This window comes from Ciceribacter lividus (assembly GCF_003337715.1).
GTDB classification, from domain to species: Bacteria; Pseudomonadota; Alphaproteobacteria; order Rhizobiales; family Rhizobiaceae; genus Allorhizobium; species Allorhizobium lividum.
The window spans coordinates 1-224388 of the sequence record NZ_QPIX01000003.1; the positions used below are offsets into that span (position 1 = coordinate 1).

The 224388-nt window shown below is 62.4% G+C and carries 220 protein-coding genes, 5 tRNA genes, 2 pseudogenes and 1 riboswitch (1 of these 228 only partly in view); of the genes and pseudogenes, 138 read left to right on the top strand and 89 right to left on the bottom strand.

All coding sequences use genetic code 11. The annotated features are described in order from the left end of the window. Window positions 1-133: 133 nt before the first annotated feature. The 5 genes from DFR48_RS06185 to rph are packed head-to-tail and all read right to left on the bottom strand — an operon-like array spanning window position 134 to window position 3894. Window positions 134-871 (bottom strand): class I SAM-dependent methyltransferase, encoded by a 738-nt coding sequence (locus tag DFR48_RS06185; protein ID WP_114362332.1) that lies wholly within the window; start codon window positions 869-871, stop codon window positions 134-136. Between the two features lie 17 nt (window positions 872-888). Next, window positions 889-2070, bottom strand: a complete 1182-nt coding sequence (gene hemW / locus DFR48_RS06190; RefSeq protein ID WP_114362333.1) for a radical SAM family heme chaperone HemW — start codon at window positions 2068-2070, stop codon at window positions 889-891. Between the two features lie 7 nt (window positions 2071-2077). Beyond that, window positions 2078-2722 carry an RdgB/HAM1 family non-canonical purine NTP pyrophosphatase gene (rdgB, locus tag DFR48_RS06195; RefSeq protein ID WP_114362334.1) on the bottom strand — a complete coding sequence of 215 codons (645 nt, stop codon included), beginning with the start codon at window positions 2720-2722 and terminating at the stop codon, window positions 2078-2080. Between the two features lie 10 nt (window positions 2723-2732). Then, a complete protein-coding gene (locus DFR48_RS06200) occupies window positions 2733-3149 on the bottom strand; it encodes a VOC family protein (RefSeq protein WP_114362335.1) in 417 nt (138 codons plus the stop codon). Window positions 3150-3177: 28 nt separating this feature from the next. Continuing rightward, the gene (gene rph, locus DFR48_RS06205) at window positions 3178-3894 is read right to left on the bottom strand and encodes a ribonuclease PH (RefSeq protein ID WP_112685717.1); all 717 of its coding nucleotides are present in this window, start codon (window positions 3892-3894) and stop codon (window positions 3178-3180) included. Between the two features lie 171 nt (window positions 3895-4065). Between rph and hrcA the strand changes: the two genes are divergently transcribed. Both hrcA and grpE read left to right on the top strand, forming a co-directional pair. After that, window positions 4066-5148 carry a heat-inducible transcriptional repressor HrcA gene (hrcA, locus tag DFR48_RS06210; protein ID WP_112685715.1) on the top strand — a complete coding sequence of 361 codons (1083 nt, stop codon included), beginning with the start codon at window positions 4066-4068 and terminating at the stop codon, window positions 5146-5148. 117 nt (window positions 5149-5265) lie between these two features. Further along, window positions 5266-5895, top strand: coding sequence for a nucleotide exchange factor GrpE (gene grpE / locus DFR48_RS06215; protein WP_114362336.1), 630 nt, complete (start codon window positions 5266-5268; stop codon window positions 5893-5895). 70 nt (window positions 5896-5965) lie between these two features. Here grpE and ptsN read toward each other — a convergent pair whose 3' ends face one another. The 6 genes from ptsN to lptC form a co-directional block, all read right to left on the bottom strand. After that, window positions 5966-6427: a PTS IIA-like nitrogen regulatory protein PtsN gene (gene ptsN, locus DFR48_RS06220; RefSeq protein ID WP_114362337.1), complete on the bottom strand. Its 462-nt coding sequence runs from the start codon at window positions 6425-6427 to the stop codon at window positions 5966-5968. A 68-nt stretch (window positions 6428-6495) separates the two neighbouring features. Further along, window positions 6496-7080: a ribosome hibernation-promoting factor, HPF/YfiA family gene (gene hpf, locus DFR48_RS06225; RefSeq protein ID WP_114362338.1), complete on the bottom strand. Its 585-nt coding sequence runs from the start codon at window positions 7078-7080 to the stop codon at window positions 6496-6498. A 224-nt stretch (window positions 7081-7304) separates the two neighbouring features. Next, window positions 7305-8852: an RNA polymerase factor sigma-54 gene (gene rpoN, locus DFR48_RS06230; protein ID WP_114362339.1), complete on the bottom strand. Its 1548-nt coding sequence runs from the start codon at window positions 8850-8852 to the stop codon at window positions 7305-7307. 151 nt (window positions 8853-9003) lie between these two features. After that, window positions 9004-9816: an LPS export ABC transporter ATP-binding protein gene (gene lptB, locus DFR48_RS06235; protein ID WP_374590985.1), complete on the bottom strand. Its 813-nt coding sequence runs from the start codon at window positions 9814-9816 to the stop codon at window positions 9004-9006. 16 nt (window positions 9817-9832) lie between these two features. Further along, the gene (locus tag DFR48_RS06240; RefSeq protein WP_114362340.1) at window positions 9833-10387 is read right to left on the bottom strand and encodes an LptA/OstA family protein; all 555 of its coding nucleotides are present in this window, start codon (window positions 10385-10387) and stop codon (window positions 9833-9835) included. 14 nt (window positions 10388-10401) lie between these two features. Beyond that, window positions 10402-11067 (bottom strand): LPS export ABC transporter periplasmic protein LptC, encoded by a 666-nt coding sequence (lptC, locus tag DFR48_RS06245; protein WP_114362341.1) that lies wholly within the window; start codon window positions 11065-11067, stop codon window positions 10402-10404. A 265-nt stretch (window positions 11068-11332) separates the two neighbouring features. Here lptC and DFR48_RS06250 point away from each other — a divergent pair, with 265 nt between their 5' ends. The 7 genes from DFR48_RS06250 (at window position 11333) to DFR48_RS06285 (ending at window position 16983) form a co-directional block, all read left to right on the top strand. Then, window positions 11333-11635 (top strand): integration host factor subunit beta, encoded by a 303-nt coding sequence (locus DFR48_RS06250; protein WP_112685701.1) that lies wholly within the window; start codon window positions 11333-11335, stop codon window positions 11633-11635. Between the two features lie 84 nt (window positions 11636-11719). Continuing rightward, a complete protein-coding gene (locus DFR48_RS06255) occupies window positions 11720-12064 on the top strand; it encodes a DUF1049 domain-containing protein (protein WP_112685699.1) in 345 nt (114 codons plus the stop codon). A gap of 190 nt (window positions 12065-12254) precedes the next feature. Further along, the gene (locus tag DFR48_RS06260) at window positions 12255-13298 is read left to right on the top strand and encodes a class I SAM-dependent methyltransferase (protein WP_425359236.1); all 1044 of its coding nucleotides are present in this window, start codon (window positions 12255-12257) and stop codon (window positions 13296-13298) included. Next, the gene (locus DFR48_RS06265) at window positions 13295-14155 is read left to right on the top strand and encodes a TrmH family RNA methyltransferase (protein ID WP_114362343.1); all 861 of its coding nucleotides are present in this window, start codon (window positions 13295-13297) and stop codon (window positions 14153-14155) included. The genes DFR48_RS06260 and DFR48_RS06265 overlap by 4 nt, the downstream gene beginning before the upstream one ends. Further along, a complete protein-coding gene (gene lspA / locus DFR48_RS06270; protein ID WP_114362344.1) occupies window positions 14152-14643 on the top strand; it encodes a signal peptidase II in 492 nt (163 codons plus the stop codon). The genes DFR48_RS06265 and lspA overlap by 4 nt, the downstream gene beginning before the upstream one ends. Before the next feature lie 152 nt (window positions 14644-14795). Continuing rightward, window positions 14796-15671: a l-ornithine N(alpha)-acyltransferase gene (olsB, locus tag DFR48_RS06275; protein WP_114362345.1), complete on the top strand. Its 876-nt coding sequence runs from the start codon at window positions 14796-14798 to the stop codon at window positions 15669-15671. Window positions 15672-16023: 352 nt separating this feature from the next. After that, complete coding sequence (locus DFR48_RS06285) at window positions 16024-16983, top strand: LysR substrate-binding domain-containing protein (protein WP_114362347.1); 960 nt, start codon at window positions 16024-16026, stop codon at window positions 16981-16983. Here DFR48_RS06285 and DFR48_RS06290 read toward each other — a convergent pair. Next, window positions 16965-19250 carry an NADP-dependent malic enzyme gene (locus tag DFR48_RS06290; RefSeq protein WP_114362348.1) on the bottom strand — a complete coding sequence of 762 codons (2286 nt, stop codon included), beginning with the start codon at window positions 19248-19250 and terminating at the stop codon, window positions 16965-16967. The genes DFR48_RS06285 and DFR48_RS06290 overlap by 19 nt on opposite strands. 199 nt (window positions 19251-19449) lie before the next feature. Between DFR48_RS06290 and mutS the strand changes: the two genes are divergently transcribed. The 19 genes from mutS to trmB all read left to right on the top strand — a co-directional run bounded on the left by mutS (window position 19450) and on the right by trmB (window position 40542). Continuing rightward, a complete protein-coding gene (gene mutS / locus DFR48_RS06295) occupies window positions 19450-22101 on the top strand; it encodes a DNA mismatch repair protein MutS (RefSeq protein WP_170141826.1) in 2652 nt (883 codons plus the stop codon). A 119-nt stretch (window positions 22102-22220) separates the two neighbouring features. Next, window positions 22221-25046, top strand: a complete 2826-nt coding sequence (locus DFR48_RS06300; RefSeq protein WP_114362349.1) for a [protein-PII] uridylyltransferase — start codon at window positions 22221-22223, stop codon at window positions 25044-25046. A 2-nt stretch (window positions 25047-25048) separates the two neighbouring features. Beyond that, on the top strand, window positions 25049-26659 hold the full coding sequence (gene murJ, locus DFR48_RS06305) for a murein biosynthesis integral membrane protein MurJ (protein ID WP_114362350.1): 1611 nt from the start codon (window positions 25049-25051) through the stop codon (window positions 26657-26659). Beyond that, window positions 26656-27063, top strand: a complete 408-nt coding sequence (locus DFR48_RS06310; protein WP_114362351.1) for a VOC family protein — start codon at window positions 26656-26658, stop codon at window positions 27061-27063. The genes murJ and DFR48_RS06310 overlap by 4 nt, the downstream gene beginning before the upstream one ends. A gap of 80 nt (window positions 27064-27143) precedes the next feature. After that, window positions 27144-28208 carry a tryptophan--tRNA ligase gene (trpS, locus tag DFR48_RS06315; RefSeq protein WP_114362352.1) on the top strand — a complete coding sequence of 355 codons (1065 nt, stop codon included), beginning with the start codon at window positions 27144-27146 and terminating at the stop codon, window positions 28206-28208. A 77-nt stretch (window positions 28209-28285) separates the two neighbouring features. Next, on the top strand, window positions 28286-28777 hold the full coding sequence (locus DFR48_RS06320; RefSeq protein ID WP_114362686.1) for a universal stress protein: 492 nt from the start codon (window positions 28286-28288) through the stop codon (window positions 28775-28777). Between the two features lie 115 nt (window positions 28778-28892). Then, window positions 28893-29456: a NifU family protein gene (locus DFR48_RS06325; protein WP_114362353.1), complete on the top strand. Its 564-nt coding sequence runs from the start codon at window positions 28893-28895 to the stop codon at window positions 29454-29456. Between the two features lie 25 nt (window positions 29457-29481). Continuing rightward, window positions 29482-30126, top strand: a complete 645-nt coding sequence (gene tsaB, locus DFR48_RS06330) for a tRNA (adenosine(37)-N6)-threonylcarbamoyltransferase complex dimerization subunit type 1 TsaB (RefSeq protein WP_114362354.1) — start codon at window positions 29482-29484, stop codon at window positions 30124-30126. A 7-nt stretch (window positions 30127-30133) separates the two neighbouring features. Then, entirely contained in the window at window positions 30134-30631 is a 498-nt protein-coding gene (locus tag DFR48_RS06335) for a GNAT family N-acetyltransferase (RefSeq protein ID WP_114362355.1), read from the top strand. 41 nt (window positions 30632-30672) lie between these two features. Then, window positions 30673-31101: a Fur family transcriptional regulator gene (locus tag DFR48_RS06340; protein ID WP_112685669.1), complete on the top strand. Its 429-nt coding sequence runs from the start codon at window positions 30673-30675 to the stop codon at window positions 31099-31101. A 30-nt stretch (window positions 31102-31131) separates the two neighbouring features. Further along, entirely contained in the window at window positions 31132-31929 is a 798-nt protein-coding gene (gene olsA, locus DFR48_RS06345) for a lyso-ornithine lipid O-acyltransferase (protein WP_114362356.1), read from the top strand. A gap of 48 nt (window positions 31930-31977) precedes the next feature. Next, on the top strand, window positions 31978-33369 hold the full coding sequence (gene miaB / locus DFR48_RS06350) for a tRNA (N6-isopentenyl adenosine(37)-C2)-methylthiotransferase MiaB (RefSeq protein ID WP_114362357.1): 1392 nt from the start codon (window positions 31978-31980) through the stop codon (window positions 33367-33369). A gap of 47 nt (window positions 33370-33416) precedes the next feature. Next, a complete protein-coding gene (locus DFR48_RS06355; RefSeq protein ID WP_114362358.1) occupies window positions 33417-34472 on the top strand; it encodes a PhoH family protein in 1056 nt (351 codons plus the stop codon). A gap of 88 nt (window positions 34473-34560) precedes the next feature. Then, window positions 34561-35067, top strand: coding sequence for an rRNA maturation RNase YbeY (gene ybeY / locus DFR48_RS06360; RefSeq protein WP_114362359.1), 507 nt, complete (start codon window positions 34561-34563; stop codon window positions 35065-35067). Between the two features lie 12 nt (window positions 35068-35079). Beyond that, on the top strand, window positions 35080-36174 hold the full coding sequence (locus tag DFR48_RS06365) for a hemolysin family protein (protein WP_114362687.1): 1095 nt from the start codon (window positions 35080-35082) through the stop codon (window positions 36172-36174). A gap of 88 nt (window positions 36175-36262) precedes the next feature. Next, complete coding sequence (gene lnt, locus DFR48_RS06370; protein ID WP_114362360.1) at window positions 36263-37852, top strand: apolipoprotein N-acyltransferase; 1590 nt, start codon at window positions 36263-36265, stop codon at window positions 37850-37852. Window positions 37853-38002: 150 nt separating this feature from the next. After that, window positions 38003-38422, top strand: coding sequence for a helix-turn-helix domain-containing protein (locus DFR48_RS06375; RefSeq protein WP_112685657.1), 420 nt, complete (start codon window positions 38003-38005; stop codon window positions 38420-38422). Between the two features lie 171 nt (window positions 38423-38593). After that, window positions 38594-39832, top strand: a complete 1239-nt coding sequence (metK, locus tag DFR48_RS06380; RefSeq protein WP_114362361.1) for a methionine adenosyltransferase — start codon at window positions 38594-38596, stop codon at window positions 39830-39832. Between the two features lie 8 nt (window positions 39833-39840). Continuing rightward, a complete protein-coding gene (gene trmB / locus DFR48_RS06385; RefSeq protein WP_114362362.1) occupies window positions 39841-40542 on the top strand; it encodes a tRNA (guanine(46)-N(7))-methyltransferase TrmB in 702 nt (233 codons plus the stop codon). A gap of 3 nt (window positions 40543-40545) precedes the next feature. On the opposite strand, the gene DFR48_RS06390 is transcribed toward trmB, so the two are convergent. Then, on the bottom strand, window positions 40546-40803 hold the full coding sequence (locus DFR48_RS06390) for a BQ00720 family protein (RefSeq protein ID WP_112685651.1): 258 nt from the start codon (window positions 40801-40803) through the stop codon (window positions 40546-40548). Between the two features lie 48 nt (window positions 40804-40851). Next, window positions 40852-41277, bottom strand: a complete 426-nt coding sequence (locus DFR48_RS06395) for an Hsp20 family protein (RefSeq protein ID WP_114362363.1) — start codon at window positions 41275-41277, stop codon at window positions 40852-40854. Between the two features lie 160 nt (window positions 41278-41437). Between DFR48_RS06395 and DFR48_RS06400 the strand changes: the two genes are divergently transcribed. Further along, complete coding sequence (locus DFR48_RS06400) at window positions 41438-42382, top strand: nucleoside hydrolase (RefSeq protein WP_114362364.1); 945 nt, start codon at window positions 41438-41440, stop codon at window positions 42380-42382. A gap of 62 nt (window positions 42383-42444) precedes the next feature. Here the strand turns inward: DFR48_RS06400 and DFR48_RS06405 are convergent, their stop codons facing one another. The 3 genes from DFR48_RS06405 to DFR48_RS06415 form a co-directional block, all read right to left on the bottom strand. Further along, a complete protein-coding gene (locus DFR48_RS06405) occupies window positions 42445-44757 on the bottom strand; it encodes a methyl-accepting chemotaxis protein (protein WP_114362365.1) in 2313 nt (770 codons plus the stop codon). A 237-nt stretch (window positions 44758-44994) separates the two neighbouring features. Further along, window positions 44995-45894 carry a ribokinase gene (locus tag DFR48_RS06410; RefSeq protein WP_114362366.1) on the bottom strand — a complete coding sequence of 300 codons (900 nt, stop codon included), beginning with the start codon at window positions 45892-45894 and terminating at the stop codon, window positions 44995-44997. 49 nt (window positions 45895-45943) lie between these two features. Further along, window positions 45944-47170 (bottom strand): DNA recombination protein RmuC, encoded by a 1227-nt coding sequence (locus tag DFR48_RS06415; RefSeq protein ID WP_114362367.1) that lies wholly within the window; start codon window positions 47168-47170, stop codon window positions 45944-45946. A 258-nt stretch (window positions 47171-47428) separates the two neighbouring features. Between DFR48_RS06415 and DFR48_RS06420 the strand changes: the two genes are divergently transcribed. The 4 genes from DFR48_RS06420 to truA all read left to right on the top strand — a co-directional run bounded on the left by DFR48_RS06420 (window position 47429) and on the right by truA (window position 51310). Then, the gene (locus tag DFR48_RS06420) at window positions 47429-48943 is read left to right on the top strand and encodes a globin-coupled sensor protein (RefSeq protein ID WP_114362368.1); all 1515 of its coding nucleotides are present in this window, start codon (window positions 47429-47431) and stop codon (window positions 48941-48943) included. Between the two features lie 92 nt (window positions 48944-49035). Further along, on the top strand, window positions 49036-49551 hold the full coding sequence (def, locus tag DFR48_RS06425) for a peptide deformylase (protein WP_114362369.1): 516 nt from the start codon (window positions 49036-49038) through the stop codon (window positions 49549-49551). A 68-nt stretch (window positions 49552-49619) separates the two neighbouring features. Beyond that, window positions 49620-50555, top strand: coding sequence for a methionyl-tRNA formyltransferase (gene fmt / locus DFR48_RS06430; protein ID WP_114362370.1), 936 nt, complete (start codon window positions 49620-49622; stop codon window positions 50553-50555). Continuing rightward, window positions 50555-51310, top strand: a complete 756-nt coding sequence (gene truA / locus DFR48_RS06435) for a tRNA pseudouridine(38-40) synthase TruA (protein ID WP_114362371.1) — start codon at window positions 50555-50557, stop codon at window positions 51308-51310. Before fmt ends, truA begins: the two co-directional genes overlap by 1 nt. A gap of 24 nt (window positions 51311-51334) precedes the next feature. Here the strand turns inward: truA and DFR48_RS06440 are convergent, their stop codons facing one another. From DFR48_RS06440 to dapD, 4 genes are all read right to left on the bottom strand, one after another. Then, the gene (locus DFR48_RS06440; RefSeq protein ID WP_114362372.1) at window positions 51335-51931 is read right to left on the bottom strand and encodes a hypothetical protein; all 597 of its coding nucleotides are present in this window, start codon (window positions 51929-51931) and stop codon (window positions 51335-51337) included. Further along, the gene (gene dapE / locus DFR48_RS06445) at window positions 51918-53111 is read right to left on the bottom strand and encodes a succinyl-diaminopimelate desuccinylase (protein ID WP_114362373.1); all 1194 of its coding nucleotides are present in this window, start codon (window positions 53109-53111) and stop codon (window positions 51918-51920) included. Before dapE ends, DFR48_RS06440 begins: the two co-directional genes overlap by 14 nt. Window positions 53112-53219: 108 nt before the next feature. Then, window positions 53220-53603, bottom strand: a complete 384-nt coding sequence (locus DFR48_RS06450) for a DUF805 domain-containing protein (RefSeq protein WP_114362374.1) — start codon at window positions 53601-53603, stop codon at window positions 53220-53222. A gap of 1 nt (window position 53604) precedes the next feature. Next, on the bottom strand, window positions 53605-54462 hold the full coding sequence (dapD, locus tag DFR48_RS06455) for a 2,3,4,5-tetrahydropyridine-2,6-dicarboxylate N-succinyltransferase (protein ID WP_114362375.1): 858 nt from the start codon (window positions 54460-54462) through the stop codon (window positions 53605-53607). A gap of 153 nt (window positions 54463-54615) precedes the next feature. Between dapD and DFR48_RS06460 the strand changes: the two genes are divergently transcribed. After that, complete coding sequence (locus DFR48_RS06460) at window positions 54616-55476, top strand: LOG family protein (RefSeq protein WP_114362376.1); 861 nt, start codon at window positions 54616-54618, stop codon at window positions 55474-55476. Between the two features lie 62 nt (window positions 55477-55538). Here DFR48_RS06460 and DFR48_RS06465 read toward each other — a convergent pair whose 3' ends face one another. Next, on the bottom strand, window positions 55539-56120 hold the full coding sequence (locus tag DFR48_RS06465; RefSeq protein ID WP_114362688.1) for an EF-hand domain-containing protein: 582 nt from the start codon (window positions 56118-56120) through the stop codon (window positions 55539-55541). Window positions 56121-56230: 110 nt separating this feature from the next. Continuing rightward, window positions 56231-56953, bottom strand: a complete 723-nt coding sequence (locus DFR48_RS06470) for a pyrimidine 5'-nucleotidase (RefSeq protein WP_114362377.1) — start codon at window positions 56951-56953, stop codon at window positions 56231-56233. Between the two features lie 79 nt (window positions 56954-57032). Here DFR48_RS06470 and DFR48_RS06475 point away from each other — a divergent pair, with 79 nt between their 5' ends. Further along, complete coding sequence (locus tag DFR48_RS06475; RefSeq protein WP_374590979.1) at window positions 57033-57971, top strand: EamA family transporter; 939 nt, start codon at window positions 57033-57035, stop codon at window positions 57969-57971. Window positions 57972-58063: 92 nt separating this feature from the next. Then, window positions 58064-58597: pseudogene (locus DFR48_RS06480) on the top strand (methylated-DNA--[protein]-cysteine S-methyltransferase); the annotation flags it as partial. Window positions 58598-58606: 9 nt separating this feature from the next. Here the strand turns inward: DFR48_RS06480 and argB are convergent. Next, on the bottom strand, window positions 58607-59494 hold the full coding sequence (gene argB / locus DFR48_RS06485) for an acetylglutamate kinase (RefSeq protein WP_114362380.1): 888 nt from the start codon (window positions 59492-59494) through the stop codon (window positions 58607-58609). A gap of 273 nt (window positions 59495-59767) precedes the next feature. On the opposite strand from argB, the gene DFR48_RS06490 reads away from it, so the two are divergent. Continuing rightward, on the top strand, window positions 59768-60493 hold the full coding sequence (locus DFR48_RS06490) for an anti-sigma factor (protein ID WP_114362381.1): 726 nt from the start codon (window positions 59768-59770) through the stop codon (window positions 60491-60493). Between the two features lie 24 nt (window positions 60494-60517). On the opposite strand, the gene yihA is transcribed toward DFR48_RS06490, so the two are convergent. The 5 genes from yihA to rpmH form a co-directional block, all read right to left on the bottom strand. Beyond that, window positions 60518-61177, bottom strand: coding sequence for a ribosome biogenesis GTP-binding protein YihA/YsxC (yihA, locus tag DFR48_RS06495; RefSeq protein WP_114362382.1), 660 nt, complete (start codon window positions 61175-61177; stop codon window positions 60518-60520). 82 nt (window positions 61178-61259) lie between these two features. Then, entirely contained in the window at window positions 61260-62177 is a 918-nt protein-coding gene (locus DFR48_RS06500; RefSeq protein ID WP_114362383.1) for a DMT family transporter, read from the bottom strand. Between the two features lie 61 nt (window positions 62178-62238). Further along, window positions 62239-64107: a membrane protein insertase YidC gene (gene yidC, locus DFR48_RS06505; RefSeq protein WP_114362384.1), complete on the bottom strand. Its 1869-nt coding sequence runs from the start codon at window positions 64105-64107 to the stop codon at window positions 62239-62241. Continuing rightward, on the bottom strand, window positions 64107-64496 hold the full coding sequence (rnpA, locus tag DFR48_RS06510; RefSeq protein WP_114362385.1) for a ribonuclease P protein component: 390 nt from the start codon (window positions 64494-64496) through the stop codon (window positions 64107-64109). Before rnpA ends, yidC begins: the two co-directional genes overlap by 1 nt. A gap of 33 nt (window positions 64497-64529) precedes the next feature. Further along, window positions 64530-64664, bottom strand: a complete 135-nt coding sequence (gene rpmH / locus DFR48_RS06515; RefSeq protein WP_078070738.1) for a 50S ribosomal protein L34 — start codon at window positions 64662-64664, stop codon at window positions 64530-64532. Window positions 64665-65087: 423 nt separating this feature from the next. On the opposite strand from rpmH, the gene DFR48_RS06520 reads away from it, so the two are divergent. The 3 genes from DFR48_RS06520 (at window position 65088) to DFR48_RS06530 (ending at window position 69027) form a co-directional block, all read left to right on the top strand. Continuing rightward, window positions 65088-67136, top strand: coding sequence for a methyl-accepting chemotaxis protein (locus DFR48_RS06520; RefSeq protein ID WP_114362386.1), 2049 nt, complete (start codon window positions 65088-65090; stop codon window positions 67134-67136). A gap of 192 nt (window positions 67137-67328) precedes the next feature. Further along, a complete protein-coding gene (locus tag DFR48_RS06525; protein ID WP_114362387.1) occupies window positions 67329-68813 on the top strand; it encodes a sensor histidine kinase in 1485 nt (494 codons plus the stop codon). 137 nt (window positions 68814-68950) lie between these two features. Further along, window positions 68951-69027, top strand: a tRNA-Arg gene (locus DFR48_RS06530). A gap of 71 nt (window positions 69028-69098) precedes the next feature. Here the strand turns inward: DFR48_RS06530 and DFR48_RS06535 are convergent. After that, a complete protein-coding gene (locus DFR48_RS06535; RefSeq protein ID WP_245415538.1) occupies window positions 69099-70091 on the bottom strand; it encodes a LysR family transcriptional regulator in 993 nt (330 codons plus the stop codon). A 23-nt stretch (window positions 70092-70114) separates the two neighbouring features. Here DFR48_RS06535 and DFR48_RS06540 point away from each other — a divergent pair, with 23 nt between their 5' ends. Further along, on the top strand, window positions 70115-71122 hold the full coding sequence (locus DFR48_RS06540; protein WP_114362389.1) for a DAPG hydrolase family protein: 1008 nt from the start codon (window positions 70115-70117) through the stop codon (window positions 71120-71122). Between the two features lie 149 nt (window positions 71123-71271). On the opposite strand, the gene mgtA is transcribed toward DFR48_RS06540, so the two are convergent. Then, window positions 71272-73842, bottom strand: coding sequence for a magnesium-translocating P-type ATPase (gene mgtA, locus DFR48_RS06545; protein ID WP_114362390.1), 2571 nt, complete (start codon window positions 73840-73842; stop codon window positions 71272-71274). A 242-nt stretch (window positions 73843-74084) separates the two neighbouring features. On the opposite strand from mgtA, the gene scpC reads away from it, so the two are divergent. Beyond that, a complete protein-coding gene (gene scpC / locus DFR48_RS06550) occupies window positions 74085-75578 on the top strand; it encodes a succinyl-CoA:acetate CoA-transferase ScpC (protein ID WP_114362391.1) in 1494 nt (497 codons plus the stop codon). A 26-nt stretch (window positions 75579-75604) separates the two neighbouring features. Here scpC and DFR48_RS06555 read toward each other — a convergent pair whose 3' ends face one another. Beyond that, on the bottom strand, window positions 75605-75907 hold the full coding sequence (locus DFR48_RS06555) for an ArsR/SmtB family transcription factor (RefSeq protein ID WP_114362392.1): 303 nt from the start codon (window positions 75905-75907) through the stop codon (window positions 75605-75607). Window positions 75908-75995: 88 nt separating this feature from the next. Between DFR48_RS06555 and trxC the strand changes: the two genes are divergently transcribed. From trxC to DFR48_RS06575, 4 genes are all read left to right on the top strand, one after another. Beyond that, entirely contained in the window at window positions 75996-76442 is a 447-nt protein-coding gene (trxC, locus tag DFR48_RS06560) for a thioredoxin TrxC (protein WP_114362393.1), read from the top strand. A gap of 163 nt (window positions 76443-76605) precedes the next feature. Next, a complete protein-coding gene (locus DFR48_RS06565; RefSeq protein WP_170141828.1) occupies window positions 76606-77856 on the top strand; it encodes an alpha/beta hydrolase in 1251 nt (416 codons plus the stop codon). A 229-nt stretch (window positions 77857-78085) separates the two neighbouring features. Next, a complete protein-coding gene (locus tag DFR48_RS06570) occupies window positions 78086-79324 on the top strand; it encodes an NAD(P)/FAD-dependent oxidoreductase (RefSeq protein ID WP_114362394.1) in 1239 nt (412 codons plus the stop codon). Between the two features lie 35 nt (window positions 79325-79359). Beyond that, window positions 79360-80412, top strand: a complete 1053-nt coding sequence (locus DFR48_RS06575; RefSeq protein WP_114362395.1) for a 4-hydroxyproline epimerase — start codon at window positions 79360-79362, stop codon at window positions 80410-80412. A 38-nt stretch (window positions 80413-80450) separates the two neighbouring features. Here DFR48_RS06575 and DFR48_RS06580 read toward each other — a convergent pair whose 3' ends face one another. Continuing rightward, the gene (locus tag DFR48_RS06580) at window positions 80451-80879 is read right to left on the bottom strand and encodes an RbsD/FucU family protein (protein ID WP_114362396.1); all 429 of its coding nucleotides are present in this window, start codon (window positions 80877-80879) and stop codon (window positions 80451-80453) included. After that, window positions 80863-82110 (bottom strand): ROK family transcriptional regulator, encoded by a 1248-nt coding sequence (locus DFR48_RS06585; protein WP_114362397.1) that lies wholly within the window; start codon window positions 82108-82110, stop codon window positions 80863-80865. Before DFR48_RS06585 ends, DFR48_RS06580 begins: the two co-directional genes overlap by 17 nt. A 245-nt stretch (window positions 82111-82355) precedes the next feature. Between DFR48_RS06585 and DFR48_RS06590 the strand changes: the two genes are divergently transcribed. From DFR48_RS06590 to DFR48_RS06640, 11 genes are all read left to right on the top strand, one after another. Continuing rightward, the gene (locus DFR48_RS06590; protein WP_114362398.1) at window positions 82356-83381 is read left to right on the top strand and encodes a sugar ABC transporter substrate-binding protein; all 1026 of its coding nucleotides are present in this window, start codon (window positions 82356-82358) and stop codon (window positions 83379-83381) included. Window positions 83382-83482: 101 nt separating this feature from the next. After that, window positions 83483-84541 carry an ABC transporter permease gene (locus DFR48_RS06595; protein ID WP_114362399.1) on the top strand — a complete coding sequence of 353 codons (1059 nt, stop codon included), beginning with the start codon at window positions 83483-83485 and terminating at the stop codon, window positions 84539-84541. Further along, entirely contained in the window at window positions 84541-85323 is a 783-nt protein-coding gene (locus DFR48_RS06600; protein ID WP_114362400.1) for an ATP-binding cassette domain-containing protein, read from the top strand. The genes DFR48_RS06595 and DFR48_RS06600 overlap by 1 nt, the downstream gene beginning before the upstream one ends. Beyond that, window positions 85320-85943 (top strand): nucleoside triphosphate hydrolase, encoded by a 624-nt coding sequence (locus DFR48_RS06605; RefSeq protein ID WP_114362401.1) that lies wholly within the window; start codon window positions 85320-85322, stop codon window positions 85941-85943. Before DFR48_RS06600 ends, DFR48_RS06605 begins: the two co-directional genes overlap by 4 nt. 257 nt (window positions 85944-86200) lie before the next feature. After that, a complete protein-coding gene (locus DFR48_RS06610) occupies window positions 86201-86593 on the top strand; it encodes a response regulator (RefSeq protein ID WP_114362402.1) in 393 nt (130 codons plus the stop codon). 42 nt (window positions 86594-86635) lie between these two features. Next, window positions 86636-88831 (top strand): ATP-binding protein, encoded by a 2196-nt coding sequence (locus DFR48_RS06615; RefSeq protein WP_245415539.1) that lies wholly within the window; start codon window positions 86636-86638, stop codon window positions 88829-88831. A gap of 17 nt (window positions 88832-88848) precedes the next feature. Then, window positions 88849-89919: a response regulator gene (locus DFR48_RS06620; protein WP_114362404.1), complete on the top strand. Its 1071-nt coding sequence runs from the start codon at window positions 88849-88851 to the stop codon at window positions 89917-89919. 74 nt (window positions 89920-89993) lie between these two features. Then, entirely contained in the window at window positions 89994-91031 is a 1038-nt protein-coding gene (gene pyrC / locus DFR48_RS06625; RefSeq protein ID WP_114362405.1) for a dihydroorotase, read from the top strand. A gap of 115 nt (window positions 91032-91146) precedes the next feature. Further along, complete coding sequence (locus tag DFR48_RS06630) at window positions 91147-92331, top strand: diguanylate cyclase (RefSeq protein ID WP_114362406.1); 1185 nt, start codon at window positions 91147-91149, stop codon at window positions 92329-92331. 72 nt (window positions 92332-92403) lie between these two features. Continuing rightward, a complete protein-coding gene (locus tag DFR48_RS06635; RefSeq protein WP_114362407.1) occupies window positions 92404-93096 on the top strand; it encodes an orotate phosphoribosyltransferase in 693 nt (230 codons plus the stop codon). Between the two features lie 70 nt (window positions 93097-93166). Beyond that, window positions 93167-94093 carry a carbohydrate kinase family protein gene (locus DFR48_RS06640; protein WP_114362408.1) on the top strand — a complete coding sequence of 309 codons (927 nt, stop codon included), beginning with the start codon at window positions 93167-93169 and terminating at the stop codon, window positions 94091-94093. A 27-nt stretch (window positions 94094-94120) separates the two neighbouring features. Here the strand turns inward: DFR48_RS06640 and DFR48_RS06645 are convergent, their stop codons facing one another. Then, window positions 94121-94330: a helix-turn-helix domain-containing protein gene (locus DFR48_RS06645; RefSeq protein ID WP_114362409.1), complete on the bottom strand. Its 210-nt coding sequence runs from the start codon at window positions 94328-94330 to the stop codon at window positions 94121-94123. 3 nt (window positions 94331-94333) lie between these two features. Next, complete coding sequence (locus tag DFR48_RS06650) at window positions 94334-94888, bottom strand: DUF2975 domain-containing protein (protein WP_114362410.1); 555 nt, start codon at window positions 94886-94888, stop codon at window positions 94334-94336. A gap of 81 nt (window positions 94889-94969) precedes the next feature. Here DFR48_RS06650 and DFR48_RS06655 point away from each other — a divergent pair, with 81 nt between their 5' ends. After that, window positions 94970-95572: a hypothetical protein gene (locus tag DFR48_RS06655; protein ID WP_114362411.1), complete on the top strand. Its 603-nt coding sequence runs from the start codon at window positions 94970-94972 to the stop codon at window positions 95570-95572. 3 nt (window positions 95573-95575) lie between these two features. Here the strand turns inward: DFR48_RS06655 and pgi are convergent, their stop codons facing one another. Next, window positions 95576-97204 carry a glucose-6-phosphate isomerase gene (pgi, locus tag DFR48_RS06660; protein ID WP_114362412.1) on the bottom strand — a complete coding sequence of 543 codons (1629 nt, stop codon included), beginning with the start codon at window positions 97202-97204 and terminating at the stop codon, window positions 95576-95578. A gap of 100 nt (window positions 97205-97304) precedes the next feature. Next, window positions 97305-99011, bottom strand: coding sequence for a long-chain fatty acid--CoA ligase (locus tag DFR48_RS06665; RefSeq protein ID WP_114362413.1), 1707 nt, complete (start codon window positions 99009-99011; stop codon window positions 97305-97307). Between the two features lie 536 nt (window positions 99012-99547). Between DFR48_RS06665 and DFR48_RS06670 the strand changes: the two genes are divergently transcribed. Further along, window positions 99548-100864 carry a UDP-glucose dehydrogenase family protein gene (locus DFR48_RS06670; RefSeq protein ID WP_114362414.1) on the top strand — a complete coding sequence of 439 codons (1317 nt, stop codon included), beginning with the start codon at window positions 99548-99550 and terminating at the stop codon, window positions 100862-100864. Window positions 100865-100979: 115 nt separating this feature from the next. Here DFR48_RS06670 and DFR48_RS06675 read toward each other — a convergent pair whose 3' ends face one another. From DFR48_RS06675 to DFR48_RS06685, 4 genes are all read right to left on the bottom strand, one after another. Beyond that, window positions 100980-101174 carry a hypothetical protein gene (locus tag DFR48_RS06675; RefSeq protein WP_147273512.1) on the bottom strand — a complete coding sequence of 65 codons (195 nt, stop codon included), beginning with the start codon at window positions 101172-101174 and terminating at the stop codon, window positions 100980-100982. 367 nt (window positions 101175-101541) lie between these two features. Next, complete coding sequence (locus DFR48_RS06680) at window positions 101542-103470, bottom strand: UvrD-helicase domain-containing protein (protein ID WP_114362416.1); 1929 nt, start codon at window positions 103468-103470, stop codon at window positions 101542-101544. 31 nt (window positions 103471-103501) lie between these two features. Then, the gene (locus DFR48_RS21760; protein ID WP_147273513.1) at window positions 103502-103762 is read right to left on the bottom strand and encodes a hypothetical protein; all 261 of its coding nucleotides are present in this window, start codon (window positions 103760-103762) and stop codon (window positions 103502-103504) included. A gap of 22 nt (window positions 103763-103784) precedes the next feature. Next, a complete protein-coding gene (locus tag DFR48_RS06685) occupies window positions 103785-104714 on the bottom strand; it encodes a DUF5655 domain-containing protein (RefSeq protein ID WP_114362417.1) in 930 nt (309 codons plus the stop codon). A 289-nt stretch (window positions 104715-105003) separates the two neighbouring features. Here DFR48_RS06685 and DFR48_RS06690 point away from each other — a divergent pair, with 289 nt between their 5' ends. The 6 genes and pseudogenes from DFR48_RS06690 to DFR48_RS06705 all read left to right on the top strand — a co-directional run bounded on the left by DFR48_RS06690 (window position 105004) and on the right by DFR48_RS06705 (window position 112587). Next, window positions 105004-107715 carry an N-6 DNA methylase gene (locus tag DFR48_RS06690; RefSeq protein ID WP_170141813.1) on the top strand — a complete coding sequence of 904 codons (2712 nt, stop codon included), beginning with the start codon at window positions 105004-105006 and terminating at the stop codon, window positions 107713-107715. A gap of 266 nt (window positions 107716-107981) precedes the next feature. Continuing rightward, window positions 107982-108200: pseudogene (locus tag DFR48_RS22175) on the top strand (hypothetical protein); the annotation flags it as partial. 18 nt (window positions 108201-108218) lie between these two features. Continuing rightward, window positions 108219-109148 (top strand): tyrosine-type recombinase/integrase, encoded by a 930-nt coding sequence (locus DFR48_RS06695; RefSeq protein ID WP_245415548.1) that lies wholly within the window; start codon window positions 108219-108221, stop codon window positions 109146-109148. Next, entirely contained in the window at window positions 109135-109656 is a 522-nt protein-coding gene (locus DFR48_RS06700; protein WP_147273514.1) for a hypothetical protein, read from the top strand. Before DFR48_RS06695 ends, DFR48_RS06700 begins: the two co-directional genes overlap by 14 nt. Before the next feature lie 293 nt (window positions 109657-109949). Then, on the top strand, window positions 109950-110180 hold the full coding sequence (locus tag DFR48_RS21915) for a helix-turn-helix transcriptional regulator (RefSeq protein ID WP_170141814.1): 231 nt from the start codon (window positions 109950-109952) through the stop codon (window positions 110178-110180). Then, window positions 110173-112587 (top strand): bifunctional DNA primase/polymerase, encoded by a 2415-nt coding sequence (locus DFR48_RS06705; protein WP_170141815.1) that lies wholly within the window; start codon window positions 110173-110175, stop codon window positions 112585-112587. Before DFR48_RS21915 ends, DFR48_RS06705 begins: the two co-directional genes overlap by 8 nt. Before the next feature lie 248 nt (window positions 112588-112835). On the opposite strand, the gene DFR48_RS06710 is transcribed toward DFR48_RS06705, so the two are convergent. Continuing rightward, window positions 112836-113162 (bottom strand): helix-turn-helix domain-containing protein, encoded by a 327-nt coding sequence (locus tag DFR48_RS06710; protein ID WP_114362422.1) that lies wholly within the window; start codon window positions 113160-113162, stop codon window positions 112836-112838. A gap of 99 nt (window positions 113163-113261) precedes the next feature. Between DFR48_RS06710 and DFR48_RS06715 the strand changes: the two genes are divergently transcribed. Beyond that, a complete protein-coding gene (locus tag DFR48_RS06715; protein WP_114362423.1) occupies window positions 113262-113591 on the top strand; it encodes a hypothetical protein in 330 nt (109 codons plus the stop codon). Window positions 113592-113597: 6 nt separating this feature from the next. Here DFR48_RS06715 and socB read toward each other — a convergent pair whose 3' ends face one another. The 4 genes from socB to DFR48_RS06735 all read right to left on the bottom strand — a co-directional run bounded on the left by socB (window position 113598) and on the right by DFR48_RS06735 (window position 116178). Next, complete coding sequence (socB, locus tag DFR48_RS06720; RefSeq protein ID WP_114362424.1) at window positions 113598-114320, bottom strand: type VI toxin-antitoxin system SocB family DNA replication inhibitor toxin; 723 nt, start codon at window positions 114318-114320, stop codon at window positions 113598-113600. Next, window positions 114298-114849, bottom strand: coding sequence for a type VI toxin-antitoxin system SocA family antitoxin (socA, locus tag DFR48_RS06725; protein WP_114362425.1), 552 nt, complete (start codon window positions 114847-114849; stop codon window positions 114298-114300). Before socA ends, socB begins: the two co-directional genes overlap by 23 nt. Before the next feature lie 32 nt (window positions 114850-114881). Beyond that, window positions 114882-114957, bottom strand: a tRNA-Thr gene (locus tag DFR48_RS06730). Window positions 114958-115218: 261 nt separating this feature from the next. Continuing rightward, on the bottom strand, window positions 115219-116178 hold the full coding sequence (locus DFR48_RS06735) for an NAD(P)H-dependent flavin oxidoreductase (protein ID WP_114362426.1): 960 nt from the start codon (window positions 116176-116178) through the stop codon (window positions 115219-115221). A 307-nt stretch (window positions 116179-116485) separates the two neighbouring features. Between DFR48_RS06735 and DFR48_RS06740 the strand changes: the two genes are divergently transcribed. Then, entirely contained in the window at window positions 116486-117652 is a 1167-nt protein-coding gene (locus DFR48_RS06740; protein WP_245415540.1) for a hypothetical protein, read from the top strand. A 33-nt stretch (window positions 117653-117685) separates the two neighbouring features. Here DFR48_RS06740 and ppk2 read toward each other — a convergent pair whose 3' ends face one another. Then, window positions 117686-118573, bottom strand: coding sequence for a polyphosphate kinase 2 (gene ppk2, locus DFR48_RS06745; protein ID WP_114362691.1), 888 nt, complete (start codon window positions 118571-118573; stop codon window positions 117686-117688). 131 nt (window positions 118574-118704) lie between these two features. Between ppk2 and phoR the strand changes: the two genes are divergently transcribed. The 7 genes from phoR to phoB all read left to right on the top strand — a co-directional run bounded on the left by phoR (window position 118705) and on the right by phoB (window position 126409). Beyond that, window positions 118705-120006 (top strand): phosphate regulon sensor histidine kinase PhoR, encoded by a 1302-nt coding sequence (gene phoR / locus DFR48_RS06750; protein ID WP_114362427.1) that lies wholly within the window; start codon window positions 118705-118707, stop codon window positions 120004-120006. 195 nt (window positions 120007-120201) lie between these two features. Continuing rightward, on the top strand, window positions 120202-121242 hold the full coding sequence (locus tag DFR48_RS06755) for a substrate-binding domain-containing protein (RefSeq protein WP_114362428.1): 1041 nt from the start codon (window positions 120202-120204) through the stop codon (window positions 121240-121242). Between the two features lie 66 nt (window positions 121243-121308). Then, window positions 121309-122769 carry a phosphate ABC transporter permease subunit PstC gene (pstC, locus tag DFR48_RS06760; protein ID WP_114362429.1) on the top strand — a complete coding sequence of 487 codons (1461 nt, stop codon included), beginning with the start codon at window positions 121309-121311 and terminating at the stop codon, window positions 122767-122769. Beyond that, complete coding sequence (gene pstA / locus DFR48_RS06765) at window positions 122766-124121, top strand: phosphate ABC transporter permease PstA (protein WP_114362430.1); 1356 nt, start codon at window positions 122766-122768, stop codon at window positions 124119-124121. Before pstC ends, pstA begins: the two co-directional genes overlap by 4 nt. Window positions 124122-124153: 32 nt before the next feature. After that, on the top strand, window positions 124154-124942 hold the full coding sequence (pstB, locus tag DFR48_RS06770; RefSeq protein ID WP_170141829.1) for a phosphate ABC transporter ATP-binding protein PstB: 789 nt from the start codon (window positions 124154-124156) through the stop codon (window positions 124940-124942). 44 nt (window positions 124943-124986) lie between these two features. Then, on the top strand, window positions 124987-125700 hold the full coding sequence (phoU, locus tag DFR48_RS06775; RefSeq protein WP_112685504.1) for a phosphate signaling complex protein PhoU: 714 nt from the start codon (window positions 124987-124989) through the stop codon (window positions 125698-125700). Between the two features lie 25 nt (window positions 125701-125725). Next, window positions 125726-126409 (top strand): phosphate regulon transcriptional regulator PhoB, encoded by a 684-nt coding sequence (gene phoB, locus DFR48_RS06780; RefSeq protein ID WP_112685502.1) that lies wholly within the window; start codon window positions 125726-125728, stop codon window positions 126407-126409. A 68-nt stretch (window positions 126410-126477) separates the two neighbouring features. Here phoB and DFR48_RS06785 read toward each other — a convergent pair whose 3' ends face one another. Continuing rightward, window positions 126478-127002: a GcrA family cell cycle regulator gene (locus DFR48_RS06785; protein WP_114362432.1), complete on the bottom strand. Its 525-nt coding sequence runs from the start codon at window positions 127000-127002 to the stop codon at window positions 126478-126480. A 422-nt stretch (window positions 127003-127424) separates the two neighbouring features. Here DFR48_RS06785 and DFR48_RS06790 point away from each other — a divergent pair, with 422 nt between their 5' ends. The 3 genes from DFR48_RS06790 to DFR48_RS06800 all read left to right on the top strand — a co-directional run bounded on the left by DFR48_RS06790 (window position 127425) and on the right by DFR48_RS06800 (window position 130689). Continuing rightward, window positions 127425-128630, top strand: a complete 1206-nt coding sequence (locus DFR48_RS06790; RefSeq protein WP_114362433.1) for an aspartate aminotransferase family protein — start codon at window positions 127425-127427, stop codon at window positions 128628-128630. Between the two features lie 27 nt (window positions 128631-128657). Further along, window positions 128658-129575: an ornithine carbamoyltransferase gene (gene argF, locus DFR48_RS06795; RefSeq protein WP_114362434.1), complete on the top strand. Its 918-nt coding sequence runs from the start codon at window positions 128658-128660 to the stop codon at window positions 129573-129575. Window positions 129576-129699: 124 nt separating this feature from the next. Then, window positions 129700-130689 (top strand): Hsp33 family molecular chaperone, encoded by a 990-nt coding sequence (locus DFR48_RS06800; RefSeq protein ID WP_114362435.1) that lies wholly within the window; start codon window positions 129700-129702, stop codon window positions 130687-130689. A 71-nt stretch (window positions 130690-130760) separates the two neighbouring features. Here the strand turns inward: DFR48_RS06800 and apaG are convergent, their stop codons facing one another. Next, window positions 130761-131153, bottom strand: coding sequence for a Co2+/Mg2+ efflux protein ApaG (apaG, locus tag DFR48_RS06805; protein WP_112685492.1), 393 nt, complete (start codon window positions 131151-131153; stop codon window positions 130761-130763). A gap of 193 nt (window positions 131154-131346) precedes the next feature. After that, a complete protein-coding gene (locus DFR48_RS06810; RefSeq protein ID WP_114362436.1) occupies window positions 131347-132531 on the bottom strand; it encodes an O-succinylhomoserine sulfhydrylase in 1185 nt (394 codons plus the stop codon). A 47-nt stretch (window positions 132532-132578) separates the two neighbouring features. Then, window positions 132579-132657, bottom strand: a riboswitch (SAM riboswitch). Window positions 132658-132730: 73 nt separating this feature from the next. Here DFR48_RS06810 and DFR48_RS06815 point away from each other — a divergent pair. Further along, the gene (locus DFR48_RS06815; RefSeq protein ID WP_114362437.1) at window positions 132731-133828 is read left to right on the top strand and encodes a 2'-deoxycytidine 5'-triphosphate deaminase; all 1098 of its coding nucleotides are present in this window, start codon (window positions 132731-132733) and stop codon (window positions 133826-133828) included. Here DFR48_RS06815 and DFR48_RS06820 read toward each other — a convergent pair. Next, window positions 133796-134605: an ion transporter gene (locus tag DFR48_RS06820; RefSeq protein ID WP_114362438.1), complete on the bottom strand. Its 810-nt coding sequence runs from the start codon at window positions 134603-134605 to the stop codon at window positions 133796-133798. The genes DFR48_RS06815 and DFR48_RS06820 overlap by 33 nt on opposite strands. 148 nt (window positions 134606-134753) lie before the next feature. Here DFR48_RS06820 and DFR48_RS06825 point away from each other — a divergent pair. After that, a tRNA-Gly gene (locus DFR48_RS06825) sits at window positions 134754-134827 on the top strand. 9 nt (window positions 134828-134836) lie between these two features. On the opposite strand, the gene DFR48_RS06830 is transcribed toward DFR48_RS06825, so the two are convergent. Together DFR48_RS06830 and DFR48_RS06835 are read right to left on the bottom strand one after the other, a co-directional pair. Next, entirely contained in the window at window positions 134837-136075 is a 1239-nt protein-coding gene (locus DFR48_RS06830; protein ID WP_114362439.1) for an MFS transporter, read from the bottom strand. Between the two features lie 75 nt (window positions 136076-136150). Continuing rightward, window positions 136151-138139, bottom strand: coding sequence for a glycosyltransferase family 2 protein (locus DFR48_RS06835; protein WP_114362440.1), 1989 nt, complete (start codon window positions 138137-138139; stop codon window positions 136151-136153). Window positions 138140-138197: 58 nt separating this feature from the next. Here DFR48_RS06835 and DFR48_RS06840 point away from each other — a divergent pair, with 58 nt between their 5' ends. Beyond that, entirely contained in the window at window positions 138198-139073 is an 876-nt protein-coding gene (locus tag DFR48_RS06840; protein ID WP_114362441.1) for a transporter substrate-binding domain-containing protein, read from the top strand. 16 nt (window positions 139074-139089) lie between these two features. Here the strand turns inward: DFR48_RS06840 and DFR48_RS06845 are convergent, their stop codons facing one another. From DFR48_RS06845 to DFR48_RS06865, 5 genes are all read right to left on the bottom strand, one after another. Next, entirely contained in the window at window positions 139090-139503 is a 414-nt protein-coding gene (locus DFR48_RS06845) for a tellurite resistance TerB family protein (protein WP_114362442.1), read from the bottom strand. 54 nt (window positions 139504-139557) lie between these two features. Beyond that, entirely contained in the window at window positions 139558-140232 is a 675-nt protein-coding gene (locus DFR48_RS06850) for a thermonuclease family protein (RefSeq protein ID WP_114362443.1), read from the bottom strand. A gap of 13 nt (window positions 140233-140245) precedes the next feature. After that, the gene (locus tag DFR48_RS06855; RefSeq protein WP_112685474.1) at window positions 140246-140911 is read right to left on the bottom strand and encodes a S24 family peptidase; all 666 of its coding nucleotides are present in this window, start codon (window positions 140909-140911) and stop codon (window positions 140246-140248) included. Window positions 140912-141072: 161 nt separating this feature from the next. Further along, on the bottom strand, window positions 141073-141717 hold the full coding sequence (locus DFR48_RS06860; RefSeq protein WP_114362444.1) for a response regulator transcription factor: 645 nt from the start codon (window positions 141715-141717) through the stop codon (window positions 141073-141075). Window positions 141718-141807: 90 nt separating this feature from the next. Continuing rightward, on the bottom strand, window positions 141808-142242 hold the full coding sequence (locus DFR48_RS06865; RefSeq protein WP_114362445.1) for a hypothetical protein: 435 nt from the start codon (window positions 142240-142242) through the stop codon (window positions 141808-141810). 113 nt (window positions 142243-142355) lie between these two features. On the opposite strand from DFR48_RS06865, the gene DFR48_RS06870 reads away from it, so the two are divergent. Together DFR48_RS06870 and DFR48_RS06875 are read left to right on the top strand one after the other, a co-directional pair. Further along, window positions 142356-142703: a DUF952 domain-containing protein gene (locus DFR48_RS06870; RefSeq protein WP_114362446.1), complete on the top strand. Its 348-nt coding sequence runs from the start codon at window positions 142356-142358 to the stop codon at window positions 142701-142703. Continuing rightward, window positions 142700-143788 carry a quinone-dependent dihydroorotate dehydrogenase gene (locus tag DFR48_RS06875; protein WP_114362447.1) on the top strand — a complete coding sequence of 363 codons (1089 nt, stop codon included), beginning with the start codon at window positions 142700-142702 and terminating at the stop codon, window positions 143786-143788. The genes DFR48_RS06870 and DFR48_RS06875 overlap by 4 nt, the downstream gene beginning before the upstream one ends. Here the strand turns inward: DFR48_RS06875 and DFR48_RS06880 are convergent. The 3 genes from DFR48_RS06880 to DFR48_RS06890 are packed head-to-tail and all read right to left on the bottom strand — an operon-like array spanning window position 143764 to window position 145920. Beyond that, the gene (locus tag DFR48_RS06880) at window positions 143764-145107 is read right to left on the bottom strand and encodes an MATE family efflux transporter (protein WP_245415541.1); all 1344 of its coding nucleotides are present in this window, start codon (window positions 145105-145107) and stop codon (window positions 143764-143766) included. The two genes, DFR48_RS06875 and DFR48_RS06880, sit on opposite strands and share 25 nt — an antisense overlap. A gap of 38 nt (window positions 145108-145145) precedes the next feature. Beyond that, window positions 145146-145607, bottom strand: coding sequence for a CAP domain-containing protein (locus DFR48_RS06885; RefSeq protein WP_425359240.1), 462 nt, complete (start codon window positions 145605-145607; stop codon window positions 145146-145148). Between the two features lie 46 nt (window positions 145608-145653). Then, on the bottom strand, window positions 145654-145920 hold the full coding sequence (locus tag DFR48_RS06890) for a DUF6460 domain-containing protein (RefSeq protein ID WP_114362449.1): 267 nt from the start codon (window positions 145918-145920) through the stop codon (window positions 145654-145656). A 139-nt stretch (window positions 145921-146059) separates the two neighbouring features. Here DFR48_RS06890 and DFR48_RS06895 point away from each other — a divergent pair, with 139 nt between their 5' ends. From DFR48_RS06895 to DFR48_RS06905, 3 genes are all read left to right on the top strand, one after another. Then, window positions 146060-147001 carry a class I SAM-dependent DNA methyltransferase gene (locus DFR48_RS06895; RefSeq protein WP_114362450.1) on the top strand — a complete coding sequence of 314 codons (942 nt, stop codon included), beginning with the start codon at window positions 146060-146062 and terminating at the stop codon, window positions 146999-147001. A gap of 116 nt (window positions 147002-147117) precedes the next feature. Further along, entirely contained in the window at window positions 147118-147756 is a 639-nt protein-coding gene (locus tag DFR48_RS06900) for a YitT family protein (RefSeq protein ID WP_114362451.1), read from the top strand. A gap of 99 nt (window positions 147757-147855) precedes the next feature. Beyond that, window positions 147856-148494 (top strand): YitT family protein, encoded by a 639-nt coding sequence (locus tag DFR48_RS06905; RefSeq protein ID WP_245415542.1) that lies wholly within the window; start codon window positions 147856-147858, stop codon window positions 148492-148494. A 29-nt stretch (window positions 148495-148523) separates the two neighbouring features. On the opposite strand, the gene DFR48_RS06910 is transcribed toward DFR48_RS06905, so the two are convergent. Together DFR48_RS06910 and DFR48_RS06915 are read right to left on the bottom strand one after the other, a co-directional pair. Continuing rightward, window positions 148524-148985, bottom strand: a complete 462-nt coding sequence (locus tag DFR48_RS06910) for a carboxymuconolactone decarboxylase family protein (protein WP_114362453.1) — start codon at window positions 148983-148985, stop codon at window positions 148524-148526. Window positions 148986-149029: 44 nt separating this feature from the next. Next, window positions 149030-149533, bottom strand: coding sequence for an RrF2 family transcriptional regulator (locus DFR48_RS06915; protein WP_114362454.1), 504 nt, complete (start codon window positions 149531-149533; stop codon window positions 149030-149032). Between the two features lie 122 nt (window positions 149534-149655). Between DFR48_RS06915 and DFR48_RS06920 the strand changes: the two genes are divergently transcribed. Together DFR48_RS06920 and pdeM are read left to right on the top strand one after the other, a co-directional pair. After that, a complete protein-coding gene (locus DFR48_RS06920) occupies window positions 149656-152190 on the top strand; it encodes a ligase-associated DNA damage response DEXH box helicase (protein ID WP_210205965.1) in 2535 nt (844 codons plus the stop codon). 55 nt (window positions 152191-152245) lie between these two features. Continuing rightward, entirely contained in the window at window positions 152246-152971 is a 726-nt protein-coding gene (gene pdeM / locus DFR48_RS06925) for a ligase-associated DNA damage response endonuclease PdeM (protein WP_114362456.1), read from the top strand. Here pdeM and DFR48_RS06930 read toward each other — a convergent pair. After that, a complete protein-coding gene (locus DFR48_RS06930; RefSeq protein ID WP_114362457.1) occupies window positions 152968-153918 on the bottom strand; it encodes an alpha/beta hydrolase family protein in 951 nt (316 codons plus the stop codon). The two genes, pdeM and DFR48_RS06930, sit on opposite strands and share 4 nt — an antisense overlap. An 88-nt stretch (window positions 153919-154006) precedes the next feature. Here DFR48_RS06930 and DFR48_RS06935 point away from each other — a divergent pair, with 88 nt between their 5' ends. Further along, window positions 154007-154594 (top strand): TetR/AcrR family transcriptional regulator, encoded by a 588-nt coding sequence (locus DFR48_RS06935; protein ID WP_114362458.1) that lies wholly within the window; start codon window positions 154007-154009, stop codon window positions 154592-154594. A 10-nt stretch (window positions 154595-154604) separates the two neighbouring features. Here the strand turns inward: DFR48_RS06935 and DFR48_RS06940 are convergent, their stop codons facing one another. Beyond that, window positions 154605-155165 (bottom strand): dihydrofolate reductase family protein, encoded by a 561-nt coding sequence (locus tag DFR48_RS06940; RefSeq protein ID WP_114362459.1) that lies wholly within the window; start codon window positions 155163-155165, stop codon window positions 154605-154607. A gap of 93 nt (window positions 155166-155258) precedes the next feature. Here DFR48_RS06940 and DFR48_RS06945 point away from each other — a divergent pair, with 93 nt between their 5' ends. Further along, window positions 155259-155768: a winged helix-turn-helix transcriptional regulator gene (locus DFR48_RS06945; protein ID WP_114362460.1), complete on the top strand. Its 510-nt coding sequence runs from the start codon at window positions 155259-155261 to the stop codon at window positions 155766-155768. Window positions 155769-155774: 6 nt separating this feature from the next. Here the strand turns inward: DFR48_RS06945 and DFR48_RS06950 are convergent, their stop codons facing one another. The 3 genes from DFR48_RS06950 to DFR48_RS06960 all read right to left on the bottom strand — a co-directional run bounded on the left by DFR48_RS06950 (window position 155775) and on the right by DFR48_RS06960 (window position 161404). Beyond that, entirely contained in the window at window positions 155775-156578 is an 804-nt protein-coding gene (locus tag DFR48_RS06950) for a TIGR02186 family protein (RefSeq protein WP_114362693.1), read from the bottom strand. 5 nt (window positions 156579-156583) lie between these two features. Continuing rightward, entirely contained in the window at window positions 156584-157510 is a 927-nt protein-coding gene (locus DFR48_RS06955; RefSeq protein ID WP_114362461.1) for a sulfite exporter TauE/SafE family protein, read from the bottom strand. Between the two features lie 207 nt (window positions 157511-157717). Beyond that, window positions 157718-161404: a peptidoglycan-binding protein gene (locus tag DFR48_RS06960; RefSeq protein WP_114362694.1), complete on the bottom strand. Its 3687-nt coding sequence runs from the start codon at window positions 161402-161404 to the stop codon at window positions 157718-157720. 388 nt (window positions 161405-161792) lie between these two features. Here DFR48_RS06960 and DFR48_RS06965 point away from each other — a divergent pair, with 388 nt between their 5' ends. The 3 genes from DFR48_RS06965 to DFR48_RS06975 all read left to right on the top strand — a co-directional run bounded on the left by DFR48_RS06965 (window position 161793) and on the right by DFR48_RS06975 (window position 167176). After that, on the top strand, window positions 161793-163586 hold the full coding sequence (locus DFR48_RS06965; RefSeq protein ID WP_114362462.1) for an acyl-CoA dehydrogenase C-terminal domain-containing protein: 1794 nt from the start codon (window positions 161793-161795) through the stop codon (window positions 163584-163586). Between the two features lie 151 nt (window positions 163587-163737). Beyond that, complete coding sequence (locus tag DFR48_RS06970; protein WP_114362463.1) at window positions 163738-164946, top strand: acetyl-CoA C-acetyltransferase; 1209 nt, start codon at window positions 163738-163740, stop codon at window positions 164944-164946. A 16-nt stretch (window positions 164947-164962) separates the two neighbouring features. Next, window positions 164963-167176 carry an FAD-dependent oxidoreductase gene (locus DFR48_RS06975; RefSeq protein ID WP_114362464.1) on the top strand — a complete coding sequence of 738 codons (2214 nt, stop codon included), beginning with the start codon at window positions 164963-164965 and terminating at the stop codon, window positions 167174-167176. 94 nt (window positions 167177-167270) lie between these two features. Here DFR48_RS06975 and DFR48_RS06980 read toward each other — a convergent pair whose 3' ends face one another. Then, on the bottom strand, window positions 167271-168302 hold the full coding sequence (locus DFR48_RS06980; protein ID WP_114362465.1) for a glycerophosphodiester phosphodiesterase family protein: 1032 nt from the start codon (window positions 168300-168302) through the stop codon (window positions 167271-167273). A gap of 299 nt (window positions 168303-168601) precedes the next feature. On the opposite strand from DFR48_RS06980, the gene DFR48_RS06985 reads away from it, so the two are divergent. Together DFR48_RS06985 and DFR48_RS06990 are read left to right on the top strand one after the other, a co-directional pair. Beyond that, on the top strand, window positions 168602-168811 hold the full coding sequence (locus DFR48_RS06985; RefSeq protein WP_114362466.1) for a cold-shock protein: 210 nt from the start codon (window positions 168602-168604) through the stop codon (window positions 168809-168811). Between the two features lie 179 nt (window positions 168812-168990). Continuing rightward, the gene (locus DFR48_RS06990) at window positions 168991-170700 is read left to right on the top strand and encodes a GH32 C-terminal domain-containing protein (RefSeq protein ID WP_114362467.1); all 1710 of its coding nucleotides are present in this window, start codon (window positions 168991-168993) and stop codon (window positions 170698-170700) included. A 45-nt stretch (window positions 170701-170745) separates the two neighbouring features. Here the strand turns inward: DFR48_RS06990 and DFR48_RS06995 are convergent, their stop codons facing one another. The 3 genes from DFR48_RS06995 to DFR48_RS07005 form a co-directional block, all read right to left on the bottom strand. Further along, window positions 170746-171486: a metallophosphoesterase family protein gene (locus DFR48_RS06995; RefSeq protein WP_114362468.1), complete on the bottom strand. Its 741-nt coding sequence runs from the start codon at window positions 171484-171486 to the stop codon at window positions 170746-170748. A gap of 202 nt (window positions 171487-171688) precedes the next feature. Further along, complete coding sequence (locus tag DFR48_RS22080) at window positions 171689-172063, bottom strand: BA14K family protein (RefSeq protein ID WP_210205966.1); 375 nt, start codon at window positions 172061-172063, stop codon at window positions 171689-171691. 187 nt (window positions 172064-172250) lie between these two features. Beyond that, the gene (locus DFR48_RS07005; RefSeq protein ID WP_114362470.1) at window positions 172251-175760 is read right to left on the bottom strand and encodes a hybrid sensor histidine kinase/response regulator; all 3510 of its coding nucleotides are present in this window, start codon (window positions 175758-175760) and stop codon (window positions 172251-172253) included. A gap of 212 nt (window positions 175761-175972) precedes the next feature. Here DFR48_RS07005 and mscL point away from each other — a divergent pair, with 212 nt between their 5' ends. The 3 genes from mscL (at window position 175973) to galE (ending at window position 178910) form a co-directional block, all read left to right on the top strand. After that, complete coding sequence (gene mscL / locus DFR48_RS07010; RefSeq protein ID WP_114362471.1) at window positions 175973-176401, top strand: large conductance mechanosensitive channel protein MscL; 429 nt, start codon at window positions 175973-175975, stop codon at window positions 176399-176401. 133 nt (window positions 176402-176534) lie between these two features. Continuing rightward, window positions 176535-177704: a pyridoxal phosphate-dependent aminotransferase gene (locus tag DFR48_RS07015; protein ID WP_114362472.1), complete on the top strand. Its 1170-nt coding sequence runs from the start codon at window positions 176535-176537 to the stop codon at window positions 177702-177704. Between the two features lie 168 nt (window positions 177705-177872). Next, entirely contained in the window at window positions 177873-178910 is a 1038-nt protein-coding gene (gene galE, locus DFR48_RS07020) for a UDP-glucose 4-epimerase GalE (RefSeq protein WP_114362473.1), read from the top strand. 27 nt (window positions 178911-178937) lie between these two features. Here galE and DFR48_RS21920 read toward each other — a convergent pair whose 3' ends face one another. Next, complete coding sequence (locus DFR48_RS21920; RefSeq protein WP_162698952.1) at window positions 178938-179273, bottom strand: protein tyrosine phosphatase family protein; 336 nt, start codon at window positions 179271-179273, stop codon at window positions 178938-178940. A gap of 137 nt (window positions 179274-179410) precedes the next feature. After that, a complete protein-coding gene (locus DFR48_RS07030) occupies window positions 179411-180286 on the bottom strand; it encodes a DUF6030 family protein (protein WP_114362475.1) in 876 nt (291 codons plus the stop codon). 267 nt (window positions 180287-180553) lie between these two features. Here DFR48_RS07030 and DFR48_RS07035 point away from each other — a divergent pair, with 267 nt between their 5' ends. Then, on the top strand, window positions 180554-181240 hold the full coding sequence (locus DFR48_RS07035; protein WP_114362476.1) for an SH3 domain-containing protein: 687 nt from the start codon (window positions 180554-180556) through the stop codon (window positions 181238-181240). A 68-nt stretch (window positions 181241-181308) separates the two neighbouring features. Here DFR48_RS07035 and DFR48_RS07040 read toward each other — a convergent pair whose 3' ends face one another. Together DFR48_RS07040 and DFR48_RS07050 are read right to left on the bottom strand one after the other, a co-directional pair. Further along, on the bottom strand, window positions 181309-182394 hold the full coding sequence (locus DFR48_RS07040; protein ID WP_114362477.1) for a DUF475 domain-containing protein: 1086 nt from the start codon (window positions 182392-182394) through the stop codon (window positions 181309-181311). A gap of 405 nt (window positions 182395-182799) precedes the next feature. Next, window positions 182800-182874 (bottom strand) — tRNA-Thr (locus DFR48_RS07050). 159 nt (window positions 182875-183033) lie between these two features. Here DFR48_RS07050 and DFR48_RS07055 point away from each other — a divergent pair. The 11 genes from DFR48_RS07055 to DFR48_RS07105 all read left to right on the top strand — a co-directional run bounded on the left by DFR48_RS07055 (window position 183034) and on the right by DFR48_RS07105 (window position 189473). Continuing rightward, window positions 183034-183276 carry a hypothetical protein gene (locus DFR48_RS07055; RefSeq protein ID WP_147273515.1) on the top strand — a complete coding sequence of 81 codons (243 nt, stop codon included), beginning with the start codon at window positions 183034-183036 and terminating at the stop codon, window positions 183274-183276. A 128-nt stretch (window positions 183277-183404) separates the two neighbouring features. Further along, entirely contained in the window at window positions 183405-184697 is a 1293-nt protein-coding gene (gene murA / locus DFR48_RS07060) for a UDP-N-acetylglucosamine 1-carboxyvinyltransferase (RefSeq protein ID WP_114362479.1), read from the top strand. A 120-nt stretch (window positions 184698-184817) separates the two neighbouring features. Continuing rightward, on the top strand, window positions 184818-185252 hold the full coding sequence (locus DFR48_RS07065) for a DUF2948 family protein (RefSeq protein WP_114362480.1): 435 nt from the start codon (window positions 184818-184820) through the stop codon (window positions 185250-185252). Window positions 185253-185293: 41 nt separating this feature from the next. Next, the gene (gene hisD / locus DFR48_RS07070) at window positions 185294-186592 is read left to right on the top strand and encodes a histidinol dehydrogenase (RefSeq protein ID WP_114362481.1); all 1299 of its coding nucleotides are present in this window, start codon (window positions 185294-185296) and stop codon (window positions 186590-186592) included. Window positions 186593-186595: 3 nt separating this feature from the next. Then, window positions 186596-187069 carry a UPF0262 family protein gene (locus DFR48_RS07075; protein WP_114362482.1) on the top strand — a complete coding sequence of 158 codons (474 nt, stop codon included), beginning with the start codon at window positions 186596-186598 and terminating at the stop codon, window positions 187067-187069. Between the two features lie 5 nt (window positions 187070-187074). After that, a complete protein-coding gene (locus tag DFR48_RS07080) occupies window positions 187075-187536 on the top strand; it encodes an arsenate-mycothiol transferase ArsC (protein ID WP_114362483.1) in 462 nt (153 codons plus the stop codon). A gap of 133 nt (window positions 187537-187669) precedes the next feature. Next, complete coding sequence (infA, locus tag DFR48_RS07085; RefSeq protein ID WP_004435948.1) at window positions 187670-187888, top strand: translation initiation factor IF-1; 219 nt, start codon at window positions 187670-187672, stop codon at window positions 187886-187888. Between the two features lie 36 nt (window positions 187889-187924). Then, entirely contained in the window at window positions 187925-188545 is a 621-nt protein-coding gene (locus DFR48_RS07090; protein ID WP_112685402.1) for a Maf-like protein, read from the top strand. A gap of 4 nt (window positions 188546-188549) precedes the next feature. After that, window positions 188550-188762, top strand: a complete 213-nt coding sequence (gene yacG, locus DFR48_RS07095; protein WP_114362484.1) for a DNA gyrase inhibitor YacG — start codon at window positions 188550-188552, stop codon at window positions 188760-188762. A gap of 189 nt (window positions 188763-188951) precedes the next feature. Further along, window positions 188952-189027: transfer RNA gene (locus DFR48_RS07100), tRNA-Phe, on the top strand. Window positions 189028-189158: 131 nt separating this feature from the next. Continuing rightward, window positions 189159-189473, top strand: coding sequence for a hypothetical protein (locus DFR48_RS07105; protein WP_114362485.1), 315 nt, complete (start codon window positions 189159-189161; stop codon window positions 189471-189473). Between the two features lie 5 nt (window positions 189474-189478). On the opposite strand, the gene DFR48_RS07110 is transcribed toward DFR48_RS07105, so the two are convergent. From DFR48_RS07110 to DFR48_RS07125, 4 genes are all read right to left on the bottom strand, one after another. Beyond that, window positions 189479-190792 carry an HlyD family type I secretion periplasmic adaptor subunit gene (locus tag DFR48_RS07110; protein ID WP_210205967.1) on the bottom strand — a complete coding sequence of 438 codons (1314 nt, stop codon included), beginning with the start codon at window positions 190790-190792 and terminating at the stop codon, window positions 189479-189481. Continuing rightward, entirely contained in the window at window positions 190789-192453 is a 1665-nt protein-coding gene (locus DFR48_RS07115) for a type I secretion system permease/ATPase (protein WP_245415543.1), read from the bottom strand. The genes DFR48_RS07110 and DFR48_RS07115 overlap by 4 nt, the downstream gene beginning before the upstream one ends. A 309-nt stretch (window positions 192454-192762) precedes the next feature. After that, the gene (locus tag DFR48_RS07120; protein ID WP_170141817.1) at window positions 192763-193686 is read right to left on the bottom strand and encodes a DMT family transporter; all 924 of its coding nucleotides are present in this window, start codon (window positions 193684-193686) and stop codon (window positions 192763-192765) included. After that, complete coding sequence (locus tag DFR48_RS07125; protein ID WP_114362487.1) at window positions 193683-194195, bottom strand: MarR family winged helix-turn-helix transcriptional regulator; 513 nt, start codon at window positions 194193-194195, stop codon at window positions 193683-193685. Before DFR48_RS07125 ends, DFR48_RS07120 begins: the two co-directional genes overlap by 4 nt. 199 nt (window positions 194196-194394) lie before the next feature. On the opposite strand from DFR48_RS07125, the gene DFR48_RS07130 reads away from it, so the two are divergent. After that, complete coding sequence (locus DFR48_RS07130; protein WP_210205968.1) at window positions 194395-195498, top strand: hypothetical protein; 1104 nt, start codon at window positions 194395-194397, stop codon at window positions 195496-195498. Window positions 195499-195532: 34 nt separating this feature from the next. Here the strand turns inward: DFR48_RS07130 and DFR48_RS07135 are convergent, their stop codons facing one another. Continuing rightward, on the bottom strand, window positions 195533-195790 hold the full coding sequence (locus tag DFR48_RS07135) for a hypothetical protein (RefSeq protein ID WP_114362488.1): 258 nt from the start codon (window positions 195788-195790) through the stop codon (window positions 195533-195535). A 97-nt stretch (window positions 195791-195887) separates the two neighbouring features. On the opposite strand from DFR48_RS07135, the gene DFR48_RS07140 reads away from it, so the two are divergent. After that, on the top strand, window positions 195888-196088 hold the full coding sequence (locus tag DFR48_RS07140) for a membrane lipoprotein lipid attachment site-containing protein (protein ID WP_114362489.1): 201 nt from the start codon (window positions 195888-195890) through the stop codon (window positions 196086-196088). A 107-nt stretch (window positions 196089-196195) separates the two neighbouring features. Here DFR48_RS07140 and ligD read toward each other — a convergent pair whose 3' ends face one another. Next, window positions 196196-197260 (bottom strand): DNA ligase D, encoded by a 1065-nt coding sequence (ligD, locus tag DFR48_RS07145; RefSeq protein WP_342634913.1) that lies wholly within the window; start codon window positions 197258-197260, stop codon window positions 196196-196198. Between the two features lie 410 nt (window positions 197261-197670). On the opposite strand from ligD, the gene DFR48_RS07150 reads away from it, so the two are divergent. The 13 genes from DFR48_RS07150 (at window position 197671) to visR (ending at window position 209766) form a co-directional block, all read left to right on the top strand. Further along, a complete protein-coding gene (locus DFR48_RS07150; protein ID WP_114362491.1) occupies window positions 197671-199314 on the top strand; it encodes a globin-coupled sensor protein in 1644 nt (547 codons plus the stop codon). A 136-nt stretch (window positions 199315-199450) separates the two neighbouring features. Further along, window positions 199451-199750 (top strand): STAS domain-containing protein, encoded by a 300-nt coding sequence (locus DFR48_RS07155; RefSeq protein ID WP_114362492.1) that lies wholly within the window; start codon window positions 199451-199453, stop codon window positions 199748-199750. Next, window positions 199747-200112 (top strand): chemotaxis response regulator CheY1, encoded by a 366-nt coding sequence (gene cheY1 / locus DFR48_RS07160; RefSeq protein ID WP_112688919.1) that lies wholly within the window; start codon window positions 199747-199749, stop codon window positions 200110-200112. The genes DFR48_RS07155 and cheY1 overlap by 4 nt, the downstream gene beginning before the upstream one ends. A 15-nt stretch (window positions 200113-200127) precedes the next feature. Further along, window positions 200128-202374: a chemotaxis protein CheA gene (locus DFR48_RS07165; RefSeq protein WP_114362493.1), complete on the top strand. Its 2247-nt coding sequence runs from the start codon at window positions 200128-200130 to the stop codon at window positions 202372-202374. Window positions 202375-202378: 4 nt separating this feature from the next. Next, window positions 202379-202846 carry a chemotaxis protein CheW gene (locus tag DFR48_RS07170; RefSeq protein WP_114362494.1) on the top strand — a complete coding sequence of 156 codons (468 nt, stop codon included), beginning with the start codon at window positions 202379-202381 and terminating at the stop codon, window positions 202844-202846. Then, on the top strand, window positions 202843-203751 hold the full coding sequence (gene cheR, locus DFR48_RS07175; RefSeq protein ID WP_114362495.1) for a protein-glutamate O-methyltransferase CheR: 909 nt from the start codon (window positions 202843-202845) through the stop codon (window positions 203749-203751). Before DFR48_RS07170 ends, cheR begins: the two co-directional genes overlap by 4 nt. Further along, complete coding sequence (gene cheB / locus DFR48_RS07180) at window positions 203748-204812, top strand: protein-glutamate O-methylesterase CheB (protein WP_114362496.1); 1065 nt, start codon at window positions 203748-203750, stop codon at window positions 204810-204812. The genes cheR and cheB overlap by 4 nt, the downstream gene beginning before the upstream one ends. Further along, a complete protein-coding gene (locus DFR48_RS07185) occupies window positions 204799-205188 on the top strand; it encodes a response regulator (protein WP_112688929.1) in 390 nt (129 codons plus the stop codon). Before cheB ends, DFR48_RS07185 begins: the two co-directional genes overlap by 14 nt. Continuing rightward, window positions 205185-205739 carry a chemoreceptor glutamine deamidase CheD gene (gene cheD, locus DFR48_RS07190; protein WP_114362497.1) on the top strand — a complete coding sequence of 185 codons (555 nt, stop codon included), beginning with the start codon at window positions 205185-205187 and terminating at the stop codon, window positions 205737-205739. Before DFR48_RS07185 ends, cheD begins: the two co-directional genes overlap by 4 nt. Before the next feature lie 40 nt (window positions 205740-205779). Further along, complete coding sequence (gene cheT, locus DFR48_RS07195) at window positions 205780-206136, top strand: chemotaxis protein CheT (RefSeq protein WP_425359237.1); 357 nt, start codon at window positions 205780-205782, stop codon at window positions 206134-206136. Window positions 206137-206303: 167 nt separating this feature from the next. After that, complete coding sequence (gene fliF, locus DFR48_RS07200; RefSeq protein WP_170141818.1) at window positions 206304-207980, top strand: flagellar basal-body MS-ring/collar protein FliF; 1677 nt, start codon at window positions 206304-206306, stop codon at window positions 207978-207980. A 285-nt stretch (window positions 207981-208265) separates the two neighbouring features. Then, window positions 208266-209012: a transcriptional regulator VisN gene (gene visN / locus DFR48_RS07205; protein WP_114362500.1), complete on the top strand. Its 747-nt coding sequence runs from the start codon at window positions 208266-208268 to the stop codon at window positions 209010-209012. Window positions 209013-209022: 10 nt separating this feature from the next. Next, window positions 209023-209766: a transcriptional regulator VisR gene (gene visR / locus DFR48_RS07210; RefSeq protein WP_114362501.1), complete on the top strand. Its 744-nt coding sequence runs from the start codon at window positions 209023-209025 to the stop codon at window positions 209764-209766. A 30-nt stretch (window positions 209767-209796) separates the two neighbouring features. Here the strand turns inward: visR and DFR48_RS07215 are convergent, their stop codons facing one another. From DFR48_RS07215 to motA, 6 genes are all read right to left on the bottom strand, one after another. Next, the gene (locus DFR48_RS07215; protein ID WP_112688941.1) at window positions 209797-210237 is read right to left on the bottom strand and encodes a hypothetical protein; all 441 of its coding nucleotides are present in this window, start codon (window positions 210235-210237) and stop codon (window positions 209797-209799) included. Between the two features lie 5 nt (window positions 210238-210242). Beyond that, entirely contained in the window at window positions 210243-211325 is a 1083-nt protein-coding gene (gene flhB, locus DFR48_RS07220) for a flagellar biosynthesis protein FlhB (RefSeq protein WP_114362502.1), read from the bottom strand. A 147-nt stretch (window positions 211326-211472) separates the two neighbouring features. After that, the gene (gene fliG, locus DFR48_RS07225; RefSeq protein ID WP_114362503.1) at window positions 211473-212513 is read right to left on the bottom strand and encodes a flagellar motor switch protein FliG; all 1041 of its coding nucleotides are present in this window, start codon (window positions 212511-212513) and stop codon (window positions 211473-211475) included. Window positions 212514-212542: 29 nt separating this feature from the next. After that, the gene (fliN, locus tag DFR48_RS07230; RefSeq protein ID WP_114362504.1) at window positions 212543-213124 is read right to left on the bottom strand and encodes a flagellar motor switch protein FliN; all 582 of its coding nucleotides are present in this window, start codon (window positions 213122-213124) and stop codon (window positions 212543-212545) included. Window positions 213125-213181: 57 nt separating this feature from the next. After that, the gene (locus DFR48_RS07235) at window positions 213182-214135 is read right to left on the bottom strand and encodes a FliM/FliN family flagellar motor switch protein (RefSeq protein WP_114362505.1); all 954 of its coding nucleotides are present in this window, start codon (window positions 214133-214135) and stop codon (window positions 213182-213184) included. After that, on the bottom strand, window positions 214132-215007 hold the full coding sequence (gene motA / locus DFR48_RS07240) for a flagellar motor stator protein MotA (RefSeq protein WP_114362506.1): 876 nt from the start codon (window positions 215005-215007) through the stop codon (window positions 214132-214134). The genes DFR48_RS07235 and motA overlap by 4 nt, the downstream gene beginning before the upstream one ends. Before the next feature lie 179 nt (window positions 215008-215186). Here motA and DFR48_RS07245 point away from each other — a divergent pair, with 179 nt between their 5' ends. The 14 genes from DFR48_RS07245 to fliP all read left to right on the top strand — a co-directional run. After that, window positions 215187-215966 carry a DUF1217 domain-containing protein gene (locus DFR48_RS07245; protein ID WP_114362507.1) on the top strand — a complete coding sequence of 260 codons (780 nt, stop codon included), beginning with the start codon at window positions 215187-215189 and terminating at the stop codon, window positions 215964-215966. Beyond that, on the top strand, window positions 215967-216701 hold the full coding sequence (flgF, locus tag DFR48_RS07250) for a flagellar basal-body rod protein FlgF (protein ID WP_114362508.1): 735 nt from the start codon (window positions 215967-215969) through the stop codon (window positions 216699-216701). Window positions 216702-216713: 12 nt separating this feature from the next. After that, the gene (gene fliI, locus DFR48_RS07255; RefSeq protein WP_114362509.1) at window positions 216714-218114 is read left to right on the top strand and encodes a flagellar protein export ATPase FliI; all 1401 of its coding nucleotides are present in this window, start codon (window positions 216714-216716) and stop codon (window positions 218112-218114) included. Between the two features lie 2 nt (window positions 218115-218116). Continuing rightward, window positions 218117-218677, top strand: coding sequence for a flagellar protein (locus DFR48_RS07260; RefSeq protein ID WP_114362510.1), 561 nt, complete (start codon window positions 218117-218119; stop codon window positions 218675-218677). Window positions 218678-218751: 74 nt separating this feature from the next. Beyond that, window positions 218752-219138, top strand: a complete 387-nt coding sequence (flgB, locus tag DFR48_RS07265) for a flagellar basal body rod protein FlgB (protein ID WP_114362511.1) — start codon at window positions 218752-218754, stop codon at window positions 219136-219138. Between the two features lie 3 nt (window positions 219139-219141). Next, entirely contained in the window at window positions 219142-219561 is a 420-nt protein-coding gene (flgC, locus tag DFR48_RS07270) for a flagellar basal body rod protein FlgC (protein WP_114362512.1), read from the top strand. Next, window positions 219558-219899 (top strand): flagellar hook-basal body complex protein FliE, encoded by a 342-nt coding sequence (gene fliE, locus DFR48_RS07275; RefSeq protein WP_112688963.1) that lies wholly within the window; start codon window positions 219558-219560, stop codon window positions 219897-219899. Before flgC ends, fliE begins: the two co-directional genes overlap by 4 nt. An 18-nt stretch (window positions 219900-219917) precedes the next feature. Beyond that, on the top strand, window positions 219918-220706 hold the full coding sequence (flgG, locus tag DFR48_RS07280) for a flagellar basal-body rod protein FlgG (protein WP_114362513.1): 789 nt from the start codon (window positions 219918-219920) through the stop codon (window positions 220704-220706). Between the two features lie 17 nt (window positions 220707-220723). Further along, on the top strand, window positions 220724-221209 hold the full coding sequence (flgA, locus tag DFR48_RS07285) for a flagellar basal body P-ring formation chaperone FlgA (RefSeq protein ID WP_114362514.1): 486 nt from the start codon (window positions 220724-220726) through the stop codon (window positions 221207-221209). Window positions 221210-221235: 26 nt separating this feature from the next. Then, complete coding sequence (locus tag DFR48_RS07290) at window positions 221236-222330, top strand: flagellar basal body P-ring protein FlgI (RefSeq protein WP_308218658.1); 1095 nt, start codon at window positions 221236-221238, stop codon at window positions 222328-222330. Continuing rightward, window positions 222327-222872 (top strand): MotE family protein, encoded by a 546-nt coding sequence (locus DFR48_RS07295; protein WP_114362516.1) that lies wholly within the window; start codon window positions 222327-222329, stop codon window positions 222870-222872. Before DFR48_RS07290 ends, DFR48_RS07295 begins: the two co-directional genes overlap by 4 nt. Continuing rightward, the gene (flgH, locus tag DFR48_RS07300) at window positions 222869-223582 is read left to right on the top strand and encodes a flagellar basal body L-ring protein FlgH (protein WP_114362517.1); all 714 of its coding nucleotides are present in this window, start codon (window positions 222869-222871) and stop codon (window positions 223580-223582) included. The genes DFR48_RS07295 and flgH overlap by 4 nt, the downstream gene beginning before the upstream one ends. A gap of 38 nt (window positions 223583-223620) precedes the next feature. Next, window positions 223621-224133: a flagellar basal body-associated FliL family protein gene (locus DFR48_RS07305; protein ID WP_114362518.1), complete on the top strand. Its 513-nt coding sequence runs from the start codon at window positions 223621-223623 to the stop codon at window positions 224131-224133. Next, window positions 224130-224388, top strand: the 5' end (the start) of a protein-coding gene (fliP, locus tag DFR48_RS07310; RefSeq protein ID WP_112688971.1) for a flagellar type III secretion system pore protein FliP. It continues 479 nt past the right edge of the window; the window shows 259 of its 738 coding nt (coding positions 1-259); it begins with the start codon at window positions 224130-224132; its stop codon lies off the right edge, out of view. Before DFR48_RS07305 ends, fliP begins: the two co-directional genes overlap by 4 nt.

A 224388-nucleotide genomic window follows, 5' to 3' on the forward strand; every position in this document is an offset into this window, starting at 1 on the left:
CTGGTCTTCCGGGGCGCGCCCCGGAAGACCAGCGGCCGCAGCACCTGGGGAAGATTCAAACGGCACTATTGGGGAGTATTGCTCCGGTACTGACAGCGCCGTCTGACGGCCCGCGCCTCTCGGACTAAAGCCTCTAGCGACTGGCGGCTGCGATGATCTCGGGGCTTTGAGGGGCGAATGGAGAGCGATCCCAGTCTCCATACCAGTGGACGGTATGGAAGCCGGCTTCATCGAGAAGGCGGGCAATGGTGTCCCGGCTCGGAAAACGCAAGGTACTCGCGCCCGTTCGCTGTTCGGCTGTCTCGGTGAGCGTGAAAACGGCGTCGAAGGTGACGTGCTCCGCGTCGACATGTTGCACCTGGTAGTAGACCTCGACCGGACCAAGACAGGGAATGACAGCCCTTTCCCGAGTAAGCTCTTCGGTCCACTGCTCCCATTCACGGACGAGCGGATTGCGACTTTCGAAGACCAGGCGGCCGTCGGGTGCGAGGTGCCTGCGTGCGGCAGCGAGAACCGCACCTGCCTCTGCATCGTCGAGAAAAACCTGGAAGACATGCCCGGTCATGATAATCAGATCGAATTCTCGACCGAGCCTGAAGTCCACGGCGTTACCGGAAATCCACTCGACCATACCGTCAGTATCCTTGGCTCGTGCGACCGCGAGCATGCCGGAAGCCGGGTCCAGTCCGGTCACCGCATGTCCGCGCCGGGCAAGCGCAAGCGTCAGCGAGCCGGTACCGCAGCCGAGATCCAGAATGCGGCAGGGTTTGTCCACAAGTCGGAGATAGAATTCGCGATCGGGGCCGTCGCCGTTGAAGCTGTCGTAGAGGATTGCCATGTCGTGTCGAGCAAAGGCGTCGTCGACGGGCAATGGCGTTCTCCCTCTTTCTAACAGGCGAGATCGGCGACGACGGCGTCGAGGATCAGCATCCCCTTCGGCGTGCAACGCAGTCTGGAATTGCCGAGCCGCTCGATAAAGCCGTGTTCCAGTAAAGTCTGCTCGCGTGCCGGGTCCGGGTCGCGGCCGGAGAGTTGCTGCCAGCGGGCGAGGTCGACGCCTTCCCTCAGGCGGAGGCCCATCAGCAGCAGTTCGTCGGCCTGCTCGTCGGTACCGAGGACTTCCTGGTCCACCATGCCGTGGCCGTCGCGCTCGACGGCGGCGAGCCAGCCTTCGGGGTTGCGTTCGGTCGCGGTGGCAAGCTTTTCCCGCCCCCGCGACAGGCGGCCATGGGCGCCGGGACCGATCCCCGCGTAATCGCCGTAGCGCCAGTAGGTGAGGTTGTGGCGGCTTTCGGCACCCGGCCGGGCATGGTTCGAGACTTCATAGGCCGGCAGCCCCGCGCTCGCGGTGATCTCCTGTGTGGCCTCGTAGAGATCTGCGGACAGGTCGCCATCCGGCACGACCAGCTTTCCGGCCTTGTGCAGGCCAAAGAAGGGTGTGCCTTCCTCGATCGTCAACTGATAGAGCGACAGATGGTCGACGGCATAGGAGATCGCCTGCCGCAGCTCTGGTTCCCAGGTCTCCACGGTCTGGCCGGGCCGGGCGTAGATCAGATCGAAGGACATCCTCGGGAAGATCTCGCGGGCGAGCTTGATCGCTTTCAACGCGTCCGCCACGTCGTGCAACCGGCCGAGAAATCTCAGATCCTTGTCATTGAGCGCCTGGACGCCGAGAGAGACGCGGTTAACGCCCGCCGACCGGTAGCCGCGGAACCGGGTCGCCTCCACGCTCGAAGGATTGGCCTCCATGGTGATTTCGATGCCGTCCGGCACATGCCAGTGCCGAGCGATTCCCTCGAGGATTGCCGAGACGGTCGCCGGTTCCATGAGGGAGGGTGTGCCGCCGCCGAGGAAGATGCTGGTGACGGTCTTCGGGCCGCTGAGACGGCGCATGGTCTCCATTTCCCGCAGGAAGGCCGCGACGAAGCGCGGCTGGTCCACGGGCTGGTGGCGTACATGGCTGTTGAAGTCGCAGTAAGGGCACTTCGCCGCACAGAACGGCCAATGGACATAGACGCCGAAGCCGGGTTCGCCCGTGTCGGGAAGAAGGAACGGTGCGGCGTCCGACATACCGGTGTCAGGCCTCCAGGCAGGTTTCGACGAAGAGCTTGAAGGCGCGGGCGCGATGCGACAATGCGGTCGCCTGTCCGGGCTTCCAGCCGTGTTTTTCCTGTGCCGTCATCTCGCCGAAAGTTCTCTCGTGCCCGACCGGCTGGAAGACCGGATCATAGCCGAAACCGAAAGTGCCGCGCGGGGGCCAGACGACGGTCCCTTCGACCTCGCCGCGGAACGTCTCGGTGTGGCCGTCGGGCCAGGCGAGGCAGAGCACGCTGACGAAGCGTGCCGTGCGCTCGTCCGGTGCGGTCGCGCCGCGGTCCTGCAGGGCCTTTTCGACCTTTTCCATCGCCATGGCGAAATCACGGCTGCCGTCCTCGCGTTCGGCCCAGTTCGCGGTATAGACGCCGGGCGCGCCATCGAGGGCGTCGATCACCAGCCCGGAATCGTCGGAAAGAGCCGGCATACCGGAGGCCTTCGCCGAGGCAAGCGCCTTGATGGCGGCGTTTTCCTCGAAGGTGGTCCCGGTCTCCTCCGGCTCTTCGAACTTCAGATCGGCCGCCGATTTTGCGGAGAATCCGAGTGGCCCGATGAGATCGGCAATCTCGGCGATCTTGCCGGCGTTGTGGCTGGCAACGACGATGGTCTTGGTTTCGAGTTTGCGCATACGGCAGGTCCTATTCGAGATTCCAGAGACGAGGCTCTGCACATTCCAGGCTGTTGCCGGCCGGATCGCGGAAATAGATCGACCGGGCACCGTTCGGCCAGTGGAAGTCGGCCTCGATCGCGACGCCGCCCGCCCGGAGCTGGGCAATGACGGTATCCATCTTCTCACGCGAGACCCGGAAGCAGGCATGCCCCGGACCGGTCGCGCCGTGCGGCGGTACGGGAAGAGCATCGGCCGGCGCTGGATGCGCGGTTGCCGAAGGATCGAAGATCAGTAGGATGCCGGCGCCGCAGCGAAAGAAGATGTGTCGTCCTTCCTGCCGGATCACGACGTCCAGCCCGAGCACGCGGCCGTAGAAATCCTCGGCCGCCTCGAGGTCGGAGACGTAGAGCGCCGTTTCCAGAATGCCTTCGAGCTCGGTCGACATTATCTGCTCCCGTGCCTTGCGGCGGCAATCAGAGGATCGCCTGCTTCTGCAAGGTCACCAGCTCGCCGATGCCGTTGCGCGCAAGGCGCATCAGCGTCAGGAACTCGTCCTCGGTGAAGGGGGTGCCTTCCGCCGTTCCCTGAATTTCGACGATCGCACCGCTTCCGGTCATGACGAAATTGGCGTCGGTCTCCGCCGCCGAGTCTTCGAGATAGTCGAGATCTATGACCGGCTGGGTTGCGAAGACGCCGCACGAGATCGCGGCGACATGATCCTTGAGCACTCTGTCGACCTTGACCATGTTGCGTGCTTCCATCCATTTCAGGCAGTCGTGCAGCGCGATCCAGCCACCTGTGATGGAGGCGGTGCGGGTGCCGCCGTCGGCCTGGATAACGTCGCAGTCGATGGTGATCTGGCGTTCGCCGAGGGCTTCCAGATCAACGACGGCGCGCAGCGAACGGCCGATCAAGCGCTGGATTTCCTGGGTTCGTCCGCCCTGCTTGCCGGCTGCCGCCTCCCGCTTCATGCGCTCTCCGGTGGCTCGTGGCAGCATGCCGTATTCGGCGGTTACCCAGCCCTTGCCGCTGTTACGCAGCCACGGCGGCGTCTTGTCCTCGAGGCTCGCCGTGCAGAGCACATGGGTGTCCCCGAACTTCACGAGACAGGAACCTTCCGCATGCTTCGAGAAATTGCGCTCGAACGAGATCTTGCGCATCTGGTCGGTTTTTCTGCCTGACGGCCGCATTGGCTTCTCCTTGAAACTTTCTATGGCCTTCTACGGTCGAGCGCTGCGATTTGCAAAGAAAAACCGGCGTTTCACCCCGGGCGGGACAGGGATTTTCCCGTTTGTGATCGGACTGCAAGTGACTATATTCGCTTGGGGCATTGTTCGAACAGGGTTTGCATCGTAACGGTCATGGCGAATACTCCGGTCAAAGAGATATCTTCCGCGCTGGACGACCGTTCGCGTGAGATCTTCCGGCGCATCGTCGAAAGCTATCTCGACTCGGGCGAACCGCTCGGTTCACGCAACCTTTCGCGCCTCCTGCCGATGTCTCTTTCCCCCGCCTCCGTGCGCAATGTCATGAGCGACCTCGAGGATCTCGGGCTCATATACGCACCGCATATCAGCGCCGGCCGGATGCCGACGCAGCAGGGGCTGCGTTTCTTCGTCGACGCCTTCATGCAGGTAGGCAATCTGTCGGAGAGCGAACGCAAAAGCATCGAGCGGCAGATTCGTCCGCACGATGCCGATCAGCCGCTGGAAAACTTGCTCACCGACGCGAGCCGCATGCTTTCGGGTTTGTCCCGCGGGGCGGGGCTGGTGATCGCCGCCAAGAGCGACCAGATCCTGAAGCACGTGGAGTTCATTCGGCTGGAGCCCACGAAGGCACTGGCGGTGCTCGTCGGCGAACACAACCAGATCGAAAACCGCATCATCGACCTGCCCGCAGGCGTGACGGCATCGCAACTGACAGAGGCGGCCAACTTCATCAATGCGAACCTCGCCGGGCAGACACTACCTGAACTGCGAGGCCAGCTCGTCAAGCTGAGGGAGCAGGTCGCCGGTGAGCTCGACGCGCTGTCGCAGGACCTGGTCGAGCGTGGTCTCGCCGTGTGGTCCGGTGGGGCAGAGGTGGAGAAGCCGACGCGGCTCATTGTCCGAGGTCGCGCCAATCTGCTCGAAGGGGTGGCGGGCGCCGAGGATATCGACCGGCTGCGTCTCCTTTTCGACGATCTGGAGCGCAAGGAAAGCCTGATCGAAATCCTCAATCTCGCAGAAAGCGGCCCCGGGGTCCGGATCTTCATCGGGTCGGAGAACAAGCTGTTCTCTCTTTCCGGGTCGTCGCTGATCGTCGCGCCGTACAGGGACAGCGACGAGCGGATCGTAGGCGCTGTCGGCGTCATCGGCCCGACGCGGCTCAACTATTCCCGCATCGTTCCCATGGTCGACTACACCGCGCAGCTCATGGCGCGCCTTTCACGGTCCAAGCGTTAGGCTTGTCGGTGGGTCGATTGCTGTTCCCGCGGCGATATCGCACCGGAGCCTTGATTTTTTGCCCTCAAACCCTGATATCGGGCACGAATTCCAAACGAGATTCAATCGGAGAACGTCATGACCGACGAAACCAAGAAAAACGGACCTGACGCCACTGTCGCTGAAAACCAGATCGACGAGCAGCAGAACGGGGAAGCCGAAGCGCCGAAGGCGGAAGTAGATCCCCTGGAGGCACTGAAAGCCGAGAATGCCGAACTGCGTGATCGTTTCCTTCGGCTTGCCGCCGAGATGGACAACCTGCGCCGCCGTACCGAGCGCGATGTGAAGGATGCCAAGGCATATGCGGTAACCGGCTTCGCCCGCGACATGCTGGCCGTCTCTGACAACCTGCGCCGCGCTCTCGATGCCGTCACGGAAGAGGCGCGCGCGTCCGCCGACGCCGGTCTCTCTGCGCTCATCGAAGGTGTGGAGATGACAGAACGCGGCATGCTTTCGACGCTTGAACGGCATGGTGTCCGCAAGATCGAGCCGCAGGGCCAGAAGTTCGACCCGAACTTCCACCAGGCTATGTTCGAGATTCCCAATCTCGATGTCCCGAACAACACTGTCGTCCAGGTGGTGCAGGCGGGCTTTACGATCGGCGATCGCGTTCTGCGCCCGGCGATGGTCGGTGTCGCGAAGGGCGGCCAGAAGGCCGAAGCCCAGCCGGAGGCCAATGCCGCATCGGCTGCAGGGAAGGAAGCCTGATTCTACTCCGGTCTTTACTGGAAAGGCGGGGCGTCGGTGAAAACCTGACGCCCTTTCTTTTGAGACGATATCAGGCGGCGTTGGCCTGTTCTTCGTTCAGGAAGGCATAGATCGCCGAGGCGGATTCGGTCGCCCGGAGCTTCGCGACGAGATCCTGGTCACGCAGAACGCGTGCGATCCTGGACAGGGCTTTCAGATGGTCGGCACCTGCGCCTTCCGGCGCCAGCAACAGGAAGACGAGGTCCACCGGCTGGTCATCGAGCGCCTCGAAGTCGACGGGCGTCTCGAGCCGGGCGAAAACGCCGGTGATGCTCTTGATGCTGTTCAGCTTTCCATGCGGGATGGCGATGCCGTTGCCGACTCCGGTGGAGCCGAGGCGCTCCCGCTGCAGAATGACGTCGAAGATTTCCCGTTCGGGGATGTTCGTGAGTTTTGAGGCTTTTGCGGCGAGTTCCTGAAGCAGCTGCTTCTTGGAGTTTACCCTGAGGGCGGGGACAACTGCATCTTGTTGCAGCAAATCTGCCAAGGCCATTTCAAAATCCTTCATGCCGCCGAATCAAAGGGGAAGGAAACGGCGTGAGCCGCCGTTTCCGGTTAGGCTCAGCCTTTGACGTTGGCGGAGTCGATCCATCCGATATTCCCGTCGTTGCGACGGTAGACGATGTTGATCTGTTCGCTGCCGGGGCTGCGGAACAACAGCACGGGTTCGTCTGTCATGTCCAGGGCCATGACCGCACTCGCAACCGACATGGTCCGCAGTTGCTTTGTGCTCTCGGCGACGATCGTGGGTGCGTAATCCTCGGGAACTTCCTCATGCTCGTCGGACACGGCATCCATCACCGTGTAGGCGACCTCGACGGGCGTGCCGGCGCCGTTGTTCGGATGGCGATCCTTGAGCTTCCGCTTGTAGCGGCGCAGCCGCTTGTCGATGCGGTCGGTGGCAATGTCGAAGGAAATCAGCGGGTCATTTGCGGAACCGGTGGCGTGCAGGTTGACGCCGGAGTCGAGGTGGAGCAGGCAGTCGGCGACGAAAGGTGCGGCTGCCGCCGCGGATTTCGTTACCGTGATCTGGCCGGAATACCCGCCGTCGAAATATTTGGTTACCGTCTCCCTGATCCGTTCTTCAATCCGTTGCCGGAAGGCATCGCCGATTTCCATATGTTTGCCGGATACGCGCACACTCATGGAGTTTCCCTTCTTATTGTGATTTGCGGGTACCAGTTTACGTCAACCGCCGTCTGCATCCAAGCTCTTCACGCAGCAATGTCGCCCGCTCGGGCTGTCGCTGGACGGAGGTTGGGGATAACTCGGGGTCGTCTCCTTTGCCGATCGGGGCGGGCTTCTAGACAAGCTTTGCGCGAGAGTCAACGGCCCGCTAACCGATTCTTAACAATTGGCGGACGGCGCACTCAGCTTGTAGACACCTTCGCCAGTGCGCGTTTTTCGCGTCGCCGTTGTACCGACGAGGGAATGTTCATCGCCTCCCGGTACTTGGCGACGGTGCGCCGCGCAAGGTCGATGCCGCTGTCCTTCAGTGCGCTGACGATGTCGTCGTCCGAAAGGACCGCCTCCGGGTTTTCCTGCGTGATCAGCGTGCGGATTCTGTGCCGTACCGCTTCCGCCGAATGGCTGTCGCCGCCCTCGGCAGAGGCTATCGAAACGGTGAAGAAGTACTTGAGCTCGAAGAGGCCGCGCGGAGTGAGCATGTACTTGTTGGACGTGACGCGACTGACCGTGGATTCATGCATCTTGATCGCATCCGCGACCGTGCGCAGGTTCAGTGGGCGAAGGTGGTCAACGCCATGGCGCAGAAAGGCGTCCTGCTGACGAATGATCTCGCTCGCGACCTTCAGGATGGTTCTGGCGCGCTGGTCGAGGCTGCGGGTGAGCCAGTTGGCGTTCTGCAGGCATTCGGCAAGGAAGGCCTGGTCGCCGTCCTTCGCGTCGCGGCATTTGGACACCTTGGCATAGTAGCTCTGGTTGACCAGTACCCGCGGAAGGACGTCAGGATTGAGCTCCACAGCCCAGCCCCCGTCGCTGGCTGGACGGACGATGATGTCGGGAACTACCGGTTCGCTCGCGCTCGTCTCGAATCCGCTCGCCGGCTTCGGGTTCAGTCCGCGGATTTCGGAGAGCATGTCGATCAAGTCTTCCTCATCGACGCCGCAGAGTTTCTTGAGGGTCGCGAAGTCTCGCTTGGCGAGGAGCTCGAGATTGTCGACCAGCGTCGCCATCGCGGGATCCAAACGGTCACGCTGCCTGAGCTGAATTGCGAGGCACTCGCTCAAGGAACGGGCAAAGATGCCGGGAGGATCGAGAGTCTGCAAAACGCCGATCACGTGCTCCACCCGTTCGGGCGTTCCGCCGAAGCGTTCCGCAACCTCCCCGAGATCGGCGCGCAGATAGCCAGCTTCATCGAGCTGGTCCATGAGGGTCAGCGCCACCATGCGATCGGCCGAATCCGGAAATGCGAACGGAATTTGTTGGCTCAGGTGATCCCGCAAGGTCACCTGCCCGGCGACGAAATCGTCGAGATCGTAGCCTTCACCGAAATCTGTGCCGGCGCCCGGCATCGATTTCCATTGTCCCAGAAGCTCCGGCGCGTCGGCACGCGCTCCAACGCCTTCGTCGGCGAGTGCCGTGTCGAAATTGGTGTCCAGACTGTCGTTGAGCGACTGTCCCTTGCCGTTCTCGTACCAGTCGCTCGCAGGACCGCTCGATTCTTCCGCGATTGCCGTTTCGGACGATGCGACTGCCTCTTCGCCACGCATGGGCTCAGAACCGCCGTCGTTATCCTCCGGAGCGAAGTCGAGAAGTGGGTTCTTTTCGACTTCCTGGGCGATGAATTGTACGAGTTCGACGTGAGTCATCTGGAGCAGCTGGATGGACTGCATCAGCTGCGGAGTCATGACCAGGGATTGGCTCTGGCGCAGATATAGATTAGCCGACAAAGCCATGATGGACGCGAAACTCCCCTGTCGCTCCCGCGAAATTCACCCGCTCGCACCCTCGGCTGCAACGGAAAACTCCAACTGGCCCAAAAATTGCTTTTTTATCGGGTTTGGTCAAGCGGCATGGCAGGGGAATCGTTCTCGGCAGCGGCGCTGCTCAGAGACTGAACTTGTCGCCGAGATAAAGCCGCCGCACATCGGGATTGTTGACGATGTCGTTGGCGCGGCCGTGAGTCAGCACTTCGCCGGCATGAATGATGTAGGCCCGGTCGATGAGGCCGAGTGTCTCGCGCACGTTGTGGTCGGTGATCAGTACGCCGATGCCGCGTGCCGTCAGGTGGCGTACGAGGTTCTGAATGTCCGACACGGAGATCGGATCGACACCGGCAAAGGGCTCGTCGAGCAGCATGAATGTCGGGTCGGTCGCAAGGGCGCGGGCGATTTCCAGCCGGCGCCGTTCACCGCCGGACAGTGCGACGGCGGCGGATTTGCGCAGCTTCTCTATGTGGAATTCGTAGAGAAGTTCGTCGAGCTTGGCTTCCCGCTTGTCGCGGTTCGGCTCATGGACCTCGAGGACCGCCCGGATGTTGTCCTCGACACTCAGCCCTCTGAAGATTGATGCTTCCTGCGGAAGGTAGCCGACACCGAGGCGCGCGCGCCGGTACATCGGCATGGCCGTCACCTCGTTGCCGTCGATGGCGATCGTGCCGGCATCGACGGGCACCAGCCCGGTAATCATGTAGAAGCAGGTCGTCTTGCCGGCGCCGTTGGGGCCGAGCAGCCCCACGGCTTCCCCGCGGCGCACGACCAGCGACACCCCGTTGACCACGCGACGGGTGTTATAGCTCTTCGTCAGGCCATGGGCGATCAGCGTTCCCTGGTAACGGGTCTTGTCGAGACGCGTTTCGTCGGGGCTCGGCTGCCGCGTCCGAAGCGCGCCGGACAGTGCTGAGGCGAAAGGAATCTTCACGTGCCGACCGATCCGGTTATTTCTTCTGGGATTTCGGATCGAGCTGGATCTGCACCCGGCCGCCGCAACTGTCGAGTTTCGCTTCGCCGGTGTTCATCTGGACCGTCAGCTTGCAGCCGACGAAGACGTTCTGGCCTTCCGACAGAACCACCCGGTCGCCCTCGAGCACGAACACTTGTCGGTCCATGTCGAAATAGCCGCTTTCGGCGGTGGCCTGCTGGGTTCCAGACGATAGGAAGACCTTGTTGGTGACGTCGATCTTCTGGATGTCGGCATTGCCGCTGGTCACCGAGGCGCTGTCACCGCGATAATGAACCGTCATGTTGCCCGACTGCAGGACGGTCGTGCCCTGCACGACCTTCACATTGCCGTTGAAGAGCGCAACCTTCTCCTGTTCGCGGATTTGCAGCTCGTCGCTCTCGATCTGGATCGGCTTGTCGTTTGACAGCTTCAGGCCGTCGAGATTGCTTTTCGTTGCCTGCGCCCAAGCCGGCGCCGACCCTACAGTGGACATGCCGAAGGCGATCAGCAGCCCAGCCACCAAAACTGAATTCTGACGTTTGTCTTTCATGACTGGACCGGCTCTCAGTTGTCCGATTTACGGATGGCGGAAGGTTCGATGTGGACCCGAACCTTTCCCGCGAAGGTGATCACTCGCCCCTTATCTGTCATCTTGAGCGACTGCGCAACAATCGAGGCTTCCTTTGCCGTTATGGCGACGGGATCCTTGGTTTCCATGCTGCCGCCCTTGATGTCGAGATGCGCCGACTGAAAGGCGGCCTCGATACCAGTGCTGAGCTTGATCGTGAAAGGGGCAGTCATGTCGAGCTGATCGGTGGAGCGGTCGAAGACTCCGCTTTCGGCGATGACGCGGGCGATGGTCTTGTCGTCGATCGGAACCGCCGCCGCGATTGTTTCGAGCGAGATGATATTCGGATTCTTGATGTCCTGAAGGGCGCGTTCGGCGCGCATGGAATAGCTGATGCCGTCGGAATTGCGGCCGGAGATTGCGGGCTTCTCCATCACGACCTTGCCGTTCTCGATTCGCGCGGATTCGATCTTCACGTTTTCGGGAAGGTAGGCTCGAACGACCGATACTGCGATGAAGGCGAGCGAGATGACGACTGCGGCGACGGGAAGCAGAACCTTCAGTCGGCGCACGCGTGCCGAATGCGCCACCGCCCTTTGGTAGGCGCGCGCGGCCGGCTGAAGGCCGGCAGTTGCCGCACTTTCGTCTACCCTGTTCAGCATGTCTCAGGCCTGTCCCAGAATTAAATATCGCGCGGGAATGGCCCCGCCCGCAGCCTGCCGCAATCGACACGACACATTGCATTAATAATATCGCATGCCAATATGGAAATTGTTGCCGCGAATACAAGTCCGCCTCGCCCGAGGGTAAGGTTGTCACCCTTGATGTCGCGCTGCGGAGTTCCGGCTAAGTTGTTTCTTGACGCTGCTTTTTTAGTTTGGCACCTTGGCCCCCTATTGCTGGAAACCACAATCTCAGGGGGCGAGCGTGATCAAGTCGGAACTGGTGCAGATCGTCGCGGCGCGAAATCCGCATCTTTATCACCGTGACGTCGAGAACATCGTCAATGCCGTCCTAGACGAGATCACCGATGCGCTGGCCGCTGGTAACCGCGTCGAGCTTCGCGGCTTCGGCGCCTTCTCGGTCAAGAATCGCCCCTCGCGGTCGGGACGAAATCCACGAACCGGTGAGTCGGTTTTCGTCGAGGAGAAGTGGGTGCCGTTCTTCAAGACCGGCAAGGAATTGCGCGAACGCCTGAACCCAGGCATGGGCGACCAGGACGGGGACTGAACGGCGCGGCCCGGCCGAGTGGTCGGGCGCATGCGGCACGGCAACCGGTTGGTCTGCGAATATGTCTGCCGAGGAGAGTGAGCGATGGTAAAGAAGATCGTAAATCTGGTAGTGCTTATTCCGCTCGGCATCGTTCTCGTGGTGTTGTCCGTCGCCAATCGCCAGAGCGTGACACTCGCGCTTAATCCCTTTCGTCCGGAGGACGCTGTCCTCTCGCTCTCCGCGCCTTTCTTCGTCTTCCTGTTCCTGGCCGTCATGCTCGGAATTGTGATCGGCGGCGCGGTCGTATGGTTTTCGCAACGCAAGTATCGCAAGCGCGCCCGCACGGAATCGCGCTCCGCCCAGCAATGGCAGGTGGAGGCCGAAAAACACAAAGCGCGAGCGGAGCAGATCGCGGGTCGTGATCTGCCGCAGTTGCAGTCCAAATAAGTTTGCGCCGTCGAAAAACCCTCACGGACCGAAAGCGCTTTCGCGTGCGTCGCTGTGATGCTATGGGCTCGCGATCACTGGACGATCGAAAAGACAGGACCAAGGCGTGAAGAACAAAGAGCGCCGGCCGGCCCGCGGCAAGCCGGCGGGACCGGGCGGCAAGGGACCGAGAGGCGGGAAACCTCCCGCCGTGGCAGTCACGAGGGCCGGCTCCGGCAAGAGCCGCGACGTCGTCCGTCGACCAGCCGCGAAAGTCGTGTCCGAGAATTCACCGACGCAGGCAGACGAGCCTGCCCGCGTGCTGCAGATCCGGGCCGGTGAGCGCCCGGCCGAGCACGTTCCGCTCATCCTCGAGAGTATGGGGGCCGGGGACTTCCATCTGATCGACAGCGGCGACGGCGCGAAGCTGGAGCAATACGGTCCCTATCGTATCATCAGACCAGAGGCACAGGCGCTGTGGCCAAAGGCGTTGCCGGCCCACGTCTGGGACAAGGCGGATGCGATCTTCACGGGCGACACCGACGAGGATGGCATGGGGCGCTGGCGTTTTACGCGTGAAGCCCTCGGGGAGACCTGGCCACTCTCGCTCCTCGGCGTTGATTTTCTCGGCCGCTTCACCGCCTTCCGCCACGTCGGGGTCTTCCCTGAACAGATCGCGCACTGGAGATGGATGAAGGAGCAGATCGAAGGTCATGGGCGGCCGCTGAAGGTCCTGAATCTTTTCGGCTACACCGGCGTCGCATCGCTTGTCGCGGCCGCGGCCGGGGCGGAGGTCACCCACGTCGACGCCTCGAAGAAGGCGATCGGCTGGGCGCGCGAGAACCAGGCGTTGAGCCGTCTGGAAAAGGCGCCGATTCGCTGGATTTGCGATGACGCGATGAAGTTCATCCAGCGCGAAGAGCGCCGCGGCAGCCGCTACGACATCATCCTCACTGATCCGCCGAAATTCGGCCGAGGCCCCAACGGCGAGGTCTGGCAGCTCTTCGATCATCTGCCGGCCATGCTCGACATTTGCCGGGAAATCCTGGCTCCGAAGGCGCTCGGACTGGTACTGACCGCCTACTCGATCCGCGCAAGCTTCTATTCGATCCACGAGCTCATGCGCGAGACGATGCGCGGCAGGGGCGGACTGGTGGAATCCGGCGAACTGGTGATCCGTGAGGCCGGACTCGACGGCAAGACGCCCGGCCGGGCGCTTTCAACCTCCCTTTTCAGCCGATGGGTGCCGAAATGAACGACGACCTTCGCGAACAGGGCCCGCGCCGCGTCGGCCAGGTCAAGGAAGTGACGAGCCTTTCGAACCCGATCGTCAAGGATATCAAGGCACTTTCCCTTAAGAAGGCACGCGACGAGACGAAGAGCTTCATGGCCGAGGGTCTGAAGCTTGTCATCGACGCGCTCGATCTCGGCTGGACCATCAAGATCCTCGTCTATTCCAAGGCCGGTCGAGGCAAGCCGCTGGTCGAGAAGGTTGCCGCGCGCACCGTAGCAGCCGGCGGGTTGGTGCTGGAGGTCAGCGAGAAGGTGATGTCGGCGATCACGCGCCGCGACAACCCGCAGATGGTCGCGGGCGTCTTCGAGCAGCGGTTCAGGGCGCTGAAGGACGTGCAGCTCGGCAGGGACGAGACCTGGGTCGCGCTCGACCGCGTGCGCGATCCCGGCAATCTCGGAACCATCATCCGCACGGCCGATGCGGCCGGTGCTTCCGGTGTCATCCTGATCGGTGACTGCACCGATCCCTTCTCGCTGGAAACCGTGCGGGCCACCATGGGCTCGCTGTTTGCGATGCCGCTGGTCAAGACTTCGGTCGAGGAGTTCGTCCGCTGGAAGGCCAAGTGCGGAGGGCAGATTGTCGCGACCCATCTTGCCGGCGCAGTCGACTACCGCACGATCGACTACAAGCGCAAACCGGTCGTCGTTCTGATGGGCAACGAGCAATCCGGGCTTCCGGACGAACTGGCTCGCGAAGCCGATGCGCTGGCGCGCATTCCCCAGGCAGGTCGAGCCGATTCGCTCAATCTTGCCGTCGCGACCGGTGTAATGTTGTTCGAGGCACGCCGCCATCTTCTGACGCTTGGCGAGGCGAGATGACGAAGCATCCGGCGATCTTTGCGCGTCCGCTCCCGGCGATCTGTTTCATCGTGTTCGCCCTCGTGCTCGACCAGGCGATCAAGTATCTGGTGGAGATATCGCTGCCCTTGCAGCAGCCGGTGCCGGTCGTGCCGATGTTGGCGCTTTACCGAACCCACAATCTCGGCGTCGCCTTCTCCATGCTGTCCGACGCTCACGGCTGGTTCATCGTCGGACTGCGGATCGCGATCGTCGCATTCGTGTTCTGGCTCTGGAGGCGCACGAGTCCCGCCCACCACTTCGCCCATCTGGGTTTTGTCATGATCATTGCCGGGGCGATCGGCAACATCATCGACCGTTTCGTCTACGGGCACGTGATCGACTACGTTCTGTTCTATACCCAGACGTGGTCGTTTGCCGTCTTCAATCTGGCCGACAGTCTGATCACCGTCGGCGCGGCCTTCATCATCCTTGACGAATTCATGGTAACGCGGGCGCGGAAGGGATAGACGTCTCATCGATCAGGTACGACGCCGATTTTGCTGAATTGCGACAGCCGGCCAAAGATGCTAGCGTGGCGCCCGTGACAGACCCGTGTCACCTTCCTGTCGTATAGTCGTGGTTTATGACCCTGAAACGAAGCGGTTCCGGACGACTCGCCATGAACACTGAACTCCTCGACGTCACGAACGCGGCCGACGGCGCGAATGCGGTCAACGTCGCCGCTGCGGCACCGAATGATCTGCTCGGCAGGATCGGGACGCTCGAAACGCGCCTCACGCGCAGCGACGCCGAGATCGATGCGGCGCAATCCATCCGCTACAAGGTCTTTGTCGAGGAGATGCGTGCGCAGGTCGCTCCGGAAGGAGCCCGGCGCAAGCGCGACATCGATGGCTGGGATGCCCTTTGCGATCATCTGGTCGTGGTCGATCGCTCGATCGAAGGTGACCCGGAAGAACAGATCGTCGGCACCTACCGGCTGCTGCGACAGGAGGTTGCCGAAGCCCATGGCGGCTTCTATTCGGCGTCAGAGTTTTCGATTGACCGGCTGATTGCCAATCATCCCGGCAAGCGCTTCATCGAACTCGGCCGTTCCTGCGTGCTGCCGGAGTATCGCAACAAGCGCACCATGGAACTGCTTTGGCAGGGGGCCTGGGCCTATGCCTTGCGCCATCGCGGGGATGCCATGATTGGCTGCGCCTCCTTCCCGGGCGTCTTCCCGGAAGAGCATGCGCTGGCGCTCTCCTTCCTGCACAACAATGCGGTCGCCGGCGGGGAATGGGCGGTCGAAGCGCGGCCGGAACTCTATCGTCAGATGGACCTTATGCCCGCTGAGGCGATCAATGCCCGCAAGGCGGTCTCTTCGATGCCGCCGCTGATCAAGGGTTACCTGCGGCTGGGCGCGATGTTCGGCGCTGGCGCCGTCGTCGACCACGCCTTCAACACGACCGACGTACTGATCGTCTTGCCGGTCTCGCGGATCTCTGACCGCTATCTCAACTATTACGGAAGCGACGCGGGTCGTTTTGCGAGCTGATGCCTCGAGGAGTGTCCAAACCTTCTGGCACGGGGGGGCCCAATGTCGGTTCGGCATTGCCGAAGGCGTACGGGTCGAAAGGCAGGTCCGCTAGTTGCCGCGGGCTCATCGACGCTATTGCGGGATGGCTTAGCGGGTCCCGCGGATAAGGGTTCTCGTCGGAGCGCGACAACGCGCTCCTTCTCCAGAAAAACTTGAACATGGATCGTCTCCGGAATTCACTGCCTTGTGGTTCGATATCGCCATGTAAGGCGGTCGACGCTGGAATTCTGGTCTGTTTGTGCAAAGACTCTGCTCCTCATCGAGAGAGTCTTCAATTGAGATTTGGCGCTCAATGATATAGAAAAACTATATGCGAAATTTGAATCTCGTCCATCTGAACGGCTTGAGGGCGCTTGAAGCGGTGGGACGCCTCGGCTCCCTGCAAGGCGCGGCCGACGAGCTGGGTGTCTCCATCGGCGCGGTCAGCCAGCAGGTCATCAAGGCCGAAAGGCAACTCGGACGACAGCTCTTCGAGCGCACGCCGAAGGGCCTCGTCCCGACCAAGGCCGCGGCCGACATCCTGCCGCGGCTCACCGAAGCCTTCAGCGTGCTGTCGGGCGCCGTCGCGGCAGCGCGAAGGCACGACGACAAGCTGCTGACGATCTCGGTCGCTCCCGTCTTTGCTGCGCGCTGGCTTGTGCACCGCCTCGGCGGGTTCTCTGCGCGTCATCCGGAAATAAATCTGCGGATGGACGCAACGACCCGGCTCGTCGATCCTTCGACGTCCGACATTGACCTCTGCATCCGGGTTGGCAAGGGTCGCTGGCCGGGCGTGCGCTCCGAGCTCATTCTGGCGCAACGCGTCTTCCCGGTGTGCTCGCCGGCACTCGCCCGTGACCTCGAGGAGCCCGCCGACATCTTGAAATTACCGGCCGTCATCGACGGGCACGCATTGTTCGGCTGGGATGTATGGTTGGAGCCGGCCGGCCTCAGTGGCCGTACGCTCGCCACGCGGCACGTCTTCAACGAGGCATCGCTCTGTCTGGACGCGACGATCGCCGGACAGGGAGTGATGCTCGCCTGGCAGACGCTTGCCTCCCACGCCGTGCAGACGGGTCAGCTCGTGATCCCCTTCGGGCCGTGGGCGCCGACCGGCGACGGCCACTATTTCGTGACCGCCCAAACTTCGCGGCGCAACCCGGCTGTCGAAGCCTTCAAGACCTGGCTTCGGGAGGAGCTGGCGGCCGACATGCAAGCGCTCGAATCGACTTTTGAACGGTCGATCCGGTCGCGCATGCCGGTCGCACCGGGTCAGGCACCGGCGTTGTAGGCCGCGATCGCCGCCATGTTGACGATGTCGGTGTCCTTGGCGCCCATCGAAGCGATCTGCACCGATTTCCCGAGGCCGACCAGGATCGGACCCATCACGGTAGAGCCGCCGAGTTCCTGCAGCATCTTCGTCGAGATCGATGCGGAGTGGATGGCCGGCATCACCAGCACATTCGCCGTGCCGGAGAGCCGGCAGAAGGGATACTGTTCCATCCGGTGGGCATTGAGCGCCACATCTGCCCCCATCTCGCCGTCATACTCGAAGTCGACCCGGCGTGTGTCCAGGATCTTCACCGCCTCTCGCAGCCGTTCGGAACGTTCGCCGGTCGGATGTCCGAAGGTGGAATAGGCAAGCAGCGCCACCCGGGGCTCGTAGCCGAAGCTGCGGGCGAAGCCGGCGGCCTCCTCGGCAATGTCGGCGAGCTCCTCGGCCGTCGGCATGTCGTGTACGGCGGTATCGGCGACCAGAACCGTCCGTCCGCGGGTCAGTGCGAGCGACACGCCGATCACGCGATGGCCTGGCTGCGGGTCGATACAGCGGCGTACATCCTCGAGCGCCGTTGAATAATTGCGGGTGGTGCCCGTTACCATGGCATCGGCGTCGCCGAGCGCTACCATGCAGGCGGAGAAATGATTGCGGTCCGTGTTGATAAGGCGCTGGCAGTCGCGCAGGAGGTAGCCTTTGCGCTGCAGCCGCGAGTAGAGATATTCGGTGTAAGCCTCGACACGGGTCGAAAGCCGCGCATTGACGACTTCGATGCCCGGACGATCGAGGTCAATTCCCGCGCGCGCGGCGGTGGCCTTGAGGGGGTCATCGCGACCGACGAGGATCGCCGTGCCGAGCCCCTGGTTGGCGAAGGCGATTGCGGCACGCATCACCTGTTCTTCCTCGCCTTCGGCGAAAACGACGCGCTTCGGATGGTTGCGCACCCGCTCGTAGAGGTGCTGCGTCGTCGCGGCGATCGGGTCGCGCCGCGCCGAGAGCTCTCGCGCATAGGCGTCGAGATCGGTGATCGGCTTGCGCGCGACGCCGGTCTCCATCGCAGCTTTGGCGACGGCGACCGGTATGGCCGAGATCAGTCGCGGATCGAACGGCACCGGAATGATGTACTCGGCGCCGAAGCGCGGCCGCGTCCCCTGATAGGCGGCCGCCACGTCGTCGGGGACATCCTCCCGTGCCAGCTCGGCAAGCGATCGGACGGCGGCGATCTTCATGGCGTCGTTGATCGAGGAAGCACGGACGTCGAGCGCGCCTCGGAAAATGTAGGGAAAGCCGAGCACGTTGTTGACCTGGTTCGGGTAATCCGAACGTCCTGTCGCCATGATCGCGTCATTGCGGATATCGGCGACTTCTTCCGGAGTGATTTCCGGATCCGGGTTGGCCATCGCGAAGATGATCGGATTGTCGGCCATCGAGCGGATCATGTCGGCGGTAAACGCACCCTTCTGGGAGAGCCCCAGCACGACGTCGGCGCCTTCCATCGCTTCGGCGAGCGTGCGGCGGTCGGTCTTCACCGCATGGGCCGATTTCCACTGGTTCATGCCTTCCGTCCGGCCCTGGTAGATCACGCCCTTTGTGTCGCAGAGGGTGATGTTTTCCGGATTGAAGCCCATGGCCTTGATGAGCTCGATACAGGCGATCGCCGCCGCGCCGGCCCCGTTGCAGACGAGCCGCGTGTTCTTGAAATCGCGCCCGGTGAGTTCGAGCGCATTGATCAGTCCGGCGGCAGCGATGATCGCCGTGCCGTGCTGGTCGTCGTGAAAGACTGGGATGTCCATGAGCTCGCGCAGGCGCTGCTCGATGATGAAGCAGTCCGGCGCCTTGATGTCCTCGAGGTTGATGCCGCCGAAGGATGGCCCGAGATAGCGCACGCAGTTGATGAATTCGTCGACGTTTTCGGTGTCGACTTCGAGGTCGATGGAATCGACGTCGGCGAATCGCTTGAAGAGGACGGATTTGCCTTCCATGACCGGCTTGGAAGCAAGCGCTCCGAGATTGCCGAGGCCGAGGATCGCCGTGCCGTTGGTGATGACGGCCACCATATTGCCGCGGGTCGTATAGTCGTAGGCAGTCGCAGGGTCGGCGGCAATTGCCTTGACCGGAACGGCGACACCGGGCGAATAGGCAAGGGAAAGATCGCGCTGCGTCGCCATCGGCTTGGTCGGCGCGATTTCGAGCTTGCCCGGTCGGCCCTGGGCATGGAAATCGAGCGCTTCCTGTTCCGTGACGGATGTCCTGATGCGGTCGGCCTTGTCTGATGCGGGCATGTTCCCTCGAACCTAGCTGTGGGCGGCCGTTGTCCCGGCCGACCTTTGTTATTGTCTTTGCAGAGCAGAGGCCGTTACTGTTGCACGTCTCTTTTTCGAAGAAAACCGTTTGCCCGTGACAATCAACAGAGCCCCCTCGACCGAGGTCCTGAATGCTGCCGAGCTTGTCTCGGAGGAGAGCCGTGCATCGGCGACGCCGATGATGGAACAGTATATCGAGATCAAGGCCAACAACCCGGATTCGCTGCTTTTCTACCGCATGGGCGACTTCTACGAACTCTTCTTCGAAGATGCGGTAGATGCCTCGCGGGCACTCGGAATCACCCTGACGAAGCGCGGCCAGCACATGGGGCAGGAAATCCCTATGTGCGGCGTGCCGGTGCATGCCGCTGACGACTATCTGCAGAAACTGATCTCTCTCGGCTTCCGGGTCGCCGTCTGTGAACAGGTCGAGGATCCGGCTGAAGCGAAGAAGCGGGGATCGAAGTCGGTCGTCCGCCGCGACGTCGTCCGGCTCGTCACGCCGGGCACGCTGACTGAAGAGAAGCTGCTCTCGCCGTCCGAGTCGAACTACCTGATGGCGCTTTCGCGCATACGCGGCGGCGCCTCGCCGCAAATGGCTCTGGCCTGGATCGATATATCGACCGGCGTCTTCCGGCTTGCCGAGACGGAGGAGGGGCGATTGCTCGCCGACATCCTCCGGATCGAGCCGCGCGAACTGATCGTCCCCGACGGCATCTTTTTCGATCCCGAGCTGAAACCTGTTTTCGACGTGCTCGGCCGGGTGGCCGTGCCGCAGCCGGCGGTGCTCTTCGACAGTGCGACGGCCGAAAACCGGCTGGCGCGCTTCTTCGGCGTCGGCACGCTCGACGGCTTCGGCTCCTTCACGCGTGCCGAGTTGGCGGCGGCGTCCGCAGCCGTCGCCTATGTCGAGAAGACGCAGATAGCGGAGCGGCCGCCGCTCGGATTGCCGGAGCGCCAGAGTGCCGCGTCGACGCTCTTCATCGATCCTGCGACGCGCGCCAACCTGGAACTCGTGAAAACGCTCTCCGGTGATCGCAATGGTTCGCTGCTGAAGGCGATCGACCGGACCGTCACCGGTGGTGGCGCTCGTCTGCTCGCCGAGCGGTTGATGTCGCCCCTCACCGATCCGCAGGAGATCGCCGAGCGGCAGGATTCCATCGCATTCCTGCTCGCGGAGGCGACTCTCGCTGACCGCCTGCGCGATGCTCTGAAGCGCGTGCCGGACATGCCTCGCGCACTCTCCCGCCTGGCGCTCGAGCGCGGTGGTCCGCGTGATCTGGGCGCGATCCGTCATGGGCTTGCGGTTGCTCGTGACGTCGCAGGACTCCTTTCGAAACAGGACCTGCCGGCGGAGATCGAAGGAGCCTATGAGGATCTCATTCTTCTGCCGGCTTCTCTCGAAGACTTGCTTGCGGCAATGCTCGCCGACGACCTGACGCTGTTGAAGCGCGATGGCGGTTTCCTGCGCGAGGGGGCGGTCACCGAACTCGACGAGGTACGGGCCCTGCGCGACCAGTCGCGCCGGGTGATCGCCGGATTGCAGCTGCAATATGCCGAGGAAACCGGGATCAGGTCGCTGAAGATCAAGCACAACAATGTGCTTGGCTACTTCATCGAGGTCTCCGCCGGCAATGCCGGCGCGATGACCGACAGCGACGCGGCACGGGCGCGCTTCATTCATCGACAGACGATGGCGAGCGCCATGCGGTTCACCACGACCGAACTCGCCGACCTCGAAAGCCGGATCGCCAATGCCGCCGGTCAGGCCCTGGAAATCGAACTGCAGGTCTTCGATCGCATGACTGCGGAGGTTGTTGCCGCCGCCGAACCGATCAAGGCTGCGGCGCGAGCGCTTGCAGTGCTCGACGTGGCGGCGGGGCTTGCAGCACTCGCCGAAGAGCAGGGCTACTGCCGCCCGATCGTCGACGACAGTCGGATGTTCGCGATCACCGCAGGCCGCCATCCGGTCGTCGAGCAGGTATTGAGACGGCAGGCGCTCAGCCCGTTCATCGCCAACAACTGCGATCTATCTCCGAGCGGCAGTGGAAGCAACGGCGCAATCTGGCTGCTCACCGGCCCCAACATGGGCGGCAAGTCGACGTTCCTGCGCCAGAACGCGCTGATCGCCATCATGGCGCAAATGGGTTCGTTCGTGCCTGCGGGTTCGGCCCACATCGGCGTCGTCGACCGCCTCTTCTCTCGCGTCGGAGCCTCGGATGACCTTGCTCGCGGGCGCTCGACATTCATGGTCGAAATGGTCGAGACGGCGGCGATCCTCAACCAGGCCGGCGACCGCTCGCTTGTCATTCTTGATGAGATCGGTCGCGGCACGGCGACCTTCGACGGTCTTTCGATCGCCTGGGCGGCGGTTGAGCATCTGCATGAGGTCAACCGTTGCCGGGCGCTGTTCGCCACCCACTTCCACGAACTGACGGCGCTCTCGGAAAAGCTCGACAGGCTCTCCAACGTCACCATGCGCGTCAAGGAATGGGACGGAGACGTGATCTTCCTGCATGAGGTAGGTCCCGGAGCCGCCGATCGCTCCTACGGCATTCAGGTCGCACGGCTGGCGGGACTGCCAGCCTCGGTGGTGGCGCGCGCCCGCGACGTTCTCACACGCCTTGAGGATGCCGATCGCAAGAATCCGGCGAGCCAGTTGATCGACGATCTGCCGCTTTTCCAGGTGGCGGTACGACGTGAGACGGCAGCAAAGGTGGGCGCCTCGAAAGTTGAGGAGGCGCTCCGTGCGCTGGATCTTGACGACATGACGCCGCGCGCAGCTCTTGAGGCGCTCTACGAACTCAGGAAACAACTTGGCAAGTCTTGATCGTTAGAATTGCCTGTGAAGGGTGCCGGAAAAGCGCTATAGCGCTGTTGCACCCAGCTCGCCATCTATTGCCGGAAAGCCTTGCGGCGGACCTGCCGGGGAAAGCCTGACGCACTGCCATGACCATGTCCGATCTCGATCTCAGCGAAATCCTCGATATCGCCGCTCTCGCGGAAGAATGCGGAAATGCAGTTCGCGCCAATGGCGGCAAGCTGCTGGAGACGCGTTCGGCCCTTCTGCCGATCCTGCGCGCCGCAAGCACTCAAGGGCGCGAGAAGGTGAAGGCGCAGCTCTTTGCCGATGGTAGCGGTCTCCGCTGCGCGCAGCGGCTCTCCTGGCTGCAGGACCGGATCATCGCCATCATCTTCGACTGTGCCGCAACCCAGATCTACCGCGACGCGGCAAAGATCGCGGTCTCGGCCGTCGGCGGGTACGGTCGCGGCACCCTGGCGCCGGGATCGGATATCGACCTGCTCTTCGTGCTACCGGCGAAGTTCACCCCCGACATGCACAGCGCCGTCGAGTTCGTGCTCTATCTCCTGTGGGACATGGGCTTCAAGGTCGGACATGCGACCCGCACGATCGAGGAATGCATCCGCCTGTCGAAAACGGACATGACGATCCGCACCGCGATCCTCGAGACACGCTTCGTCTGCGGCCGGGAAGAGCTGGTAGGGGAACTGCACCAGCGTTTCGATCACGACGTGACCCGCGACACGGCTCCGGAATTCATCGCTGCCAAGCTCGCCGAACGCGATGAGCGACACCGCAAATCAGGCGACAGCCGTTATCTCGTCGAGCCGAACGTCAAGGAAGGCAAGGGAGGTCTGCGCGACCTGCAGACGCTCTTCTGGATCGCCAAGTACAAATACCATGTTCGCGACGCCGGTGAACTCGTCAAGCTCGGCGTTCTTTCGAAGCAGGAATTGCGGCTTTTCCAGAAGGCCGACGACTTTCTCTGGGCGGTGCGCTGTCACATGCACTTCCTGACCGGCAAGCCGGAGGAGCGCCTCTCCTTCGACCTGCAGCCGGAGATCGCCCGCAGCCTCGGTTACCAGCCGCGGCCAGGCCTTTCGGCCGTCGAGCGCTTCATGAAGCACTACTTCCTCGTCGCCAAGGATGTCGGCGACCTGACCCGCATCTTCTGCGCGACGCTCGAGGAACAGCAGGCGAAGGCCGCGCCCGTATTGACGGCGATGCTCGGCCGCTTCGCCAACCGTCCCCGCAAGATTCCCGGTACCATCGAGTTCATCGAGGACAGGGGGCGCATCGCGCTCGCCGACAAGGACGTCTTCAAACGTGACCCGATCTCGATCATGCGCTTCTTTCACGTGGCGGATATCAACGGGCTCGAGTTCCATCCTGATGCGTTGAAGATCGTCACCCGCTCGCTGTCGCTGATCGACAACGACTTCCGGGAAAACGAGGAGGCAAACCGGCTTTTCCTGTCAATGCTCACCTCGCGGCGTCAGCCGGGGCAGATCCTGCGCCGGATGAACGAGTCCGGCGTTCTCGGCCGCTTCATTCCGGAATTCGGCAAGATTGTCTCGATGATGCAGTTCAACATGTATCATCATTACACGGTCGATGAGCACCTGATCCGTACCATAGAGGTTCTGTCGGAGATCGACCAGGGGAAGGCCGAGGATATCCATCCGCTCGCCGCGACCCTCATGCCCGGTGTTGAGGATCGGGACTCGCTTTACGTCGCGGTTCTCCTTCACGACATTGCCAAGGGGCGACAAGAGGATCATTCCGTCGCCGGTGCACGGGTCGCGCGCAAGCTCTGCCCGCGCCTCGGCCTCAGCCCGAAGCAGACGGAACTCGTTGCCTGGCTCATCGATGAACACCTCACCATGTCGATGGTTGCGCAGACCCGTGACATGCATGACCGCAAGACGATCAGCGATTTCGCCGAGAAGGTGCAGTCACTCGACCGGCTCAAAATGCTCCTGATCCTGACGGTTTGCGATATTCGTGCGGTTGGTCCAGGTGTGTGGAACGGCTGGAAGGGCCAGTTGCTGCGAACACTTTACTACGAGACCGAATTGCTGCTGTCCGGCGGGTTTTCGGAAGTGTCGCGCAAGGATCGCGCCAAGTATGCCGCCGAGCAGCTCAGCAAGGCGCTCGGCGACTGGAGCGACAAAGATCGCGCGATGTACACAAAGTTGCACTACGAGCCGTATCTGCTCACCGTGCCACTGGAGGATCAGGTGCGGCACGCCCACTTCATTCGTGAGGCGGATAGCACAGGCAAGGGGCTTGCGACCATGGTCCGGACCCATTCCTTCCATGCGATCACCGAGATCACGGTGCTCGCTCCCGACCACCCGCGCCTCCTGTCGGTTATTGCAGGAGCGTGTGCCGCGGCGGGCGCGAACATCGCCGATGCCCAGATCTATACGACCTCAGACGGTCGCGCTTTGGACACCATTCTGGTCAACCGTGAGTTCCCGATCGACGAGGACGAAATGCGGAGAGGTGCGACGATCAGCAAGATGATCGAGGACGTTCTCTCCGGCCGCAAGCGGCTGCCGGAAGTGATCGCCACCCGTAGCAAGGGCAAGAAAGGGAACAAGACCTTCCCCGTGCAGCCACACGTGACGATCTCGAACACACTGTCGAACAAGTTCACCGTCATCGAGGTCGAGTGCCTCGACCGCATCGGTTTGCTCGCCGAGGTGACGGCGGTGTTCTCCGACCTGTCGCTCGACATACAGTCCGCCCGCATCACCACCTTCGGGGAAAAGGTGATCGATACCTTCTACGTCACTGACCTCATAGGACAGAAGGTCACCAACGAGAACCGCCAGGCGAGTGTCATCGCGCGCCTGAAGACGGTGATGGCGGGCCAGGCCGATGAATTCCGCGACAATATGCCGTCCGGCATCATCGCGCCACAGCTGCAGAAGAGTCCGGTCGCGCAGAAGAAGGTCAAGGCCTGAGCATGGGGCTCGTCAAGAAGTTTGCCACCGTCGGCGGCGCGACACTGGGCAGCCGCCTCTTTGGCTTCGCACGCGAGACACTGATGGCCGCGGCTCTCGGCACGGGACCGATGGCCGACGTCTTCTACGCGGCGTTCCGCTTCCCGAACCTTTTTCGCCGGCTTTTTGCAGAAGGGGCCTTCAATGCCGCCTTCGTGCCGCTCTTTGCCAAGGAGATCGAGGCGAACGGGGTGGATGGCGCCAAGCGTTTCTCCGAGGAGGTCTTCGGGGTTCTGTTCACCGTCCTGATGATCCTGACGATCGGTATGGAACTCGCCATGCCGCTCCTCGTCTCGTGGATCATCGCGCCGGGTTTCGCCGACGATCCGGAGAAGCTGTCTATTACCGTCAGGCTTGCTGCGGTGATGTTTCCCTATCTCATGTCGATGTCGCTGACGGCGATGATGAGCGGCATGCTGAACTCGCTGCACCACTTCTTCGCGGCGGCCGTCGCCCCGATCTTTCTCAACGTCGTCATGATTGGCGCGTTGTTCTACGCGCTTTACACCGGCGCGGAGCCTGCCCTGACGGCGTGGTATCTCTCCTGGTCGGTGCTCGCCGCCGGTGTCTTGCAGTTGGCCGTCGTCTATGGCGGCGTGCGCCATGCCGGAATTTCCATCGGGTTGAGGTTTCCGCGCTTCACGCCCAACGTGAAGCGGCTTCTGGTGCTCGCCATCCCGGCGGCGGTGACGGGTGGTATCACCCAGATCAACCAGATCATCGGCCAGGCGATCGCCTCCGGGAAGGAAGGCGCTATCGCCGCCCTCCAGTATGCCGACCGCATCTATCAGCTTCCACTCGGCGTCGTCGGCGTGGCGGTCGGGGTCGTCCTGCTTCCGGAACTCGCCAGGGCACTGAAGGCCGGCTATATGAAGGAGGCGACCTATATCCAGAACCGGTCGATCGAATTCGTGCTGTTCCTCACCCTTCCTGCGGCGGCCGCGCTCTGGGTTCTCTCCGACGAAATCATCCGCGTGCTCTACGAGCGCGGCGCCTTCACCGAACAGAACACGGCGGTCGTCGCCTCGATCCTCGCGATCTACGGCCTCGGGCTTCCGGGCTTCGTCCTGATCAAAGCCCTGCAGCCGGGCTTCTATGCACGGGAGGATACGCGCACACCGATGCGGTTCACCGGGGTTTCGGTCGTTATCAACTCCGCGCTCGCCATCTCGCTTTTCCCCTTCATCGCCGAGCGCGGGATTGCGACGGCCGAAGCCGCCGCGGGCTGGGTCAATACCTGCCTCCTGTTTACAACGCTTCTTCGCCGTGGAAACCTCGTGTGGGACTGGGCGCTCGCGAAAAGGGCGGCGCGGCTCGTCGTCGCCTCCGCGGTCATGGCCGGCGTGCTCGTCTATCTCTCCGACCGCTGGAGCGGCTGGCTGCAGCCAGAGACACAGCTTTTGACGCAGGTCGCGGCGCTCGGCGCGCTGATTGCCGTTGCGATAGTCGTCTATTTCGGCCTTGCCTTCGCCATCGGCGGGGCCGATCTCGGCATGATACGGCGCAATCTCCAGCGCGGCGCCCGGAGTTCCGCCCAATCGTCCGAAAGCCTGCCTTCGGATGGCGAGCAATGACCCGTTCAGCGCCCCGGCGTCGCCTCGCTACGGTCGCACTGGTGGTCGATGATTACGACCGCGCCAAAGCCTTCTACTGCGATGTCCTCGGCTTCGAGTGCCTTGCCGACAGCAGTTTGGAGGGGGACAAGCGCTGGCTCGTCGTCGCGCCGAAAGGAGCGGCCGGTGCCGCCCTGCTGCTCGCCCGGGCAGACGGCGAAGCACAGATGCAGGCGATTGGAAACCAGACGGGCGGCCGGGTCGCGTTCTTCCTGGAGACCGACGACTTCGCACATGACCACGCGACCTTTCTTGCAAATGGCGTCCAGTTCCTCGAAGAGCCTCGACGCGAGGTCTATGGGACAGTCGCCGTCTTCGCGGACCTCTACGGAAATCGCTGGGACCTGATCGAACCCGCCCCTTGATTGTCGTTCGGGCCGCGTGCATAAGCGCGAGCGAGTTTCAATAGCGGGGCCGGGCCCTCCACAAGCCTGTGAGGACGATTATGGGCGAATTCAAGCATCTGGTTTTCTCCGGGGTTCAGCCGACCGGCAATCTTCATCTCGGCAACTACCTGGGCGCGATCCGCAAGTTCGTCGCGCTTCAGGAGAGCCACGATTGCATCTACTGCGTCGTCGACCTGCATGCGATCACGGCCCAGCTCGTCCATGACGACCTGCCGGGTCAGATCCGCTCGATCACGGCGGCCTTCATCGCGGCCGGTATCGATCCCAAGCAGCATATCGTCTTCAACCAGTCGCAGGTTCCCCAGCACGCCGAACTCGCCTGGATCTTCAACTGTGTCGCGCGCATCGGCTGGATGAACCGCATGACGCAGTTCAAGGATAAGGCAGGCAAGGACCGCGAGAATGCCTCGCTCGGTCTGCTCGCCTATCCGAGCCTGATGGCCGCCGACATCCTCGTCTACCGCGCGACCCATGTCCCGGTCGGTGACGACCAGAAGCAACACCTCGAGCTGACGCGCGACATCGCCATGAAGTTCAACATGGACTTCATGGCGAAGATCCGCGCGGCTGGCCTTGGGACCGACATCGTCGTGGGCGACGAGCCGGTTCACGCCTATTTCCCGATGGTGGAGCCGATGATCGAGGGGCCGGCGCCGCGCGTCATGAGCCTCAAGGACGGCACCAAGAAGATGTCGAAGTCGGATCCCTCCGATCTCTCGCGCATCAATCTGCTGGATGACGCCGAAACCATCTCGAAGAAAATCCGCAAGGCCAAGACCGATCCGGACGCATTGCCGAGCGAGGTCGAAGGGCTGAAGGGCCGTCCCGAAGCCGACAATCTCGTCGGCATCTTCGCGGCACTTTCCGACCGCTCGAAGGCGGACGTCCTGAAGGACTTCGGCGGACAGCAGTTCTCGGTCTTCAAGCCGGCTCTCGTCGATCTTGCCGTCGAGGTGCTCGCGCCCGTCAACGGGGAAATGCGCCGGCTCATGGGCGATCCCGGCTACATCGACAGCGTCCTGCGTGACGGTGGCGCTCGCGCCGGCGCCCGGGCCGAAAAGACCATGAAGGAAGTCCGCGACATCATCGGCTTCGTGCAGTAAGGTCGCGAACGAGCCGGGCAGGGCGGCCGGAACCTGTCTGTGGGCGGATCAACGCAGTCCGGCGGCGGGGGATGCACATGGTTTCGACGCGCCTGTCACGCCTTGAGGGACACCGGCGAAAGTTTCTGGCGGTCATCGACAATACGCCGGAATGCTACCGGGCACTCCACTATGCCGGACGGCGCGCGAAGAACTCGAACGGCGGTCTCGTCCTGCTCTACATCATTCCCGAGGGCGACTTCCAGCAGTGGCTCGGCGTCGAGGAAATCATGCGTGCGGAGGCGCGCGAGGAGGCCGAGGCGACGATGGCCAAGGCCGCTCAGACGGTCCGGGAGACCATCGGGACGGAGCCGGAGATCGTCATCCGCGAGGGAGGTCCTGCTGCTCAGATCAATGCGGTGATCGAGGAGGACCGGGACATCGCGATTCTCGTTCTGGCCGCCGGTTCGACAAAGGAAGGGCCGGGGCCACTGGTTTCCATGATCGCCGGGCGCGGCGCGGCCTTTCCGATTCCGGTGACCGTGCTCCCGGATTCCCTGACCAACGAGGAAATCGACGCCCTCTGCTGAACCAGGGATAAGTTGCGGCGATGCCATTCGTGCTTGAAGCGGAAGCCGATTGGCCCTATTTCCTTTTGAAGAATTCTAAAACTCGATGGCGGCCTGCGGCCGTTAGGAGGAAGCAATGTTCATCCAGACCGAAGCCACGCCGAACCCGGCGACCCTGAAGTTCCTTCCGGGCAAGGTCGTCATGGAAACGGGAACGGCCGAATTTCGGGATGCCGAGGGCGCGAGCGCCTCGCCGCTCGCCGTCCGTCTCTTCGATATCCCGGGCGTGACCGGCGTCTTTTTCGGTTACGATTTCATCACCGTCACCAAGGACGGTCCGGAATGGCAGCATCTCAAGCCGGCGATCCTCGGCACGATCATGGAGCACTTCATGAGCGGTGCAAAGGTGATGGCGGCGTCCGCTGCGTCTGCCAACGATGCGGACGGCGAAGAGTTCTTCGACGCCGCCGACGAGACCATTGTCGCGACGATCAAGGAACTCCTGGAGACGCGGGTTCGTCCGGCCGTTGCCCAGGACGGAGGCGACATCACCTTCCGCGGCTTCAAGAACGGCAAGGTGTACCTGAACATGAAGGGCGCCTGCTCGGGATGCCCGTCCTCGACCGCGACGCTGAAGCATGGCGTGCAGAATCTTCTGAGGCACTTCATCCCCGAAGTTCAGGAAGTCGAGGCGGTCTGACACCGCGCGGTCTTGGGGGTGATGCATGATCGTTCTTGCAATCGACACGGCGGGCGTGGACTGCTCGGCTGCCGTCTACGATAGCGACAAGGCGGCCGTGCTCGGTGCGGCGACTGAAACGATCGGTCGTGGGCACGCCGAAAAACTCATGGAAAAGATCGACGCGGCGCTTGCTGCGGCCGGCCTTCCCCTGGAGGCGGTCGAGCGTCTTGCCGTCACTGTCGGCCCCGGGTCCTTTACCGGTATCAGAGTTGGTGTCGCCGCCGCGCGGGGACTGGCGCTTGCGCTCGGAATCCCCGTCGTGGGCGTGTCGACGCTTGCGGTGCTTGCGGCCGTGGAGACGGACAGCTCCCCCGTTGTCGCGGCGGTCGATGCCAAGCGTGGCGAAGTCTATGCTCAGGCCTTCGCCAACGGCAACGCGGTGACCGAGCCGATGCTCGGGAGCATCGGAGACGTGCAAGATCTCGTCCGGAGGCTCGGCGCCCATGTGACGGGCTCTGCTGCTTCGCTGCTTGCGGGCGAAGCCGTCGAGACGCCTCCGGACCACTTCCCGATCGCGATCATTGCCAGACTGGGGGCGGCGAGCGATCCGGCGGGAAAGCCGAAGCCGCTTTATCTCCGTGGGCCGGATGCCAAGCCTCAGGCCGGATTTGCAATTGCACGAGTGTGACGACGTAATGCGCGAAGCCTATTTCACCCGCAAGCCCGAATTCGAAATCATCGAGATGACGCGCGAGCATTGTGCCGCCGTTTCGGTTCTCCATGGCCAGCGTTTTGCACGCCCCTGGGGGGATGGAGAGTTCCTGAGCCTGCTTCTGCAGCCGCACACGTTCGGCTTCGTGACGTGGCAGACGAATACGCTTATCTTCAAGCCTCCGCTCGCCGGTTTCGTTCTGGCGCGCGAGACTGCGGGGGAGGCGGAAATCCTGACGATCGCCGTCAACGAGAAGCTTGGTCGCAACGGCCTTGGCTGGCGCCTGATGCAGGCGGCGATCCGCGAGGCCGGTGCCCGCGGAGGCGAGGCGATGTTCCTGGAGGTGGACGACGGCAACGCCGCCGCACTCGGGCTCTACAACAAGCTTGGCTTTCAGAAGGCTGGCGAACGGCCGGCCTATTACACCGATGAGCAAGGTCGCCGGTCCTCCGCGCTTGTCATGCGGCGTGATCTCCGATAGTTGCCTTGCTTTACCTTTGAACGCCGGACTTGCATGCTGCCATGAGCGAACCCGTCAAATCGCTTCAAGATCTCTGTGTCGAGCGCGGCATGCGCATGACCGAACAGCGGCGCGTCATCGCCCGGATTCTCGAGGAGTCTGACGATCATCCGGACGTCGAGGAGCTTTACCGGCGTTCGTCCGCGGTGGACTCTCGCATATCGATCTCGACGGTCTATCGTACCGTCAAGCTGTTCGAAGACGCGGGCATCATCGCGCGGCATGATTTCCGCGATGGCCGCTCCCGCTACGAGACGGTTCCGGAAGAACATCACGACCACCTGATCGACCTGAAAACCGGCAAGGTGATCGAGTTTCATTCTCCCGAGATCGAAGCGCTCCAGGAACGGATCGCCCGCGAATACGGTTTCCGTCTCGTCGATCATCGCCTCGAGCTCTATGGCGTCCCCCTCAAGAAGGACGACGGCTGACGCCATGACCCGGCTTCCGGAGAAGCGGTTTTGATCACCTCGTTACGGATCGGGTTCCTCCTCTTCGTGATCGCGGCCTCGACTCTCCTGCTGGCGCCGGTCCAACTGGCAGGCCTCGCTTTCGACTGGCGGCTGCGTCGCCGGCTTCCACGTCTTTGGCATCGCATCGCCTGTCGGATGCTCGGCATCCGCATTCACGTCCACGGTCGCCTCGACAACCGCAGGCCCTTGCTGATCGCTGCGAACCACGCCTCCTGGAAGGATATACTCGTACTCGGTGCTGTTGCCGACGTCGTCTTCATCGCCAAGAACGAGGTGAAGACGTGGCCGGTCTTCGGCCTGCTCGCTCGGCTACAGAAGAGCATCTTCGTCGTGCGGGAGGAAAAGCGGCGTACCGGTGACCAGGTCAACGAGATCGCCGAGCGAATGGCCGACGGCGAAATTGTTGTGCTTTTTCCCGAAGGCACCACGTCCGATGGAAACCGGCTTCTCGAGATGAAGAGTTCGCTGTTCGGTGCTGCCGCGGCGGCCCTGCCGCTCGCTCCGCAGGGTGTCGTTCATGTGCAGCCGGTCGCGATCGCCTATACCCGCGTCTATGGTCTGCCGATGGGGCGTTACCATCGTCCGCTCGCAGGATGGCCGGGTGACGTTCGGCTGCTGCCGCATCTGATCGGTGTGCTCAAGGCGGGCGCGCTCGACGTCGACGTGAGCTTCGGCGAAACGGCAGAATTTCGCGAGGGCGACAAGCGCAAGCAACTGAGCGCGCTTATGGAGGGTCGTATCCGAACGATGCTGCTCGACCACCTGCGCGGCCGGCATCCCGCCTGAGCGCATTTTAGGGTTTAAACAGGCACCGAAAGCCACTAGATAGCGGCCATGAACCAGAACAGCGCAGTATCACCGGAAACAGAACTCGGTCAGCCCGGCCCATCCCGGAAGGTCTTCATCAAGACCTACGGGTGCCAGATGAACGTCTATGACTCCGGCCGTATGTCCGAGGCGCTGGCCGGCGAAGGCTATGTGGCGACCGACGACATGCAGGAGGCCGATCTCGTTCTCCTCAACACCTGCCACATCCGCGAGAAGGCCGCTGAAAAGGTCTATTCGGCGCTCGGTCGCCTGCGCGACATGAAGAACGAGAGGCAGGCCGAAGGCCGGGAGTTCATGATCGGCGTCACCGGCTGCGTCGCGCAGGCCGAAGGTGAGGAGATCATCCGGCGCGCGCCGTCTGTCGATGTCGTGATTGGGCCGCAGACCTATCATCGCCTTCCCGAGGCATTGAAGCGCGCCCGCTCTGGGCAGTCGGTTGTGGACACGGAATACGCGGTCGAAGACAAGTTCGAGCACCTTCCGGACCAGTCGAAGACGGCGTCAACCAAGCGCAACGTCACCGCCTTCCTGACGGTTCAGGAGGGTTGCGACAAGTTCTGCACCTTCTGCGTCGTACCCTATACGCGTGGGTCCGAGATATCTCGCTCGCTGGAACAGATTGTACGCGAGGCCGAAAAGCTCGTTTCGGCCGGCGTGCGGGAGCTCACCTTGCTCGGGCAGAACGTCAATGCCTGGCACGCGGAGGGAGAAACGGGTGAGCAATTGGGGCTTGGCGATCTGCTCTACCGCCTTTCCGATATTCCCGGGCTGAAGCGCCTGCGCTACACGACCAGCCATCCGCGCGACATGGATGACCGCCTGATCGAAGCGCATCGCGACCTCGACATGCTGATGCCGTATCTGCACCTGCCGGTTCAGTCCGGGTCGGACCGGATACTGAAGGCGATGAACCGGCGTCACAAGGCTGCCGACTACATCGCGCTCGTCGAGCGTATCCGCGCCGCGCGTCCGGACATCGCCCTTTCTGGGGATTTCATCGTCGGCTTTCCGGGCGAGACGGAGGAGGATTTCCAGGCGACCCTGCGGCTCGTGGAGACAGTCGGATATGCTCAGGCGTTCTCCTTCAAATACTCGTCGCGACCGGGCACGCCGGGAGCCGACATGCCGGACCACGTGCCGGACGAGGTAAAGGCCGAACGGCTCGCGCGGCTGCAGGAACTGCTGCTCAGCCAGCAGCATGCATTCGCCAGATCCTGTGTCGGCAAGACGATCGACCTTCTGCTTGAAAAGCCGGGGCGGCTCCCCGGACAGCTCATCGGCAGGTCGCCCTGGCTGCAATCGGTGAATGTTGATGCAAAAGACGTGGAGATCGGTGACACTATCAAGGTACGAATCACCGGAACCGGCCCAAACAGCTTGTTTGCCGAGGTGGCATAGAGTTAGAGTGAGGGCTTGATACTCATCCTCATGGGAGTCTGACCCGCTTGAACGAACAGGAATTGGTTTCTTCACCCTCGCGCCACTCACGGGCTGCTGCGACCGACGCCAATCATTTCATCTTGACGTTCGAGAACAACCGCTTCGCCAGCGAACTCTTCGGGCAATTTGATCAGAACCTAAAGCTTCTCGAGGAGCGGCTGCACATCGATGCCAGGGCCCGCGGCAATACCGTCGCGATTTCCGGCGACTTGCAGGCGACGAACCAGGCGCGGCGTGCCCTGGATTTCCTCTATGCCCGGCTTCAGAGTGGTGGAAGCGTCGAGAGCTCCGATGTCGAGGGCGCGATCCGGATGGCGGTCGCCACCGACGACCAGCTGACGCTGCCTACCCTCGAGCGCAAGGCGAAGCTCACCATGTCGCAGATCGCCACGCGCAAGAAGACGATCGCCGCGCGCACCCCCACGCAGGACGCCTACATGCGGGCGCTCGAGCGGTCGGAACTCGTTTTCGGCGTCGGCCCGGCCGGCACCGGCAAGACCTATCTTGCCGTCGCCCACGCGGCGCAACTGCTGGAGCGCGGTCTCGTCGACCGTATCATTCTCTCGCGCCCGGCCGTCGAGGCCGGAGAGCGGTTGGGCTTCCTGCCCGGCGACATGAAGGAAAAAGTGGACCCGTATTTGCGGCCGCTCTACGATGCGCTCTACGATATGATCCCCGGCGACAAGGTCGAGCGGGCGATCACCGCTGGCGTCATCGAGATCGCCCCGCTCGCCTTCATGCGTGGTCGCACGCTGTCGAATGCGGCCGTCATTCTCGATGAGGCCCAGAATACCACCTCGATGCAGATGAAGATGTTCCTGACGCGTCTCGGCGAGAATGCCCGGATGATTGTCACGGGCGATCCGAGCCAGGTCGACCTGCCGCGCGGCGTGAAGTCGGGTCTCGTCGAGGCCCTGCAGATCCTGCGGAGCGTTGAGGGAATCTCGGTTATTCGCTTCAAGGACGTCGACGTCGTCCGGCATCCGCTGGTGGGCCGGATCGTGCAGGCCTATGACGCGCAGTATGCAGTCCAGGACGAAAGTGAGCAAACCGACCGCTAGTCTGGCGATCCTTGAAGCTCGCGACGGCGTTGCGGCCGGCATGCTCAAGCGAGCTTCGGAAAGACGACGCGAGCGCGACTGGAAGAAGATGCAGGAACTCGACATACAAATTTCCATCGAGGATGATGGTTGGCCGCCGGAGCCTGCGTTGCAGGCCCTCTGCGAGAGAGTTCTCGGGGCAGCGGCTGACTATCTCGCCGGCTACGAGGGACAGCCTTTCCCGGACATGGTTCCCGAAGTGTCGCTGGTCTTCACCGACGATGCGGCAATCCGCGAGATCAATGCGGAGTGGCGAAATCAGGACAAGCCGACCAATGTCCTTTCCTTTCCCGCGTTTCCCCTCACTCCTGGGGGGGTGCCCGGACCGATGCTTGGGGATATTGTAATCGCCAGACAGACGGTGGAGCGCGAGGCGGATGAACTCTCGAAGACCTTCGAGGAGCACCTCACCCATCTCCTCGTGCACGGCTTTCTGCATCTGTTCGGCTACGATCACATGGATGCGAGCGAAGCTGAGATAATGGAAGGGCTTGAGACTCGCATTTTGGCCTCACTTGGCCTATCTGATCCCTATGCGGGGCAAGACCCGATCTGACAGTATGGAATGATGAGCGATTTTACAGCAAGAACAACCGTCGACACCGCAGAGGGAGACGGCGCCTCAGATGAGGGCGGGAATCCTATAAAGCCTGAGAGTACGGGCAGGGCGCCGACGTCCTTCTGGGCGCGCGCGGCCCGCATTCTCCGGCCCCTTCATGCCACCAATCTGCGGGAAGACCTGACCGACGCGCTTCTGGCGGATTCCGGTGCAAACGAGGCCTTCTCCCCTGAAGAACGGGCGATGCTCCACAACATCCTGCGTTTCCGCGAGGTGCGCGTGGAAGACGTGATGATCCCTCGCGTTGACATAGAAGCGGTAGACCAGAGCACCAGTCTCGGCGAACTGATGGCGATCTTCGAGGAATCGGGTCGTTCGCGCATGCCGGTCTACCATGAGACCCTCGATGATCCCCGCGGAATGGTCCACATCCGCGATCTTCTTTCCTATCTGACCAAGCAGGCAAAGAATGGCGCCGGCGCAGCCGCGCTCGATCTTGGCTCCGTCGACCTTTCGAAAACCGTGGCCGACGCGGCAATCGTCCGGCCGGTCCTCTTCGTGCCGCCCTCCATGCTTGCCTCCGACCTTCTGAACCGGATGCGGGCGGCGCGCACGCAGATGGCGCTCGTCATCGACGAATACGGCGGTACCGACGGTCTCGTCTCGCATGAGGACATCCTCGAGATGGTGGTCGGCGACATCGAAGACGAGCATGACGACGAGCACGACGCGAAGGTTGTCCGTCTCTCCGAGGATGTCTTCGTCGCCGATGCCCGGGTCGAACTCGAAGAGATCGCAGGCGTCATCGGTTCGGACTTCGATGTCCGCGAACAGAGCGAAGATGTCGACACCCTCGGCGGTCTGATCTTTTATGCGCTCGGGCGCATCCCCAGCCGGGGCGAAGCCGTCGAAGTGCTTGCAGGCTTCACGTTCCACATCCTGGATGCCGATCCACGTCGCATCAAGCGGGTGCGCGTCACGCGGAAACGAGCGCAGCACCAGTCTCCGGTTGCCCGTGCCGATGCCGCGCCGACGGTTCAGGCAATGTCGCCCGTCGGATCCGAAGCGACAGCTACACCGGTCGTACCCGATCCAACCCACTGAAGGCTACCTTTCCCGCCCTTCGCGCGACAAACCCACCGAATTTTGGGAGACTGCCGCGGGTTGATTCGCGACAGGGGAAGGAAAGCGCATGGAGCGGCTGGCAGGCAGAATCATGCTGTTCTGGGGAATGACGAGGATCGCGCTGGCGGTGCTCGCAGGCGCGATCGGGGCACTTGCCCTGCCGCCGTACGGATTCGTCGCGGCTCTCTTCATCGCATTTACCCTGCTCGTCTGGCTTCTGGACGGGACGGCGAGCCATCCGGAGAACGGCACGTCTTTCGGCTTGCGGTCCGCCTTCCTTATCGGTTGGCTTTTCGGCTTCGGCTATTTTGTCACCGGCCTCTGGTGGCTTGGCCACGCCCTGCTCCTGGAAGCGGATGAGTTCGCCTGGGCACTGCCGCTCGCGGTTATCGGCTTGCCCGCGGTCCTTGCCGTTTTCTACGGCTTTGCAACTCTCGTAGCGCGGCTCCTCTGGTCCGACGGTTTCGGGCGGATTCTGGCGCTTGCGGCGGGCTTCGGAATTGCCGAATGGCTGCGCAGTTTCGTCGCGACCGGCTTTCCGTGGAACGCGATCGGCTATGGTGCAATGCCGATACCGTTGATGATGCAATCCGTACACGTTCTCGGCCTTTTCGGCGTGACGACGCTCGCCGTTCTCGTCTTTTCGGCGCCTGCCTTGCTCGGCACGCGACGGGGGGCGGTGCCGGGCCTTGCGATCGCCGCGGGCCTGTTCTTGCTCCATCTCGGCTACGGAGCCTATCGGTTGTCTATGCCGGAGGCGGGCGATAGCAAGCAACTGACGGTCCGGCTCGTCCAGCCTGCGATCGATCAGGCGAAAAAGCTTGCAAACGGCGATCGCGAGGCGATCTTCAAGACGCATCTGGAGCTCTCGGTCCTGCCCGTCGCAGAGGGTGGTAAGCGTCCCGATGTCATCGTTTGGCCCGAGACCTCGATTCCCTTCATCCTGACCGAAAACCCGGATGCTCTCACAAGCATCGCCGACATGCTGCAGGAGGGGCAGGTTCTCGTCACCGGCACGGTCCGATCGGAGACGCAAGGGGCCGGCCGTCCGCCGCGCTATTACAATTCGATCTACGTGATCGACGACAAGGGGCAGATTGTCGCCGCCTCTGACAAGGTTCACCTGACGCCATTCGGCGAGTACGTGCCATTCGAGGATGTTCTGAGGCGGATCGGTTTCGACAACCTGATCAGTCTGCCGGGCGGGTTCTCCGCGGCCGCCGATCGCACGATGCTTACGCTGCCCGGCGGCGTAAAGCTCTACCCGCTGATCTGCTACGAGGTGATCTTCCCCGCGGAGATGACGGGCGGCTGGGCGGATGCGGGAGCCATTCTCAACATTACCAACGATGCCTGGTTCGGCCGCACGCCCGGCCCATACCAGCACTTCCTGCAGGCGCGTGTGCGGGCCGTCGAGAACGGATTGCCTTTGATCCGCAGCGCAAACAACGGAATTTCGGCCGTGATCGACGAGCGCGGACGGACTTTTTCCGGTCTTTCGCTCGACGCGCAGGGCGTTGAGGATGCAACCGTAAATATTGATTCAGGCCCTAAATTAGGAAACAACTTCCGAGAGCGCAACTTCTGGGCGATATGGGCAGCTGTCGTCATAGGTGCGGTCTTTTCACGCATGGGTTTTATTTTCGGGAAGAATTGACCAAAAACCCCTAAAAATGCATAGTGGAAGAAACCACCAATCTGTACGTATGCTTCGAGTTCCGTCTGTTGGCCTTACAACGCCTCGTTATGGTTCCCTGCAAGCAAACCGGGTTGTCGGTCCTTTGCCAACTTTTGTCAGGATCACATCATGATCGAGAATAAGAAGAAGCCGAACCCGATAGACATTCACGTCGGAAGCCGGATTCGTCTTCGCAGAACCATGCTTGGGATGAGTCAGGAAAAGCTGGGCGAGAGCCTCGGCATCACCTTCCAGCAGATCCAGAAGTACGAGAAGGGTACCAACCGCGTTGGTGCCAGCCGCCTTCAGAACATTTCGAGCATCCTGAACGTGCCGGTTTCCTTCTTTTTCGAGGATGCGCCGGGTGAACAGGGAAATGTTGCCGCCGGCATGGCCGAAGCGTCGAGCTCCAACTACGTCGTGGATTTTCTGTCTTCGTCGGAAGGCCTGCAGCTCAATCGTGCTTTCGTGAAGATTGCCGACCCGAAGGTCCGCCGCAAGATCGTTGATCTCGTCAAGGCTCTGGCCGCCGAAGCAGACGGCGAGTGATTTCCTTCGTTTTCGGGGGCGATGGGAGGCGGCCCTTCGGGGTCGCCTTTTTTCGTGTCTCGCGAAGTGCTCGGGCGATCACATAAAGATATATTTATGTCGTTGTGCGCTTGTCTTTCGGTCGTGAACTGAATAACAAGAATGCGGCTTGTTCTTTGAGGGGAATCCCGCATGCGCGCTAATTATCTTTTCACGAGCGAATCCGTTTCCGAAGGTCATCCGGACAAGGTTTGCGATCGGATTTCCGACGAAATCGTCGATCTGGTTTACAGGGAAGCGGCAAAGACCGGCGTCGACCCTTGGGGCGTGCGCATCGCCTGTGAAACCCTTGCGACGACCAATCGTGTCGTGATCGCCGGCGAGGTTCGGCTTCCGCCGAGCCTCATGAAGAAGGACAAGAACGGCAACGAGGTCATCAATCCCTCCAAGTTCAAGTCGGCGGCTCGCAAGGCGATCCGTGACATCGGCTACGAGCAGGATGGCTTCCACTGGAAGACGGTGAAGATCGACGTCCTGCTGCACTTCCAGTCCGCCCACATCGCCCAAGGCGTCGACAAGGCGGCCGACCATGCAAACAGCGAAGGCGCGGGCGACCAGGGCATCATGTTCGGCTATGCCTGCCGCGAGACCCCGGACCTCATGCCGGCGCCGATCTACTATTCCCACCGCATCCTGCAACTGCTCGCCGCTGCCCGCAAGAAGGGTGAAGGCGAGGCGGCCAAGCTCGGCCCGGACGCCAAGAGCCAGGTCACGGTACGGTATGTCGACGGCAAGCCGTCCGAGATCGTCTCCATCGTGTTGTCGACCCAGCACCTGGACGAGAGTTGGGACTCCGCCAAGGTCCGCTCCGTCGTGGAACCGTATATCCGTGAAGCGGTCGGCGACCTCAAGATCGCCGACGACTGCAACTGGTACGTAAACCCGACCGGCAAGTTCGTGATCGGCGGCCCGGACGGGGATGCAGGCCTCACCGGCCGCAAGATCATCGTCGACACCTACGGCGGAGCTGCCCCTCACGGTGGCGGCGCCTTCTCCGGCAAGGACACGACAAAGGTCGACCGCTCAGCGGCCTACGCCGCGCGCTATCTCGCGAAGAATGTCGTAGCCGCCGGCCTTGCGGACCGTTGCACGATCCAGCTTTCCTATGCGATCGGCATCGCCCAGCCGCTGTCGATCTATGTCGACCTGCATGGTACCGGCACGGTCAGCGAAGAGCAGGTCGAGGCGGCAATCCGCAAGGTCATGGATCTTTCGCCATCGGGCATCCGCCGTCACCTCGACCTCAACAAGCCGATCTACGCCAAGACGGCTGCTTACGGTCACTTCGGGCGCAAGCCGGGTCGCGACGGCTCCTTCTCCTGGGAGCGCCTCGACCTGGTCAAGCCGCTCAAGGATGCCGTGAAAGCCTGATACTGCCGATGACTTCCCCAGAACGCCGCAGCCGGGCGACCGAAGCATTCTTCGGTCGCCGAAAGGGAAAACCCCTTCGGGAACAACAGCTCGAGCGGATGAGCAGCCTGCTGCCGGCACTGCGGGTCGATCTTTCCGTACCGTCGCCTGAGAGGCTGGGGTCCCTCTTCCCCGTCCCGGTCGACAAGCTGCGTCTGGAAATCGGCTTCGGCGGTGGTGAGCACCTCATACACCGGGCGACAGAAACCTCATCCACCGGCTTCATCGGCGTCGAGCCTTTCGTCAATTCGATGGCGAAGCTGCTGGCCGAGGTCGAGGCCAGGGGGCTTCGCAACATTCGTCTCTATGACGACGACGCGACCGCTCTTCTCGACTGGTTGCCGGATGCATGTCTCGATGAGATCGATCTTCTCTATCCTGATCCATGGCCGAAGAAAAAACACTGGAAGCGGCGGTTTGTATCGCAAGCCAATCTGGCGCGCTTTCATCGCGTGCTGAAACCGGGCGGGCTCTTCTGCTTCGCCTCGGACATCGACAACTATGTCAATTGGACGCTCGTCCACTGCCGCGACCATGGCGGCTTCGAGTGGATTGCGAGAAATGCAGCTGACTGGAAGACGCCGTTCGCCGGATGGCCGGGTACGCGCTACGAAGCAAAGGCCCGGCGTGAGGGCCGGGGTTCGGCCTATCTCACCTTCCGCAAGGTTTGACCGTCAGTGCAGGCTGACGGTCTGAAGCTCGTCCTCTGCGGCCTTGTAGAAGGTGCTGGACCGATTGTCGGTGAGCAGAATGGGGGTGCCGTCGGCACCGAACAACGCCCAGAGATCGAGCCTCGGATCGACCTCAGGAGCCTCGGGAAAGCAGCGCGAAATCTCGTCGAATCGCATTTTCCGGATGTAGCCGACTTCGCCTGTGCCAAGATGCGCCAGTTCGGATTGCGTCAGTCGGGCGTTTGCTTCTCTCAGTAACATTCCGATCCTCCACCGATAAGGGAGCAACGGCTCATCAGGCCGTTGACCCTATTGTGCCGTCGAAATGTTAATTTTCTTCACCACTTGTGCCGGCTCCGGCCGCACGAGATCGATCGACAGAAGTCCATTTTTCAGTGTCGCGCCAAGGACTTCCATGCCCTCGGCCAGCAGGAAGACGCGTTGAAACTGTCGCGCCGCGATACCTCGAAAGAGGAAATCGCCATCCGACCGCTCGGTCTGCTTGCCTCGCGCGATCAGCCTGTTCGCCTGCAGTGAAACGTCGAGCTCGCTTTCGGAGAAACCGGCCACCGCAAGCGTGATTCGCAGTCGCTCCGGGGCACCGCCCGTCTCGCGCAATCGCTCGATATCGTAGGGTGGGTAGCCGTCGTTTGCGCGGGCGATCTGCGTGACAACCGAGTTGTTCGACTCGAAGCCCAACAGTAAGGGGGTTGCGAGTGGTTTCATACGGCTCATTCGTCGTCCTCGTGTCGTCGTCGGCCACCGACAGTCACACGTCTGGGCCGACGCTCCCCATATGGGGTGAGGTCCCATCGACTGCAAGCATGCGTGAGCTTGACAAGGCTTGCCTGCGCGCCCATCACCCGGTGCGATAACGAGCAGAGGTGACCGACGAATGACCGCGCGCAGAAAAATCATCATCGATACGGATCCGGGTCAGGATGACGCCGCTGCGCTCATGCTGGCGTTCGGCAGCCCCGATGAGATCGAGGTGCTCGGGATATGTGCGGTCGCCGGCAATGTGCCCCTCAGGCTGACGAGCCGCAATGCCCGCATCGTTTGCGAATTGGCGGGACGCTCCGACATCGGCGTCTATGAGGGGGCTGACAAGCCGCTCGAGCGGCCGCTGGTGACCGCCGAGCATGTTCATGGCAAGACCGGTCTCGACGGAGCCGTGCTCGACGAACCGACAATGGCCGTTCGCCCGCAGCACGCGGTTGATTTCATCATCGAAACACTGCGTCGCGAGGAGGAGGGGACCGTTACGCTCTGTACGCTCGGACCGTTGACCAATATCGGCATGGCGTTGCGCAAGGCGCCGGATATTGCGCCGCGTGTCCGCGAACTCGTGATGATGGGCGGCGGCTTCTCCGAAGGAGGCAACATCACGCCCGCCGCAGAGTTCAACATCTTCGTCGATCCTCAGGCCGCCGACATCGTCTTCCGCTCGGGTATCCCGATCGTGATGATGCCGCTCGACGTGACCCACCAGCTCATGACGACGAAGGCGAGGGTCGCGCGAATCGCCGCAATCGGCACCCGTCCGGCCAAGGCCATGGTGGACTGGCTCGAATTCTTCGAGCGCTTCGATGTCGAGAAATATGGTTCGGACGGCGGGCCGCTGCATGACCCAACGGTAATCGCGTATCTGCTGAAGCCGGAACTATTTACGGGGCGCAACTGCAACGTCGAGATCGAGACGACCTCCGAACTCACGATGGGCATGACCGTCGTCGATTGGTGGCGTGTCTCCGGGCGCACGCCGAACGCCAGGGTCATGCGTCACGTGGATTCAGACGGCTTCTTCGACCTCTTGACCGAGCGGCTTGCGCGACTCTGAAAGCGAAAAGGCCGCGGACAAAGCCCGCGGCCTTATGGTTTGTAGTACCGTTGCGTCGCGGCTTAAAATTCTTCCCAGCTCTCCTGGACGGCAACAGCTGCCGCGCCACCGCGGACCGCCGGTCTGGCGACACGGGCGGGTTCGCGCGTTGCGACTGCCGGATACGCGGGCGGTGCTATCGTCTCCCGTGCGGCGCCGGAGGTGCGGAAACGCGTCACCAGTGATCTCAGGTTCTGCGCCTCGGTCTTCAATGTCATGCTCGCCGCTGTGGTTTCCTCGACCATGGCCGCATTCTGTTGCGTGACCTGGTCCATCTGGTGGACGGCGGTATTGATCTCCTTGAGGCCCGAGGCCTGCTCCGTCGCCGATGCGGAGATCTCGGCGATGATCGTATTGATCTGCATGACCTGTTCGGCAATCTTGTGCAGCGTATCGCCGGCTTCACCCACAAGGGCCACGCCATCCTTGACCTGGGCGCCCGAGGCCGTGATCAGGGCCTTGATTTCCTTTGCCGCGTTGGCGGAGCGCTGGGCGAGTTCCCGCACCTCCTGTGCCACGACGGCGAAGCCCTTGCCGGCTTCCCCGGCGCGCGCGGCCTCGACGCCCGCGTTGAGCGCCAGCAGATTGGTCTGGAAGGCGATTTCGTCAATGACCCCGATAATGCGGGAGATTTCTCCGGACGACTGCTCGATGCCGTGCATGGACGTGACCGCCCGCTGGACGACCTCGCCGGAGCGCTCGGCATCCTGGCAGGCAAGCTGCACCGTGCGTGCCGCGATCGCTGCATTGTCCGCGCTGGAGTTCACCTGCTCGGTGAGCTGGTTGAGCGCGGCAGCCGTCTCCTCGAGGCTCGCCGCCTGCTGTTCGGTGCGCCGCGAGAGGTTATCCGCGCTGTCGCTGATCTCGGTACTGCCGTTGTTGATCGCTCCGACGCTCACGTTGACGGCGTTGATCGCGTTTTCGAGGCTGGCGACGGCGGCGTTGAAGTCGGCCTTCAGCGCGGCGTATTCGCCAGGGAAATCGGCCTGGATGCGATAGCCGAGATTGCCGTTCGAAAGTTCCGATAGTCCGGTGCCGAGCATGGTGACCACCTTCTGCTGGAGGGAGGCGCTTTCCTCGCGTTCCGCTTCGGAACGGTTGCGCTCGTCCTCTGCTGCCCGGCGCTGCCGCGCTGCTTCGCCCTCGAGTGTCCGCCCTTCGGAAAGACGATGGCGGAAGCCTTCGAGAGCCTTGGCCACAAGTCCCAGCTCGTCGGTACGGTTCTGTCCCTCGACCGCCGTCTCGTAGTTGCCGGCACCGAGACGATCGACGTCTGCGACGATGGCGTGCAGCGGCTTCTGAACATAGGCGCGTGCGGCAAGATAGAGTGCAGCCATGACCGCGCAGAGCACGACAAGGCCGCCGATGATCATCATGACGGTTTGTGCCTCGACCGGCGCGCTGATTGCACTTTCGGGAATGTCGACGATGACCGCCCAGGTGGTGTTTACGCCCGGCACGGCGAAGGGATAGATCAGGCGATCGAAAGGTTCTGCCCCAGCGGCAGAGACGTTGAGCAGCGTCTCGGGCTTGCCTGAGGATAGTGCCGCCTTGAGCTTGTCCGCTCCTTCGCCGTCATAGGGCTTCATCAACAGATCGGCCGACGGAGCCACGAGCCACTGCCCGGTATGCCCGACGAGCATGACCCGGCCGGTCTCGAACGGCTTGAGCGCCTGCAGCTTTTCAGAGAGAGAACCGAGCGAGATATCGACGCCCGTGACGCCGATCATCTTGCCGCCGGAGACCACCGGATAGGCGATCGAACTCATGGTCGTGGGGACTTCGGTTCCTTCTGCCAGATACGGGGCGGTGATGGCGCCCTTGCCGCTCTTTGCGGCGAGGGCAAACCACTCCTGCGTATAGTCGTTGTTGAAGGTGGAAAACTGTACGCCGCCGTCCTGCGTCTTCGACCAGTAGGGCGTGAAAACGCCATTGTCGTTTCCGGCGAGCTCGAGACTCTTGACGGTGTCCTCCTTGCGGCCGTCGAATGCCTGCGCGACTTCGCAGAACCAGCTGCCGAAGGCGAAGGCATTTTGCTCGACGTTGGCTTTCAGAAGATTGATGGCACCCTTGCGATCGAACGACTGCGCTTCATGCCCGCGGCCGAGCACGCCCGCCATCGAGCGAGCGGCGCTGGCGAGCTCGCCGATATCGCCGGCGACCTCATTGGCGATTGCGTTCGCCTGGCTGTCGGCCTGCTCCATCGTCAGCGCCTGGACGCGATCGCGGGTCTGGGAAATGAGAACCAGGTTGGAAAGGGCGAGCACCAGCGCGATGGCGATGCCGGTGACGAGCTGCAGCTTGAAGGCAATGGACTTGGAAATCAGTTTCAACATGACGGCCTCGAACCCGCACGCCGGAGGCCCGGCGCGTTGAATTGGTCATACGGAGGGAATGCTCCTTCATGGAGCGGTGTTTCACTCCGTGCAGCGGCGGCGCCGGAGAAAGCGGTCCGAGAATAAGAATAGAAAGTTTAATGCATATTGAATGAGCGGCCGGTTTTTTCTGACCTCGAACGACAACGCGCGCCGGTGTCGTCACCGGCGCGGACAGGGAGAGATCGGAGACCGGCGTCAGAGCCTGGTGGCAACCTCGTCCGACAGCGGAATCGAAGGCTGTGCGCCCGACTTCAGGCAGGCAAGTGAGCCCGCGACCGCGGCCCGGCGGAGCGCATCCTTGAAGGAGAGACCCTGATCCAGTCCCGCTGCAAAATAGCCGCAGAAGGTGTCGCCGGCACCGACCGTGTCGACAGGCACGATCTTGAGTCCGCTGACCTGGACCAGTTCGCCCTGATGTACCGCAATGACGCCGTCGGCGCCGAGCGTAACGACGAGGGTCTGCCCCGTTTCCTCATGTAGCCGCAGCAGCGCCTTCTCGCGTTCGTCCGCTCCCATGCCATCCCTCGCGGCGAGACGCTCGAATTCCGTTTCGTTGGCGACCACGATGTTTGCCATCCGGCCGAGGCGCGCCGCCTCGGCAGTCAACGGGGCGATATTGATGATCGTGGTGATCTCCCGGTCCCGCGCGCGTGACAGGGCCTCCTCCACGGCCCCGGCCGGAATTTCGAGCTGAAGCATCAGGATGTCGGTCTGCGCCATGGCATCGATCGCGGCCCGCGCGTCCGCCTCGCCGAGCGTGCCGTTCGCGCCGGGTACCACCGCAATCATGTTTTCTCCGTCGCCGCCGACCAGAATGAGCGCGGTGCCCGTCGGAGCTGAGGTCTTGCTGACCGAGGAAAGATCGGTTCCTGCCCGATCGAGGAGCTCCAGTGCCGGAGCGGCGAATGCGTCGCTGCCGACCGCGCCCACCATGCGAACACGTGCGCCGGCGCGTGTTGCGGCAAGTGCCTGGTTTGCGCCCTTGCCACCTGCAGCCGTCGAGAAATCCTTGCCGGCGACGGTTTCTCCGGGCTTCGGGAGCCGTGTCGTCGTGGCAATGAGATCCATATTGATGGAACCGAATACGGTGATCATCGAGTGTTTCCGTCCTTTGGAAGTCTTGAAGGCGAGTTTGGCCCGCGGGTCAGTCTTCGTCAACGACCCGAAGCTTGAGCAGGCCTGTCTTGCTCTCGACCGTGCGTGCCGCACCGCCTTCATCGCCGTTGCCGGACTGAAATTCCAGAGCCTCGATCTTAGCTCCCCGTTTGGTCAGCTTGTCGGCCGACGTGAGGATCATGTCGACGTCTTTCTGGGCGGCCAGGAAATGGCTCTGCAGTTTGCGCGTTCGATCATCGAGGCGTGCGAGGTCCTCCATCAGGTGGATGACCTCGCCCTGGATGAGGTGCGCCTGCTCCCGCATGCGCTGATCCTTCAGGACTGCCTGGATCACCTGGATCGACAGCATCAACAGTGAGGGCGAGACGATCACCACACGCATGCGGTGCGCTTTCTGGACAATGCCCTCGAAGTTCTCGTGGATCTCCGCGAAGATCGATTCCGACGGAACGAAAAGGAAGGCCATGTCCTGGGTCTCGCCGGGAATGAGGTATTTCTCGGCGATGTCCCGCAGATGCACCTCCATGTCTCGACGGAACTGCTGGCTTGCAATCTTCTTCGCCTCCGCCGTTTCCGCGTCACGGATGGCGTTCCAAGCCTCCAGTGGAAATTTCGCGTCGACGACCAGCGGCGGGGAGTCGTTCGGCATGCGGATCGTGCAGTCCGGTCGCGAGCCTGTGGAAAGCGTCGACTGGAAGGCATAGGCACCAATCGGCAGCCCGTCCGCAACGATCGTCTCCATCCGAGACTGTCCGAAGGCACCGCGCGTCTGCTTGTTCGAAAGGATGGCCTGGAGGCCAACGACATCCTTTGCGAGCGACTGGATGTTGTTCTGGGCAGCGTCGATGACCGCAAGGCGCTCCTGCAGCCGGCGCAGGTTCTCGTGCGTGCTCTTCGTCTGCTCGCTGATCGTCGCGCCGATCCTGTGCGACATGCCGTCGAGCCGCTGATTGATGGCCTGATTGAACTCCGACTGTTTCGTGCCGAAAACGTCTGCCATGGCGGCGAGCCGCCCCTGCATTTCCGCCTGCGCACGCAGAAGCTCCGCCATACGGGCCTCGGCAGCCGCCTCTCGCTGGGAGGCCTCCATCTCCATGCGGAGCCGCATCCGGCTGCTCCTCATCGCGGCGATCACCCAGGCTACCAGTGCGGCAAGCACGAAGACCCCGAGGCTCAGCACGAACAGGGGGAAAGAAACGACAAAGTCGCCGATGATGAAGACCGGCGTGCCGGAGAAAGAAGGAGCAGCGTTCATATTGTCCAATCTAGACAGATTCGGTTGTCGATGACAGATCAAAACGGGAACGGAGGTCTGATCACGGGCAATCGCCTGACGAACTTCTGCAGGCCGTGGACGAAGAGCGTTGCACGACGCACCATCAGGTATGCTGTTGATGACATTTTGCTTCGGTCATTCATCCTCCGTTTAGGGTTTTGCGCAAAGTCTTCGCTAGATTCCTTTCACCCGATCGGAAAGCGCCTGATCGCGCGCCGGAGACTATTGCGAGGCAACATGCAGGAGAGTGGTGACGACAGCCTGAGGCAGCGCCTCGATTTCATCGAGCTCGACGAGAAGACCTGTCGCACGCTTCATTCGCTGCGGCCAACTCTCTCCGAGATTCTGGGCGGCGCGCTCGACAAGTTCTACGCCAAGGTTGCGTCGACCCCGCATCTTGCCCGGTTCTTCCGCGACGAGACCCACATGGCGGCCGCGAAGAAGGCGCAGGTCGGTCACTGGGACCGCGTTTCGAACGGAACCTTTACGCAGGAATACGTCAAGGGCGTTACCGCGATCGGGAAGGCCCATGCCCGGGTCGGCCTCGAGCCGCGATGGTATATCGGTGGCTACTCGATGCTCGTCAGCGAACTGGTTGCGGGGGTGCTCAAAAAGCACTGGCCGTTCCCCTTCGGCAAGCATCATGCGGCAGGTCTTGCCGACAAGCTGAGCGCACTCGTCAAGGCCTCTATGTTGGACATGGATTATTCGATCTCCGTGTATCTCGACGCGCTCGAAGAGAAGCGCCTGCAGCTTCAGGAGGAGCGCGAGCGGTCCGAGGCCAATCAGCAGATCGCCATGCAGCATTTGCGCCGCGGCCTTGAGGCCTTGGCACACGGCGACTTCAAGGCCCGTATGTCCGACGACCTGCCGGACGATTTCAAGCAGATGGCGACGGACTACAACGAGGCCGTGGCACGCCTCAACGAATCCTTCCAGCTCATTCGCCGCTCTTCGGAGGAAATTCTCGCCGGAACGGATACAATTGCCCGCACCTCGGACGAACTGGCGCTGCGCACCTCCAAGCAAGCTGCCGGTGTCCAGGAAAGCTCGACCGCCCTGCAGCAGCTCTCCGTGAGCGTCAGCCAGACGGCTTCCAACGCGGAACGGGCCGCGTTCGTCGTGAAGGAGACGCAGCAACAGGCCCGCACCTCCGGCGAGGTGGTGAATCAGGCGGTGTCGGCCATGGCGGAGATCGAGAAGTCTTCGGCCGAAATCTCGAAGATCATCGGGGTCATCGATGAAATCGCCTTCCAGACGAATCTTCTGGCGCTCAACGCCGGCGTCGAAGCGGCCCGTGCAGGCGATGCCGGAAAGGGCTTCGCAGTCGTTGCGCAGGAAGTTCGCCAGCTGGCGCAGCGCAGCGCCGACGCGGCCAAGGAAATCAAGCGGCTGATCTCCCAGAGTTCGCAGCAGGTGAACGAAGGCGTCGGGCTCGTCTCCAACACCGGTACGGCTCTGGCTGACATCATCGGGCGCATCGATGCGATCAATACCTTCGTCGGCGAGATCGCGATTGCCGCCAAGGATCAGGCTTCGGGGTTGAGCGGAATCAACCAGGCGACCCGCAGCATGGATGGCCTGACGCAGGAAAACTCGACGATGGTCGAACAGACGTCCGCCGAGACGCGCCGGCTGCGCAACGAGGTCGCCGGGCTCGTCGATCTGCTGGGCCGTATCAATACGGACGGCGGCGAGGTCCGCCTGCCGTCCTCCACGCCACGTGGGCAGGCGCGCGGCCTCGCCGCCTGACATCCTGCTTCGGCACAAACCGAATGAACGCGAGGGATATTTCCTCGCGTTTTTCGATTCCATCGGCGAGGCAGATGCGTTATGGGAGGCCCATGACGATAAAGCCCCTCATTATTCTCCCCGATCCCCTGCTCCGTCAGGTTTCCAAGCCCGTCGAACGGGTGGATTCCGATATCCTCAAGCTTGCCGATGACATGCTCGAAACCATGTACGACGCGCCGGGCATCGGGCTCGCCGCCGTCCAGGTCGGCGTGGCGCGACGCCTGCTGGTCATCGATGTCTCCCGCGAAGACGAAGAGAAGCAGCCGCTCGTCTTCATCAATCCCGAGATTCTGACGTCTTCCGACGAGCGCTCGACCTATGAGGAAGGGTGCCTGTCGATACCGGACTACTACGCGGAGGTGGAGCGCCCGGCCAAGGTGACCGTGCGGTCCATCAACCGGGAAGGAAAGGAGCAGACGACGGAAGCCGAAGGCCTGCTCGCGACCTGTCTGCAGCACGAGATCGATCACCTGAACGGCGTCCTGTTCATCGACCACATTTCGCGGTTGAAGCGCGAAATGGTCATCAAGAAGTTCACCAAGGCGGCCAGGGGCAAGGCGATCTAGCGCCGACGCCCGGAGCAGCGGCAGGGACCCGAAACACGCCCGCTCGGGAGCCGGAGGCGAGAACAACCATGGCACTTCGCATCATCTTCATGGGGACGCCGGAGTTTTCCGTTCCGACGCTTGACGCCCTTGCCGAGGCCGGCCACGAGATTGTCGCCGTCTATACCCAGCCGCCACGTCCCGGCGGTCGGCGAGGTCTGGATCTGCAAAAATCACCGGTGCACCAGGCGGCCGAAAAGCTCGGCGTCCCGGTGTTTACGCCGGTCAACTTCAAGGAGCCGGCGGAGCGGGCGGCTTTTCGCGCGCTCGATGCTGACGTTGCAGTCGTGGTCGCCTACGGTCTTTTGCTGCCGGAAGAGGTTCTCGGCGGCACGAGGCTCGGGGCCTACAACGGCCATGCGTCGCTTTTGCCGCGCTGGCGCGGTGCGGCTCCGATCCAGCGGGCGCTCATGGCCGGCGACCGCGAAAGTGGCATGATGGTCATGAAGATGGACAAGGGCCTTGATACCGGCCCCGTCGCGCTGACGCGCAAGGTGGAGATCGCACACGACATGACGGCGGGCGAGCTGCACGACCGCTTGAGCCGGATCGGTGCGGAAGCCATCGTCGAAGCGATGGCGAAACTCGAGGCCGGCGATCTGCCGCTCACGCCGCAAGCCTCCGAAGGTGTGCTCTATGCGGCAAAGATCGACAAGGGCGAAACACGTATCAACTTTGCCCGTGACGCCCACGACGTGCACAACCATGTTCGTGGACTGGCACCGTTCCCGGGCGCCTGGTTCGAGGTGGAGATCAACGGCAAGCCCGAACGGGTGAAGGTGCTCGGCTCGACCCTCGCCGAAGGGCAGGGTAGGCCCGGCGAAGTGCTTGACGAATACCTGACAGTCGCCTGTGGCAGGGGTGCGGTGCGGCTCACGCGGCTGCAACGTGCCGGCGGCAAACCGCTTGCCGCGACCGAATTCCTGCGCGGCACGCCGATCCCGCGTGGCGTGGTTGTCTCCTGATGCCGCGCTTTCGCATGACCGTCGAGTACGACGGCACCCATTACGTCGGCTGGCAGCGGCAGGAGAACGGGCATTCCGTCCAGCAGGCGCTGGAGAACGCCATCCTCTCTCTGACCGGCGAGACGGTGTCGATCCGCGGCGCCGGGCGCACCGATTCCGGTGTCCACGCGCTCGGTCAGGTGATCCATGCAGACCTTTCGCGCCCCTGGGCGCCTTACAAGCTGCGCAACGCTCTCAATGCTCATCTCGGTCTGGCTGGCGAACGCGTCGCTGTCCTTGATGTGCTGGAGGCGGACGAGAGCTTTGACGCTCGCTTCTCTGCCGTCCGGCGGCATTATCTTTACCGTATCATCAGCCGTCCGGCGCCGCTGGCGGTGGAACTGAAGCGGGCCTGGTGGGTGCCGAAGCCGCTCGACCACGAGCGCATGCACGAGGCCGCACAGCAACTTGTCGGCCATCACGACTTCACCACCTTCCGGTCCGCGCATTGCCAGGCGACGAGCCCGATGCGCACCCTGGACCGACTCGATGTGACGCGTGCCGGCGACCTGATCGAGATCCGCGCCTCGGCCCAGAGCTTCCTTCACAATCAGATCCGTTCCTTCGCCGGAACGCTGAAGCTCGCCGGAGAAGGCAAGATGTCGGCGGCCGATGTGCGGGCGGCGCTCGAGGCGCGGGACCGTGCCGCCTGCGGCCCTGTGGCACCGCCGGAAGGGCTCTACTTCCTGAAGGTCGACTACCCTGACGGCCTTTGAGGCCGGTCGGGTCGCGCATGTCGTCTATCCGGGGAAAACCCCGAGATAGCGTTCCAGCACTTCGGACAACAGCATCGTCGGAACCAGGAGGACCATGGTCATCGTCGCGACCGTCAACGTATGGTCGCCGAGCACCATGCGCAGGATGCGGAAAAGCGCGAAGACGAGCGTCAGCAACAGCACCAGCCAGAGGATCGTCAGAAGACCCTTGAGGGCGGGCAGCAGCACCATCATCACGATCAAGGCGGCATAGGCGTAGGAGACGGGAAGCGCGAGCCAGTTTGTGACCGTGACGACTGCGGCAAACCGCGGGCCGATCCCCAATGCCCAGGCAAGCAGGCCGGCAAGGACGACCGGCACCAGCCAGTTGGCCACCTCGACGAGCGCGAGGCGAAAGAAGAAGATCGGTCCCGTCTCCGTGCCGAGCGGCATGACGGCGAGATAGGCAACCCGCCACCAAAGCCAGGAAACGAGAATGGCCGGTGCGGCCCAGGCCATAGCCCAGAAGGAGCGCAGGGCGCCGCGATCCGTGAGGTCGAGAAAACTGAAGCCTTTCGTGTCACGCTGGAAGAGCAGCCAGAGGCCGGTCAGGTAAAGCTTGACTTCCTTAAGCGTCGGCATTCGCAAACCATTGCTCGATGAAGGTCTGGTAAATCCGCGTGAGCGTCTCGAGATCTTCGACGACTACCCTCTCATCCACCATGTGCATGGTTTGACCGACCAGCCCGAATTCCACGACCGGGCAGTAATCCTTGATGTAGCGGGCATCCGAGGTGCCGCCGGTCGTCGAAAGCTGCGGCGTCCGTCCCGTCACCTGCTCGACGGCATCCGAAAGCGAAGAGATGAGGGCCTCGTTGCGGGTGAGGAAGACGTGGCTCGGACGTTCCGACCAGACGATGTCGTACTTCAGCGGCTGGCGCGCAGGCCTCAGCGTCGTATCTGCGGCGGCGGCATCGAGGCGTTGGATGATTTCTGCCTGCAGCGTCTCGGCCGTCCAGACGTCGTTGAAACGTATGTTGAAGCGTGCCGTGGCCTTCGCCGGAATGACGTTGGTCGCCGGATTGCCGACGTCGATCGTCGTCACTTCGAGGTTTGACGGCTGGAAGTTGTCCGTGCCGTGGTCGAAGGGCGGGTTCATCAACGCTTCGGCGAGACGGATGATGCCGCGAACGGGGTTGTCGGCGAGGTGCGGATAGGCGGCATGCCCCTGCACTCCTTGGACGGTGATCGTGCCGGACAGTGACCCGCGACGACCGATCTTGATCATGTCTCCGAGCTGGTCCGGGTTGGTCGGCTCGCCGACGAGGCAGGCATCCCAGTGCTCACCCTTTTCCGCGGCCCATTTGAGAAGCTTGATCGTTCCGTTGATCGCCGGACCTTCCTCGTCGCCGGTGATCAAAAGCGAAACGGATCCATTGGGCGCGCCTTTCTCTTCGATGCTGCGGGCGAGCGCCGCAACGAAGCAGGCGATCCCGCCCTTCATGTCGACCGCACCGCGGCCGTAAAGTACGCCGTCGGCGATCTCGGCCGCAAACGGCGGATGGCTCCAGGCTGCCTCGTCACCAATCGGCACCACGTCGGTATGGCCGGCGAACATAAGATGTGGGCCGCTCATGCCCACCCGCGCGTAGAGGTTCTCTATGTCGGGAGTATTTTCTTCGGACGCCGTCACGCGCGAGACGACAAAGCCCATCGGCTCCAGCATGGCTTGAAGCGCAGTCAGCGCACCGCCTTCGGCAGGCGTGACAGATGGACAACGGATGAGAGCCTGCAGGTTTTCAACGGGATTTGTGGCGGTCATGGTTCTGAACGTCGAGGATGGAAACCGGTCTGGGCGGCGGCATGCCGCAGGAGGAGTTCGCAAGGTGTAGCCGATCGTCCCCCAGCTGTCACCATGATGGCAGATGTGTCATTTCTGGGGCCGGTCGGTCGTCGGACCATAGGCGTTCGGGCCCTCTTCGGAAGGCCAGACGCACATCCAGAGCAGCAGCACGATCGACACCACCGGCACGAAGAGAGCAACGGCCAGCACGCCGGTGAAACCCATGTCGTGCAGACGCTTGACGCTCAGCATGAGCCCGGACACCACCGAGGTCAGAAATACTCCGAAGAAGAGGATGCTCCAGAACGGCAAAACGCTTTCGTCGTCCTGATGCAGAACCAGCTTGGAGGTCGTATAGCCGTTGGCCATCATCCAGAACAGCCAGGAAAGGACGAAGACCTGCCGCCCGGCACGACCGGACGGACTGAAGAACAGCCATCCGATGCCTGGCGTGCGAACAGTGTCCTGCACGTCAGTCCCTGAGAAGCTCGTTGATGCCGGTCTTCGACCGGGTCTTGGCGTCGACGGTCTTGACGATCACCGCGCAATAGAGATTGGGCGCGGCCGCGCCGTTGCCCATCGTGCCCGAGGTCGGCATCGAGCCGGCCACCACCACCGAATAGGGCGGCACTTCGCCGTAGCTGATCTCGCCGGTCATGCGGTTGACGATGCGGGTCGACTTGCCGATGTAGACGCCCATGCCGAGCACCGAGCCCTCGCGGATGATGCAGCCTTCCACGACTTCCGAGCGCGCGCCGATGAAGCAATCGTCCTCGATGATGGTCGGCCCGGCCTGCAGCGGCTCGAGCACGCCGCCGATGCCGACGCCGCCGGACAGGTGAACGTTCTTGCCGATCTGGGCGCAGGAGCCGACCGTGGCCCAGCCGTCGACCATCGTGCCCTCGTCGACATAGGCGCCGAGATTGACGAAGGACGGCATCAGCACGACGTTCTTGCCGATGAACGAGCCGCGCCGGACGATCGAGCCGGGAACGGCGCGGAAGCCGGAACGTTCGAACTCGTTGGCGCTCCAGCCGGCGAACTTCGACGGCACCTTGTCCCACCAGACCGCGTCGCCGGGACCGCCTACGACGATCTCCATGGGATTCAGGCGGAAGGAGAGGAGAACAGCCTTCTTGAGCCACTGATGAACGGTCCAGACACCATCTTCGCCGCGTGATGCGACACGCAGCTTGCCGCTGTCGAGCAGATTGAGAGCTGTCTCCACTGCGTCGCGAACTTCGCCGCGCGTCGACGTGTTTACCGTGTCACGGTTTTCGAAGGCGGCTTCAACGATGCTCTCGAGCTGGCTGATATCCGTGGCGGTCATCTGAATTCCTTAAACTTCGTTGTCTATCGTTTACCCCGGAAATTTCCGGATTCGCGATCGGAAACTGGCGTTCTGCTGTAGCGCATTCGCCGGGGGTTGAAAACAGCCGCCCGCGACCTCCGCGGTCGTTTCCGGCAGAGAAAGGCAGTGAAAATGGCGAAGCTAGAGAATGGTCCGAGACAGCGTAGCGGTGGAATCTGGGATCCGCTGAAAGACAGCACGACCGACCGCAAGGTGGCCGCCGGCGTGCCGCGGACGCCGCAGTCGGAATCCCCATCCTACCGTCTCGCCTACATCGACGACGATTTCCTCTGCCGTGACGAACTCCGGCCGGTTCGCCTGCAACTCGAGCTGTTGAAGGTCGAAATGATATTGGCCGAGCGCGGGATCAAGTCGACGATCGTCATGTTCGGCGGAGCTCGCATTCCGGCCCCCGGGGCCAGTGCGTGGGCTGCGCGCAACGAGACACAGCGTGCCAATCTCGAAGCGGCTTCCGTGTTCTACGAGGAGGCGCGCAAGTTCGCCGGCCTCTGCGCGGAATACTCGGCACAACACGGCCATCAGGAATATGTCGTGATGACAGGCGGAGGCCCCGGCGTCATGGAGGCGGGCAATCGCGGAGCGGCAGAGGCCGGTGCTCCCTCTATCGGCCTCAACATCGTCCTGCCGCACGAGCAGGCACCGAACGCCTTCGTCACGCCGGAACTCAGCTTCAACTTTCACTATTTCGCGATCCGGAAGATGCACTTCCTGATGCGCGCCAAGGCGATCGCCATCTTCCCGGGCGGTTTCGGGACGATGGACGAGTTCTTCGAGGCGGTAACCCTGATCCAGACCAAACGCATGGCGCCGATTCCCCTCATCCTGTTCGGCGAGGCTTTCTGGCGAAGGATCATCGATTTCGACGCGCTCGCGGAATTCGGCACGATCGCCCCCGAGGACGTCGAATTGCTGAATTTCGTGGAAACGGCGGAGCAGGCCTGGAAGGTCATTGCCGATCACTACGAACATTGACGCGAAAGGCCCGCGGCAATGCCGCGGGCCTTTGCTCTTCCAACGGGCGGATGCCTTTTGGATCAGAAGGAGCCGCGCTTCGGCATGTCGTCGGCGGAGAGTACGCCGTCGCCATTGCGGTCCATCCGGGTGAAGAGCTTGTCGCCCGCCACGGAGGCCTCTTCACGGCTGATCTGGCCGTTCTCGTCGGCGTCGGCCATGCGCATTCCGCCGAAACGTCCGCCAGGCCCCATGCCCTGCCGCTGCCCATCCTCGTTCATGGCGCGGTCGCCATGGTGCTTTTTCCAGCCCATCATGCCCATCTGACGACCGGTTCCGTCCTGCGGTCCCATGCCGGCGCCCGCACCCTTCCCATCGGCAGGCGCGCTTGCGCGCATGGCTTCGCGGTGGGCGCGAAGTTCGCCGGGGGTCAAGACGCCGTCCTTGTCAGTGTCGATTTCTCCGAACAGCCTCTCCTGGCCCGCCTTGGCTTCGTCCTTGGAGATCTTGCCGTCCTTGTTTTCGTCGAACTGCTGCAGCATGTGGACGAAGCGGGCTTCCGGACCGCGTGCTCCGCCCATCTCCTCGTGGGCGAAAGCCGCCGCCGATGTGCCGACGACAAGCGTGGCAGCGAGGGCGGTGAGCGTGAGTGTTTTCCTGTTCATGAGCATTCCTTTCAGCGTCTTCTGATGAAGGAAAGCTACGGCTTCCTGCGGCGCCATCCCACTTAAACTTCGGTAAGGCTGCATGAACTTTTGGTAATATGCGTAGAAGATCAGTCGCTTGTGCCGACTATCGTCTGAAGGAAGCCGGCAAGATCGTCAGTCACGTAGTCTATGCAGTCCGGCTCGTCGGCATTCTCCGCCAGCTCCCACGTTTCCAGCACGGTCGTACCGAGATTGCGTGGAACGAGGAGAACGGTCTTCATTCCGAGCGAGCGGGGAATCGCAAGATTGCGGGGCAGGTCCTCGAACATCGCTGCGCGTCCGGTATCGACCCGGTTGAGGGTCGCGAACTTGTCGTAGGTGCTGCCGGCGGGCTTCGGGACGTAATCGGCAGCGACGATATCGAAGATATCATCAAAATTTTCGAGAATTCCAAGCGCCCGAGCGGCTGCCTCCGCGTGTTTCACCGTTCCGTTGGTGAATATGAACTTGCGGCCGGGAAGGGCCCTGATCGCGGTCCCTAGCGCAGGGTCTGGCAGGATCGCCGAATAGTCGATCGCATGGGCTCTTTCGAGGAAGTCATTCGGGTCGACCCCATGGTGGAGCATCAGGCCCGCAAGCGTCGTGCCGTGATCGCGATAGTACTGCTTCTGCAGCACTCTTGCGGCGTCCGGTTCGAGTTGCAGTAGTTCCGCCACATAGGCCGTCATGTTGCGGTCGATCTGCGCGAACAGGTTGACATGGTGCGGATAGAGGGTGTTGTCGAGGTCGAAGACCCAGTCGCGCACATGCGCGAAATCGGCCATGTCGGGATGTGTGGGGGGTGTGGTCATGGGTTTAGCTGTGACATGGATCGCCGCAAAAATAAACGCCGGCGTACCGCTTTTCCTTCCGGGCATATGGCGACCTTGCATGCCCCGTGCTAACGCGGTCGCCATGGAATTCTGGGCCGCCGTCACAATCACCAGCGCATTCCTTCAGAATGTGCGTTCCGCATTACAGAAACACCTCAAGGGGCGAATGGGTACGACCGGGGCAACCTTCGTGCGCTTCGGCTTCGGCGTGCCTTTCGCGCTTGTCTATCTCGGCATCCTGCACTTCGGTCTTGGGCGGCCGCTTCCGGCCCCGAACGCCGGATTCTGGTTCTGGGCGGTCGTCGGGGCCTTCGCGCAAATTGCCGCGACCTTCCTGCTCGTACACCTGTTTTCCTTCCGGAACTTTGCCGTCGGAACTGCCTATTCGCGAACGGAACCGGCGCAGGCGGCGTTGCTCGCACTCGTCTTCTTCGGCGAACGGATTTCCGGGTCGGTGATGATCGCGATCGCCGTCTCCGTGGTCGGCGTCGTGCTGATTTCCGTTGCGCGGACGGAACTTGCCGCACGAACGCTCCTACGTGCGGTCGTCAGCCGAACCGCTTTGGTGGGGCTTCTTTCCGGTCTCTTCTTCGGCGTTTCCGGCATTGCTTATCGCGCCGCCTCGTTGTCGCTCGCGCCCAGCCTGCCGGCGCCGGACTCGATGATGCAGGCGGGCTATACGCTGGTGATGGTCATCCTGATGCAGGCGTTCTCCATGTTTGTCTGGATGGCCTTGCGCGATCGCGAAGAACTGCGCCGGGTCGGGAAGGCAGCACCGGTCGCGCTTCTGGTCGGCTTCGTCGGCGCCACCGCCTCCTTCGGATGGTTCACGGCCATGACGCTGCAGCAGGTCGCCGTGGTCAAGGCGCTGGCGCAGATCGAGATGCTGTTCACCTTCGCCTCGTCGGTATTCATCTTCCGGGAGCGGATCACCGTTCTCGAATTCGCCGGATGCCTGTTCGTCGTCCTCGGCGTGCTGATCCTCGTCCTCGGCTGACGTATCTCCGCCGGTTTCGGGTTGTCAGTCGTTTACACGCTTCCTAAATTGTTTCGGCAACCGGGGACGGATCGATGGCCACCACGGAACCGCTTCTTGCCGAATGGTTCGAGACGCCGCTTGGCGACATGGTCGCGGCAGCGGACAGCACCGACCTGCGCTTTCTCGAATTTCGGGAGGCGACGGGACGTGAAACGACGCTCGCTTCGCTGGAGGCGAGGTCACGTCGGCCGGTGGTTTGCGGACGTAATCGGCTGATCGACCAGATCCGCGCCGAACTCGAGGATTACTTTGCCGGCAAGTCGGCATCGTTCCGCACGCCGCTCGCGCCGGAAGGTTCGGAGTTCGAGAAGAACGTGTGGGACGAGCTTCTCAAAGTGCCGCTCGGCGAGACCTGCTCCTATGGAGACATCGCCCGCGCGGTCGGCGGCATGGAAACGGTGCGCGCCGTCGGAAAGGCGAACGGAGCCAACCCTATCGCAATCGTCATACCCTGCCACCGCTGCATAGGGGCCGACGGCTCCCTGACCGGATACGGTGGTGGGCTATGGCGCAAGAAATGGCTCCTGCGCCACGAGGGACAGATGCGGCCGATCGGCCTCTTCGCCCTGGGCGATCCTCAATAGGGCCGCGGATCAGGGAACGATCAACGTTCCCGCGCCACCTTCCGTAAAGATCTCGAGCAGCACCGAGTGAGCCGTCTTGCCGTTCAGGATGACGACACCCTGCACGCCGGCATTGATCGCGTCGATGCAGGTCTCGACCTTCGGGATCATACCGCCGGAAATCGTGCCGTCCTTGATGAGCGCGCGCGCCTCGGCGACCGATAGCTCCTTGATGAGCTCGCCATTCCCGTTGAGTACGCCCGGAACGTCCGTGAGGAAGAGGAGACGCGTGGCGCGCAGCGCCCCGGCGATGGCTCCGGCGAAGGTGTCGGCGTTGATATTGTAGGTGTGGCCGTCGCGGCCGGGCGCCACCGGTGCAATGACAGGGATCATCTCCGATTTGGCAAGCAGGTCGAGCAGGGTGCGGTCGACTTCCACCACCTCGCCGACGAAGCCGAGGTCGAGAACGCGCTCGATATTGGAATCGGGGTCAGTCACCGTCTTCTTCGCCTTCTCGGCGAAAACCATGTTGCCGTCCTTGCCGCAAAGCCCGATGGCCCATTCGCCAGTCTGGTTGATCAGGGCGACGATCTCCTTGTTGATCGAGCCTGCCAGCACCATTTCGACGATCTCGACCGTCTTCTGGTCGGTGACGCGCAGTCCGCCTTCGAAGCGCGATTCGATGCCCATCTTGTTCAGCATGGCGCCGATCTGCGGCCCGCCGCCATGGACCACGATGGGGTTGACGCCCGACTGCTTTAACAGGGCGATATCCGCGGCGAATGCCTTGCCGAGCTCGGGATTTCCCATGGCGTGGCCGCCGTATTTCACGACGATCGTCTTGTTTTCATAGCGCTGCATGAAGGGCAGCGCCTGGGCGAGGAGGCGTGCCTGGATTTCGCTGTCGGAGGCGGTCATGGGACATCCTTTTTGTTGGATCGCGGCCTTGTAGCGCAAGTTCGGGTCCGAGGGAATAATCGCGCGAAAAACTTGGAGCCGCAGGCAATGCAGACACCGGCCCGCGTGGTGCCGCGGTGCAAGGTGGCAAACCGATTGACAGCCACGGCGAAGAATTGGATTCTTCAACGTGCCAGGTAGCGCTTGCGGCCGTGCGTGTTTCGCCTGCGACCGAGTGTGGCGCGGCACGCGGCTCGTGCCATATGGCATGTCAACCCGAGAACCGATGGATCGATGACGACGCCCGATCAGAGCAAAGGAGACCGATCCCGCGACGAAGTCCTTGCCGGTGAGTACGTCCTCGGGGTGCTCGCGGCCGATGAACGTGCGAAGGTCGAGGAGCGGCTGCGTCACGACCGACCCTTCGCGGCGGTGGTTCGCCGCTGGGAGCGTAACCTGTCCCGTATCGATGAGGGATATGGTGCGGAGGGAACACGTGCCCCGACCGTTTTTCCGCGTTTCGACGGGTCTGCAGCGCTCGCAGATCTTTCGCTTTCAGGATTCGCCGCGAGCCTCTGGAACTCTCTGAGCTTGTGGCGTTCGCTGGCATTGGCAGGTTTCGCAGCGCTCGCCGCGTTTGTTGCGGCAAGTGCAGGCCTCTGGCCGTTTCAGGCGCCGGAGAACACCCTTGTCGCGGAGATGACGGGATCGAACGAGGCTACGGGCTTGTCTGCGCGCTACGACCGCATGACCGGGAAGATCAGGCTCGCACCGGCGGCGCGTACGACGACGGCGCCGAAGTCGCTGGAGCTCTGGCTGCTGGGAAGCGGGGATCAGGCGGTTTCTCTCGGTGTTCTGCCGGCGGATGGTGGCGGTGATGTCCTCGTGCCGGTCAGACTACGCGATCAGCTCGTTGAAAAGGCCGTGCTTGCGGTCAGCATGGAACCTTACGGCGGTTCGCTGACCGGCAAGATGACAGGGCCGATGATCGCAAAGGGCGTAATTCACAGCCGGCCCTGAGGGGAGAAGCTGCCGTTTGCCGTCTCAGCCGCGGCGACCGATGGTATTGAGGATGGCCGAACGCAAGTCGTCCAGACCGCTTCCCTTTTCCGAAGACGTCGCCAGCACTTCCGGGTATGCGGCCGGCCGCTTGCGGATCTTCTCCACGGTTTCGGCGATCAGACGCGGGACGCCCGCCTGCTTGATCTTGTCGATCTTTGTAAGCACGATCTGGTAGGAGACCGCCGCTTTGTCGAGAAGATCGAGCACCTCGTCATCGTTCTTCTTGATGCCGTGCCGGGCGTCGATCAGCACATAGACTCGCTTCAGCGTCGAGCGGCCGCGCAGATAGTCGAAGACGAGCTTGGTCCAGGCGTCGACCTGTTCCTTCGGGGCCTGCGCGTAGCCGTAGCCTGGCATGTCGACCAATGCCATCGGAGGCAGGTCACCCGCCTCGCCGCTGTAGCCGTCCGGAACGAAGTAGTTGAGCTCCTGGGTCCGGCCGGGCGTGTTTGACGTCCGAGCCAGCCCCTTCTGCCCTACAAGCGCGTTGATCAGCGAGGACTTGCCGACGTTCGAGCGTCCGGCGAAGGCGATCTCCAGCGGACCTTCCGGCGGCAGGAATTTCATCGACGGGACGCCGCGAATGAAGATCCACGGATTGCCGAAGAGCGGCTTTTCGTTTGTCGCGGTGTTCTCGGCCATGGCTTCCGTCTTCGTCTCTCGTTCGTAGCGGACTGGCTTCCGGGTTTTGACCAGGGATGTCAAGAAGAAAGGCGCTTCTGGATCAGTGCCGGTCCGCCTGCTGCCTGCGGAATTCTGCGCCGAGATAGGTGATGAGCGCGGCGAGGATGACCAGCCCGCCCCAGATGGCGCGCTCGCTCGGTATCTCGCCGTGAATGACCGCAACCCAGACCGGGGCGAGCATCATTTCACCCGTGCCGAGCAGGGCGGCGAGCGCCGAGGGGATCAGCCGTGCACCGGTGACGAAGAGCGCCATGCCGAGGCCGAGATTGAATGTCCCGAACACGAAGAGCAGCGCGAGCTGGTCGAGCGGAACGAGCAGTGTGCCTGCCTGTGTCGCCGAGACTGCACAGGCGACAAGCGCCCCGAGAGACGCGGCCGGCGTCATGCGCACATTGGTGTACCGGCGGGTGATCACGGTTGTCGCGGCGAAGACGATGGCGATCGTCAGGGCCAGCGCATCCCCGATCGGCGAGACGGACCCGGTAAAGGAGCCGGAAACCATGATGGCGACGCCGGCGATGACGGCGGCGATCGCGCTCCAGGTCAGCGTCGTAATCCGCTCGCCGAAGAAAAGCCGGCTCATCAGGGCGGCGAAGAGCGGCACGCCTGCCTGCAGGAGCACGACATTGGCGACGGTGGTGTAGCTGATTGCGATGATGAAGCAGGTCGTCGCGGTGGCAAATGTGCCCGCAACCACAAAGCCTGGCCAACCCATATTGCGATAGAGGGCGACGGTGCCCCGCGGGCCGTCGCGCAGCACCATGAAGACAATCAGGAAGACAGCGGCAAAGAAGTTGCGCCAAAAGACGATAGTCCAGCTGTCGGTCACATCGAGAAAGCGGGCTATGGCGCCGCCGAAACTCCAGAAGAATGCCGATCCGAACACCAAGAGCGCGCCGACACGCTCCTTGCGGATATCGTTGACGGCAGTATCCGGGGAAAGCGTGTTGAGGCTCATATCGATCTCGGGTGCGTGTACAAAAAAACTCCGGAGGAAGTCTCCGGAGTTTCTTGGTGTCTTACTTGGTTGGCTGCGGTTTTCGCCGGAACAGCGATTTCAGATTGTTGAAGAGTTCGATCTTCACGCCGTGGCGTTTCATGATGATCGACTGCTGAAGGATCGACAGTGTGTTGTTCCAGGCCCAGTAGATCACCAGTCCGGCGGGGAAGCTTCCGAGCATGAAGGTGAAAACGAGCGGCATCCAGTTGAACAGCATGGCCTGGGTCGGATCGGGCGGCGTCGGGTTCATGCGCATCTGCAGGAACATCGTGATGCCCATGATGATCGGCCAGATGCCGAGATGCAGGAACGTCGGCGCGTCGAACGGCAGAAGCCCGAAGAGATTGACGAAAGTCGTCGGATCGGGAGCCGAAAGGTCGCGGATCCAGCCGAAGAAAGGCGCGTGCCGCATCTCGATCGTGACGTAGATGACCTTATAGAGCGCGAAGAAGACCGGAATCTGCAGCAGTACCGGCCAGCAACCGGCCACCGGATTGATCTTTTCCGTTTTGTAGAGCTCCATCGTCGCCTGCTGCAGGCCCATCCGGTCGTCGCCGAACTTGGCCTTGAGCTCTTCCATCTTCGGCTGCATGCGCTTCATGTTGGCCATGGACGCATACTGCTTGCTGGCGAGCGGGAAGAAGAGAAGCTTCACCACGATCGTCGTCAGCAGGATCGCGACACCGAAATTTCCGACCAGGCGGAAGAAGAAGTCCATCAGCTGGAACATCGGCTTGGTGAAGAACCAGAACCAGCCCCAGTCGATCAGGAGGTCAAATCGGGGGACCTGATAGCTCTGTACATCGGCGGAATCGCCACCGCGCAGGCTGGAGAAGAGCGTTCCGAACCAGGAATCATCGAGTGCGTAACCGTTGACCACGCGCACTTCCTTGGCGCCGGCGAAAACCAGCGTCTTGAGGCTGGTTTCCTGCCCGGGGGCGACGGTGACGGCGTCATTCTTGAAGTCGGCCTGATAACGCGGCTGGCCATCAGAAAAGTGCGAGAAGCGGGAGTCGTAGGCGATCGACTGCGGCGGCACGAGAGCCGCTGCCCAATACTTGTCGGTGATGCCGATCCAGCCGCCGGTTGCCTTGTCGTTCGTGACGCCTTCTTTTTCGACGTTGCCGTACTTCTCCTCGATAAGGCTGCCATTCGCGCCGATCACCCCGAGAAAGCCCTCGTGCAGCACGTAGACAGAAGGCGTTGTCGGCTTGTTGTAACGGGTGATGCGGCCGTAGGGCGCAACCGAGGCGGCCGTTGCGCTGCCGTTCTTGATCGCGTCCTCGACCGTCAGCATGTAATGCTTGTCGACGGAGATTTTACGGGTGAAGGTCAGACCTGCCTCATTGGTGAAGGAGAGCGTGACCGGCGTCGCCTGGGTCAGCTTGTCGCCCTCGGCCAGTGTCCAGACGGTCGACGGTCCGGGAGCCGTGCCAGCGCCTTCGCCGGCAATGTAGCCGAGTTCGGCGAAGTAACCGTCTTTCGTGTCGGCCGGGCTGAAGAGAGTGATGATCGGGCTCTGCGGATCGACGGTTTCGCGGTATTCCTTGAGCTTGAGATCGTCGAAACGGGCGCCGGTCAGATTGATCGATCCGGAAAGTGCAGGTGTGTCGATCGCGACGCGGGCTGTCTTGGCGATGGCTTCCTCGCGGGTAGCAGTCGCGCCAGCCTGGCCGGACGCCGGCAGGGCACCGGAAACCTGGACTCCCGCCGATGGCTTTTCCGCCGGGCTTTCGCTTCCGGCCGGGGCCGTCTTCGCCTGTTCGGCGATGCGTGCCTGCTCCTGACGCTGTGCCTCGATCTTCGGATTCATATAGAAGAATTGCCAGGCGAGCACGATCAGCACGGACAGGGCAATCGCGATGAAGTAATTGCGTTTGTTTTCCATCACACTTTCCTGGAACGGGTCTGGGAAGACCGCTTGTGTTTCGGCCTGGCTTCGATCCGTTCGGCCAGTTCTTCGGTGAGCTCTTCAAAGGACGCCGACAGTACGTCCCGCCGGGCGACAACCACATAGTCATGTCCCGCCTGCATTGCAAATCCCGCCTTCACGCGCACAGCCTCCTTGAGGCGGCGGCGCATGCGGTTGCGCTCGACGGCATTGCCATGTTTCTTGGTGACTGTGAAGCCGACTCTCGGCTCGCCCTCGGGCTCATTGCGATCGAGCACTTCGAGGAGAAAAAGGCCGCCGCGGCGCTTCTCGCCTTCGCGGACAGCAAGAAACTGCGGCCGGCTCTTCAGCCGCCCGACAGTTTTCGTTGGTTCATCAGACGTCATTCGCCCGTTTCCTGGGATCGGGCACGTCCGGCCTTAAGCCGAAAGACGCTTGCGACCGCGAGCGCGGCGGGCGGCGAGAACCTTGCGGCCGCCGTTGGTGGCCATACGCGCACGGAAACCGTGGCGACGCTTGCGAACAAGCTTGGAAGGTTGGTAGGTACGCTTCATTTATTTAATACCGCGGTGTGCGGCCCTTCTTGGGTTTGCATTTCTGCAAGAGCGTTGGAGTTTCGCACGGCGGATCTGCCGCGTGAGCGGGCAGGTATCTCCGGGCGTGCGGGGGGCTTATACGGGCGAAGACCCCGAGAGTCAATCGGTTGCGCGGTTGCCGCGTAGCTTGGTGCGAGCCTCCGGCAGGATTGGCTTTTCTTGCAGCTCCAGGTAAATGCACCGGCCGGACGCCATCAAGGGATGTAGACGACTGCTGCACCAAAAATAGAACTGGAATTTCAACTTCCTCTTGCATCCTGAGGAAGAAGTACGTCTTCGCACCTGCACAATAGGCGCGAAAGACTTCATTAATGCCGCGTGTATAAAATCCCCATAATTCGATGGGTTTTCGCCCCGGATTATTGGAGAGGAGTTATATTCGTGAAAATTGGCGGCAAGATTTATTCTCTTGTGGGCATGCTGGGTTCCGCAGCTGTCGTCATCGGGGTAATAGGCGTCTACGTCACCAACCAGTATGCCCAAAGGGCAGAAGCGTTGCGTACCGTTTCCGAACGAGTCTACCTCGGGGAGCATATGAACAGGGTGGTGACGGCGGTGGTCATGGAAGCGCGTGGGATCTACGCCGCTCCGACGACCGAGAAGGCGGGTTCCTTTGCGAAAGGGCTCCTCAAGAATCTCGACGAGATCGACGGTGTGATTGCCGCCTGGAAGCCGCTCGTTCCGGCCGAACAGCAGGCCGCGTTCGACGCGATGGTCGGAAAAGCAGCAGAATTCCACGCGTTCCGCGCCGAGACCGCGCGTCTCGGCACGGAGGTTGAGCCGAAGGCGGCCAACGAACAGGGCAACAACGAGGCTAACCGCGCCAACCGGAAGGCATTCCAGGCCGATATCGATGCGGTCGTCGAACAGGACAAGGCCGCGCTTCAGGAAATCACGGCATCGCTCAAGTCGTTTCAGACCTTCATGCTGATGCTGATCGCGGGGGTCACGTTCGTGGCTGTCGCCGGCGGCGCCGGTTTCGGCATGTTCGTCGCCGTCAATCAGCTCAGCCGACCGATCCGAAATGTCACGAACGCCATGAAGAAGATCTCCGATGGAGACTACGGCGTCGACATTCCTTATGCCGGGCGTACGGACGAGATCGGTGAGATGGCGGCCGCGGTCGAAATCTTCAAGCAGAACGGACTTGCGGTCCAGCGCCTCAACGCGCAGGAAGCGGCCATGCGGGCGAAGAGCGACGACCTGCAGTCCAGCATGTCGGTGGTGGTGGCCGCTGCGGCCGACGGCGATTTCGGCCGGCGGATCGAAAAGCGCTACGACGATGCCAATCTCGATCGTTTCGCGGCCAATATCAACGCGCTTCTGACGGCGGTCGACGCCGGCGTCGCGGAGACGCGCCGCGTGGTGGCGAGCCTGTCGGCAGGGGATCTGACTCAGAGCATGCATGGTGACTTCCGGGGCGCCTTCGCCGAGCTGCAGGTGAACGTCAACGCCACCGTCGACCGGTTGCGGCAGATGATGATCGACATCCGCGGCAAGACCGACCTCATCGACGGCAATGCCGATGAGCTCATGTCGGCCACCAACGATCTCGCCAAGCGTACGGAACAGCAGGCCGCCGCTCTCGAGGAAACCTCCGCGGCTCTTGACGAGATCACAGTCGTCGTTCGTGGCTCGAGCGAGAGGGCCCAGGAAGCGAGCGCGATGGTCAGCGAAGCGACCCGCAGTGCCGCCCAGTCGGCGATGGTCGTCGGCGAGGCTGTCGAGGCGATGGGGCGCATCGAGCAGGCCTCCCGCGAGATCTCTCAGATCATCAACGTGATCGACGAGATCGCCTTCCAGACGAATCTGCTGGCGCTGAATGCTGGCGTCGAGGCGGCTCGCGCCGGAGAGGCGGGCAAGGGCTTTGCTGTCGTGGCCCAGGAGGTGCGCGAGCTTGCGCAGCGTTCGGCGAACGCCGCCAAGGATATAAAGGCGCTCATCACCAAGTCGGGCGAGGAAGTGTCCGGCGGCGTCAAGCTCGTCCAGAAGACCGGAGAGGCTCTCTCGGAGATTGAGAGCCGGGTGCTGAAGATCAATGACCATATCCATTCGATCGCGACAGCAGCGAAGGAGCAGTCGACCGGCCTGCAGGAGGTCAACACCGCCATCAACCAGATGGATCAGGTTACCCAGCAGAACGCCGCAATGGTCGAGGAAACCTCCGCAGCGACCCACAAGCTCTCGGAGGAGGCGGATGGCCTCGCCGCGCTTGTCGCTCACTTCCGTCTTGCAGACGGCGCAAGGGGGAGTGCGGGCCCCACGCCGCCGGTACATGCGCCGGCACCGGCTCGCATGCAGGCGGCCGCGTCGAGCGCCCTGCGCAAGCCCGTTGCCTCTCCGGCACGGCAAATGCAGGGGAGCGTCGCCCGCGCCTTCGGTGGCGGTGCGGCGGCGGTCGCCCAGGACGTCGACTGGGAAGAATTCTGATCGTCCCTAGAGCGTCGGATAACAAGTGTCATTGGGCCGCGGGCGTAGCTCGCGGCCCTTTCGTGCAGACATTGCAGCCATAGCGGGCCTCGTTCTTTCGGCACTGCTTATCTTTTTCTTCCTCACGGTCTATCCTATGTATGCACCCCGGGGCTTTCTACCGGTGGTAAGATCAGCGGCAAGGAGAAGCCGATGCCAGACGAAGTGCGGACGGGACCTGACGAGGGCGCGCCGAAGCCCTGGATCGTTCCCGGCTTCTTTCAGGGACTGTCCGGCAAGCTCCTCTGGCTCACGATCATTTTTGTCTTGATTGCCGAGGTGCTGATCTTCGCGCCCTCGATCGCCACGATGCGCTTGCGCTGGCTGGAGGATAGACTGCGAACCGCGGCTGCCGCGGGCGTCGTGATCGACGGGCTGCAGCCGATCGAATTGCCGCGGGCGCTGCAGGACGAGGCACTGATGGCGACGGGCACCAAGGCGATCGTGCTGCGCAAGGACGGGACCTCGCGCCTTCTTGTCGTCGACAACATGCCACCGAAGGTCGATGCCCAGTTCGATCTGGCCAACGTCCATCCGCTCGGTTCGGTGAGCGATGCGCTCTACACGCTGTTCTTCGGCGGCGACCGTATCCTCCGCGTCTATGGGCCTGTCGGCGAAAGCGACATCGAAATCGAGCTCGTCCTTTCGGAGGACAGTCTGCGCAAGGCGATGCTCTCCTTCGCGAGGTATCTCGTCACGGTCTCGCTGATCATTTCGGTGATTACCGGCGTCCTCATCTATCTCGCCATCAATCGGATGATGATCCGCCCGGTCCGACGTCTCACCTGCAGCATGCGGGAATTCACGGAGGATCCGGAAGATCCCACGCGCATTCTCGTGCCTGACAAGGGCGGCGACGAGCTCGCGGTCGCCTCCCGGCATCTCTCGATGATGCAGGAGCAGTTGCACCGAACCCTGAAGCAACAGAAGAACCTCGCCGATCTGGGGCTCGCCGTTTCCAAGATCAATCACGATATGCGCAATATTCTCGCATCGGCACAACTGATGTCCGACCGCCTCGCGGATGTCGAGGATCCGATGGTCAAGAGTTTCGCGCCGAAGCTCCTGCGCACGATCGACCGGGCGGTCGGTTATACGAGAGAAGTGCTGGCCTATGGCCAGGCGGCTGAGGCCGAGCCGCGCCGGCGGCGTATTCAGCTTGCCGTCCTCTGTCAGGAGGTGCGGGACATCCTCGCGATCGATCCGGAAAGCGGCATCGAATTCGTGGACATGGTGCCTGCCGACCTGGAGGTGGATGCTGACAGCGAGCAGCTCTTCCGTGTGATCCACAATCTCTGCCGCAACGCGATCCAGGCGCTGGCGGGTTATGGAATAGGCGATCCCGACGTCGTCCGCCGGCTGACGCTCACGGCGCAGCGGGTCGGCAGCGTGGTTTCGATCGCCATCGACGACACCGGCCCCGGCATGCCGCGCAAGGCGCGAGAAAATCTCTTCGCCGCTTTTCGCGGTGCCGCGCGATCCGGAGGAACGGGGCTCGGTCTGGCGATCGCCCGGGAACTCGTGCTGGCCCACGGCGGCACCATCGCACTTGTCGAGAAGCCCGGACCGGGCACGCTTTTCAGGATCGAGATCCCTGACCGGCCAGTGGCCCTCGACGACTGGCGGGCCCGGGCATGAGGCCGTATTTCATGCAAAAACAAGCGCATGGCAGGATTGTGATGCGAAAATGACGGATTTTTCTGAAATTCGCTTGCAATCCTCCGCGCCACGCTTTAGAGGATCGCCACGCAGCCGGTGACACACCGGCACGGCACGCACCCGTAGCTCAGCTGGATAGAGCACCAGACTACGAATCTGGGGGTCAGGAGTTCGAATCTCTTCGGGTGCGCCATTTCTCTTTACCAGCGCCGCTATATCGCCACCATTTTCGCAGGAAGCGGAAAAAATCGCGAAAGCGGGAGCCTATAGTTTCCCCCCACGCAGGCATCTGAGCCCTTCGACGACGAGATCGCGCAAGAAGCGGTGTGCAGGGGCTTTGTCGCTGGCCGCATGCCACATCAGCATCAGCTTTGCAGGCGAAAGGCGGATTTCTTCCGGAAGCGGCCTGACGGACAGGTCGAAATGCTCGGCGAAACGTTCCGCCACCTGGGTGTGGACGGCGGCGATCATCGGCGCCTGGGAAACGATAGAAGGCACCGTCAGCAGATGGGGCGTTCGCAGAGCGATGTGCGGCCACACGTCCAGACGTCCCAACGCGTCGAGGATTGCGTCTCCGTCCGGTCCCTCGACCACCACCATCGGATAACGCCTGTAGTCATCAAGCGTCATCGCTTCACCGATGGCGACCAGGGCGGCATTGAAAACCGTATGATACCCTTCGTGATAGATCACGCGTTGCTTGTGGTAGCTTCTTCCCCCGGCGAAGGTGCCGATGGCGAGATCGAAGACGCCCATCTCCAGACCATTGGCGACATCGACCCCGTCTATGGGGATCAACTTGAGCGTGACGCCGGGCGCCTTTTCAAGCAGCAAGGCCGAGACTGCGGGAATGAGGATTGCTTCGGCGCTGTCGGTCACGCCAAGCCGAAAGGACATTTGCGCTGTTGAAGGATCAAACGGCAATTGCTCCTCAAACAGCATGCGTATCTTCCGCATGGTCGCGCGAAGCTCGACTTCGAGACTGACGGCTTTTTCCGTCGGCACCATGCCGCCCGCACTTCGCACCAGCAACTCGTCCCCCAGCAAGCGCCGAAGGCGCGCCAGATTATGGCTCATGGCAGGCTGACCGAGAGAAAGGCGCCGCGCCGCGCGCGACACGTTCTTTTCCTCCAGGAGGGCCTCCATCGAGATCAGCAAGTTGAGATCGATGTTTGAGATATCAGTCATGTCGATTTCCGTCATGTGCCAGATCGATTTGATTAATGAGGAGCATGGCGTAGTTTCAGGGTCAAGCATCGAATTTTCCCAAGGAGCTCGCCATGACCCTCACGCTGTCCCGTCGCACCCTTCTCAAAAGCGCCCCAGCCGCAATCGTCGGAACCACGTCTGCCGCTATCCTGTCCCATTCTGACCCGGCGCAGGCGACGTCCGCCGCCGAACCCGCAGCGCATCGCGACGTCTACGGGGACTGGAGCGCTGTCACATACCTTTCCCTGGAATGCCAGAAGCAGCGCACCGCCAATGAGCAGGCCGTGGGCGCCACCCCTTATGCGCCCTATCTCGACACGGATCTCTCGGTCCCCTCGGCGTCGGCGAAAGCCGTCCAGTTCGGACCGCTCGACCCCGGCGAGGTGCCCACGCCGAGCGCGCAGAACCTCAACCGCCTGATCGCCCCGTCCTTCAAGACGAAAGACAACGGCTATGCCGTTCTTGATGGCCAAATGGCCTATGCGCAAAGCCGCATCGTCATGCCCGGCGTCACCACCGACATGTTCAAGTGGTGGTTTACCTGGCATCCCCTCGAAAAGGAGCGCTACATGCTCTGGTTCCCCCAGGCGCATATCGACACCAGCGTCGCCGACCCAGCTCGCCTGAAGGATACATCGCTGAGCTACGAGAAGCGGCTGTTCAACAATCCCAATCGCATCCAGGAATGGATCGGACCCAGCCGTCTCGACGCCATCATCCATTTCTCCGAGCCGGCGGCGCTCGGCTTCGACGCCCAGGCCCTGGCGCGAGAAGGCTTCACCGCCAGCGCCAGTGCCGTGTGCTATGCGACGCCGGCGCCCGATATCCCGTTCACGCTGATGGTCCATATTGCCCGCGATACAAGTGCCGGCATGGAACTGCTGAGCCGATACTGGATCGGGGCCCATGCGGACATGTCGCGGTTCGCCAATGCGGAGAAGGCTCCGGCAATGCTGCAAAAGATTGGCTTCAACGAGCAGGTTGCGGAAATGACGGCCTATGAAATGTCGGTTCACGACATGACCGAGTTCAACCATCTCGCGCGCATCCTGCCCGGCATTCATCACGCATTCGGGTAATGAGGAACGGGAGCCAACGTCGGCCATAAGCGCCGGGATCAAAGGAGGGCTATAGCGTAGACATAGTTCTCATCATCACCCGGCGCGGCGCGCCATTCTTTCCTTGAGAACTCGAAGATCTTGCGAGCCGCGCGCTTGCCGTTGCGTGCTCACGCAAGCCGGCCTCGTCGCCCTTTCGTCCGCGGGCGAAACAGGTGCTGTTTCGCGAGCTCGGTGGCCGCCAGATACGCGGCGATGATCAGGATCGCCGCTCCCATCTGCGCCGTAGACAGTGGCACGAAATCGAACACCTCGGCCAGTGTTCCGAGATAGGGGATGGTGAGCGTCGCGCCGGAGACGGCGATCGTCGACCAGAGAAGCAGCGAGCTTGGTTTGCTTCGCCAGGCTGGCTTGCGGGTGCGCAGCACCAGAACGACGCCCAGTTCGGTCAGCAGCGAGATCATGAACCACGACGTCTGGAACGTCGCCTCGCTCGCGTGGAAGACGAAGAGCAGGGTGGCGAAGGTCAGCATGTCGAAACAGGAGCTGATCAACCCGAACACCACCATGAAGCGCTGGATGTCGCGGATGCTCCATCGCTGCGGCGTCGCGACCTGTTCCGGATCGGCATTGTCGCTCGAAATCGCGATCGACGGCATGTCGGAGAGGAAGTTGTTGAGCAGGATCTGCTTGGCCGAGAGCGGCAGGTACGGCAGCAACGGTGTCGCGAGTGCCATGCTGACCATGTTGCCGAAATTGGCGCTGGTGGTGATCGCGATGTATTTCAACGTATTGGCAAAGGTCCGCCGGCCCTCCTCGATACCGGAGCGCAGCACGTCGAGGTCGCGATTGAGAAGGATGATGTCGGCGCTCTCGCGGGCGACGTCCACCGCCTGCTCCACCGAGATACCGACGTCGGCGACGTGCAGCGCCGGAGCGTCGTTGATGCCGTCGCCCAGGTAGCCCACCGAGTGACCCGTCCGTTGCAGTGCGCGGATGATTCTTTCCTTCTGCTGCGGATCGACCTCGACGAAGAGGTCGGTGCGCGCGGCCAGATTCCACAGGGCTTCGTCATTCAGTCTCGCGATCTCGTCGCCGGTCAGGATGCCGGCCGGGTTGAGGCCGACGACCTGCGCCACGTGAGCAGTGACGAAGCGGTTGTCGCCGCTGATGACCTTGATGCGTATGCCGAGCGCGGCGAGATCCTCGATCGTCTTCTTCGCCTCGGCCTTGGGTGGATCCTCGAACACAAGGAAGCCGCGCAGTGTCATCCCGGCTTCGTCGTCGCGGGTATAATCCGCCTTCACTCCCGCCTCGCGGGTGGCAATCGCCAGCACGCGATAGCCTTCGGCCCCTCGGGTCTTGGGGAAATCGGCCAGTTCATCCCGCAGATCGTCGTCCAGCGGGATCGTCGCGCCACTCCGCGACACGGAGGTGCAGGCGGCGAGCACATTGTCGAACGCTCCTTTGGTGACGATCAGGCGCTGCGATGAATCGTCAGGGCTTTCGACGACGATGGTCAGCCGCCGCCGGGTGAAATCATAAGGGATCTCGTCGATCTTCGAGTAGCCGGAGGTCGTCAGGTTCGTCCTTTCGCCTTTCGCGATGATCGCGGCATCGATCGGGTTCTCGATTCCCGTCTCGAAAGAGGCATTGAGGAAAGCAAACTGCAGAACCTCGTCGGAATGGCGACCATCTGCATCGACGGCGTCATGCAGTACGACCGTTCCCTCCGTCAGCGTGCCCGTCTTGTCGGTGCAGAAGATGTCCATGCTGCCGAAGTTCTCGATCGCTTCGAGCCGGCGAACGATGACGCCACGTTCGCTCATGGTCTTGGCGCCGGCAGAAAGTGTCACGGTGATGATCGCCGGCAGCAGTTCCGGCGAGAGGCCGACGGCAAGTGCGACGGCGAAGAGCAGCGATTCGGTCACGGGCCTGTCGAGCAGCAGATTGACGGTCAGTACGAAGAGTACGATCAGCACCATGACGCGGATCAGCAGGTAACCGAACCGGCGCACCCCACGGGCGAAGTCCGTCTCTCCGGGTCTCCCGCGGAGTCTTGCGGCGATGGCACCGAACTCACTTTGCCTCCCGGTCCTCACGGCAAGCACCCTCGCCGTGCCGCTGCGCACGGAGGCACCGAGGAAGACGGCGTTGGTGCGCGCGGAGATCGGCACGTCGGCGCCGACCTTTCCCGGCCGCTTCTCGACGGGGAAGGATTCGCCAGTCATCGCTGCTTCGCTGACCAGGAAGTCGGCAGCATCGAGCACGAGACCGTCGGCAGGGATCAGGTTGCCCGCCGAGAGCAGCACGATGTCGCCAGGGACGACTGAGGAGACCGGCACCATCTGCTCGATACCGTCCCGCACGACGCGACAGGTGAGTGCCAGGCGACGTTTCAGTGCCGCGACCGCCTGCGAGGCCCTGTTCTCCTGATAGAAGCCGAGGAGGGAGCTTCCGAGCACGATCGCGACGACGATGGCGGCATCCACCCACTGCTGCAGGAGCATCGAGACCATCGCCGCAAAGACCAGGATTAGAACGAGCGGGCTTTCGAATTGGCGTAGCAGCAACCGGATGGTGCTGACCCTGGCGGTGTCCTCGATCGAATTCGACCCGATCTGCGCAAGTCTTTCCTCCACCTGCAATGTGGTGAGGCCGCCGGCGCCAGAGCCCAAAGCACCAGCCAACTCGTCGCCGTCTCTCGTCCAGTAGGGCCTGTCCTGTGCAGTGCTGTTCATCGGTCGCTCCGATCAGAACCGTCTTGCGAAACCATCGGTATCTCGATTCCCTTCTCGTCGGAAATTCAAGAGCCATACGGTGTCGGATCGGGGCGAGTCATTGTTGCGGTATGCGTTTTTCGCATGTCGGGTTCGCGTCGCATGCGACTGAAGAATGATTGCAACAGCGGCGTCCACGCCTTTAAGCCATCCGCAACTCATGGGACGAGACTGCCCGTCCCGCATCTGGACGAGGAGACATCATGCTGCGTGAACGGATCCGACATAAGCCGCTGCTCGATCGGGTCGTCAGCGCCGATGAAGCGGCAGCCCTCATCAAGGACGGCATGACGATCGGCATGAGCGGGTTTACCCGAGCCGGCGAGGCGAAGGCAGTCCCGCTTGCGCTTGCCGAACGGGCGCGCAAGGACCCGCTGAAAATCACGCTGATGACCGGCGCCTCGCTCGGAAATGACCTCGACAAGACCCTCGCCGAGGCCCATGTGCTCGCTCGGCGCATGCCGTTCCAGTCGGACCCAGGCCTGCGCAAGGCCATCAATGCCGGCGAGGTCATGTTCATCGATCAGCACCTCTCGGAAACGGTCGAGCAGTTGCGGACAAATCAGATCCCTCCAGTCGACGTAGCGGTCGTCGAGGCGGTGGCCATCACCGAGCATGGCGGCATCGTACCGACGACGTCGGTCGGGAACTCCGCAAGCTTTGCGATCCTGGCCGACAAGGTGATCGTCGAGATCAACCTCTCGCAACCAGTGACACTCGAGGGGCTGCACGACATCTATATCCCGACCCGTCGACCTGCCCGTATGCCGATCCCGGTCGTTACCCCGGAAAGCCGGGTCGGTCTGCCGTTCATTCCGGTTCCGCCGGAGAAGATCGTCGCGATCGTGGTCTCGGAAAAGCACGACAGCTCGGCGACTATCCAGCCGCCGGATGACGACACCCGCGCGATCGCAGGCAATCTGACGGACTTCCTGTTGAACGAGGTGAAGCGGGGGCGGATGGGCTATGAGCTGCAACCGTTGCAGGCCGGCATCGGCACGATTGCCAATGCGGTGCTGCACGGCTTCATCGATTCACCCTTCCATGACCTGAAGATGTATTCCGAGGTCCTGCAGGACTCGACCTTCGATCTGTTCGATGCCGGGAAGCTCGGCTTCGCCTCGGGGTCGTCGATTACGCTTTCCTCGGAGATGTATCGCAAGGTACTGCCGCGGCTTGCCGAGTACAAGCATCACCTGATCCTGCGGCCGCAGGAGATCAGCAACCATCCGGAGGTCATCCGCCGCCTCGGCCTCATCTGCATCAATACGGCGCTCGAATTCGACATCTATGGCAACGTCAATTCCACCCATGTCGGCGGCACCCACATGATGAACGGCATCGGTGGCTCGGGCGATTTCGCGCGAAACGGCTTCATGTCGATCTTCGTCACCAAGTCGATTGCCAAGAACGGCGCCATTTCAAGCGTGGTGCCGATGGTGAGCCACGTCGATCACACCGAGCACGACGTCGATGTGCTGGTGACGGAGGTGGGACTTGCCGATTTGCGTGGCCTTGCCCCGCGCGAGCGTGCGGAGGTGATCATCGCGAACTGCGTTCATCCGGAGTATCGAGACGTGCTTCGGGATTACTACCTTCGCGCCCGCCAGCGCGGCGGCCATACGCCGCACATCCTTGAGGAGGCATTCTCCTGGCATTTGGCATTGCGTGACCGCGGCACCATGCGCCCCGCCTGAGGGGCGCCGCACAAGGTCTGCAACATTCAGACCGAGCAATAGGTGTTGTAGAGCGCACCGATGACGTTGCGTGCCGGTTCGCTTTCGATCCGGTACCAGATCGTCTGTCCGTCGCGCCGGCCGCTGATGATGCGGTCCCGACGCAGGAGCGCCAAATGCTGCGAGACCGTCGAGTCGCGAATGCCGAGGAATTCGGCGAGCTGGCCGACCGAGCGTTCGCCGTCGATCAACTGACAGAGAATAAGAAGCCGATGCCGGTTGGCGAGCGCCTTCAACAGCTCACTGGCGTCGTCTGCGGCATTCTGCATGGAATCAGGATTAAGCTTCATTCTTGCGTATCTACGTCATTGTGAATATAATGTCAACTATCGCAGGCGCCTCTGCCGGGTATCTGGCGCCTTGAAGGAGACATATAGCATGGAAAAAGATCGGCAAATCGTTTGTCCGCATTGTGGCGCCGTCAATCGGACGAAGGCAGGGCGTCCGGCCGCCGAGGCGCGCTGCGGCGCCTGTAAGGAAGCACTGTTCGAAGGGCATCCAGTCGAGGCGGATCCTGCAATGTTCGAAAAGCAGATCGCCCGCAGCGAAGTGCCGGTTCTCGTCGACGTCTGGGCGCCCTGGTGCGGCCCCTGCAAGATGATGGCACCCCACTTCGCGGAGGCGGCGAAGGTTCTGGAACCCTCCATGCGCCTGATGAAACTCAATTCCGAAGATCATCCTGACGTCGCCGGACGGCTCGGCATCCGGGGCATTCCCACGATGCTGCTCTATCGGGACGGTCGAGAGATCGCGCGGGTCTCGGGTGCGATGTCCGCGCGGCAGATCGTCGACTGGGCCAATACCCAGATGGCGCAGGGCGCCTGACGGGACTTCGACAGCCGCGTCTGCTGCAAGAAAGCGCTGGCCTCGCCCTGTGATCCGCTGTACGCCTGCGAGCCTTGATAGCTCGTAAAGGGACCGCGTATTGATCGGAACGCGATTGGAGGAAGGTGGAATTTCCCCTCCGGCGGCTCACTGGAGTGCGCGGATTCGTTCCGGATTCATCGGTTGGCTCGCTGTCTGTCTCGTCACTGCCGGCTGTGCCGGTCGGCCGATCGGCGTCATGGAGCCCGTGGATGCGAGGGCCGATGGCGCAAGCCGGGTGGACCTCATCGCTGCGACCACCCGCGCGCCGTCTGACGACAAGGCGATCCTGTTCACCGGCGAACGGGGAAGCGGCCTGATGATGGACGCCGTCACGATCTCTATCCCGCCGGAGAAGAACCGCAAGGTCGGACAGGTTCAGTGGCCGAAACGTCTGCCGCCGGACCCCTCGCGGGAATTCGCGACCGCCGCAGTCGACTCGCTCGATTCGGATGAGGAAGCCAAGACCTGGCTCCGCAAGCATAAGGTCACGAGCCGCCGCGTGCTCGTCTTCGTCCACGGCTTCAATAATCTCTACGAGGATTCGGTCTATCGTTTCGCGCAGATCGTCCATGATTCCGGCGCCGAAGTCGTTCCGGTCGTGTTTACCTGGCCGTCGCGCGGCAACATTTTCGACTACGCCTACGATCGGGAAAGCACCAACTATTCCCGCGACGCGCTCGAAGACCTGCTCACCCGCATCGCCAGTCATCCCGACGTGGGGGACGTGACCGTCATGGCGCACTCCATGGGCACCTGGCTTGCCGTCGAGTCGCTTCGCCAGATGGCGATCCGCAACGGCCGCGTCCATCCAAAGATCAACAATGTCATTCTCGCCGCGCCGGATCTCGACGTCGACGTTTTCGCGCAGCAATTCCGCGCGTTGCAGAAGGATGCGCCGCATTTCACCCTCTTCGTCTCGCGCGATGATAGGGCGTTGACACTCTCCAAGCACCTCTCCGGCAATGTGGAGCGGCTCGGACGCATCGATCCGAGCAAGGAGCCGTATAGATCGGAGCTCGAGAGCGCCGGAATCACGGTGATCGATCTCACGGAGCTCAAGGCCGAGGACCAATTGAACCACGGCAAGTTCGCGGAAAGCCCGGAGGTTGTGCGTCTGATCGGTCAGAGGCTGGTAGCCGGGCAGACCATCACCGACTCGCAGGTGGGGCTCGGCGAAGGCCTCGCTGCGGTGACCGTTGGCGCAACCAGCACAGTCGGGCAGGCGGCCGGTGCCGTCATCAGTGCGCCGATCTCGATCTTCGATCCGCGCACGCGCCGAAGCTACGGGCGCCAACTGATTCTCTTCGGGCAGAGTGCCAGGGGCACGATCGGCTCGGTCGGCAATTCTCTGGGCGCCACGGCCACAAAGTAGGTCGTTTCCGCTCCCTGTGAGAACGAAGAATTCTACCCAATTCTTCTCGATCATAATGGTTGGCCTTGCGCAGCGCGCCGGGTGTTTGCGTCGCCGAACCGTGGGCTTGTGTGATGAGGCGTCGCACCCTGAGAAAACCGGTAGCATTTTCCCCAAACTGATATATCACATTGGTTGGGCCGGCGCAGAGTGCACGCTGGGCATTTCCGGGGCGAGGGGACCGAATGGCATGAGCAAGACCACCGTTGTTGTCGGGGCCGGTATTGTCGGCGCGGCGATCGCATTCGAGCTTCAGAGGCGTGGTCGCCAGGTGACGCTGATTGATCGCGACCAGCCGGGTCTCGGCGCGTCCTTTGGCAATATGGCCAGCATCGCGGTCTCTGAGTTCATGGCGGTGTCGCGCCCCGCTACATGGAAGAAGATACCGCGCTGGCTGCTCGACCCGGAAGGCCCGGTCTGGTTGCGGCCTTCCTACGCACCCAAGATGACGTCGTGGTTCCTCCGCTTCATTCTTGCCGGACGTCCTTCGCGGGTCGCCGCGATCGAGGCGGCCGGTGCCAGCCTCTGTGCCCGCGTACTCGACGATCTGAAGCCGATGCTCGAAGCCATCGGCGCCCGGGACATGCTGACTGACGAGGGCTGCCTCGCGATCTACGAGACCGAGGCGGAGTTTGTCGCCGATCGCGATCACATTACGCTCATGGGAAATTACGGCTTTGCCCATCAGGTGTTGACCGGAAAGGCAATACGCGACCTCGAACCGGCCTTGTCGCCGCATATTGCCAAGGCCGTGCTGCTGCCGGCAAACCGCTCGATCCGCGACCCGTATCAGCTTGTGTTGACGCTCGTCGACGCCTTCAGGCAAGCCGGTGGCATCGTCCTTTCCGGCGAGGTCGAACGAGTGGAGGGGCGCAGCGGCGGGGCGGACGTCGTGCTTGCTGGCGGAACCCGCCTTGCCGCCTCCGATGTCATTCTCGCAGCCGGTGTCCGGACTCGCTTTTTTGCCGCCCGGCTCGGCGAGCCGATCCCGCTCGAGACCGAACGCGGTTATCACACGCAGATCATGGCGCCGGGGATTTCCATGCGCCACTCGATCATCTGGCCGGAACGCGCCTTCATGGTGACCCCGACCGCGGGCGGTATCCGCGTCGGCGGCAATGTCGAGCTCGCCGGCCTTGACGCCGCGCCCGACTATCGGCGCGCCCGCATTCTCGTTCGTCACGCCCAACGCGCGCTGCCGGGCCTGAAGGCAGAGGAGACGAGTGAGTGGATGGGACACCGCCCCGCCTTCCCCGATACCTTGCCGATCATCTCGGCGTCGTCGCGGGTGCCCGGCGTCTGGTACGCGACGGGGCACGGCCATCTCGGCTTGACCTATTCGGCGACGACGGCGAGGCTTATTGCCGACATGATGACCGGAGCGCCGCCGCCGGTCGACATGAAACCCTACAGCATCACCCGCTTTTGACGGTAGAACCGCCACGCTTGATTGGAGCAGAGACGATGAGATGGAAACGCACGATCCAGTTGCTGGATGTCCATTGCGAGGGTGAGATCGGCAGGCTGGCGATCGGAGGCGTGCCGAAAATTCCGGGCGAGACGATCGCCGAGCAGTTGCACTGGCTGAACACCGATCCCAAGGGTGAGGAACTCCGCCGCTTCCTCGTGCTCGAGCCGCGCGGTGCTCCGATCGGCTCGGTCAATTTGTTGCTCCCGGCAAAGCATCCGGAGGCCGATGCCGGGTTCGTGATCCTTCAGCCGGATCAGGCGCACGCAAGCTCCGGCTCGAACTCGATCTGCACGACGACGGCGCTGCTGGAATCGGGCATCGTCGAGATGAAGGAGCCGGAGACGGTCGTTACGCTCGATACCGCGGCGGGTCTGGTCCGCGCGACCGCCACCTGCCGCGACGGGCGCTGCGAGAAGGTTAAGCTCACCATGGTTCCGTCCTTCGTGCATGAACTCGATGTCGGGATCGATACGGAGCAATGGGGGCGCATCACGCTTGACCTCTGCTACGGCGGCATCTTCTACGCGCTGGTGGATGTCCGCCAGATCGGTACGACGATCGACAAGGCGAACGCCCGCACCCTGGTCGAAGCGGGTATGATCCTGAAGGAGTTGATCAACCGCACCATTCCTGTCGTGCATCCGGAAATCCCGGCGATTTCGGGCGTCGCTTACGTCATGTTCCGCGACATCGATCCGGACGGTGCGATACGCACCTGCACGACCATGTGGCCCGGTCGTGTCGATCGCTCGCCCTGCGGCACCGGCAATTCGGCAAATCTCGCGACGCTTCACGCCCGCGGCAAGGCGAAGGTCGGCGACGTCTTCAAGTCACGGTCGATCATCGGCTCAGAATTCGAGGTCGGACTGTCGGCGGTGACGGAAGTCGCGGGAAGGCCGGCCATCATCCCGACGATCACCGGGCGGGGTTTCACCTTCGGCCTGACGCAGGTGGCGCTCGATCCGTTCGACCCCCTTGCCGAAGGCTTTGCCCTCACGGATGTCTGGGGACCGTCCGCCGGAGAGATCGGCAAGCCGCGCGGGTAAACGGCAAGCGGCGGTCGCTCGGACCGCCTCCTCCTCATTCAGGGATAGATCACGCCCTTGCGCAGGATCACATTGGCATAGAGGCGAGGCTCGCTCGTCTGAATGATCGCGTGGGCGGCGCGGACGCGATCGTAGAAGGCGCTTCCGACGAGCGGTGTCACGCTCCGCTGCGGTTCATGTCGGCTGCAGCAATCGAGGATCTCGTTGTGCACAGGATCGAGCCGGTCGCGATCGGGACCGACCGTCGACCGGAAGATCGCCTCCGGAACGAAGTCATCGATCGGCAACACGCTGAGGACCGCGTTGAGCACGGGAACCAGTCCGTGGCCATCGAGGCGGATGAGGCGGCGGGCGTGTTCGACGCCGGGATAGTTGCCGTCGACGATGGCGATCTCGTCACCATGGCCCATGCCCCGAAGGGTCGCGAGCAGATCGGGTCCGAGAAGCGGATCAAGTCCCTTCAGCATGTTCGATTTCCTTGAATAGCACTGTTTGATCTGTGAGATAGCGGGCGAAGATCGGCAGGCTTGCGCCGCCGATCGCGCGAGCCTGACTTCCGACGACGCCCTCGACGATCTCGGGCACCTGAATGCCCTGGAGATCCAGGCGTCCGAAAGAGTCGTTGACGGCGGCGACCAGACGGCGACGTACCCAATCTGGGAAGCCACCGTCGATAACCGCTGCGGAAAAGTCGATGATCGAGGACGCAGCGACCGTGGCTTGGGCAATGGCGTCGGCGCTGTCGCGGATCCAGATTTCCAGCGGCTCGCCGAAGTCGATCCAGTCGGTCGCGGCATACCATAATGGCTGCGGATCGATACCTCGTTCTTGCAGAAGGTTCTCCAGCACGAAGATCGATGCGATTTCGAGCAACTGTTTTGTTTCGCCGTGCTTGTTCCGGACGGGGAGGGGGCCGATTGCGCCTGCCGTTCCCGTTTTCCCGACAAAGACAGTCGAATTCAGAACAATTCCGCCGCCGATGAAGGAGCCGACGTAGAAGTAGACGAAATCGGGGTAACGAGAACCGAGGCCAAAGACCAGTTCGGCGCCACAGGCGCTCGTCGCGTCGTTCTGAAGGAAGACCGGATAGGGTGCGCGGCCGGCGACCTCCGCCTGGAGGTCGAAATTGCGCCACGTATCCATGGCGCCTTGGGGCGCGCCGACTTCTTCGGCCCAGTTCCACAGTTCAAACGGGGCGGCGATCCCGACGCCCGCAACATTCGCCCTCTGTTCGGGTGACATCCGCGTCTCGAGTTCGGCGATACCGCTGACGATGAAGGTGAGAATCTCCCGCGGCTCCGGATAACGGTAGGTACGATGGAGTTGCAGCCTGATCTTTCCAACGAAATCCATCAGGATCAGATCGGCGCTGCGGCGGCCGATCTTCACGCCGAAAGAGAAGACCGCATCCGGGTTGAGGAACATCGGCACCGACGGTTGCCCAACCTTGCCGCGGATCGGCTTGCCTCGGATCAGAAGTTCGTCCTTTTCGAGCGCCCGCATGATGACGGATACCGTCTGCGCCGAAAGCCCCGTCTGCCTGGCTATATCAGCCTTCGAAATGCCACCCTGGCGGCGCACGAGTGAAAGCACGAGCCGCTCGTTATAGGCCCGTACGCGCACCTGGTTGGCTCCACCGCCCGCACTCACTATCTGAGGAAGGTCGGACCTAGGCGCCGGTTGTTCGGTAGATGACATGGCCGCTCCTCCTTTCCGACCGAGTTCTCTCCCGCTTCATGCATTATTCGCCCCAGCATGTCACATCCAATTAATAATTCAATTGGATTTATTTATTGACAGGGCCGCGCCTCGGTGTTCTTAATGGCCTCGGAGGAAAGTTGCACTGACCCTTCGAGCCACCAACGGGCGCGAAGATCGCGTCCGGACCCATTCGTTTTGTCGTATGGCCGGAGACGGCCGCTGAATAATCTCGGGAGGAAGAAATGAAGAAATCTCTGATCGCAACCGCCGTCTCGGCTCTGGCCCTCGGCGTCGTCTTCGCGGCGCCGGCACGCGCTGAAGGCGTCTCGGCATGCCTTATCACCAAGACCGACACCAACCCCTTCTTCGTCAAGATGAAGGAAGGCGCGACCGCCAAGGCCCAGGAACTGGGCGTCACACTGAAGGCTTATGCCGGTAAGGTCGATGGCGATTCCGAAAGCCAGGTTGCGGCAATCGAGTCCTGCATCGCGGACGGCGCGAAGGGCATTCTGCTCACCGCATCCGACACCAAGGGTATCGTTCCGGCGGTAAAGAAGGCACGTGACGCCGGTCTTCTCGTGATCGCTCTCGACACGCCGCTCGAGCCGCTCGATGCCGCCGACGCCACCTTCGCGACCGACAACCTGCTCGCCGGCAAGCTCATCGGCCAGTGGGCTGCGGCGACTCTCGGCGACAAGGCAAAGGACGCCAAGGTCGGCTTCCTCGACCTGACGCCGTCCCAGCCGACGGTTGACGTCCTGCGCGACCAGGGCTTCATGATCGGCTTCGGCATCGACCCCAAGGATCCGAACAAGATCGGTGACGAAGATGATGCGCGCATCGTCGGCCACGACGTGACGAACGGCAACGAAGAAGGTGGCCGTACCGCCATGGAGAACCTTCTCCAGAAGGACTCCGAAATCAACGTCATCCACACGATCAACGAACCGGCTGCCGTCGGCGCCTATCAGGCGCTCAAGGCTGTCGGCAAGGAAAACGATGTCCTGATCGTCTCGGTCGACGGCGGTTGCCCGGGCGTCAAGGCGGTTGCCGAAGGCCAGATCGGTGCGACCTCCCAGCAGTATCCGCTGCTGATGGCGTCGCTCGGCATCGAAGCCATCGCCAAGTTCGCCAAGGACGGTACGAAGCCGCAGCCGACCGAAGGCAAGGACTTCTTCGACACCGGCGTTGCGCTCGTCACCGACAAGCCGGCCGAAGGCGTCCCGTCCATCGACACCAAGGAAGGCCTGAACAAGTGCTGGGGTTGATGCCCTGATCCTTTAGGTCGAAAATAAATTGAAGGGCGGTCTCGGCCGCCCTTTTTCAAACCGGAAAGCAATAAGCGCCGGGTCCCTACGGGAGGGTTCACATGGCAAGTATCCAGGAATTCGAAAAGGTTCTCGACAAGAGCGACCAATCGATCGCCGCGTTCGAGGACAGGTCCTTACTTCGGAAGGTACAGCACTTCCTGCACTCGACGCCGGCGGCCGTGCCGTTCATCGTGCTCGTTTCGGCCATCATCATCTTCGGCGTCACGATCGGCGGAAAGTTCTTCTCGAGCTATACTCTGACGCTCATTCTCCAGCAGATCGCCATCGTCGGCATTCTCGGGGCCGGCCAGACGCTCGTCATCCTGACGGCGGGCATCGATCTGTCGATCGGGGTCGTCATGGTCATCTCGGCGGTCATCATGGGCAACTTTGCCGTCACCTACGGACTGCCGTCGCCGGTCGCGATCCTCGCCGGCCTCGTCGCGGGCGGGTTGTGCGGTCTCCTGAACGGCTTCCTCGTCGCCAAGGTGAAGCTGCCGCCGTTCATCGTCACGCTCGGCACCTGGTACATCGTCATGTCGACGAACTTCATCTATTCCGCCAACGAGACCATTCGCGAAACCGATGTCGCGGCGAGCGCCCCTCTCCTGCATTTCTTCGGAAACAGCTTCAAGATCGGCTCCGCCGTCTTCACGATCGGCGTGGTGACGATGGTCATCCTGGTCCTCGTCTTGTGGTATGCCCTCAACCATACGGCCTGGGGCCGGCATCTCTACGCGGTGGGTGACGATCCGGAGGCCGCCAAGCTCTCCGGTATTCGGACCGACAGGGTTCTTCTCGGCGCCTATTCGCTCGCAGGTGTGATCGCAGCGATCGCCGCCTGGGTCTCGATCGGCCGCAACGGTTCGATTTCGCCGTCCGCCGCCGTGACCGACTACAATCTTCAGGCCGTGACGGCAGCGGTGATCGGCGGCATCTCGCTCTTCGGCGGGCGCGGCTCCATCATCGGCACGCTCATCGGCGCGATGATCGTCGGTGTCGTCTCCATGGGTCTCAACATGCTCGGCGCCGATCCGCAGTGGAAGGTCTTCCTGACCGGCGTTCTCATCATCTCGGCGGTCGCTGTCGACCAGTGGATCAGAAAGGTAGCAAGCTGATGGCAAAGGAAGCAATTCTCACCGCCCGCGGCCTCGTCAAGCGCTACGGCCGTGTCACCGCCCTCGATAACGCTGATTTCGACCTCTACCCGGGCGAGATCCTCGCAGTCATCGGCGACAACGGCGCCGGCAAGTCTTCGCTGATCAAGGCGATCTCGGGCGCCGTTCGTCCGGACGAGGGTGAAATCCGGCTCGAAGGCAAGCCGGTGCATTTCTCCTCGCCGATGGAGGCGCGCGACGCCGGCATCGAGACGGTCTACCAGAACCTCGCGCTGTCGCCGGCACTCTCGATCGCCGACAACATGTTCCTCGGTCGCGAAATCCGCCGGCCGGGGCCGCTCGGGTCCGTGTTCCGCATGCTCGACCACAAGCGTATGGAAAAGATCGCCCGCGACAAGCTCACCGAACTCGGACTGATGACGATCCAGAACATCAACCAGGCGGTGGAAACGCTGTCCGGTGGCCAGCGTCAGGGCGTTGCCGTGGCCCGCGCCGCCGCGTTCGGATCGAAGGTTGTCATCATGGACGAGCCGACAGCCGCCCTCGGGGTGAAGGAATCCCGGCGCGTGCTCGAGCTTATTCTTGAGGTGCGTTCCCGCGGTCTGCCGATCGTGCTCATCTCGCACAACATGCCGCACGTATTCGAGGTGGCCGACCGCATCCACATCCATCGGCTCGGGCGGCGCCTCTGCGTCATCAAGCCCGGCGACTATTCGATGGCCGACGCGGTCGCCTTCATGACCGGTGCGCGCCCGGCGCCTGACGCGGAAATGGCTGCATGACGCCGAGCCTGGCGGACGTCGCAGACGAGATCATCAGGCGGGCGACAGCGCGTGCCCGCTTTCTGGTCGCGATTGCAGGTCCGCCGGGGGCGGGCAAGTCTACGGTCGCGGAAACGCTCGTCGATGCGCTCGGCCAGCGCGGTGAAACGGCCGTCGTGTTGCCGATGGACGGCTTCCACATGGACAATGCCGTGCTCGAGGAGAAGGGGCTTCTACCCCGCAAAGGCGCGCCCGAGACCTTCGATGTTCGTGGTTTCATCGACATTGTCCGTGCGATCCGCGCCGGCGGTGAGGTGCTCGTCCCGGTCTTCGACCGTAGCCGCGAGATCGCCATTGCCGCCGCACGCGTGATCTCGCCCTCCCACCGCATCGTGGTTGCGGAGGGCAACTACCTGCTGCTCGACGAGGCGCCATGGTCGGGGCTCGCCGGCCTTTTTGACCTCTCCGTCTTTCTCGACGTCCCCGAAGACGTGCTTGCCGGACGCCTCGCCGACCGCTGGCGGGGCTATGGCCTCACGCCCGCGGAAATCGCGGCGAAGGTCGGTGAAAACGACCTTCCGAACGGTCGTCGCGTGCTCAGGCAGAGCCGCCCCGCCGATCTCGTGATCGCCAATCTCTGATCTTTTTTTCACAAAACCGCGACTGCATCTCGCGTCGCCGGGTCATCGCCCTTGCCGGTCGCCTTGCCGAGGCAACTCGCTCTCGCCGCAACAGGCGAACCAACCGGTAAAATTCGAAGAATTTGCTTCAGGCAATTTCAGTTCGCGGCTGATACCAACCGGATATCCGCGGAGGTCTTCCGCTCGACCGTATCGCCTGACGCGATCTGGCGAACCGAACCGGCCGCAACAAAGAAGGAAAGGGTGTCAGAGAAGCCATGCCCATCTTGATCGTCGAAGACAACGCGACCAACGCGATGATCCTGAAACATCTGGCCAAGAAGGTCACCGACGACGAAATCGTCGTCGAGAGCGATGCCGGACGGGCCCTTTCACTCTGCCATAACACCTTCTTCTCGATGCTGATCGTCGATCAGATCCTGCCCGGCATGACCGGCCTCGAGGTTGTTCGCAAGATCAGGATGATGGAGCGCTACGACGGCGTGCCGATCGTCATGGTAACGGCAGATCAGGAGCCGAAGCTGCAGGAGGCGGCTCACGAGGCGGGCGTGACGGCATTCCTGACAAAGCCCGTGGAAGCGGTGGCCTTCCGCAATCTCCTGATCGCCCATCTGGGGGTCCGGTCTTCCATCCCAGCGGCAGCCGGCTGAGAGGCATCGATGGGAGGCGCGGCGAGCGTTGGCAGTCGGATATTGCGGAGAGCCACCGACACTGCGACCATCCTCCAGGTCCTGTCGGTCGTCCTGCTTATCGTTCTGATCGCACTTTTCGTCGATATCTCCCGTCATTTCCAGCTGCTCTACGATGATGCTCGCGAGGATGCTCTCTGGTCCGTTGTCCAGCTCGAGCACGATGTCCGCGCTCTGGCGCATGACGTCACGGAGATCAGGAGCGGCGGGTCGCTGGCCGTTCACACCGATGAGATCGGCGTTCGGCTCGAGGCGCTGGTGCAGGTTGCTCGGACGCTTGGCGAGCTATCCCTCGCTCGCGACACAGCGACGGAGGCTCTTTACCAGTCGGTCGTCTATGGTTTGGCCGACGCGGAACGGATCCTTTCGAATCTCAGAAATGGTCCTGAAGCCGGCGCGCAGTTCGCGCATCTCGACACGACGCTATCCGCGCTCTCAGGTCAGGTCGAACAGCTGCTGGACCGGGTGCATGCCGGACAGAGTGTTGCGCGCGAGAGAAGCCGCGCCGCTGTGCTTGATCTGGGACGGAGCGCCGCCGCGATGCTCATTCTGCTGCTCGCCTCGGTCGTTTTCCTGGTCGTCACCCTGCGCCGGCAGTTGGGAGCCGTGCGACAGACCGGTCGCGAACTGAAGGTGGTGACGCGGCAACTCACCGAAGCCTATGAGGCGGCGGACGCCGGCAATCGGGCGAAGTCGCAATTCATGGCGACCATGGGGCACGAGATCCGCACGCCGCTCAATGCGATCCTCGGCATGGCGGAACTGCTCGAGTATTCGGAGCTTCCCGAGGATGCGGTTTCGAGCGTGAAGACGATCCGCTCGTCGGGTGAGGCACTGCTCGAGGTCATCAACGAAATCCTCGATTATGCGAAGATTGAGCACGGCAAGCTTGAACTCGAAGAACGGGCTGTCGATATCTCGGCACTTGCGGAAACGACTGCAAACATCATTCGCGGACGAGCGGCTGATCACGGCAATGCCGTCGTTCTCGACATACCCGATGCGCTCGATGCCCACTATGTCCGCACGGATCCGACGCGACTGCGTCAGGTTCTGCTCAACCTCCTCAGCAATGCGGTGAAATTCACCAGCAAAGGGACGGTGACGCTTCGCGTTCGTGAGTTCTATCGCACCGGCAAGCTGATGCTGCGTTTCGAAGTCGAGGATACCGGCATCGGTATCGATGAGGCGGGCCTCGCCAAGCTCTTCCAGCCGTTCTCGCAGGTCGATGCCAGCATCAGCCGCAGATACGGCGGCACGGGTCTCGGCCTCACCATCTGCAAGCAGATCGTCGAAAAGCTCGGTGGCGAACTCGGCATGAGCAGCACGGTGGGCGTCGGGAGCATCTTCTGGTTCGAGATCGCCGTGATCGCGGTCGACCGGGACGAGGTGATGAGGCACGGGGCCGCTCAGGATGCGGCGGCGGGTCTGCCGCGCAAACGCATCCTTCTGGTCGAGGACAACCGCGTCAACCAGCAGGTGGCACGGCGTTTCCTGGAGCGGCTCGGCCAGAACGTCACCATCGCAAACGACGGCGCCGAGGCAGTGCGTCTTTGCGAGAACGAAACGTTCGATCTCATCTTCATGGACATGCAGATGCCCGTGATGGACGGGATCGAGGCGACCCGCCGCATTACCGCTGGCAGCCTGAACGGACGGACCCCGATCGTCGCCATGACGGCCAATGCCTCGGATGACGATCGTCGTCGTTGTCTCGAAGCTGGGATGATGGGGTTCGAGGCCAAACCGATCACCATGAAGAGGTTGCGCAACGTGATCACGAGACTTTCGGAGGCAACGGTCGAAGACAATGCCAAGGCCGAGCCGTATGACACGGGCCTCCCTGATCTGGAGGCTGTCGACATTCCGGTGCTGGCGCCGCTGCCGATCGACGGTCTCGATGGCGAACGGCAGTCGGAACTGGTGGAGGCTCTCGGAGAGGATGTCTTCCAGGAACTGATTGCGTCCTTTTTTGATGACGCCGCAAGCCTCGTACTGGAATTGCGCCAGGCCATCCGTGAGGAGAGCCCGCAAGACGTCGACCGGGTGCTGCACACGATCAAGGGCGCTGCGATCAACGTCGGCCTCAACGATATTGCCGGAAAGGCGAGTGCACTGCGAAAGACAGAGCCGAATCTCGACGACGTGGATCGGCTGACCGACGAACTGGAAACCCTGAAGTTCAAGCTTGTGGCCTGACGGCCAAGGAGGCGACGATGCGCATTCTGCTGGTGGACGACAACAATACAAATCTCAAGCTCCTGACGAAGCTCGTCGCGAAACTCGACCAGTGCGAGGCCGTGCCTTTCGCAGGCCCCGACGCGGTCCTGTCGGCCCTGCCGGACCTCGATTTCGACGTCGCCATCATCGACTATCAGATGCCGGTCTATAACGGTGTGGAACTCTACACGGAGATCGTGCGCTTCGAGAAATATGCCGACGTTCCGGTGATCTTCATCACCGCCGATACGGACATGACAACGCGCATGGCGGCCCTGAATGCCGGGGCGATCGATTTCCTCACAAAGCCGGTGAACCCGATCGAGTTCCAGGCGCGCGTGCAGAACATCGTAAGCCTTTCGCGCGCGCGCAAGCAGTTGGCGGATCAGGCAGAATGGCTTCGCCGCGAAGTCGATCGGGCCGTTGCGGAACTGCGCCAGCGGGAGCAGGAGATCATTCATCGGCTGACGCTGGCAGCCGAATACAAGGATCCGCACACCTCCCGTCACACCTCCCGCGTCGCCTCCTATTCCGAGGCGATCGCCGTCGAGCTCGGCCTGCCGGAGCAGCTCTGCAACGACATCCGTCTTGCCGCCCCGATGCACGACATCGGCAAGGCCGCCATGCCCGATACCTTGCTCCTGAAGCAGGGCCGCCTCACCGAGGCCGAGTATCGGCAGATGCAGGCGCATGCCCAGATCGGCGGAAATATCCTCGCGCAATCCCATTCGTCCTTGCTGCAGCTCGCCTCGGAAATCGCCGTCAGCCATCACGAGCGCTGGGACGGGCAGGGCTATCCGAACCGGCTGTCGGGTGAGGCGATCCCCATCGCCGGCCGGATCGTCTGCATCGCCGATAACTTCGATGCGCTCACGACCGAGCGCCCCTACAAGTCCGCATGGTCGTTCGACCGCACAGTCGAGCACATCCGAGGTCGCGCCGGCTCGCAGTTCGATCCGCAGTGCGTGGCGGCCTTCGAGCGCGCCCTTCCGAAGATCTACGAGATCATGCAACAGGATCGTGAGGAACAGGCGCTTTCGGCTATCGCTTCGGCCTCTGGCTTCTGACGGGCGAAATGCGGGATTGACCGGTGGGCTGGTCGTGGTATCGACGGCCCGATGACACCTGCCGGAGGCACGCCATGCAATCGCTCACCATCCGCCGCCCCGACGACTGGCACCTGCACCTGCGTGACGGCGCCATGCTTCGCGGCGTGATCGCCGACACGAGCCGGCATTTTGCCCGCGCGATCATCATGCCGAACCTCGTGCCGCCGGTCGTCACGACGGTAGATGCGCGTGATTACCGCAACCGTATTCTGGATGCGCTTCCGGACGGTCACAGCTTCGAGCCGCTGATGACCCTCTACCTGACGGAGGAGACCAACCCCGACGACGTCGAGGAGGGCAAGCGCAGTGGGCTGATCACGGCGGTGAAACTCTATCCCGCCGGTGCGACCACCAATTCGGCGAGCGGCGTGCGCAATCTCGACAAGGTGATGCCGGTCCTGGAGCGTATGGCGAAGATCGGCCTGCCGCTCTGCGTCCACGGCGAAGTCACTACACCGGAGGTCGACATCTTCGACCGCGAGGCCGTCTTCATCGAGACGGTACTCGATCCGCTGCGGCGGCGCCTGCCGGAACTGAAGGTGACGATGGAGCATGTGACGACCTCCGACGGCGTCGACTACATCCGCTCCTCGACCGCCAATCTTGCCGGTTCCATCACGACCCATCACCTGATCATCAATCGCAACGCGATCCTCGTCGGCGGCATTCGCCCGCACTACTATTGCCTGCCTGTCGCCAAGCGCGAGAGCCATCGCTTGGCGTTGCGGGCGGCGGCGACGTCGGGCGATCCTCGCTTCTTCCTCGGCACCGATTCCGCACCTCACGTCGATCCGGCGAAGGAATGCGCCTGCGGTTGCGCCGGCATCTATTGTGCGCCGAACACCGTGAGCTGCCTTGCCCATGTGTTCGAGCAGGAGGGCGCGCTCGACAAGCTCGAAGCCTTCGTGTCGCTGAACGGGCCGGCTTGGTACGGCCTTGCCGCCAACGAGGAAACGATCACGCTGGAGAAGGGTGACGAACCGGTCGTCTTCCCTGCCAAGATCGAGACGGGAGCGGGTCCGGTGACGGTCTTCGATCCGATGTTCCCCCTATTTTGGCGGGTCCGTTGAATTGACCGCGAATTGCCAGGATTGTCACGATCCGGGTAACCTTTTGGAGAGAACCGGCGGTTAGCCTTCGTCAAGGCAGATCGGTGGCGGTTTCACGCAGAAGAGAGCGCTTGGCATGATGCTTGACTATAATTCTCTTCTGCTCGCCCTGGGTTTTTCCGCGACCTGTCTGATGGTAACCCTTCTGGGAACCTGGGTATCGCGTCGTACGGATTCCTTCCTGCTGACCTTGGTCGTCGCGCTGTTCTTCATCGTCATCGGTATTTTTGTCTACAGTTCCTACACGCTGGAAGCGGGTTTTCTGAGGGCGTCTTTCGCCTATACCTTCCTGATGATCGGCTTCAGCATGATCTACGCGGCCTCCCTACAGTTCCGGACGGGTCGAACTCCCTGGAAGCGATCGATCATTCTTTCGGTCGCCACCATTGTGCCCGGGCTGCCACTGATATCCGGTGGGCTGGATGGATTGGGCTTCATTTTCATGAATGCGGCGACCGCGCTACTCCTGATCGGCACGGGATGGCAATATTGGCGCGCGCGTGCGGAGGCGCCGGGACCGCTTGCCGGAATGGTCTTCCTTTACGTTCTCAGCGGAATTTCCTTCGCGCTGTGCGCCGCGGTGCTGATTCAGAAACGCCAGTGGGTTCTTGGCCATGCACCGGACAATTGGGCGGAAGATCTCAATATCGCGATTTGCATTGCGGGCATGTCCGGTATCGGCGCGCTGTCGCTGGCGCTTCATCAGTGGCGGCTGGCCGCGCGCCACCGGCACGAGGCCAATACCGATGCGTTGACCGGGCTTCTCAATCGCCGGGCGCTTTTCGACCACGTCGCTGGCCGCCCGGTCGGATCGAGGACGGCGGTCGTCGTCTTCGACATTGATCGGTTCAAATCGATCAACGATGAGCACGGCCACGCCACGGGTGATGCGGTCATCCGGATATTTGCGGAGGAGCTGACGACCGGAACCGGGGGCCAGCAGACTGTCGCTCGTCTCGGGGGAGAGGAGTTCGCCGTCATACTCGCCAACATCTTGCCGGGCCGCGCCGAACGTGTGGCAGGCGACATCGCCCGAAGCTTCGCCGCGCGCGAAATCCGCATCGGGGAGGCGGTGCTGCGATGCACGGTGAGCGCAGGCATTGCCTTCGGCACGCAGGAGACGGACAGCTTCGACGCAGTTCTCAGCCTCGCCGATGCGGCCCTCTATCAGGCGAAGCGCAACGGCCGTAACCGGGTCGAAATGGCCGACTTCCTGCACAGGGTTGAAACGGTGGAAACCCGCACCAACGTTTCCCCCTGAATGGCGGCACTATCTAGCATCCACCGATGCATGCTGCTATTCGCCTGATGAGGACGATCAAGGAGCGGGCGCATGATTCAGACGACATTTCCCGAACCGGCCGTGATGGCCGAACTGGTGGCCAGGATGCTCTGGGAGATCAAGGCGGTGCATTTCTCCGCCGACAAGCCCTACAAGCTCTCTTCGGGCATGATGAGCCCGGTCTATATCGACTGCCGCAAACTGCTATCCTATCCGCGCATCCGCTCGGCGGTGATGGATTTCGCCGCCGCGACCGTCATGCGCAATGCCGGCTTCGAGCAGTTCGATTGCATCGCCGGCGGCGAGACGGCAGGCATTCCCTTTGCTGCGCTTCTCGCCGACCGTCTGGGCCTGCCGATGATCTATGTCCGCAAGGCGCCCAAGGGCCACGGCCGCAATGCCCAGATCGAGGGCCATATGCCCGAAGGCGCGCGGGTGCTGGTGATCGAGGACCTGACGACGGCCGGCGGCAGCATGTTCAAGTTCATCGATGCCGTGCGCGCAGCCGGTGGTGTCGTCGAGCACGGGATCGCACTCTTCTTCTACGGGATATTCCCCGAGGCGAAAGAGCGTTTCGTCAACGGCAACGTCACCTTGCATTACATCGCCACCTGGCGCGAGGTCCTTGCCGTCGCGCGTGCGCAGAAGCTCTTCGACGAGAACACCCTCGCCGAGGTCGAAGCCTTCCTCGATGCGCCGCTCGCCTGGTCGGCGCGCAATGGCGGCGTCGCCTCTCTTTCCTGACGAAGGGCTGGCAATCCCGGGCGGATTGCTTTAAATCGATTGAAACGTCAAGGGCGAGCGGGAGGCTTGTATGATATTGTGTTGCGGCGAAGCGCTTATCGACATGCTTCCGCGTGAAACCACGCTCGGCGAAAAGGGTTTCGCTCCCTATGCCGGTGGCGCGATTTTCAACACGGCGATCGCGCTCGGACGGCTCGGTATTCCGACCGGTTTCTTCACGGGCCTCTCCGACGACATGATGGGCGACATCCTGCGCGAGACTTTGAAGTCGAGCAATGTCGACTTCTCCTATTGCGCGACGCTGCCACGGCCGACGACCATCGCCTTCGTCAAGCTCGTCAACGGGCAGGCGACCTACGCGTTCTACGACGAGAACACTGCGGGCCGGATGATCACCGAAAGCGACCTGCCTTCCCTCGGTGACGATTGCGAGGCCTTGCATTTCGGCGCGATCAGCCTGATCCCCGAGCCCTGCGGGTCGACCTACGAGGCCTTGATGGCGCGTGAACACGCGACCCGCGTCATCTCGCTCGATCCGAACATCCGTCCGGGCTTCATCAAGGACAAGGCGGCCCATGCCGCACGCCTCAACCGCATGGCGGCCATGGCCGACATCATCAAGTTCTCCGACGAGGATCTCGAATGGTTCGGACTTTCGGGCGATCATGACGAACTTGCCGGCCACTGGCTCGATCTCGGCGCCAAGCTCGTCGTCATCACCCGCGGTGCGGAGGGCGCGACCGGCTATACGGATCGGTTCAAGGTCTCCGTGCCGAGCGAGCGCGTGACGGTGGTCGACACCGTCGGTGCCGGCGATACGTTCGACGCCGGCATTCTCGCCTCATTGAAGATGCAGGGCCTGTTGACCAAGGAGAAGGTCGCGGCAATCGACGGGAAGGCCATCGAAGCTGCGCTGGCACTTGGGGCAAAGGCAGCGGCGGTCACCGTGTCGCGCGCTGGCGCAAATCCACCTTTCGCCCACGAGATCGGACTGTGATTTCGCCGCCTGTCTTCTGACTGCGGGTCAGACTTCCGGCCGATACTCGAGAATGTCGCCTGGTTGGCATTCGAGCGCCTGGCAGATCCGTTCCAGCGTGTCGAACCGTACGCCCTTGACCTTTCCGGATTTCAGCAGCGAGATGTTCTGCTCGGTGATCCCGACGATCTCGGCCAGTTCCTTCGATCGCATTTTCCGTTTGGCCAGTATCACATCCAGGTTCACGACGATCGGCATGCGTTAAACGAAGCTCCGGTTGTCTTCCTCGATCCCGGTCGCGATCACCATGATATGGCCGAGGACGAACAGAAGTCCGGCGAGGATCAACAATCCAATATCCGTGCTGGAAATCCCGATGGAGAGCATCGTCTGTCCCAGCGGATTTTCATAGGTGGCCACCAATACCGCAAGCGTGCGCGATAGCAAACCCGAAAAGCCTCCGATCAGCGCGAGATAACCAGTGCGGCGCAGAAGGACGCCACTCCTTCCTGCGAAGATTTCGCCCTTCTCGAAATGGTCGAACATTGTCCAGAGCGTCCATATGGCCGTGCCGATCAGGATTGCGTTCGCACTAGCGATGATGGCCAGCCCTCCAAGCGCATAGCTTGTCAGGGTCACCGGTTCGATACCGGAGAGAGGGTAGTGAATGACCAGTTCTTTCAGTCTTCCGATGTCGAAGACGAATATCCACGTGAGATAAGCCGACCCCGACACGAAGCCTGCCGCCGCCAGCACGATCAACAGTTTCATTTTCCGGCTTATCGATTTGACGCGGACGTGGGGACTCAGGGCCATTGGAAAATCTCTTGCTGTGTGGGTTGCAAAAATTATCGTATTACAATAATTATTTCTCGTCAATCGAGCAATGGAGATTTCATGAAGAAGGCTTTCGCCACCCTCGCACTCATTACGTCCGCCATAGTCGGACTGCCTTCCTGCATGCCGAGCGGGATCTCCAGCGCAGCCAAGCTGGCCGCTCTTTCACCACTCGACGCGGACCCCGGGCAATTCCGGGTCGCGCTCGTTGCGCCGGCTGCGCTGCGGCTGAAAGCGGGCGATGCGCGTCTCGGATTCGGCTGGGCGGAAACGGGAAAGCTCGCCAGCTCCAAAATCTATGACCTGGAGATCGTGCCTGGTACCGCTGCCGTATTACAGTCGCTGCCGCCCCTGCAGTCCGGGCAGCAGGTGATCGCGCTTGGCCTTGCCCCCCGCGAGGTCGAAGCCGTCCTGAAATTCCAGCAGGAGGTCCGCGATGTGAAACAAGCCGGGCGCCGCGGCAGCGGCAATATTTCCGTTAGCCTCGCCGGTGGCTGCTGGAGCGAGCCGTTTCCGGCCGATGGCAAGCCACTGCCGCTGGATATCTGGCTTCAACCCAGCGCCGGCGGCGAGTATCTGCCGATTATGCGAGGCGTTGATCTGAGGGCGATCCTGAAGAAGGCAGGTCTGACGGCGGTGCCGCAATGTACCACTGCGTCATAGCTCTCAACGCCGGGCACCATCGAGCAGGACCTTGACCAGTCCCGCCGTCGAACTGTCGTGGCCGGAAGGGGCCGTCCTGCCCTCGACCACCGGAAGCAGCGCGGTCGCGAGTTCCTTGCCGAGTTCCACACCCCATTGATCGAAAGAGTTGATGCGGAAGAGCACCCCTTCGACGAAGACACGGTGTTCGTAAAGAGCGATCAGCCGGCCGAGCGCGAACGGGGTGAGCCGGTCGTAGACGAAGGTGATCGAGGGACGGTTGCCGGAAAAGACCCGATGCGGCGCAATGCGCTCGGCTTCGGCCTCGCTCACGCCCTTCGCCTTGAGCTGGGCCTTCGCCTCGGCGAGCGTGCGGCCCTTCATCAAGGCTTCGGACTGGGCAAGGCAGTTGGCGATCAAAAGCTCATGCTGATGACGCAGCTCCGGTTCGAAGCCGTTGGCGGCGATCATGAACTCGACCGGCACGACGGTCGTTCCCTGATGAAGCAACTGGTAGAAGGCATGCTGGCCGTTGGTGCCGGGTTCACCCCAGACGATCGGACCGGAATTGCCGGCGACCGGCTTGCCGTCGACTGTCACGCTCTTGCCGTTCGATTCCATGTCGAGCTGCTGGAGATAGGCGGCAAAGCGGGAGAGCCGCTGGTCATAGGGCAGGATCGCGCGCGAGGCGTGGCCGAGAACGTTGCGGTGATAGAAACCGATGAGGCCGAGCAGCATCGGCAGGTTTTCCCGCAGTGGCGCCGTGCGAAAATGATTGTCCATCGCATGAGCGCCGTCCAGAAAATGGCCGAAGTTCTCGTTGCCGATCGCGATCATCAGAGAGAGACCGATCGCTGACCAGACGGAATAGCGACCGCCGACCCAGTCCCAGAAGCCGAAGACGCGATCCTCCGAAATGCCGAAGGCTGCGACCGCATCGAGGGCTGTAGAGACAGCGGCGAAGTGATGGCCGACGGCCTCCTCGCCGAGCGCGCCAGCGACGAAGCGACGTGCCGTCCGGGCGTTCGTCATCGTCTCGATCGTCGTGAAGGTCTTCGAGGCGACGATGAAGAGTGTGGTTTCCGCCGTGAGGGTCTTCAGCGTGTCAGCGATGTGTGCGCTGTCGACATTGGAGACGAAATGGAGGCGAGGTCCGTCATGATAGGGGGCGAGCGCCAGCGTTGCCATGGCTGGGCCGAGATCGGATCCGCCGATCCCGATGTTGACGACGTCGGTGATCTTCTTGCCGGTCGCGCCAGTAATACGGCCGCTGCGGAGATCTTCCGCAAAACGTCCCATCGCCGCGAGCACCGCGTTGACGTCCGGCATGACGTCGCGGCCGTCGACCAGAACGGGGCGGTTGGAGCGGTTGCGCAGCGCCGTATGCAGAACGGCGCGTCCTTCGGTGAAATTGATCTTCTCCCCGGCGAACATCGCGTCCCGTTTTTCGGCAATGCCGGCCGTGGCCGCTAGCTCCTCGAGCAGACCGAGAACCTCGTCGTTGACGGCGCATTTGGAGAAGTCCATCAGCAAGTCGCCGAGCGTCACGCTGAAGCGCGTGAAACGCTGCGGATCGGCGGCAAAGGCGGCACGAAGGTCTTCGGCACGGGTGGCCGCGACGGTGCTCGTCAGCTTGTCGATGATGGCTTGCATCGGAATGTCCCTGTTTCGACGACGATGCCGGGACCTTATTAGCCGCGTGAGACCGGATCAAGACACGGGGAGGCCGAGACGCCCCCTTATTTCAATCGATTTATTTTCCGTCACGCAGTTCCCGGCGCAGGATCTTGCCGACGTTCGACTTCGGCAACTCACTCCGGAATTCGATGTAGCGCGGGCGCTTGTAGTTCGTGAGGTTGGCCGTGAAATGCGCCTTCAGGGCCTCTTCGGTCAGCTGCGGATCCTTCTTGACGACGAAGAGCTTGACGGCCTCGCCGGAATGCTGGTCGGGGATCCCGATCGCCGCGCATTCCAGAACGCCTGGATGCATCGCCGCCACTTCCTCGATCTCGTTCGGATAGACGTTGAAGCCGGAGACCAGGATCATGTCCTTCTTGCGGTCGACGATCTTCACGTAGCCGCGTTCGTCCATCAGGCCCATGTCGCCGGATCGGAAGAAGCCGTCGTCGGTCATGACCTTGGCCGTCTCTTCCGGTCGCTGCCAGTAGCCCGCCATGACCTGCGGACCGCGAATGCATATCTCGCCCACTTCGCCGACAGGCAGCGTCCTGCCGTCCTCGTCGCGGATTTCTATCTCTGTCGAGGGAAGCGGCAGGCCGATCATGCCGGAGAACTCGTTGGAATCGAGCCGGTTGACGGTTGCCACCGGAGAGGTTTCCGAGAGGCCGTAACCCTCGCTGATGGGGCAACCGGTCATCCGGAACCAGCGCTCGGCAACCGGCCGCTGCACCGCCATGCCGCCGCCGAGTACCAGCAGCAGCGAGGAAAAGTCCAGCTTCTGGAAATCCGGATTGTTCATCAGCGCATTGAAGAGCGTGTTGAGGCCGGGAAAGACATGCGCCTTGTATTGCTGCAATTCCTTCACGAAGGCCGGAATGTCTCGCGGATTGGCGATCAGGACGTTGTGGCTGCCGGTCGCGATACCCATCAGCGAATTCACGGTAAGCGCGAAGATGTGGTAGAGCGGCAGGGCGCAGATGAAGGTCATGACCTCCGGCCGCGGCTTGATCGTGAAGATCGCCTCGAGCCACACCATGATCTGCTCCTTATTGGCGAGCAGGTTCGCGTGCGTGAGTGTTGCGCCCTTCGAAACGCCGGTCGTGCCCCCCGTATACTGTAGGAAGGCAACGTCGCTACCCTTCACCTCCACAGGTTTCAACGTCTGGCGGGCACCTTCGGCAAGAACCTGCCGGAAGCTCTTGTGCTGCGGGATGGACCAGGCCGGCACCAGTTTCTTGACCTTGCGGACGACGAAGTTGACGATGTGGCCCTTGAGGCCCAGCATGTCGCCCATGGTCGCGACTACCACGTGCTTCAGCGGCAGGTGCGGCAAGACCTGCTCAACCGTATGGGCGAAGTTTTCCAGTACGAAGATCGCCTTGGCGCCGGAGTCCTTAAGCTGGTGTTCGAGTTCGCGCGGCGTATAGAGCGGATTGACGTTGACGACGACGAAACCCGCACGAAGGATGCCGTAGACCGTTACCGGGTTCTGCAGGATGTTCGGCGTCATCACGGCAACGCGGTCGCCCTTGGCAAGTCCTTGCGCTTGAAGCCACGCACCGACCTTGCGCGACTGGGCGTCCAGCTCGCGGAACGTCATGCCCCGGCCCATGCTCGAAAAAGCAAGCCGGTCGGCATATTTTCGGCAACTGCTTTCGAAGAGGGCTCCGAGCGACGCATGTTCCAGCGGCGCGATTTCGGCCGGCACGCTTTCGGGGTAGGAAGCAAGCCAAATCTTCTCCGCTGCGTGGCCACTGCGGCGGGTTGATACGTCCGACATGCTTTTCCTCCCCGGTAGTATGCATCACGCTTCACCCGCGCGGGCGGCGTGCATTTCCTCCTCGTCGCCCGACCACGAGATTATGCCTTTGATCTCGCCGTTCAAGACAGAACACGTCTATCTAACATTGACGTAAACGTCAACGAGGCGGGCTGTCTCCCGCCGGACGTTATTGTATTGGCGGCCGCCCGGTTCCGCGGGCGGGCCGCACGCAGCGATTGTCCTCTCCACGATGGGCGACGCGGCCCTTTCTCCTCTCTAGCAAATTGGGCTTAGGGCGGCACCGCACGGTGGGTCTTCGCCGCCGCTTTTTCCGTTCGAATCCCTGTGCTTGTCGCGCCTCACGACCAGTCCGTACGCGCTAGCCCGAAAGGCTTATACTCCGGCGCTAATGCTTGGTTTTCCCGTTCAGTTGCGCTAATCCAGACACCGTGCGGCCGTCCGGAATTTTGGTTTGAGGCCGGAACTCCGCCGGCCGTCGTTGCGGTTCGCGGCAGTACCGGCACCCGGGTGACCCTTTAAGAGTGGAGTGCATCTTGCAGATAGCGATCATTGGTACCGGCTATGTCGGTCTGGTTTCTGGAGTTTGCCTGTCGGAGTTCGGGCACGACGTGGTCTGCATAGACAAGGCAACGTCGAAGATCGACCGGCTGAACAATGGTGAGGTTCCGATCTACGAGCCCGGTCTGGAGGAGATGATCGCCCGCAACGTGGCCGCCGGGCGGTTGCACTTCACGACGGAACTTGCCGGCCCCGTCGCGGATGCGGATGTGGTGTTCATCGCGGTCGGCACGCCGTCACGCAAGAGCGACGGCCATGCGGATCTGAGCTACGTCTATTCCGCGACGCGCGAAGTGGCTGAAGTGCTGCGCGGCTTCACCGTTCTCGTCACCAAGTCGACCGTTCCGGTCGGCACTGGTGATCACCTCGAGCGGATCATCGGCGAGGTCAATCCGGATGCCGACGTTGCCGTCGTTTCCAATCCGGAATTCCTGCGGGAAGGGGCGGCGATCGCCGACTTCATGGCCCCGGACCGGGTGGTCGTCGGATCGAATGATGATCGCGCGAAAGCGGTCATGGCCGAGGTCTACGGCCCGCTCGATTCCGAGAGGCACCCGGTGGTCTTCACCTCGCGCCGCACCGCCGAACTCACCAAGTATGCGGCGAATGCCTTCCTCGCGCTGAAGCTCGCCTACATCAACGAGATCGCCGATCTCTGCGAGGAGGTCGGGGCGAACGTCCAGGACGTTTCGCTGGGCATGGGCCTCGACAGCCGTATCGGCCGGAAGTTCCTGAATGCCGGCCCGGGTTATGGCGGCTCGTGCTTTCCGAAGGATACACTGGCGCTGGTCAAGACGGCCCAGGACCACAACAAGCCGATCCGTCTCATCGAGACGATCGTCGGCATCAACGAGACCCGCAAGCGTGCCATGGCCCGCAAGGTCGAAAGAGCGGTCGGCGGCGATGTCCGCGGCAAGACGATCGGCATTCTCGGGCTGACCTTCAAGCCCGACACCGACGACGTGCGGGAATCTCCTGCGCTCTCGATCGTCCAGGCGCTGCTCGACAAGGGGGCGCTGCTACAGGCCTATGATCCGGAAGGCATGGAAACGGCACGCGAACTGATGCCGGAGATCGACTATCGCGACGACGCCGAGAGCGTGGCGCACGGAGCCGATGCGCTCGTGATCATTACGGAATGGGAAGAGTTCCGTGTCCTCGACTTCCCCAAGCTGAAGGACCTGATGAACGCGCCGGTCCTGGTCGACCTCCGCAACATCTATTCGCCGGCGCATGTCGCCGACCACGGCTTCGTCTACGAAAGCGTCGGGCGTTCGGATCGTTACCGCTGAGCGTTACGACACAGTGCAGCCTCCGCCGACCATGTCTTGCGTACGGCGGGGGCCGCAACTGATGTGATATCGGGTGAGCGGAAGCCCGGTCTCCCGATACCGGCCTTTTCCAGCGTCAGCAGTGTTTGTCGTAATGTCGGCGGAATTCCTCCTGCCCGCCGAAGTCGCCGTACCTGGCGAGCTGTGCCATGCCGGTCTCGTTCAGCAACATGCCGGGAATGTTTGCCGCAATGTGCGGCTCGGCGGTCAGCGGAAAGGATATCCTCTGCTTCGGTGCTCGGAAAGTGTCGCACTGGCGTCTGAGTGCCAAGATGCTCTTTGGCGGATCAATCTCGAAGAAATTGGAAAAGTGGTGCCGCTTACGTGACTCGAACACGTGACCCCATCATTACGAATTGTTTTTCGTAGCAATATCAGAGATTTAGATGCTCTACGAAATCGTTGGACCCTACTGGACAAGCCATTGGCCAGAATCCACTTCCAAGAGTTGAGAGGTAGCACAGGGTATTACCCGGTTGCCACCCATTTGATCCCGCGACACTACTAGCAGCCTACAGTTCACCGCGTGCCCTACTAATCGGCACGGCACCCCGCCAGACCTCCCCCCATCAACGGCACTCACAGTTTGGGCCGGGGGCGGGAGTCCGTGGGCGTCGGGATGTCCCGGTTTCTTGAATCTATCCGGCAATTGGCGCTGGTGCTGCAGGACCAAGCTCTTGGATAAATTGGCTAGCGTGCAAAATCGCATCTCCATAGACCTGCTGAGCGGGCGCTATGCCGACACCGAGCGCGTCGGCAAGTGGCATCCGTTGAGAGTAAGTGAGAATAAGAGTTCCGGGCTTCTGATCATGCGGAACAGCTTTAACTCGGGTGATGCCGACGTAGAATAGTCGACGTTGTTCCTCAAGATGCTGCGCCCGCTCCGCTGGCGTCAGGTCAGCGTCCGCTTGGCGCGGAAGTAGTCCCTGTACGCAGCCTGCAATGATAGTAATCGGGGAACTGAGCCCCTTGCTCTTGTGCAAGCTCATTATGCGGACATCTTGAATTTCCGTCGGGATTTCTGGCTGGCTAATAGCTATGGCAAGTTCTCGTACAAATGCTTCCCTTTCACCGTCCTCAATCTCAGCCAGGACGGCTATTGCGAGTTCCCGAATATCGCGCGTTTCGTTCTGCCCTTGTGGGAAGAGCTGATCCACGACTGCGTTGAGGTCTGGCAGCGCTTCAAGCGCGGCCAACGCTTGCAGAATTTCTCGGAACGACAGCACGATAGCTCCGGTATGGGGAAGGTGCAGCGCCCCGCTCTCAAGCTGCACCATGGCATCCCAGGGGGTTGTCCCCGTGTTTTCACAGTGTTCTCGAACACGACGATATCCCGCCGCGTGCCAATTGTTTCCGTCAATACCAACGAGCCATCGTAAGGCAACCCTGTCCTGTCGATTGGCGAAAAGTTTGAGCAGTGCAAACGAACGCTTTGCAAGCATGTGGTTTAACTCAGATTCCGCATAGTAGGACTTCGTCGGAACGCCCTGAGCAACAAGTGCCTCGTAAAGAGGATTTCCGAACGCCCGGCTTTGCGTGAGAACTAGGATATCACCGGCTGGCGTCCCGTTCGCGATCATCCCCGACACGAGCGCCGAGACGCCCGCCACCTCTTGTGCAATGGTCTGGTACTGTACGATGCGGACATCCCCAACGCCGTTTGCGGGCATAGGCACCAAAGGTCGTGGCACCGGACGCAAAACGTTGTGCCCGATGAGATTGTTCGCCATTTGCACAACCCTTGTCGGGCATCGCCGGCAGTCGTCCAGGCCGAGATCATCTGCACCCGCATTTATGTTCAGCCACTCGCGAATCCCGTCCGGATGAGCGTGCTTGAAGCTGTAAATGGACTGGTCGTCATCGCCGACGATACACACCTCGGCAGCACCAGATAGAAGCGCGATGACGCCCTGTTCGGCTCTGTTGAGGTCTTGGTACTCATCGACCAGAATGTGGGCGAACTCGCTTCGCTCTTCTGCCGCAGGGTTCGAATGCAAATAGCTGTACAGTTGAGGGATAACCTCGCCGATGAGCATGGCTTCGTGGAAACGTAGCCAAGACAGCAAGTCCGCCTGAAATGCGGCATCTTCCGCACTCAATGCATAACCCGGCTGTTCGTGCTGGAGACGAGCCCAAGCTGCCTCGTAGGCCATTCGAAGCTTCTTCACCGCCTTCTTGCCCCCATGTTGGGCCATCAGGTCGCAAACTAGAGGTTCAAGTTCAAACTCATTGAGGGGACGCGGCACTCGTCCTGTCGCACCCAGAACGTGATTCCGCATCAACATCCTCAATGCGAGACTATGGAGCGTCACGCCTTCAAGGTCATCGCACCCCGGAACACCCATACCGACGAGTTCCCGGTGGAGGTCCTCCGCCGCAACTCGAGTAAACGTCACAGGCAATATCGTGGCAGGGTCTGCGCCGCTCTCAAGCAGTCGTGCGACGCGGCGCTTCATCGCAAATGACTTGCCAGTCCCGGGTCCAGCTACGACGCGGATACGGACATTCGCCGAAGAAGCAATTGCGTAAGCTGGCGTTCCAATTGTCAGGCCATCATTCCAAGGCATAAAATCCCCCCTTCAAAATCGTCGGCAAAGTCTAAATCAGCACGGGCCGAAATATTGATTCCGGCATTATCAGGCTTGGAGCTTTGATGCCTTTGGTCGGATTGGACATACGCAGCCCGTACCCCTTTTCGAGCCAGAGTAGGATTTCTGCCGGACGAGCTAGCCGGACATAATCATCTTCAAAGCGCGTCTTCGACACGACAAAAGTGCCGTCTTCGTGCTGGTGTGGAAACAGGAGCTCGCCGGCATTAGCACCCCGGCTAACAAATGCGTGCAGATCAAGCTTCGGCACTATTCACTCCCCCTATCACTAGCTAGGCCCCGTCATAGCTGCGGTCCATCAGAGGCTTGGCTTTGTCCAGCGTGGCGACATCAGTGATGATGATTTCAAGGTCGCCAGTGCCGAAATGGCCGATGTTGCGCACGTCACGGGTAAAGCCGGGCTCAAGTTCTATGGTGTCCGGATCGACCTTGACGAAAACTTTGAGGTGCCTGATCTGCGGCTTGACCTCGACGCACGCAAAGTTCTTTAGGCGGCGGAAGGCGACGTAGTTGTCCAGGGTCTTCAACTCGACATCGTCGCCCAACGCTAGCAGGTATGCCTTCGTCGCCTCGTAGAGATCGACAAGATCTTGGTCCGCATCCGCGAGGTATTGCGTAACCGTCTTCTGGCGAGATCGTGGTCGCGCTGCCGTAGGCTCGCCTTGGGTGTCGATGCTGACAGGGATTTCGCGCGCGGGTCGTTCCGATGCCGAGGTTAGCAGTTCGAACAGCAATAGCTCGTCGCCAAATCGGCGATAGCGAACCAGCGCGATGTTCCGGTTCATCTGGTTGACCGCATGGGCGTCGTACTTGGTGAAGTCGCCGGCAATGCAGATCAGCCGAGGAGTTCCCCAGTCGACCGCCTTTGCTTGCTCGGCGCCGAAGCGCTCCAGTACAAGCCATTCGAAATCGCGGCGGTGGTCCATCAGCCAGTCGAGGTAGAATAAGCCTTGGTTGATGACGTTCTCATTGCTGGCCCGCTTATACTCGACGATCACCGGCGAACCGTTTTCATCGATGCCGAGCGAGTCCATGCGCCCGCCGTTCGTCGTCGGAAACTCGGAGGCTAGAAACCTCACCCCGAGAAAGGCTTCCATGTTGCGCTCAATGAGCGTCTGCAGCGACTTTTCCAACGCAACCGCGCTGCCGCGAAGTTCCGTGACCGATGCGCTGTCCGTGCGAAAGAGTTTTATGTCGCTCATGCTGCCCCTTTTTGTGGCCAATGTGCCCAAGCCGGTACTCCGACACAATAGTCTTCACGCTGCAATTCCCAACCAGGACTTTCAGAGCGGTTCGCTCTGATATATCGATTGCGGATGAACGTGTGGCTTCTGTGACGGACTAAACATGTCAGAAATCATTGGAAATCAGGTAGATGTACGAACGGTAAGCGCGCAATCCGTAATTTCAGAGCGCATCGCTCTAATTTCCGCTCTTGACACTTCTGAAGCAGTCAGTAAATGTCCCAGCCAAGATGCTTGGGATGAAACCATGAAGCTGACGCAGCAGATCGCCATTGAGAATTCTAATGTCGCCGAGTGTGTTGCTCGTGGCGTTATTGAAATCGCAAATGGAAAGGTGACCTATCACCTCAACCACAAGAAATCATATGCGTGGAGTGATCCTGAAGAATGGGTGCGATGCATTGCCATCGCGAATTTGGTGATCGACAAGAAGTATCCTGCTACGCAAATGCGGATCGAAGTGGTGGTGCCTCGCCGCACTCCTAGCGATTTCGCCGACATAATCGTTTATCGAGATGAGGCCTGCAGGGACCCCTATCTCGTCGTAGAGTGTAAGAGCGATCCGCAGTCGAGGGCGGGTCGGGATCAGGGCATCGAGCAGCTTTTCGGCAATGCCAATTCTTTGCGCATTCCTCTCGGCCTATACGATGAGTATGGGGAATCCCGTTTTTATGACGTAGGTAATTTTGAGCCGACGGAACGCCAACGAAACATGCTCGGCGGGCGCGATGCCGTACCCGAGCAGTTCGGTGAGATACCAGTCTATGCTTACGTCGCAGGCAGCGAGATGGATATCCATCCTGTCGCGTCAAACATCCTTGAAGCCAAGATCAAGCGCGTTCACTCGCTCATTTGGGCGGGTGGCAAACGTGATCCTCTCACCTCATTTGACGAATGGAGCAAGCTCCTGTTCGCGAAGGTGGTGGACGAGCGCAACCGCCGCTCGGGTGAGTTCCGACACTTTCAGGTTGGCACCAATGAGACGACTGCCGCCGTCGCAGGTCGTGTCCATGCTCTGTTCGCGCAGGCGTGCAGACAAGATCCTACGATCTTCCCGGCGAACGCCCGCATTCGCCTGACGGACAAAAAGATCTACGAGATTGTCCTGACGTTGCAGGAGGTGAGCTTCCTGAGGACGGACGTAGATACCATCGGCGCCGCCTTTGAGAACTTCTTCGGCTCGGTGTTTCGGGGTGAGCTTGGGCAGTACTTCACGATGCGGCAGTTGTCTCGGTTCACCGTCGCGATGTTGGGTATTGGTGAAACCGATTACATCATCGATCCGACAGCTGGAAGCGGCGGTTTCCTGCTGGAAGCTCTATTGCAGGTCTGGCACAAGATTGATCGCGAGTATGAAGGGCAGCCGGAGAACGAGATTAATCGTGCGAAAATGGACTTCTCTCGCACTAACGTCTTCGGCATTGAGATTCACGATATCCTCGGGCGCATCTGCAAAATCAATCTGTTGCTGCACCACGATGGGCACACGAATATCGAGGCAGATCGGTCGTGCCTTGACGTTGTGTTTGCTCACCCGCGCCTAAATCCGCCGAAGGACAAATTTACGAAGCTGTTCGGCAACCCGCCCTTCGGCGATGAGGTGCAGGCGGGGGATGACGACCACCTTGGAGCAAACACGCTCGAATCGTTCGTGGTGGCGGAGAACCGGACAAAGGTGGCATCCGAACATGTAATACTGGAACGGTCGGTCGATCTGCTTGAGCCGGGAGGCGAGCTTGGCCTGATTTTACCGGACGGCCTGTTCAACAATCAGGGTGAGCAGAGTAACTGCCCTTCTGTGCGCCGGTATCTCGCGAAGAATGGATTCATTGAGGCTATCGTGTCGCTGCCTGATTATGCATTCCGTAAGTCGGGCGCGCAGAACAAGACCTCTATTCTTTATTTCCGGAAGTTCCAGAAGTGGCAGAAGACTGCGTTTGATCAGTCCTATGAAGAGGCGATTGAGAATGGCGCATCGGAGGAAAAGGCCGTCGCGGCGGCGCTCGACGCGATGGCGTATAAGGTTTTCCTCGCTGAGGCGAACTGGGTTGGATACACTTCCACAGGCATTCACTCTGAGTTGAACGACCTCTATCGCGGCTCTGCGGGTGGCAGGTTGGCAGACAACCAGGACGGAACGATCCTCGGTGAGTATCGGGCGTTTCAGGCTAACCCCGAGGGCTACGAGGGTCGTAAATCGCCTGACTGTATGGCGATCCCTGCGGGCGATCTGTGGCGAGCTCATCCGAGCCATAGACTTGACCCAAAGTACCACCTCTTCAAACGGGAGGAACAGAACGTCGTTCCAGACGGCTGGATCAAGATGCCGATCCGCGATGTGCTGCGACGGCGCATGGACCAAGTATACCCGGAAGCCCGCCCCGACGAGCGCGTTGCTGTGATGACGCTCAGCCAGACTGGTGAAATCCGACCGCGCGAGGCAGGCAAGGGCCGCAATCCGCCGGAGTGGCTCGGTATGTATTTTGAGGATAGCCCGTCGACCTGGTTCGCCGCGCGCGAGGGTGACGTGGTGTTTAGCTCCATCGACCTCTGGAAAGGGTGCGCTGCCGTAGTCCCGCCAGAATTTGACGGAGCCCTCGTTACGAAGGAGTTCCCGATCTACGAGATTACCGACGACCGCCTGGACCCGGTATTTCTCTCGTGCCTCCTTCGCAGCCGGTATTACCAGCGAGCGTTCAGGGCGATTACGACAGGGCACAGCAATCGGCGGCGCACGCAGGTCGGGGATTTCGAGGCTTTGGAGATTGCATTCCCGCCGGACCGCGAAGCCCAGCAGGCACTAATTGCCGGCCTCGTTGAAGCTAGAAACGGACAAAGGCAAGCCATGGACTTAATGGGACGGGCAATGATGGCATTCAACGACACCATCGATGGTCGGGGTGATGAGGAGCTTCCCGACGTTAACAACGATGAAGAAGCGGCTTTGGAGGATGCTTGATACTCTGCTCCACGCAAGCTGAGAAACGGCAATAAAGTAGCGCATATTCACGACGAGCCTCGCGGCTAAGCCTGCGAGGCTCATTTCACGCTGTTGGCTGAACTGAACTTGCTGTTGCTCATGTGCGTCCGATCGCGCGTGCGCAGGTGCTGGACAGCGTTTCATGGTGGTGGATCAGGTTGGCGGAAACTTGATAAGTATCTGATATTACTTGCTTTTTAAAGATGATTTGGTTAGTTTGAGTTGAGGCCAACAGGAGGTCTCAAATGCCTAACCTACGTCTTACCCGCCGCACCATTGACGACATTCCGTTCGCTGCCAGCGGCCAAATCCTCTACCGCGATACTCTGCTTTCCGGTTTCGGCCTTCGGGTCGGCAGCCGCTCAAAGGTCTACTTTGCCGAGGGGCAGGTGAACCGAGAGACCCGCCGCGTGACCATAGGGCGCGCGGACCTGTTTGCGCCGGAGGTGGCGCGCAAGAAGGCGCTCGCCTTGCTGGGGGAAATGGCCGAGGGCCGGAACCCCAACGAGGAGAAGCGCAAAGAGACGGTGGAGCGCGTCACGCTGGCCGTCGCCTTTGAGCGCTTCTTCGAGGCGCGCAACAAGCTGTCTCCGCACACCGTCACCAATTACGGGCGCACCGCCAAGCTCTACCTCAAGGCATGGCGCAAGAAGCCCATGAACCACATCACCCGGCAAATGGTGCTGGCCAAGCATCAGGAAATTGCCAAGGTCCACGGCGAGGTGACCGCCAACAATGCGATGCGGCACCTCCGGTCCGTCTACAATTTCATCGCCGCCACACAGGACGACTTCCCGCCGAACCCGGTGCTGATCCTCTCGCAGGCGCGGGCATGGTATCGCGAGCGGCGGCGGCAGACTTTGGTCACGGCGCTGGACCTGCCCATGTGGTGGAAAGCCGTCATGGCTGAACCGGATTATTCCCGCGATTTTCTGCTGACCGCGCTATTCACCGGAATGCGCCGGGGCGAGCTGATGAAGCTGCGCTGGGAAAATGTGGACCTCGCAGCCCGCACGCTGCATCTGCCCACAACGAAAAACGGTGACCCGCTGAACCTGCCCTTGTCAGCATTCCTTGCGGACCTGCTGACCAAGCGTAAAGAACAGGCGGAAGGGTCGCCTTGGGTGTTTCCCGGCCCCGGTAAGAATGGCCATTTGGTGGAGACGAAGAAATTCCTACTGCGCGTCAGCACCGGCTCCGGCGTGAACTTCACGCTGCACGATTTGCGGCGTACGTTCATCACCATCGCTGAAAGCCTCGATGTTCCCTACTACGCGCTCAAGCGTCTCCTGAACCACCGCGCCAATGGCGACGTCACGGGCGGCTATATTGTCGTCAATGCGGAGCGGCTGCGCGGGCCGGTTGAACTGGTCGCGGCCCGGATATTGGAGTTGGCCAATGTCCAGGTATGACCCGATGATTGCCCCGGTCGCGGCGGGCGCCGATGCGCAAGGTCTGGCTTACGGTGCAACCGTGCTGGAGCGCCTCCTGCTCGCGATCATCAATGCGCACCCGACGCCGGAAACCGAAGGCCGCGATCACGAGCGGCTGGACGTGGCAATGACGGCGCTGGTCGGGACCCGCACATCGGCGGGTGACGACTACGACGATGCATTGCTGTTTATGGCACAGCAGCGGCAACGCGATGTCTGCGACTGCGAGATGTCGCTCCTGCATGAACGAGCCGATGCTGGTAGGCACATCCGCTCCAACATGGAATTGGCGAAGTTGGCGGCACGTGAGGTTCTTGAATGCACCGCCTCCGACATTCACACCGCCGCGACCCGGCTTTGCGACATGTTTACCCGGCAGCGCAGCCGCACCGTCGAACCGGACTACGTTCAGGAGGCGCTTGAAACGGAAGCCGTGAAGCGGCTCTGCGCTGAACTCGCCGAATGGGACGTCCCCTCGCGGCTCTGAGAATCTTGGACAGAGTTGGACCGGCTTGCATCGCCGTCCCGTCAGCAACTTTCCGGCTTGATCGGGCCGGCGCTCTCGCATAGCGTCGTGTTGCTTGGAAGGTAAGCCGTACCGGTCTCCGGTAGGCAATTCACCCAGGACGCGGGCTGACACCCCGTAGGGGCGGTAACAGTCCGACACCAAGCAGGCGAGACCGATCAGCGTGGTGGTCTCATAAGCGAACGACAGGTGCCCGCCTCGGTGGGCCAGCCCGGCGCCGAAGTCATTTCCGAAACAGCTTTAGGAGATGACTGATGGCACACGTCAGTTCCCATACATCTGTGCAGCCTGATGAGTGGCTATGCACGAAAGAGGTCGCGCGGCTCACGAAGCTCAGCCCGTCGCTGTACGAAAAGGCACGCCTTCCCGGTCGGTGGAATGGTTTGCCTTGGTATAAGATCGGAGGACGCGTCCTTTACCGCAAATCCGAAGTTCTGGCCTGGATGGATTCCTTCCGCATCGAGGGGGGCGTCCGCCATGTCTAACTTCAACCTCACCCCCGAGAATCAGTTCGAGTCGCCCGGCCACGCGGCCGTCTTCTACAAATCGCTGGGCTGGGAGCCGCTTGTGCTCCCGGCCCGCGAGAAGAAGCCTAAAGGCAAGTGGGGCAACCTCACGGAAAGAACCGACGAGGACTTACTTCGCGCGTTCAGTCCGGTGAGCAATATCGGCATCGCTCTTGGCGAGCGATCCAGTGGCTTGATCGACACCGATTTCGATTGGCCGGAAGCCGCGCGGATCGCTTGCGAACTAATGGGCGACCTACCGAGTTTCGGTCGCGCGGGATCGCCGCACAGCCATCGCCTCGCCATCGGCCGGTTGCGCAAGAATGTCCGCTTCCAAATTCCGCCTAGCGCGACCGGGCTGATTTCCAGCGACCGCATGACGGTGCTGGAATTACGTGGCGACGGGCTGCAAACGATGGTTCCGCCATCGGTTCATCCCTCGGGCGAACTTGTCCGCTGGCATGACGACCCGGCAACCGTGCCGGTCGTGGACCCTGACGATCTGGAGCGCCGCGCGGGATGCGTGGCGTTCCTCTCGGTCATCGTGAACAAGTATCCGCGTGTCGCCGGCAACCGCGACAATGTCTGCCTCGCCCTAACCGGTGCGCTCGTGCGCGCCGGTATTTCCGATGAGGAAGCGGATCAGTGGGTGGGACTCGTCGCCAGCTTGGCCGGCGACGAGGAAGCTGACAAGCGCGGCGGCAAAGCAATGGCGAGCCGGGAGAAGCACGACGCCGGGGAGCAGGTGTGGGGCTTGCCCATGCTCTGCGAATTTCTCGGCATCGAGCCTATGGAAGCCACGCTTCGCAAGTGGCTCGGCGGCTCCAGCGAAGACGGGGAGGGCGGCAGCGCCATCGCGGTCAGAGGCGGTTTCATGCCGCAAGCCGTCGATGCGGCCGAACAGGCATTGATTCGCGAAGGCGTCGGCATCTACCAGCGCTTCGATTCACTGGTCCGCGTCGTTCGACTGACGGTCAGGGTCGATGAGGAGGGCGTCGGACGCGACAGCGGCGCGCTGATCCTCAAGCCCGTGACCTCGCCTTGGCTGCGCGAGCAGTTCGCCCGCGTGGCGCGGTGGGAGCAGCCAACCGCCAAGGGCGGCATGAAGAGGATTGACCCGCCGCCGGATGCGGCATCCGCCTACCTAGCGCGGGTCGGTGAATGGAGATTGCGATTCCTGCAGGGCATCACCCAAAGCCCTACACTCAGGGCCGATGGCACCGTCTTGCAGGAACCGGGATACGACCCGCTTTCCGGCTTGCTGTACGACCCCGGAAGCACGGTATTTCCGCAGGTCGCGGATAGCCCGTCTCATGACGTGGCGAGGGCCGCACTCGATGTGCTCGCCAACCCCTTCCGGGGCTTCTCCTTTGCCGAGGATGCCGACCGCAGCGTGGCGCTTGCGGCGGTGCTGACGGCATTGGTCCGCGCCATGTTTCCAGCGGCTCCCATGTTCGCGCTCGATGCCCCGACGGCCGGGACCGGCAAGTCGCTTCTGGCCGAAACCATTGGCCTCGTCGCCACCGGCCACAAGCCCGCGATGATGTCGCAGGGCAAGAGCGATGAGGAGAACGAGAAACGCCTGTCGTCGGTGCTGATGGCCGGCGACCAAGTCGTCGTTATCGACAATTGCCGGTACGCGATCGAAGGTGACTTTCTCTGCACCATGCTGACCCAGGAACTGGTTCAGCCGCGCGTGCTCGGCAAGTCCGAGATGAGGCGGCTTCCGACCCGGTGCCTTGTCATGGCGACCGGGAACAATCTCGTCCTATCAGGAGACGTCACGCGGCGGGCCTTGATCTGCCGCCTCGATGCCGGGATAGAGCGGCCCGACCAAAGGCAATTCGACTTCGACCCGCGCCACGAAGCGGTCAGCGACCGTCCGCGTCTGGTCGCAGCCGGATTGACGATCCTGCGCGCCTATATTGCGGCAGGCAGGCCGAACCCAATTGATCGCGTCGGCTCTTTCGAACAGTGGAATCTTGTTCGTGAGGCCTTGGTTTGGGTCGGCTGCGCGGACCCGGCGCTTACCCGTGATCGCGTTCTGGCCGACGATCCTCAGAAGGAAGTCCTAATCGACCTTCTCCGCCTGTGGCGGCAGGCGCTGGGAGACCGTCAAGTGACCTTGATCGAACTCACTGCGTTGGCCGAGCACGACGCGGGCGGGCTGGTCAGGAAGCTTGTCGAAGAGCTTGCCGCCAATACCCGCTTCCACAACGGCTTCAATGCGAGGAGTGTCGGGCGGTTCCTGGCCAAGCATCTCGACCGAATCGCTGACGGTCTCGCGCTGCAAGCCGTTAACGACGCCTCCGGCATCAAGCGTTACCGTGTTGTCGAGGCGCGCCGGCGAGGAGAAGGTGCGGCATCGATCGAGGCCCCCTTCTGATGTCCTCGCGACGCCGTGCGGCAGGTTTGACGGGGTTTTGCTGGTTTTTGCGGGCTGCACGGGCCGGTAAAACCCGGCAAACCCCATCAAACCCGGCGGCTAAAGCGGCTGGGCCGCAGGCCGACGCTCGGAGGCCTTGGACAGCGGGCAGGCCACCTTACGCAGCCGGTGCGCACAAGGCCCTCAGAGGCCGTCTGAGGGCCGCTCCGAGGCCATTGCGGGCGGGGTAAGCCCCGTGTCGCTAGCCGCTACCCTACAAACGCCTTCAGCATCCGCGCGGCGCGGTCGAGTTGGTCAGCATTCATGCGCGATAAAGTGCCGTTTATTTCGGTCAGAAGCCGTGCGCGCTCGCCGGTTCCGGGCACAGCGTTGGCACCGAACAGGACCGGTGCCGGAACGTTGAGCGCAACTGCAATTTTCTCCGCGGTCTCGAAAAGCGGCGCGGCGACACCCCGCTCGATCTTGCCGATAGTCTCGCGCGAGATGCCAGTCTGGTCGGAAAGCTGCTCAAGGGTCCAGCCTTTAGCCTTCCGGTGATGACGGACATTCGCGCCGAAAAGACGTTGAAGCTCCATATGCGCACCTCGTTCGGAACAAAGGCGGCAAAGGGCTGCTCAAATCGAGAAATGAGAACTTTGCATTCTCGCAATTTGAGAACTATAACATCTCATTCAGTGAAGTCGGATGCTGTGGTTCTGCAAATGACGATGGTAGATCTGCTCCTTACTATTTTGCGTTGGCTTTTGTTGATCTTCTTCGGCGCTCAAGCCCTTATCTTCATTGGGCTGGTCCTGTGGACGATCTGGACCGACGCGATCAAGCCGAGGCTGATTCCTGCCGACGACATCACCCGCGTGGCTGACGACATCATTGCCAGCTATCCCGACCCGGAGCTTGAAGCGTTCGCCCGCCACGAGCGCGCGTGGTACGGCAGCGACGGCGCGGAGCAGACCTATTGGTACCGCGTGCGGAAGGCCGTCAGGCGGCGGCTGGAAGGCCGCTGAGCCGCGTCAGTCGAACAGAGGGCCGTGACCACCGCCAGCGGCCTTGCGGCGAACCTCGTCCTCGCGCGCCTCGCTGACCTCGCGCCAGATGTCGTAGGTCTCGCGCACCATCTGGTCGAGCTGGTCGAAACCAAAAAGCTCGACGCCTTCGTCGGTGCTCAGCGTCACCGGGCGCTGGTCATCAGCGGCATCGCCGAACTGCACGACCCCGAGCCGAGCGGCGGTGAAGTCGGGATTGGCGACCCGGATATGCTCATGCATCATCGAGAAGACAAACCGTCTCGCTTCTGCCGTCAGGCGTTTGCCGCGCCGGGGATCGATGAAGACCACCAGCGGGACACCTTCCAGCGCCATCACCATCGGCAACCAGTATTCGACCTTCTCGCCGACGCTCAGCGATAGCGGGAAGAAGGCTTGAGAGCGGCTGCGTAGGGCATTGGAGCGGGCGAAGTCGTGCAATCCCTTGGCGACGAGCAGGTTGGCGCTGCACTCATCGTCGGACGTTGCCTTCGCCCGTATCAGTCGTTCCAGAACCGGCCATGCGGTCGGGTCGGCAACCGCGAACATATCGGGCTGGACGTTGAAGATGTCTGCGAACCGGGCGCGAACTGGTTTGTAGGTGATCGTTGGATGCCCGAGCTTGAAATGCTCAAGGGCGCGGCGCTTCTGGTCGGACGGCAGCGTTGCGACGCGGGCAAGGTCGATCTCAGGTAAGCGGCGTATCTTCATCCGGTTCTCCTGCGACCGGAGCCGCGCCAATGGAAACCTTGTGGAACTTGAATCGGTTGACGATGACATCATCCGGGATTCGCAACCCCAGCGCAACCGATGTTCTTCCTTTGTCCGCAATGTAGTCCCAAGGCGCGCCTTTAGCGTGGGAGATGTCGACAAGCCGCCCCGGCGATAGCTGCCCGTAGGACGACATGACACGCGCCAGATGACGCCGAATGCTCGGGTCCTCGGGAAGGTCCAGCGCATGGCGCTCGCCGGTCATCACGTTCTGCCCGGTGGCGCGGAAGTCGATAGGAGAACTGCCAGCCGTCTTGAAGGCCGAATAGGCGGCAGGATGCACCGGCCCGTATTGCCATGCCTCGAAATAGCCGCTGACCAGAGGTCGCTTGGCTTCGATCAGGAAGATGGAATGGGCGAAGTAGAGGAGCTTTTGCAGTGCGAGATTGGTGACCTTGATCCCCGACCGGTCAGCCTCGTCCAGCATGAGGTTGGCGACGGCTCTCGGATCGAATGGACCACCGGTCATCTGCGCACTTTGACTTCCTCGGGTTGGGGAAGTGGTGCCGCTTGCGTGACTCGAACACGCGACCCCATCATTACGAATGATGTGCTCTACCAACTGAGCTAAAGCGGCTTAACCCTTCACACACGGCCATACTATGGCCCTACTAACTTTCACTCACCAGCCCCAACCCGCTGGCTTCGAACCTCATTCTCTAGCGGACCCGCTAATTACGAATGATGTGCTCTACCGACTGAGCTAAAGCGGCCAAGGCGAACCGCGTCTGGCGCGGTTCGTCGATCTGTGCGCGCTGATACAAGCATCGCGCGGGAATTTCAAGCCGGGATTTTCTCCTCCAGGCGTTTTCCGTTTTGAGCCGGGCTCCTCGGCAGGTCAGAGCGCGAGACGGGTGCGGGCCGCCTTGTACTCTTTCTCGAGTCGGTCCACGACGGTGGCGACCGGCTCGACCGCCTTCACCGCACCGACACCCTGGCCGCAGCCCCAGATGTCCTTCCAGGCCTTGGCGCCGGTGGCAGCCTTTTCGAAATCCATTTTCGACGGGTCGGCGACCGGCAGGTTGTCGGGATCCATGCCGGCCGCGCGGATCGAGGATTTCAGGTAATTGCCGTGAATGCCGGTGAAATAGTTCGAGTAGACGATGTCGTTCGCCTGCGCCTCGACCACGGCCTGTTTGTAGGCGTCGGAGGCGCGCGCTTCCGTCGTCGCGATGAAGGGGGAGCCGATATAGGCCATGTCGGCGCCCATCGCCTGCGCGGCAAGAATGCCGCCTCCAGTAGCAATGGCACCGGCAAGCAATAGCGGCCCGTCGAACCACTCGCGGATTTCCTGTATCAGCGCGAAGGGCGAAAGCGTTCCCGCGTGGCCGCCGGCTCCCGCCGCGACGGCGATCAGCCCGTCGGCACCCTTGCGGATCGCCGAATTGGCGTGGCGATTGTTGATGACGTCATGCAGGACGATGCCGCCGTAGGAATGCACGGCCGCGTTCACCTCGGGCACTGCCCCGAGCGAGGAAATGACGATCGGCACCTTGTACTTCACGCACATCATCAGGTCGTGTTCGAGCCGCTTGTTCGAGGTGTGGACGATCTGGTTGACCGCGAAGGGTGCTGCCGGCTGATCCGGATGTGCCGCGTTGTAGGCCGAAAGCTCCTCGGTGATCATGGCGAGCCATTCGTCGAGCTGGCTCTCGGGCCGGGCGTTGAGCGCCGGGAATGCACCGACGATGCCGGCCTTGCACTGCGCAAGGGTCAGTTCCGGATGCGAGATGATGAAGAGCGGCGAGGCTATCACCGGGAGGCGAAGGTTCTCGGAAAGGACCGCGGGAAGTGCCATGAAAAACCTCGGATTGTTTTACGTTTACGGAAACGTCAATTTACTTAGCAGAGGATGGAGAGATGGAAAAGACCATTGCATGCGGTTGATCCTGGGCCACCAGCGTCACGCGATGGACGCCGACCGCGGCATAGGCGGCGCTGGTGCCTTCTTGGAAGCGTCGACGACGCATTAGCCGAAACTAAGCCACTTTTTTCTGAGTATCGTTCCTCCGCAGGATGCGAGGCCTTGCAGATCGGCGGGGCAGCCGTTACCGAATCGCTATGCAACAGCAACGGGACCGGCCCCGATTGCCGATCGATGAGGGATGCCAGTGAACGGATTGGAAGCGGCAATCAGGAACGCTCTAGAGCGATCGGATCGCGCCAATGCGGAGACGCGTGCCCGGATCTATCAGTCGGCGCGACACGCGCTGGAAACCGGGCTGCAGAAGCAGGGCATCACGGATCCCGAGATCATCGCCCAGCAGCGACACAAGCTTGAGGCGACGATCCACGCGATCGAGCTGGAGGAACGCGGGCGGCTCCCGGCCGTTGATTCCGATGTGAGGCGTCCGCAACCACCGGAAGCAGCCGTCATGCCGCAACCTTCACCAGCTCCGACGGTGGAGGCAATCCGGGAGCCGGCAATGCCCGCGATCGAGCCCGGTTGGGGCGAGCGCCGCGATGGCCCCGCGGCAGCGGGGGATTTCGGTGATTTGCGGGCCGAGCGTCCGCATCGCACGACGGAAAGCGTCGATACTCCTCTGGACGGGGGAGAGGTGCGGACCGCGGATGCGATAGAGATTCGTCCCGAAGCGCCGATCCGCCCGCGGAAAAAGCGGCGTGGCTTTTTTGCGCGGCTCTTCATGTTCGCTGTCCTCCTCGGAGCGATCGGTACGGGGGCATGGTGGGTGTACACGTCTGGCCTCATGTTGAGCGAGGCGGAGCGGGATACCAGCGTCCCCAATCCCCCGCCCCAGGCCGCGGAGGAGGATTTCACCGGCACCCAGGAACCGAAACCGCTCGAGACCCGCAACGGCTTTTCCGACGAATGGATCGAGGTGTTCGAGCCGAAGCGTATTGATGCGATCCGGCCGCGTGCCAATGCCGCAGTCGACGTCGTCACCGCGCGTGACGGTACGGCGATGAATGTCGTTTCGCGTTCGGCGGATGCCGACGGAAATGTGGAGATCACGGTGCCGACCGACGCGCTTCGCGAAATGGCGGGCAAAACCTCGACCTTCGCGCTGACTATCGAGGCTGCCGGCGACGAACCGGTGCAGATCGCCGTGGAATGCGATTTCGGAAGGCTGGGCGACTGTGCCCGTCACCGCTTCACTGTCAATACGGAGAAGATGGACGTGCTTTTCCGTGTAAGCTTCGACAAGTCCATGGCGCCGGCAACCCCCGGCCGACTCCTTCTGAACGCCGGTCTCGGGGGGCGTGGCGAAGGCATCAATCTCTACTCCGTGCGCCTCCTGCCGGGACAGTGATTGCCGAAAACATCGGGCGCCGCGCGCCGTTCTTCAGGAGCCGGCGAGGAAGTCCGGCCCCTTGCCGATGATCTTCTTGTCCATCTTGCCGATCTTCTCCTCGTCCTTGCCTTCGTAGTCTATCGAGGTGAGGATGTGACGGATGGCGTTCAGCCGGGCGCGGCGCTTGTCGTTCGCTCGGATTATAGTCCACGGCGCATGATCGGTATGGGTTGCCTCGAGCATCCGGTCGCGCTTGTCGGTGTAGTCGTCCCACTTGCCGAGCGCGGCGATGTCCATCGGAGAGAGCTTCCAGATTTTCAGCGGGTCGTGGCGCCGGTCATGAAAACGTTCGATCTGCATCTCCTGGCCGATGTCCAGCCAGAACTTGAAGAAGTGGATGCCGTCGGCGGCGATCAGCTTCTCGAAATGTGGCACCTGCTTCAGGAATTTCTCGTATTCTCCTTCCGTGCAGAAGCCCATGACGGGTTCCACGACCGCACGGTTGTACCAGGACCGGTCGAAGAGCACGAATTCTCCGCCGCTCGGGAAGTGCGGCACATAGCGCTGAAAATACCATTCGGTCCGCTCCGTCTCCGTGGGCTTCGTCAGCGCGACCGAGCGTGCCGAGCGGGGGTTCATGTAGGAGAGGGTCACATGGATGGTGCCGCCTTTGCCGGCCGCATCCCGTCCCTCGAAGAGGGCCATCACCCGGTTGCCGGTTTTCTGCAGCCAGAACTGCACTTTGACGAGCTCGATCTGCAGGAGCTGCAGCTCCTTCTCGTAATCATCCTCGTCGAGCTTCTTGTCGTACGGATAATGTCCGGAGGCGAGCGACTTGTCGTCGATCCAGTCCGGAAGGTGCGGGTCGTCGATGTCGAAGATCCTTTCCTTGCCACCGATCTTGAGCGTTACCGCACGGCTTTCTGCTTGCGTCATCATCGGCATTCCCTTCGTCGCGACCGGAGATGCTGTAGTGAGGACATATTCGCGCCGCCAATACAAGCGACAGCCGGATGCCATCGGCGGGGGATATCCACCGGTGACCGTGGCAGAGCCCGTAAACATCTGTCATGAATTGCATTTATCAGGGGCATTGTGTGTTCCCGGAAGTGGTGGACGAGGGCTGCGTGGCTGAAGATCGCGGTGCTTTGAAAGTGGTGGCGTCGCGTTTGCGTGCCGGTTGGCGTTTCCTGGCTGCGGCAGCCCTGGTTGCGGCGGCCTCCTATTTTGCCGGGGCGCAGCCGTTGTTTTCCCTCGTCCTCTGGCTCGTTTCGCTCTTGTCGGTAATCCTTCGTGAGCCTTCTCCTCCACGTCTGCCGGAGACGCAGGCAGAGCCGGTTCAGGCGGGCGAAGCCGCACTCCCGCAGATGGAGGCCGTTCTCGGAGCGCTCGATCTGCCGGTTGTGGTGATCGACGGTGATGCAAACATGCTCGCCCAGAACAAGGCCGCGGAGAAGGCGTTCGGTTCGCTGTCGCCAGGTCTTCACATTTCCACCCGCTGGCGCTCGCCCGGCATCCTCGACATGATCCGCGAGACGATCGAGACAGGCGAGCCAAATCAGATCGAACATTCCGAACGGCTGCCATCCGAACGGGTCTATATCGTCCGTTCGACACAGGTCGAGAACCTCGCCAATGCGCGGCCGAGACTCTTCCTGCTGTCATTTCGCGATGTTTCCGAACTGCGTCGGCTCGATCGGATGCGCAGCGACTTCGTTGCCAATGCAAGCCACGAACTGCGAACGCCGCTCGCCTCGCTCCGCGGCTTCATCGAGACTCTCCAGGGCCCCGCCCGGGGTGACCCGAAGGCGCAGGAACGCTTCCTTGCAATCATGCTGGACCAGGCGACACGCATGAGCCGGCTCGTCGATGATCTCCTGTCGCTCTCGCGGCTGGAGCTCAAGGCGCATATCGCGCCGGACCAGAAGGTCGATCTCGTCCCCGTCCTCGGACACGTGCGGGATTCGCTGGCGCCGCTCGCCACGGACCTCGGCGTTGATATCCGCCTGCATTTGCCGGAGGGCAAGGTCGAAGTTCTCGGCGACCGCGACGAATTGGTGCAGGTTTTCGAGAACCTCATCGAGAACGGCTGCAAGTACGGGCAAGAGGGTAAGGTCGTCGACGTCTACCTCCGTCACGGTGAGGGCGTTCCCGTTGAAGTGAGCGTCGTCGACCACGGCCCGGGAATCCCGGTCGAGCATGTTCCGCGTCTGACGGAGCGCTTTTACCGGGTTAGCGTCGCGGACAGCCGCTCCAAGAAAGGCACTGGCCTCGGCCTTGCCATCGTCAAGCACATCCTCACGCGCCACCGTGCGCGACTGATCGTTCGCTCGGAAATGGGCAAGGGTACCGACTTCACCGTTCGTTTTTGACATAAAAGCACGGTTGAAAGGTGAGGAATGCTAAAAATATGTTTTTAGATCAAATACTTAATATGTCACAAATCTTTCATCGAAGTGACATAAAAGGGAAGGGTAACAGTGAGTATGAACGTGCTGCTGATGCACGGGGACGGTGAGGCCGTTTGCGGCTGCATCCATACACTAGCCCACTCACGGGAGATTGAAATGAACACCCTGAAACTTTCCCTGGCAGCCATGGTCGCCTCGGTTGCTTTTGCCGGCGCTGCTGCCGCTCGTGACCAGATTCAGATTGCCGGTTCTTCGACCGTTCTGCCTTACGCATCGATCGTTGCCGAAGCCTTCGGTGAAAACACCGACTTTCCGACCCCGGTCGTCGAGTCCGGCGGTTCGGGTGCCGGCCGCAAGAAGCTCTGCGAAGGCGTGGGCGAAAACACCATCGACATCGCCAACTCCTCGTCGCGCATCAAGCAGTCCGACATCGACCTCTGCGCCCAGAACGGCGTGAAGGACATCCAGGAAGTCCGCATCGGCTACGACGGCATCGTCTTTGCTTCGGACATCAATGGTGCCGAGTTCGCCTTCACGCCGGCCGACTGGCACATGGCGCTGGCGGCAAAGGTCGTCAAGGATGGTCAGCTCGTCGACAATCCGTACAAGAAGTGGAACGAGATCCGTGCTGACCTGCCGGATCAGGAAATTCTTGCTTTCATTCCGGGCACCAAGCACGGCACCCGCGAAGTCTTCGACGAGAAGGTGATCGTCGACGGCTGCAAGGAAGACGGCGCCTTGGAAGCACTCAAGGCAGCCAATGGCGGCGATGAAAAGGCGGCCGAGAAGGCTTGCATGGCGCTGCGCACCGACGGTGTTTCGGTTGATATCGACGGTGACTACACTGAGACGCTGGCTCGTATCGATGCCAACAAGAACGCCATCGGCGTCTTCGGTCTGTCCTTCTACCAGAACAACACCGACAAGCTACGTGTCGCCACGATGTCCGGTGTAATGCCGTCCGTTGAAACGATCGCCAAGGGTGAGTATCCGGTTTCTCGTCCGCTCTACTTCTACGTCAAGAACGCCCACCTCGACGTGATCCCTGGTCTGCAGGAATACATCGAGTTCTTCGTTTCCGACGAGATGGCTGGCCCGGACGGTCCGCTGGCGGCCTACGGTCTGGTATCCGACCCGGAACTCGCCAAGACGCAGGCGGCCGTGAAGGCCCGCACGCCGATGGGTGCCCTGAACTAATCCAAACCGACCGGTGGCGCGGTGATCGCGCCACCGGTCTTGCTCTTTCTGGAGGTTGCTGGCGAGATGAGTCCGGGCATCATTATCCTTGTCGTGGCGGCGATTTCCTTCGTCGGCTATTTTCTCGGTCGGCGACATGCGATGGATCTCGCGGCGAAGGGTGGTGTCAGACTCCATTCTCTTCCCGGCTATTATGGGCAGACCGTCGCACTCTTTGCGGCCCTCCCCGCCCTGATCGTGCTTATCGCATGGCTGGTCGTGCAGCCTCTCCTCATCGAAACGCGCGTCACCGGCATGATCCCGGACAGCGCTATCCCCGAAGGTGGCGCGCGTAGCCTCGTCATGGCCGACGTTCGCCGGATCGCAGACGGTCTTGATGCGGTGCTCGCACGCGGTGGGATGAGCGAGAGCGAGCTTTCGCAGATGCGTGCGGATGTCTCCAACGTACGGACTCTTCTGGCCGAAGTCGGCGTGGCGCTGGGCAGCGACGTGCCGCCGCCGGTATTCGAAGCGGCGAAGACCTATCGTCAGATCGCGAAGACCGGCACCATCGTCACCGGCACCTTGGCCCTTGCATTGTCGATAGGCTTTGCTCTCTGGGCGTATCGCCGCATCACGCCGGATCTGCGCGCCCGAAACATCAGCGAGCGATTCGTGCGCGCCGTGCTTGTTTCGGCGTCGACGATCGCCATTCTCACGACGATCGGCATCATCGCCTCGCTGTTCTTCGAGACCTATTCCTTCTTCAGGATTTATTCGGCGCAGGACTTCTTCTTCTCGACTGTCTGGAATCCGCAATTTCGTGGCGGTTCGGAACTCGGTGTCCTGCCGCTGCTCTGGGGCACCTTCTACATTTCCCTCGTGGCGCTCGTCGTTGCCGTTCCGCTTGGCCTGATGATTGCGATCTACCTTGCCGAATATGCCGCGCCCTCCGTGCGAAGCGTGGTGAAACCCGCAATCGAGGTCCTCGCCGGCATCCCGACGATCGTCTACGGCCTCTTCGCGCTTGTCACCGTCGGACCGTTTCTGCGCGACTGGATCGCACAGCCTCTCGGCCTCGGAACTTCGTCGTCTTCGGTGCTGACGGCGGGCATCGTCATGGGCATTATGATCATACCGTTCGTGAGTTCGCTGTCCGACGACATTATCAACGCTGTTCCGCAGGCGCTACGCGACGGCTCCTACGCTCTCGGCGCCACGCAGTCCGAAACGGTGAAGCAGGTCGTCTTTCCGGCCGCTCTGCCCGGGATCGTCGGTGCCGTATTGCTGGCCGCAAGCCGCGCGATCGGCGAGACCATGATCGTGGTGCTCGGCGCGGGTGCCGTCGCCAGACTGTCGCTCAACCCTTTCGAGGCAATGACGACGGTCACCGTGAAGATCGTCAGCCAGCTCACGGGTGACACGGAATTCGCAAGTCCCGAGACGCTGGTCGCCTTCGCCCTCGGTCTCACCCTTTTCGTCCTGACACTTGGGCTGAATGTGCTGGCCCTCTACATCGTGCGCAAATACCGGGAGCAGTACGAATGACCGACGTTTCCGCATTCGGCGCCTCGTCCGCTGAATCCCGTAGCAAGTCGCTGTTTGCTGCCGACGCACGAACCCGCCGACGCAATGCCGCCGAAGCGCGTTTCCGCATGATGGGCCGCATCGCCGTTGTCATCGGCATCGTCGCCCTTATCGGGCTGCTTGCGTCGATCCTGTCGAACGGCCTGTCTTCCTTCCAGCAGACATATGTCTCCCTCGACATCTTCCTCGACCCCGTGAAGCTGGACAAGGCGGGCGACCGCAATCCGGAGGCGATCGCCAAGGTGTCGACCTTCGGTTATGCGCCGCTGATCCAGAAAGCTCTTCAGGATGCGATGACCGAGAAGGGCATCGCCGGTGACGGGGTCAGTGCCAAGACCGCCGCGGAACTGATCTCCAAGGAGGCGCCGGCCGATTTGCGCAGGTTCGTTCTCGCCGATCCCTCGGCCATCGGTCGGACCGTCCGCTTCGATCTTCTCGCTGCGGGGCGAATCGACGGCTACTACAAGGGGCGCGTGACGATGGAGAGCGCCAAGCTCGACCGCAACATTTCGCCCGAGCAGTTGGCGTTGGCGGACAGGCTGAAGGAAGCAGGCATCCTGACGACCAACTTCAACTGGTCCTTCTTTACGGCACCGGACGCCTCGGACACGCGTCCGGAGGCAGCGGGTCTCGGCGTCGCCATCATCGGCTCCGCCTACATGATGCTCATCGTCTTCGTGCTCTCGTTGCCGCTCGGCGTCGCAGCCTCGATCTATCTCGAGGAATTCGCGCCGCAGAACAAGTTCACCGACCTCATCGAGGTGAATATCGCCAATCTCGCAGCGGTACCCTCCATCGTGTTCGGCATTCTGGGGCTCGCGGTTCTCATAAACTTCGTTGGATTGCCGCAGTCGGCGCCGGTTGTGGGTGGCCTGGTACTGACGCTGATGACGCTGCCGACCATTATCATTGCCACACGTGCTGCGCTCAAGGCGGTGCCGCCGTCGATCCGCGACGCAGCACTCGGCGTCGGCGCCTCGAAGATGCAGGCGACGTTCCATCATGTACTGCCGCTTGCCATGCCTGGCATTCTTACAGGAACGATCATCGGACTGGCGCGCGCGCTCGGAGAGACCGCTCCCTTGCTGCTCATCGGCATGGTCGCGTTCGTGCGCGAATTTCCGGCCGCCCCGCCCGAGGGATTTTTCGATCCGGCCTCGGCTCTCCCCGTGCAGATCTACAACTGGACGCAGCGCGGTGACCCCGCCTTCGTGGAGCGCGCATCCGGTGCGATCATCGTGCTCCTCGTATTCCTCCTGATGATGAACCTGATCGCGATCATTCTTCGCCGCCGTTTCGAGCGCCGTTGGTAAGAGGGCTGACAATGAGTAACATGCCGACCACAATGACGATCACGACGAAGGCTGCAACAATGAGTGAAGCGAAGATCTCGGCCCGGAAGGTCCAGGTGTTCTACGGCGATAAGCACGCCATCAAGGACGTGGAGATCGAGATTCCGCCGCGTTCGGTCACCGCTTTCATCGGTCCGTCCGGCTGTGGCAAATCGACATTCCTGCGCTGTCTCAACCGCATGAACGACACGATCGCCAACTGCCGGGTCGAGGGGCACATCTCCATCGACGGCGAGAACATCTACGATCCCAAGGTGGACCCGGTTCAGCTGCGCGCCAAGGTCGGCATGGTGTTCCAGAAGCCGAACCCGTTCCCGAAGTCCATCTACGAAAACGTCGCCTACGGACCGCGCATCCACGGGCTTGCTCGCAAGAAATCGGATCTGGACGACATCGTCTCGTCGGCGCTGCAGAAAGCCGGCCTCTGGAACGAGGTGAAGGATCGCCTCGACGCTCCTGGCACAGGTCTGTCGGGTGGCCAGCAGCAGCGTCTGTGCATCGCCCGCGCCGTCGCCGTCAGTCCCGAGGTCATCCTGATGGACGAGCCCTGCTCGGCACTCGATCCGATCGCGACGGCAAAGGTGGAGGAACTCATTCACGAACTTCGCGCGAACTACACCATCGTGATCGTCACGCATTCGATGCAGCAGGCGGCGCGCGTGTCGCAGCGCACGGCCATGTTCCATCTCGGCGAACTCGTCGAGGAAAACGACACCGACAAGATGTTCACCAATCCCGACGATCAGCGCACGCAGGACTATATCATGGGCCGCTTCGGTTGACGCCCCGTCCAACCGCGCAGACGCACTCATTCGAGGATCACGACATGTCATCGACCCATATCTACTCCGCCTTCGACGAGGAACTGAAATACCTGATGCGCCGCATCTCCGAGATGGGTGGCCTCGCCGAGCAGATGGTGGGCGACAGCGTCCGCGCTCTGGTCCACGGGGACGCTGCGCTGGCGCACAAGGTGATTTCCGACGACGTCATCATGGACGCAGCCGAACGCGAAATCGGTGACAAGGCCGTCATCACGATCGCCCGTCGCCAACCCGTCGCCAGCGACCTTCGCGAGATCATCGGCGCGCTGAAGATCGCCAGCGACCTGGAGCGGGTCGGCGATCTCGGCAAGAACAACGCCAAGCGGGCAATGGCGGTGCAGAGCGCGGGCATCCCGCGCAAGCTCGCTCGCGGCATCGAGCACCTCTCCGAGCTTGCGCTCGTGCAGCTGAAGGAAGTCCTGGACGTCTACTCGACGCGTTCGGCGGAGAAGGCGAAGTCCGTCCGCGATCGCGACGACGAGATCGATGCTGTCTATACCTCCCTGTTCCGGGAGTTGCTGACCTACATGATGGAAGATCCCCGCAACATCACGAGCTGCACGCATCTTCTCTTCTGCGCCAAGAACCTCGAGCGGATCGGCGACCACGCCACCAACATCGCCGAGACCATCTACTACATGACCACGGGGGCCCAGCCCGAAGGCGAGCGTCCGAAGGAAGACCTGACGACGGACGTCGGCGCGGTCACCGAATGATGCCGCTGCAGAGGATAAGCAAGCGATGCAGCCAAGGATAGTGGTAGTCGAAGACGAGGAGGCGCTGAGCGTACTCCTTCGTTACAATCTGGAAGCCGAAGGTTACGAGGTGGAGACGATTTTGCGCGGCGACGAAGCAGAGCTGCGCCTCCAGGAAAGGGTTCCGGACCTCCTGCTTCTGGACTGGATGCTGCCGGGCGTCTCGGGGATCGAACTCTGCCGCAGGCTGCGTATGCGACCGGAGACCGAACGCCTGCCTGTCATCATGCTGACGGCGCGCGGCGAGGAGAGCGAACGCGTGCGCGGCCTGGCCACGGGCGCCGACGATTACGTCGTCAAGCCGTTTTCGACGCCGGAGCTGATGGCGCGCGTCAAGGCGATGCTGCGGCGTGCCCGTCCCGAAATGCTCTCGAGCGTTCTTCGCTGCGGCGACATTGAACTCGACAGGGAAACCCACCGGGTCCATCGCAAGAGCCGCGAGGTCCGCCTCGGGCCGACGGAATTCCGACTGCTGGAATTCCTGATGACGTCGCCGGGCCGTGTCTTCTCCCGTTCGCAGCTGCTGGATGGCGTCTGGGGACACGACATCTACGTCGACGAACGTACTGTCGACGTCCACGTCGGACGTCTGCGCAAGGCGCTCAACTTCTCGAACATGCAGGATGTCATCCGCACCGTGCGCGGCGCCGGATACTCGATGGAAGCCTGATTTCCAATTACATCACGCACAAAAAAAACGGGCCGCGCGGCCCGTTTTCGTTTTCTCCGGCCAGAAGCTTACCGGTCCGCCTTGCGGCGCTCGGAGACCGGCTGATAGGCGAGCTTGGCGTGATACTTGCAGTACGGCGAGGAATCGAGTGACTCGCAGCCGCAGAAGTGGAACTCGTCGCTCATCGGATCGCCGATCGGCCACTTGCAGGTGCGTTCGGTGAGTTCGGTGAGCCCAAGCCGGCGGGAAATCGGTATCACGACGTTCGAGGCCGGAACGGCGCGGATTTCCTCCAGGGCATCGATCTGGCCCTCTTCCTTCAGCATCGCTCCGCCTACCGGACGGGCGTTTGCGCGGGCGGGGACGCGCGCAGCAAAGTTTGAGGGACGAGGGGCCGGTGCCGGACGTTTCGGCGTACGAGCCGGTGCCGTGCCGCCGCCGGACTTCGCGCGTCCGGGCAGGTTGAGGCGATGCACCTTGCCGATCACCGCATTTCTGCTGACGCCGCCGAGCTGCGCGGCGATCTGGCTTGCGCTCAGGCCTTCAGCCCAGAGCCTCTTGAGTTTTTCGACGCGCTCATCTGTCCAGTTCATGCCATTATCTCCGCCATCGCGATATTAACGGCAGAATCCGTCTCCGTTGCTTCGGACGAATCCGAAACAAGACTTCCTCGATACTTTCGGTGACTACTTCTGCCGCATGCAATCTTTTAATGTAAATTTAACCTAGTGTGGCGCTGACTCCGTGACAAGAGTCGGACGAATCAAGCGGAATCGATTTTCAAGTTTTCCCCAACTTGCTGGCTTTCGCCGGCCGCGAGAATCAAAGCTGTGAACGGCGCTCGCGCATCACAAAAATCCTTTGCGTGTCGCAGTTTTGTTGACAGCACAGCGGGAAATGCCGATAGTGCCACCCGCCGCCGAAAGGCGGCATTTTTGATTTTTCCGGGGACTTTTCTGCGGGACGCCGGAAGGTCCGTGTTCACATCGATCGGTTGCGAAGGAGCTGTTCCACCATGGCTGAAGCCACGCCGCTTTACGAAACCTACCTGCGCGCGCCTCTGCGTTTCGAGCGCGGCGAAGGGGTTTGGCTTATCGCGGAAAATGGTGAGCGATTTCTCGATTTCGCGGCCGGCGTCGCAGTGAACGCGCTCGGGCATGCCCACCCGCATCTCGTCGATGCGTTGAAGGCGCAGGCCGAAAAGGTCTGGCACCTGTCGAACCTCTACGAGGTTCCAGGCCAGGAAACGCTCGGCAAGCGGCTGACGGAGGCGACCTTCGCCGACAAGGTGTTCTTCACCAACTCGGGCGCCGAGGCGCTGGAATGCGCGATCAAGACCGCGCGCCGCTATCACTTCTCGAAGGGGCACCCGGAAAAGTTCCACATCATCACCTTCGAAGGTGCCTTCCACGGCCGCACGCTTGCGACGATCGCCGCAGGAGGGCAGGCGAAGTACCTCGAAGGTTTTGGACCCAAGGCACCGGGCTTCGACCAGATACCCTTCGGCGACATCGAGGCGGTGAAGGAGGCGATTACCGAGAACACGGCCGCGATCCTTATCGAGCCGGTGCAGGGCGAAGGCGGCATCCGTACTGCGTCCAACGAGTTCCTGCGGGCACTTCGCCAGCTCTGCGACGACAAGGGGCTTCTCCTGATCCTCGATGAAGTTCAGTCGGGTGTCGGTCGCACGGGTAAGCTCTTTGCCTATGAGTGGGCGGGCATCACGCCCGACATCATGGCCGTTGCCAAGGGCATCGGCGGCGGCTTTCCGCTGGGCGCCTGCCTTGCCACGGCGGAAGCTGCTTCCGGAATGAAGGCCGGCACGCACGGTTCCACCTACGGCGGCAATCCGCTGGCGATGGCCGTCGGCAATGCCGTACTCGACGTCATTCTCGCCGATGGTTTTCTGGAGCATGTGCGCGACGTGGCGCTGGTCTTCCGGCAGGGACTGGCGGCACTCCATGACCGCTTCCCCGATGTCGTCGAGGAGATCCGCGGCGAAGGCCTGATGCTCGGCATCAAGGCGAAGGTACCGAACGCGGAATTGCTGCAGGCAATGCGCGCCGAGCACATTCTCGGTGTCCCGGCCGGTGACAACGTCATTCGTCTTCTGCCGCCGCTCATCACGACCGCCGAAGAAGCGCGCGAGGGCCTCTCGCGGATCGAGCGCGCGGCCGAGCGGGTCCATGGCGCCCACGAAAAGCAGGCGGCGCAAGCCTAAGCAGCAGAAATTCAGACAGGTTTCCCAATGGCATCTCCGAAGCATTTCCTCGACCTCTCGGCCGTTTCGTCCGCCGACTTGCGTACCATCATGGATGACGCCCGCGCTCGAAAGCAGGCGACAAAGGCTGGGACGGCGGACAAGCCGCTTGCCGGCAAGATGCTTGCGATGATCTTCGAGAAACCGTCGACGCGCACGCGCGTGTCCTTCGACGTCGGCATGCGCCAGCTCGGTGGTGAGACACTCTTCCTTTCGGGCACGGAAATGCAGCTCGGCCGTGCGGAAACGATCGGTGACACCGCAAAGGTCCTTTCGCGTTACGTGGATGCGATCATGATCCGCACGACCGATCATTCGCGTCTCCTGGAGATGGCAGAGCATGCGACTGTTCCCGTCATCAACGCGCTGACCGACAGCACGCACCCCTGCCAGATCATGGCCGACGTCATGACCTTCGAGGAGCATCGCGGTCCGGTAAAGGGCAAGACGCTCGCCTGGACCGGCGACGGCAACAATGTCCTGCATTCTCTCGTCGAGGGCGCCGCCCGCTTCGGTTACCGCATGAACATGGCCGTGCCGCTCGGGTCCGAGCCGGATGACAAGTACCTCAACTGGGCCCGCGACAACGGCGGCGAAGTCATGCTTTGCCACGAGGCGGAGCGTGCCGTGGAAGGTGCTGACGCCGTCATTACCGATACCTGGATTTCGATGAACCAGGAGCACAAGGCCAGGGGGCACAACGTCTTCCAGCCCTATCAGGTGAACGGGGCGCTGATGGCGCACGCAAAGCCCGACGCCCTCTTCATGCATTGCCTGCCCGCGCATCGTGGCGAGGAGGTCACCGACGAGGTGATCGACGGCCCGCAGTCCGTCGTGTTCGACGAGGCGGAAAACCGGCTGCACGCACAGAAGTCGATCCTCGCCTGGTGCCTTGGTGCGATCTGACGTCGCTTGCCCGGGTTTGCAGCCTCCGGCTTGATCTTCTCGCCAAGCGACCCCATGTGAGCGGTAAATTGGGGGCCTATGCACCCCCCGGAAGTCAAGCGCCTGCGGCGCAAGGAGTACAATAATGGCAGACAGGGCCACTGAACTCGGCGAATTCGGTTTCGCCGGCGATGACCGCGTTGTTCCGTTCCAGGTGGAAGGGCTCGACGTGCGCGGCCGGGCTGTGCAACTCGGCCCGCTGGTCAATACCATTCTCGCCCGGCACGACTATCCGGCTCCCGTCGCCCGCCTTCTGGCAGAGGCGATGGTCCTCACCGTGCTGATCGGTACTTCGCTCAAGTTCGAGGGCAAGTTTACCGTCCAGACGAAGGGTAACGGGCCGGTGGATCTGCTGGTCGTCGACTTCTCGACGCCGCAGGACGTGCGCGCCTATGCTCGCTTCGACGAGGATGCGCTGAAGGCCGCGGTCGAGGAGGGCAGGACGTCCCCCGAGGCCCTGCTCGGCGAAGGCGTGCTCGCATTCACCATCGATCAGGGCAGCTTCATGCAGCCTTATCAGGGGATCGTGCCCCTCGACGGTACCTCGCTCGAGGAAATCGCCGGGGTCTACTTCCGTCAGTCGGAACAGATTCCGACGCGGGTGCGCCTCGGCGTCGCCGAGTTCTTCGATCGCGACGAGGACGGACATCCCCGCCGCGGTTGGCGGGCCGGGGGGCTCATGGCCCAGTTCCTGCCGGAAGCGCCGGAGCGGATGCGTCAGCGGGATCTGCACGGCGGTGACGGAGACGAAGGCGGGCATGTCTTCTCTGAGGATGATGCCTGGTCGGAAGCGCAGGTGCTGGTCGACACGGTCGACACGGATGAGCTTACCGATCCGCAGATCGGCATAGAGCGGCTGCTGTTTCGCCTCTTCCATGAACGCGGTGTGCGGGTTTACAAGCCACAGCCGGTTTTCGACCGGTGCAGCTGCTCGCGGGAGAAGGTGAAGGGCGTCCTGAAGAGCTTTTCCGATGAGGAGATCGAGCAGAGCCAGGAAGACGGCGCGATCACCGTCACGTGCGAATTTTGCTCGACCACCTATCGCTATGAAGCGGCCGAGGTTCGCGAAGGCTGAAATTGATGACGGCACCGTCCAGACTGGCGGTGCCGTTTTTCATTGCGGTTGGGTACTGGGTCCACCCGACCTCAGTTGAGGACCCGCAACATGCCCGGCGCGTCCAGAGAGAAGGCCGGGATCGCGACCTCGAAGAGGTCACCCTCCTCAGTCTCCATCTGGTAGTGGCCGAACATGACGCCTGACGGTGTGTCGAGAGGGCAGCCCGAGGAATATTCGTAGGTATCGCCTGGCTGCAGGTGCGGTTGCTCGCCGACGACGCCCGGCCCGGTGACTTCGTCGACCTGGCCGTTTTGATCGGTGATGTGCCAGTAGCGATTCACCAGTCGAACCGACCTGTCGGAGTGATTGGTGATTGCCACCCGATAACCCCAGACATATCGTCCGTCGTCCGGATCGGATTGCTCCTCCAGATAGTAAGGCTCGACACTGACTTCGATATCCCGCGTCAGGGCTCGATACATAGGGTTGACCTTCTTTATGTCTTGCTAACCATATCTATCAGCTCGCCGCACCGGTCAAGGAATGCGGATGCGCCGAGCAGGCAAAGTGTCGCGACTTTGTCAAATTAGTCCTAACGGGGAGGCCGTGACATCCGTTGCGTCGATACGGTTGCCCGACGCGCGCGGCGCCGGGCAGCAGGGCGTGAAAGGTGGTTCAGGCCGGAACCTTGCGGAGCGCCTGCGCGAAGTCTTCCAGCAGGTCCTGGGTGTCCTCGATGCCGCAGGAAAGGCGCACCGTGCCCCCGGACATGCCGAGTTCGGCGCGTGCCTCGTCGGTCAGGTTCTTGTGCGTCGTGGTGGCCGGATGGGTGATCAGGCTCTTGGCGTCGCCGAGATTGTTGGAAATCTTGACGATGTCCAGCGCGTTTTGCAGCTTGAAGGCCGCGTCCTTGCCGCCCTTCATTTCGAAGGCGACCAGCGTCGAGCCACCGGTCATCTGCTTGGCGACGATGTCGGCCTGCGGATGGTCGGCACGGCCCGGATAGATCACCTTGGCGACCTGCGGCTGCTCGGCCAGGAAGTCGGCGATCGCCGAGGCATTCGCCGTCTGCTGCTTGACGCGCAGCGGCAGTGTCTCGACGCCTTTCAGCAGCGTCCAGGCATTGAACGGCGACATGGCCGGGCCGGTGTGGCGGAAATAGTCCTGCAGGTTCTCGGTGATCCAGTCCTTCGACGAGAGCACGACGCCACCGAGGCAGCGGCCCTGTCCGTCGATATGCTTGGTGGCCGAATAGACGACGACATGGGCGCCGAGTTCGAGCGGCTTCTGGAAGAGGGGGGTGGCGAAGACATTGTCGACGATGAGCGTGGCGCCGACCTGGTTGGCCAGCTTGGCCACGCCGGCGATGTCGACCACTTCGAGCGTCGGGTTGGTCGGGCTTTCGAGGAACATCACCCTGGTGTTCGGGCGGATCGCCGCCTCCCAGTTCTTCAGGTCCCGACCGTCCACCAGCGTGCATTCCACGCCATAGCGCGGCGCAAGTGTGTCGACGACATAGCGACACGAACCGAACAGGGCGCGGGCGGCGACGATATGGTCACCGGCCTTCACCTGGCACAGCACGGCGGCCGCAACGGCGGCCATGCCCGAGGCCATGGCGCGGGCGTCTTCGGCGCCTTCCAGCAGGCACATGCGCTTTTCGAACATGTCGTTGGTCGGGCTGCCGTAGCGAGCGTAGATGTAGCCGTCGTCCTCGCCCTTGAAGCGGGCTTCGGCCGCTTCCGAGCTTTCGTAGACGAAGCCCTGGGTCAGGAAGATTGCTTCCGACGTTTCGCCGTAGGGCGAGCGGAGAGTTCCACCATGGACGAGTTGGGTTGCCGGACGCCAGTTCTTGCTCATGCCTTTCAGCCTTTCAAACACAAAAAAACCGGTCGCGACATCGGACCGGTTTCTAGCACCCGGTCTCTTTAGCCATTTGTTTAACGTGGCTGCAAGCCGACCGGCCAAATCACCACGGGATAAGCTTGCCATACGCCGATCCCGGGCTTGCGTCAATTCCTCGACTTTGGTTTTGTCGGGCCAAACGGGATGAGACAAGATGACAAGGACCACGGGTATCCTGGCGGATCGCGCCATCGACGCGCTGTTCGCTGAAGGCCGGCTGAAAAGCGAGGCGCCCCTCGACGCCGACCAGGTGCAACCGGCAAGCCTCGACCTGCGCCTCGGCTCGAAGGCGTTGCGTGTTCGTGCGAGCTTCATGCCTGGTCGCGAGCACAAGGTCGCCGACAAGCTCGAACGCCTGACGCTGCACGAGATCGATCTTGAGAACGGGGCCGTGCTGGAGACAGGCTGCGTCTACATCGTGCCGCTGATGGAAAGCCTCGACCTGCCGCAGGACATGTCGGCCTCGGCCAATCCCAAGAGCTCGACCGGACGGCTCGACATATTCACCCGCGTGATGGTCGATCACGCCCAGGAGTTCGACAAGATTCCCGCCGGCTACCGCGGGCCTCTCTATCTCGAGATCAGCCCGCGGACGTTCCCGGTCATCGTCCGGCGCGGATCGCGCCTGTCTCAGATCAGGTTCCGCGTCGGCCACTCGCTGCTGAGCGACACCGAACTGCTCGATCTGCACAAGGCGGAGACGCTCGTTGCGAGTGAGGTCCCGAATGTCTCGGGTGGTGGCATCGCGCTGTCGATCGATCTGAAGGGCAGTGGTCCCGACGGCTTGATCGGCTATCGCGGCAAGCATCATACGTCCGTGATCGACGTCGACCGCAAGGCGGCCCATGATGTGCTCGATTTCTGGGAACCGCTCTACAGCCGCGGGCGCGACGAACTGATCCTCGATCCGGACGAGTTCTACATCCTCGTTTCTCGGGAGGCCGTCCACGTGCCGCCGCTCTTCGCGGCGGAGATGACTCCCTATGATCCTCTCGTCGGTGAATTCCGCGTGCACTATGCGGGCTTCTTCGATCCGGGCTTTGGTCATGCCGGTGCAGGCGGTGCCGGCAGCCGCGCCGTGCTCGAAGTCCGCAGCCACGAGGTGCCGTTCATCCTGGAACATGGACAGGTGATCGGGCGGTTGGTTTACGAGCACATGCAGGAGCGTCCGGCAGGCCTGTATGGCACCGGCCTTGGCTCCAGCTACCAGGCGCAGGGACTAAAGCTGTCCAAGCATTTCCGGGTTGGCTGACGCGCGCCGTAACGCCGCGACTTCACTTCGCAGTTCTCTCAGTTCCGCAAGGATGAGATCCTGGCTCTCCTTGAGGTCTTCCTGGTCCCCTGCGCTCGGAATCTCATGCTCGGCCTGCATGGACGAGACGATGATCCCGATGAAGAGATTGAGGACCGTGAAGGACGTCGCGACGATGAACGGGATGAAGAAGACCCAGGCGAGTGGGTGAAGCGCCATCACCGGACGCACGACGTCGCCGGTCCAGCCTTCGAGCGTCATGACCTGGAAAAGCGTGAAGGCGGACTTGCCGATATTGCCGAAAAGCTCAGGAAAATCCGTGGCGAACAGCTTCGTTGCGGCGACCGAGGAGACGTAGAAGACGAGCCCCAGCAGGAGGAAGATCGACCCCATGCCCGGGAGTGCCGAGAAGAGCCCGCCGACGACGCGCCGCATCGAGGGCACGACGGAGATCAGCCGGAAGAGGCGCAGGACGCGCATGGCTCGCAGGATCGAGACCGTTTCCGTCGCCGGAACGATCGAGATGGCGATGACGAGGAGGTCGAAGACCCGCCAGGGGTCGTGGAAGAAGCGGCTGCGGTAAACGGCAAGTCGTGCCAGGATCTCGAGGACGAAGATCGCAAGAAGGGTGTGGTCGATCGCGTAGAGCAGGGATCCGTAGCGAGCCCAGAGGACGGGCGAGGTCTCGAGCCCCAGGGTAAGCGCGTTCAACAGGATCAGGACGGTGATGGCCGTTTCGAAACGGTTCGATTCGAGAAGGCGGCGGAAGAAGGGCATGGTGGCAATCCGGATGTCTGGCAGTCGCCGCCACATTGCCCCGTGAAAGTAAAAACTTGGTGGCTTTGGCGCGTGATAGGCAAAGCGTCGCTGTGCAGGTTCTTCACACTTGACAGACCGGGGGATCTGTTGGATTTGTGCCCCTGTCGCGGGTGTAGCTCAATGGTAGAGCAGCAGCTTCCCAAGCTGAATACGAGGGTTCGATTCCCTTCACCCGCTCCAGCTTCTCCCTTATCCGGCATCGTTCCTTTGTTCCGGGCGTCTTCCGCGTTGCCGGATCTGCAAGGCGGCGAGGCCGAGCAGCGTGCAGAGCGTGAATACGGCACCGCCCAGGAACGTGCCCTCGGCGCCGGCGAGGTCCCATAGGCCACCGGCGATCATGCTCGCCGCAAGCAGCGCCATCCCGGTGATCAGGTTGAACATGCCGAACGCCGTACCGCGCAGTTCGGGTGGGGCGGTATCGGCAACCAGCGCCGAGAGCAGCCCCTGGGTAAACCCCATATGCAAGCCCCAGAGCGTTGCCCCGGCGGCCAGTCCGGCAAAGCCGGAGCTGAATGCCAGGACAATGTCTGCAACAAGCAGCAGGAAAAGCCCGGCCACCAGCAGCGTCATGCGGTTCACCCGGTCCGACAGTGCGCCGACAGGATAGGCGGAAAGCGCGTAGGCAATGTTCATGATCACCATCACCAGCGGAACGAATACAATGGGAAGACCGATGTCCTGCCCCTTGAGCACCAGGAAGGCTTCGCTGAAACGCGCCAGAGTGAAGGCCGTCGCGACCGCGACGATTTTCCAGTAGGCTGCTCCGAGACGAACGAGTTCGGCCCGGCGAAGCGGCATGCGTGCGGTCCGCCGTGCCGCAATGTTTGGCGGCTCTTTCACGGCGAACGTGATGAGGCCGGCCGAGACGAGGGCCGGAACGACGGCGATCCAGAAGACCGCCGTGAAGTTGTCGCTGAAGATCCACATGAAGAGGATGGCGAAGAGCGGCCCCAGCAGCGCACCGAGGGTGTCCAGCGACTGCCTGAGCCCGAAGCTTGCGCCCCGGAGTTCCGGAGATGTGATGTCGGCAACCAGCGCGTCGCGCGGTGCCCCGCGGATGCCCTTGCCAATCCGATCGATAAAGCGCGCAGCAACCAGCCATCCGATACTCGGCGCAAGCGGGAAAATGGGCTTGGTCACCGCCGCGAGGGTGTACCCGAAGGCAGCGAGCAGCTTGCGTTTTCCGAGCCAGTCGCTGAGAGCGCCGGAAAACACCTTGGTAACGGAAGCAGTCGCCTCGGCGATCCCTTCGATGACGCCGACGGTGAGGGTTGATGCTCCGAGCGCGCCGACAAGATAGAGAGGCAGCAGCGCGTGGATCATCTCCGAGGAGACATCCATGAACAGCGAGACGAAACCGATCGTCCAAACGGCACCGGGCACGCGTTTCCACGTTCCCCAGCCGGATTTTGCCTGTTCTTCACTCATGCCGCCCCCTGGTAGCCGGTATGTCGCAGATCACGCCCAGCATTCACGCATCCTGTGTGGCTGTGTCTCTGACAGTCAAGCCTGCCCGCTTTCGGGGTTAACACCGGTGCAGTCGGCTGCAGCCGGGGGAGGGGTGGCCGCCGGCATCGTGACAGGGCGCGGCTCATGTGGCGTCTTGTTCCAGAAGAAAGGTCTCTCCCTCAGTTCGAAGGCGGCACGCCAGGCCGCATAGGAGACCATCATCCAATAGACGGGTATCGCAAGCCAGCGCCAGCCGAGAAGGCGTCGCTCGTATTCGATCATTGCGGAGACGCCGAGCCCGAGAAAAATGCTGTAGCTGCCGAAGATGTTCATCGCGTCGATGCCGAAAAGCAGGTTTTTCAGCGGATGGATGTGTTCGGCGGGGCTCTGAAGCATTGCGATCGCCGAAGTGGTGAAGAAGACGAGGATTGCAGGGTGTCCAAGCGATGAGACCAGCATGCCTCCGATCAGCAGTTGAAAGACGACGAACGCCCCGGTTCCCATCTCGCGGCGGGCACGTCCGGGATCGCGCATCACCACCAGCCACGTTTGCAGCCAGCCCTTGAACCAACGTGTCCTTTGTCCGAGCCAGACCCGCGCTCTGATCGGCGCATCTTCGAATGTGTGCCGGCGGATCGTCTCGGACCGGTAGCCGAGGCGGTAGAGCCGCATGCCGAGGTCGGCGTCCTCGGTGACATTGTATGGGTCCCAACCGCCTGCGGCACGCAGTGCGGCTGTGCGGAAATGATTGGAGGTGCCGCCGAGTGGCAATGGCATGCGATAGCGGGCGAGAAGCGGCAGCAAGCCACGAAAGAGTGCCGCGTATTCGAGCGCGAAGACCGTGCTGATGCAGGATTCACGCATGTTGGTGATGATGAGCGGCGCCTGCAGGCAGGTTACCTCGGGGGCAGCCGTCTGAAAACGGGCATAGGCCTCCTTCAACTGACCCGGATGCGGACGATCTTCGGCATCGTATATTGCGAGATAGTCGCCGCGCGTGCCGGCGAGGGCATAGAGAAGCGCCTTGGGCTTGGTACGCGGTCCGCCTGGCGGTACGACGACGATTTCCATATGCGATCCCGGCCGCAGCTTGCGGATCGCCTCGATGGTCTCGTGGTCGTCCGCCTCGCAAACGAGCTTGATATCCAGCCGGGAGGGAGGCCAGTCGAGTCGCTCCAGGGCAGCGATCAATTGGCCTGCGATCGGCGCTTCGCGATAGAGCGCCACCAGGATCGAGTAGATCGGTAGCGGGCCGTCCGCGATCAGGGCTTCGGGCAGGATATCGCGACCACGAGGATGGAAGAGTGCTCCCAGTCGCAAGACCATTGCTGCGAAGTAGAGAGACGACAGCAGTACGTGAAGCGCCAGTGCGACCGGTCCGGAGGCGAGCAGCAGCGCGGCCACGCCGCCGGTCAGGAATGCGCCGGCGACGAAGCCTTGTCGACCGGTCATGACGATACGGGCCGAATGCTGCGGGGTCTCTTCGAACAGCGCGTTCGAAACGGTCGCGACCCTACGTGCTGCGCCCGCTTGCCAGACGGCTCGGCGAATAGAGGAGGCCGATGCGACAGTCAGCGCTGCCCTGAGGGTCGGATGGTGGACGAACCTCTCGGCGAGGTCTGCAAGGTGACGGGCCTCCGGCGCGATGGCGGTCAACGGCGCTTTGTCCGGGGAATGCAGGCGCAGGAGGGTCGGACGCTGCAGGAGCACATCCAGCGCCGGGCGATCCATGACTTGGTCGGGCGATATTTCCTCCAGGAACGGCAGGCCAAGCAGCCGTGCGATCGCCGCGTAATAGGTCTGCTCATCGACGCTGCCTTCGGCGAGCAGTTCCTGTTCTATAGTGCTTCCGTTTGCGTGTGCCCGCCGTGCCATGCTTTTGATGAAAGGCTTGGAGAAGCCGAGTTGGCGCAGTGCCCGCGCCTCGGTCTGGAAGGCATGCGAAACACCGGCGTCAGCGGCGGCCTTGCCGCCGTCTGGACGCGCAGTCACCACCCGACGGGTGGCGCCGTTCGGCTCCCCTCGGTATTCCCCGGCCTGCATGCTTCTGATAAACCGTCATCGACCGATGACGTCCCAGCCTGTCCCGGAATGGATCATAATGGTACACGCAAAAGTTTCATCCCTGGATTTGAAGGGTGTGCTCGCATTCCTTGTATCGGGTTGTGTTCTGCTATCCTCGGCCATCGTGCCCGCGAGGGTTGCTGCGCAACAGCTGCCGGTACTGTTCGATGCCAACGAGCGGCTACCGCGTCCTGATCTGTCGACATTGCTGCGGCTGCGCTTCCTGACCACCACAGATTTTCCGCCGTTCAACTTTGCCGACCAGACGGGACGTCTTGCCGGTTTCCACGTAGAGCTCGCCCGTGAAATCTGCTCGGAACTCGCCATCGAGGCCAAGTGCCAGATTCAGGCGCTGCCGTATGCCGATCTGGAGAAAGCTCTCTCGGAAGGGCAGGGGGAGGCGGTTATCGCGGGTGTCGGGGTCACGACGGAGCTCAGGAGGAGCTTCTCGTTTTCGCGCCCCTTCATGCAACTGCCTGCGCGGTTCGTTCGCAACGCCGGCGTCGATATTCCCGGCAACGAGGTTGCGAGCCTTGCCGGTCGCCCGGTCGGCGTGGTGAAGGGTACGGCGCACGAGGCCATGCTGAAGGCTTTCTTCCCTGATGTTCGTTCGACCGGCTTTGCAGATCGCGGTGCGATGTTGCAGGCACTGAAGGAAAAGAAGGTGGACGCCGTCTTTGCCGATGCGCTGCAACTGTCCTTCTGGACGGCGGGTGAGGCTTCCGGCCATTGCTGCACGATGATGGACGGCGCCTACGTCTCGGAAAAATTCCTCGGCGAGGGGCTGACGATCATGCTGAGGCAGGACGAGGGGGCGTTGACCGCCGCCATAGATAGCGCGCTTGCCGCGATTTCTCGCGACGGACGGTTGCAGGAAATCTATCTGCGCTATTTCCCCAACAGCCTCTACTGACGGCGGCAGCGGATCCTCAGGCGGGGCGATAGCGGGCGATCGCGCTGTGCTCGATCGCCGCGCAGGTGAGCTTGTCCAGCGTCAGCCGGTCACGCAGCATTTGGAGCAGCCGGATTTCTTCCGGGCGGATGCAGAGGTCGACCGCCATGATTTCGACGGCGAGTGCATAGGCGGTATCATAGCTGCGGGGCGGAACGGTATCCCTGACCACTTCCAGCGCGATATCCAGCCCTTCTGGCCCGGCGAGGATATCGGCGCAACGCTGCGACACCTCGATCAGCCGTTCCTTGTCGAAATCCTTGAAGATAGGCAGGACGTCGATCAACTGACCGATGCGGCCGAGCTCTTTGTCGTTCATCGCATTGTCGACGGCGGAAGCCATTACCATGACGAAAATCAGGGCTTCCTGGGTGGTCAGGCGCTTGCTCATGTTCGGAAGAAACCTCGTTGTTTTTCCGTAGAGTAGGCGCGCCATGGATGGGATTCAAGGCTGGTCGTTCGGCCCGTCGCGCGGATCGTCGCCGAAAATGCCGCGCCGGTCTGTCCGGGCAGCGGCGCTCAGTTCCGCGAGGACCGATCCGGGTTCGGCTTCCGCCCAGCCGTTGCGCACGAGCCAGGCGCCGATGTCTGTCCCGCCGACGCGGCAAACGGTCACCAGCATGTCCTTCTCATTCGCCCCAGTCTGATCGCAGGCGACGGTACGGTTGCGGATCAGCATGCGCTGCTGCGTGCGTGCCACCACACCGCACGGCCAGGGTGCGCCGCCTCCGGAGGGACAGCGCCGTCCGACCGCGGTTGGCATGACTCCTGCCAGTCTCACGCGCCGGCCGCGCGCCGCGAGCAAGCCCGCGGCGCCTGACCAGGGGCGTTGCAGGAGGACAATTTCCACCTTTTCCTCGTCTTCTCCGCCGAGGGGTGGCCGGGGCGCTATGCGTTCCAGCGCCTCACCGGGTCCCTCTGTCGGGGAAGCGAATTGTCCGGGGCTGATCGCCCGGACGCGCCGGCGCTCGACGACGGGCGCGGGCGCCTTTGGCCGGGTGACGGCGGTTTCCGTTTCCGGCGGGGGAAGGACGGGTCGCAGGCGGGCGCCGGCAATCACCAGGGCCGAGCCCCAGGCGAGGATCACGACACCGCTTGCAATCACCGCCGCACGACGCATACCTGAAACGGTCTCACTGGCTAGCCCAGATGATCCGGGCGATCCATTCGACGTCGGCCATGTCGAAGCTGCGATTGGGGTGTTCGGGGTTGAGCGAAAGAAGTTCGATCGATTTTGCCGTCTGGCGTGCCAGCACCTTGGCCATGACCTCGCCTTCGCGGGTCTTGACCACCACGCGGTCGCCCCGGCGTACCTGGGCGCCCGGTTCGACGATCAACACGTCGCCGTCCCGGTAGAGCGGCAGCATGCTGTCACCCTGGATTTCGAGGGCGTAGACGCCTGCCTTGCGATCCGGTGACGCGGGGAACTCGACGAGGTCCCAGCCCTGGCCTGCCGGAAATCCGCCGTCGTCGAAAAAGCCGCCTGCGCCGGCCTGTGCAAAGCCGATCAGCGGAATGGCGCCGGGTGTCGCCGGCAGTGCACCCTGGGCCACGCTCACGCGCCCGTCGTTCGGTTGCATGTAGCTCATGAACTGGTCGATGCTGGCTCCGGTCGCCTCAAGCACCTTCGCGATGGATTCGGTCGATGGCCAGCGCATGCGTCCGTCGGCGGCGACACGTTTCGATTTGTTGAACGATGTGGGGTCGAGGCCCGCCCGTCTGGCGAGGCCGGAGGGCGTCAGTTGATTGCGCTCCGCCAGCTTGTCGATCGCGCTCCAGATACTGTCATGCGATAGCATCGTCGCTCATGCTCCAGAGGGGAAACGGACAAAAACGGACCTTCCGCTCGGTCCGGATTTTATTCAAGCTGACCGCCGGAGTAAAGAGCAAAAGAGGAATAAAATCCTCTTCTGCGACTACGATCCTGGCGAGTGTGCGCCGGACGTAGACGTTTTGTGTGTCAGGCGACCATGGCCATGTTGATCTTGCCGAGCTGGATCACGGCCTGCGTGCGGCTGTCGACCTTGAGCTTCAGCAGGATTGCCGAGACATGGGCCTTGATGGTTGCCTCGGAGACGCCGAGTTCGTAGGCGATCTGCTTGTTGAGCAGGCCTTCGGCGAGCATACCGAGCACGCGACTCTGTTGTGGCGTCAGCGTACGCAGCCGGGCAATGAGATCGGCGACGTCCGGATCCTCCTGCCCGCCCTGATAGAAGGCCGGCGTCCAGATGTCACCCCTGAGCACGGTCTGGATGGCGGTTCGGATATCGTCGATGCCCGAAGACTTGGAGATGAAACCGGAAGCGCCGAGTTCTAGAGACCGGCGGATGGTGGTCTGGTCGTCGCTCGCCGATACGATGACGATCGGAAGATTGGGGAATTCGGCCCTGAGCGCCATCAGTCCGGAAAAACCGCTGACACCCGGCATGGCGAGGTCGAGCAGCAGCAGATCGGCGTCCGGATGCTGCGACGCGGCCTTGCGAGCAGCCTCAAAATCACCCGCCTCGATGACCGTCTTCTTCCCTTCCATGCCGTCGACGGCCTGCCTGAGGGCTCCTCGGAAAAGCGGATGATCGTCTGCGATGATGATGGTGAGTGCTGTCATTGCTCGCTCCCTCCCAAGAGCGCCCGATACGCCTGTTGGGCGGTCATTTGTCTTTTAGCGACACCTGACAATATATACAATAGTCTAGCGTCAGGTGTGATCGGGCGCTGGCCCGGTCTTTTCTTCCTTACTCTTGAACTCCTCAACCAGGCCGAAGAAACTGCGCATGAAGCGTTCCATTATGCCGATCGATCGCTCGACTTCCTCGTCGGAAGGCAGCTCTTCCCGCTGACGGCCGGCGAGCGGCTGCCCGGCGGCCAGGGCCGCTTCAAGGGCCTCGACCCGCTTTTCCAGCCGGCCGAGATCCTCTTCGTAGGCCGCGCGCTCGTCGGCTGCCATCCGGCAGATCAGTGCGCCATCCTGTTCGCGACAGAGCGTCATGGCGCCGGTCCGGGTGTCCAGTCGCACGAAGGCGTCTCCCGACTTCTCAAGCCGGAAGCGCCCATCCGCCGCCTCCTCGGCGCTGGCAGGCAGCGGTCCGGTCAAGGCCAACAGGACGGCTGGAACGACAAGCTGGAATTTCATCGTTTTTCTCCAAAAATTACGTGTTCCAGCGGACATTCCCGTATCGCTGCCGTGGACAAAGTGCCCGGTTTGCGGCAAATCGCTCCCAGCGTCGGCCACGGAAGGATGAGCTCGTGCATAGCCTCATATACAAGATAGTACCGCGCGACCTGTGGCAAAAGGCGGAAGCCGACGGTATTTTCTCCGGTGCGGCGATTGACCTCAAGGACGGTTATATCCACTTCTCGACCGGCGCCCAGGCGCGCGAGACGGCCCGGTTGCACTTCGCCGGGATCGACGGGTTGCTCCTGGTCGCAGTCTCGACCTCCGCGCTCGGTGACAGGTTGAAGTTCGAGCCCTCGCGCGGCGGCGACCTCTTCCCGCACCTCTACGGCGATCTGCCGGTTTCGCTGGTCGCCTGGCAGAAGCCCCTGCCGCTCGGGCCGGACGGCCTCCACATCTTCCCGGAGCTCGTCCGATGACCGGACCTTTCAAGACGCTCGCCCGCCGTGGCCTCTTCCTCTTCGACGGGGAGACGGCACACGGCCTCTCCATCGCCGCCCTGAAGACCGGGTTCGTTCCCGGCTGCCGCGTGCCTGCCGATTCTCGTCTCACCCAGACGGTCGCCGGGATCGTCTTCCCGAACCCGCTCGGCCTCGCCGCCGGCTACGACAAGAATGCCGAGGTACCGGATGCCATCCTCCGTCTCGGCTTCGGCTTCACGGAGGTCGGGACCGTCACGCCGAAGCCGCAGACCGGCAACCCGCGGCCGCGCATCTTCCGCCTGGAGAAGGATGAGGCCGTCATCAACCGCCTCGGCTTCAACAACGAGGGCCATGACGCCGCCTTCGCACGGCTTAGCGCGCGCCGTACGAACGGCATCGTCGGCGTCAATATCGGAGCCAACAAGGACAGCGCCGACCGCGTTGCGGACTACGTCGCCGGTATCCGCCGCTTCTATCCCGTGGCGAGCTATTTCACCGTCAACATCTCCTCTCCGAACACGCCGGGACTGCGCGACCTGCAGGCCCGCGAAAGCCTGGCCGCGCTGTTGTCGGCCGTGCTTGCTGCCCGCGACGACGAGGCGGCGAGGACCGGCAAGCGGCTTTCCGTCTTCCTGAAAATCGCGCCGGATCTCACCGAGGAGGGAATGGACGACATTGCCGCCGAGGTGATGAGCCACAGCCTCGACGGCCTCATCGTCTCCAATACGACCTTGTCGCGTGAAGGCCTGAGCGATCCGCGCCTGGCTGCGGAGGCGGGCGGTCTTTCCGGCAAACCGCTCTTCGCGCGCTCGACGGCGGTTCTTGCAAGAATGCGCAAACGTGTCGGTCCGGCCCTGCCGATCATCGGTGTCGGGGGAGTGTCCTCGGCGGAGACGGCGCTCGAGAAAATTCGTGCAGGAGCCGATCTCGTGCAGCTTTATTCCTGCATGGTCTACGAAGGCCCGGGACTGCCGGGGCGCATCCTGCGCGGCCTGTCGGCGCTGCTCGACCGCGAAGGCGTCGTCTCGATCCGCGACCTGCGCGACAGCGGCCTCGATCAGTGGCTTTCGGTGAAGCTCTGAGCCACCCGCGCCGGCAGGCGAGCAAGTAGCAGTATGCCGCGCAAGGCCAGAAACACGTTGAGCGACAACCAAAGTCCGTGATTGCCGAAAAGCGGCACGAAAAGTGCCAGCGAAAGGCAATATCCGGTGAACGCAAGCAGCATCATGTTGCGCATCTCGCGTGACCAGGTCGCACCGATGTAGACGCCGTCCATCTGGAAGGCCAACGCACCGGTAAGTGCCGTCACCGCGGCCCAGGGCAGATAGTTCGCGGCGATCACCCGAACGTCGGCAGCCGTCGTCATGAAGTCGATGATGGCGTTGCCGAAGATCAGGAAGAAGAGGCAGGAGACCAGCGCCAGCCCGAAGGACCAGAGCGCGGTGAGCCGGATCGCCCGGTCGAAACCTTCGCGGAAGCGGGCGCCGATCGCTCGTCCGACGATCTGCTCGGCGGCATTCGCCATACCGTCGAGATAGAAGCTTGCGATCATGAAGAAGTTCATCAGTACAGCGTTTGCCGCCAAGACGACGGCGCCGAAGCCGGTGCCGATGCGTGTCAGAAGCGTGAAGGCGGCAAGCAACGTGAAGGTCCGGATCATCAGGTCTCGGTTGATCGCGAAGAGCGCCGACAGCTTGGCGCGATCGAATATTTCGGCGACTTTCGGTCCGTCCTTCCGGTCAAAACGCGGAATGATGAGTGCTAGCCCGACGGCGGCGGCCATCCCCTCACCGATCAGTGTGCCCCAGGCGACGCCCGCCACACCCCAGCCGAGGACGAGGCCGAGATAGATCGAAAGGACGATGTTGGTGCCGTTGAGGATCGTCTGCAGCAGAAGTCCGGTCGTGCCGCGGCCGAGTCCCAGAACGAAGCCGAGGATGGTATAATTGGTGAGTGTCAGCGGTCCGGCGAGAATGCGGATCGAGAAGTAGGTCGCCGTTGCCGTGGCGGTCGTGCCGACCGGACCCATCATCCGCAAGCCGACGGAAAGCAGCCACGGCGAGGCGGCGAGAATGACGAGGCCGAGCCCGATGGAAAGAACGAGAGCCCGCCAGAAGACGGCCTGCTGCTCGTGTCTGTCCCCACGGCCGAGGGCCTGCGCCACCAGGGCCGTTGTCGAGGCCCGCAGGAAGCTGACGCTCGAGAAGATGAGGTCGAAGAGAATCGCACCAATCGCAAGACCGGCAAGCGCTGCCGCGTCGCCGGTCCGCCCGACCACCGCGGTATCGGTAAGGCCGAGCAGCGGGGTCGTCAGAAAGCCGAGTGTCATCGGCACCGCGATCGAAAGCACCGTCCTATGGGTGACGTCGAAGCTGTCCCTTGCTCTTGCCGCGATATCCACGCGTCCGTCTCCAGCCGTTTTGCCAGGTCGGGAATCGCCTAGCTCGCGAGCACCATGGCCCAATAGGGGCGATTTGCGGAAGAGGGATTGTGCGCCACGGCAACACCGAGCCCGCGATAAGCGCCGAGCATGTTGTGCAGGTGCTTTTCGGATCGGACCCAGGCGTCGACCGCGTCTGCCACCTGCGATTGACCTGCGGCGATATTTTCGGAGGCCGGCAAAGGCACGCCCATCGACTTCATCCTGAGAAGAAAGTCGTCACCCCTCCCGAGCAAATGCGACATCTCGCCTGCCCGCGCCATCCGCCGCGCCTGCGAGAGAGCGGCAGCCTCTGCGATTTTGCTGTATTCGAGGGTGGGGAGCCCTTTGCTGTTCCGAAGGGTATTGACGAGCGGCAGCGCGCCCTCCGTCTCGGCGCGCGCCGTATCGTCCGTGGTCGGCACGATATCCGTCGTCTTGCAGGCGGTCAGACCACCGGCCAGACCGATACCTGCCAGCATGAGGAAGCGTCGCCGCGGCAGGTATGGAAGCACGGTCACGGGCATGTCAGCGTCGGTAACTCAACAATCTCAGGACGATGAAGACGGGAATGACGATCGTCGCGCCGAGAAGCAGGTAGTCACCCACCCGGCCGAGCGCGGCGAAGCCCCGGTACCAGAGTTCGAGGATGAAATGCCGGACGCCTTCCAGAATGTCGATCGGGTAGATGCCGAAAACGGTCATCACGAAGCCGACGATCAGCGACACGACCAGGAGCTTGATCGCGGTGCGGCCCAGCGTATCCCCGAGAAATCTGTTCACCCCATCCGACATGTCCGGTCTCCTGTTCTTCCATCACATAGGCGGGCGTCTGCCGGCCTGCAAGCGCCTGCTCTTGCAGGTGCCGCGGAAATAGCTCTTGTGTTTTTTCCAGCTTTCGGTCAAGACCGCGCGCCTTTCCAGGAAACCCGCCATGCAACAGATCCAGTTCTCGTCCGGAAATCTCACGGCAGACCGTCGCGCCGACTACGCGAAGATGCTGAGTGAAGGCGGCGATCCCGCGGCTGCTGCCGAGCTCATGGAACAGGCGCTGGAGCTTGCACCCGATTGGGCGGCCGGTTGGCTCCGGCTCGCGGAATACAGCGAAAAGGCGGGCAATATTGAGGCAGCGATTACGGCGTTGAGGCGTGTCGCCACCCTCGACCCACAGGACCTGTTTGCCGCCCGGCTGAAGCTCGCCGTGCTCGGCGCCGAGCCGACGCCGGAGCAGCCGTCGAGCCGTTACGTCGAGGCGCTCTTCGACGACTATGCCGATCGCTTCGAAACCTCGCTCGTCGATAAGCTCGGCTACAGCGTACCCGGCAAGCTTGCCGCCCTTATCCGAAAGGTCGCCGGCGAACGCCGCTTCCGCCTCGCGGTCGACCTCGGCTGCGGCACCGGCCTCTTCGGCGTGGAGATTCGCGACCGGGCGGACAGGCTCGAAGGCTTCGACCTCTCGGCCAACATGCTCGCGAAGGCTTCCGCCAAACAGATCTACGATCATCTCGGAGAGGCCGATCTGTCCTTGCCGGCCGAACGGTCTGGCCTTCTTGGCGCGGGACTCCCCGAGGGACGCGCCGACCTCGTCGCCGCTGCGGACGTGCTGATGTATCTCGGCAGCCTGGACAACGCCTTTGTGCTGGCCGCGACCCTTACAGCACCCGGCGCGTTCTTCGCTTTCTCCGTGGAGGAGGCCGAAGTGGGGCAGGGCTTCGAACTCGCGCCTTCGTTGCGTTACCGCCATTCGGAGGCCTATGTCCGGGAGGCACTGGCCGATGCCGGCTTCGACACACGGCAGGTTAAACGCTCGGTCATTCGCATGGATTCCGGGAAACCTGTTCACGGCATTCTGTTTCTTGCCGAACGGCGCTTCTGAAGGAACGAAAGTTGCGAACTTGCCGGTAGGTCAGCATTGCTGACATATCGTGCTTGCGAACCGGAATGTTGCGGTGCACAATATGCCCGTTCTCAGACATTCCAGAGGTCGCGATCATGGCGCAGGTGAGCAGCATGTGGGGTATTCTGAATACCAGCCCGAACCGGCACACGATCGCCGAGGACGTCCAGGGCATCGTCACCGGAAGCATGGTGTCGGCGCTCGGCCTTTATCTTCTCGCGAAGGTCGGACTTCTCACCGGCGGCATGGCCGGCGTCGCCTTCCTGCTCCACTACGCAAGCGGCGTCAGCTTCGGGCTGATCTTCTTCCTGCTCAACCTGCCGTTCTACATCCTCTCGCTTCGTCGCGTCGGGCTCGACTTCACGCTGAAGACCTTCGCTGCGATTGCCCTGACCTCGCTGATCGTCGAGTTCGAAGGACGCCTGATCGATATCAGCGCCATCGAGCCGGTCTGGGGCGCAATCCTCGGCGGTCTTCTCCTCGGCTACGGCGTGCTGGCGCTCTATCGCCACCGTGCGAGCCTCGGCGGTGTCGGCATCCTTGCCGTCTACCTGCAGGAGCGTTTCGGCATCCGCGCCGGTCTGGTACAGCTCGCCTTCGATCTCACCGTGATGGTCTTTGCCTTCGGGGTGGTGAGCCCGGCAATCGTGATCTGCTCGGTCGTCGGTGCGGTGGTGCTCAATCTGTTCGTGGCGATCAACCACCGCTCCGACCGTTATGTCGTGCTGCGATGACTATGATGAGCGGAAGTCCCTTGAGCTTGGCGGGGAGCCGCGTTACCGCATAGGTCAAAGGTGGGTATTGGAACAGGCGAGGGGATATCGGACATGGCGATGAGTGACGTTCGGCCGAAGCTGCGGGAGATGATGGCATCCTCGGCGGAGCGCCACTCCATCATCGAAGATGCGCAGGGGCTTGCGGCCGGCGGCATGCTGGCGACGCTGGGCGTGATGTTGCTCTCCGGTGCGGGCCTGCTGACGGGCGGCACGGCGGGCGTCGCCTTCCTCCTCCACTACGCGACGGGTTTCAGCTTCGGTGCCATGTTCTTTGCCGTCAACCTGCCATTCTATTACCTGGCGCTGAAGCGGTTCGGATTGGCCTTCATGCTGAAGACCTTTGCGGCGGTCGCACTGACCTCGGTGCTCACGGAGACCGTCCCCCATTACATTGGCTTCTCGAACCTCGACCCGCTGGTTGCGGCCGCCTTCGGCGGCCTGCTCATCGGCGCCGGCCTGCTCGCTCTCTTCCGCCATCGCGCAAGCCTCGGCGGCTTCGGGATCCTTGCACTCTACCTGCAGGATCGCTTCGGCTGGCGGGCGGGGCTGGTACAACTCGCTTTCGACGGCACCGTGCTGGTCTTTTCCTTCTTCATCGCCAGCTACTACATCATCTTCTGCTCGGTCGTCGGCGCCGTCGTGCTCAACCTGACGCTTGCGATCAATCACCGCAAGGATCGCTACATCGCGATGTGAGCGACGACGGGCGTCTGACGTCGGTCAAGTCAGGCGGCTTGCGCGCGCTCGTCGATCGGATGCTGCGACCGGAAGCTGACACAGAGTCGGTTCCAGACGTTGATCGTGCCGATCGCCGTCGTGATCTTGACGACCTCCTCCTCTGAAAAGTGTTTGCGGATCTCCGCAAACGGCGCATCGGGCACTCCGGTCTGTGCCACGTTGGTCACGGCTTCCGTCCATTCCAGCAGCGCCCGCTCGCGGGCATCATAGAGCGGCGATTCCCGCCAGGCGCAGACGAGATTGATCCATTGTTCGCTCAGGCCGTCGTGCCGTGCCTCCTTGACATGCATGTCGACGCAGTATGCACAGCCGTTGATTTGTGACGCACGGAGCTTCAAGAGATGGATATGCTGGGGCTCCAGGCCACAGCTGCAGATGTATTGTTCGAGGGCGAAGACTGCCTTGTAGGATTCGGGCGAGGCTTTGGCAAAATCGAAACGTGGCTGCATTGCGCTTCTCCTTGGTTGATAGGCAAACTCCATGCACCGGCTGTTCAGCGGCCGGTCTGCCGTGCGTGGCAGGCGATGAAATCAGTGCCGCGACCGGCAATCGCACCGTCCTCGTCCACGGCGTGAACGCCGGCCACAATGTCGGCGATGTTCGTCTTGGCAAGTTCACTGCGGTAGACGCGCTCGGCGGCATGCATGGCGCTCGCGATGCCGCAGGGCGCCTGGAAGTAGCGGCCGGGAAGCGGCTTCGGACCACGCTGGCGGATTTCGGCGCAGCGGAATGCCGGAGCCGGCCCCTCGATCGCCAGAACGATGTCAAGCAACGAGATATCCTTCGGCGCGAGCGCCAGTCGGTAACCGCCCTTTGGCCCCGGCACCGTGGCGAGAATTCCGGCACCCGAGAGCGCCTGAAGATGCTTCAGAAGGTAGCTGGCCGAAACGCCGTGATACTCGGCAAGGGTGGCGGCCGAGAGCACCTGACCCTGATCGAGCCCCGCCAGCATCGTCACGCAATGGATCGCCTGTTCTATGCCTTCGCTGAGTCTCATCTCTCAAAATCCTATCACGGATAATAAATATCCATGATTCTGCGCCTCTGTCAATTCGCCGGCCGGCGCCGCAATCGCGATTTTCTTTTCCAATTCCGGTCCGGCTTCACTACCTTCTCCGCGTGAGCGCGACCGATTCCACCATCACGGGTTCCTCCGTCTCTCTTCCGGATGCCTTTCACCGCTGGTTCGCGGACAAGGGTTGGCAGCCGCGCGCCCATCAGCTGGAGCTGTTGGCGCGCGCCGAACGGGGGGGGAGCACGCTGCTGATCGCCCCGACCGGTGCCGGCAAGACGCTTGCCGGCTTTCTGCCGTCGCTCACCGATCTCGCGCGAAGGGGCAGGCGCAAGCCGGGCACCGCCTTCACCGGAATCCACACGCTCTATGTCTCTCCGTTGAAGGCCCTTGCCGTCGATATCGAGCGCAACCTGATGAAGCCCGTTGCAGAGATGGGCCTGCCGATCACCATCGAGAACCGTACCGGTGACACGCCGCAGTCGAAGCGGCAGCGCCAGAAGCTCAATCCACCCGACATCCTGCTCACAACGCCGGAACAGGTCGCGCTGCTGATCGCCAATGGCGAGGCGACGCGCTTTTTCAAGGATCTCCGCTACGTCATCTTCGACGAGCTGCACTCGCTGGTGACATCGAAGCGCGGCCACCTGCTTTCGCTAGGGCTTGCGAGACTGAGACGTCTCGCGCCGCGCCTGCAGACCATCGGGCTCTCGGCGACGGTTGCCGATCCCCCCGATCTGATGCGCTGGCTGGTGGCGCAGACACCGGGGAGAGCGTGCGAAGCAGGTCTCGTAACCGTCGAAGGTGGCGCCAAGCCCGACATCTCGATCCTGCACACGGAGGATCGGATTCCCTGGTCCGGTCATTCGGCCCGCTATGCTATCCCCGATCTCTACGCGATCCTGAAACGGTTCCGGACGACGCTGGTCTTCGTCAACACCCGTTCTCAGGCCGAGCTTCTCTTCCAGGAGCTCTGGACGGTCAACGACGACAACCTGCCGATTGCGCTGCATCACGGCTCCCTCGACGTCGGACAGCGCCGCAAGGTCGAGGCGGCGATGGCGGAAAACCGGCTGCGCGCGGTCGTCGCGACCTCGACGCTCGATCTCGGTATCGACTGGGGTGATGTCGACCTCGTGGTCCATGTCGGCGCGCCGAAGGGCGCCTCGCGGCTCGCCCAGCGCATTGGCCGCGCCAATCACCGGATGGACGAGCCGAGCCGCGCGATCCTGGTGCCCGCCAATCGCTTCGAGGTCATGGAGTGCCAGGCGGCGCTCGACGCGAACTATCTCGGCGCGCAGGACACGCCGCCCGTCGGAGAGGGCTCGCTCGACGTGCTTGCCCAGCACGTGCTTGGTATGGCCTGCGCCGAGCCCTTCGATGCCGACGCGCTCCATGCGGAGGTTACGACCGCAGCACCCTATGCCCGCCTGCCGCGCGAGACCTTCGACCGGATTGTCGATTTCGTGGCGACCGGCGGCTATGCGCTGCGCACCTACGAGCGCTACGCCCGCATCCGACGCAACAAGGAGGGGCGCTGGCGCGTCTCCAATCCGCAGGTCGCCCAGCAATACCGCCTCAATCTCGGAACGATTGTCGAGATGCCGATGCTGAACGTGCGGCTGGTGAAGCGCAACCATCTCGGCTCCCTCGGCCGCGGCGGGCCGATGCGTGGCGGCACAGCGCTCGGGCAGGTCGAGGAATACTTCCTCGAAAGTCTTTCTCCGGGAGATACCTTCCTCTTCTCCGGAAAGACCGTCCGCTTTGAGGGCATCCGCGAGAACGAGTGCCTCGTCTCCAACGCGTTTTCGCAGGATCCGAAGATTCCTGCCTATGCCGGCGGCAAGTTCCCGCTTTCTACCTATCTCGCCGACCAGGTCCGCGCCATGCTCGATGATCCGGCGCGCTGGCGAGCGTTACCGGACCAGGTTCGCGACTGGCTGGAAATCCAGCGCGAGAAATCGGTGTTGCCGAAGCGGGGCGAGCTGCTGATCGAGACCTTTCCGCGGGCCAGCCGCTTCTACATGGTGGCCTATCCCTTCGAAGGGCGGCTTGCGCATCAGACGCTCGGCATGCTCCTCACCCGGCGGCTGGAGCGGATGGGCGCAAAACCGCTCGGCTTCGTCGCCACCGACTATTCGCTTGCCGTCTGGGGCCTCGAGGATATCGGCGCGATGGTGCAGTCGGGGAGACTGGTGCTCGGCGAACTCTTCGACGAGGATATGCTCGGCGACGACCTCGAGGCCTGGCTTGCCGAATCCTGGATGCTGAAGCGCACCTTCCGTACCTGTGCGGTGATCGCGGGGTTGATCGAGAAGCGGCATCCGGGCAAGGAGAAGACTGGCCGGCAGGTCACGGTGTCGGCCGATCTGATCTACGACGTGCTGCGTACCCACGAGCCGGACCACATTCTCCTGCTGGCGACGAGGCAGGATGCCGCGGCCGGGCTTCTGGATATTGCCCGCCTCGGCGATATGCTAAAGAGAATCAAGGGCCACATCACCCATCGCCGGCTCGATCACGTCTCGCCGCTCGCCGTGCCGGTGATGCTGGAAATCGGTCGCGAGCCGGTGGCGGGCGAGGCTCAGGAACATGTGCTGGCGGAAGCCGCGGACGAATTGATCGCCGAGGCAATGGCCTAGAAGCGGGGCCGACCTGCCATCGAAGGGCAACGGCCCGGAAGGAAAAGACAAGCGGATGAACCGGCTCGCGGCACTGAGAAGCACGCTTTCGGGAAGCGCCGAATTGACGGCCGAATTTTCGGTCGCCGGCGTCGGCGCGGTTTGCGATCCTGCCGGAGCGCTTTATCTCCCCGACCTCGACCTTCTCGTCGTCTCCGATCTGCATCTCGAGAAGGGAGCGGCTTTCGCCCGCCGCGGGCAATTGCTGCCGCCTTACGATACGCTCTCGACATTGCGGCGCCTCGAAACGGTCGTCACACGATATAATCCGGCGATCGTCGTCAGTCTCGGCGACAATTTCCATGACCGCGTTGGTTCGGCGCTGATGCCGCCGGACTTCCGCGCGATGATCGCGGCGATGGCGCGCGGCCGTGAGTGGATCTGGATCAACGGCAACCACGATCCCGACGGTGTGGTCGACCTGCCTGGCAGGTGTGCCGACGAGTTGCGCTTCGGCAGCCTCGTTTTCCGCCACGAACCCTCGCTGATCGACGGACGAGGTGAAATCGCCGGCCATCTGCACCCCTCGGCAACCGTCCGCCGGCGGGAAAAGTCGGTCCGCCGGGCCTGTTTCGCGACCGACGGCATTCGCCTCTTGATGCCGGCCTTCGGCGTCCTGACCGGCGGCCTCGATCTGCGCCACCGTGCCTTTTCCGGCCTCTTCGACCAGACGGCGCTGATTGCGCATCTTCTCGGACGCGACAGGATCTATTCCGTGCGCTTCGGCAGTCTGCTCGGTTAAAGAGGTGCCTTGTCCGGCCAGGGATTGATGCCGTCGCGCAGCCATAGCAGCGCGTCGATCCAGAAACCGGTGGCGTGACGGGCATGGAAGAGGTCGAAATGTCCCAGCCGGTCCACGCCGAGGTTGGCGGGCGAAAGCAGGACCTCCGTCGTCGGCGCTTGTCGATAGTATCGAAGCGCTCGTCTGATTGCCGTCACCGTTGCGAACTCGTCGTCCGCCGCGGTGATCGCCAGGATCGGCGCAGTCACGGCGGAAAAGTTATTCAGGATCGCCTGCCGTTCCCGCGCGGGATAGCTGAGCTCCATCCGCGCGCGCCGAAAGCTCCATTCGTTCGCGACACCCGCCGGCAGATCCTCTAGCCAGCCGAGACGTTCTCCGGGAAAATAGCCGAAGAGTGCCGTCAAGGCCGGCATCGCCAGATGCCACTTGAGGAAGAGACGCAGCCTCTCGCGGGCCGCATAGTCCCGCCAGTAGGCATATTGCGCGCCAACGGTGAGCATCCGGTCGATCCGCCTGGCATTTGCCGCAAAGCCCGGCAGAAATCCGCCGATGCTGTGGCCGACGACCAAGACGGGGCCACCGCCGATTCTATCGGCGAAGTCGAGCGCCGCGTCGAAATCGCGTTCGCCCCAATCGCGCCAGCGAAAGCCGCAGCCGGCAAGGCGGTCGGGCCGCGAGAGCCCGATGCCGCGGTAGTCATAGGTCAGGACCACAAAGCCGTGTTCGGCGAGAAACCGGGCGAAGTAGTGGTAATAGCGCGCGCGAACGCCGGTCGCGGGATTGACGATCACCGTCCCGCAGAGAGGATCAGCGCGACCGCTCCAGACATGGCCGCGGAGTGTCACGCCGTCCCTGCACCGTAACGTGATCTCTCGCCCTTCGACGGGCTGTAGCCCATCGTGTGCAAGATACCCGGAGCGTTCCTGCGTTTGACTGTATTCCGCCATCGCCACCTCCTTTGCCGTGTCGGTAGGGGCGAAAGCTAACAATGGTCGGCGCTTGTGTATACTCACTGGTCGGTATACTTATGCCGTCATGGCGACCTCAGAGACGACGACCCGTGATCGCATCATTTCCGCCGCCGCCAAGCTCTTCTACGACGAGGGCATCCGGCGCGTGAGCGTCGATGCCGTTGCCGAGGAGGCAGGTGTCACCAAGCGGACGCTCTATTACCATTTCGCGAGCAAGGACGATCTGGTGGCCGCCTACTTGGCGGGACGCGACCAGCCGAGCTTTTCAAAGTTCCAGCACTGGTACCGGGAAAGTGAGGGGCCGTTGCCGGAGCGGATCAAGGCCGTTTTCGCGGGTCTCGCGAGGTCGGCACGCCACCCGAAGTGGAAGGGCTGCGGCTTCCTGCGAACCTCGGCCGAGCTGGCCAACATGCCGGGGCATCCGGCGATGAAGATCGGCGCCGCCCACAAACGGCGCCTGGAGGATTGGTTGGCGGACCTCTTCGAGGCGGAAGACGTGCAGCAGCCGCGGACCCTCGCAAGACAGGTGGTCCTCCTCATCGACGGTGCATTCGCCGTCGTGCTCCTCAACCGCGATCCGGGTTACATCGAGACGGCCGGTGCCGCAGCCGCGACGCTGGTCGCCGCGGCGATGGACGGCCGCTCGGCTTGAGCCGGACGCCTCACGCCCTGTCGACTGGCGCGTAACGCAGGATCACGGCGCCAGTCTTGATGGGCCTGCTTTCGAGCAGCGTAAACGGCCTCGGTGTCTCGGCCGGCTTGAAATGCGGATTGCCACCACCCAGCACGACCGGCACCAGGCAGAGCCGGATTTCGTCGATCAGGTCCGCTTTCAGCAGACTGTCGCAGAGTTCGGCGCTACCGAAGATGAAGATGTCCTTGCCCGGCTGCTGCTTCAGCGTCTTCAATTCCGAGACCGGATCGCGAACGACACGAGTGTTGTTCCAGTCGGCGTGTGTGAGCGTCCGCGATACGGCGATCTTCGCAATCGTGTTCATGTATTCCTTGATTTCCGTTTCATTCGTGGCCTCCGGCCAGTAGGCGGCCATGCCTTCATAGGTCTTTCGGCCGAAAACCAGCAAGTCCGTCTGACGGCCGATTTCGAGCGAATAGTCACGCAGCTCGTTGCCCCAGACGAGCTCGTGAAAGCCCAGATCCCAGGGCGTCTTTCCTTCGAAATAGCCGTCCAGCGTCATCAGGTTCCAGATGATCAGTTTGCGCATCGTCTCCTCCGTTTCAAAACCGATTGCAAAGTGAAAGCGGTTGAAGGCTAGTCAAACTGATTTTAGAATGCAAGTGGTTTCATGGAGAGGAAAATGGACCTGACGCACCGTTCCGGTTGCCCGATCAATCTGACGCTGGAGATCCTCGGGGATCGCTGGAGCTTGATCGTCATACGTGACGTGATGTTCGGCAATCGCCGGCACTTCCGAGAGCTGCTGCAGAATTCGGAGGAGGGGATCGCCTCCAACATTCTTGCCGATCGCCTGAAGAAGCTGGTTGAAAAAGGGCTGCTGACGCGCGCTGACGATCCGAGCCACAAGCAGAAGGCGATCTACAGCCTGACCGAGATGTCGATCAAGCTAGTACCGCTGTTTGCCGAAATGGGTGCATGGGGAAGGCGGTATCTCGCCGTTTCCGAAGATCTGGCAATTCGAGCGGAGTTGCTCGAGCAGGGCGGGCGGCCGTTGTGGCGGGACTTCATGGACGAATTGCGCTTTCTCCACCTCGGCGTTCCGATGCCTGAAGGCACGCCTTCGGCCTTGTCGAGGCTGATGGAGGCCTATCTGGCGACGAAGGCGAGGATGGAGGCCGCCGAAGAGTGATCGGGCTCAGTCGCGGCGGAACATCAGACTGGCGCTCCAGCCGGTGATCAATGCCAGCAGCACAGCCAGGACGCCATAGGACAGGGGCTGGTCATGCGCGGCGCGGGTGATGGAGTCTTCGATCCCCGTTTTGATGACCCGCAGCGGCAGTTCACGTTGGGCGAGGAATTCGCCGCTCTTGAAGAGATAGGCCCGGACCATATGAACGCCGTCCGGAATGTTGGCGGGAAGCTTCAGCGTTGCCTTGAACAGGCTCGCGCTGACGAAGCGCACGCCCCCGGTGTCGCTCTGGTAGAGCCCACTGGTCTGCTTCAGGCGGCGGAAGGCTTCCCGGAATTCGGCAAGATTGGCCGCGCTCTGAAAATAGCCGGTCGGCGTGAGCGGCATGTGGTCGACACCGAGACCGAGATCGACGAGCGCCTGTTGCGCGGTGATCTCGTCGAGCGGTCGCGTGCTCGCCAGCGAATAGGACTGCGGCATCCTCTCGAACGTCATCGAATTGCGGTTGACCCAGATGCCGAAGAGCCGCTCCTTGTGGCGGACCGTCGCCTCGTCTCGCGGCCCCTCGAGGGTTACCACCACATCGTACTGGCCGATGGCAAGAAGCAACGCATCGGTGTTCGTGAGCGCCCCGAAGATCGTGAGATCGGCTCCGCGAAAATCTGACGTGATGGCGATTTCGCTGGTCGAGGTGCCGATGTCGAGGCTTTCCATGTCGGGAGTGGTCGGCTGGAACGGCACCTGGCCGGCGGCCTCGCTCGCGAAAAACGCCGAAAGGACTGTGACGACGGCAAGGAGCTTCGCGCGCATCGGCATCAGCCCCCCATTCCGCCGGTCGCGATCGAATAGAGATCCTCAGGCGTCACCACCAGGTCGATTGCGAGGCGCACGCCGACGGCAAGCACGAGTAGCCCCAGCAGCGCGCGGAGCTGTTCGCCGCGCAGTCTTTGGCCGACGCGGACACCGTATTGTGCACCGATGACACCGGCGACCATCAGCAGGAATGCCAGCACGATATCGACCGAGTAGTTGGTCGTCGCCTGTACGACGGTCGTGTACGCGGTGACGAAAATGATCTGAAAGAGCGATGTTCCGACGACGACATTCGTGGGGATGCGCAGCAGATAGATCATCGCCGGCACCATGATGAAACCGCCGCCGACGCCCATGATCGACGTGAGCACGCCGATGGCGAAGCCGAGCGCGATGACCGGCAGGATGCTCAAGTAGATCTTCGACTTCTTGAAACGTACCTTGAAGGGCAGGCGGTGCACCCAGATGTGCTGGCCCGGTCGCCGCAGGGTTGTGGGCTCATTGCGCGCGGCCCGCCGCATCGCGTTCAGGCTCTCCATCAGCATCAGGCTGCCGATCGTCCCGAGAAACACGACGTAGAGTAGCGAGATGAAGAGGTCGAGCTGCCCGGCGCTGCGCAGCCAGGAGAAGATGTAGATACCTGCCGTCGCTCCCGCAAGACCGCCGACCAGCAGCACGATTCCGAGCTTCACGTCCAGCGTGCCGCGTCGGAAATGGGTGATCGCGCCGGAAACGGAAGAGGCGACGACCTGGTTGGCGCCGGTCGCGACCGCCACGACCGGAGGGATGTTGTAGAAGATCAGGAGAGGCGTGATGAGAAAGCCGCCGCCGACGCCGAACATGCCGGACAGAAAACCGACGGCCGCGCCCATGCCGAGAATGATGAAGATGTTCACCGACAATTCTGCGATCGGCAGGTAGATTGTCACGGGCAGCCTCGAAATGCGAAAGCCCCGCAGGAGCGGGGGATGGAAAGCGTCGGATTGTCGCCGGCGGGTTCCGAAGAGGGATGAAACCGGGTCAAGTCATTGGCAGAGCTTGACCTCCGTCATATTTTCATGCGCTCGCCGGCCAGACCTGTCAATTATGCGGCAAGGCTTTACGCGCCCATTTTTCCGGTTTTGTGACAGGGCGCGTCATTTGTTGCGCGCTAGCAGTTCCTTGACCAGTTTGTCGGTGACTTTTCCCGTCGGTTCCATGCCGACCGACGCCTGGAAGGCCTTGATCGCTGCCACCGTCTTTTCACCGAGCATCCCGTCCGGTACGCCGGCGTCGAAGCCGTTGTTGTTGAGAATACCCTGGATGTTGCGGATTGCCTTCTTCATGTCGACGCTGGCGGTCTTCACGCCCTTCCCGGCCCACTCGTCGGGAACATCGGTCGAGTTGGCCTGCGGGTCCAAAGGCTGCGGCTTCCAGAGATCGACCGCGGCGCGCGCCTTTTCGAGCTGATCCGGAGCCATGACGTTGGCGACCTCGTCGCGCTTCTTGGCGGCATCCTTGTCGCCCGCTTTGGCGGCGATCGCAAACCACTTGTACGACTCCACCAGGTTTTGCGGAACGCCGTTGCCGCGCGCGTTCAGGATGGCCAGGTTGAATTGGCTGTCGGAAACGCCGAGTTCCGCCGCCTTGCCGAACCACTTGGCCGCCGTCGGATAATCCTGCGTGCCGGCGGCGCCCGAAGCGTGCATGACGGCGAGGTTGTGCATGGCGCTCGCATTGCCCTTTTCGGCGGCGAGCTCGTAATAGTGCCGGGCGGTTTCCACGTTGCGTTCGACGCCGCTGCCGTTCTCGTAGAGGTTGGCCAACCGGTACATCGCCGGTGCGAAGCCCTTGTCAGCAGCCATCTTGTACCACTTCGCGGCTTCCGCGAAGTCGCCGTCGACGCCGCTGCCTTCGGAGTAGCGCGCTGCGACCTCGAAGAGCGCGAGCGGATCACCCTGCTTGGCGGCAATGACCAGCGAGGCGGGTTTGAGGGCGTCCGGTACGGCGATCGGTTCCACCGGTGCCGCAACGGCTGTGGCGACGGGAGCTTGCCCTTCGGTCGCCGTCTGCAGCGCATTGGTCTCGGGGGTCGGCGAGGGCACGGTCGCTGCGCTCTGGGGATTTGCGGCATCCGCAGGTGCAAGAGGCGTGAGCTTGCCGCTTTCGTCGAGCGGGGCGGGAGCCGTGAGTGCTGAAGGTCCGGACGGAGCGCGCGTGGCATCCGGATTCGCCGGCGGTGTCTCACCGCCGATCTTTGCGGTTGCGGGTGCTTCCTCCGGGACCGACATGCCTGTGGTCGTCTGTGCGCCGCTGACCTCGCCGGAGGCGGCCGGAGCCTCGGCCGTCACCAGCGGCGTGCTATCGTCACGCAGCAATGTGTTGACGAGCGGCATCGCCATCGCGACGAGCAGCACGGCACCGACAGCCATCAGGATCGGCCGGCGATAGCGCGAAAGCGCCGAACCCGTCGACTTGCCGGCTTCCGTCTTGGGGGATCCGGTGCGATAGGCGCGGTCCATCTCGCTTGCGGCAGCCTGGGCGGCACGGCGGGCGGCGGCGATATAGTCGGTGCGATCGCCGTCCGATGCAGCGCCATTTCCGGCACCGGCCTCGCGTTGTGCTGCCTGGGTCGCACGGACACGCTCCAGGATCTTGCGCACGTCCGGCGCGCCCGAGCCGGGTTCGAGCAGTTCGTTGGCCTCCTCGGGAGGCAGCATCTCCGAAGGGTCGATCGACGGGCTCGGATCGACCAGCGTGCGCTGTACGGGTCCGCTGTCTTCCTTCTTCTGGCCGGGACGAAAACGTTTGCCGAGCCCGGCGAGCAGGCTTGGCTTTGCCGCCTTCTTCGAAGAGGCCTTCGACTTGTGTGCCGGCTCCGGTGCGTCGAGCACATATTCCGCTTCCGGGATATCGGCGGGCGCCGGAATGTCGTCGGTCACGGGCGCAGCCTGCATTTCGGCATGCGCATGTCGGTTTGCCGCCGGTTCCGCGGCGCGGGCCGGAACGGGGCTTTCGGCGGCGATGCTGTCTCGCGAGCCGACGCGGTTGTCGATCTGGTCGAGCTTTTCTGCGATCTGGACCAGAGTGTCGTGCAGGGCCTCGAACGTGCGGTGGGTCCTCTCCTCCGAATTCCGGCTGACCGATTCCAGGTCCTTGAGATGCTCGGCCAGTGCCGAAAGCGCCGTCAGGTCGGCGCCCGAGGCGTCTCCGCGGGCCCCTTGCGTCTGCGCATAGCTTTCCATCACGGTCTCTGCCGCCTGGCGAGCCGCTTCGATGATGTATTCATCGCTGGTGGCGATGTAGTCCTCGAGCGCCGCGACGCGGCCGGTCATGGCCTCGTTGCCGGCGCCGGCATCCGACGGCGCGCTGCTGATCAGCGTCGAGAGGTGGGCGATCTGTTCTTCGAGGCCGCGCAGCGCGGACGTGTCCTGGACAGGGGCCGCAGCCGTCTCTTCCAGCCGGTCGACGATCGTGTTGAGTCGCTGTTCGAGTTCGCGGAATGCAGGGCCGCCGGCAGAGCCCGTCGGGGCGGGAACCGCAAGGGAGCTGATGCGCTCGGCAAGTACGTCGAGGCGGTCGGCCAGCCGATCGCTGACCGCGCCCTGGTCGAGAGCGTCTATCTTGCGGGAGATGTCGGCGAGATAGCCCGTGAGCTCGGGTTGGGGACCACTCTGCTGGCCGCGCTCAAGCAGCTCGGAGAGCTGGTCGAGCCGTTCCTCGAGCCGGCGTGCGGTTCGTTGCGTCCCGAGCTCCTCAATGCGGGCAGTGAGCGTCTCCAGCCGATGGCCGAGATCGATCGCCGGATCTTGCTGTTCGAAGGCCCGTCCCGCAATCGCTTCGATCTGCTCGGCGATGCCTGCTATGCGATCTTCGATGCGGCTGATCGAGACCGCATCGGAGCCGGAACCGCTGTGGCGACTTCCGGCTGCGATGGCCCGGGTGATTTCGTCGAGCCGCATGTCGATGCCGGCAAACTGCTCCATCAGCATACGTTCGCTGGGATCAATATGGGCGCCGATGTGTTCGAGCGCGGTCGCGACGGTTACCAGCTTGTCTTCGAGGGCGCGAATCGCACCGTGGTCGCCGATATTGCCGATATGGCGTTTGATGTCGTCGAGCCGGTCGGCGAGCGAGAGGAGTTCCGAGCGCAGCGCGCCGGCATCGAGGCCGTCGAGGCGCTCTTCGAGGTCGTCCCAGCGCCGCTCGATATGGCGCACGGAATCCTCCCGTGCGAGCCCGTCCATGAGCGAGCGCAGTTCCTCGAATTCCGCCTGCAGCCGCTCTGTGCCCGGAGCCCGATAGCGACCGAGCTCGGTGATCCCGTCGGCAAGGCGCGCGATGTCCTGGCGCATGTCTTCGGAGGGACGGCGATCTTCCGCAAGTGTACGGATGCTGCGCATCTCCGAGCGAAGAGAGCCGATCTCTGCGGCGAGGCTTTCGGCGATGTCGTGCTTTAGCTCCTGGCGCAGTCCGAGCAGTGCCTGGCTGATCTCCCGGGCGGCGTCGGGCTGGGTACGGGCCACCGGCTGCTGCGGGGCAAACCGCTGGACCGGTGCATTGCGGTCATCGTAGCGTTCCTGCGAACGCGGCTCGGACGCGCGTCCCCTCCCTTCCTCGAGGGCACGCTGGCGTTGCCGGATTTCGGCGAGCGGGTCGCGATCACGAAGATCGCGGCTCTCGGGGGCAAAGTCGCGGCGGGGATCCTGCGAAAGCCGTGCGCTCCGCTGATTGTTGTTCATGAGCCCTTCGATGCGTGCTTCCAGCCCCTCGATGGTACGGCTCAACGCATCCAGGGAGGATGAGCCGCCGGGACGGGAAGGGTTGGATCGCGATCCGTTCATGTTCGTGCTCGCTTCGAAATTGGCCCGCATCAGGCGAGCTTTGCTCCTCGGCGTGGCTGACGGTGGTGGCGTCGGCGCTGGTCTTCTCTTGGCTCCGAAGTCCCTGTTGTGCAGTTTCCTGACACCCAGTTGCTCGGCAGTGCACCCCCGGATCATCACGCTTCACCGCCTACATTTCGCGAAACGTGGTAAACAAGCCGTTAACCTGGCGTTTCTTTTTTAACGATTTGTAAGATTTCTGCGGCACTCCGGCGCCATCGTGGATCGATATTCCGCTCCCGGGGAAGGGCGGCGAAATTTGCGGTCGCGACGAATTGACGTTTACGCAAACGTCAATATTATAGCGACCACACCCGCTGTCAGGATCAGTCTCGGAGGAAGATGACACATGCCTGTCTACAAGGCCCCGGTTAACGATACGCTTTTCGTGCTCAACGACGTGCTTGGCCTCGAACGTTACCACAACCTGCCCGGCTTCGAGGAGGCAAGCCCGGACATGGTCGAGGCGATCGTCGGCGAAGCCGCAAAGCTGGCGGAAGAGGAGCTGTTCCCGCTCAACCTTTCCGGCGACCAGGAAGGCTGCAAGCGCGACGACAGCGGCAACGTCAGCGTGCCGAAGGGTTTCAAGGAGGCCTATGACGCCTATTGCCAGAGTGGCTGGATCGGTCTTGCCGTTCCGCAGGAATTCGGCGGGCAGGGGTTGCCCTACACCCTGCATGCGGCCGTCGGCGAGTACATGTCGTCCGCCAACATGGCGCTGATGATGTACCCGGGCCTGACGCAGGGCGCGATCGCGGCGATCCTCGTTCACGGTTCCGACGCCCAGAAGCAGACCTATCTGCCGAAGATGGTCGAAGGCACCTGGTCCGGCACGATGAACCTGACCGAGCCGCACTGCGGCACCGACCTCGGTATGCTGCGCACCAAGGCTGTTCCTCAGTCCGACGGCAGCTACAAGATCTCGGGTCAGAAGATCTTCATCTCGGCCGGCGAGCATGGCATGACCGAGAACATCATCCATCTGGTGCTCGCCCGCATAGAGGGCGCGCCGGAGGGCACGAAGGGTATTTCACTCTTCATCGTGCCGAAGTTCCTCGTCAACGATGACGGCTCCGTCGGCACCCGCAACACGGTTTCTTGTGGTGCCATCGAGCACAAGATGGGCATTCACGGCAATTCGACCTGCGTCATGAACTATGACGAGGCGACCGGCTACCTGATCGGCGCGGAGAACAAGGGTCTCGCCGCCATGTTCGTGATGATGAACGAGGCGCGTCTCGGTGTCGGTCTGCAGGGCCTCTCCATCGCCGAGGTGGCCTACCAGAACGCCGCCAACTACGCTCGCGAGCGCATCCAGGGTCGTTCGCTCTCCGGCGTCAAGGCACCCGACAAAAAAGCCGATCCGATCATCGTACACCCCGATGTCCGCCGCGCGCTCTTGACGATCAGGGCCTTCACCGAGGCCGGCCGCGCCTTCACGCTGTGGACCGCGCTGAAGTCGGACATCGCCCACCGTTCGGGCGATGCTGCCGAACGGCAGGCAGCCGACGATACCCTCGGCCTGATGACGCCGATATTGAAGGGCGTCCTGACCGACAAGGGCTTTGATCACGCCGTCATGGCCCAGCAGATCTTCGGTGGCCACGGTTACATCGAGGAACATGGCATGAGCCAGTATGTCCGCGATGCCCGCATCGCCATGATCTACGAAGGCGCGAACGGCATCCAGGCACTCGATCTGGTCGGCCGCAAGCTCGGCATGAACGGCGGCCGCGCCGTCATGGCACTGTTCAAGGAAATCGGCGACTTCTGCGAGGAACATCGCAGCGATGAAGCGATGGTGGTCTATACCAAGGGCCTGAAGAAGGGGTTGAACGACCTGCAGGCGGCCACCATGTGGTTCATGCAGAATGCCATGGCCAAGCCCGACAACGCGGGCGCCGGCTCCACCGATTACATGCACCTCTTCGGTCTGGTCGTTCTCGGCTACATGTGGGCCAAGATGGCGAAGGCCGCCAAGGACAATCTCGCCGCTGGCACCGGCGATGCCGACTACTACAAGAACAAGCTGATCACCGGTCGCTTCTACATGGAGCGGATCATGCCGGAAACCGCGCTGCGCAAGAGCCGCATCGAGACCGGCGCCGACACCACCATGGAGATGGCCGCGGAGGCGTTCTGATTTTCCCCTTCTCCCCGGCGGGGAGAAGGTGGCCGAAGGCCGGATGAGGGGGCTGCCCCCTCATCGCCTCGCATTCGCTCGGCACTTCTCCCCGCTGGGGAGGAGAGGGACAATGAATTTCCGGCGCCCAGGCGCCCAAGGGAGAGAAACCATGACCGAAGTCTATATCTATGACCACGTGCGCACGCCGCGCGGCCGCGGCAAGAAGGACGGTGCGCTGCATGAAGTACCGACGCCGCGCCTCGCGGCGAAGGCTCTGGAAGCATTGCGTGACCGCAACGGCCTCGACACCTCGACCGTCGACGACATCATCTTCGGCTGCGTCGATCCGGTGATGGAAGCTGGTGCCGTGATCCCGAAGGCAGCCGCCTTCGAGGCTGGATACGCGTTCAGAGCCCCCGGCATCCAGATTTCGCGCTTCTGCGCCTCGGGTCTCGACGCGGTCAACCTCGCCACCGGCAAGGTCAAGTCCGGCTCGGACGACATCGTGATCGCCGGCGGCGTCGAATCGATGTCCCGTATCGGCATGGGCATGTCGGGCGGTGCCTGGTACATGGACCCCTCGGTCAACTTCCCGGCCTATTTCATGCCGCAGGGCGTGTCGGCCGACCTCATCGCCACGAAGTACGGCATCTCCCGCGACGACGTGGATGCCTATGCCGTCGAAAGTCAGCGACGTTCGGCCGAATCCTGGGCGAAGGGCCATTTCGCCAAGTCGGTGATCCCGGTGAAGGATGCCAACGGCCTCGTCATTCTCGACCGCGACGAGCACATGCGTCCCGGCACCGACATGCAGGCGTTGGCGCAGCTGCAGCCCTCCTTCCAGATGCCGGGTGAAATGGGCGGCTTCGAAGCCGTGGCCATCCAGGCCCATCCGGAAGTCGAGCGCATCAACTATATTCACCACGCCGGCAATTCTTCGGGCATCGTCGACGGTGCCGCCGCCGTTCTGATCGGCTCCAAGGAGGGCGGTGAATCGATGGGCCTCAAGCCCCGCGCCCGCGTTCGCGCGTTCACCAATATCGGCTCGGACCCGGCACTGATGCTGACCGGTCCGGTCGACGTCACCGAAAAGCTCCTGAAGAGGACCGGAATGAAGATTTCGGACTTCGACCTCTTCGAACTCAATGAGGCCTTCGCCGCCGTGGTGCTGCGCTTCATGCAGCATTTCGAGGTCGATCATTCGAAGATGAACGTCGCCGGTGGCGCGATCGCCATGGGGCATCCGCTCGGCGCGACCGGCGCCATGATCCTCGGCACGGTTCTCGACGAGCTGGAGCGCCGTGATCTCAACACCGCGCTCGTCACGCTCTGCATCGGTGCCGGGATGGGTACCGCGACCGTCATCGAACGCGTCTGATCCGGGGAGGAAGAATATGACCTACAAGAACTTCACCATCGAAACCGACGCCGACGGCATTGCCCTGGTCACCTGGGACATGCCCGACAAGTCGATGAACGTTTTCACCGTCGAGGTCATGGACGAGATAGAGAAGATCGTCGACCAGACCGTTGCTGACGCAGACATCAAGGGCGTGGTCTTCACCTCCGGCAAGAAGACCTTCTCCGGCGGTGCCGATCTCACCATGATCAAGGGCATGTTCTCCATGCTCGAGGAAGAGAAGGCGAAGGATCCGGCCGGCGCGGTCCGCAAGCTCTTCGATGCCGCCGGCCGAATGACCTGGCTGTGGCGCAAGATCGAGACCTGCGGCAAGCCGTGGGTCGCGGCGATCAACGGTACCTGCATGGGCGGCGCGACGGAACTGTCGCTGGCCTGCCACGGTCGGGTTGCTTCGAACGCCAAGTCGGTCAAGATCGGGCTGCCGGAAGTCAAGGTCGGCATCTTCCCGGGCGCCGGCGGTACCCAGCGTGTTGCGCGTCTCGCCAATACGCAGGACGCCTTGCAGATGATGACCACGGGTTCGAGCCTGACCGCCGCCCGCGCCAAGGCGATGAACCTCGTCCATCAGGTCGTCGAGCCGGATCAGTTGATCTCGGCCGCCAAGCAGATGATCAAGGATGGTCTGAAACCCGTCGCCCCGTGGGACGAAAAGGGCTTCAAGGTGCCCGGCGGCGGCATCTGGACTCCGGCGTCGGCCCAGCTCTGGCCGGCCGCCTCCGCCATCCTGCGCCGCGAGACCGCCGGCAACTATCCGGCCGCGCTCGCCATCCTGAAGTGCGTCTACGAAGGTCTGCAGGTGCCGTTCGACACCGGTCTCAGGATCGAGCAGCGCTACTTCACGCAGATCGTACAGACCAAGGAAGCGTTCGGCATGATCCGTTCGCTCTTTGTCTCCATGCAGGAGCTCGGCAAGGGCGCCCGTCGCCCGGCAGGCGTCGGGAAGACCGAACTCAACAAGGTCGGCGTCGTCGGCGCCGGCTTCATGGGCGCGTCTATCGCCTATGTCACGGCGGCCGCGGGCATCCCGGTGGTGCTGATCGACCGCGACATCGAGGCGGCGACCAAGGGCAAGTCCGTGTCCGAAGGCCTCGTCGCCGGCGCGGTCGGCAAGGGCCGGATGTCGAAGGAAGACGGAGAAAAGCTGCTCTCCCTCATCACCCCGTCTGCCGACTACGCCTCGCTCTCCGATGCGAACCTCGTCGTCGAGGCCGTGTTCGAGGATCGCGACGTGAAGAAGGCCGTCATCGAGGCCGTCGAGGCCGTCCTGCCGGAGGGCGCGATCTTCGCCTCCAATACCTCTACGCTGCCGATCACCGGTCTCGCCAAGAATTCGAAGCGTCCGGCCCAGTTTATCGGCGTGCATTTCTTCTCGCCGGTTGAGAAGATGATGCTGACCGAAGTGATCCTCGGCAAGGAAACGGGCGACAAGGCGCTGGCCGTCGCGCTCGACTACGTCGCGGCGATCAAGAAGACGCCGATCGTGGTCAATGATACCCGCGGCTTCTATGTCAACCGTTGCGTCTTCCGCTACATCAACGAAGCCTATGACATGCTGGCCGAGGGCGTGCCCGCGGTGATGATCGAGAATGCGGCGAAGTTCGCCGGCATGCCGGTCGGTCCGCTTTCGCTGAACGACGAGGTTGCCGTCGACCTCTCGCAGAAGATCATGCGCGCCTCGATTGCCGATCTGGGCGAGGCCTCGGTCAAGCCGGAGCACATGAAGCTCATCGACAAGATGGTGGACGAACTCGACCGTCGCGGCCGCAAGAACGGCAAGGGCTTCTACGAGTATCCGGCGAAGCCCGCCAAGAAGTTCCTGTGGCCCGGCCTCAAGGAACTCTATCCGCAGCAGAAGCCGGAGAACGTCAGCGTCAAGACCCTGCAGGAGCGTCTGCTCGTCACCATCGCGCTGGAAGCGGCCCGTACCATGGAAGAGGGCATCGTCACCGATCCGCGCGAGGCCGATGTCGGCTCTATCCTCGGCTTCGGCTTCGCCCCCTATACCGGCGGCACGCTCTCCTACATCGACGGCATGGGCGTGAAGACCTTCGTGGAACTCTGCGAGAAGCTCGCAGCCTCCTACGGCGACCACTTCAAGCCGACGCCGCTGCTTCTCGACATGGCCGCCAAGGGCGAGACTTTCTACGGTCGCTTCGATCCCTACGGCCAGGTGGAAAAGGCAGCGTAACGTTGCACCATTCTTTCGCGAGAGAGCGAGGAAATGAATTTGGAAGGCGGCTCCGGCCGCCTTTCTCTTTTTGACGGCCTCGGTGCCCGACGTCTCACGATCCGGTCGAATAGGGCCTCCGCAACCCCTGCCGCTCGAGCCAGCCGATCAGCGCCTTCGGCTCGTCGGTCTGGATGATGGTGACACCGTGGTCGATCCAGAAGCCGTAGACCTCGTCCGGACGTCCGCTGGACATTGCGAGCCCGTCGCCGCGCCCGCCGGCGACCATTCCCTCGGGCCGGTTGGTAATCGGATAGGTATTTATCCAGAGATGGGTGTTGTTGCGGATCGCAACCGCGCGCGCCTGGGCGGAAAACAGGGCGCCGCCGTCCGTTGTCGGGCCGGGCGCGCCATCCTTGTGCCAGACCACCAGTTCGGCGGCCGGAGCCGCCACCTGTCTGTCGACCTTCTCGATGAAGCTCGCGTCGCGGACCGCATCATCGGCGAGAATCGGCATGAAGAGCACGTTACCCCCGATGCGATCGAGCACCGCCTTCGTTCGGGCGAGCCGTTCCTCGTTCCAGATCGGTGCCTTGACGACGATGCCATCAGCCATCCCGAGGCGACGTGCGACCGCGACGATGTCCGGCAGGTCTTCCGGCTCCAGCTTGTTGTCGACGTTGACGAGGATCCGACCGCGGGCGTGGGTCAGCATCTCTTCGAAGGTCGGGACGGGTTCGGCACTCACTGCGCCGCTTGCCTCGACTTTCAGCCGGCACCGGCGAAGCTCCTCGAGCGTGTGGTCGCTCACCGCGCCGACGCAGGTGGTGGTGCGCTCCAGCGTCGGGTCGTGCATGACCACGAGCGCGCCGTCGTGCGAGCGGCGGACGTCGAGTTCGACCAACTCGACCCCGAGCGAAACGGAATTGTCGATCGCCGCCTTCGAATTTTCGGGGCGCATGGTCTGCCCGCTTTCCTTCCATCCCGCCCGGTGCGCCACCACCATCACATGGTCGCGCCAGCGGTTGGCGTCGCTCAGGCGTTCGCGGATCTGGGAACTACGCCCACCCGCCGGCATGGAGGCATCTGTGGCAATCGTCGGCGCCACAAGAAGAACGGCGGCAAGCATTGGGGCGAGGCGGCGCATCGGTCAATCCTCCATCCTGTTTCGTCAGGAGAGCGGATAGGCGGGCTCGGTCACAGAGGCGTGACGGATCGGTGAATCTTCGATGACAGTGTGGGAGCTCGATGCCGATGTCGCGGATTTCGCCGGAAACGTCTTGCAAAAGACGAAATCCGCACTTAGTTGTATCGCCATCGATCTTGCTAGACGAACTCTGTCCCGGCCGTTGGTGCCGTTCTGGCGAACTTCCCTTCAAAATCGGTTACACCACCGCAGCACCCGCATGCTGCACAACTTTCGACGCGATTGAAAAGGAAATCGTCATGAACACTGGTATCGTAAAATGGTTCAACGCCACCAAGGGCTACGGCTTCATTCAGCCGGACGACGGTTCTGCGGATGTCTTCGTCCACATCTCTGCCGTTGAACGCGCCGGCATGCGCGAGCTCAAGGAAGGCCAGAAGCTCTCCTTCGAGTTGGCTCGCGACAAGCGTTCGGGCAAGACCTCTGCGGACAACCTGCAGGCTCTCTAATCGGAATTGTTCTCCGGAGCGCGACCACGGATCTGCCGGCGCGCTTTGTCGAGATCAAGGGAAGGTCGGGTTCGCCCGGCCTTTTTTTGTTTGCGACGGACTTGCCACGCTATGCCCACGATCGTCCCTTTACTTGTTTCGGCGCTGCCCTAGGCTTCTATGAAGGAAAAGGAGCTGCGATGAACGACAGAGCAAAAGCGCCGGCCAGGACCACGTTGCGCACGATCCAGGCGGATCTGCCCGTCAATGCGGTGTGGCATATCTGGCTGAAGGCCATGGTGCCCGGCATCCAGGGCGCGCTTTCCTTTTCCAGTGCGAACGGCAAGTTCGGCGAGGTGATCGCCAGCAACGCCGAAGAGTATTCCTTCCGCATCTACCACGTCTTCGGCGGCGGTCCGGTCGAGATAAGCTACGACACGGACACCACCTCCGTCTCAGTTGCCTACTGGTTCACCGCCCAGGAGGTGCTGGAGACGGGAATAACCGTCGTGCACACCAACCCGGCCAATGCACCGCCGGACCTGCCTGAGTCCTATCATTTTCGCCCGCCCTTCGGCTGGATGAATGATCCGAACGGTTTCGGCCGTTTCGGCGGCAGGCCACATCTCTTTTACCAGCACTATTCGCACGGCCTGCGGTGGAACAACATGCACTGGGGCCATGCCGTCTCCTCCGACTATCTGCGCTGGCGGCATCTGCCGATCTTTCTCTTCCCGTCGGAGGATCTGATGGCACGGCCGGACCGGCGGGGAGGCGCCTTTTCCGGGTCGGCGATCGCCTTGCCGAACGCACCGGGCATCCGCGTCTTTTTCACCGAGAAGGTGCAGGATCGCGCACCGGAGCAGGAGATCCAGATGACGGCGACCTCGTCGGACCTCTTCAGTGCCGGACAGGCGGAGGTCATCCTGCCCAGTCGTCCGGAGGGCGAGGGCCTGACCTTCGACTTCCGTGATCCTTACGTGTTCAAAGGCCCGGACGGACACTGGAAGATGCTTCTCGGCAGCCAGAGTGCGGAGGGCGGGGTCATCCTGCTCTACGAGACGCTGGACGTGACCGCTGCGGGAGGCTGGACCTATCTCGGCAAGCTCCTGGTCGAGAAGCGTCATGCGACGACGGCCATCGAATGTCCTTGCATGTTGCCGCTCGACGGCGTCCTGACCGACCCTGCAACTCGCTGGGTGCTGATCTACGGGCTGATGAACAGCGTCGACGCGGCGACCGGACGGCGCAATCTCACCATGGCGGAGGTCGGCTGGTTCGACGGGCGAGACTTTTCGCGCGAGTTCATCCAGGAACTGGACTTCGGCGCCGACAATTATGCCTTCCAGGCGTTTCTCGACGGCGATGCGCCGGTCGGGATGGGCTGGCTCGCCAATTGGGCGGAAGCCTCGCCGACCATCGACTTCCCGACGGCCATGACGCTCCCGCGCACCTTGAAGCTCGGCGGCAACGGGCTTCTGACACCGCCGATCGGTGCGGCCGAGAGCCTCAGAGGCTACATTCTCGACCGCACGCGCCTGGCCGCCGGACAGGGCGTGTCGTTCCTCCGCGGTGCGGTCGAAATCCTCTTCGAGCTCAAGGAGCCGGGTGCGCCCTTCGATCTCCAGTTCGATCATGCGAACGTGGACCTCGCCCTCGTCCAGGATGAGGCCGGCCTTTCGATCCGCCATCGTGTCGGGGATGGACCGTCGCCGAATTTCATCGCGCCGGGCGCGAAAGTGCGGCGGCTGCGCATCTTTCTCGACTATGGTTCGATCGAGGTCTTTGCGGATCACGGCCGGTTTGTCGGCACCAAGCGGATTGCCGGGTTCGAGCCGGTCCGAGCCGCCAGGTTTGCGGCGGGGACCGAGAATGTCGCCCATGCCACGGTCTGGTCGCTGCGGCTCTGACGGGTTCTCTGCCCCTGTTCTCGGCGAGCCTTCGCAATCATGTCGTCACCTGCCCCTGAAGAGCCGGGTGGCCAGGCTCTCGGGCAGCCCCGCCGCCCTTATCCTTGCGGCTGCCGTCTCGATGTCGTAACCTGCCCGGCGGAATTCCAGTTCGCGCATCTCGCTGTCGTAGAGGCCGAACGCCGCCGACGGGTCGCCGTCACGCGGCTGGCCGACCGCGCCCATGACCGCAAGCCAGCGCCGCTGCTGCAGGAGCGGAATGCCGGTGGCCGTGTAGGGAGAGAAGCTGGTGATCTTGCCGCTCGGCGCAAGGGCGTAGAGCGCCGGCCGGTGCACGTGGCCGCAGAAGCTGGCCCGTGCGGTGCAGGCGGCGAAGTGGTTGTCGGCGGCTTCGGCGTCGGTCACGTAGCGGAAGCGTTGCGGCGAGGATGCGTCCGCATGGACGTAGAGCCGGCATTCGTCGGTCGCTTCATACGGCAGCGTTGCGAGGTAGGCCTTTTCGTCGGTGGTGAGCTGCGTGCGCGTCCATTCCATGGCGGCCCGCGCCGTCTCGTTCATCGACACGCCCGGATCGGAGACCGCCTGATCGTGGTTGCCACGGATCACCACGGCGCCCTTCTCTGAAAGCTCCATCGTCTTTTGCACGCACCAGCCGGGATCGCCGCCATAGCCGACGATGTCGCCGAGGATGACGTAGCGCTCTGCGCCCTGCGTCTCGGCCGCGGCAAGGACAGCTTCGAACGCCTGCCGGTTGGCATGGATATCCGAAAGAATGGCGATCCGCATGGTCCCTCCCTGGCGCACATGGAACTTCTGCACCAATTTGGGGTGCGTTCGTCCGTCGCGCTATTGGTCGGAAGAAGCATGGGGCAAAATAAAGGAATACCGTCCATACCTCGGACCGCACTCGAAATGCCGCGGGTCGGCAGGAGTCAGGCAACAACGCGCAAACGGCCGCGTGGCCGTCTCACGATTCCTTCCGGTCGCCTCAGCGGTACGGGCTTCTGCAGCGATGGAAGCGCCCGTCGAAACCGAAATAGGTGTCCGTCCGCGGGTTGTACGACCGGTAGCGGTTCATGCACCATCGTACATGGGCCGACGGCAGATAGTAGTACGCCGGTGGAGGAAGACGTCTGTAGACCGGCGGCGCAGGTCGGTACCATGTGGGCGGCGGCGCTGGGCGGTAGTACCATGGCGGAGGTGGACGATACCACGGTGGCGGTGGCCACTGGACGAGATCGAGATCGCTGGCGGTTGCCGGCGCTGCGGGAGCAGCGGGAAGGGTCGCCGCGGCCACATTGGACGTAGCGATGGCGAGGCACGTCATCCCGACTGCCAGTAAACGCAGTGGATGTTGAAGCATGTCACAGACCTCCTCGACGATGCGGAACAGGGCAGTCACGGTCGCATATGCAGCAGGGACGCGCCGCCGCGGTTGCAGGAAATGCGCCACCGGCGGAATCCATTCATTTCAAAGAAGTCTAAATTAGCAGGTATGCGATACATATCCTTGACCTGCGTCAAGTCTCATGGCGCTTCCGGAAACGCCGTCATTCCGCGGCGGCGCGCTTCAGTCCGGAAATGTGGGTGATGAAGGCGCGAAGTGCTGCCGGCTTCACGGGCTTGTGCTGCAGGCCGATATTGTGGCGTTCGGCTTCGGTGCGGACCTCGATCGTCCGGTCGGCGGTAATCAGCAGTGCCGGCACCTCGGCGCCGTAGAGTGTCCGCAGTCGCAGGATCGCCCCGATGCCGCTGCCGTCCCCGAGATGGTAGTCGGCGATGATGATATCCGGCGGCACCGGGCTCCTCGCGACGATCGGATCGAGGTCCGCGATCGACCCGGCACACTCGACCTCGCATCCCCAGCCGGAAATCAGCACGGCCATGCCGTCGAGGATGTTCGGTTCGTTGTCGATGCAGAGAACCCTGAGACCACTGAGGGGTTGCGCCACCTCTCGTGCACCCTGCGTGGCCGCAGATCTGACGGCACCCTGCACGTCACGCTCGCGCGGCACCACGATCTTGAAGGTCGTGCCCTTGCCCTTTTTCGAGGACAGTTGCACGGGGTGGTTCAGGACCTTGGCGATGCGGTCCACGATCGAAAGCCCGAGGCCGAGCCCGGAGGCGGTCTTGGCGCCCTCGTCGAGGCGCGCAAACTCCTTGAACACGGTCCGGAACTTGGAGGTCGGAATGCCGATACCCGAGTCCATCACCTGGATGACAACGTCCTTGCCGCTGCGACGTGCGCCAACCAGCACTTTGCCGGAGGGTGTATACTTGATGGCGTTGGAAACGAGATTTTGTACGAGGCGTCGCAGCAGGTTGGGATCGGAATGCACCTTGAGCGAGGTCGGCATCACGACGAGTTTCAGGTTCTTTTCCCGCGCCATAGGCTGGAAGTCGGTTTCGATCCGCTCCAGCAATTCCTGCAGCGGAACGGCCGTCAGCCGCGGCTTCATCGCGCCGGTGTCGAGGCGCGAGATGTCGAGAACGGCGCCGAGGATGTTCTCGACCGACTCCAGCGCGGAGTCGATATTGCGCACCAGCGTGCTATTTTCCGACTCGCCCAGCCTTTCGACGAGCGAGGACGAATAGAGCCGTGCAGCGTTCAGCGGTTGCAGGATGTCGTGGCCCGCGGCGGCGAAGAAGCGGGTCTTGCCGATATTCGCGTCGTCTGCCGCGGCCCGCGCTTCGGCAAGCGCATGGTTGACGCGGGTGAGTTCGACGGTTCGCTCGCTCACCCTCTGTTCGAGTGTCTCGTTCGCCTGCTTCAGAGCCTTGTCGGCCGCCACCTGGCTGGTGATGTCGCTGAATGTCGCGACGATGCCCTTGTCAGGCATCGGATTGCACCGGACTTCGATGATCCGCTCGCCGCCCTGCAGCACCAGTTGGAACGGCTTGTCGAAACGCTGGAAGTTGCGGACCACCTGCGTCTGTTCACCCACCGGCACATCGCCGCGACCGGAGAGGATGGCGATGATGTCGGTCAGCGGGTAACCGACCTGGCCCACGTGTTCCGGCAGATCGAGAAGGGTACGGAAGCGCCGGTTCCAGATCGTCAGCCGATTGGTGCTGTCGAAAACGGCGATACCCTGGTCCATCTGCGAGAGCGCCGTCTGCAGCATGTCCTGATTGTATTGCAGGGCTTCGCTCGCCTGGTCGAGGAGCCAGGCGGTATCGGCTGAGGTGTCCTCGGCCTTCTGCAGCATCAGAGACAGGACGAGCCGTGCCGACGACGAGCCGATCGCACTGCCGAGCAATTGCTCGGAAAAGTGGATGAAGGCCATATCGGCCGGGCTGTCGTCATCGAGGTGGCGTCCCGCCGCCTGCTCGTAGCTGCGGAACGACCGCTCCATCCGCTCCTCGCCGAGATAGCGGGCGATCGCCGCCTTGAGGTCGCCGACGCTGACGCGGGTCTTCCAGCCGCGCGTGGCGAACTGCGAACGTGGATGCCGTCTGACGAAGATGCCGGACTGGATGCGCTCGACCGGCTTCAGGTTGCGGCTGACCGAACCGAGGATGAACGCGGTAGTGTTGAGGAGCAGGCTGAGGATGGTCGCGTTGACGAGAGGGTCAGTCTCGGGACCGCTGAAGGTCGCGACCCCCGGGAAGAGAAAGCTCAGGATGGTCGAGGCAAGTTCTGCGTTGTCGCCGACGCCGAAGCTCGGCAGAAACAGGAGATAGGCCCAGACGAAGATGCCGATGCTCAGGCCGAGGATCGCGCCACGTGCGTTGGCGCGGCGCCAGATCAGTCCGCCGAAGAGCGAGGGGGCGATCTGTGCGATCGCGGCAAAGGACAGGAGGCCGATCGAGGCGAGGCCGCTCGTGTTGTCGGCGGAGTGATAATAGAGGTAACCGAGGAGCACGACGCCGAGGATCGACAGTCGCCGGATGTGCAACAGGGTCTTCGCGAAGTCGGCGCGCTGGCTCGGTCGTGCGAGCACTTTCTGACGCAGGAAGATTGGCAGCACGATGTCGTTGGAGACCATGATCGCCAGCGCGACCGAAGCGACGATGACCATTGCAGTCGCCGCCGAGAATCCGCCGAGGAAGGTGATCAGGGAGACGAGTTCCATCTCGTTGTGGAGCGGCAGCGACAGCACGTAGAGATCGGCATCGCCCGTGCCCCCAAACGTCAGGATACCGCCCACGGCTGCCGGCAGCACGAAGAGATTGATCGCGACAAGGTAGAGCGGCAGCAGGATGCCGGCCGTCTTGAGTTCGCGGGCCGTGCGGTTCTCCACGACCGTCACGTGGAACTGGCGCGGCAGCATGATGATCGCGAAGGCCGAAAGCCCGATCAGCAGCAGCCAGCGGCTGATCGGCGTCTGGTAGGAGAGTGCCTCCATGACCGCCGGCGCCTGGCTGGCGGTTCGCCAGAGATCGGCCGGCCCGTCGAAGAGGAAGAAGACGACCGATATCCCGAGCGTCCAGAAGGCGACGAGCTTGACCACCGATTCCATGGCGATCGCCAGGATCAGGCCGTCCTGATGCTCGGTCGCGTCGGTGTGGCGCGTGCCGAAGATCACCGCGAAGCAGGCAAGCGAGATCGCGACCAGCAGCGGCAGATCGACGAAATAGAGGTTGCCGGTGCCGATACCATAATCGGACGGATCGACCATCGCCGCGACAGAGTTCGAAACCGCCTTCAGCTGCAGGGCGATATACGGAATGGTTCCGACCAGCGAGATTCCCGTCACCAGCATGCCGACGATCGGGTTCTTGCCGTAACGCGCGGCGATGAAGTCGGCCCCGGAGGTCAGCTTCTCCGCCTTTGCAAGCTCGGTGATCCGACGGATGATCGGCATGCCGAGCGTGAACATGAGAATCGGCCCGATATAGATGCCCGTGAATTCGAGCCCGCGCTCGGCCGCGAGCCCGACGCCACCGAAATAGGTCCAGGAGGTGCAATAGACAGCAAGGCTCAGCGCATAGACCACCGGGCGTCCGCCCGCGGGCACGCCGAAGAGCCGGCTCTTCCGGTCGCCATAGCTCGCCACCGCGAAGAGCAGCAGCAGATAGGCGAAAGCCGATACGAAGATGATCCACCCTGGAAGCACGCTTTCTCCTCGTCACGAGCGTCCTACATCCATTCGACAAAGCTTACGGGAAGTGCAAGCCTTTTTAAATCGTGGGAAAATTGATCTTAAGTCGAAGATGGGGAGTGACGACGATTACCGGTTTCCGACAGCCGAGACTTTCATTAGCATTGTCGTGCATCCGGGTTGGTCGAGACGTGCAGATTCTTTCACGAAACGTCAGGGAGATAACAATGCTCAACGAGTTCAAGACATTCATAGCCCGTGGCAACGTCATGGATCTGGCCGTCGGTGTCATTGTCGGTGGCGCCTTCGGCCTCATTGTGAACTCGCTCGTCAACGACATCATCATGCCGATCGTCGGTGCTTTCGGCGGGCTAGATTTCTCCAATTACTTCCTGTCGTTGAGCAGCAAGGTCACGGCGACGACGCTTGCCGCCGCCCGCGAGCAGGGGCCGGTAATCGCCTACGGCAACTTCATATCGGTCATCCTCAACTTCCTGATTCTCGCCTGGGTCATCTTCCTGATGGTGAAGGCCGTGAACACGATGCGTGAATCGTTGGAAAAGAAGCCGGAAGCCAAGGCCGAAGCTGCGCCGCCGCCGGCCGACATCCAGTTGCTCACCGAGATCCGCGACCTGCTGAAGACGAGGGCAAGCTGACGACGACCCGGGCGATCGGGAATAGTCGCTGGAGCGTCGGATCCATCACCGAAATCGATCCCAGGCTCACGCATTGTCATGGGATTTTCGATCTGTGATCGGCTATGAACGGCCAAAACGGAGAAGCCGAAGCATGTCTTTTGTCGCCAGCCTCAGCCCGCGTGCCGTATCCGCCCCGGAAAGCGGGATCGTAGAGATCTTGAACTACGCCCGCGGACGCGAAAACCTGCTGCCGCTGTGGGTGGGGGAGGGAGACCTGCCGAGCCCGGATTTCATCAACCGGGCGGCCAGCGAGGCTCTGCTCGCCGGTGAGACCTTCTATACCTGGCAGCGCGGCATTCCCGAACTGCGTGAGGCTCTGTCGCTCTACTACGCCCGTCATTTCGCCGTCTCGCTTTCGCCGGAACACTTCTATGTCACGGCGTCCGGCATGCAATCGATCGTCCTTTCGGTTCAGGCGCTCACCTCGCCCGGCGACGAGATGGTCTTCCTGACGCCGGCCTGGCCGAACATCGTCTCGGCGATCGAGCTCGCCGGCGCCCGTGCCGTGGGCGTCGAGCTCTCTTTCGGTCACGGAAGCTGGTCGCTCGATCTCGAACGGCTGGAAGCCGCGATCACGCCGAAGACCAAGGCGATCTTCATCAACACCCCGTCGAACCCCACGGGCTGGACGGCCAATAGAGAGGATCTGACGGCGATCCTCCACCTTGCCCGCAAGCACGGTATCTGGATCCTCGCCGACGAAATCTACGCGCTCTACTACTATGGCGCGGCTGTGCGTGCCCCCTCGTTTCTCGACGTCAAGGATGCCGACGACCGCATCATCTTCGTGAATTCATTCTCGAAGAACTGGTCGATGACCGGCTGGCGCGTCGGCTGGATCGTCGCGCCTCCGGAGACGGGGCAAGTCTTCGAAAACCTCATCCAGTATTCGACATCCGGTGTCGCCCAGTTCATACAGCGCGGTGCAGTCGCCGCACTCGACCACGGTGACGACTTCGTCCGCGCCAATTTCGAGCGTGCGGTCCGTTCCCGCGACCTGCTCTGCGATGCCCTGATCGCCACCAACCGGGTCGAGACCCTGAAGCCGGAAGGGGCGCTCTACGCCTTCCTGAAGATCGACGGGGTGAGCGACAGCCGCGCTGCGGCGCTCGACATCGTCGACAAGACCGGAGTTGGCCTTGCACCCGGAACCGCTTTCGGCAAAGGCGGCGAAGCCTTCCTCCGGGCCTGTTTCCTGCGCGATCCGCGCCAGATCGAGGATGCAGCCGGCAGGCTCTGCGACTACATTCTCGGTCGTTGATTGCCGCGGGGGCTCCACTCCGCTTTTGCGGCTGCGGAAAGAACTTCGCCTTCGTCAAAGTTAGGTACAGAATTGCCTCAACGAACGGACTTCGTCCGGTGCGGGTGCTTGTGCGGCCGTCGCCGCCACATGTAGCGTTTTCCTGCGAATCAAGAGGGGAGAGGAACGATGGCGATATTGGTGACCGGCGGTGCGGGATATATCGGCAGTCACATGGTCTGGGCACTGCTCGACGCAAGCTACGAGGTCGTGGTGATCGACCGGCTGTCGACGGGTTTCCGCTGGGCCATTCCGCCCCATGTCCGCTTTTACGAAGGCAATGTCGGCGACGCAGTGTTGCTCGACCGGATCTTCTCGGAAAATGCGGTCGAAGCGATTATTCATTTTGCTGCCTCGATCGTCGTCCCGGAATCCGTCGCCGATCCGCTTTCCTACTACGAGAACAACACCGGCAATACCCGTGCGCTGCTGTCCGCTGCGGTGAAGGCCTCCGTGCCCCATTTCGTCTTCTCGTCGACGGCAGCGGTCTACGGGACGCCCGACAAGCCGGATCCGGTTCTCGAGATCGCGCCGCTTCGGCCCGAGAACCCCTATGGCCAGTCGAAACTCATGAGCGAGATCATGCTGCGCGATACCGCGCGTGCCCATGGGCTGAAATATGCGGTGCTGCGGTATTTCAATGTTGCCGGCGCCGATCCCGCCGGCCGCTCCGGGCAGTCGACCCGCAAGGCGACCCACCTGATCAAGGTCGCCTGCGAGGCGGCCCTTGGAAAGCGCGAGAAAGTCGATGTCTATGGAACGGACTATCCGACGCCCGACGGCACCGGCGTGCGCGACTACATCCATGTCAGCGACCTCGTCGATGCGCACCTGAAGGCGCTGGAATATCTGAGAAACGGCGGCGAGTCGCTGACCGCCAATTGCGGTTACGGTCGGGGCTATTCGGTCCTCGAGGTGCTGGAGGCCGTCGGGCGGGTGCGCAGCGAGCCGGGCAGCAGCAATGGCGGCCCGCTCGAGGTTTCCTACGGCCCGCGGCGCCCCGGCGACGCCGCCTTCATCGTCGCCGACCCGACGCTTGCGCGCTCGGCCCTCGGCTGGACGCCGCGCCACGACGATCTCGATTTCATCGTCCGCACCGCCCTCGACTGGGAGCGGCGCCTCGATAGAGGTGAAATTCAGCAGCGGACGCCGGCCGAAAGCGCCTGAGGCCGGCTACAGACCGACCAAGCGAGATCAGCCGCCGATCTGCTGCGCCATCTGGTAGAGCCCGGCGCACCGTGCGCCGGATGCGCAGAAGGCAAGAATCGGACCCTCGGTTTCTTTGAGCAGAGAACGCAGTTTCTTTGCCTGCTCCATCGGCACGCCGCCGCCGACCGGCAGGTAATAGGCGGGAAGGTTGCTCGCCTTGGCTGCCTCCTCGATTGCGGAGAACTTCGGCTGGCCCCAGCCCTCGCCGTCAGGGCGCATGCAGATCACCGCGGCATAGCCGGCTTCCGCGACCTTGGCGATGTCGCTCGGCTTCAGCTGGCCCGAGACGTGAAAATTCTGTGTAAGGGGGCGAATATGCACGATACGGCTTCCTTTCAATTCGTTGCGGCGGGAGAACTGGCTCGAAAGAGCACCCGTCCGCTGTCTCGCAGCACAAATATAGCTGCATCTATATGTATTCAAGTGGAAGCGAGGCCGTTGCGGCAAAATGCCGGCGCTTACGGTGGTGATGCTGCAGGGCGTCCTGTCTCTGCCGGGCTCGCCGCCGGCATTCGCCAATGACGGATGGTAGCCGCCGGCAGCCGCGGTTCACCGGGTTTGAGCGGCAGCCATCCGTCCGGAGCAAAATAGGCGCGGGTCCTCCTGACGAGTGGACTTCGGCCGTCTGGGGCGAGGATGAAATTGTAACCGTTGGTGATCACGAAGTCGCGGCTGAACTCGACCGATATCCCGAAGCGTATCGCGGAATAGTCGGTGAGCTTTCGGGCTGCGTCGACTGCGGGTGCAAAGTCGCGCCAGGTCGTGCGGTCGATGATCTCCGACAACGCCTCGACGAGCCACGCCTGCGCCGTTTCGCCCGGCATGCCGGCGGGGGCGACGAGCTTCATGCGGATCGAATGGACTTCCCCCTCCGGCGTGCCTTTGGCAATGAAGAACAACGAGGTCTCCTCGCCATCGGCGTCGGGAGCCGCAAACCGCGTTTCCGACAGGCATTCGGAGGTCCGGCGGTCGTACTCACTCGGCTGCCAGCCGGGATTCTTCAGACCTGCCCGGCTCAGTTCGCTGCAGAGGGTCGGCCCCTTGAGGCGGATGTCGCGGACGAAGGTGCCGGCCGAGGGTTCGATGAAATCAGTGAAGAAGTATCGGGGAACGTCGACCGGCACGGGTTCGAGTCGCCGGCCCTTGAGGGCAACGGGTGCGTCCGTCCCTGACGGTTCCGCCAACAGCCGGTCCAGTCCGTAGCGCCGTGCCAGCGACCTCAGATGCTGCATGTCGTTGGCGAGCAGGAAGGTCGCTGCGATCGCCGAAAGAATGACGACGACGAGGACACCGAAAAGGAGATGGCTGCTCCTCTTCGGTCGGGCGGGCTTCACGCCCACTTCCTTCCGGCTTGTTCGTCGTCTTGTGCGATTCGGCATGCGGGTCTTCTGTCTTCGGTATCGGGCCGTTTATGGCATGGAACCGGGCGCCTGGCCTATATCCATCCTGCAGCCTCGCGTTGAGGCTGCTCGCGGCAATCGTCCACCCTTGGGCGAACGGCCAAGTTTGGGCCAACACGCCCGCCGCCGGCATCCGTCGTTGACCGGCGGAGAGGCGCCCCATAGGCAGCCGGGATCGCAGCCTCAAGAAGGATTGTCTCGATGCCCATGTCGCGCCTCTTCCCGACTCTCGCCGGTCTCCTTTGCCTCGCCATGGCCGCTCCGGTCGCCGCTTCCGACCTGTGGAGTGTGACCTCTTCGAAAGGATCCTGCCACATCTCGTTTGATCAGGATCCTGTAGCCGAGGGCATCTTTGCCGTCACGCAGCACGATTTCACCTGCCCGGAAAACCTGAAGACGATCTCCGGTTACTCGATGAACAATGGCGACGGCACCATCATCTTCTATTCCACCGCATCCGGTCTCGAACAGATTGCGCGTGCCGACAAGGAACAGCCCGGCATCTATGTCGGCATGACGCTGGACGGGGAGACCCTGCAGGTCGTGCACTCCGACGTGGCCGAACCGCAGCCGGAGCCCGCTGCCGGTAGGGCCGGGTGCCTGCCTTATGCGGGAGGCGGTTGTGCCCAGCCGAACGACATCGGCGCGCCTGATGTTGCCGCCGGCATCACTTCGATCCATATGGTGACGCGCATGAACGTCCGCGCCATGCCCAGCACGGAGGGTGCCGTTCTCCGGCGCGTCGAGGCAGGGCAATGCGTCGACATCGTCGGCTGCGTCGAGCAAAACGGCACGACCGTCTGGTGCGAGGTCAAGATGAAGACCTACCGCGGCTGGGTGCTGAAGCAGGACGACCGCAAGGTCTATGCCCGCAACGCCTGCGGTTGAGAATGGCCTGATTGGAAATCAGCGACAGGACGGCCGCTGCGCGCGCGGCCGTCCTGCAATCTCAGGACTCAGATGTTCTCCACCACCGCCTCGCGCCCGCGCAGCTGTTCCATCCGGTTGTAGCGGATCGATGACCATAGCGAGATGCCGATCAGTCCTGCGCCGCCGAGCCCGGTGATTACCTCCGGGATGTGCAGCATTGTCTGGCAATACATGATCACCGAGAGGATCAGGATCGCGTAGAAGGCACCGTGCTCCAGGTAGCGGTATTCGGCGAGCGTCCCCTTTTCGACGAGCATGATCGTCATCGAGCGGACATACATGGCGCCGATGCCGAGCCCGATCGCGATGACGAAGAGGTTCTGCGACAGTGCGAAGGCGCCGATAACGCCGTCGAACGAGAAACTCGCGTCCAGTACCTCCAGATAGATGAATGCGCCGAGGCCGCCCTTCGCCGCTTCCACCATCGTTCTTTGCGAGGCGTCGAGGAGGCCGCCGATCACCTCGACGGCGAGGAAGGTGACGAGGCCGTAGATCGCCGAGTAGACGAAGGTTACCGCCTCCGCACCTTCGAGCAGATAGGAAAAGAGCAGGATCATCAGCAGCACCAGGCCGATTTCGATGCCCTTGATCGTCGCCGAGCGCGCCATGTGCTTCTCGATGACGTCGATCCAGTGCACGTTCTTCTCGTGGTCGAAGAAGTAGGTGAGGCCGACCATCATCAGGAAAGTGCCGCCGAAGGCAGCGATCGGCAGATGCGCGTCGTTCATGATGCGCGCATATTCGGCCGGTTCACGGGCGGCGAGAAGGAAGGCTTCGACCGGCCCGAGATCGGCGGCGATCACCACGATCGCCAGCGGGAAGACGACGCGCATGCCGAACACCGCGATCACGATGCCCCAGGTCAGGAAGCGGTGCTGCCAGGCGGGCGTCATGTCCTTTAGCTTGTTGGCGTTGACGATCGCGTTGTCGAAGGAAAGTGATATTTCGAGCACGGCGAGCACGGCGCAGATGAAGAAGACGGTGGCCATTCCGCCGATCGTGCCGCTGGATTGCCAGCCGAGCCAGCCGCCGAGCACCAGGCCGACAGCCGTCATGATGAAGGCCCACTTGAAGTAGTCGAGCATTCCCTTTTGGGCAGGGGTCGCGTTCATCGGCTCGCCCTCCCGCCGTGAATATCAAATATGGATTGCCCAAGGCATGCACTGGCGACGCAGGCATGCGGGTGAGGCATGGTCGAAATCGACATGATTTTTGTATCCGCCGGCTCATCTTGCTGGCGGTACCGACATCACGAGAGCGCCGTAAACTCTCGCCAGAGGGGCCCGGCACCAGAGGTTCGGCCGCGGCAGCCGGCAAACCGGGACCGCGGGACCACGCTGTTTTCCACTGAACGGCCGGAGATCGTCAAGAGGCGATGCAGCCTCAGCGCAGTCGTCCTAAATGTAGGTGCTGCTGCACTGTTCGCCAACGGAGCAAGCGCATTTGGCCTGCGGCATTTCGGCAGGCCTGCAGAAACGGCGATGCGGAGGAAAGTCTTGGGATCAAACAAGGAAAACTGGTGCTGCTAGAGAGATTTGAACTCTCGGCCTCTCCCTTACCAAGGGAGTGCTCTACCCCTGAGCTATAGCAGCCTGCAGTGTCGGGCGCGATGCGCCGTTCGAAGCGTGCGGGCCTATTGCCACAGGTTTTCGATGAGCGCAAGCCGCAAATTCGAACTTGCGTGCAAGATTTCGGGCCGTGTCTCGCGAACCCTTTTGGAATGCCGGGTTTTCCGCTATCAAGCGGCAATGATGAAGGAAACCACCGAATCGAGGGCACGAGGCGAGGCGCCGGTCGCCGGCGAATTATCGCAGGGGCACGCCGGGCCGAAGGGTACCTCCGCGACGAGGGCCGACGAACGCAAGGCGCGGGCTGCCGAAAAGCTCAAGGAAAACCTGCGCCGTCGCAAGCAGCAGCTTCGCGCCCGCCGCGCCGGGGCGGCCGACGAGGCGGAGGGATTGCCTGCCGCAAAATCGACCAAAGACGATGTTTAGTGCGTTCCCGACCGCGTCGGCTGCCCGGCCGAATTGAACGCGGTCTTCTTTTCGTCTAGAGAACGACGCTCTCGCGAAGGCGGGAACGGGAATAACGAGAGAAAGGCGGGCGGGGCCCGTAGGATCATATGGATCGTATCAGGATTGTCGGCGGTAACGCGCTCAATGGGGTCATCCCGATTTCCGGCGCGAAGAACGCCGCACTGCCGCTGATCATTGCCTCGCTGCTGACGAGCGACACGCTGACGCTCGAAAACGTGCCGCATCTTGCCGACGTCGAGCTTCTCCTGCGCATTCTCGGCAATCACGGCGTCGATGTCTCCGTGAACGGCCGCCGCGAGCACCAGAACGGCTCCTATTCCCGCACCATCCATTTCACCTGCCGCACGATCGTCGACACGACGGCTCCCTACGAGCTCGTCTCCAAGATGCGTGCGAGCTTCTGGGTCATCGGCCCGCTGCTCGCCCGCGAGGGTCGGGCGCGCGTCTCGCTACCCGGCGGCTGCGCGATCGGCACACGCCCCGTCGACCTCTTCATCGAGGGGCTGACGGCGCTCGGGGCGATGATCGAGATCGACGGCGGTTATGTGGAAGCGCGGGCGCCGAAGGGCGGCCTCGTCGGCGGTACCTACACCTTCCCGAAGGTGTCGGTCGGTGCGACGCACGTCATGCTGATGGCGGCTTCGCTCGCCCGCGGCAAGACCGTCATCAACAACGCCGCCCGCGAGCCCGAAATCGTCGACCTCGCCGCCTGTCTGAATGCCATGGGTGCGAAGATCTCCGGCGCCGGCACCTCGACCATCGTTATCGAAGGTGTGGAGGCCCTTTCGGGCGCCCGTCACCGTGTGCTCCCGGACCGTATCGAGACCGGAACCTACGCCATGGCGGTTGCCATGACCGGCGGTGATGTCGTTCTGGAGGGCACCGACGCGGCCCTCCTCGACACGGCGCTCGAGGCCATTCGCCGGGCCGGTGCGGTCGTTACTCCTGTGGAGAACGGTATCCGGGTGGTGCGCAACGGCAGCGACATCCGCCCGGTTGACATCGTCACCGAGCCTTTCCCCGGCTTCCCGACCGATCTTCAGGCGCAGTTCATGGGACTGATGACACGGGCGGACGGCGTCTCCCACGTCACCGAGACCATCTTCGAGAACCGCTTCATGCATGTGCAGGAACTCGCCCGTCTCGGAGCCAAGATCACGCTTTCGGGCCAGACGGCCAGGATCGAGGGCGTCAAACGCCTGCGTGGCGCACCGGTCATGGCGACCGACCTGCGTGCCTCGGTGTCGCTGGTCATCGCCGGCCTGGCCGCCGAGGGCGAGACCCTCGTCTCCCGCGTCTACCATCTCGATCGCGGTTTCGAACGGCTGGAGGAAAAGCTCGGCCGGTGCGGCGCCATCGTCGAGCGCATCAGCGATTAACACCTTGAAAAACCGCCTGCCGGCGGCGCTCCGGGCGTTGCCTCTTGCATTGCGGCTTCCTATGTCGGAAGGGAAGATGGCAGGGCCGGATCGTCTCCGGCCCATTCGGGAATCGGTGCTATGACGGATCTCAAGCTTCTCGCTCTCGACAGTGACGACCTCGCTGTGATCTCGGCGCACATGCAGGACGCGGTCTTCAAGGTCGGCGACATCGCCTATCTGCCGCGCGCGCGCCAGTTTTCGCTGGTGGCCAACCGCTTCGTCTGGGAGCGGACCGAGCCGAAGCGCAGGAGTTTCGAGCGCAGGCGGACGGTCCTCACCTTCAAACGGGTGGAGGCAGTCCGCTCGACCGGAATCGACCGGACGAGGAACGATGATGTCCGTTCGTTGCTTGCCCTTCGCTTCCGTCAGGAGGGCGAGGGACCGGGTGGCGTTCTGGAACTGGTGCTTGCCGGCGGCGGCATGATCGCGCTCGACGTCGAATGTATTGAAGGGCAGCTTGCAGATACCGGCGCGGCGTGGGAAACCTCCCGCAAGCCCGGTCATCCGGGGTGATGTCGGGCTCTAGGGCGGGCCCAGGAGAGGGGTAGCAGGACGTGGCAATCTGGCTTGAACAAGGAGCCGAGGGTTTTGAGGAACGGTTCGCCGCCTTCCTCACGACGAAGCGGGAGGTTTCCGCCGACGTCAACGACGTGGTGCGTGCCATCATCGAGGACGTCAGGGTGCGCGGCGACGCGGCGCTGGCGGAATACTCGCTCCGCTTCGACGGCGTCGATTTCTCCAGCATCGGCATGCGTGTCACCGAGGACGAGATTTCGGCGGCGGTCGCCAAGGTCGAGCCGGAGGTCATGGATGCGCTGAAGCTTGCCGCCGAGCGCATTGAGCGTCACCACGCCCGCCAGATGCCGAAGGATGACATCTATGAGGACACGCTCGGCGTCGGTCTCGGCTCGCGCTGGACGGCGATCGAGGCCGTCGGCCTTTACGTTCCGGGCGGGACCGCGAGCTATCCGAGTTCGGTGCTGATGAACGCCGTGCCGGCCAGGGTCGCTGGTGTCGAGCGCATCGTGATCGTCGTGCCGGCGACCGGCGGCGACATCAATCCGACCGTGCTGGCCGCCGCACGGATCGCGGGCGTGACGGAAATCTACCGGATCGGCGGCGCACAGGCTGTTGCCGCACTTGCCTACGGCACCGAGACGATCGCCCCGGTCGCGAAGATCGTCGGCCCCGGTAACGCCTATGTGGCTGCAGCCAAGCGGCAGGTCTTCGGCACTGTCGGCATCGACATGATCGCCGGCCCCTCCGAGGTGCTGGTGATCGCTGACGCCAACAACGACCCCGACTGGCTCGCCGCCGACCTGCTCGCCCAGGCCGAGCACGACCGCGGTGCCCAGTCGATCCTGATCACCGATGATCTGCCGCTCGCCAAGGCCGTCGAGGCCGCCGTCGAACGGCAGCTGAAATCGCTCTCGCGCTCGGAGACGGCCGCGGCGAGCTGGGCGGATTTCGGCGCCATCATCCTCGTGCCGGACCTGAAGGCAGCCCTGCCGCTCGCCAATCGCATCGCGCCGGAGCATCTCGAACTCGCCGTCGATGATCCGGACGCGCTGATGGCCGGCGTGCGCAACGCGGGAGCGATCTTCCTCGGTCGCCATACGCCGGAAGTGATCGGGGATTATGTCGGCGGTTCGAACCACGTCCTGCCGACCGCCCGTTCGGCGCGGTTCTCCTCTGGCCTTTCCGTGCTCGATTTCGTCAAGCGCACCTCGATCCTGAGGCTCGGGCCCGGGCAGTTGCGCAGCCTCGCACCCGCGGCGATCACGCTCGCCCGCAGCGAAGGGCTCGACGCGCACGCGCGATCGGTTGCGATCCGGCTCAATCTCGAAGGCTGAGCGATGGCCACGGGCGACTACCGGCTCTGCGACGTGATCCTCGACGAAACGATCGGGCGCTCGACGCCCGATGTCGAGCATGAGCGGGCGGTCGCCATCTTCGATCTCATCGAGGAGAATTCCTTCGAGCCGGTTGGCCATCCCGGCGGCCCCTACAAGCTCTATTTGTCGCTGGTCGACAGCAAGCTCGTCTTCTCCATCAAGACGGAGAAGGAGGCGGCGGTTGCGACCCATATCCTCTCGCTGACGCCGTTCCGGCGGATCATCCGCGATTACTTCATGATCTGCGAGAGCTATTACGAGGCGATCCGCTCCTCCACCCCGAGCCAGATCGAGGCGATCGATATGGGCCGTCGCGGCATCCACAACGAGGGATCGCAGACTCTGATGGACCGGCTGTCCGGCAAGATCAGGATCGATTTCGATACCGCCCGCCGGCTCTTCACCCTGGTTTGCGTCCTCTATTGGCGGGGGTAGCCGCAATGGCGGAGGAGGCGCCGAGCAGCGGGAGGAGGGGGCCGGGTGCCATCCTCTTCATCTGCGGCATGAACGCGATCCGGTCCCCGATGGCCGAGCTGATCGCCCGCAAGCTCCTGCCGCAGGGCGTCTACGTGGCGTCCGCCGGCGTCCGGTCGGGGGAGCGCGATCCCTTCGTCGACGTTGTGCTGGAAGAGATCGGGCTTTCGCTCGGCAGGCGCCAGCCGCAGACGCTGGACGAACTCGAGGATGATTTCTTCGATCTCGTCGTCACGCTCGCGCCCGAGGCGCACCACGCGGCGCTCGAGCTCACCCGCTCCTCGGCCGTCGAGGTGGTCTACTGGCCGATGCCCGATCCGACGGTCGCCACCGGGACGCGCGAGCAAATCCTCGCCGCCTATCGCGAGGTGCGCGACCGCATCGAGCGGCGAATCCGCGAGGAGCTCGTGGCGGCCATATCGAGGTGAATGAGCATCCATTGAAACAAATTGCGAAAGCACGATCTACAAGGTTCACAAAACCGCGGTGATTGTGTAGTTTCCGCGCACATTTTCAGGGTCGCAGACGACCTGAAGCAACAGACAGAAAGACAACCGCTCTATGGCAAAAGAAGAAGTCCTCGAATTCCCCGGTGTCGTCACCGAATTGCTGCCCAACGCCACTTTCCGCGTGAAGCTCGAAAACGAGCACGAGATCATCGCCCACACGGCCGGCCGCATGCGCAAGAACCGCATCCGCGTCCTCGCCGGCGACAAGGTTCTCGTCGAGATGACCCCTTACGACCTCACCAAGGGCCGCATCACCTACCGCTTCAAGTAAGCGGGCGATTTCAAGCAGGCAGACGCCCGAGGACCCATGGATCCGACACAGAAGCTGATACTGGCCTCCGGTTCCCCACGCCGCGTCGATCTGCTGATGCAGGCCGGCATCGAGCCCGCGCGCCTGATGCCGATGGACCTCGACGAAACGCCGAAGAAGGCGGAGCATCCCCGCTCGCTGGCGCGCCGGCTGTCGACCGAAAAGGCGCGTGCCGCCCATGATGCGGTCAAGGGCGATTTCTACTGGGACGGCTCCTACATTCTCGCCGCCGACACCGTTGTCGCCGTCGGTCGCCGCATCCTGCCCAAGGCGGAATTCATCGAGGAAGCCGCCTCCTGCCTGCATCTGCTCTCCGGCCGTGGCCACTGGGTGTTCACCGGCATCTGCCTCATCACGCCCGATGGTGCCGTCCGCCACAAGGTCATCGAGACCAAGGTGCGTTTCAAGCGACTGTCGACAGCGGAGATCGAAGCCTATCTCGCCTCCGGCGAATGGCGCGGCAAGGCGGGGGCCTATGCCGTTCAGGGCTTGGCCGGCTGCTTCGTGCAGAAGCTCGTCGGTTCCTACACCAATGTCGTCGGGCTGCCGCTCTTCGAGACCACCCAGCTGCTGGCGGGCGAAGGTTTCGACGTCCAGGCCGCGTGGAAGGAGGGCTGAGGCGATGGCGGAAGACACTTCCGGCGGCAAGGGCAAGGTCGAACCCTTGCGCAAGACGCGGCCCTGCCCGGAATGCGGCCGGCCTTCGACCCGCGAGAGCTATCCCTTCTGCTCGGAACGCTGCCGCACGCTCGACCTTTCCCGCTGGCTCAAGGGCAGCTATGCGATCCCGGTCGCCGAGGATGAATCCCGGGCGGATGACGAAAACCGCGACTGAGGCCGCGTCGATCCGGCATTGAACTCATTGGAATACCTTGTTTTTCCGCGTTTGTAGCGAAGCTGTCAAAAAAGTGCCGATTGGTGCTGGACATGGCCGAACAAGATGCTATAACCGCGCTCGCTCCGGGGGACAAAACGCCCCTGCCGATCCAGAAAAGGATCGGACGGCTTGCAAGTCGAGCCTGATGCCCGGATAGCTCAGTTGGTAGAGCAGCGGATTGAAAATCCGCGTGTCGGTGGTTCAAATCCGCCTCCGGGCACCATTTTTCTCCAGAAACAGACGTGACCATTTCGTTTCGCGCCCGATATCGCCCTATCGGCTCCCTGAATTTGTACTGTAGTAACGTCTGAAATAAAGACCTATCGTATCGGCCTCGTTTCGCAGGAGGTTTCGATGATCAGGTTCTTTCCCTTTGCGCGAATGCTTGCCATTGCCGTTCTTGCCGGGGCCGGGAGTGTTCCGGCGGCAGATGCCGGCGATCGGTCGCCTGAGGCGCCTCTGCTTGCCTTCTATTCGACCGACCAGAGGCCGACCCAGACCTGCACGGATGGCAGCGTGTCTTCCCGCGGCTGCCCGGCGGCGGGCGTCGAGGTCGCGACCGGCAATGAATGCCCGGCCGCCAGCGGCGAATACTGCAGCGATGAAACGCCCTATTGCTGCGGCACGCCCGGCAATTACTATTGCGCGACCGACGTGAACCACTGCTAGCGGCCTCAATCCTCCCGCATGGCGCGGGCGATCTGGTCGGCAAGCGGCTTGGTCAGGTAGGAAAGCGCGGTGCGCTCGCCGGTCTCGATGAAGGCTTCGACGGGCATGCCCGATTGCAGCACCAGTTCGCCGAGGCGGGCGACCTCTTCGCGCGGCATCGTGATACGCACGGTGTACCACGTCTCGCCCGTCTCCCTGCTCGCGCTGAGATTGGCGCCGATCGTCTCGACCGTCCCAAAAATCTCCGGCGTCGTGCGCTGGTTGAATGCGGAGAAGCGCAGCACCGCCTGCTGGCCGGCATGCAGCTGGTCGATGTCGGCCGGGCGCACGCGCGCTTCGACGACCAGCGCGTCGTTCACCGGAACGATCTGCATGATGGTCTCGCCCGGCGTGATCACGCCGCCGATCGTATGCACCGCAAGCTCGTGCACGAGGCCAGCCTGTGGCGCGAGAATGTTCACGCGTTTCAGTTCGTCGAGGGCGGCGACCCGCTGTTCGGCAAGCTCGGCAAGCTTGTTGTCGATATCCCTGAGCTCCGTCAGCACCTCGGCGCGCCGATCCTGGTCGAGCTGCAGGATCTGCAGCTCGGTTTCGGTGATGCGGGTCGCCGCGCGCGCGATGTCGGAGGTGAGCTGGCCCCGTTCGCCGGCGAGCTGCGCCTTCACGCGCTGGAGTGCGGCGACCTGTGAGAAAGGCGTGAGCTGCTTTTCGTGCAGCGTTACGACGCCCGCCAGCTCTTCGTCGATGAGCTTCAGCTCGTCGTCCTTGGCGGCGCGACGCGCGACGAGACCGTCCGTTTCCTGCCGGATCTGGCCGATCCGCTCGCGGAGCTGTGCCTTCTGTCCCTCGAGTGTGCGCTTGCGAGCCCTGAACAGCGACTCCTCGGCCTTTGCGTAGTCGGCGACCTCCGGCTCGGAGAGCCGCGCCGTCAGCTCGTCGGGTACGGTGATCTCCGCCGCCTCGTCGCGTTCGGCGGCAAGTCGCATGCGACGTGCGGTCAGCTGGTCGATCTGCTTGGTGATCACCGCGAGGTTGGCGCGGGTGATCGTATCGTCGAGGCGGATCAGGAGGTCCCCGGTGGCGACCCGCGAGCCGTTCTTGACATGAATTTCGCCGACGATACCGCCGCTGCGGTGCTGCACCAGCTTGACGTTGCCTTCGACCACCACCATGCCCGGCGCGACCACGGCACCTGCAAGCTTGCTGGTCGCGGCCCAGCCGCCGATCCCGAGGATGAGAACGGCGCTCGCCACCGCGGCGACCGTCATGGAACGGGCGATGGAGCGGGAGGCCCGGTTCTTGCGCGGACTGTCTGTCATGAATTCTCCGAAACGGCGCGGACCGTCGTCTTGCGCAGGACTTCGTCGCGCGGGCCGAAGGCGACCATGCGTCCCTCGTTGAGCACGAGAACATGGTCGACAGCGGCAAGCGCGCTCGGGCGGTGAGCGATGACGATCACCACCGAGCCCGCCTTGCGGGCGGCGATGATGGCATTGGTGAGGGCGGCTTCCCCTTCGGCGTCGAGGCTTGCATTCGGCTCGTCGAGAACGATCAGGAAAGGTGTGCGGTAGAGGGCGCGGGCAAGCCCTATGCGCTGGCGCTGGCCGGCCGACAGGATCGCGCCGCCGGCGCCGATGCGCGTGTCGTAGCCGTCGGGCAGAGAGAGGATCAGGCTGTGGGCGCCGGCCATCGTCGCCGCGTCGATGATCGCCTCCGCCTTCGCATCCGGAGAAAAACGGGCGATGTTCTCGGCAATCGTGCCGTCGAAAAGTTCGACGTCCTGCGGCAGATAGCCGACCGAGGAGCCGAGCGCTTCGGGATCCCATTGAGCGAGTTCGGCGCCGTCGAGGCGTACCGTTCCGCGGGCCGCCGGCCACACGCCGACGAGAACGCGCGCCAGCGTCGACTTGCCCGAGCCGCTCGGTCCGATGATCCCGAGCCCCTGGCCAGCCCTGAGTTCGAAGCCGATGTCGCGGACGATGATCGCGGTCGTGCCCGGCGCAACGATCGTAAGCGCGGCTGCGGTAATCGTCTGGCGCGGTGCGGGCAGGGCCATCGGCATGGTGCCGGCTTTCAGCTTTTCCAGAACGTCCTCGAGCCGGCGGCGGGCCTGCCGGGCGTTCACGAAGCCGCGCCACTGGCCGATCACCAGCTCGATCGGCGCGAGCGCCCGGGAGGTCAGGATGGAGGCGGCGATCATGGCGCCGGGCGAGGCGAGCTGGAGAATGGCAAGCCACGCACCGAGTGCCAGCACGCCTGACTGCAGGGCGAGGCGGAAGATCTTGGAGGCGGCGGAGAAGCCGCTGGTAACGTCGCCGGCGCGTCGCTGTTTCTCGATGAAGTCGGCGTTGGTCGCATCCCAGCGGGCGGCATAGGCGTCTCGCATGCCCATCGCCTGCAGGACTTCGGCATTGCGCCGCCCGGCTTCGAGATAGTCGGCGCGTCTTGCAGCAAGCAGCGAGAGGAGCCGCATCGGCTCCCGCAGCCTCACCTCGCTGGTGAGCGTCAGTGCGATCAGCGCGACGGCACCCGCGACGGCGAGCCAGCCGAAATAGGGATGGAAGAGAAAGAGGATGACGAGATAGAGCGGCAGCCACGGCAGGTCGGCGATCGCGATCGGGCCCTGGCCGCTCATGAAGCCGCGCAGCTGGTCCAGATCACGCAGGGGTTGTGGAACGGCTTCCTTTTTCGAAAGTCGAAGAGGCAGCTTCAGGACCGCGTCGAAGGCGGGCCTGCCGAGCTCCTCCTCGAGCCGCTGGCCGATCTGCGTCAGGATACGCGAACGGATGATCTCGAACAGCGCCTGGAACAGGTAGAGCGTGACGGCGAGCAGCGAGAGCGCCACCAGCGTCGGCACGCTGCGGCTCGCCAGCACGCGATCGTAGACCTGCATCATGAAGAGCGGCCCGGTGAGCATCAGGATGTTGGTCACAGCGCTGAGGGCGACGATGCCGGCGAAGGCGGCTCGGGTTTGCCTCAAGGTCGCGGCTACCAGGGGGCGTCGCGTCTCTTGCAATGTGGCAGTCAATTCATCCCCCTGGCATTCTAGGAAATCGCGGACGTTCCCGCGGTCGGCTACGCCAAGCTTCAGCAGAATCTCGCGAAGATTGCAATGGCCGCCGGCCGTCTGGGCGGGGCGTGCCGCTCTCTTCCGCCATGCCGCCAAAATCGGGCGGAATTCAGATGAAGGGGCTTGTCGTGCGACCGTGCGCCGCCCGCTTTGCCGACGCCGCGGAAGCATGACCTGGGGCCGGTGGCTCGTTCCCCGCGCGGCTGTGTCTGGCCGTGCCTATTCGTGGGACCGGCCCATGACGACCGCGCCGATGATCAGCGCCGCCCCGGCGAGCATCAGTCCCGTCGGGACCTCGTGGAGCCAGACATAGGCGCCGATGAGCCCGAAGATGGGTACGAGGGTGAGCCACAAACCTGCGGCCGCCGGCGAGAGATACCGCAGGCCGATGAGGTAGAGCCAGAAGGCCAACGCATACTGGATGACGCCCGAGAACGCCGCATAGGCGAGCATTCCGGGTGAAAGCGAGGCGATTGTCCCGTGTTCGAGGCCAAGGGTTTGCACGATCAGGAAAACGCTGACGGCAAAGACGAGGCCGACGATCTGTTGGGCCGAGGCGAGGGTGGCTGCGGGAAAGTCTCCGGTTACCTTCGACGACAGCACGACGTAACTCGCGGCAAACAGTGTCGCGAGCACGATCAGGCCGTCGCCGACCGAGCTTGCCTGTCCGCGTTCCAGCAGTGCTTCTCCGGATACCATCAGAAGGCCGAGGACGGCGATTCCGATGCAGGTGATGAGCCCGAGTGGCGGCCGCTGGCGCAGAAGCAGCCACGCCACCAGCACGATCAGCACCGGTTCGGACGCACTGATCACGGAAGCGCTGTTGGCGGAGGTGAGGGAAAGGCCGACCAGGCCGATCGTATAGGTCAGTCCCGGTTCGAGGATGCCGATCAACGCGGCGCGACCGATCCCGCTTGCACGATATCGCCAAGGCGTGTTCGGAATGGCGAGGAGCAGAAGTGCGGCGACGCTGGCGGTCAGCTGAATGACCAGCAGCGCACTTGACGATATCGTGTCGAGAAGGTCGCGGGACATGACGGTCGCAAAACCCCAGCAGGCAGCCGACCCGATCATCGCGGAAACGGCGATCCAGCGGCGCTTGCCCGGAGCCGGCGCAAGCGGGGTTGCAAGCGTCTCGCTCATCCGAACAGTTCCTCCCATCGTTCCTCGACTGGGCAGTGCTGCGGCACGCAGGTGTCCTCGTCGCACATCCGGCAATAGCGGTAGCCGTGTTCCTTCTTCGTCAGCAGGCCGCGCAGCATCTTGTCGAGGCAGCGGCCGAGAACGTCGGCCTCGGCGTCGGAAAGATGGGCGAGCGCCCGCTCGAGCACGCGGTCCCGTTGCCGCAATGCGACGAGCCGGCGTTTGGCTCCTTCCCGCGTGAGACGGAGCACCACGGTCCGGGAATCCTGGCCCACCTCGCGCCGGACGAGCTCTTCCTTCTGCAGCCGGTCGACGAGGCGTACGGCGCCGCTGTGGGTGAGGCGCAACGCCCTCGCCAGTTCGCCGATCTGAACGCCCGGATGAGCGCCGAGCATAATCAGCGCCGCCGCCGTCTCGCCCGTGGTTCGAAGAGCCTCGTCGACTGCCTCGCGCATGTCGTCCGCGAGGACCATAGCCAGTGCGCCGAGCATGTTTGATGTCTTTGTCATCTGCTCATGATAAGTATGTTGCGATCATATATCAAGCGCTCTCCGATGGTGCGGCGAGGAATTGCCGTGTCTGTCGATTTATGGCGCTTGAACGCCATTTCACTGCGCGCATTGCAGGCATTTCATGAAACTACTACTTGACGTTTAAAATTATATGAGCAAGTCATTTATATGCATAGGGGCTTCTTGGGGGAATGATATGCTGATCGACCTGGAAACATACTCTCGAACACTGTCTTTGCACGAACTGCTCGAACATGCTGAAAGGCACGAGCCGGGCACAAGCTTCGGTGCCGACATTGACGCTGCCAATGCCGAATTGCTCGACCCGCTGAAACGCCGTGAAGACCGCTGCGCGGCCTTCCTGAATTGGGCGTCGCGCCACCAGCCATGTCTCTTCGGCAGGCTTGGTGCACGCGGCATGCAGGGGATTGGCATCGATGTTTGCTGGATTGACGAGGCCGAGATCGCCTGCGGTGACGACCATGTCCGCGACAAGATCCAGCGGGCGAGGCGGGCCTGGAAGGAAAATGCTGCCGAGGGGATGGCGCACGGCTTTCTGATTATGTTCAACGGCCCGCGTCTCGCATTCTTGAAACCGGGCCCGTCACTGCTGGCGATCTGCGAGCGGATCGCCAATCTCTATCTCGTCGAGCATGCCCCAATTGAACGGGATGTGATCTACACGGAATCCCTGCCGCTGCGTGATGGAGGCGTCGCTCTCTTCAAGGCCGGCATCAATATCTTCTACCCGTCGGCCCATCGTACCCGCAACCATGATCGGCGAATCCCCGGTGGGCTGATGATCTCGGTCAACAGCCCCGGGCATTGGGCGAATTCTCTGGTGAAACGTGGACTTTCCGGGTCGCTGACAGAGGCGATCGACAAGGTCATGGAGACTGCCGTCCGGTCGATCGGCAATGGCGGTATCGGTCATGACGCTATGCCAAGCTGCAGCTGGCACAATCGCGAAGACGATCCTCGCGCGCTGGAAAGACGGCGGAGGCTACCGAAACTGCCTCGCTACGTGCCCGACGACTATTCGCAGCGTGTCTACGGGGCTCTCTATCACACCGACGTGCTGGTTCCGACGGAAGTCACACTCGACGGAACGATTGATCCCGACGTTTCCGCCTGCGAACACTGGCTGCACCTCATCCTCGACTACATTTCAGAAGCGGAATGCGCGCCGGGTCACGTGAACTATGCGCTCTTTCACGGACATCCGATTCCCGAGGAGGCGATGTTTCACAATCCCTGGCCACCGCGGCGTGCCGTGAACGCCCCTCTGGCGGACTATTGAGTCCGGGTGCGCCGCTGACTGCGCGTGCCGGTGTTCATGAAGCCGCTGCGCGGGCGCGGGCGGCATCGAGCACGGCACGCACCTCGTCGGCCATCACCGCCTCCCGGGCATAGCCGGCGGACGGGGTGAGCCCCGGGTCTTCCGCGCCGTCGAGCGGCATGTCGTCCTGCTCGAGATAGCGGATGATTTGCGCGCCTGCCGGCTCCTTCATCAACAGGGAAAGGATAGTGACCAGAAGCTCGCGATGGGCGTTCAGACGCCCTTCGATATCCTGACGTGTCAGTTCTTTCATGGGTCTTGCGGTCTCCCACACCAATTCGTTGCTTTGCCGCAGAAGGAACAAATTGCGGGGGCAATGATTTCACGTGTTGAACGGAGTATCAACGACCATGAAGAAGACGATTGTTCTTGCCTTCGGACTTATATTCCTCGCCGCCTGCAGCGACGAGAGCAAAAAGTCGACGACGACCGAACAGGCGCCTGCGACCCAGCAGACGGCTCCGGCCGCCCCGGCCGACCAAACCACCACTCCGCCGCCATCGACCGGCACTGAAGGCCAAACCCAGGGTCAGCAGACGCCGAGCAATTAATGTCCTTCTTGCTTGTTGAAAAGACTGCCCCCCGTCGCCTGCATCAGGGCGACGGGAACGTGTAGAAGGGGGGATCACGTGCCCCGGTGCACTTCCTGGAAAGGCTATCAGTAGCTGAGGACGGCTTGTGCGGCCCGGAAATCCTTCCATGGATCGGCAGCAAGCTGAGCCAGTCGGCTACCGATATTTGCGATGGTGAAATGTGCCGGGCCGATCGTGGCTGTCAGTTCCTCCCAGGTGAGCGGCATGGAGACCGGTGCGCCTTCACGGGCGCGAGGAGAGTAGGGCGCGACTGCGGTAGCGCCGCGACCGTTGCGCAGATAGTCGACGAGGATCTTGCCCTTGCGCTTTGCCTTCGACACGGTCGCGACGTAACGGTCCGGCGAGTCCGACGCCATGGCATCGGCGATCGCCTTCATCGCTGCCTTCACCGCGGGCCATTCGGTCTTCGGCTTCAGCGGCGCGACGACGTGCAGGCCCTTGCCGCCGGTAGTCTTGACGAAACCGGTGAGTCCCATGTCCGCAAGCCTGCCGCGCACCTCCTGCGCCGCTTCGATCACGCTTTCCCATGAGACATCCGGTCCCGGATCGAGGTCCATGTTGACCATGTCGGGTTTCTCCCAGGCGTCGAGCGTCGATCCCCAGGGATGGATTTCCAGCACGCCGCCCTGCACCAGCCCGAACAGGCCGTCGAGATCGTCGATTGCGACGTAGTGTTCGTCGCCGCGTTCCTTGGGATCGTCGACTTGCCTGATCGCCTTGCTCATGCCCCGCCAGGCGTGTTTCTGAAAGAAGCAGGCCCCGGAAATACCCTCCGGACAGCGGAGCAGTGCCAGCGGCCGGTGGACAATGAAGGGCGCCACCAGCGGCCAGACTTTGAGATAATAATCGGCGAGCTTCGCCTTGGTGATGCCGGCCTCCGGCCAGTAGATGCGGTCGGCATGGGTGAGTGCCACGCTGCACTTCGGCGGCATGTCTTTCGCGTTCTCGGCTGTCGTTTCCTGCACCACTTCGCGCGTCGCCTTGTTTTCCCGCGGACCGCGGACGGCAGCATGCCGCAGATGGGCGCCCGCCGTCCAGCCGCGGCATTCGATCTCCGTCACGAGTCCGGGCCGCAAGAAGGCGACATCGCAGTGCTTCATGACCTGAAAACTGATCGCCGACGCTGCCAAGACAAATCCTCCGTCTCGATAGGGGCGAAATGCGGGCTTGCCGCATTTGTTCCTGCCAGCGCGGTATCCGCGCGGGTCGACATGCTCGCGAAGTGCCCGGTTTCTGCCCGGTCGAAGCCGCGGAAGGATTTCGTTAACCTTCGGGCAACCAATTAACCATAAAGATTGGTCGATACGTCGGAATGGGATTCCGCTGCTCGTGAATCCCTTCGAGGCATGACGCCAGCCCGTCGTACCGGTCTCAGTCCGGTATGTTTTTTCATTGAAGCAGTTCAGGGGACAGTCTTCGGTGGGCGCCGGGCGAAAGCCCGCTCTTCCTTGACGTGGCGTGAGTCCGCAGACACTCGAGACATCCCGGGACCATTTCAGTCCGTCCGGTCGCATGCCGGACATGAACGAGGAATATTGTCTTGGCGCAGGTTTCGCCGGCAGATCGGACAGCGGGAGCGCAGGGCGGCAGCCTGCGCGACAGGTTGCGCTTTGCCGGGCTCGAACAGGCGGACTGCGAGCAGCTGAGGCGGCATCGTCCGCTGCTCGACGAAAGTATGAAGAAGGGGCTTCGCGACGTCTTCCAGCGTTACCAGACGTTTCCGGATGCGGCCCGGAATTTCACGAGCGAGCGGCAGCTCGAACGCCTGCACGATCTTCTCGCCTCCCACTGGGATGTTCTGACGGACGCCCGCTTCGACGGCCTTTATGCGGAGCGCGTCAAGGTTCTCTCTGACAGCGAAAGCAAGATGGGGCTTGATCCCCGTTGGCATGTCGCCGGCCACGCCGTCGTGCTCGAACACCTGATCGGCGGCGTTCTCGAGGAGATCGCAGGCTCGGGCTTCATGCCGTCCGGACGCAAGCGCGCCCGTGAACTCGCCGAACTCGTCGACGTGCTGGTGCGTGTCGTCATGGTCGATGTCGAGATCGCCGTCTCGTTGCGCTTCAACGAACTGCGGCTTCGTCATCACCGCGAGCTCACCGAACTGCGCGACCGCGAACGCTCGGATGTCGACACGATCTTCGGTCCGACGATCCGCGCCTTCGCCGATCGGGATCTCGACCAGCGCGTTACCGGTGAGGTGCCGGAGGCGTATGCGGACCTGGCCCGCGATCTCAACGCAGCGCTCGAACAGGTGCAGGTAGCACTGATCGCCTCCGACGAGAGGGCGCGGTCCGCCGAGACCGCCCTTGCTAGCGTCGTGTCGGCCTCGTCCGAGTTCGCCGGACGGGCAGGTCAGCATTCGGGCGATCTGCAGGAGGCCGCCGCCGCGCTGCAGGCCCTGCTGAGCGAAGCGCGTACCACGGCCGAGCAGACGAGGGCTGCAGAGACGGCGGTTGCCGCGGCCCGTCGTTCCGTCGAGGGCAGCGGCGAAGTCGCAGGACGTGCCATTGCGGCCATGGCGGACATCGAGACCTCGGCCGAACAGATCGGCCGCATCATCGGCGCGATCGACGAGATCGCCTTTCAGACCAACCTTCTCGCCCTCAATGCCGGAATAGAGGCGGCGCGCGCCGGTGACAGCGGACGCGGCTTTGCCGTCGTTGCCCAGGAGGTCCGTGCGCTTGCGCAGCGCTCGGCCGACGCCGCCCGCGAGATCAAGACGCTGGTCGCCACCACCAAGGCGCAGGTCAATGCGGGCGTAAAGATCGTCGCCCATACGCAGGACGCCATCGGCAGCATTGCAGGCGAAGTCGGCGGGATCAGCGAAACGGTCGGGGAGATCGCTCGCCGGTCGACGGCTCAGGCGGACGGTCTTCACGGTCTTGCCGGAGACGTCTCCGGTCTCGTCGGCGAGGTGAACGCCAGCGCCGCGCTCGCCCGTCGTTCGAGCGAAAGCGCGGATGATCTGCACAACCTGATCGTGGAGCTCGGTCGGACGGTTCGTGAGTTCCACTACGAGCGCCGGCGTAGGAGCTCCGCGGTCGTTTCGGACGATCGGCGCCAGTCGGCCGGCGTCGTTTCGGCGGGTCGTCTGCCCGCCGCGGCGAACATGGACATCGAGGAGACTGAGGGTGCATTCGGGCTCGATGTCCCGATGCAGATCGGCGGCTGGGGAGGTTGAGGGGATTGTTTACCACCTTCCATTACACAAGGGGAATTCGGACGGGCGAAAGGGCCCGCGGGGTGCCGTTTCCGGCTTCCGCGAGCGGGCTTCCCAGGCGGGACATCGACCTCTCCGAAACACGAGGAAAGAACTGATGGCAACACGGAAAGGCGCAAACAAGAGCTTGAAGCTGGCCGAGGTGCTGGACCTCAACGAGGCTTCGGCCCTGAAGAGCAGTCTCATGGACCTGCGCGGCAGCGGGCTCGACATCGATGCATCGCAAGTCAAGCGCGTCGGAGCGCAATGCGTGCAGGTGCTGATGGCGGGAGCGAATGCGTGGGGCGCCGACAAGAAGCCTTTCACGTTAGTGAAGGCGTCGGAGGCCTTCCTGAAGACCCTTCAACTGATTGGCGTGAATGCAGACCACCTGCTCGCTGAGGAGATTCGGCAATGAAGAAGAAAGTACTGACGGTGGATGACTCCAGGACCATCCGCAACATGCTGCTCGTGACACTCAACAATGCCGGCTTCGAAACCGTGCAGGCGGAAGACGGCGTCGAAGGCCTCGAAATCCTGGAGGAGGCCAACCCCGACGTGATCGTCACCGACATCAACATGCCGCGCCTTGACGGCTTCGGCTTCATCGAAGGCGTCCGCCGCAACGAGAAATATCGTGCGGTGCCGATTCTGGTGCTCACGACCGAAAGCGACGCGGAGAAGAAGAACCGTGCACGTCAGGCCGGTGCCACCGGCTGGATCGTGAAGCCGTTCGATCCCACCAAGCTGATCGATGCGATTGAACGTGTAACTGCCTAAGCGGGAATTCCTCCGATGGATATGAACGAAATCAAAGAGATCTTCTTCCAGGAATGCGAGGAACAGCTCGCGGAACTGGAGTCCGGTCTTCTCAAGATGAATGACGGGGACCGCGATCCGGAAACGGTGAACGCCGTGTTCCGGGCCGTGCATTCGATCAAGGGCGGTGCGGGCGCTTTCGGCCTGGACGACCTCGTGTCCTTCGCTCACGTCTTCGAGACGACTCTCGATTGCGTTCGATCCAACAAGCTCGAGCCGACGCACGAGGTGCTGAAGGTGATGCTGCGGGCCGCCGACGTGCTCGCCGACCTTACCAACGCCGCCCGCGACGGCGGCAGCGTCGACGGCGCACGTAGCGCCGGCCTCGTTCGCGAACTGGAGGCACTTGCGAACGGCGAGGCGGCGCCCGCGGCCGCTCCCGTGGCTGCCGCGCCGGCACCGACTCCGGCACCTGCTGCCGTGGCGCCGACCGACGACAGCGGATTCCAGCCGATCCCGTTCTCCTTCGATACCTTCGATGATGAACCGGCACTGCCGCGCTTCGTGATCACTTTCAAGCCGCGTCGCGATCTCTACTCCAAAGGCAACGACGCGGCATTGCTGCTGCGTGATCTCTCCCGCCTCGGCGAGATGAGCATTCATTGCGATATGGATGCTCTTCCGCAGCTCGACGAAATGGATCCGGAAGAGGCCTATTTCAGCTGGAACATCGAGCTCTCGACCGACAAGGGCGAGGATGCGATCCGAACCGTCTTCGAGTTTGCCGAATGGGACTGTGACCTCGAGGTGAAGGCGCAGACGGAAGAGGCTGTCCCGACGGGTGAAGAGCCTCCGATGGTTCCGGTTCCCTTCGATCTTTCGCTGCTGGATGATGGTGGCGTCTCGGAGGCAAACACTCGCGAAAGCGATGTCGCTGCAGCCGTTGCCGCGGCAGAAACCGCGTCCAATGTCATGCATATGGCAGGTGCCTCCGCACGGCAGGAAAAGAAGGAAGCGCCGGCAGCCGCACCGGTCAACGCAGCCGCTTCCGCGAATGCCGCGCAGAACGCCGCGGCCGGACAGACGATCCGCGTCGACCTCGACCGCGTCGATCGCCTCATTAACCTGGTTGGTGAGCTCGTCATCAACCAGGCCATGCTCTCGCAGAGCGTGATCGAGAACGATACCAACGGCAACACCACCATCAACATGGGTCTCGAGGAGTTGCAGCAACTCACTCGCGAGATCCAGGATTCGGTGATGGCGATCCGGGCGCAGCCGGTGAAGCCGGTCTTCCAGCGCATGTCCCGTATCGTGCGCGAGGTTGCCGACATGGTCGGCAAGCAGATCCGCCTCATCACGGAAGGGGAAAACACCGAAGTCGACAAGACCGTCATCGACAAGCTCGCCGAGCCCCTGACCCATATGATCCGCAATGCCGTCGACCACGGCATCGAGACGCCGGAGAAACGCGTCGCCGCCGGCAAGAATCCGGAAGGTACGGTCAAGCTGACTGCGAAGCATCGCTCCGGCCGCATCGTCATCGAACTGGTTGACGACGGCGCCGGGATCAACCGCGAGCGCGTTCGCCAGAAGGCCATCGACAACGATCTGATTGCCGCCGATGCCAACCTTTCCGACGAGGAAATCGACAACCTGATCTTCATGCCGGGCTTCTCGACCGCCGACAAGATCTCCGACATCTCCGGCCGCGGCGTCGGCATGGACGTCGTGAAGCGCTCGATCCAGGCCCTTGGCGGTCGCATCTCCATCAGCTCGAAGCCGGGCCATGGGTCCACCTTCACCATGAGCCTGCCGCTGACGCTGGCCGTTCTCGACGGCATGGTTGTCACCGTCGCCGGCCAGACGCTGGTGGTACCGCTGACGGCGATCGTCGAAACCCTCCAGCCGGAGGCGCAGAACATCCATTCCTTCGGGTCCAATCAGCGTCTGATTTCCATCCGCGACAGCTTCTGCCCGCTGGTGGACGTCGGCCGCATCCTCAATTTCCGCGGCACCCAGGCCAATCCGGTCGAAGGAGTCGCCCTGCTGGTGGAATCGGAGGGCGGCGGTCAGCGCGCCCTGATGGTCGACGCCATCCAGGGCCAGCGTCAGGTGGTCATCAAGTCGCTCGAAGCGAACTACACGCACGTTCCGGGCATCGCCGCAGCCACCATCCTCGGTGACGGCCGGGTCGCCCTCATCCTTGACGTCGACGCCGTCGTCGCCGCTTCTCGCGGTCAATCCCTCAAACCGGAAATGTCTTTAGCAGTCGCAGGTTAGTTTCATGTCGTATGCGATCAAAAATCTTGTCCAAGGTAGCCGGGAGCTCATCGCCTTCCGCATCGGCGATCAGGAATTTTGCGTGAACATCATGTCGGTTCGCGAGATCCGCGGCTGGACGCAGGCCACGCCGCTACCGCATGCGCCGCCGTTCGTCATGGGTGTCATCAACCTGCGCGGCGCGGTGCTGCCGATCGTAGATCTTTCCTTCCGGCTCGGCCTCGGGCAGGCGGAGCCGACGGCGAGGCACGTGATCATCGTCGCCCAGGTCCGCACCAAGACGGTCGGGCTTCTGGTCGAGGCCGTCTCCGACATCCTGACCGTCACCGACGAGAACATTCAGCCGACGCCTGAGATCTCCACCGATCAAGAGAAGCAGTATGCTCGCGGAATTCTCGCGATCGACAAGCGCATGATCTGCCTGATCGAGCTGGAAGGCCTCTTCCCCGAAACCGAAAGCGAGGCTGCATGATTCCCGCGAGTGCCGCATACCACAGACCATCCGACGACGAGATTCTCGCCAGCGGGGAATATCCGCTGACCCGGCGAGACCTGAACGACATCGCCGCGATGATCTATGCCGATGCCGGGATCGCTCTCAACGACTCGAAGGCCTCGCTCGTCTACTCGCGTCTGTCGAAGCACATCCGCAATCTCGGCCTCAGTGGCTTCCGCGAGTATTGCGCGTTGGTGTCCTCTCCCGAGGGTGCGCACGAGCGCCGGGAGATGCTGTCGCACCTGACGACCAACTTCACCCGGTTCTTCCGCGAGAACCACCATTTCGAGCATCTGCGTGACGAGGTTTTGCCGGGCCTGATAGCCCGCGCCAAGGCGGGCGGCCGCGTCCGCATCTGGTCAGCCGCGAGCTCGGACGGCCAGGAGCCCTATTCGATCGCCCTCACGGTGTTCCAGGCCTTCCCGAACGTGCTCGACTACGACTTCAAGATCCTCGCGACCGATATCGATCCGAAGATCCTGGCGATCGCCCGTCAGGGTGCCTACGACGAGCAGGCTTTGGAAACCGTCTCGCCGGCCATACGCAAGCAGTGGTTCAAGGAAGTTGAAATCGGCGGCCGCCGCAAGTTCCAGGTGGACGACCGCCTGAAGCGCCTGATCACCTACAACGAACTAAACCTGATGTCCCAGTGGCCGTTCAAGGGCAAGTTCGACGTCATCTTCTGCCGCAACGTCGTCATCTACTTCGATGAGCCGACGCAGATGCGCATCTGGTCGCGCTTCGCCGATCTTCTGCCGGAAGGCGGCCATCTCTACATTGGCCACTCGGAGCGCGTGTCCGGCGACGCGAAGGCCTATTTCGACAACACCGGCATCACCACCTACCGCTTTGTCGGAAAAACGGGAGGGCGCAAGCTGTGAGCGCACCCGCCCGCGTTCTCGTCGTCGACGACAGCCCGACCATGCGGGGGCTGATCAGCGCGATCCTCAATTCCGATCCGGACGTCGACGTCGTCGGCCAGGCGGGGGACGCAATGGAGGCGCGTGCCGCGATCAAGCAGCTCAATCCGGACGTGGTCACGCTCGACATCGAGATGCCGAACATGAACGGCCTCGAGTTCCTGGAAAAGATCATGACGCTTCGGCCGATGCCGGTCATCATGGTTTCGACCATGACCCACCGGGGCGCCGAAGCGACGCTTGCCGCGCTGGAGATCGGAGCCTTTGATTGCGTCGGCAAGCCGATGCCCGGCGAGGCTGATCCCTTCGGAGAGCTGGCGGAGAAAGTGAAGGCCGCCGCCCGTTCGCAGCATCGCTACAACCGCGCGCCGCGGAGCGAACCGCCTGCGAGCCGTGCCGTTCCGACGTCGGATTTCCGGGTCGGTCGCAAGATCGTCGCGATCGGTTCGTCCACGGGCGGCGTCGAAGCCCTGATCACGGTCCTCCAGAAGTTTCCGCGCAATTGTCCGCCGACGGTCATCACGCAGCACATGCCGCCGACCTTCACGAAGAGCTTCGCGGAACGGCTGAACCGCCTTTGCGCGCCGGTGGTCGAAGAGGCGACCGACGGTGCCCGCCTTGAGATCGGCAAGGTCTATCTCGCTCCCGGCGGCGAACGCCACCTGCAGGTGGCCAATGCCACCGCACCCTGTTGCCGCCTGGTGGAGCGGCCGCCGGTCAACGGCCATCGCCCCTCGGTCGACGTCCTGTTCGATTCGGTTGCCGAGCTTGCAGGCCGCAGCGCAGTCGGGGTCATCCTGACCGGAATGGGCCGTGACGGGGCCGCGGGCCTCCTCAAGATGCGCCATGCAGGCGCGCGCACGATCGGACAGGACGAAAAATCCTGCGTCGTCTACGGCATGCCGAGGGTCGCCCACGAACTCGGCGCCGTTGAACGCCAATTGCCGCTTGCGGCGATCGGCGAAGAAATTCTCAAACTTACTGCTGCCCGGAAAGAAGGTATCGAACATGTCACTAGCTGAGAAAATCAAAGTTCTGATCGTCGACGATCAGGTAACGAGCCGCTTGTTGTTGAGCGATGCCCTGACGCAGCTCGGTTTCAAGCAGATCACGGCCGCCGGCGACGGCGAACAGGGAATGAAGATCATGGAGCAGCAGCCCCATCATCTCGTCATTTCCGACTTCAACATGCCGAAGATGGATGGCCTCGGCCTGCTGCACGCGGTGCGCAGCAATCCGAACACGAAGAAGGCGGCGTTCATCATCCTGACGGCGCAGGGCGACCGTGCGCTTGTTCAGAAGGCTGCTCAGCTCGGCGCGAACAACGTTCTCGCCAAGCCCTTTACCATCGAGAAGATGAAGGCTGCGATCGAGGCGGTCTTCGGAGCCCTGAAATGACAGACGACAGTGCAGCTAGGCGCGTTCACATTATTCAGGGCGAATACAAGGTCGTATCCGATCCGAATATTGTGCTCTCTACCATTCTTGGTTCGTGCGTAGCTGCATGTCTGCGGGATCCGTTTGCAGGCGTGGGGGGAATGAACCACTTCCTGCTGCCGGGTTCGGCGACCGCGGGGGCGGGAGGCGGCGACGCCACCCGTTACGGGGTCCATCTGATGGAGCTTCTCATCAACGGTCTGCTGAAGCAGGGTGCGCGGCGCGACCGCATCGAGGCGAAGGTCTTCGGGGGTGCGAAGACCATTGCGACGTTCTCGAATGTCGGCGAACAGAACGCAGCCTTTGCCATGCAGTTCCTGAAGGACGAAGGTATCAAGGTCGTCGGCTCCTCAACGGGCGGGGAGCACGGCCGCAAGCTCGAATTCTGGCCGGTAAGCGGAAGAGCCAGGCAGTATCCGCTGACCGGCGCCGAGACCCAGAGGACCGTCGCTCTCGAGCAGAAACCGGTCTTCACGCCGAAGGCGGTGGAGAGCTCCATCGAGTTCTTCTGAATACCGCCGGCACGAAAAGGAATACAGGGGGACAAAGATCGTGGAAGAAGCATTGCCGCAAGTCCTGATGCGGGTCGTTACCGAACTGCACGACGTCGCGTATCTCATCGAGCGTATAGAACCGCAGCTTCTGGAACTCGGTGGCGCACAGGTGCTCGAGCATCCGGACGCCCTCAAGGTGCTCCAGGGTATCGACCTCGCCGTCCAGAAGACGCGCGGGCTCGCGGAGTTCATCGACACGATCACGGGTTCGATTCCAGACGGGTGGGTGGTCGACATGACGACGGCGCTCAGTCTCGTAAAGCTTGCTGAAATGCAGAAGGCGCTCGGGGCGGGCATCCGCCACGGTCACTCACAGCCGCTCGGCAAGGCCGCAGGGGACTTCGACTTCTTCTGACCTTGCGCGGCATTTGGCCGCTGCACAGCATAGGCACGAATTTCGGGGCCGCTCGTTCGCGAGCGGCCTTTTCGTCGTAGCGCGAAACGCTCGCACAAGTTTCAGTTCCTAATGTCTCGCAAGAGGGCAATGCGTCCCAGTTCCTTCAGTTGATGGCGCGAGACAGAATGAATCTGTTAAATCAATCACTTCAGATCTTTAAGAATCTGGCGTCGCTTGGCCAGACCAAGCTGTTGACCCTGGCGGGGGTCGGCGCTGTTTCCATCGCAATCATCATCGCCGCAGCACTCTTTGTTAACAAGCCGGCTTACGAGACCCTCTACACCGGGCTCGAAGCGACCGATCTCAATCAGGTCAGCATCGCCCTCGCGGAGGCCGGCATCGATTTCGAGGTTGGCACCGACGGGCAGTCGATCAAGGTCCCCGCCGGCATGACCAGCAAGGCGCGGCTGTTGCTCGCAGAGCACGGCCTGCCCAACAGCGCCAATGCCGGCTACGAACTGTTCGATAATGTCGGCTCTCTCGGCCTCACGTCCTTCATGCAGGAAGTGACCCGGGTCCGTGCCCTCGAAGGCGAGGTCGCCCGCACCATTCAGCAGATCAACGGGATCGCCGCCGCGCGTGTCCATATCGTGCTTCCGGATGTCGGCAATTTCCGCCGCGGCGAGCAGAAGCCGACGGCTTCCGTGATGATCCGTGCGGGCAACGAAGCCGGCCGCAAGGCCGCTGCCTCGATTCGCCACCTCGTCGCCTCCGCGGTGCCCGGCCTCGACGTCGAGGACGTGACGATTCTCGACTCGACCGGGCAGCTCCTCGCATCCGGTGACGAAATGGGCGGTCCGGCCAACCGTTCGATCGGTGTCGTCCAGACGGTCCAGCAGGAGATCGAGTCGAATATCGACAAGGCGCTGGCGCCCTTCCTCGGCATGGACAACTTCCGTTCGAGCGTAACGGCCCAGATCAACACCGACACCCAGCAGATTCAGGAGACGATCTACGACCCGGAATCGCGCGTCGAACGGTCTATCCGCGTCGTCAAGGAGAACCAGAAATCCCAGCAGCGCCAGCCGGATAGCGCCGCGACTGTGGAACAGAACCTTCCTCAGGCGGATGTTCAGGGCGGCGCCGGCGGACCGGAGTCGTCCGACCAGCAGGACAAGAAGGAAGAGCAGACCAACTACGAGATCAACAGCAAGACGGTTGCGACCGTCCGCAACAGCTATACGATCGAGAAGGTGTCCGTCGCGGTGGTTGTCAACAAGGGTCGCATCGCCAAGATGATCGGCGAACCGGCCGACCAGGCGAAGATCGACGCCTATCTTGCGGAAATGCAGAAGATCGTCAGCTCTGCAGCCGGCCTCGATACCGGCCGCGGCGACGTCGTCACCCTGACCGCCATGGACTTCCTCGAGAATCAGCTCCTCGAAGAATCGGCCACCGGCCCCGGCATCATGGAAATGCTGAGCCGCAACATCGGCGGCATCATCAACTCGCTGGCATTCGTCGCCGTCGCCTTCCTGATCGTCTGGATGGGTATCCGCCCGATGGTCCGCTCGGTCGGCGGTGGTACGGCGGCCCTGGCAGGCGCGAGCGAGGAGGCGGCCGGTCTCGAGCTGCCCGACTTCTCTCCGGCGGTCGGCGGTGGTGCCCTCATGGATGGCTTCGGCGCGGACTTCGGCTTCGACAGCACCGACGATCTGCTCACCATGGGCGACGATCCGAACGGCGGCTTCAACCGGCGCGTCAAGGAAGGTCCCGAGCGGCGTCTCTCCCGCATGGTCGAGATCAGCGAGGAGCGCGCCGCCAAGATCCTTCGCAAGTGGGCCGTCGACAAGGCCGCCTGACGAGCCGAAAAGTCTGGACGAAATCAGCCGCGCCGGCATCCCGGCGCGGCTTTGCCGTACCATCCTTCGCCGGGGTGCGACATTTGTGACGATTTGTATATGCAACTCTCGTCAAGTTGGGGAATCGCTGCGTGCGCGTTTGGGCTTGGCGGTATTTATCTTCTATCATTGTTGTGATTCGTCGGGCTGGCGAATCGATCAAGCGAATCACCGGGAGAGGGCGGCCTCTCGGAGATAGAAGGGGTGTACATCGAGGCCGTTTCATCCCGGAAAGGGGGAAACACAATGGACACGGAGTTGGTTAGGGCGGTTCGGAAGGAGAAAGACCGAACCATGTCCATCATGGACGACCCGGCCAGACCTCAAAGCAAGGAGCAGCTTCTTCAGAAGCTGATGGCGGTTGCGCAGGGCGGTAGCATCGGGCGCAGTTTGCACCTTCTGTCCGATTATGTCGGGGCAAACCATTTCCTGCTCGCCCGTTTTGATCTCGTCCAGGAGCAGGGACTCGATTTCGTCGTCTGCTCCAATTGGCCCTTCGATCTCGTGCGCCGCCTTGAGCGCGAATTCGCAGCGAGCTATTCCCGCACCACCGAGCTCGAGAAGTGCCTTTCTCTTCTACAGCCGCGGTTTGCACTTCTTCCGGACGACGCCGACGCTCCGCGAGGGCTCAGCCGGGAGTACTGCGCGCTGACCTTCAACGTCGGTCGCACGCGGCTGTCGCTGATGTTCCTTTATGAAGATGATATCGTGCTGTCGCCGGAACGGCTGCGAGAGGTCGGCCTGCTCTGCGGTTACTGCGTAAGTCTCTCCGCCGGTCGAGGGCAGCGGGCGGACCGCGAATTCGAGCTGACGGAACGGGAGATCGAATGCCTCTTCTGGATTGCCGAAGGCAAGACCAGCGACGAGATCGCCACCATCCTCGGCATTTCGCGCAATACCATTAACAACTACATCACGAGTGTCATGCGCAAGACCGCGACCAAGACGCGGTCCGAGGCGATTGCGTATGCCGTGCGCAATAACCTCGTATAGGGACGGGCCGATGAAATCCCCACAAGGCTCGCTCCCCTCTGCGAAAACCCAGGCCGGACACTCGCGCCAGATCAACGTGCGCTCGGAGATATTCCCGAAGCTCACTGCGCTGCAGAAGAGCCTCGGTGCCAACGGCTTCGCCGTGCTCAAGATCGCCGGCTCCGGTCTGCCCGGCAAACGCAAGCTCGTCGCTCAGCTTGACAACTGGTCGATGATGGTGCCGGCAGGCCTCGATGGCTTCCTCGTCCATTACGGAAGCACCCTGCTGTCGCACCTCGAGAGTTCTCTGTTGCCGCTCAGCTGGAATGCGGTCGGCGATTCGAGTTGGGCCGACACGTCGGATTTTTCCGTCTTCGTGGACCAACTACAGCCGCGCGTGCTGCCCTATTCCGGCATCGCGTTCCCCGTTCGGCTCGGCGCTTCGGGCAACGGATATGTCCTCTTCGCCGTCACCGGCGGCATCGATATTGCCGGGGAGCGGATCGTCGACATCCATTCCCGTTGCTGCAAAGTGATGACGGACCTGCTGTCGCTGGACGAGCGACGCACGCAGCCCGCCGAATCACTGAGCGATCGCGAGATCGCCTGTCTGCAGCTTGCGGGGGATGGTCGCATCAGCGAAGAGATCGCGGAGGCGCTTCGCCTCTCCGTGCACACCGTCAATGCCTATCTCGGGTCGGCGACGATCAAGCTCGATTCGGTCAATCGCATCCAGGCGATCGCGAAGGCAATCCGCCTCGGCTACATCACGTAGTCCGGGCGACGAGCTCATCGCCGCGACGGTTCAGGTGTAGTGCGGGGAGACGCCGGCGTTGCAGAAGCGAGCCGCCTGTAGGCTGTCGCGGAGCAGGCGTGTGTTCTCTTCCGGGCTGCCCAACGGATTGTGGAAAGCCACATGGCAGATCTCGAGGCCGGCGTGATCGTGGGTCAGGGTCAGCTGCGCATAGACGGTCACGTCGCGAGGCTTGATTTCGAGGTCGAGTACGACCTCCGGGGGGCCGCCCCATTCCAGCCTATACTCCCCGCCGGCGCCGAAGTTGACCGTTCCGGGATGGAAATAGAGTTCGGCCGCCGAGGAGACCAGGTCGGCGATGTTGCCATAGAGCTCGAAGCGCAGCAGTGAGATCAGGTCGGCGGCGTCGAGCAGCCGAAGTTCCGATGCAACCGGGCTGATCGCTTCCGCGACGATCTTTTCACGCTGGCTGGTATAGGGGCATTTCTTCATCGCGATTAGCGTACCCGCGTTTTCCTGGCCTTTGCCGCGTAGACCCGGTGAACGAGTTCCGCGACGGCCTTGTAGAATATCGACGGAATGACACTATCTATCGAGACTTGCGCAAACATGGAGCGAGCAAGCGGCGGGTCCTCAAAAATGGGGATATCGTGCGCCTGGGCGATCTCGCGGATCTTGAGGGCGACCAGGTCCTGTCCCTTTGCGATGACGACGGGAGCGTCGTTCTCCTCGCGCACATACCGCAGGGCCACCGCGTAGTGAGTCGGGTTGGTGATCACGAGCGTCGCGCGCGGCACATTGGCGATCATGCGGCGGCGCGCCCGGTCCCGTGCAATCGAGCGCTGCCGCGATTTCACGATCGGGTCGCCTTGCGACTGCTTGAGTTCGTCCTTGACTTCCTGCTTCGTCATCTTCAGCTGGGTGAACCAGTGGTAGCGCGTCCAGGCGTAGTCGCTGATCGCGAGGATTGCCGTCGCCAGAACGATGATGATCATCATCTTCTTCAGGATCGCAGCGAACTTCACGAGAATCACTTGTGGGTCGGAGAACATCGCGTCGAGGGCGCCGAAATACTCCGAGCGCAGCGCCATCACCATGATGGCCGATACAATGACGATCTTGAAGACGGATTTTCCGAATTCGACGAGGCCGCGTAGACCGAACAGGCGCTCCCATCCCTTGGCTGGCGAAATCCGCGACATTTGTGGACGAATACGCTCCAGCACGAACGAGGGCATGTTCTGGACGACGTTCGACGTGATGCCGAAGACCATGAAGAGGGCCATCGCCGGAAAGAGCAGGGCGCCCGCTTCCCACCCGAGGTGGACGAAGAGCGAGACGACGTCGGTTGCGGTGAAGACGCGCCACTGGTCGGGTTGCTCGAAGAGATCCCGCAGTGTCTCACCCAGGCGACCCATCGCCTTCGGAAGAAAGAACACGGAATAGAGATAAAAGGCGAGAGCCGACGCGAAGATCGGAATTTCGCGTGACGAAGGCAGATTGCCTTTTTCCGCGGCGTCCCGCCGCTTCTTCTCGGTCGGGGCTTCTGTTTTGCTTTCTTTGTCCTGTTCGTCAGACAAGCCCGCTGTCCTTGTTCGGCAATGCCCTTCGAGGCGGCGCCGGATTTGCTGGGCGCGTGTCTGTCGGGATGGGCGAGGCTAGCTGCCCGCCCGATCCCGTTCAATCGCGACGTGGGCGGGCGACAGGTTTTTCAACAGCAAGCCGCCTCAGGCGGCCTGCGTGGCATCGCCTTCCGTTTCCTTGAGCTGGATCTGACCGGAATTGGCAAGCCGGATCGCCTCCTGCGCGACGGCACGCCGGGCGATCGCGATCTCGCGCGGATTGATGCCGGTGGTGCCGGTCGCCAGATCGGATTCGATCATGCGGCGCTGACGCGGGCTGATCGCGGAAAGAACGCATTCGCGGATTTCCATTGATGCGCCGCGCAGCGCCATCGTCAGCACATCTCCGGAGACGTCGTTGAGGAGCAGCACGCGGCTGCGCTGCGGCATGGCGAGCAGATCCTCGAAGAGGAAGATCTTCGGCCGCACCTTCTCGACCGCCGACTTGCTGATCGTCTCCAGCGAGTTGAGGAGGGTGTCGACCTGGGGCTTGTCGAGCTCGTTCATCAGGTCCGCGACCTTGGCCGAACCCACCGAATTGCGCTCCGCCTCGATCTCCGAGATCAGTTCGTGCACGCGGTTCTCGATGATCTGAGCGGCCTTCTGGCTGACGTTTTTCAGGTTGACGGTGCGGTTCATGACGTCGGCGCGACGGCTTTCCGGCAGCTTCAGGAGAACCTTGGCGCCAAAAGAAGACGGCAGCATCGAGAGGATATAGGCGACTGTCTGCGGATGCTCCCGCATCAGGAACTTGGCGATGAAATCGGGGTCGGCATCCTGCAGCTGGTCCCAGATCGATTCCTCGTAGGCCTGGAACGCCGTACGCCGTCCGAGCAGCCCATCCACCTCCTCGGGGGTCAGTCCCTCCTCGAGAATGCTCTCGATCGCCTTGGCGTTGTCCATCAGGCCGGCACCTTCGGTGAAAAGGTCCTCGAACTCGTTGACCAACAGGTTGAGTTCGTCCGGTGGAATGGAGCGCAGCGTCTGCGCGGACGCGATGATGGTCTGCAGTTCGGCCTGGGTGAAGTACTTCAGCAGCTTGCCGGCGACGCCCTTGCCCATCGCCAGCAGGACGGCCGCAGCCTTGTCCGCCTGGGAAAGGGGTGTTCCAGGTAGGTTACTGCCGAAGTCGTCAAAGTCCATCATGGTCTTCTTCCTCTCTGGCCCGTCATGGGTCAGGTCGTCTTGCTACCCATCACTTCGATCAGCTTGACGCCGAAGCGGGTGTCATCGTTTTCGAGCACGGTGATTTCGCCACGCGCGATGCGTCGGCCGTTCACCGTGATGTCGACCGGCTCACCGATCTTCTTGTCCAGGGTGATGATCGCCCCTTCCTCGAGATTCATGAGGCCGGCAACCGGCATCTTGCTCGCGCCCAGGATGACTTCGACATCAATGGGAATGTCCATGATGAGATCGAAGTTGGCCGTCAGGGCGCTGCCGGGCTGTTGCGAGGATACCGTCGACGGCTCATCGAACCCGCCGCCGAATGCATCGGTGCCGAACGCGTCAGTCCCGAAATCGCTCACTGCGGCCGGGGCGGCGGCAGGAAAACCGCCGAGGTCCGATTCGAATGCGGAAAGATCGGCCGTGTCCATCGGCGAGGCGGAAAAGTCGCTGCCGAAATCGGGCAGTGTGCCTTCCGAATCACTCTTCAGGACGCCGCGCAGGTCGTCGACCGCCTGGTCGAAGGCGGCGTCGGACGTCACCATGGACAGTGCGTCTTCATCGGGTACAGGTGTTTTCTTAGTAGCCATGCAGTCATAATTCCTGTCGAAACTTGCCTCAGCCTGCCTTGGTGAAGCGTTGATGTGCTAGCCCATGAGATGTCTCAGGATTTCGTCTTCGCTGCTGACGTTGTCCTTGACGCGTACCGTGTAGTGTTCACCCGCCCGCCCGAACTCGCAGCGATAGAGATTCTTGCCGTTGGCGCTGACGTCGACCATGACGTCGCCACGATCCTGAAAGGCGATCACGTCGCCCACCGCCAGGCGGGAAATCGTATCGAGGGTCAGCGGCTGCAGCTGAATTCGTGCCTGCAGTTTCACCTGCGAACGGCGAACCTGCTCGGCCATCTGCTCGGCCCATTCCTTGCGGCTCTGGCCCGCCTGGCTCCGCGACTTCGGTACCGTGACCACGGTCTTCAGCAGGGCCTTCTGCGGGATGACTACGTAGAATTCGGAGGCGACGGGGCCGAGTTCGACACCCATCTTGACGACAGCGCCGTACTCGTCGACGTGATCCTCCTCCGGTTTCAGGCGGTCTTCGGCGTTGTGCGGGCGTTCGAGTTGCGGTTCGAAGGAACCGGGAACCTCGATGCCCGAGCGCAGGACGTTGGCGATCTTGCCGATCACCATGACGGACAGATCGAGCTCAATGCGTGAGAGAGGACGCTGGATCGGCTCCTCGATCGTTTCCGGGAGCGCTCCCAGCAGGTTCTCCATCAGGGTGACGACGAAGGCGTTGCCGCAGCCGACGACGAAATTGGGGCTCCAGTTGCGCAGCGATCCGTCCGCCAGCACAACGTTGTCGCCGAGTTCGGCGATGAGTTCGCTCATCAGGCCGGCTTCGTGGCCGTTGTAATGAACGTCGACCTGGAGGCCGGTTTCGCTCTGCAGGACGTCCGGCAGGAGTTCCGTGAAAAGGTGGCCGAAATCGCTGCAGAGTTTCTCGACGGTCTTCCTGTCGCCCAAGCCCCCGGTGAGGCGCGCGAGCAAAGCCTGATCCATTGCCGACTCCGGCTTGTTCTCGGTCATCATCATCGTCATGCCGCCGCCTTGTTCTCGCCGCCGGGATTCATCATTTCCTGCTCGACGGCGTCGATGGACGGACGCTCATGCGAGGAGATTGTCTTGCGTCCATATTCGAGCGCGACCTGCGGTACCGAGCCGTTCATGTAGGCGAGCAGCGTCTGCTTGACGATGATGTAGAGGCGATGCTGCTTGGTTCGGACAGTCTTGATCTGGGCGGCGAGCGGGTTGCAGATGCAATAGGAGAGGACGATCCCGAGCATCGTACCGACGAGTGCGGCGCCGATCAGGCCGCCGAGAACCTCCGGCGATTCGTTGATCTTGCCCATCGCCTTGATGACCCCGAGAACGGCCGCGACGATACCGATGGCCGGGAAACTGTCGCCCATGACCGTGATCGCGTTGTAGGGCTTCATCTTGTCGTGAAGGATGGTGTTGATTTCCTCGTCCATCAGCGCTTCGATCTCGTGGGAGCGGGCGTTCCCGATGATGATCAGTCGGACGTAGTCGCAGATGAAGGCAGTAAGATCCTTGTTCTTCAAAACGGAAGGAGCCGCCTGAAAGATCGTCGATTCGTCGGGATTGTCGATGTGCGCTTCGATCTCGTTGCGGGACTTCGTTCTCAGGTCGCGCATCAGAGAATAGAGGACCCCCAGAACGTCGAGATAGTCTCGTTCCTTCGGAACCGCGTTCTTCAGCACCTCGGCCGTGGATTTTCCGGAGTCCTTCACGACCTTTATGGGATTGGCCATAATGAAGCCGCCGAGACCCGCACCGCCGATGATCATGAGCTCGAAGGGCTGGATGAGGACGTTGACATGTCCGCCCATGGCCATATAGCCGCCGAGGATACAGCCAAAAGTGATAACAAGTCCGATTATGATGTTCATATCGCGCCCGCGGTGACAGTTATTTTCGGGTCTAGCGATAGGGGCCTTGCCTTGCGTGAGGCTGAATGCCGCGGGTTTCACGGTTTGTGAACCTAGAGAAAGCTTCGCACAAGCCTTTTGCCGCAAGAAGGGCGATAACGGACGCCTGACCCGATTGTCCACAAGAGGCGGAAAAGACCGTGACGACAACTTATGCGAGCTACCAGCTAATCACCCGGGATATCACCAGGTCTCTCGACCGCGTGGCGAAGGCCCCGGATGTCTCCCGCGAGACCGAGTATTACCTGTCCAGGATCGGCGACATAAAGTCCATCGACGACTTCATGGGCGACAGCCGCCTGTACAATTATGCCCTGAAGGCGCACGGCCTCGAGGATATGGCTTATGCAAAGGCCTTCATCCGCAAGGTGCTGACCGAGGGTGTTGCCGACAAGGAAGCCTTCGCCAATCAGCTTGCCGACAGCCGTTATTCGGAGCTCGTCAAGTCGCTGAACTTCGCCGAACAGGGTGCGGCTGCGACCGCGTTCACCAAAGCCCAGCAGGGGGTCGTCGACAAATACATGCGCCAGACGCTCGAGGAGCAGGCCGGTGCCGAAAATACGGGCGTGCGGCTGGCGCTCTACTTCGAGCGGACCGCTCCGAAGATATCCTCGGCCATGGACATCCTCGCCGATGACGCGCTCTCTCAAGTGGTTCGCACGGCGCTCGGCCTGCCGGAAGAGTTCGCTGGCTCCGATATCGACCAGCAGGCCGCCACCATCGGCCGCATGATCGACATCAAGGACTTCCAGGACCCGGAGAAGACGGGTCTCTTCCTCGAACGGTTCACCGCCATGTGGGAGCTGCAACATCCGTCCGAGAGCTACGACCCGCTCGCGGTGTTCGGCTCCTCGTCCGGATACGGCATCTCGCCGGATCTGCTCATCTCGATCAACTCTCTCAAGCTCGGAGGCAGCTAAGTGCAGTCGGGACTCTATGTTGCCCTGTCGTCCCAGGTCGCCCTCGAACGGCGCCTCACGACCATCGCTGACAATATTGCCAATGTGAACACCGTCGGCTTCCGCGGCACCGAGGTCAAATTCGACGAGGTCCTCAGCCGGACCCATAACGATCTCAATGCCAAGATTGCCTTCGTCTCGCAGGGTAACGACTATCTCTCGACGCGAGCCGGCGAATTGCAGCACACAGGCAACGAGCTGGACTTCGCGATCAAGGGCGATGCCTGGTTTGCGATCGACACGCCGGCAGGGCAGGTCCTGACCCGCGACGGGCGGTTTACCATCAAGGAGACGGGGGAACTCATATCCTTGCGCGGTTATCCGGTTCTCGATGCCGGCGGCGCACCGATCCAGCTCAATCGTGCCGGCGGTCCGCCGACGGTCGGGCAGGACGGAAAAATTCTCCAGGATGGCCGCCAGGTCGCCGTCCTCGGCGTTTTTTCCGCCGATGTCACCAAGGGGTTCGTGCGCTATGAGAACAGCGGCATCACCACGGTCGACCAGCCGCAACCCGTCGTCGACAACAGCCAGATCTCCGTGGTGCAGGGTTACCTCGAAAATTCCAACGTCAACGGCATCAGCGAAATTACCCAGCTCATCCAGGTCAATCGTGCGTTCGAGAGCGTCAGTTCGCTGATGCGCGACAGCGAGAGCTCGCTGAACGATGCGATCAAGACGCTCGGCGGATCGAGCTGAGGTCGCTGAGCCATGTCTGAACCCGTCTCCGCTGAATTCGCCCTTTCCGGCAAGCTGACCCAGCTCGCAGGCCTGGCGGCGCGCTATGCAGATCCCGCGTTCTCGGTGACCCACGGAGGCCGTGTGCGTACGATCGCCGCCGGCCATTACACGGTGGCGGGACTTTCGCGGCACGTGAGGCTCGGTGAATTCGTCGCCCATCGCAGCCCGACCGGAATCCACCTCGGAGAGGTGGTGCGGGTGGAGCCTGACGTCGCCTATGTCTGCCCGATCGAACCGGGCGAGCCGATCGGCATCCATGATCTCGTCATTCGCAAGGGCGCCTTCAGAATTGCTCCCGACGACAGCTGGTGCGGTCGCACGATCAACGCGCTCGGCGAGCCGATCGACGGACGCGGGCCGCTCACGCCCGGCCTGCTGCGCCGTCCGGTCTCCAACAGCGCGCCGTCATCCATGGCACGGCGGCGCGTGGAGCAGGGGTTTCGCACCGGCGTCCGGGCGATCGACATCTTCTCACCCCTGTGCTTCGGCCAGCGCCTCGGCATCTTTGCCGGGTCTGGCGTGGGCAAGTCGACGCTTCTGTCGATGCTCGCCCGGGCCGACGCCTTCGACAAGGTCGTGATCGCGCTCGTCGGTGAACGTGGACGCGAGGTGCGTGAGTTCATCGAGGATACGCTTGGTCCGAACATGAAGAAGTCGGTGGCGGTCATCGCCACCAGCGACGAGAGCCCGATGCTGCGCAAGATGGCACCGCTCGCGGCCATGACGATCGCCGAACACTTCCGCGACCGCGGTGAAAACGTACTCTTCATCGTCGACAGCGTTACCCGCTTCGCCCATGCGATCCGCGAGGTGGCGATGGCCGCCGGCGAGCCGCCTGTTGCGCGCGGCTACCCCGCCTCGGTGTTTACCGAGTTGCCGCGCCTCCTGGAACGGGCAGGTCCCGGCACCGAGGGTTCGGGAACGATCACCGCCATCATTTCGATTCTTGTCGACGGTGACAATCACAACGACCCGATCGCCGATTCGACGCGCGGCATTCTCGACGGCCATATCGTGCTCGACCGCTCGCTGGCGGAAGAGGGGCGCTATCCGCCGATCAATCCGCTCGCCTCGATCTCGCGCCTTGCGCGCAAGGCCTGGAGCGACGATCAGGAGAAACTGGTCTCCCGCCTGAAGACGCTCATCCACCGCTTCGAGGAAACCCGCGACCTGCGTCTGATCGGGGGGTATCGCGCCGGCAGCGATCCTGATCTCGACATGGCGATCAAGCAGGTGCCGGTGATCTACGAGGTTCTGAAACAGACGCCCGCCGACAGGCCGGCAATGGATGCCTACGCCGATCTTGCCAACGCCTTGAAGCAGGCGGCGATGCAGTCGGCGCCGGCCGCCATCGGAAAAATGAGGGGATAGTCGTGACCGACTTCGATACCGACGAACGGACAGTGTCCCCGAAGCCGCAGGCTTCGCGCGCGATGTCGACCACCGACCGCGTTCTCGCCGTGACGGGGGTCGCCCTCGCCTGCGCGGCCGCATTCTTCCCTTGGTACGTCTTCTTCAACGAAGAGAAGTTCGGTATCCGCGTCGCGGAAATGGATCATACGCGCGACCTGCCGGAAACGCCTGGTCGCAACGTCTTCAGTGTCTCGCCCCTCGCGATGGTCGACAAGGACGACAACGGACCGAAGCTCAACTGGCCGAAGACCGACCCGCTGGTGACGGCGACGGTCTCCAAGATCGGCAAGGAAAACGCGGCCGGAAAGGAACTGAAGGAGCAGCAACCGTTCCCGGGCAAGAGTGGCTTCCGCCTTCTGCACGTCGCCAACGGCCGGGCGCTGATCGAGGATAATTCCGGCATGTATATCGTGCGGGTCGGTTCGATTCTCCCCGACAACAGTCGCGTCGCAACGCTGGAACAGCGCGACGGCAAGTGGGTCATCGTCAGCTCCACGGGCGCCGTCTACGAGCCCGATTGACGTTCGTCTACCCGTAAGTCCCACGCAAGATTACGTGCGTAGGTTCACATCCAGAAAATGACGGAGTGAAGCCTATGCAGCCTATCCAGTTGTTCGCTTTGGCCTCCAGGCAAGCCGAATGGCTTTCCATTCGCCAGGAGGTCGTTGCCAGCAACATCGCCAATGCCAACACCCCCGACTATCGCGCCAGGGAGGTTACCCCCTTCAGCGCGGTGCTGGACGAGACGGTGCCACGCATGGCGAGGACCAATCCCGGTCATCTCGCCGCGAGCGAGTACGGTGACGACGTGGAGGTCCGTGAAGCCGCCCTCAACCAGGAGATCGGCGTTCTCGAGTCCGGCAACAGCGTCGCGCTGGCTGACGAATTGACCAAGGCGGGCGAAATCGGTCGCCAGCATCAGCTCAACACGGCTCTCGTCACATCCTTTCATCGCATGATGCTGATGACTGTTAAGAGGTAAGCCATGGATCCGCTGTCAGCCGCCCTCAAGATCGCCGGCAGTGGGCTGGAAGCCCAGTCCACCCGCCTGCGTGTCGTCTCGGAAAACATCGCAAACGCACGCTCGACCGGCGATACGCCCGGTGCGGAGCCTTACCGGCGCAAGACAGTCACTTTCGGGGCCGAGCTAGACAAGGTGAGCGGTGCCGATCTCGTGGCGGTGAAGAGACTTGGCGAGGACGATTCCGATTTCATCCGGGAGTTCGATCCCGGCAATCCCGCTGCGGACGAGCGCGGCTACGTCAAGATGCCGAATGTCAATGTCCTGATCGAAATGGCCGACATGCGCGAGGCCAACCGCACCTACGAGGCGAATCTGCAGACGGTCAAGCAGACGCGTGACCTGATCTCCTCGACCATCAACCTGCTGAAAGCTTCGCAATGATTGAGAAGACTGAAGACGTAACTTCGCTTTCCCGTTCCTCCGGACTCGGATTTTTCGCCGGTGAGTCCGCCTCCACCTCCGTGGGACCGTCTGATGGCGTCACCCCGGGTGCCGCAACCGGTCTGAGTTTTGCCGGTGTGCTGGGCAGCTTGGCCACCGATGCCGTCAACAATCTGAAGCAGGCGGAAGTCACCTCCTTCGAGGGCATCAAGGGTACGGCCAACACCCGCGAGGTCGTCGACGCCGTGCTCGCCGCGGAACAGTCGCTGCAGACTGCGATCGCGCTGCGCGACAAGATCGTCACGGCCTATCTCGAAATCACCAAGATGCAGATCTAGCGGATCAAGGACGGACACATGAGAGCGCTTGCCATCGCGGCCACCGGCATGGATGCACAGCAGACCAATCTCGAGGTCATCGCCAACAACATCGCCAACATCAATACGACCGGCTACAAGCGGGCCCGGGCCGAGTTCGCCGACCTTCTGTATCAGACGGAGCGCACCCAGGGCGTAGCCAACCGCGCCAACCAGGCGATCGTGCCGGAGGGTGCCAATATCGGTCTCGGCGTGCAGACTGCCGCGGTTCGCAACATCCATACCCAGGGCGAGCTCGCCCAGACCTCGAACGATCTCGACGTCGCGCTGGTCGGCCGCGGCTGGTTCCAGATCGAGGCGCCAGACGGCACGATCCTCTACAGCCGGTCGGGAGCGTTCAACACCAATGCCGATGGCCAGCTGGTGACCATCGACGGCTATGCCGTATCGCCGGCGATCACCGTTCCGGAAAACGCAAGTGAAGTGGTCATCAGCCGTACCGGCACGGTTTCCGCGCGTATCGGCAACAGCAACGACTTCACCGAACTCGGGCAGCTCACGATTGCCAACTTCGTCAATGAAGCCGGCCTGAAACCGCTCGGCGACAACCTCTTCGCGCAGACCGCGGCCTCCGGCGAACCGATCGTCGGTGCGCCCGAAGACCCGGGCTTTGCCTATCTGAAGCAAGGCTACCTGGAATCGTCGAACGTCGATTCGGTCAGGGAGATCACCGACATGATCTCCGCCCAGCGAGCCTACGAGATGAACTCGAAGGTCATCCAGACCGCCGACGAGATGGCACAGATCGTCAGCAAGAACCTGAAGTAGGCAGGAGGCAGGCAAACATGAGGTTTCGCCGGATCACCAGATACGCAAGAGCGATGACCCCGTTTGCGGTCGTCGCATCCTTCGTATTCGGCCAGACCCTGCCGGCCGCGGCGAAGGACGGCTACGCTGTCGTGCCGATGCAGACGATCTATCCCGGCGAGACAATCTCCGCTTCGCAGGTCGAGGAAGTGAGGGTCACGAATCCCAATCTGGCCGGCGGCTATGCGAGTTCGGTCGGCCAGGTGGTCGGCATGGTCACGAAGCGAACCCTGCTGCAGGGCCGGACGATCCCCTTGTCCGGACTGCGGGAGGCTTACGCGATCAAGCGCGGCAGCAGCGTCCGTCTGACGTTCGCGATCGGCAATCTGGTGATCTCTGCATCCGGAACACCCCTGACAGATGCCGGTGTCGGCGACGTCATCAAGGTTCGCAACATCGATTCCGGTGCAATCGTCAGCGGCACGGTGATGGCGGATGGTACGGTACAGGTGATGGCGAAATGAGTTTGCTACGGAAAGGCGCGCTGGCCCTGCTCAGCCTGTTTCTCGGCCTGGCCTGCGCCTCCGGCGCGAGTGCTGCCACGGCGTCGCGCATCAAGGACATCGCGTCGCTGCAGTCGGGACGTGACAACCAGCTGATCGGCTACGGCCTCGTGGTCGGCCTCCAGGGAACCGGCGACAGCCTGCGCTCCTCACCCTTCACCGAGCAGTCCCTGCGGGCGATGCTGCAGAACCTCGGAATCTCGACGCAGGGCGGCCAGTCGAACGCCAAGAACATCGCCGCGGTCATGGTGACGGCCACGCTCCCGCCCTTCGCGAGCCCAGGCAGCCGGATCGATGCGACGGTAAGTTCGCTCGGCGATGCCTCCTCCCTGCGCGGCGGTACGCTGGTGATGACCTCGCTCACCGGTGCCGACGGTCAGATCTATGCCGTCTCGCAAGGCTCTGTGATCGTCTCCGGCTTCAATGCTCAAGGCCAGGCGGCGAGCGTCACCGAGGGTGTCACGACGTCGGGCCGCGTGCCGAATGGCGCGATCATCGAGCGTGAGCTTCCGTCGAAGTTCAAGGACTCTGTCAATCTCGTCCTGCAGCTGAGAAATCCCGACTTCACCACCGCGATCCGGATTTCCGAGACGGTGAACGCCTACGCGGGATCGCGCTACGGTGGACCCATCGCAGAAGCGCGCGATTCCCAGGAAGTCGTCGTCCAGAAGCCGCGTCAGGCCGATCTTGCCCGGTTGATGGCAGAGATCGAAAATCTCGTCGTCGAAACGGATTCACCGGCCAAGGTCGTCATCAATGAACGCACCGGCACCATCGTGATCGGCGCCGAGGTCCGTGTTTCGAAGGTGGCCGTAAGCTACGGGACGCTCACCGTCCAGGTTACGGAGACACCGCAGATCATACAGCCGCTGCCGTTCTCGAACGGCAAAACGGCGGTGCAACCGCAAACGGACATCCTCGCCCAAAAGGACGGCGGCCCGATCGCCATCGTCGACGGACCGGACCTGCGAACCCTCGTCAGCGGACTGAACAATATCGGTGTCAAGCCCGACGGCATCATCGCGATCCTCCAGGGGATCAAGTCGGCCGGCGCACTTCAGGCGGAGCTCGTCCTGCAATGATGGATCGAATCGACTGCAAAATCCGTTTCTCGCTCGCCGGAACCGCCACCCTTGCGACGTTCCTGGCTGCCGTTCCCGTGGGCACAGCTGTTGCAGAGGACGTTGCTGCGCTTGCCCCGCCGGCCGGCGGAGCGACGCAGCAGGAAATTCAGCAGTTCTGCACCAGCATCGCCGATCCGGCGCGCGATCAGCGCTATCTGCTGCAGAAGCAGGAACTCGAAAAGCTGCAGGCAGAGGTCGACCAGCGCATCGGCGTACTTGAACAGCGTAAGGCCGAATACGAAGACTGGCTGAAGCGCCGCAATGATTTCATGCAGCAGGCCGAGGTCAATCTCGTCGAAATCTACAAGAACATGAAGGCGGACGCAGCCGCTCCTCAGCTCGAAAAGATCGACCCCGTTCTGGCAGCGGCCATCGTCATGAAGCTGCCGGCGCGTCAGTCGAGCCAGATCCTGAGCGAGATGAATGCCGAGAAGGCCGCCATCGTTGCGGGAGTGATGTCGAGCGCCGCCGATCCTACCACCTCGAGGGACCCCTCATGACGAAGCGTTTTCCTGCCGTCCTGGCTGTCTTGTTCCTGGCCGGTTGCCAGAGCCAGACATTGAAAGAGATCGGCAACGCGCCGTCGATGAGCCCGATCGGCAGTGGCCTGCGCTACAGCCAGACGCCACAGATGGCGCTCTATCCGAAACAACCGCGTCAGGTGGCCAGCGGCTATTCGCTCTGGAGCGACTCCCAGGCTGCACTCTTCAAGGATTCGCGCGCGATCAACGTCGGCGACATCCTGACGGTGAACATTCAGATCAACGACCGGGCTTCGTTCAAGAACGAGACGGATCGCAGCCGCACGAACTCGAGCGGAATGAAGTGGGCGACCCAGGCCGACCTCTTCGGCTGGACGCCGCCGGTGACCACCGGCGATCTGTCGTCCGGTTCTGATACCAGTACGGCGGGCAAGGGCTCGACGGCGCGATCGGAGAAGCTGACGCTTCTCGTCGCCGCGGTCGTCACCGGGATTCTCGAGAACGGAAACCTGTTGATCAGCGGCTCACAAGAGGTGCGCGTTAACCATGAGATCCGTATCCTGAACGTCGCGGGCATCGTTCGACCGCAGGATGTTGATGCGGACAACACCATTTCCTACGACCGCATCGCCGAGGCCCGGATCTCCTATGGCGGACGTGGTCGTCTGACGGAGGTACAGCAGCCGCCCGTCGGCCAGCAGGTCGTCGATCTGTTCTCGCCGATCTGACGGTGATGGGCCAACGAACCGAAGCGGGTGCGGGGATCATGGAAGAAGCGGAAGAAGCCGAAGCAAAGAAGAAGTCGCCGCTCATGCTGATGATTGCGGCGATCGCGCTGCTCACGGTGGCGGGCGGCGGCGGCGGTTGGCTGGTCGGCACCATGATCGCGCCCGACATCAAGGCTTCCCAGGAGTCCGCGGCGGCGACGGAGGAGGCGAAGGCGGGTGCCCACGGCGGCAAGGCGGAAGAAGGCCTCGCCCGTATCGCGACGGAGGCGAACGGTGTCGTTCAGCTCGAGCCGATCACCACGAACCTCGCTTATCCCTCCGAGAGCTGGATTCGTCTCGAAGTCGCTCTCATGTTCAAGGGCGCCCCCGACGCAGCGCTCGCCGAACAGATCCACCAGGACATCCTTGCCTACATGCGCACCGTGTCTCTGCAGCAGGTGGAAGGCCCGCGAGGCTTTCAGTATCTGCGGGACGACATCGAGGAGCGTGTTGACCTTCGCTCGGAAGGGCGGGTATCGAAGGTAATGTTCAGGACCTTCGTGATCGAATGATTCGATACCTCATCTTGCTCGCCGTCATGACGACGGTGCCGGAGCTCGCGCACGCGCAGCAGCTTCCGACCAATCTGCTGAACGCGCCGATCGATGGTTCGGTCGCGGCGTGGATCATCCGCACCTTCGGGTTGCTGACGGTTCTGTCCGTCGCTCCCGGCATCCTGATCATGGTCACCAGCTTTCCCCGCTTCGTGATCGCCTTCTCGATCCTGCGCTCTGGAATGGGGCTCGCGACGACCCCCTCCAACATGA

Excerpts from the sequence above, each read along its gene's own strand:
- hemW (WP_114362333.1), bottom strand. The coding sequence starts at position 2,070 with ATGTCGGACGCCGCACCGTTCCTTCTTCCCGACACGGGCGAACCCGGC.
- rdgB (WP_114362334.1), bottom strand. The coding sequence starts at position 2,722 with ATGCGCAAACTCGAAACCAAGACCATCGTCGTTGCCAGCCACAACGCC.
- DFR48_RS06200 (WP_114362335.1), bottom strand. The coding sequence starts at position 3,149 with ATGTCGACCGAGCTCGAAGGCATTCTGGAAACGGCGCTCTACGTCTCC.
- rph (WP_112685717.1), bottom strand. The coding sequence starts at position 3,894 with ATGCGGCCGTCAGGCAGAAAAACCGACCAGATGCGCAAGATCTCGTTC.
- hrcA (WP_112685715.1), top strand. The coding sequence starts at position 4,066 with ATGGCGAATACTCCGGTCAAAGAGATATCTTCCGCGCTGGACGACCGT.
- grpE (WP_114362336.1), top strand. The coding sequence starts at position 5,266 with ATGACCGACGAAACCAAGAAAAACGGACCTGACGCCACTGTCGCTGAA.
- ptsN (WP_114362337.1), bottom strand. The coding sequence starts at position 6,427 with ATGGCCTTGGCAGATTTGCTGCAACAAGATGCAGTTGTCCCCGCCCTC.
- hpf (WP_114362338.1), bottom strand. The coding sequence starts at position 7,080 with ATGAGTGTGCGCGTATCCGGCAAACATATGGAAATCGGCGATGCCTTC.
- rpoN (WP_114362339.1), bottom strand. The coding sequence starts at position 8,852 with ATGGCTTTGTCGGCTAATCTATATCTGCGCCAGAGCCAATCCCTGGTC.
- DFR48_RS06240 (WP_114362340.1), bottom strand. The coding sequence starts at position 10,387 with ATGAAAGACAAACGTCAGAATTCAGTTTTGGTGGCTGGGCTGCTGATC.
- lptC (WP_114362341.1), bottom strand. The coding sequence starts at position 11,067 with ATGCTGAACAGGGTAGACGAAAGTGCGGCAACTGCCGGCCTTCAGCCG.
- DFR48_RS06255 (WP_112685699.1), top strand. The coding sequence starts at position 11,720 with ATGGTAAAGAAGATCGTAAATCTGGTAGTGCTTATTCCGCTCGGCATC.
- DFR48_RS06265 (WP_114362343.1), top strand. The coding sequence starts at position 13,295 with ATGAACGACGACCTTCGCGAACAGGGCCCGCGCCGCGTCGGCCAGGTC.
- lspA (WP_114362344.1), top strand. The coding sequence starts at position 14,152 with ATGACGAAGCATCCGGCGATCTTTGCGCGTCCGCTCCCGGCGATCTGT.
- olsB (WP_114362345.1), top strand. The coding sequence starts at position 14,796 with ATGAACACTGAACTCCTCGACGTCACGAACGCGGCCGACGGCGCGAAT.
- DFR48_RS06285 (WP_114362347.1), top strand. The coding sequence starts at position 16,024 with ATGCGAAATTTGAATCTCGTCCATCTGAACGGCTTGAGGGCGCTTGAA.
- DFR48_RS06290 (WP_114362348.1), bottom strand. The coding sequence starts at position 19,250 with ATGCCCGCATCAGACAAGGCCGACCGCATCAGGACATCCGTCACGGAA.
- mutS (WP_170141826.1), top strand. The coding sequence starts at position 19,450 with ATGATGGAACAGTATATCGAGATCAAGGCCAACAACCCGGATTCGCTG.
- DFR48_RS06300 (WP_114362349.1), top strand. The coding sequence starts at position 22,221 with ATGACCATGTCCGATCTCGATCTCAGCGAAATCCTCGATATCGCCGCT.
- murJ (WP_114362350.1), top strand. The coding sequence starts at position 25,049 with ATGGGGCTCGTCAAGAAGTTTGCCACCGTCGGCGGCGCGACACTGGGC.
- DFR48_RS06310 (WP_114362351.1), top strand. The coding sequence starts at position 26,656 with ATGACCCGTTCAGCGCCCCGGCGTCGCCTCGCTACGGTCGCACTGGTG.
- trpS (WP_114362352.1), top strand. The coding sequence starts at position 27,144 with ATGGGCGAATTCAAGCATCTGGTTTTCTCCGGGGTTCAGCCGACCGGC.
- DFR48_RS06320 (WP_114362686.1), top strand. The coding sequence starts at position 28,286 with ATGGTTTCGACGCGCCTGTCACGCCTTGAGGGACACCGGCGAAAGTTT.
- DFR48_RS06325 (WP_114362353.1), top strand. The coding sequence starts at position 28,893 with ATGTTCATCCAGACCGAAGCCACGCCGAACCCGGCGACCCTGAAGTTC.
- tsaB (WP_114362354.1), top strand. The coding sequence starts at position 29,482 with ATGATCGTTCTTGCAATCGACACGGCGGGCGTGGACTGCTCGGCTGCC.
- DFR48_RS06335 (WP_114362355.1), top strand. The coding sequence starts at position 30,134 with ATGCGCGAAGCCTATTTCACCCGCAAGCCCGAATTCGAAATCATCGAG.
- DFR48_RS06340 (WP_112685669.1), top strand. The coding sequence starts at position 30,673 with ATGAGCGAACCCGTCAAATCGCTTCAAGATCTCTGTGTCGAGCGCGGC.
- miaB (WP_114362357.1), top strand. The coding sequence starts at position 31,978 with ATGAACCAGAACAGCGCAGTATCACCGGAAACAGAACTCGGTCAGCCC.
- ybeY (WP_114362359.1), top strand. The coding sequence starts at position 34,561 with ATGCAGGAACTCGACATACAAATTTCCATCGAGGATGATGGTTGGCCG.
- DFR48_RS06365 (WP_114362687.1), top strand. The coding sequence starts at position 35,080 with ATGAGCGATTTTACAGCAAGAACAACCGTCGACACCGCAGAGGGAGAC.
- lnt (WP_114362360.1), top strand. The coding sequence starts at position 36,263 with ATGGAGCGGCTGGCAGGCAGAATCATGCTGTTCTGGGGAATGACGAGG.
- DFR48_RS06375 (WP_112685657.1), top strand. The coding sequence starts at position 38,003 with ATGATCGAGAATAAGAAGAAGCCGAACCCGATAGACATTCACGTCGGA.
- metK (WP_114362361.1), top strand. The coding sequence starts at position 38,594 with ATGCGCGCTAATTATCTTTTCACGAGCGAATCCGTTTCCGAAGGTCAT.
- trmB (WP_114362362.1), top strand. The coding sequence starts at position 39,841 with ATGACTTCCCCAGAACGCCGCAGCCGGGCGACCGAAGCATTCTTCGGT.
- DFR48_RS06390 (WP_112685651.1), bottom strand. The coding sequence starts at position 40,803 with ATGTTACTGAGAGAAGCAAACGCCCGACTGACGCAATCCGAACTGGCG.
- DFR48_RS06395 (WP_114362363.1), bottom strand. The coding sequence starts at position 41,277 with ATGAGCCGTATGAAACCACTCGCAACCCCCTTACTGTTGGGCTTCGAG.
- DFR48_RS06400 (WP_114362364.1), top strand. The coding sequence starts at position 41,438 with ATGACCGCGCGCAGAAAAATCATCATCGATACGGATCCGGGTCAGGAT.
- DFR48_RS06405 (WP_114362365.1), bottom strand. The coding sequence starts at position 44,757 with ATGTTGAAACTGATTTCCAAGTCCATTGCCTTCAAGCTGCAGCTCGTC.
- DFR48_RS06410 (WP_114362366.1), bottom strand. The coding sequence starts at position 45,894 with ATGATCACCGTATTCGGTTCCATCAATATGGATCTCATTGCCACGACG.
- DFR48_RS06415 (WP_114362367.1), bottom strand. The coding sequence starts at position 47,170 with ATGAACGCTGCTCCTTCTTTCTCCGGCACGCCGGTCTTCATCATCGGC.
- DFR48_RS06420 (WP_114362368.1), top strand. The coding sequence starts at position 47,429 with ATGCAGGAGAGTGGTGACGACAGCCTGAGGCAGCGCCTCGATTTCATC.
- def (WP_114362369.1), top strand. The coding sequence starts at position 49,036 with ATGACGATAAAGCCCCTCATTATTCTCCCCGATCCCCTGCTCCGTCAG.
- fmt (WP_114362370.1), top strand. The coding sequence starts at position 49,620 with ATGGCACTTCGCATCATCTTCATGGGGACGCCGGAGTTTTCCGTTCCG.
- truA (WP_114362371.1), top strand. The coding sequence starts at position 50,555 with ATGCCGCGCTTTCGCATGACCGTCGAGTACGACGGCACCCATTACGTC.
- DFR48_RS06440 (WP_114362372.1), bottom strand. The coding sequence starts at position 51,931 with ATGCCGACGCTTAAGGAAGTCAAGCTTTACCTGACCGGCCTCTGGCTG.
- dapE (WP_114362373.1), bottom strand. The coding sequence starts at position 53,111 with ATGACCGCCACAAATCCCGTTGAAAACCTGCAGGCTCTCATCCGTTGT.
- dapD (WP_114362375.1), bottom strand. The coding sequence starts at position 54,462 with ATGACCGCCACGGATATCAGCCAGCTCGAGAGCATCGTTGAAGCCGCC.
- DFR48_RS06460 (WP_114362376.1), top strand. The coding sequence starts at position 54,616 with ATGGCGAAGCTAGAGAATGGTCCGAGACAGCGTAGCGGTGGAATCTGG.
- DFR48_RS06465 (WP_114362688.1), bottom strand. The coding sequence starts at position 56,120 with ATGAACAGGAAAACACTCACGCTCACCGCCCTCGCTGCCACGCTTGTC.
- DFR48_RS06470 (WP_114362377.1), bottom strand. The coding sequence starts at position 56,953 with ATGACCACACCCCCCACACATCCCGACATGGCCGATTTCGCGCATGTG.
- DFR48_RS06475 (WP_374590979.1), top strand. The coding sequence starts at position 57,033 with ATGCCCCGTGCTAACGCGGTCGCCATGGAATTCTGGGCCGCCGTCACA.
- argB (WP_114362380.1), bottom strand. The coding sequence starts at position 59,494 with ATGACCGCCTCCGACAGCGAAATCCAGGCACGCCTCCTCGCCCAGGCG.
- DFR48_RS06490 (WP_114362381.1), top strand. The coding sequence starts at position 59,768 with ATGACGACGCCCGATCAGAGCAAAGGAGACCGATCCCGCGACGAAGTC.
- yihA (WP_114362382.1), bottom strand. The coding sequence starts at position 61,177 with ATGGCCGAGAACACCGCGACAAACGAAAAGCCGCTCTTCGGCAATCCG.
- DFR48_RS06500 (WP_114362383.1), bottom strand. The coding sequence starts at position 62,177 with ATGAGCCTCAACACGCTTTCCCCGGATACTGCCGTCAACGATATCCGC.
- yidC (WP_114362384.1), bottom strand. The coding sequence starts at position 64,107 with ATGGAAAACAAACGCAATTACTTCATCGCGATTGCCCTGTCCGTGCTG.
- rnpA (WP_114362385.1), bottom strand. The coding sequence starts at position 64,496 with ATGACGTCTGATGAACCAACGAAAACTGTCGGGCGGCTGAAGAGCCGG.
- rpmH (WP_078070738.1), bottom strand. The coding sequence starts at position 64,664 with ATGAAGCGTACCTACCAACCTTCCAAGCTTGTTCGCAAGCGTCGCCAC.
- DFR48_RS06525 (WP_114362387.1), top strand. The coding sequence starts at position 67,329 with ATGCCAGACGAAGTGCGGACGGGACCTGACGAGGGCGCGCCGAAGCCC.
- DFR48_RS06535 (WP_245415538.1), bottom strand. The coding sequence starts at position 70,091 with ATGCTTGACCCTGAAACTACGCCATGCTCCTCATTAATCAAATCGATC.
- DFR48_RS06540 (WP_114362389.1), top strand. The coding sequence starts at position 70,115 with ATGACCCTCACGCTGTCCCGTCGCACCCTTCTCAAAAGCGCCCCAGCC.
- mgtA (WP_114362390.1), bottom strand. The coding sequence starts at position 73,842 with ATGAACAGCACTGCACAGGACAGGCCCTACTGGACGAGAGACGGCGAC.
- scpC (WP_114362391.1), top strand. The coding sequence starts at position 74,085 with ATGCTGCGTGAACGGATCCGACATAAGCCGCTGCTCGATCGGGTCGTC.
- DFR48_RS06555 (WP_114362392.1), bottom strand. The coding sequence starts at position 75,907 with ATGAAGCTTAATCCTGATTCCATGCAGAATGCCGCAGACGACGCCAGT.
- trxC (WP_114362393.1), top strand. The coding sequence starts at position 75,996 with ATGGAAAAAGATCGGCAAATCGTTTGTCCGCATTGTGGCGCCGTCAAT.
- DFR48_RS06570 (WP_114362394.1), top strand. The coding sequence starts at position 78,086 with ATGAGCAAGACCACCGTTGTTGTCGGGGCCGGTATTGTCGGCGCGGCG.
- DFR48_RS06575 (WP_114362395.1), top strand. The coding sequence starts at position 79,360 with ATGAGATGGAAACGCACGATCCAGTTGCTGGATGTCCATTGCGAGGGT.
- DFR48_RS06580 (WP_114362396.1), bottom strand. The coding sequence starts at position 80,879 with ATGCTGAAGGGACTTGATCCGCTTCTCGGACCCGATCTGCTCGCGACC.
- DFR48_RS06585 (WP_114362397.1), bottom strand. The coding sequence starts at position 82,110 with ATGTCATCTACCGAACAACCGGCGCCTAGGTCCGACCTTCCTCAGATA.
- DFR48_RS06590 (WP_114362398.1), top strand. The coding sequence starts at position 82,356 with ATGAAGAAATCTCTGATCGCAACCGCCGTCTCGGCTCTGGCCCTCGGC.
- DFR48_RS06595 (WP_114362399.1), top strand. The coding sequence starts at position 83,483 with ATGGCAAGTATCCAGGAATTCGAAAAGGTTCTCGACAAGAGCGACCAA.
- DFR48_RS06600 (WP_114362400.1), top strand. The coding sequence starts at position 84,541 with ATGGCAAAGGAAGCAATTCTCACCGCCCGCGGCCTCGTCAAGCGCTAC.
- DFR48_RS06605 (WP_114362401.1), top strand. The coding sequence starts at position 85,320 with ATGACGCCGAGCCTGGCGGACGTCGCAGACGAGATCATCAGGCGGGCG.
- DFR48_RS06610 (WP_114362402.1), top strand. The coding sequence starts at position 86,201 with ATGCCCATCTTGATCGTCGAAGACAACGCGACCAACGCGATGATCCTG.
- DFR48_RS06620 (WP_114362404.1), top strand. The coding sequence starts at position 88,849 with ATGCGCATTCTGCTGGTGGACGACAACAATACAAATCTCAAGCTCCTG.
- pyrC (WP_114362405.1), top strand. The coding sequence starts at position 89,994 with ATGCAATCGCTCACCATCCGCCGCCCCGACGACTGGCACCTGCACCTG.
- DFR48_RS06630 (WP_114362406.1), top strand. The coding sequence starts at position 91,147 with ATGATGCTTGACTATAATTCTCTTCTGCTCGCCCTGGGTTTTTCCGCG.
- DFR48_RS06635 (WP_114362407.1), top strand. The coding sequence starts at position 92,404 with ATGATTCAGACGACATTTCCCGAACCGGCCGTGATGGCCGAACTGGTG.
- DFR48_RS06640 (WP_114362408.1), top strand. The coding sequence starts at position 93,167 with ATGATATTGTGTTGCGGCGAAGCGCTTATCGACATGCTTCCGCGTGAA.
- DFR48_RS06645 (WP_114362409.1), bottom strand. The coding sequence starts at position 94,330 with ATGCCGATCGTCGTGAACCTGGATGTGATACTGGCCAAACGGAAAATG.
- DFR48_RS06650 (WP_114362410.1), bottom strand. The coding sequence starts at position 94,888 with ATGGCCCTGAGTCCCCACGTCCGCGTCAAATCGATAAGCCGGAAAATG.
- DFR48_RS06655 (WP_114362411.1), top strand. The coding sequence starts at position 94,970 with ATGAAGAAGGCTTTCGCCACCCTCGCACTCATTACGTCCGCCATAGTC.
- pgi (WP_114362412.1), bottom strand. The coding sequence starts at position 97,204 with ATGCAAGCCATCATCGACAAGCTGACGAGCACCGTCGCGGCCACCCGT.
- DFR48_RS06665 (WP_114362413.1), bottom strand. The coding sequence starts at position 99,011 with ATGTCGGACGTATCAACCCGCCGCAGTGGCCACGCAGCGGAGAAGATT.
- DFR48_RS06680 (WP_114362416.1), bottom strand. The coding sequence starts at position 103,470 with ATGCCTTGGAATGATGGCCTGACAATTGGAACGCCAGCTTACGCAATT.
- DFR48_RS06685 (WP_114362417.1), bottom strand. The coding sequence starts at position 104,714 with ATGAGCGACATAAAACTCTTTCGCACGGACAGCGCATCGGTCACGGAA.
- DFR48_RS06690 (WP_170141813.1), top strand. The coding sequence starts at position 105,004 with ATGAAGCTGACGCAGCAGATCGCCATTGAGAATTCTAATGTCGCCGAG.
- DFR48_RS06695 (WP_245415548.1), top strand. The coding sequence starts at position 108,219 with ATGGCCGAGGGCCGGAACCCCAACGAGGAGAAGCGCAAAGAGACGGTG.
- DFR48_RS06700 (WP_147273514.1), top strand. The coding sequence starts at position 109,135 with ATGTCCAGGTATGACCCGATGATTGCCCCGGTCGCGGCGGGCGCCGAT.
- DFR48_RS21915 (WP_170141814.1), top strand. The coding sequence starts at position 109,950 with ATGGCACACGTCAGTTCCCATACATCTGTGCAGCCTGATGAGTGGCTA.
- DFR48_RS06705 (WP_170141815.1), top strand. The coding sequence starts at position 110,173 with ATGTCTAACTTCAACCTCACCCCCGAGAATCAGTTCGAGTCGCCCGGC.
- DFR48_RS06710 (WP_114362422.1), bottom strand. The coding sequence starts at position 113,162 with ATGGAGCTTCAACGTCTTTTCGGCGCGAATGTCCGTCATCACCGGAAG.
- socB (WP_114362424.1), bottom strand. The coding sequence starts at position 114,320 with ATGAAGATACGCCGCTTACCTGAGATCGACCTTGCCCGCGTCGCAACG.
- socA (WP_114362425.1), bottom strand. The coding sequence starts at position 114,849 with ATGACCGGTGGTCCATTCGATCCGAGAGCCGTCGCCAACCTCATGCTG.
- DFR48_RS06735 (WP_114362426.1), bottom strand. The coding sequence starts at position 116,178 with ATGGCACTTCCCGCGGTCCTTTCCGAGAACCTTCGCCTCCCGGTGATA.
- DFR48_RS06740 (WP_245415540.1), top strand. The coding sequence starts at position 116,486 with ATGCCAGTGAACGGATTGGAAGCGGCAATCAGGAACGCTCTAGAGCGA.
- ppk2 (WP_114362691.1), bottom strand. The coding sequence starts at position 118,573 with ATGATGACGCAAGCAGAAAGCCGTGCGGTAACGCTCAAGATCGGTGGC.
- phoR (WP_114362427.1), top strand. The coding sequence starts at position 118,705 with ATGAATTGCATTTATCAGGGGCATTGTGTGTTCCCGGAAGTGGTGGAC.
- DFR48_RS06755 (WP_114362428.1), top strand. The coding sequence starts at position 120,202 with ATGAACACCCTGAAACTTTCCCTGGCAGCCATGGTCGCCTCGGTTGCT.
- pstC (WP_114362429.1), top strand. The coding sequence starts at position 121,309 with ATGAGTCCGGGCATCATTATCCTTGTCGTGGCGGCGATTTCCTTCGTC.
- pstA (WP_114362430.1), top strand. The coding sequence starts at position 122,766 with ATGACCGACGTTTCCGCATTCGGCGCCTCGTCCGCTGAATCCCGTAGC.
- pstB (WP_170141829.1), top strand. The coding sequence starts at position 124,154 with ATGACGATCACGACGAAGGCTGCAACAATGAGTGAAGCGAAGATCTCG.
- phoU (WP_112685504.1), top strand. The coding sequence starts at position 124,987 with ATGTCATCGACCCATATCTACTCCGCCTTCGACGAGGAACTGAAATAC.
- phoB (WP_112685502.1), top strand. The coding sequence starts at position 125,726 with ATGCAGCCAAGGATAGTGGTAGTCGAAGACGAGGAGGCGCTGAGCGTA.
- DFR48_RS06785 (WP_114362432.1), bottom strand. The coding sequence starts at position 127,002 with ATGAACTGGACAGATGAGCGCGTCGAAAAACTCAAGAGGCTCTGGGCT.
- DFR48_RS06790 (WP_114362433.1), top strand. The coding sequence starts at position 127,425 with ATGGCTGAAGCCACGCCGCTTTACGAAACCTACCTGCGCGCGCCTCTG.
- argF (WP_114362434.1), top strand. The coding sequence starts at position 128,658 with ATGGCATCTCCGAAGCATTTCCTCGACCTCTCGGCCGTTTCGTCCGCC.
- DFR48_RS06800 (WP_114362435.1), top strand. The coding sequence starts at position 129,700 with ATGGCAGACAGGGCCACTGAACTCGGCGAATTCGGTTTCGCCGGCGAT.
- apaG (WP_112685492.1), bottom strand. The coding sequence starts at position 131,153 with ATGTATCGAGCCCTGACGCGGGATATCGAAGTCAGTGTCGAGCCTTAC.
- DFR48_RS06810 (WP_114362436.1), bottom strand. The coding sequence starts at position 132,531 with ATGAGCAAGAACTGGCGTCCGGCAACCCAACTCGTCCATGGTGGAACT.
- DFR48_RS06815 (WP_114362437.1), top strand. The coding sequence starts at position 132,731 with ATGACAAGGACCACGGGTATCCTGGCGGATCGCGCCATCGACGCGCTG.
- DFR48_RS06820 (WP_114362438.1), bottom strand. The coding sequence starts at position 134,605 with ATGCCCTTCTTCCGCCGCCTTCTCGAATCGAACCGTTTCGAAACGGCC.
- DFR48_RS06830 (WP_114362439.1), bottom strand. The coding sequence starts at position 136,075 with ATGAGTGAAGAACAGGCAAAATCCGGCTGGGGAACGTGGAAACGCGTG.
- DFR48_RS06835 (WP_114362440.1), bottom strand. The coding sequence starts at position 138,139 with ATGCAGGCCGGGGAATACCGAGGGGAGCCGAACGGCGCCACCCGTCGG.
- DFR48_RS06840 (WP_114362441.1), top strand. The coding sequence starts at position 138,198 with ATGGTACACGCAAAAGTTTCATCCCTGGATTTGAAGGGTGTGCTCGCA.
- DFR48_RS06845 (WP_114362442.1), bottom strand. The coding sequence starts at position 139,503 with ATGAGCAAGCGCCTGACCACCCAGGAAGCCCTGATTTTCGTCATGGTA.
- DFR48_RS06850 (WP_114362443.1), bottom strand. The coding sequence starts at position 140,232 with ATGCGTCGTGCGGCGGTGATTGCAAGCGGTGTCGTGATCCTCGCCTGG.
- DFR48_RS06855 (WP_112685474.1), bottom strand. The coding sequence starts at position 140,911 with ATGCTATCGCATGACAGTATCTGGAGCGCGATCGACAAGCTGGCGGAG.
- DFR48_RS06860 (WP_114362444.1), bottom strand. The coding sequence starts at position 141,717 with ATGACAGCACTCACCATCATCATCGCAGACGATCATCCGCTTTTCCGA.
- DFR48_RS06865 (WP_114362445.1), bottom strand. The coding sequence starts at position 142,242 with ATGAAATTCCAGCTTGTCGTTCCAGCCGTCCTGTTGGCCTTGACCGGA.
- DFR48_RS06875 (WP_114362447.1), top strand. The coding sequence starts at position 142,700 with ATGACCGGACCTTTCAAGACGCTCGCCCGCCGTGGCCTCTTCCTCTTC.
- DFR48_RS06885 (WP_425359240.1), bottom strand. The coding sequence starts at position 145,607 with ATGCTGGCAGGTATCGGTCTGGCCGGTGGTCTGACCGCCTGCAAGACG.
- DFR48_RS06890 (WP_114362449.1), bottom strand. The coding sequence starts at position 145,920 with ATGTCGGATGGGGTGAACAGATTTCTCGGGGATACGCTGGGCCGCACC.
- DFR48_RS06895 (WP_114362450.1), top strand. The coding sequence starts at position 146,060 with ATGCAACAGATCCAGTTCTCGTCCGGAAATCTCACGGCAGACCGTCGC.
- DFR48_RS06900 (WP_114362451.1), top strand. The coding sequence starts at position 147,118 with ATGGCGCAGGTGAGCAGCATGTGGGGTATTCTGAATACCAGCCCGAAC.
- DFR48_RS06905 (WP_245415542.1), top strand. The coding sequence starts at position 147,856 with ATGAGTGACGTTCGGCCGAAGCTGCGGGAGATGATGGCATCCTCGGCG.
- DFR48_RS06910 (WP_114362453.1), bottom strand. The coding sequence starts at position 148,985 with ATGCAGCCACGTTTCGATTTTGCCAAAGCCTCGCCCGAATCCTACAAG.
- DFR48_RS06915 (WP_114362454.1), bottom strand. The coding sequence starts at position 149,533 with ATGAGACTCAGCGAAGGCATAGAACAGGCGATCCATTGCGTGACGATG.
- pdeM (WP_114362456.1), top strand. The coding sequence starts at position 152,246 with ATGAACCGGCTCGCGGCACTGAGAAGCACGCTTTCGGGAAGCGCCGAA.
- DFR48_RS06930 (WP_114362457.1), bottom strand. The coding sequence starts at position 153,918 with ATGGCGGAATACAGTCAAACGCAGGAACGCTCCGGGTATCTTGCACAC.
- DFR48_RS06935 (WP_114362458.1), top strand. The coding sequence starts at position 154,007 with ATGGCGACCTCAGAGACGACGACCCGTGATCGCATCATTTCCGCCGCC.
- DFR48_RS06940 (WP_114362459.1), bottom strand. The coding sequence starts at position 155,165 with ATGCGCAAACTGATCATCTGGAACCTGATGACGCTGGACGGCTATTTC.
- DFR48_RS06945 (WP_114362460.1), top strand. The coding sequence starts at position 155,259 with ATGGACCTGACGCACCGTTCCGGTTGCCCGATCAATCTGACGCTGGAG.
- DFR48_RS06950 (WP_114362693.1), bottom strand. The coding sequence starts at position 156,578 with ATGCGCGCGAAGCTCCTTGCCGTCGTCACAGTCCTTTCGGCGTTTTTC.
- DFR48_RS06960 (WP_114362694.1), bottom strand. The coding sequence starts at position 161,404 with ATGAACGGATCGCGATCCAACCCTTCCCGTCCCGGCGGCTCATCCTCC.
- DFR48_RS06965 (WP_114362462.1), top strand. The coding sequence starts at position 161,793 with ATGCCTGTCTACAAGGCCCCGGTTAACGATACGCTTTTCGTGCTCAAC.
- DFR48_RS06970 (WP_114362463.1), top strand. The coding sequence starts at position 163,738 with ATGACCGAAGTCTATATCTATGACCACGTGCGCACGCCGCGCGGCCGC.
- DFR48_RS06975 (WP_114362464.1), top strand. The coding sequence starts at position 164,963 with ATGACCTACAAGAACTTCACCATCGAAACCGACGCCGACGGCATTGCC.
- DFR48_RS06980 (WP_114362465.1), bottom strand. The coding sequence starts at position 168,302 with ATGCGCCGCCTCGCCCCAATGCTTGCCGCCGTTCTTCTTGTGGCGCCG.
- DFR48_RS06985 (WP_114362466.1), top strand. The coding sequence starts at position 168,602 with ATGAACACTGGTATCGTAAAATGGTTCAACGCCACCAAGGGCTACGGC.
- DFR48_RS06990 (WP_114362467.1), top strand. The coding sequence starts at position 168,991 with ATGAACGACAGAGCAAAAGCGCCGGCCAGGACCACGTTGCGCACGATC.
- DFR48_RS06995 (WP_114362468.1), bottom strand. The coding sequence starts at position 171,486 with ATGCGGATCGCCATTCTTTCGGATATCCATGCCAACCGGCAGGCGTTC.
- DFR48_RS22080 (WP_210205966.1), bottom strand. The coding sequence starts at position 172,063 with ATGCTTCAACATCCACTGCGTTTACTGGCAGTCGGGATGACGTGCCTC.
- mscL (WP_114362471.1), top strand. The coding sequence starts at position 175,973 with ATGCTCAACGAGTTCAAGACATTCATAGCCCGTGGCAACGTCATGGAT.
- DFR48_RS07015 (WP_114362472.1), top strand. The coding sequence starts at position 176,535 with ATGTCTTTTGTCGCCAGCCTCAGCCCGCGTGCCGTATCCGCCCCGGAA.
- galE (WP_114362473.1), top strand. The coding sequence starts at position 177,873 with ATGGCGATATTGGTGACCGGCGGTGCGGGATATATCGGCAGTCACATG.
- DFR48_RS07035 (WP_114362476.1), top strand. The coding sequence starts at position 180,554 with ATGCCCATGTCGCGCCTCTTCCCGACTCTCGCCGGTCTCCTTTGCCTC.
- DFR48_RS07040 (WP_114362477.1), bottom strand. The coding sequence starts at position 182,394 with ATGAACGCGACCCCTGCCCAAAAGGGAATGCTCGACTACTTCAAGTGG.
- DFR48_RS07055 (WP_147273515.1), top strand. The coding sequence starts at position 183,034 with ATGAAGGAAACCACCGAATCGAGGGCACGAGGCGAGGCGCCGGTCGCC.
- murA (WP_114362479.1), top strand. The coding sequence starts at position 183,405 with ATGGATCGTATCAGGATTGTCGGCGGTAACGCGCTCAATGGGGTCATC.
- DFR48_RS07065 (WP_114362480.1), top strand. The coding sequence starts at position 184,818 with ATGACGGATCTCAAGCTTCTCGCTCTCGACAGTGACGACCTCGCTGTG.
- DFR48_RS07075 (WP_114362482.1), top strand. The coding sequence starts at position 186,596 with ATGGCCACGGGCGACTACCGGCTCTGCGACGTGATCCTCGACGAAACG.
- DFR48_RS07080 (WP_114362483.1), top strand. The coding sequence starts at position 187,075 with ATGGCGGAGGAGGCGCCGAGCAGCGGGAGGAGGGGGCCGGGTGCCATC.
- infA (WP_004435948.1), top strand. The coding sequence starts at position 187,670 with ATGGCAAAAGAAGAAGTCCTCGAATTCCCCGGTGTCGTCACCGAATTG.
- DFR48_RS07090 (WP_112685402.1), top strand. The coding sequence starts at position 187,925 with ATGGATCCGACACAGAAGCTGATACTGGCCTCCGGTTCCCCACGCCGC.
- yacG (WP_114362484.1), top strand. The coding sequence starts at position 188,550 with ATGGCGGAAGACACTTCCGGCGGCAAGGGCAAGGTCGAACCCTTGCGC.
- DFR48_RS07105 (WP_114362485.1), top strand. The coding sequence starts at position 189,159 with ATGATCAGGTTCTTTCCCTTTGCGCGAATGCTTGCCATTGCCGTTCTT.
- DFR48_RS07110 (WP_210205967.1), bottom strand. The coding sequence starts at position 190,792 with ATGACAGACAGTCCGCGCAAGAACCGGGCCTCCCGCTCCATCGCCCGT.
- DFR48_RS07120 (WP_170141817.1), bottom strand. The coding sequence starts at position 193,686 with ATGAGCGAGACGCTTGCAACCCCGCTTGCGCCGGCTCCGGGCAAGCGC.
- DFR48_RS07125 (WP_114362487.1), bottom strand. The coding sequence starts at position 194,195 with ATGACAAAGACATCAAACATGCTCGGCGCACTGGCTATGGTCCTCGCG.
- DFR48_RS07130 (WP_210205968.1), top strand. The coding sequence starts at position 194,395 with ATGCTGATCGACCTGGAAACATACTCTCGAACACTGTCTTTGCACGAA.
- DFR48_RS07135 (WP_114362488.1), bottom strand. The coding sequence starts at position 195,790 with ATGAAAGAACTGACACGTCAGGATATCGAAGGGCGTCTGAACGCCCAT.
- DFR48_RS07140 (WP_114362489.1), top strand. The coding sequence starts at position 195,888 with ATGAAGAAGACGATTGTTCTTGCCTTCGGACTTATATTCCTCGCCGCC.
- DFR48_RS07155 (WP_114362492.1), top strand. The coding sequence starts at position 199,451 with ATGGCAACACGGAAAGGCGCAAACAAGAGCTTGAAGCTGGCCGAGGTG.
- cheY1 (WP_112688919.1), top strand. The coding sequence starts at position 199,747 with ATGAAGAAGAAAGTACTGACGGTGGATGACTCCAGGACCATCCGCAAC.
- DFR48_RS07165 (WP_114362493.1), top strand. The coding sequence starts at position 200,128 with ATGGATATGAACGAAATCAAAGAGATCTTCTTCCAGGAATGCGAGGAA.
- DFR48_RS07170 (WP_114362494.1), top strand. The coding sequence starts at position 202,379 with ATGTCGTATGCGATCAAAAATCTTGTCCAAGGTAGCCGGGAGCTCATC.
- cheR (WP_114362495.1), top strand. The coding sequence starts at position 202,843 with ATGATTCCCGCGAGTGCCGCATACCACAGACCATCCGACGACGAGATT.
- DFR48_RS07185 (WP_112688929.1), top strand. The coding sequence starts at position 204,799 with ATGTCACTAGCTGAGAAAATCAAAGTTCTGATCGTCGACGATCAGGTA.
- cheD (WP_114362497.1), top strand. The coding sequence starts at position 205,185 with ATGACAGACGACAGTGCAGCTAGGCGCGTTCACATTATTCAGGGCGAA.
- fliF (WP_170141818.1), top strand. The coding sequence starts at position 206,304 with ATGAATCTGTTAAATCAATCACTTCAGATCTTTAAGAATCTGGCGTCG.
- visN (WP_114362500.1), top strand. The coding sequence starts at position 208,266 with ATGGACACGGAGTTGGTTAGGGCGGTTCGGAAGGAGAAAGACCGAACC.
- visR (WP_114362501.1), top strand. The coding sequence starts at position 209,023 with ATGAAATCCCCACAAGGCTCGCTCCCCTCTGCGAAAACCCAGGCCGGA.
- DFR48_RS07215 (WP_112688941.1), bottom strand. The coding sequence starts at position 210,237 with ATGAAGAAATGCCCCTATACCAGCCAGCGTGAAAAGATCGTCGCGGAA.
- fliG (WP_114362503.1), bottom strand. The coding sequence starts at position 212,513 with ATGATGGACTTTGACGACTTCGGCAGTAACCTACCTGGAACACCCCTT.
- fliN (WP_114362504.1), bottom strand. The coding sequence starts at position 213,124 with ATGGCTACTAAGAAAACACCTGTACCCGATGAAGACGCACTGTCCATG.
- DFR48_RS07235 (WP_114362505.1), bottom strand. The coding sequence starts at position 214,135 with ATGACGATGATGATGACCGAGAACAAGCCGGAGTCGGCAATGGATCAG.
- motA (WP_114362506.1), bottom strand. The coding sequence starts at position 215,007 with ATGAACATCATAATCGGACTTGTTATCACTTTTGGCTGTATCCTCGGC.
- fliI (WP_114362509.1), top strand. The coding sequence starts at position 216,714 with ATGTCTGAACCCGTCTCCGCTGAATTCGCCCTTTCCGGCAAGCTGACC.
- flgB (WP_114362511.1), top strand. The coding sequence starts at position 218,752 with ATGCAGCCTATCCAGTTGTTCGCTTTGGCCTCCAGGCAAGCCGAATGG.
- flgC (WP_114362512.1), top strand. The coding sequence starts at position 219,142 with ATGGATCCGCTGTCAGCCGCCCTCAAGATCGCCGGCAGTGGGCTGGAA.
- fliE (WP_112688963.1), top strand. The coding sequence starts at position 219,558 with ATGATTGAGAAGACTGAAGACGTAACTTCGCTTTCCCGTTCCTCCGGA.
- flgG (WP_114362513.1), top strand. The coding sequence starts at position 219,918 with ATGAGAGCGCTTGCCATCGCGGCCACCGGCATGGATGCACAGCAGACC.
- flgA (WP_114362514.1), top strand. The coding sequence starts at position 220,724 with ATGAGGTTTCGCCGGATCACCAGATACGCAAGAGCGATGACCCCGTTT.
- DFR48_RS07295 (WP_114362516.1), top strand. The coding sequence starts at position 222,327 with ATGATGGATCGAATCGACTGCAAAATCCGTTTCTCGCTCGCCGGAACC.
- flgH (WP_114362517.1), top strand. The coding sequence starts at position 222,869 with ATGACGAAGCGTTTTCCTGCCGTCCTGGCTGTCTTGTTCCTGGCCGGT.
- DFR48_RS07305 (WP_114362518.1), top strand. The coding sequence starts at position 223,621 with ATGGAAGAAGCGGAAGAAGCCGAAGCAAAGAAGAAGTCGCCGCTCATG.